General features: G+C 67.0%; 197 protein-coding genes, 3 pseudogenes and 1 riboswitch (1 of these 201 running past the window's edge). Of the genes and pseudogenes, 113 read left to right on the top strand and 87 right to left on the bottom strand.

Translation table 11 applies throughout. The features are described 5' to 3' along the window. Nucleotides 1–755, bottom strand: the 5' portion of a protein-coding gene (locus KME82_RS17950; RefSeq protein WP_215495264.1) for a bifunctional nicotinamide-nucleotide adenylyltransferase/Nudix hydroxylase. It extends 301 nt beyond the left edge of the window; the window shows 755 of its 1056 coding nt (coding positions 1–755); it begins with the start codon at nucleotides 753–755; its stop codon lies off the left edge, out of view. A gap of 257 nt (nucleotides 756–1012) precedes the next feature. On the opposite strand from KME82_RS17950, the gene KME82_RS17945 reads away from it, so the two are divergent. After that, nucleotides 1013–2254: a hypothetical protein gene (locus tag KME82_RS17945; RefSeq protein WP_252255399.1), complete on the top strand. Its 1242-nt coding sequence runs from the start codon at nucleotides 1013–1015 to the stop codon at nucleotides 2252–2254. A gap of 122 nt (nucleotides 2255–2376) precedes the next feature. Beyond that, complete coding sequence (locus KME82_RS17940; protein WP_215495263.1) at nucleotides 2377–3282, top strand: hypothetical protein; 906 nt, start codon at nucleotides 2377–2379, stop codon at nucleotides 3280–3282. 208 nt (nucleotides 3283–3490) lie between these two features. On the opposite strand, the gene KME82_RS17935 is transcribed toward KME82_RS17940, so the two are convergent. Further along, on the bottom strand, nucleotides 3491–3715 hold the full coding sequence (locus KME82_RS17935; RefSeq protein ID WP_215495262.1) for an RNA-binding S4 domain-containing protein: 225 nt from the start codon (nucleotides 3713–3715) through the stop codon (nucleotides 3491–3493). A 161-nt stretch (nucleotides 3716–3876) separates the two neighbouring features. On the opposite strand from KME82_RS17935, the gene KME82_RS17930 reads away from it, so the two are divergent. Together KME82_RS17930 and KME82_RS17925 are read left to right on the top strand one after the other, a co-directional pair. After that, the gene (locus KME82_RS17930; RefSeq protein ID WP_215495261.1) at nucleotides 3877–4869 is read left to right on the top strand and encodes a zinc-dependent alcohol dehydrogenase family protein; all 993 of its coding nucleotides are present in this window, start codon (nucleotides 3877–3879) and stop codon (nucleotides 4867–4869) included. 296 nt (nucleotides 4870–5165) lie between these two features. Next, nucleotides 5166–5555 carry an MAPEG family protein gene (locus KME82_RS17925; RefSeq protein ID WP_215495260.1) on the top strand — a complete coding sequence of 130 codons (390 nt, stop codon included), beginning with the start codon at nucleotides 5166–5168 and terminating at the stop codon, nucleotides 5553–5555. 3 nt (nucleotides 5556–5558) lie between these two features. Here the strand turns inward: KME82_RS17925 and KME82_RS17920 are convergent, their stop codons facing one another. After that, the gene (locus KME82_RS17920) at nucleotides 5559–5852 is read right to left on the bottom strand and encodes a GIY-YIG nuclease family protein (RefSeq protein WP_215495259.1); all 294 of its coding nucleotides are present in this window, start codon (nucleotides 5850–5852) and stop codon (nucleotides 5559–5561) included. A 231-nt stretch (nucleotides 5853–6083) separates the two neighbouring features. On the opposite strand from KME82_RS17920, the gene KME82_RS17915 reads away from it, so the two are divergent. Beyond that, nucleotides 6084–7127 (top strand): fatty acid desaturase, encoded by a 1044-nt coding sequence (locus KME82_RS17915; protein ID WP_215495258.1) that lies wholly within the window; start codon nucleotides 6084–6086, stop codon nucleotides 7125–7127. Between the two features lie 297 nt (nucleotides 7128–7424). Next, the gene (locus KME82_RS17910; RefSeq protein ID WP_036110627.1) at nucleotides 7425–7739 is read left to right on the top strand and encodes a metalloregulator ArsR/SmtB family transcription factor; all 315 of its coding nucleotides are present in this window, start codon (nucleotides 7425–7427) and stop codon (nucleotides 7737–7739) included. Between the two features lie 75 nt (nucleotides 7740–7814). Here KME82_RS17910 and KME82_RS17905 read toward each other — a convergent pair whose 3' ends face one another. The 4 genes from KME82_RS17905 to KME82_RS17890 all read right to left on the bottom strand — a co-directional run bounded on the left by KME82_RS17905 (nucleotide 7815) and on the right by KME82_RS17890 (nucleotide 11284). Next, nucleotides 7815–8489: a serine/threonine protein kinase gene (locus KME82_RS17905; RefSeq protein WP_215495257.1), complete on the bottom strand. Its 675-nt coding sequence runs from the start codon at nucleotides 8487–8489 to the stop codon at nucleotides 7815–7817. A 36-nt stretch (nucleotides 8490–8525) separates the two neighbouring features. Further along, a complete protein-coding gene (locus tag KME82_RS17900) occupies nucleotides 8526–9077 on the bottom strand; it encodes an RNA polymerase sigma factor (RefSeq protein WP_215495256.1) in 552 nt (183 codons plus the stop codon). 141 nt (nucleotides 9078–9218) lie between these two features. Further along, nucleotides 9219–10301, bottom strand: a complete 1083-nt coding sequence (locus tag KME82_RS17895; RefSeq protein ID WP_215495255.1) for an SRPBCC family protein — start codon at nucleotides 10299–10301, stop codon at nucleotides 9219–9221. Then, nucleotides 10298–11284: an acyl-CoA desaturase gene (locus KME82_RS17890; RefSeq protein WP_215495254.1), complete on the bottom strand. Its 987-nt coding sequence runs from the start codon at nucleotides 11282–11284 to the stop codon at nucleotides 10298–10300. The genes KME82_RS17895 and KME82_RS17890 overlap by 4 nt, the downstream gene beginning before the upstream one ends. Before the next feature lie 389 nt (nucleotides 11285–11673). Here KME82_RS17890 and KME82_RS17885 point away from each other — a divergent pair, with 389 nt between their 5' ends. Continuing rightward, entirely contained in the window at nucleotides 11674–12075 is a 402-nt protein-coding gene (locus KME82_RS17885; RefSeq protein ID WP_215495253.1) for an Imm8 family immunity protein, read from the top strand. A gap of 35 nt (nucleotides 12076–12110) precedes the next feature. Here the strand turns inward: KME82_RS17885 and KME82_RS17880 are convergent, their stop codons facing one another. Beyond that, nucleotides 12111–12641 (bottom strand): GreA/GreB family elongation factor, encoded by a 531-nt coding sequence (locus KME82_RS17880; protein WP_215495252.1) that lies wholly within the window; start codon nucleotides 12639–12641, stop codon nucleotides 12111–12113. 117 nt (nucleotides 12642–12758) lie between these two features. Further along, entirely contained in the window at nucleotides 12759–13328 is a 570-nt protein-coding gene (locus KME82_RS17875) for a hypothetical protein (protein ID WP_215495251.1), read from the bottom strand. Nucleotides 13329–13529: 201 nt separating this feature from the next. Between KME82_RS17875 and dbpA the strand changes: the two genes are divergently transcribed. Beyond that, nucleotides 13530–14942: an ATP-dependent RNA helicase DbpA gene (gene dbpA / locus KME82_RS17870; RefSeq protein WP_215495250.1), complete on the top strand. Its 1413-nt coding sequence runs from the start codon at nucleotides 13530–13532 to the stop codon at nucleotides 14940–14942. A 739-nt stretch (nucleotides 14943–15681) separates the two neighbouring features. On the opposite strand, the gene KME82_RS17865 is transcribed toward dbpA, so the two are convergent. Beyond that, nucleotides 15682–16881 carry a glycoside hydrolase family 64 protein gene (locus KME82_RS17865; protein ID WP_215495249.1) on the bottom strand — a complete coding sequence of 400 codons (1200 nt, stop codon included), beginning with the start codon at nucleotides 16879–16881 and terminating at the stop codon, nucleotides 15682–15684. A 254-nt stretch (nucleotides 16882–17135) separates the two neighbouring features. Here KME82_RS17865 and KME82_RS17860 point away from each other — a divergent pair, with 254 nt between their 5' ends. From KME82_RS17860 to KME82_RS17845, 4 genes are all read left to right on the top strand, one after another. Next, nucleotides 17136–17348 carry a hypothetical protein gene (locus tag KME82_RS17860; RefSeq protein ID WP_215495248.1) on the top strand — a complete coding sequence of 71 codons (213 nt, stop codon included), beginning with the start codon at nucleotides 17136–17138 and terminating at the stop codon, nucleotides 17346–17348. Nucleotide 17349: 1 nt separating this feature from the next. Further along, complete coding sequence (locus KME82_RS17855; protein ID WP_215495247.1) at nucleotides 17350–18762, top strand: M1 family metallopeptidase; 1413 nt, start codon at nucleotides 17350–17352, stop codon at nucleotides 18760–18762. Nucleotides 18763–19013: 251 nt separating this feature from the next. Beyond that, on the top strand, nucleotides 19014–21464 hold the full coding sequence (locus KME82_RS17850) for a TonB-dependent receptor plug domain-containing protein (protein ID WP_215495246.1): 2451 nt from the start codon (nucleotides 19014–19016) through the stop codon (nucleotides 21462–21464). 47 nt (nucleotides 21465–21511) lie between these two features. Continuing rightward, nucleotides 21512–22048 (top strand): TfoX/Sxy family protein, encoded by a 537-nt coding sequence (locus tag KME82_RS17845; protein WP_215495245.1) that lies wholly within the window; start codon nucleotides 21512–21514, stop codon nucleotides 22046–22048. Between the two features lie 376 nt (nucleotides 22049–22424). On the opposite strand, the gene KME82_RS17840 is transcribed toward KME82_RS17845, so the two are convergent. Further along, nucleotides 22425–23309 carry a LysR substrate-binding domain-containing protein gene (locus tag KME82_RS17840; RefSeq protein WP_215495244.1) on the bottom strand — a complete coding sequence of 295 codons (885 nt, stop codon included), beginning with the start codon at nucleotides 23307–23309 and terminating at the stop codon, nucleotides 22425–22427. A gap of 387 nt (nucleotides 23310–23696) precedes the next feature. Here KME82_RS17840 and KME82_RS17835 point away from each other — a divergent pair, with 387 nt between their 5' ends. Together KME82_RS17835 and KME82_RS17830 are read left to right on the top strand one after the other, a co-directional pair. Next, nucleotides 23697–24626 (top strand): DMT family transporter, encoded by a 930-nt coding sequence (locus KME82_RS17835; RefSeq protein ID WP_215495243.1) that lies wholly within the window; start codon nucleotides 23697–23699, stop codon nucleotides 24624–24626. A gap of 234 nt (nucleotides 24627–24860) precedes the next feature. Continuing rightward, entirely contained in the window at nucleotides 24861–25775 is a 915-nt protein-coding gene (locus tag KME82_RS17830; protein ID WP_215495242.1) for a cyclase family protein, read from the top strand. Nucleotides 25776–26326: 551 nt separating this feature from the next. Here KME82_RS17830 and KME82_RS17825 read toward each other — a convergent pair. After that, nucleotides 26327–27229 carry a LysR family transcriptional regulator gene (locus KME82_RS17825; protein ID WP_215495241.1) on the bottom strand — a complete coding sequence of 301 codons (903 nt, stop codon included), beginning with the start codon at nucleotides 27227–27229 and terminating at the stop codon, nucleotides 26327–26329. Between the two features lie 82 nt (nucleotides 27230–27311). Between KME82_RS17825 and KME82_RS17820 the strand changes: the two genes are divergently transcribed. Next, the gene (locus KME82_RS17820) at nucleotides 27312–27962 is read left to right on the top strand and encodes an NAD(P)-dependent oxidoreductase (protein ID WP_215495240.1); all 651 of its coding nucleotides are present in this window, start codon (nucleotides 27312–27314) and stop codon (nucleotides 27960–27962) included. Nucleotides 27963–28521: 559 nt separating this feature from the next. On the opposite strand, the gene KME82_RS17815 is transcribed toward KME82_RS17820, so the two are convergent. The 3 genes from KME82_RS17815 to KME82_RS17805 all read right to left on the bottom strand — a co-directional run bounded on the left by KME82_RS17815 (nucleotide 28522) and on the right by KME82_RS17805 (nucleotide 31138). After that, the gene (locus KME82_RS17815; RefSeq protein WP_215495239.1) at nucleotides 28522–29493 is read right to left on the bottom strand and encodes an aldo/keto reductase; all 972 of its coding nucleotides are present in this window, start codon (nucleotides 29491–29493) and stop codon (nucleotides 28522–28524) included. Nucleotides 29494–29813: 320 nt separating this feature from the next. Then, complete coding sequence (locus KME82_RS17810) at nucleotides 29814–30722, bottom strand: DUF72 domain-containing protein (protein ID WP_215495238.1); 909 nt, start codon at nucleotides 30720–30722, stop codon at nucleotides 29814–29816. Continuing rightward, nucleotides 30719–31138, bottom strand: coding sequence for a VOC family protein (locus KME82_RS17805; protein ID WP_215495237.1), 420 nt, complete (start codon nucleotides 31136–31138; stop codon nucleotides 30719–30721). Before KME82_RS17805 ends, KME82_RS17810 begins: the two co-directional genes overlap by 4 nt. A 132-nt stretch (nucleotides 31139–31270) precedes the next feature. Here KME82_RS17805 and KME82_RS17800 point away from each other — a divergent pair, with 132 nt between their 5' ends. Further along, nucleotides 31271–31621, top strand: coding sequence for a GFA family protein (locus KME82_RS17800; protein ID WP_215495236.1), 351 nt, complete (start codon nucleotides 31271–31273; stop codon nucleotides 31619–31621). Between the two features lie 555 nt (nucleotides 31622–32176). Here KME82_RS17800 and KME82_RS17795 read toward each other — a convergent pair. The 5 genes from KME82_RS17795 to KME82_RS17775 all read right to left on the bottom strand — a co-directional run bounded on the left by KME82_RS17795 (nucleotide 32177) and on the right by KME82_RS17775 (nucleotide 38207). Then, on the bottom strand, nucleotides 32177–32479 hold the full coding sequence (locus tag KME82_RS17795) for a hypothetical protein (protein ID WP_215495235.1): 303 nt from the start codon (nucleotides 32477–32479) through the stop codon (nucleotides 32177–32179). Further along, a complete protein-coding gene (locus KME82_RS17790; RefSeq protein ID WP_215495234.1) occupies nucleotides 32415–34766 on the bottom strand; it encodes an FdhF/YdeP family oxidoreductase in 2352 nt (783 codons plus the stop codon). Before KME82_RS17790 ends, KME82_RS17795 begins: the two co-directional genes overlap by 65 nt. 16 nt (nucleotides 34767–34782) lie before the next feature. After that, entirely contained in the window at nucleotides 34783–35574 is a 792-nt protein-coding gene (gene fdhD, locus KME82_RS17785; RefSeq protein ID WP_252255832.1) for a formate dehydrogenase accessory sulfurtransferase FdhD, read from the bottom strand. Nucleotides 35575–35761: 187 nt separating this feature from the next. Then, a complete protein-coding gene (locus tag KME82_RS17780; RefSeq protein ID WP_215495232.1) occupies nucleotides 35762–37444 on the bottom strand; it encodes an OFA family MFS transporter in 1683 nt (560 codons plus the stop codon). A 286-nt stretch (nucleotides 37445–37730) separates the two neighbouring features. After that, nucleotides 37731–38207, bottom strand: a complete 477-nt coding sequence (locus tag KME82_RS17775; protein ID WP_215495231.1) for a hypothetical protein — start codon at nucleotides 38205–38207, stop codon at nucleotides 37731–37733. A gap of 237 nt (nucleotides 38208–38444) precedes the next feature. Between KME82_RS17775 and KME82_RS17770 the strand changes: the two genes are divergently transcribed. After that, nucleotides 38445–39530 carry a substrate-binding domain-containing protein gene (locus KME82_RS17770; protein ID WP_215495230.1) on the top strand — a complete coding sequence of 362 codons (1086 nt, stop codon included), beginning with the start codon at nucleotides 38445–38447 and terminating at the stop codon, nucleotides 39528–39530. 158 nt (nucleotides 39531–39688) lie between these two features. Here the strand turns inward: KME82_RS17770 and KME82_RS17765 are convergent, their stop codons facing one another. After that, nucleotides 39689–41533, bottom strand: coding sequence for a DUF885 domain-containing protein (locus KME82_RS17765; protein ID WP_215495229.1), 1845 nt, complete (start codon nucleotides 41531–41533; stop codon nucleotides 39689–39691). 1152 nt (nucleotides 41534–42685) lie between these two features. Here KME82_RS17765 and KME82_RS17760 point away from each other — a divergent pair. Further along, nucleotides 42686–45340 (top strand): TonB-dependent receptor plug domain-containing protein, encoded by a 2655-nt coding sequence (locus KME82_RS17760; protein ID WP_215495228.1) that lies wholly within the window; start codon nucleotides 42686–42688, stop codon nucleotides 45338–45340. A gap of 142 nt (nucleotides 45341–45482) precedes the next feature. After that, nucleotides 45483–46322 (top strand): DUF4349 domain-containing protein, encoded by an 840-nt coding sequence (locus KME82_RS17755; protein ID WP_215495227.1) that lies wholly within the window; start codon nucleotides 45483–45485, stop codon nucleotides 46320–46322. Between the two features lie 68 nt (nucleotides 46323–46390). Here KME82_RS17755 and KME82_RS17750 read toward each other — a convergent pair whose 3' ends face one another. Beyond that, a complete protein-coding gene (locus KME82_RS17750; protein WP_056111020.1) occupies nucleotides 46391–46687 on the bottom strand; it encodes a hypothetical protein in 297 nt (98 codons plus the stop codon). Between the two features lie 104 nt (nucleotides 46688–46791). Here KME82_RS17750 and speG point away from each other — a divergent pair, with 104 nt between their 5' ends. After that, nucleotides 46792–47382 (top strand): spermidine N1-acetyltransferase, encoded by a 591-nt coding sequence (speG, locus tag KME82_RS17745; RefSeq protein WP_215495226.1) that lies wholly within the window; start codon nucleotides 46792–46794, stop codon nucleotides 47380–47382. A gap of 191 nt (nucleotides 47383–47573) precedes the next feature. Here the strand turns inward: speG and KME82_RS17740 are convergent, their stop codons facing one another. Continuing rightward, nucleotides 47574–48563, bottom strand: a complete 990-nt coding sequence (locus tag KME82_RS17740; RefSeq protein ID WP_430538737.1) for a peptidylprolyl isomerase — start codon at nucleotides 48561–48563, stop codon at nucleotides 47574–47576. 55 nt (nucleotides 48564–48618) lie between these two features. Continuing rightward, nucleotides 48619–49083: a DUF1579 family protein gene (locus KME82_RS17735; RefSeq protein ID WP_215495224.1), complete on the bottom strand. Its 465-nt coding sequence runs from the start codon at nucleotides 49081–49083 to the stop codon at nucleotides 48619–48621. 235 nt (nucleotides 49084–49318) lie between these two features. Here KME82_RS17735 and KME82_RS17730 point away from each other — a divergent pair, with 235 nt between their 5' ends. Both KME82_RS17730 and KME82_RS17725 read left to right on the top strand, forming a co-directional pair. Then, complete coding sequence (locus KME82_RS17730; RefSeq protein ID WP_215495223.1) at nucleotides 49319–49684, top strand: PadR family transcriptional regulator; 366 nt, start codon at nucleotides 49319–49321, stop codon at nucleotides 49682–49684. Beyond that, nucleotides 49681–50634, top strand: coding sequence for a sensor domain-containing protein (locus KME82_RS17725; protein ID WP_252255394.1), 954 nt, complete (start codon nucleotides 49681–49683; stop codon nucleotides 50632–50634). Before KME82_RS17730 ends, KME82_RS17725 begins: the two co-directional genes overlap by 4 nt. Nucleotides 50635–50741: 107 nt before the next feature. On the opposite strand, the gene KME82_RS17720 is transcribed toward KME82_RS17725, so the two are convergent. The 8 genes from KME82_RS17720 to KME82_RS17685 all read right to left on the bottom strand — a co-directional run bounded on the left by KME82_RS17720 (nucleotide 50742) and on the right by KME82_RS17685 (nucleotide 57913). Further along, nucleotides 50742–51128, bottom strand: coding sequence for a hypothetical protein (locus tag KME82_RS17720; RefSeq protein WP_215495221.1), 387 nt, complete (start codon nucleotides 51126–51128; stop codon nucleotides 50742–50744). Between the two features lie 94 nt (nucleotides 51129–51222). Then, nucleotides 51223–51615: a hypothetical protein gene (locus KME82_RS17715; RefSeq protein ID WP_215495220.1), complete on the bottom strand. Its 393-nt coding sequence runs from the start codon at nucleotides 51613–51615 to the stop codon at nucleotides 51223–51225. Nucleotides 51616–51721: 106 nt separating this feature from the next. After that, nucleotides 51722–52123: a hypothetical protein gene (locus tag KME82_RS17710; RefSeq protein ID WP_215495219.1), complete on the bottom strand. Its 402-nt coding sequence runs from the start codon at nucleotides 52121–52123 to the stop codon at nucleotides 51722–51724. A gap of 260 nt (nucleotides 52124–52383) precedes the next feature. Next, nucleotides 52384–52809 carry a hypothetical protein gene (locus KME82_RS17705; protein ID WP_215495218.1) on the bottom strand — a complete coding sequence of 142 codons (426 nt, stop codon included), beginning with the start codon at nucleotides 52807–52809 and terminating at the stop codon, nucleotides 52384–52386. Nucleotides 52810–53444: 635 nt separating this feature from the next. Continuing rightward, nucleotides 53445–54860: an XVIPCD domain-containing protein gene (locus KME82_RS17700; RefSeq protein WP_215495217.1), complete on the bottom strand. Its 1416-nt coding sequence runs from the start codon at nucleotides 54858–54860 to the stop codon at nucleotides 53445–53447. Continuing rightward, nucleotides 54853–55515, bottom strand: coding sequence for a hypothetical protein (locus KME82_RS17695; RefSeq protein ID WP_215495216.1), 663 nt, complete (start codon nucleotides 55513–55515; stop codon nucleotides 54853–54855). Before KME82_RS17695 ends, KME82_RS17700 begins: the two co-directional genes overlap by 8 nt. 179 nt (nucleotides 55516–55694) lie before the next feature. Beyond that, nucleotides 55695–56942 (bottom strand): polyhydroxyalkanoate depolymerase, encoded by a 1248-nt coding sequence (locus KME82_RS17690; protein WP_215499119.1) that lies wholly within the window; start codon nucleotides 56940–56942, stop codon nucleotides 55695–55697. Nucleotides 56943–57304: 362 nt separating this feature from the next. Then, nucleotides 57305–57913 (bottom strand): class I SAM-dependent DNA methyltransferase, encoded by a 609-nt coding sequence (locus KME82_RS17685; protein ID WP_215495215.1) that lies wholly within the window; start codon nucleotides 57911–57913, stop codon nucleotides 57305–57307. 183 nt (nucleotides 57914–58096) lie between these two features. Here KME82_RS17685 and KME82_RS17680 point away from each other — a divergent pair, with 183 nt between their 5' ends. Further along, nucleotides 58097–58549 (top strand): CopD family protein, encoded by a 453-nt coding sequence (locus tag KME82_RS17680; protein WP_215495214.1) that lies wholly within the window; start codon nucleotides 58097–58099, stop codon nucleotides 58547–58549. A gap of 320 nt (nucleotides 58550–58869) precedes the next feature. Here the strand turns inward: KME82_RS17680 and KME82_RS17675 are convergent, their stop codons facing one another. Further along, nucleotides 58870–60573, bottom strand: coding sequence for an alkaline phosphatase (locus tag KME82_RS17675; RefSeq protein ID WP_215495213.1), 1704 nt, complete (start codon nucleotides 60571–60573; stop codon nucleotides 58870–58872). A 390-nt stretch (nucleotides 60574–60963) separates the two neighbouring features. On the opposite strand from KME82_RS17675, the gene KME82_RS17670 reads away from it, so the two are divergent. Both KME82_RS17670 and KME82_RS17665 read left to right on the top strand, forming a co-directional pair. Beyond that, entirely contained in the window at nucleotides 60964–62289 is a 1326-nt protein-coding gene (locus KME82_RS17670; protein WP_056111044.1) for a dicarboxylate/amino acid:cation symporter, read from the top strand. 70 nt (nucleotides 62290–62359) lie between these two features. Then, entirely contained in the window at nucleotides 62360–62866 is a 507-nt protein-coding gene (locus tag KME82_RS17665; RefSeq protein ID WP_215495212.1) for a hypothetical protein, read from the top strand. A 12-nt stretch (nucleotides 62867–62878) separates the two neighbouring features. On the opposite strand, the gene KME82_RS17660 is transcribed toward KME82_RS17665, so the two are convergent. Further along, nucleotides 62879–64477 (bottom strand): DHA2 family efflux MFS transporter permease subunit, encoded by a 1599-nt coding sequence (locus tag KME82_RS17660; protein ID WP_215495211.1) that lies wholly within the window; start codon nucleotides 64475–64477, stop codon nucleotides 62879–62881. A 65-nt stretch (nucleotides 64478–64542) separates the two neighbouring features. Between KME82_RS17660 and KME82_RS17655 the strand changes: the two genes are divergently transcribed. The 6 genes and pseudogenes from KME82_RS17655 to KME82_RS17630 all read left to right on the top strand — a co-directional run bounded on the left by KME82_RS17655 (nucleotide 64543) and on the right by KME82_RS17630 (nucleotide 70095). Further along, nucleotides 64543–65169 carry a TetR/AcrR family transcriptional regulator gene (locus tag KME82_RS17655; protein ID WP_215495210.1) on the top strand — a complete coding sequence of 209 codons (627 nt, stop codon included), beginning with the start codon at nucleotides 64543–64545 and terminating at the stop codon, nucleotides 65167–65169. Continuing rightward, a complete protein-coding gene (locus tag KME82_RS17650; RefSeq protein ID WP_215495209.1) occupies nucleotides 65166–65615 on the top strand; it encodes a PaaI family thioesterase in 450 nt (149 codons plus the stop codon). Before KME82_RS17655 ends, KME82_RS17650 begins: the two co-directional genes overlap by 4 nt. Continuing rightward, nucleotides 65612–66622: pseudogene (locus KME82_RS17645) on the top strand (HlyD family secretion protein); the annotation flags it as partial. The gene KME82_RS17650 and the pseudogene KME82_RS17645, both read left to right, overlap by 4 nt. Before the next feature lie 1225 nt (nucleotides 66623–67847). Further along, nucleotides 67848–68534: a hypothetical protein gene (locus KME82_RS17640; protein WP_215495207.1), complete on the top strand. Its 687-nt coding sequence runs from the start codon at nucleotides 67848–67850 to the stop codon at nucleotides 68532–68534. Between the two features lie 100 nt (nucleotides 68535–68634). After that, a complete protein-coding gene (locus tag KME82_RS17635) occupies nucleotides 68635–69186 on the top strand; it encodes a hypothetical protein (protein WP_215495206.1) in 552 nt (183 codons plus the stop codon). Between the two features lie 42 nt (nucleotides 69187–69228). Further along, complete coding sequence (locus KME82_RS17630; RefSeq protein ID WP_215495205.1) at nucleotides 69229–70095, top strand: hypothetical protein; 867 nt, start codon at nucleotides 69229–69231, stop codon at nucleotides 70093–70095. A 74-nt stretch (nucleotides 70096–70169) separates the two neighbouring features. On the opposite strand, the gene KME82_RS17625 is transcribed toward KME82_RS17630, so the two are convergent. Next, nucleotides 70170–70658 (bottom strand): NUDIX hydrolase, encoded by a 489-nt coding sequence (locus KME82_RS17625; RefSeq protein WP_191823316.1) that lies wholly within the window; start codon nucleotides 70656–70658, stop codon nucleotides 70170–70172. Nucleotides 70659–70902: 244 nt separating this feature from the next. On the opposite strand from KME82_RS17625, the gene KME82_RS17620 reads away from it, so the two are divergent. From KME82_RS17620 to KME82_RS17605, 4 genes are all read left to right on the top strand, one after another. Then, the gene (locus KME82_RS17620) at nucleotides 70903–72303 is read left to right on the top strand and encodes a M16 family metallopeptidase (RefSeq protein ID WP_215495204.1); all 1401 of its coding nucleotides are present in this window, start codon (nucleotides 70903–70905) and stop codon (nucleotides 72301–72303) included. A gap of 13 nt (nucleotides 72304–72316) precedes the next feature. Next, nucleotides 72317–73741: a M16 family metallopeptidase gene (locus KME82_RS17615; protein WP_215495203.1), complete on the top strand. Its 1425-nt coding sequence runs from the start codon at nucleotides 72317–72319 to the stop codon at nucleotides 73739–73741. Between the two features lie 152 nt (nucleotides 73742–73893). Beyond that, the gene (locus KME82_RS17610; RefSeq protein ID WP_215495202.1) at nucleotides 73894–74505 is read left to right on the top strand and encodes an NADPH-dependent FMN reductase; all 612 of its coding nucleotides are present in this window, start codon (nucleotides 73894–73896) and stop codon (nucleotides 74503–74505) included. Next, nucleotides 74502–75011 (top strand): acyl-CoA thioesterase, encoded by a 510-nt coding sequence (locus KME82_RS17605; protein WP_215495201.1) that lies wholly within the window; start codon nucleotides 74502–74504, stop codon nucleotides 75009–75011. Before KME82_RS17610 ends, KME82_RS17605 begins: the two co-directional genes overlap by 4 nt. Before the next feature lie 451 nt (nucleotides 75012–75462). Here KME82_RS17605 and KME82_RS17600 read toward each other — a convergent pair whose 3' ends face one another. Together KME82_RS17600 and KME82_RS17595 are read right to left on the bottom strand one after the other, a co-directional pair. After that, nucleotides 75463–76206: a C40 family peptidase gene (locus KME82_RS17600; protein WP_215495200.1), complete on the bottom strand. Its 744-nt coding sequence runs from the start codon at nucleotides 76204–76206 to the stop codon at nucleotides 75463–75465. 150 nt (nucleotides 76207–76356) lie between these two features. Beyond that, the gene (locus KME82_RS17595) at nucleotides 76357–76938 is read right to left on the bottom strand and encodes a C40 family peptidase (RefSeq protein ID WP_252255392.1); all 582 of its coding nucleotides are present in this window, start codon (nucleotides 76936–76938) and stop codon (nucleotides 76357–76359) included. Between the two features lie 131 nt (nucleotides 76939–77069). Between KME82_RS17595 and KME82_RS17590 the strand changes: the two genes are divergently transcribed. Both KME82_RS17590 and KME82_RS17585 read left to right on the top strand, forming a co-directional pair. After that, a complete protein-coding gene (locus KME82_RS17590; protein ID WP_036114005.1) occupies nucleotides 77070–77549 on the top strand; it encodes an FKBP-type peptidyl-prolyl cis-trans isomerase in 480 nt (159 codons plus the stop codon). Nucleotides 77550–77970: 421 nt separating this feature from the next. Then, on the top strand, nucleotides 77971–79203 hold the full coding sequence (locus tag KME82_RS17585; RefSeq protein ID WP_215495198.1) for a DUF418 domain-containing protein: 1233 nt from the start codon (nucleotides 77971–77973) through the stop codon (nucleotides 79201–79203). A gap of 94 nt (nucleotides 79204–79297) precedes the next feature. Here the strand turns inward: KME82_RS17585 and KME82_RS17580 are convergent, their stop codons facing one another. Further along, nucleotides 79298–80905 (bottom strand): M4 family metallopeptidase, encoded by a 1608-nt coding sequence (locus tag KME82_RS17580; protein ID WP_215499118.1) that lies wholly within the window; start codon nucleotides 80903–80905, stop codon nucleotides 79298–79300. Between the two features lie 740 nt (nucleotides 80906–81645). Further along, on the bottom strand, nucleotides 81646–83478 hold the full coding sequence (locus KME82_RS17575) for a M4 family metallopeptidase (RefSeq protein ID WP_252255389.1): 1833 nt from the start codon (nucleotides 83476–83478) through the stop codon (nucleotides 81646–81648). Between the two features lie 980 nt (nucleotides 83479–84458). Here KME82_RS17575 and KME82_RS17570 point away from each other — a divergent pair. From KME82_RS17570 to KME82_RS17550, 5 genes are read left to right on the top strand one after another with little or no spacing between them, the layout of a single operon-like run. After that, nucleotides 84459–85748 (top strand): NAD(P)/FAD-dependent oxidoreductase, encoded by a 1290-nt coding sequence (locus tag KME82_RS17570; protein ID WP_430538847.1) that lies wholly within the window; start codon nucleotides 84459–84461, stop codon nucleotides 85746–85748. After that, nucleotides 85745–87136 carry a glutathione-disulfide reductase gene (gene gorA, locus KME82_RS17565; protein ID WP_215495196.1) on the top strand — a complete coding sequence of 464 codons (1392 nt, stop codon included), beginning with the start codon at nucleotides 85745–85747 and terminating at the stop codon, nucleotides 87134–87136. The genes KME82_RS17570 and gorA overlap by 4 nt, the downstream gene beginning before the upstream one ends. Before the next feature lie 27 nt (nucleotides 87137–87163). After that, nucleotides 87164–89329, top strand: a complete 2166-nt coding sequence (locus tag KME82_RS17560; protein ID WP_215495195.1) for a S9 family peptidase — start codon at nucleotides 87164–87166, stop codon at nucleotides 89327–89329. 8 nt (nucleotides 89330–89337) lie between these two features. Next, nucleotides 89338–90147, top strand: a complete 810-nt coding sequence (gene hutG / locus KME82_RS17555; protein ID WP_215495194.1) for an N-formylglutamate deformylase — start codon at nucleotides 89338–89340, stop codon at nucleotides 90145–90147. Continuing rightward, nucleotides 90144–91496 carry a winged helix-turn-helix domain-containing protein gene (locus KME82_RS17550; RefSeq protein ID WP_215495193.1) on the top strand — a complete coding sequence of 451 codons (1353 nt, stop codon included), beginning with the start codon at nucleotides 90144–90146 and terminating at the stop codon, nucleotides 91494–91496. The genes hutG and KME82_RS17550 overlap by 4 nt, the downstream gene beginning before the upstream one ends. 73 nt (nucleotides 91497–91569) lie before the next feature. On the opposite strand, the gene KME82_RS17545 is transcribed toward KME82_RS17550, so the two are convergent. The 4 genes from KME82_RS17545 to parE form a co-directional block, all read right to left on the bottom strand. After that, complete coding sequence (locus KME82_RS17545; protein ID WP_215495192.1) at nucleotides 91570–91878, bottom strand: hypothetical protein; 309 nt, start codon at nucleotides 91876–91878, stop codon at nucleotides 91570–91572. A gap of 92 nt (nucleotides 91879–91970) precedes the next feature. Further along, complete coding sequence (locus tag KME82_RS17540) at nucleotides 91971–92312, bottom strand: hypothetical protein (protein WP_215495191.1); 342 nt, start codon at nucleotides 92310–92312, stop codon at nucleotides 91971–91973. 244 nt (nucleotides 92313–92556) lie between these two features. Beyond that, on the bottom strand, nucleotides 92557–93717 hold the full coding sequence (locus tag KME82_RS17535; RefSeq protein ID WP_215495190.1) for a glycoside hydrolase family 5 protein: 1161 nt from the start codon (nucleotides 93715–93717) through the stop codon (nucleotides 92557–92559). 317 nt (nucleotides 93718–94034) lie between these two features. Then, complete coding sequence (gene parE / locus KME82_RS17530; RefSeq protein WP_215495189.1) at nucleotides 94035–95954, bottom strand: DNA topoisomerase IV subunit B; 1920 nt, start codon at nucleotides 95952–95954, stop codon at nucleotides 94035–94037. 429 nt (nucleotides 95955–96383) lie between these two features. Between parE and KME82_RS17525 the strand changes: the two genes are divergently transcribed. The 17 genes and pseudogenes from KME82_RS17525 (at nucleotide 96384) to KME82_RS17445 (ending at nucleotide 109704) form a co-directional block, all read left to right on the top strand. Beyond that, complete coding sequence (locus tag KME82_RS17525; protein WP_215495188.1) at nucleotides 96384–96794, top strand: globin; 411 nt, start codon at nucleotides 96384–96386, stop codon at nucleotides 96792–96794. 229 nt (nucleotides 96795–97023) lie between these two features. Then, nucleotides 97024–97248: a hypothetical protein gene (locus KME82_RS17520; RefSeq protein ID WP_215495187.1), complete on the top strand. Its 225-nt coding sequence runs from the start codon at nucleotides 97024–97026 to the stop codon at nucleotides 97246–97248. Between the two features lie 207 nt (nucleotides 97249–97455). Further along, nucleotides 97456–98166, top strand: a complete 711-nt coding sequence (locus KME82_RS17515) for a phosphodiester glycosidase family protein (RefSeq protein WP_215495186.1) — start codon at nucleotides 97456–97458, stop codon at nucleotides 98164–98166. Nucleotides 98167–98524: 358 nt separating this feature from the next. Beyond that, a complete protein-coding gene (locus KME82_RS17510; RefSeq protein WP_215495185.1) occupies nucleotides 98525–98881 on the top strand; it encodes a hypothetical protein in 357 nt (118 codons plus the stop codon). A 94-nt stretch (nucleotides 98882–98975) separates the two neighbouring features. Next, nucleotides 98976–99668 carry a DUF6891 domain-containing protein gene (locus KME82_RS17505; RefSeq protein WP_215495184.1) on the top strand — a complete coding sequence of 231 codons (693 nt, stop codon included), beginning with the start codon at nucleotides 98976–98978 and terminating at the stop codon, nucleotides 99666–99668. 64 nt (nucleotides 99669–99732) lie between these two features. After that, nucleotides 99733–100137 (top strand): DUF488 domain-containing protein, encoded by a 405-nt coding sequence (locus KME82_RS17500; RefSeq protein ID WP_215495183.1) that lies wholly within the window; start codon nucleotides 99733–99735, stop codon nucleotides 100135–100137. A 424-nt stretch (nucleotides 100138–100561) separates the two neighbouring features. Next, on the top strand, nucleotides 100562–100948 hold the full coding sequence (locus KME82_RS17495) for a hypothetical protein (protein ID WP_215495182.1): 387 nt from the start codon (nucleotides 100562–100564) through the stop codon (nucleotides 100946–100948). 218 nt (nucleotides 100949–101166) lie between these two features. Next, the gene (locus KME82_RS17490; RefSeq protein WP_215495181.1) at nucleotides 101167–102825 is read left to right on the top strand and encodes a CTP synthase; all 1659 of its coding nucleotides are present in this window, start codon (nucleotides 101167–101169) and stop codon (nucleotides 102823–102825) included. Further along, complete coding sequence (locus tag KME82_RS17485) at nucleotides 102822–103115, top strand: hypothetical protein (RefSeq protein WP_215495180.1); 294 nt, start codon at nucleotides 102822–102824, stop codon at nucleotides 103113–103115. The genes KME82_RS17490 and KME82_RS17485 overlap by 4 nt, the downstream gene beginning before the upstream one ends. 42 nt (nucleotides 103116–103157) lie before the next feature. After that, nucleotides 103158–103991, top strand: a complete 834-nt coding sequence (gene kdsA, locus KME82_RS17480) for a 3-deoxy-8-phosphooctulonate synthase (RefSeq protein WP_046657456.1) — start codon at nucleotides 103158–103160, stop codon at nucleotides 103989–103991. Further along, the gene (locus tag KME82_RS17475) at nucleotides 103991–104572 is read left to right on the top strand and encodes a hypothetical protein (RefSeq protein ID WP_215495179.1); all 582 of its coding nucleotides are present in this window, start codon (nucleotides 103991–103993) and stop codon (nucleotides 104570–104572) included. Before kdsA ends, KME82_RS17475 begins: the two co-directional genes overlap by 1 nt. 109 nt (nucleotides 104573–104681) lie before the next feature. Further along, nucleotides 104682–105968, top strand: a complete 1287-nt coding sequence (gene eno / locus KME82_RS17470; protein WP_215495178.1) for a phosphopyruvate hydratase — start codon at nucleotides 104682–104684, stop codon at nucleotides 105966–105968. A gap of 20 nt (nucleotides 105969–105988) precedes the next feature. After that, nucleotides 105989–106360, top strand: a pseudogene (gene ftsB, locus KME82_RS26655) (cell division protein FtsB); the annotation flags it as partial. Between the two features lie 178 nt (nucleotides 106361–106538). Continuing rightward, the gene (gene ispD / locus KME82_RS17460) at nucleotides 106539–107225 is read left to right on the top strand and encodes a 2-C-methyl-D-erythritol 4-phosphate cytidylyltransferase (RefSeq protein WP_215495176.1); all 687 of its coding nucleotides are present in this window, start codon (nucleotides 106539–106541) and stop codon (nucleotides 107223–107225) included. Between the two features lie 370 nt (nucleotides 107226–107595). Continuing rightward, nucleotides 107596–108069, top strand: coding sequence for a 2-C-methyl-D-erythritol 2,4-cyclodiphosphate synthase (gene ispF / locus KME82_RS17455; RefSeq protein ID WP_036114063.1), 474 nt, complete (start codon nucleotides 107596–107598; stop codon nucleotides 108067–108069). 170 nt (nucleotides 108070–108239) lie between these two features. Then, the gene (truD, locus tag KME82_RS17450; protein WP_215499116.1) at nucleotides 108240–109277 is read left to right on the top strand and encodes a tRNA pseudouridine(13) synthase TruD; all 1038 of its coding nucleotides are present in this window, start codon (nucleotides 108240–108242) and stop codon (nucleotides 109275–109277) included. A gap of 181 nt (nucleotides 109278–109458) precedes the next feature. After that, nucleotides 109459–109704: a hypothetical protein gene (locus KME82_RS17445; RefSeq protein WP_215495175.1), complete on the top strand. Its 246-nt coding sequence runs from the start codon at nucleotides 109459–109461 to the stop codon at nucleotides 109702–109704. Nucleotides 109705–109722: 18 nt separating this feature from the next. Here KME82_RS17445 and KME82_RS17440 read toward each other — a convergent pair whose 3' ends face one another. The 3 genes from KME82_RS17440 to KME82_RS26840 form a co-directional block, all read right to left on the bottom strand. Then, nucleotides 109723–110301: a Smr/MutS family protein gene (locus KME82_RS17440; protein WP_215495174.1), complete on the bottom strand. Its 579-nt coding sequence runs from the start codon at nucleotides 110299–110301 to the stop codon at nucleotides 109723–109725. 465 nt (nucleotides 110302–110766) lie between these two features. Further along, complete coding sequence (locus KME82_RS27175; protein ID WP_430538846.1) at nucleotides 110767–110898, bottom strand: DUF6053 domain-containing protein; 132 nt, start codon at nucleotides 110896–110898, stop codon at nucleotides 110767–110769. Between the two features lie 579 nt (nucleotides 110899–111477). Then, the gene (locus KME82_RS26840) at nucleotides 111478–112191 is read right to left on the bottom strand and encodes a helix-turn-helix transcriptional regulator (RefSeq protein WP_215495173.1); all 714 of its coding nucleotides are present in this window, start codon (nucleotides 112189–112191) and stop codon (nucleotides 111478–111480) included. A gap of 165 nt (nucleotides 112192–112356) precedes the next feature. Between KME82_RS26840 and surE the strand changes: the two genes are divergently transcribed. The 7 genes from surE to KME82_RS17400 all read left to right on the top strand — a co-directional run bounded on the left by surE (nucleotide 112357) and on the right by KME82_RS17400 (nucleotide 117734). Then, complete coding sequence (gene surE, locus KME82_RS17430; RefSeq protein WP_215495172.1) at nucleotides 112357–113157, top strand: 5'/3'-nucleotidase SurE; 801 nt, start codon at nucleotides 112357–112359, stop codon at nucleotides 113155–113157. Further along, nucleotides 113154–113834 (top strand): protein-L-isoaspartate(D-aspartate) O-methyltransferase, encoded by a 681-nt coding sequence (locus KME82_RS17425; protein ID WP_215495171.1) that lies wholly within the window; start codon nucleotides 113154–113156, stop codon nucleotides 113832–113834. Before surE ends, KME82_RS17425 begins: the two co-directional genes overlap by 4 nt. A gap of 25 nt (nucleotides 113835–113859) precedes the next feature. Further along, entirely contained in the window at nucleotides 113860–114471 is a 612-nt protein-coding gene (locus KME82_RS17420) for a YqaA family protein (protein WP_215495170.1), read from the top strand. 97 nt (nucleotides 114472–114568) lie between these two features. Beyond that, entirely contained in the window at nucleotides 114569–115381 is an 813-nt protein-coding gene (locus tag KME82_RS17415; RefSeq protein ID WP_215495169.1) for a peptidoglycan DD-metalloendopeptidase family protein, read from the top strand. A 43-nt stretch (nucleotides 115382–115424) separates the two neighbouring features. Then, nucleotides 115425–115718 (top strand): hypothetical protein, encoded by a 294-nt coding sequence (locus KME82_RS17410; protein ID WP_215495168.1) that lies wholly within the window; start codon nucleotides 115425–115427, stop codon nucleotides 115716–115718. Nucleotides 115719–115941: 223 nt separating this feature from the next. Continuing rightward, entirely contained in the window at nucleotides 115942–116544 is a 603-nt protein-coding gene (locus tag KME82_RS17405; RefSeq protein ID WP_215495167.1) for a hypothetical protein, read from the top strand. Continuing rightward, entirely contained in the window at nucleotides 116541–117734 is a 1194-nt protein-coding gene (locus tag KME82_RS17400) for a hypothetical protein (RefSeq protein WP_215495166.1), read from the top strand. Before KME82_RS17405 ends, KME82_RS17400 begins: the two co-directional genes overlap by 4 nt. 118 nt (nucleotides 117735–117852) lie before the next feature. On the opposite strand, the gene KME82_RS17395 is transcribed toward KME82_RS17400, so the two are convergent. From KME82_RS17395 to yhbY, 4 genes are all read right to left on the bottom strand, one after another. After that, complete coding sequence (locus tag KME82_RS17395; protein WP_215495165.1) at nucleotides 117853–118434, bottom strand: hypothetical protein; 582 nt, start codon at nucleotides 118432–118434, stop codon at nucleotides 117853–117855. 181 nt (nucleotides 118435–118615) lie between these two features. Then, the gene (locus tag KME82_RS17390) at nucleotides 118616–119227 is read right to left on the bottom strand and encodes a D-Ala-D-Ala carboxypeptidase family metallohydrolase (protein ID WP_215495164.1); all 612 of its coding nucleotides are present in this window, start codon (nucleotides 119225–119227) and stop codon (nucleotides 118616–118618) included. A gap of 179 nt (nucleotides 119228–119406) precedes the next feature. Then, nucleotides 119407–119781 carry an Mth938-like domain-containing protein gene (locus KME82_RS17385; RefSeq protein WP_215495163.1) on the bottom strand — a complete coding sequence of 125 codons (375 nt, stop codon included), beginning with the start codon at nucleotides 119779–119781 and terminating at the stop codon, nucleotides 119407–119409. A 106-nt stretch (nucleotides 119782–119887) separates the two neighbouring features. After that, the gene (gene yhbY / locus KME82_RS17380) at nucleotides 119888–120193 is read right to left on the bottom strand and encodes a ribosome assembly RNA-binding protein YhbY (protein WP_036114097.1); all 306 of its coding nucleotides are present in this window, start codon (nucleotides 120191–120193) and stop codon (nucleotides 119888–119890) included. A 78-nt stretch (nucleotides 120194–120271) separates the two neighbouring features. Here yhbY and rlmE point away from each other — a divergent pair, with 78 nt between their 5' ends. The 12 genes from rlmE (at nucleotide 120272) to KME82_RS17320 (ending at nucleotide 136252) form a co-directional block, all read left to right on the top strand. Beyond that, nucleotides 120272–120919: a 23S rRNA (uridine(2552)-2'-O)-methyltransferase RlmE gene (rlmE, locus tag KME82_RS17375; RefSeq protein WP_046657431.1), complete on the top strand. Its 648-nt coding sequence runs from the start codon at nucleotides 120272–120274 to the stop codon at nucleotides 120917–120919. Nucleotides 120920–121077: 158 nt separating this feature from the next. Continuing rightward, complete coding sequence (gene ftsH / locus KME82_RS17370) at nucleotides 121078–122973, top strand: ATP-dependent zinc metalloprotease FtsH (RefSeq protein ID WP_215495162.1); 1896 nt, start codon at nucleotides 121078–121080, stop codon at nucleotides 122971–122973. Nucleotides 122974–123292: 319 nt separating this feature from the next. After that, on the top strand, nucleotides 123293–124192 hold the full coding sequence (gene folP / locus KME82_RS17365) for a dihydropteroate synthase (protein ID WP_215495161.1): 900 nt from the start codon (nucleotides 123293–123295) through the stop codon (nucleotides 124190–124192). Nucleotides 124193–126399: 2207 nt separating this feature from the next. Continuing rightward, the gene (locus KME82_RS17360) at nucleotides 126400–126627 is read left to right on the top strand and encodes a hypothetical protein (RefSeq protein ID WP_215495160.1); all 228 of its coding nucleotides are present in this window, start codon (nucleotides 126400–126402) and stop codon (nucleotides 126625–126627) included. 209 nt (nucleotides 126628–126836) lie between these two features. Next, nucleotides 126837–127823: a tRNA (adenosine(37)-N6)-dimethylallyltransferase MiaA gene (miaA, locus tag KME82_RS17355; RefSeq protein ID WP_215495159.1), complete on the top strand. Its 987-nt coding sequence runs from the start codon at nucleotides 126837–126839 to the stop codon at nucleotides 127821–127823. A 174-nt stretch (nucleotides 127824–127997) separates the two neighbouring features. Further along, the gene (gene hfq, locus KME82_RS17350; protein ID WP_036114113.1) at nucleotides 127998–128270 is read left to right on the top strand and encodes an RNA chaperone Hfq; all 273 of its coding nucleotides are present in this window, start codon (nucleotides 127998–128000) and stop codon (nucleotides 128268–128270) included. 87 nt (nucleotides 128271–128357) lie between these two features. After that, on the top strand, nucleotides 128358–129656 hold the full coding sequence (hflX, locus tag KME82_RS17345; RefSeq protein WP_215495158.1) for a ribosome rescue GTPase HflX: 1299 nt from the start codon (nucleotides 128358–128360) through the stop codon (nucleotides 129654–129656). Nucleotides 129657–129799: 143 nt separating this feature from the next. Next, nucleotides 129800–130909, top strand: coding sequence for an FtsH protease activity modulator HflK (gene hflK / locus KME82_RS17340; RefSeq protein WP_215495157.1), 1110 nt, complete (start codon nucleotides 129800–129802; stop codon nucleotides 130907–130909). After that, nucleotides 130906–131769 carry a protease modulator HflC gene (gene hflC / locus KME82_RS17335; RefSeq protein ID WP_215495156.1) on the top strand — a complete coding sequence of 288 codons (864 nt, stop codon included), beginning with the start codon at nucleotides 130906–130908 and terminating at the stop codon, nucleotides 131767–131769. The genes hflK and hflC overlap by 4 nt, the downstream gene beginning before the upstream one ends. A gap of 6 nt (nucleotides 131770–131775) precedes the next feature. After that, nucleotides 131776–131967 (top strand): DUF2065 domain-containing protein, encoded by a 192-nt coding sequence (locus KME82_RS17330; protein WP_036114125.1) that lies wholly within the window; start codon nucleotides 131776–131778, stop codon nucleotides 131965–131967. A gap of 854 nt (nucleotides 131968–132821) precedes the next feature. Next, nucleotides 132822–134591 carry a hypothetical protein gene (locus tag KME82_RS17325; protein ID WP_215495155.1) on the top strand — a complete coding sequence of 590 codons (1770 nt, stop codon included), beginning with the start codon at nucleotides 132822–132824 and terminating at the stop codon, nucleotides 134589–134591. Between the two features lie 368 nt (nucleotides 134592–134959). Continuing rightward, on the top strand, nucleotides 134960–136252 hold the full coding sequence (locus KME82_RS17320; protein ID WP_056112691.1) for an adenylosuccinate synthase: 1293 nt from the start codon (nucleotides 134960–134962) through the stop codon (nucleotides 136250–136252). An 82-nt stretch (nucleotides 136253–136334) separates the two neighbouring features. On the opposite strand, the gene KME82_RS17315 is transcribed toward KME82_RS17320, so the two are convergent. Then, nucleotides 136335–137336 (bottom strand): XVIPCD domain-containing protein, encoded by a 1002-nt coding sequence (locus KME82_RS17315; protein ID WP_215495154.1) that lies wholly within the window; start codon nucleotides 137334–137336, stop codon nucleotides 136335–136337. A 29-nt stretch (nucleotides 137337–137365) separates the two neighbouring features. Next, nucleotides 137366–137812, bottom strand: a complete 447-nt coding sequence (locus KME82_RS17310) for a hypothetical protein (RefSeq protein ID WP_096415128.1) — start codon at nucleotides 137810–137812, stop codon at nucleotides 137366–137368. Nucleotides 137813–137951: 139 nt separating this feature from the next. Here KME82_RS17310 and KME82_RS17305 point away from each other — a divergent pair, with 139 nt between their 5' ends. Continuing rightward, nucleotides 137952–138899, top strand: a complete 948-nt coding sequence (locus KME82_RS17305; protein ID WP_215495153.1) for a glycoside hydrolase family 75 protein — start codon at nucleotides 137952–137954, stop codon at nucleotides 138897–138899. 1175 nt (nucleotides 138900–140074) lie between these two features. Next, nucleotides 140075–141979, top strand: coding sequence for a DUF11 domain-containing protein (locus KME82_RS17300; protein WP_215495152.1), 1905 nt, complete (start codon nucleotides 140075–140077; stop codon nucleotides 141977–141979). A 54-nt stretch (nucleotides 141980–142033) separates the two neighbouring features. On the opposite strand, the gene KME82_RS17295 is transcribed toward KME82_RS17300, so the two are convergent. Then, nucleotides 142034–144904, bottom strand: a complete 2871-nt coding sequence (locus KME82_RS17295; protein ID WP_215495151.1) for a type 2 lanthipeptide synthetase LanM family protein — start codon at nucleotides 144902–144904, stop codon at nucleotides 142034–142036. Between the two features lie 123 nt (nucleotides 144905–145027). After that, on the bottom strand, nucleotides 145028–145186 hold the full coding sequence (locus KME82_RS17290) for a hypothetical protein (protein ID WP_157754082.1): 159 nt from the start codon (nucleotides 145184–145186) through the stop codon (nucleotides 145028–145030). Nucleotides 145187–146002: 816 nt separating this feature from the next. Between KME82_RS17290 and KME82_RS17285 the strand changes: the two genes are divergently transcribed. The 3 genes from KME82_RS17285 to KME82_RS17275 all read left to right on the top strand — a co-directional run bounded on the left by KME82_RS17285 (nucleotide 146003) and on the right by KME82_RS17275 (nucleotide 149291). Continuing rightward, on the top strand, nucleotides 146003–146659 hold the full coding sequence (locus KME82_RS17285) for an ankyrin repeat domain-containing protein (RefSeq protein ID WP_215495150.1): 657 nt from the start codon (nucleotides 146003–146005) through the stop codon (nucleotides 146657–146659). A 91-nt stretch (nucleotides 146660–146750) separates the two neighbouring features. Continuing rightward, nucleotides 146751–148025, top strand: coding sequence for an XVIPCD domain-containing protein (locus KME82_RS17280; RefSeq protein WP_252255388.1), 1275 nt, complete (start codon nucleotides 146751–146753; stop codon nucleotides 148023–148025). A 201-nt stretch (nucleotides 148026–148226) separates the two neighbouring features. Then, on the top strand, nucleotides 148227–149291 hold the full coding sequence (locus KME82_RS17275; RefSeq protein ID WP_215495149.1) for a hypothetical protein: 1065 nt from the start codon (nucleotides 148227–148229) through the stop codon (nucleotides 149289–149291). A 236-nt stretch (nucleotides 149292–149527) separates the two neighbouring features. Here KME82_RS17275 and KME82_RS17270 read toward each other — a convergent pair whose 3' ends face one another. The 3 genes from KME82_RS17270 to KME82_RS17260 all read right to left on the bottom strand — a co-directional run bounded on the left by KME82_RS17270 (nucleotide 149528) and on the right by KME82_RS17260 (nucleotide 151731). Further along, entirely contained in the window at nucleotides 149528–149992 is a 465-nt protein-coding gene (locus KME82_RS17270) for a carboxymuconolactone decarboxylase family protein (protein ID WP_215495148.1), read from the bottom strand. Nucleotides 149993–150152: 160 nt separating this feature from the next. Next, on the bottom strand, nucleotides 150153–150995 hold the full coding sequence (locus tag KME82_RS17265; RefSeq protein ID WP_215495147.1) for a type 1 glutamine amidotransferase domain-containing protein: 843 nt from the start codon (nucleotides 150993–150995) through the stop codon (nucleotides 150153–150155). 28 nt (nucleotides 150996–151023) lie between these two features. Beyond that, nucleotides 151024–151731 (bottom strand): type 1 glutamine amidotransferase domain-containing protein, encoded by a 708-nt coding sequence (locus KME82_RS17260; RefSeq protein WP_215495146.1) that lies wholly within the window; start codon nucleotides 151729–151731, stop codon nucleotides 151024–151026. A 98-nt stretch (nucleotides 151732–151829) separates the two neighbouring features. On the opposite strand from KME82_RS17260, the gene KME82_RS17255 reads away from it, so the two are divergent. From KME82_RS17255 to KME82_RS17245, 3 genes are all read left to right on the top strand, one after another. Continuing rightward, complete coding sequence (locus tag KME82_RS17255) at nucleotides 151830–152729, top strand: LysR family transcriptional regulator (protein ID WP_215495145.1); 900 nt, start codon at nucleotides 151830–151832, stop codon at nucleotides 152727–152729. Nucleotides 152730–153049: 320 nt separating this feature from the next. Next, the gene (locus tag KME82_RS17250) at nucleotides 153050–153853 is read left to right on the top strand and encodes a MipA/OmpV family protein (RefSeq protein ID WP_215495144.1); all 804 of its coding nucleotides are present in this window, start codon (nucleotides 153050–153052) and stop codon (nucleotides 153851–153853) included. A 199-nt stretch (nucleotides 153854–154052) separates the two neighbouring features. Beyond that, nucleotides 154053–154796 (top strand): siderophore-interacting protein, encoded by a 744-nt coding sequence (locus KME82_RS17245; protein ID WP_215495143.1) that lies wholly within the window; start codon nucleotides 154053–154055, stop codon nucleotides 154794–154796. 64 nt (nucleotides 154797–154860) lie between these two features. On the opposite strand, the gene KME82_RS17240 is transcribed toward KME82_RS17245, so the two are convergent. Together KME82_RS17240 and KME82_RS26640 are read right to left on the bottom strand one after the other, a co-directional pair. Beyond that, nucleotides 154861–156228, bottom strand: coding sequence for a DUF2252 domain-containing protein (locus KME82_RS17240; RefSeq protein ID WP_215495142.1), 1368 nt, complete (start codon nucleotides 156226–156228; stop codon nucleotides 154861–154863). Nucleotides 156229–156374: 146 nt separating this feature from the next. Continuing rightward, the gene (locus KME82_RS26640; RefSeq protein WP_252255386.1) at nucleotides 156375–156887 is read right to left on the bottom strand and encodes a hypothetical protein; all 513 of its coding nucleotides are present in this window, start codon (nucleotides 156885–156887) and stop codon (nucleotides 156375–156377) included. Between the two features lie 257 nt (nucleotides 156888–157144). Here KME82_RS26640 and KME82_RS27170 point away from each other — a divergent pair. Then, nucleotides 157145–157210 (top strand): annotated as a pseudogene (locus tag KME82_RS27170) (DUF6053 domain-containing protein); the annotation flags it as partial. Nucleotides 157211–157329: 119 nt separating this feature from the next. Here KME82_RS27170 and KME82_RS17230 read toward each other — a convergent pair. The 6 genes from KME82_RS17230 to KME82_RS17205 form a co-directional block, all read right to left on the bottom strand. Next, nucleotides 157330–159321 (bottom strand): serine hydrolase domain-containing protein, encoded by a 1992-nt coding sequence (locus KME82_RS17230; protein ID WP_215495141.1) that lies wholly within the window; start codon nucleotides 159319–159321, stop codon nucleotides 157330–157332. Beyond that, the gene (locus tag KME82_RS17225) at nucleotides 159318–160475 is read right to left on the bottom strand and encodes a YkvI family membrane protein (protein ID WP_215495140.1); all 1158 of its coding nucleotides are present in this window, start codon (nucleotides 160473–160475) and stop codon (nucleotides 159318–159320) included. Before KME82_RS17225 ends, KME82_RS17230 begins: the two co-directional genes overlap by 4 nt. Nucleotides 160476–160500: 25 nt before the next feature. Continuing rightward, nucleotides 160501–161559, bottom strand: coding sequence for a DUF1611 domain-containing protein (locus KME82_RS17220; RefSeq protein ID WP_215495139.1), 1059 nt, complete (start codon nucleotides 161557–161559; stop codon nucleotides 160501–160503). Between the two features lie 140 nt (nucleotides 161560–161699). Then, the gene (locus tag KME82_RS17215) at nucleotides 161700–163949 is read right to left on the bottom strand and encodes a TonB-dependent receptor (protein WP_215495138.1); all 2250 of its coding nucleotides are present in this window, start codon (nucleotides 163947–163949) and stop codon (nucleotides 161700–161702) included. Nucleotides 163950–164036: 87 nt separating this feature from the next. Further along, nucleotides 164037–165215: a dipeptidase gene (locus KME82_RS17210; RefSeq protein ID WP_215495137.1), complete on the bottom strand. Its 1179-nt coding sequence runs from the start codon at nucleotides 165213–165215 to the stop codon at nucleotides 164037–164039. A gap of 46 nt (nucleotides 165216–165261) precedes the next feature. Continuing rightward, nucleotides 165262–166335, bottom strand: a complete 1074-nt coding sequence (locus KME82_RS17205) for a dipeptide epimerase (RefSeq protein WP_215495136.1) — start codon at nucleotides 166333–166335, stop codon at nucleotides 165262–165264. A gap of 511 nt (nucleotides 166336–166846) precedes the next feature. On the opposite strand from KME82_RS17205, the gene KME82_RS17200 reads away from it, so the two are divergent. The 4 genes from KME82_RS17200 to KME82_RS17185 all read left to right on the top strand — a co-directional run bounded on the left by KME82_RS17200 (nucleotide 166847) and on the right by KME82_RS17185 (nucleotide 170326). After that, a complete protein-coding gene (locus tag KME82_RS17200) occupies nucleotides 166847–167530 on the top strand; it encodes a hypothetical protein (RefSeq protein ID WP_215495135.1) in 684 nt (227 codons plus the stop codon). Nucleotides 167531–167626: 96 nt separating this feature from the next. Beyond that, nucleotides 167627–168325, top strand: coding sequence for a hypothetical protein (locus KME82_RS17195; protein ID WP_215495134.1), 699 nt, complete (start codon nucleotides 167627–167629; stop codon nucleotides 168323–168325). A gap of 255 nt (nucleotides 168326–168580) precedes the next feature. Then, nucleotides 168581–169462 (top strand): methyltransferase domain-containing protein, encoded by an 882-nt coding sequence (locus KME82_RS17190; protein ID WP_215495133.1) that lies wholly within the window; start codon nucleotides 168581–168583, stop codon nucleotides 169460–169462. Between the two features lie 450 nt (nucleotides 169463–169912). Then, complete coding sequence (locus tag KME82_RS17185; protein WP_215495132.1) at nucleotides 169913–170326, top strand: hypothetical protein; 414 nt, start codon at nucleotides 169913–169915, stop codon at nucleotides 170324–170326. Nucleotides 170327–170441: 115 nt separating this feature from the next. On the opposite strand, the gene KME82_RS17180 is transcribed toward KME82_RS17185, so the two are convergent. The 4 genes from KME82_RS17180 to KME82_RS17165 form a co-directional block, all read right to left on the bottom strand. Continuing rightward, nucleotides 170442–170864, bottom strand: coding sequence for a hypothetical protein (locus KME82_RS17180; protein ID WP_215495131.1), 423 nt, complete (start codon nucleotides 170862–170864; stop codon nucleotides 170442–170444). Nucleotides 170865–170913: 49 nt separating this feature from the next. Further along, complete coding sequence (locus KME82_RS17175) at nucleotides 170914–171708, bottom strand: LytR/AlgR family response regulator transcription factor (protein ID WP_215495130.1); 795 nt, start codon at nucleotides 171706–171708, stop codon at nucleotides 170914–170916. Beyond that, nucleotides 171701–172960 carry a sensor histidine kinase gene (locus tag KME82_RS17170; RefSeq protein ID WP_215495129.1) on the bottom strand — a complete coding sequence of 420 codons (1260 nt, stop codon included), beginning with the start codon at nucleotides 172958–172960 and terminating at the stop codon, nucleotides 171701–171703. Before KME82_RS17170 ends, KME82_RS17175 begins: the two co-directional genes overlap by 8 nt. Nucleotides 172961–173458: 498 nt before the next feature. Continuing rightward, nucleotides 173459–175459 (bottom strand): sulfatase-like hydrolase/transferase, encoded by a 2001-nt coding sequence (locus KME82_RS17165; protein WP_215495128.1) that lies wholly within the window; start codon nucleotides 175457–175459, stop codon nucleotides 173459–173461. A 362-nt stretch (nucleotides 175460–175821) separates the two neighbouring features. On the opposite strand from KME82_RS17165, the gene KME82_RS17160 reads away from it, so the two are divergent. After that, nucleotides 175822–178023, top strand: coding sequence for a carbohydrate-binding protein (locus tag KME82_RS17160; RefSeq protein ID WP_215495127.1), 2202 nt, complete (start codon nucleotides 175822–175824; stop codon nucleotides 178021–178023). A gap of 758 nt (nucleotides 178024–178781) precedes the next feature. On the opposite strand, the gene KME82_RS17155 is transcribed toward KME82_RS17160, so the two are convergent. Further along, on the bottom strand, nucleotides 178782–180584 hold the full coding sequence (locus KME82_RS17155; protein ID WP_215495126.1) for an acyl-CoA dehydrogenase: 1803 nt from the start codon (nucleotides 180582–180584) through the stop codon (nucleotides 178782–178784). A 157-nt stretch (nucleotides 180585–180741) separates the two neighbouring features. Between KME82_RS17155 and KME82_RS17150 the strand changes: the two genes are divergently transcribed. The 5 genes from KME82_RS17150 (at nucleotide 180742) to KME82_RS17130 (ending at nucleotide 186911) form a co-directional block, all read left to right on the top strand. Then, nucleotides 180742–181392, top strand: coding sequence for a QsdR family transcriptional regulator (locus tag KME82_RS17150; protein WP_215495125.1), 651 nt, complete (start codon nucleotides 180742–180744; stop codon nucleotides 181390–181392). A 342-nt stretch (nucleotides 181393–181734) separates the two neighbouring features. Further along, nucleotides 181735–183795: a hypothetical protein gene (locus tag KME82_RS17145; RefSeq protein ID WP_215495124.1), complete on the top strand. Its 2061-nt coding sequence runs from the start codon at nucleotides 181735–181737 to the stop codon at nucleotides 183793–183795. A 110-nt stretch (nucleotides 183796–183905) separates the two neighbouring features. Then, nucleotides 183906–184964 (top strand): glycosyltransferase family 2 protein, encoded by a 1059-nt coding sequence (locus tag KME82_RS17140; RefSeq protein WP_252255384.1) that lies wholly within the window; start codon nucleotides 183906–183908, stop codon nucleotides 184962–184964. After that, on the top strand, nucleotides 184946–186010 hold the full coding sequence (locus KME82_RS17135; protein WP_215495123.1) for a glycosyltransferase family 4 protein: 1065 nt from the start codon (nucleotides 184946–184948) through the stop codon (nucleotides 186008–186010). The genes KME82_RS17140 and KME82_RS17135 overlap by 19 nt, the downstream gene beginning before the upstream one ends. Further along, nucleotides 185997–186911, top strand: coding sequence for a lysylphosphatidylglycerol synthase domain-containing protein (locus KME82_RS17130; protein WP_215495122.1), 915 nt, complete (start codon nucleotides 185997–185999; stop codon nucleotides 186909–186911). Before KME82_RS17135 ends, KME82_RS17130 begins: the two co-directional genes overlap by 14 nt. A 64-nt stretch (nucleotides 186912–186975) precedes the next feature. On the opposite strand, the gene KME82_RS17125 is transcribed toward KME82_RS17130, so the two are convergent. The 3 genes from KME82_RS17125 to gcvP all read right to left on the bottom strand — a co-directional run bounded on the left by KME82_RS17125 (nucleotide 186976) and on the right by gcvP (nucleotide 192446). Then, nucleotides 186976–188160, bottom strand: a complete 1185-nt coding sequence (locus tag KME82_RS17125; protein ID WP_215495121.1) for a hypothetical protein — start codon at nucleotides 188158–188160, stop codon at nucleotides 186976–186978. A 141-nt stretch (nucleotides 188161–188301) separates the two neighbouring features. After that, nucleotides 188302–188781, bottom strand: coding sequence for a putative porin (locus KME82_RS17120; RefSeq protein ID WP_215495120.1), 480 nt, complete (start codon nucleotides 188779–188781; stop codon nucleotides 188302–188304). 803 nt (nucleotides 188782–189584) lie between these two features. Continuing rightward, nucleotides 189585–192446, bottom strand: coding sequence for an aminomethyl-transferring glycine dehydrogenase (gene gcvP, locus KME82_RS17115; RefSeq protein ID WP_215495119.1), 2862 nt, complete (start codon nucleotides 192444–192446; stop codon nucleotides 189585–189587). Nucleotides 192447–192661: 215 nt separating this feature from the next. Then, nucleotides 192662–192759, bottom strand: a riboswitch (glycine riboswitch). Between the two features lie 667 nt (nucleotides 192760–193426). On the opposite strand from gcvP, the gene KME82_RS17110 reads away from it, so the two are divergent. Continuing rightward, the gene (locus tag KME82_RS17110; protein WP_215495118.1) at nucleotides 193427–193882 is read left to right on the top strand and encodes a VOC family protein; all 456 of its coding nucleotides are present in this window, start codon (nucleotides 193427–193429) and stop codon (nucleotides 193880–193882) included. Continuing rightward, on the top strand, nucleotides 193882–195141 hold the full coding sequence (locus tag KME82_RS17105; protein WP_215495117.1) for a multidrug effflux MFS transporter: 1260 nt from the start codon (nucleotides 193882–193884) through the stop codon (nucleotides 195139–195141). Before KME82_RS17110 ends, KME82_RS17105 begins: the two co-directional genes overlap by 1 nt. 224 nt (nucleotides 195142–195365) lie before the next feature. Here the strand turns inward: KME82_RS17105 and KME82_RS17100 are convergent, their stop codons facing one another. Next, entirely contained in the window at nucleotides 195366–197456 is a 2091-nt protein-coding gene (locus KME82_RS17100; protein WP_215495116.1) for a phosphocholine-specific phospholipase C, read from the bottom strand. A 458-nt stretch (nucleotides 197457–197914) separates the two neighbouring features. Between KME82_RS17100 and KME82_RS17095 the strand changes: the two genes are divergently transcribed. The 5 genes from KME82_RS17095 to KME82_RS17075 are packed head-to-tail and all read left to right on the top strand — an operon-like array spanning nucleotide 197915 to nucleotide 202663. Beyond that, nucleotides 197915–198598, top strand: a complete 684-nt coding sequence (locus tag KME82_RS17095) for a vWA domain-containing protein (RefSeq protein ID WP_215495115.1) — start codon at nucleotides 197915–197917, stop codon at nucleotides 198596–198598. A gap of 17 nt (nucleotides 198599–198615) precedes the next feature. Continuing rightward, nucleotides 198616–199386, top strand: a complete 771-nt coding sequence (locus KME82_RS17090) for a PP2C family serine/threonine-protein phosphatase (protein WP_215495114.1) — start codon at nucleotides 198616–198618, stop codon at nucleotides 199384–199386. Nucleotides 199387–199410: 24 nt separating this feature from the next. After that, nucleotides 199411–199572 carry a hypothetical protein gene (locus tag KME82_RS17085; RefSeq protein ID WP_215495113.1) on the top strand — a complete coding sequence of 54 codons (162 nt, stop codon included), beginning with the start codon at nucleotides 199411–199413 and terminating at the stop codon, nucleotides 199570–199572. Next, nucleotides 199569–201041 carry a hypothetical protein gene (locus KME82_RS17080; protein ID WP_215495112.1) on the top strand — a complete coding sequence of 491 codons (1473 nt, stop codon included), beginning with the start codon at nucleotides 199569–199571 and terminating at the stop codon, nucleotides 201039–201041. Before KME82_RS17085 ends, KME82_RS17080 begins: the two co-directional genes overlap by 4 nt. After that, nucleotides 201038–202663, top strand: a complete 1626-nt coding sequence (locus KME82_RS17075) for a hypothetical protein (protein WP_215495111.1) — start codon at nucleotides 201038–201040, stop codon at nucleotides 202661–202663. The genes KME82_RS17080 and KME82_RS17075 overlap by 4 nt, the downstream gene beginning before the upstream one ends. A 225-nt stretch (nucleotides 202664–202888) precedes the next feature. Here the strand turns inward: KME82_RS17075 and KME82_RS17070 are convergent, their stop codons facing one another. Next, complete coding sequence (locus tag KME82_RS17070) at nucleotides 202889–204307, bottom strand: hypothetical protein (RefSeq protein WP_215495110.1); 1419 nt, start codon at nucleotides 204305–204307, stop codon at nucleotides 202889–202891. Here KME82_RS17070 and KME82_RS17065 point away from each other — a divergent pair. Together KME82_RS17065 and KME82_RS17060 are read left to right on the top strand one after the other, a co-directional pair. After that, nucleotides 204306–204485, top strand: a complete 180-nt coding sequence (locus KME82_RS17065; RefSeq protein WP_215495109.1) for a hypothetical protein — start codon at nucleotides 204306–204308, stop codon at nucleotides 204483–204485. The genes KME82_RS17070 and KME82_RS17065 overlap by 2 nt on opposite strands. Before the next feature lie 272 nt (nucleotides 204486–204757). Next, nucleotides 204758–205144 carry a hypothetical protein gene (locus KME82_RS17060; protein WP_215495108.1) on the top strand — a complete coding sequence of 129 codons (387 nt, stop codon included), beginning with the start codon at nucleotides 204758–204760 and terminating at the stop codon, nucleotides 205142–205144. Nucleotides 205145–205687: 543 nt separating this feature from the next. Here KME82_RS17060 and KME82_RS17055 read toward each other — a convergent pair. The 3 genes from KME82_RS17055 to KME82_RS17045 form a co-directional block, all read right to left on the bottom strand. Continuing rightward, nucleotides 205688–206161, bottom strand: coding sequence for a hypothetical protein (locus KME82_RS17055; protein ID WP_252255382.1), 474 nt, complete (start codon nucleotides 206159–206161; stop codon nucleotides 205688–205690). 49 nt (nucleotides 206162–206210) lie between these two features. Continuing rightward, nucleotides 206211–209513: a winged helix-turn-helix domain-containing protein gene (locus tag KME82_RS17050; protein WP_215495107.1), complete on the bottom strand. Its 3303-nt coding sequence runs from the start codon at nucleotides 209511–209513 to the stop codon at nucleotides 206211–206213. A gap of 1069 nt (nucleotides 209514–210582) precedes the next feature. Then, nucleotides 210583–211482, bottom strand: a complete 900-nt coding sequence (locus KME82_RS17045) for a DMT family transporter (RefSeq protein WP_215495106.1) — start codon at nucleotides 211480–211482, stop codon at nucleotides 210583–210585. Between the two features lie 111 nt (nucleotides 211483–211593). On the opposite strand from KME82_RS17045, the gene KME82_RS17040 reads away from it, so the two are divergent. Then, nucleotides 211594–212364 carry a helix-turn-helix domain-containing protein gene (locus tag KME82_RS17040; RefSeq protein WP_215495105.1) on the top strand — a complete coding sequence of 257 codons (771 nt, stop codon included), beginning with the start codon at nucleotides 211594–211596 and terminating at the stop codon, nucleotides 212362–212364. A 247-nt stretch (nucleotides 212365–212611) separates the two neighbouring features. Here the strand turns inward: KME82_RS17040 and KME82_RS17035 are convergent, their stop codons facing one another. Both KME82_RS17035 and KME82_RS17030 read right to left on the bottom strand, forming a co-directional pair. After that, complete coding sequence (locus tag KME82_RS17035) at nucleotides 212612–214072, bottom strand: amidohydrolase family protein (protein ID WP_215495104.1); 1461 nt, start codon at nucleotides 214070–214072, stop codon at nucleotides 212612–212614. A 667-nt stretch (nucleotides 214073–214739) separates the two neighbouring features. Then, entirely contained in the window at nucleotides 214740–216767 is a 2028-nt protein-coding gene (locus tag KME82_RS17030) for a M2 family metallopeptidase (protein ID WP_215495103.1), read from the bottom strand. Nucleotides 216768–217340: 573 nt separating this feature from the next. Between KME82_RS17030 and KME82_RS17025 the strand changes: the two genes are divergently transcribed. Beyond that, a complete protein-coding gene (locus KME82_RS17025; RefSeq protein ID WP_215495102.1) occupies nucleotides 217341–217718 on the top strand; it encodes a hypothetical protein in 378 nt (125 codons plus the stop codon). Nucleotides 217719–217962: 244 nt separating this feature from the next. On the opposite strand, the gene KME82_RS17020 is transcribed toward KME82_RS17025, so the two are convergent. The 6 genes from KME82_RS17020 to KME82_RS16995 all read right to left on the bottom strand — a co-directional run bounded on the left by KME82_RS17020 (nucleotide 217963) and on the right by KME82_RS16995 (nucleotide 222960). Next, nucleotides 217963–219594 carry an SDR family NAD(P)-dependent oxidoreductase gene (locus KME82_RS17020; RefSeq protein ID WP_215495101.1) on the bottom strand — a complete coding sequence of 544 codons (1632 nt, stop codon included), beginning with the start codon at nucleotides 219592–219594 and terminating at the stop codon, nucleotides 217963–217965. A gap of 151 nt (nucleotides 219595–219745) precedes the next feature. Next, nucleotides 219746–220219: a hypothetical protein gene (locus tag KME82_RS17015; protein WP_215495100.1), complete on the bottom strand. Its 474-nt coding sequence runs from the start codon at nucleotides 220217–220219 to the stop codon at nucleotides 219746–219748. Between the two features lie 217 nt (nucleotides 220220–220436). Beyond that, nucleotides 220437–220706 carry a cell division topological specificity factor MinE gene (gene minE / locus KME82_RS17010; protein WP_036109358.1) on the bottom strand — a complete coding sequence of 90 codons (270 nt, stop codon included), beginning with the start codon at nucleotides 220704–220706 and terminating at the stop codon, nucleotides 220437–220439. Nucleotides 220707–220710: 4 nt separating this feature from the next. Continuing rightward, complete coding sequence (gene minD / locus KME82_RS17005) at nucleotides 220711–221520, bottom strand: septum site-determining protein MinD (RefSeq protein ID WP_036109357.1); 810 nt, start codon at nucleotides 221518–221520, stop codon at nucleotides 220711–220713. A gap of 25 nt (nucleotides 221521–221545) precedes the next feature. Next, nucleotides 221546–222352: a septum site-determining protein MinC gene (gene minC, locus KME82_RS17000; RefSeq protein ID WP_430538733.1), complete on the bottom strand. Its 807-nt coding sequence runs from the start codon at nucleotides 222350–222352 to the stop codon at nucleotides 221546–221548. Further along, nucleotides 222343–222960 (bottom strand): GNAT family N-acetyltransferase, encoded by a 618-nt coding sequence (locus KME82_RS16995; protein WP_215495098.1) that lies wholly within the window; start codon nucleotides 222958–222960, stop codon nucleotides 222343–222345. The genes minC and KME82_RS16995 overlap by 10 nt, the downstream gene beginning before the upstream one ends. Before the next feature lie 141 nt (nucleotides 222961–223101). On the opposite strand from KME82_RS16995, the gene KME82_RS16990 reads away from it, so the two are divergent. The 3 genes from KME82_RS16990 (at nucleotide 223102) to KME82_RS16980 (ending at nucleotide 226405) form a co-directional block, all read left to right on the top strand. Beyond that, nucleotides 223102–224304 carry a sensor histidine kinase gene (locus KME82_RS16990; RefSeq protein ID WP_036109347.1) on the top strand — a complete coding sequence of 401 codons (1203 nt, stop codon included), beginning with the start codon at nucleotides 223102–223104 and terminating at the stop codon, nucleotides 224302–224304. Then, nucleotides 224301–224954: a response regulator gene (locus tag KME82_RS16985; protein ID WP_215495097.1), complete on the top strand. Its 654-nt coding sequence runs from the start codon at nucleotides 224301–224303 to the stop codon at nucleotides 224952–224954. Before KME82_RS16990 ends, KME82_RS16985 begins: the two co-directional genes overlap by 4 nt. 359 nt (nucleotides 224955–225313) lie before the next feature. Beyond that, nucleotides 225314–226405, top strand: a complete 1092-nt coding sequence (locus tag KME82_RS16980; RefSeq protein WP_215495096.1) for an SRPBCC family protein — start codon at nucleotides 225314–225316, stop codon at nucleotides 226403–226405. Here KME82_RS16980 and KME82_RS16975 read toward each other — a convergent pair. Then, complete coding sequence (locus KME82_RS16975; RefSeq protein WP_215495095.1) at nucleotides 226303–226830, bottom strand: hypothetical protein; 528 nt, start codon at nucleotides 226828–226830, stop codon at nucleotides 226303–226305. The genes KME82_RS16980 and KME82_RS16975 overlap by 103 nt on opposite strands. Between KME82_RS16975 and KME82_RS16970 the strand changes: the two genes are divergently transcribed. Together KME82_RS16970 and KME82_RS16965 are read left to right on the top strand one after the other, a co-directional pair. Next, nucleotides 226829–227230, top strand: a complete 402-nt coding sequence (locus tag KME82_RS16970) for a DUF423 domain-containing protein (protein WP_215495094.1) — start codon at nucleotides 226829–226831, stop codon at nucleotides 227228–227230. The two genes, KME82_RS16975 and KME82_RS16970, sit on opposite strands and share 2 nt — an antisense overlap. Nucleotides 227231–227232: 2 nt before the next feature. Next, nucleotides 227233–227931, top strand: a complete 699-nt coding sequence (locus tag KME82_RS16965) for a DNA-3-methyladenine glycosylase family protein (protein ID WP_215495093.1) — start codon at nucleotides 227233–227235, stop codon at nucleotides 227929–227931. Nucleotides 227932–228045 lie beyond the last annotated feature (114 nt).

Here is a 228045-nt window from a genome sequence, read left to right as displayed (position 1 = left end):
CTTTCGTGCTGACCCACGAAACCGCCCGGCAGCGCCCACAGGCCCTTGCCCGGTTCGGCGCGGCGGCGCACCAGCAGCACGTGGCCGGAATGCACGATCACCGCGTCGGTGGTGACGAAGGTCGGCGGGTAGGGCGCATCGCTCCAGGCCGCGCGGTACTGCTCGATGAACTGGTACTCGGCGACCAACTGGGTGAACGCCGGTGAGCTTTTGCGAAACGCTTCGAGCATGTCGAACACCGGGCCGGGCACGTTGGCGCGGATCAGCATCAAGCCGCCGTGGCTGTCGATCTGATTGGCTTCGAACAGGAAGCGGCGCAGCTCGGTGGCCGACAAAGTGGCGGTGTGGCTGACATCGACCAGCGGCCACTGCGGGAACTCGCGCAGGTAGTAGCTGGAGGCGTCCTTGTCCATGCCGATCAGGCCGATGCGCGCTTCGGCATCGCCGCCGTCGGCGCGCACCGCCTCGGCGACCGCGCGCTGCACGTTGGCGATCCACAGGCTCTCGTTGTAGAGGTGATCGCGCAACGGACGCACGATCAAGCGGTCGGCGGCATCGCTGAGCGCGGCCTGGATCATCACCGCGCGTTCGGCGACGGTGAACGGGTTCTTGGTGGTGCGGGGCGTGTCGGCGGAACCGACCAGGAAGATGACTTTGGACGCCTTGGCCAGAGCGTGGCGGGCGACGGCGGCGTGGCCGTTGTGGAACGGCTCGAAGCGGCCAATGAAAACCAGGTAATCGAATTCGATTGCCATGAGAATCCCTCACGGATTGGTGGATCGCCATCGGTCTGTCCGGTGGCGTATGGCGAATGCTACGCCGATGGGGGGCGTCGTCAAGTGCCGACCGCAGCGACGTACGCAAGCGTTTGAATCCGAAGCTACGGCGGTACGGGCTTTGGGTGGCATGGGCCTTGGACCGAAAGCAGCCGGGTCCTGTCGCTTCGGTTGGTGCGTGGTGTTCGCTCTCTTCGGTTGGTCGCGGCTCGCGCCGCTGCTACAGGGAGATTGCAATGATCATCGCGGGCCGACTCGTGTCGCACGCAAGCCCCTGTAGGAGCGGCGCGAGCCGCGACCGCGTTGCATCCACGGACGGCGACGCGATCCGACAGCGACGCGGCATCGATGTTCGCGGCTTACGATCACCGGCAATCCGCCCAAGCGCCGCTCATACCCACGGTGTCAACGCATACAATCGGCCGAACCACGCAAGGAGGCGCTCCATGGCGATGATCGTTCCGGAATTCTGGGCGGAGGCCCGGATCGGCGAGCAGTTCGGCCGCGATCACGCGTCCGGGCGACGTTCGCTGACGGTGCGTCGCTTCGGGTGGTCCAACGCCAACCTCGCCGACGCCCAGGCCATGGCCGATGCCCGCGCGCGCGAAGCCTTCGATCGCATCCTCGCCGGCGCCAGCCTGCCCAAGCGCGATCCGCGCGTGCCCTACGACGCCGAAGGCCTGCCGATCCGCGAGCAGATCGTCGAACGTCGCGGCGATATCGTCATCACCCGCAACAGCTACGGCGCGCGCTGCCTCAACTCGCCCGATGTGTTGTTCGCCGACGTCGATTTCGACGAGCCGGTATCGGCCTGGAACAAGTACTACTTTCTCTCATCGCTGGCGGCGGCGTTGATCGCCGGTGCGATGGCCCGGCATCTGGGGGTGTTCCTGCTGAGCTGGGTGTTCGCCACCGGCATCGCCATCGCGCTGGCCCAGGCGCGCGGCCGCGCGCGCCATCGCGCCGACGGCGGGGCCGAGGGGCGCGCACGCAAACGCATCGACGCCTTCGTCGCCGCGCATCCGGACTGGCATCTGCGCCTGTATCGCACGCCGAACGGCTTTCGCCTGCTGGCGATGCACCGGGTATTCGATCCGAACGATCCGGCGGTGGTCGAATTCTTCGAGGCGATCGGCGCCGATGCGTACTACGCGCTGCTGTGCCGGCGCCAGCATTGTTTCCGCGCGCGGGTCAGTCCGAAACCGTGGCGCATCGGCGAGCGGGCGCGATCGACCCGGGCCGGCGTGCCTTCGAACAATCCCGCGTCGATGCCCAAGGCCGGCGTATGGCCGATCGCCGCCGAGCGGATGCACGAGCGCGAACGCTGGGTCGACGACTACGAGCGCAAGTCGGCGGGCTATGCGTCCTGCCGTTTCGTCGAAGCGCTGGGCAGCCGCGATTACGTCATGGCGGCGCAGGCGGTGCAGCGGTTGCATGACGATCTGTGCCGGTCCGATAGCACCTTGCCATTGGCGTGAAGCAGACACTTGACCGCAAGCGCCACGCACAGGATTCTGGCCGCGCCATGGCCGGGGAGGCCGCTATGAAATCGTCTCGGACGTCGTCGTACCATCGGTTGCGTCCCTGGCGGATCGCGGGATTGAGCCTGACCTTGGCCGTTGGCGGCCTGGGCATGCTGGCGTTTTCGGTGTTGCAGGCGCAAGCGCGGGAAACGACGGGCGTGCAGGCCAGTGCACCGTTGGACGAGGATTCGCCAAGCGAGCGGATCGGTTCGCAGGTCCAGCGGCGCGGCCAACTGGTACAGACCGAACTGCTCGGCCTGCATGGTCAGCACGCTTGGGCGGGCGACTACTACGAAGGCGACGGTCTGGGTATGAATGTGCGTGTGCTGATCGCGCCCGGAGCCGGGGTCAGTTCCACCTGGCGCGGCTGCACCGGCATGTACGCCCAGAACGAGGGCGAGGTGCTGATGCAGGCCGACGGGTCGCTGAAATTGAACTATGCGCACTCGACCGACGGGCCTTTCAAACTGCCGACGCAACTGCGTCCCGTGCGATGGGGCGAACGGGTCTATTTGATCGGCGCATCCGATCCGATGACGTTCATCAACTCGATCAATATGGGCGAGGAGCCGCGCACGACGCCTTACGGGCATGTCCTGTTGCGCAAGGGCGACGAAGACAAAGCGGTGGTCGGCCTGCCCGATCTGCCCGCCGATCAACTCGCCGCCATCCGCAGCGTCGCCTTGAATCTCAAGGTGACCGCGTCCAGGCGCACATCCAGCGAACATCGTTATGGGTATTGCACCGACGCCTACGATCTGACGTTCGACCGCGGCACCGTCGACGGTATACGACCCGGCGTCGAGCTGCGGTTGGTTTCGAAGTCGCCCTATGGCGAACGCGTCAGGATCGTCAGTGCGCAACCGGAAGCATCGGTGGCCGAATGGCGGGACGTGAACCACAAGTGCGGGAAGGATCGCGGCGCCGAACTGCGTCGCTGGGTGTTTTCGACCGGAAGCTATCCCGAGCAGCCAGCGATGTGAGCGAAGTGAGGTTTCAGTGCGTTGCGACGAACTGAACCCACCCGGAGGACGGCGCCGCACTCATGCGTTATCAACGCGAGGATGGGCCGATGAACGCCTGGATCTCGTTCGCCAGAATTCGCCAGATACCGCCGCGCATCGCTCGGCGGTGTTCGCAACTGCGGGGTATTGCGCGCCCAACCGGCAGCATCGCTGCGCTGGCGGGCGCTCAGGCCGCGACCACCTCGATCGTCACGCCCTGGCAGGCCACCGTCTGCCCCGCGCGGATCTTGCAGGTCTTGCGCAGTTCCACCTGGCCGTCGACCCGGACCGCGCCGCTGGCGACGATCGCCTTGCCGGCGCCGCCGCTGTCGCACAGGCCGGTCAGCTTGAGCAACTGGTTGAGCTCCACGTAGTCGTGGCCGGGGTCGAGTTCGAAACGGATCGGTTGCATGAGGCCGTGGACGATGAAGGGCCAAGCAGGGTCGCAGCGCTGAGACGTGCGCGCAAGACGTTTGCACCGGGTCCGGCGTACTCTCGCGTATGCAGGTGCGTCGCGGCCGGTGGTCGGTCGCGGGCGCGGTCCCTTGTTCTCGTCCGGTTTGGAGTGACGCAATGAAGAAAGCCCAATACACCCAGCGCGGTCCGGTGCCGCAGGACGTCATCGACGCGGTGGAGTTCCAGACCCCGCCGCTGAGCGCGGGCCAGGTATTGATCGAAGTGCTGGCCGCGCCGATCAACCCGTCCGACGTGCTGACCCTGACCGGCGAGTACGGCCTGCTGCCGCCGTTGCCGGCGGTAGGCGGCAACGAGGGCGTCGGCCGGATCGCCGAACTCGGGCCGGAGGTGACCCAGCTGAAGGTCGGCCAGACCGTGCTGCTGCCGATCCAGGGCGGCAGTTGGGCCACCCACATGGTCGGCACCGCCAAGCATCTGATCGCCTTGCCGGGCGGCGCCGATCCCAAGCAACTGGCGATGATCACGATCAATCCGCCGACCGCCCTGCTGATGCTCAGCGAATTCGTCGACCTGCAGCCGGGCGACTGGGTGATCCAGAACGCGGCCAATTCGGCGGTCGGCACCTATCTGATCCAGATCGCCAAATCGCGCGGGCTGCGCACGATCAACGTGGTGCGGCGCGAGTCGGCGGTCGAGGCGGTGCGCGCGGCCGGCGCCGACGTGGTGCTGGTCGACGGCGACGACCTGGGCAAGCGCGCGCGCGAAGCGGCGGACAAGGCGCCGATCAAGCTCGGCATCGATGCGGTGGGCGGAATTTCGACCCAGCACATCGCGCAGTCCCTGGGCGAGGGCGGCATCGTGGTCAATTATGGCGCGATGAGCGGCGAGGCGTGTTCGATCTCGCCGGCCTCGTTCGTGTTTCGCGACGTGAGCCTGCGCGGGTTCTGGCTGTCGCGCTGGTTCCAGCAGGCGAGCCCGGCGCGGCGCACGGAAGTGTTCGGCGAAATCGCCCAGCGCGTCGCCAGCGGGCAGTTGCAGGCGCGGGTGCAGGCGACCTATGGGCTCGACCAGATCAAGGAAGCGGTCGCGGCCGCGGCGGCCGGCGAGCGCGACGGCAAGATTCTGATTCTGCCGAACGGGCCGGTGTGAGGGATGGTGGGGGCGGTGCCGGCGGCGGATGGTCGTCGGGCCGACCTGCGAGTTCGTTGGTCGTGCGAGCGGTTGGTGCGAGGTCTTTTGTGGGAGGGGCTTCAGCCCCGATGCTTTTGGCTCAGGTCGCTCGAAACTTCAAAGCTCGAACTCGAACTGATCGAAAAGCATCGGGGCTGAAGCCCCTCCCACAAAAGACCTCGCAGCCTCGCGGCATCTTGCGGATTCTTCAGCCTGTATCTTCTTCAACCTGCATCGCCTTCAGCCTTCAGCATCTTCAACGAGGTACATCGCCCATGAGCACCGAACTGCAGATGCTGGCCTGGGCGATCGCACTGGGCATCGTGCACTTGCTGGTCAACGCGAGCTTCATGACCGCCCAGCGCGGCGTGCGCTGGAACGCAAGCGCGCGCGACGGCGCGGTCGAACCCTTGACCGGCGTGGCCGCGCGCATGGACCGCGCGTGGCGCAATTTCCTCGAAACCTTTCCGCTGTTCGCCGCCGCGGTGCTGGCGGTCGGCCTCGCCGGCCGCGGCAACGACGACACCGCGCTCGGCGCGCAGTTGTACTTCTGGGCTCGGGTGGCTTACGTGCCGGTGTATGCCGCCGGCATCCCTTACCTGCGTTCGGCGGTGTGGGCGGTGGCGCTGTGGGGCCTGCTCAAGCTGCTGTGGGCGCTGCTGTAAGGCTCAACCCGAGCCGGCTTCGGCGGCGGCTTCGACCGGAATGTCGTCGCCGGCCTGCGCGCACAACCGGCGTTTGGCCGTCGGCGACAGCTGCTTGATCGCATATTCCGCGCGCAGCGCCGACGAACGGTCCGGATATATGAACCGCGCCAACAGTCGCAACGGCGGACGCGAACGCGTGTAGCGCGCGCCTTTTCCGGCCAGATGCTGGGCGTAGCGGCGTTCTACATCCAGCGCAATGCCGGTGTACAGGCTGCCGTCGCGGCATTCGATGACGTAGACGTACCAAGCGGACATGCCATTAGCCTAGCGGCCCGCAGGCGCAAGGCGTAGTGTGGGAACGCTCGGGGAACTCGCCAAACCGGCCGCGCCGACCGCAAGGTCCGGTGCCGACACCGCCACCGTCGGCGCGTGCGTTGGTCGCCATTTCCCGAAAGACCGGTCTCGATCACATCCATACGCACGCGCATGTCATTGCCAGGTCTTCGTGCGCTCACCACAATGCGATGTCCTGACTGGAGCTCCCGCTTGAACGCTGACGCCGATTCGCAACCTTCCGTATCCGTAACCAACCTGCGTCAGCTTTGCGCGCGTTTCGCCAAGCCTCAGACCGGACGGGCGGTGTGGCAACTGATCAACACCCTGGTGCCGTTCGCGGCGATGTGGGTGCTGATGGCCTGGAGCGTGATCGGTCACTGGGGCTACGGCTGGACCTTGCTGATGGCGATCCCGACCGCCGGCCTGTACGTGCGCACCTTCATCATCCAGCACGACTGCGGGCACGGCTCGTTCTTCGCCAGCAGCCGTGCCAACGACATGGTCGGGCGCTGCCTGGGCCTGGTGACCCTGTTCCCGTACGGGTACTGGAAGAAGACCCACGCCATCCACCACGGCACCTCGGGCAACCTCGACCGCCGCGAGATGGGCGACATCGAAACCCTGACCGTCGCCGAATACCGCGCGCGGTCCTGGCTGGGCCGTTTGAGCTACCGCCTGTACCGCAGCATCCCGGTGCTGCTCGGCGTCGGCCCGGTCTATCAGTTCGTGATCAAGCACCGCTTCCCGTTCGACCTTCCGTTCACCTGGAAGCGCGAGTGGGCGAGCGTGCTGTTCAACAACCTCGCGCTGGCGCTGACCATCGTCGCGATGGGCTTCGCGATCGGCTGGCACACGGTGTTCATGGTGCATCTGCCGATCGTGCTGCTGGCCGGCGCCGCCGGCGTGTGGCTGTTCTATGTGCAGCACACCTTCGAAGACGCCTACTGGACCCGCAAGGGCGAGTGGGATTCGCACGAAGCGGCGATCGCCGGCAGCTCGTATTACGACCTGCCGGGCATCGTGCATTGGTTCACCGGCAACATCGGCTACCACCACATCCACCATCTGGCCAGCCGCATTCCGAACTACCGCCTGCGCGAAGCGTTCGAATCCAGCCCGCTGCTGCAGGCCGCGCCGCGCCTGACCCTGTGGTCGAGCCTCAAGTGCGCGCGCATGAAGCTGTGGGACGAGGAGTTGCAGCGCATGGTCGGCTTCCCGAAGCGTCTGAAGCAAGCCCAGGCGCCCAGCGCCTGAAGCAAGCCCAGGCGCTGGGCGCCTGACGAATTCCCCCTCTCCCGCCACGCGGGAGAGGGCAGGGGTGAGGGCCTGATGGCCGGGAATCGGGAATGGGGAATGGGGAATGGGGAATCGCAAAAGCGACTCCCGATGTCCTGCCGATCCACCAGCCACCGCGGCTAGGCTCTCCCGATTCCCGATTCCCGATTCCCGATTCCCGGCCCCACAAACAATTAGCAATTTAGTTAAATAAGCACCACTATAACCGGACCCCGCGCCACCCCGGCGCGCGCCCCGACCGCAGCGGTGCTCCCCATGATGCAGGACAAGATCTTCGAAGCCCTGGCCTCGTCGCCGCGACGGCAGATCCTGGCCTTCCTGTCCGAACGCGAGCTCAGCGCCGGCGACATCGCCGCGCGATTCGAGATGAGCGCGCCGGCGATCTCGCGGCACCTGTCGGTGCTGGTCAACGCCGGCCTGATCAGCAGCGAGCGGCGCGGCCAGTTCGTGGTCTACAAGCTGGTCCCGGACCACCTGGTCAACACCCTGACCCAGTTCGCGTTCGAGATCTGCCCGGTCGGCGGACCGCTCAAACGCGAAAGCCGGCGCGCCAAGAAGGCGGCCGGCTGAGTGTCGCTGAAGTCGTCGCGCCGGCCGGTCTGATCGCCGGCGGTCGCGGCAACCGTCACCCGCCGCTAAGCGACCTCACTCGCGTTCGAACTGCGCGATCTCGTCGAGCAGCGCCTGCGCGCGGCGCAGGCTGACGCCGGTGACGCTGTCTTCCATCATTTTCGCCAGGCGTGGGCGGCTGGGCTGGCGCGACCAGCGATAGATCCCCCAGGTCGCGAGCAGGCCCGCCACCCCGACCGCGCTGCCGATGACGTAGACCGACGGCGCATGCAGGTAGATGTCGGCGCCGAAGAAGGTCATGAACAGCATGCTCACGAACGGCATCCACAACAGCCACCACGCCAAGCCGACCGCCAGGCCGGTGCGGATATAGGTCTTGCGCAGGCTCGCCAGGCGTTTCTGGATCGTCATCACCGGCGCGGTGTAGTCGGTCTTGGCGAGCAATCCCTGCATCGCGGCGCCGCAGACGACCAGGGCGACGCCGTAGACATGCACGATCAGGCCGAACACGAGCAGATGCGTGCGGTCCATGTAATGCATCCAGAACAACGCGCCCCAGACGATGCACACCACGCCGAACAGCATCTGCAGCGCCTGCCCCCAGACCAGCGGACGCAGGCCGGATTTCATCCGCTTGCCGCGCTCCTCGCGCAAACGCGCCAGATCCAGCGCGTACTGGCGATCGAGCTTGCGATCGAGTTCCTGCCAGGCCAGTTTGAAGTCGTCGAGTTCCATGGTCGTAGCGCTCATGTGGGTGTTGTCGTGTGGTGGTGGGATGCGTTGGCGTCAGTCGGCCAGATCGGTGCGGATGCGTTGCTTGAGCCGCGCGATCTTGGTCGCGACATTGGTCTCGCTCAGGCCGAGCACTTCGCCGATCTCGCGGTAGCTGCGCTCCTCCAGGTACAGCAGCAGCAGCGCGCGATTGAGCGGCTCCAGCGCGGCGATCAGCCGGTTGAGCGCGCGCAGGCGCTGCGCGGCCTCCGGGTCGGCGGCGCGTTCGTCGGCCACGTCGTGCAGTTGCTCGTCGAGCGCGACCGCGCCGCGTTGCCGCGGCGCATCGCTGCGCACCTGCGAGATCGCGACGTTCAGCGCGATCCGGTACATCCAGGTCGAGAAGCTGCGTTGCGGATCGAACGCGGGGAACGCGCGCCACAGCTGCACCGCGATTTCCTGGGCCAGGTCGGCGCGGTCTTCGTCGTTGCGGCAATAGGTGTTGGCGACCTTGTAGACGATGCCGCGATGGGCCTGCAGCAGCGCTTCGAAGCGTTGCTGCGCGGCCTCGCCCGGCGGATGGCCGGTGCTGTCGCCCTGTCTGGATTTGACCTCGGTGTGGTCCATCGCCTGCCGTTTCCCGTTCCGTATGCACCGTGATTCGCACGACGGCAGGAATCATCACACCCGCGGCGGGACGCGGGGTGAGGGCGGGGCAAGCCGATCTGATCAGGCCGATCGGGTCGGATCGGACCAGGCCGGGTCAGCTCAGGCGGACGCGGCGGCGGGTTCGGCGCGGTGGCGGTAGAAGTCGAGGATGACCTGGCTGAAATCGCCGATCAGCCAGTTCGCCAGCGGCACGGTGTACCAGTTGAAACCGGTGCTGACCCGGTAGTCCATGCGGATGCTCAGCTCGGTGGCGTTGCCGCGCGGGGTCAGGGTGTAGCGGGTGTCGAGCAGGTCGAAATAAGGCCCGCCGATGCGGACGTGATCGTCGAGCGCGCCGGCCGGGACCGAGTCGTCCGCGAACAGGTATTGCCAGCGCACGTATTGCCGCGGCTTCCAGTCGGCCGACACCTGCTGGAAGTGGATGCCCTTGCCCATGCGGACCTCGCGCACCAGACCGTCGCGGGTTTCGTGGGTCAGACCGGTCAGCGGCGTGGGCACGCCGATGCGGTACATCCAGGCGCGGTCGACTTCGCTGGCCTGGATATGGTCGGCGTCGAGCAGCACCTTCCACACGTCGGCGGGCGCGGCCTGGATCAGCACGCGGCGTTCGACGTGTTCGAAGCGTTGCGGCGTGTCCTGGCCGATGCCGAGCATGCCCAGCACCAGCGGCAGCGCGACGAAGCTGTACACCGTCTGCGCTTTGGCTGCGCGGACGCGGCAGATCTGGCCCATGATCAGCCCGCCGAGCGCACCCATGAAGGCGAACAGCGGCAGCACGATAATCACGCAGATCAGGCCTTCCCACAGCAGCAACATGCTGGTGAGCACGCACAGCGCCACGCTGAGCATCGGCATGAAGGCGTGGTAGAGCGCGCTGCGCGGCGCGGTCCGTTCGGCCAGGTACACGGTCATGGCGCCGATCGCGAACGGCGCCACCAGGATGAAGATCCACAGCATCGTCGCAAAGCTGCTGCCCGGCTCGCCGTCGAAGGCCCAGCGCAGGAACACGCCGATCAGCGCGCCGCCGATCACCGGCCAAAGCGCGCGCAGCAGCCATGCGAGCGCATCGCGCAGTTTTTGCGATTCCGATCGCGGTGGCGTGGGCAGGCGGGGCGAGCGCGGCGGCAGCGGCAGCGGCGGCAGCGATGGCGGAGTCGAAGGGTCGGAAGAATCGTGAGTCATCGAGTGGCCTGAGGGCTGAAGGCGGGCGAAGGCGTCGCGCGCAATGGCGCAGGCTCGGGATCGAGACGATGCAGTTCATCGCGCGGCGGCAAGTCCTCGGGCAGGCGCAGATCGCGCACCAGCCCCAGCCGTTCGCAGCCGCGCAGGAACCACCAGCCCGGGTCCCATTCGCCGGCATACAGGCCCAGCCGCGCCGAACCGGGAAACGCATGGTGGTTGTTATGCCAGCACTCGCCCATGGTCAGCAGCGACACGAACCGCACATTGCGGCCCTGCACCGCGGCGCCGCGCACCTCATGGTGCATGCCTCCGTGGTTGTGGGCGAAATAGCCGACCAGCCAATGCCCGAACACCCCTGCGGTGACCCGCGCGCACACGCCCCAGAACACCCAGCCCCAGCCGCCGATCGCGTAGAACCCCAGCGCCCACGGCAAGTGCTGCCACATCCAGGTGCGCTGCAGGAAACGGTAGAAACGATCGTCGGCGATGCGCGCTTCGATCTCGATCCGCGGCGGCTGCGCCAGGCGCAGTTCGCAATGCAGCTGCCACCACGCGTCGACATGGAAGCGGCGGCGATGGGCGAGGTAGTCGTGGCAGTCGGGCAGGCGCTGGGCGTAGTCGCGCAGGTCGTGGGTGCGCACCAGGCCGATCGGCCCGGCCAGGCCGACCTGCACGCCGCAGTAGACCAGCAGGTATTCCATCCACTTCGGGCAGGCGAAGCTGTCGTGGATCAGCTTGCGGTGCATGCCGAGCGAATGCCCAAGCAGCAGCACCGTCGCGGTCGACACCACGAACAGCGCGAACGCTGCCCACGAGAACGTCGCGATGCCGCCGGCCACCGCGGCGACGGCCATGATCGAGAACCACAGCGAGCGTACCGGCTCCCAGACCACGCGGCCGTCGCTGACGCTGCGGATCGATGCGGCGACTTCGGCCTGGGATTGGACGCGGTGCGACTGCAGGCTTGCGGGCAATGCGTTCATGACCTCTCCATGGTGGAACTGTACCGGCGTGTCCGATGCGGGCGCGGGGTCCGCGAGCACGGCCGGGTTGTCCGGGCTGGCATCGGCTTATGTATTCAGCAATTAACTAATTTGCTAAATGATTTGCCCGGACGGCGGGAGGCGTCAAGCGCGGGCCGACGAGCGGTTGGCCGCGCGATCGCTGGAGACGCGGCTGGTCGTCGGCAGTTGCGCGGTGCCCGGATCGAAAAGCGTCGGGCCTGAAGGCCGTCCCACGCAGAGCTCGTGCTTGCCGGTGGTCGAAAAGCCGGCGCGAGCAAGCGATGACTCCGCAACAGACGTTAGGATTTCAACGCCTTCACGGCCGTGACGGCTGCGAGTGCGAAGTTCACGTGGATGCGGAGGCATGAGTGACCCTGAATCTCGAAATTCTCGACCTCAGCTGCCTGGATATCGACGACCCGTCCGCATGGCAGCCCGCGTCCCCCGCGGATGTCTATCTGATGGTCGAGCTGGAGATCGGCGAGGCGGGCGTACCCGGCGGGCATGTTTTCCAGTTGCTGGTGGCGACGCCGCAGGGCGTGAGGACGCATCACCAGGGCCGTGCGCTGCAGGCGTTCACGTCGATGCGCAAACGCGGGACGACCTTCGACATCGACGCGCTGCTCGTCGTCGACCCTTACGACTGGAATTGGGTGCATGACACGCTGCGGCAGCGGGTGAAGTCCTGCGAGCGATCGACCTGGGCCGAATCGCTCGACTGCCTGCGCACGAAATTCTTCTGGGAATACGAAGGCATCGAGTACCGATAGCGGCGCCGCGACCGCCCGGCGCGATGAAATCCGCCTCAGCCGTACTCGATCGCCAGCACTTCGACGGTGAGATCCCCGGCCGGCCGCTTCCACACCGCGCTGTCGCCGACCCGCGCGCCGTGCAGGCTGCGCGCCAGCGGCGAAACCCAGCTGATCAGGCCGTGTTCGGGATCGGCTTCGTCTTCGCCGACGATGCGGTAGCGGTGTTCGTGGCCTTCCTCGTCGATCAGCTCGACCCGCGCGCCGAACGCGACCCGGTCGGCCGGCTGGCGTTCGGGCGCGATGGTGATCGCGCCGAGGATGCGCGCCTGCAACCAGCGGATGTCGCGATGCACGTGGGCGCGTTCGAGCTTGACCCCGACCCGTTCGCCGCCACCGTCGTCCTCGCTGGCCGCGGCGATTTCCGCGTCGAGCGCGGCCAGGCGGCGCGAGGTGTCGTCCAGGCGCGAGCGCAGCAGCGCCATGCCGCGCGGGGTGACGTAGTTGGGATGTTCGCTGATCGGCAGCTCGGGCAGATCGCCGGTGCTGTCGTCGCCATCGCCTTCCTTGACGAAGGCGCGGCTCATGCGGAAACGGTCGGATCGGGCATCGGCCCAATGTAGACGAATCGAGGTTGCCGCGGGGTGAGCGATGCGATTGGACCGAATGTGCAAGCCTCGGGATCCGGGTGTCCCGTGGTGCGTTCATTCGACGAAATCGTACAGCCGATAGATCCACGACAGTTGATACAGCAAGCTGATGATCACGAAGGCCCGATGGAAGCGCAGCGAACGGGTGCGCATCGCGATCAGGCACATGACCACATAGGCCAGATTGCGCAATGGATACTCGATGCCGAAGGCGTCGAAATACTCCCGGCCTTTGATCAGCGTGTCGCCGAAGTCGATCACATAGAGCAGAGCCATGATGGCGAAGAACCAGGCGCGCCGCGACAGGAAATAATCCTGCCAGCCCTCGTAGTCGCCGATGTCGTCGGGAAACAGCAAGGTGCATAGCAGAAACAGGACCACGACGTAGGCGATCAGGAACGCGAACGACACGAAGCTCCACTGCGGCAGATGCACCAGGCGGAATTCCCACCACCAGAAATGCGCGAGCAGGGTGAACATCGAGATCGCCCAGCCGATATGCACCCAGAACACGCGTTCGCGGCCGGGGTGCTGGACGAAACGGGCCAGGCCCTTGAGCAAGGTGGCGATGGCCAGGCCCAGCACGATGCCGAGCAGGACGCGGATATGCAGGAACTGCTCCATGGGACGGCCTCCGGATCGGTGGCGGCGGGGAAGTTCTGGGGCGCTGCGACCACAGGATAGGACGATGCGGGCGTGCGGGGGCGACGTCGGGGCGATCGCGGCGCCGTCGATGCCCGCATTTGAGCGCTCTACGCCGAAGCCCGGTATTCGCCTCGGAGGGGGTTTCTGGCCGGTGGGCACCCGAAGCTGCGATCATGGCGCATGACCGATCAACTTCCGCCCGCCGCCACCGCTGCGGCCGCCACCGCTTTCGATTCCCTCGCCCTGAGCCCGGCCCTGCTGCAGGGCGTGGCCGCGCTGGGCTATACCGTGATGACCCCGGTGCAGGCGCGCGCCTTGCCGGCGATCCTGGAAGGCCGCGATCTGATCGCGCAGGCCCCGACCGGCAGCGGCAAGACCGCGGCGTTCGGCCTGGGCCTGCTGCAGCGGCTCGATCCCGCTGCGATCCGCACCCAGGCGCTGGTGCTGTGCCCGACCCGCGAACTCGCCGATCAGGTGGGCAACCAGCTGCGCAAGCTGGCCTTCGCGATTGCGAACTTGAAAGTCTCGGTGCTGTGCGGCGGCATGCCGCTCGGCCCGCAACTGGCCTCGCTGGAACACGCGCCGCATGTGGTGGTCGGCACCCCGGGCCGCTTGCAGGAATTGCTGCGCAAGAAGGCGCTCAAGCTCGACGGCGTGCGCACGCTGGTGTTCGACGAGGCCGACCGCATGCTCGACATGGGCTTCGAGGAGCCGATGCGCGAGATCGTCGCCAAGACGCCGAAGACCCGCCAGAGCCTGCTGTTCTCGGCGACTTTTCCCGATGCGATCCGCGATCTCGCGCGCGCCGCGATGCGCGAGCCGCTCGAAGTCACGGTCGAAGGCGAGGCCACCGCGCCGCAGATCGAACAGTATTTCTACGAGGTCGAACCGACCCGCAAGACCCCGCTGCTCGCCGCGCTGCTGCTCGAATACCGGCCCGACTCGTGCGTGGTGTTCTGCAACATGCGCAAGGACACCGAGGAAGTCGTCGGCTCGCTGAGCCATTACGGCTTCACCGCGCTGGCCTTGCACGGCGACATGGAGCAGCGCGACCGCGACGAAGTGCTGGTGCGTTTTTCCAACCGCAGCTGCAACGTGCTGGTCGCCAGCGACGTGGCCGCGCGCGGGCTCGACGTCGAGGACCTCGGCGCGGTGGTCAACTACGACCTGCCGACCGATCCGGACGTGTACGTCCACCGCATCGGCCGCACCGGCCGCGCCGGTCGCGGCGGCGTCGCGCTGAGCCTGTGCGGCCCGCGCGAAACCGGCCGCGCCCAGCAGATCGAACAAAGCCAGGGCGCGCCCTTGAACTGGCGCCGCGCCGAACCGCTGAGCGGCAAGGCCAGGAACGCGCCGGCCGCGCCGATGGCGACCTTGCGCATCGACGCCGGCAAGACCGACAAGCTGCGTCCCGGCGACATCCTCGGCGCGCTGACCGGCGATGCCGGCCTGAAGGCCGAGGCGGTCGGCAAGATCAACGTCTACGCGACGCGTTCCTACGTCGCCGTCGCGACCGGCCAGGCCGGCGCGGCGCTGGCGCGCTTGCGCGAGGGCAAGATCAAGGGGCGCAAGTTTCGGGTGAATCGGATTTGATCTTGGCGTTTGTGTGGTGATAGCGCGCCGCGCACCGCGCACCTTTGAAGTCCGACTGTAGGAGCGGCGCAAGCCGCGACCGCGCTGCTGGAGTTGCGGCGTGAGCCTGATGTCGCGGTCGCAGCCCGCGCAGCTCCTACAGGGCGCGATCGTGGCTGCGTCGCGTGTGATGTAGGCATGGACGAAGTGGTTGCGGTATCGCCGCAGGCCGACTGCAGGAGCGACGCAAGTCGCGACCGCGCCACCGCACTTGCGGCGTGAGCCCGATGTCGCGGTCGCAGCTCGCGCAGCTCCTACAGGGCGCGATTGCGGCTGCGTCGCGTGTGATGTAGGCATGGACGAAGTGGTTGCAGTATCGCCGCAGGCCGACTGTAGGAGCGACGCAAGTCGCGACCGCGCCACCGCAGTTGCGTCGTGAGCCCGATGTCGCGGTCGCAGCTCACGCAGCTCCTACAGGGCGCGATCGTGGCTGCGTCGCGTGTGATGTAGGCATGGACGAAGTGGTTGCGGTATCGCCGCAGGCCGACTGTAGGAGCGACGCAAGTCGCGACCGCGCCACCGCACTTGCGTCGTAAGCCCGATGTCGCGGTCGCAGCTCGCGCAGCTCCTGCAGGGGGCGATCGTGGCTATGTCGCGTGTTGTCGATACAGGTAAAAGGAACCGTCGCCCATGCACGGCTCTGTACGCACGGCAACCGCGATGCGCCGCGCGCCTCCTGGCGGCGACGCACCGCGACCATTCACCGCAACGCGCGCACCGTCACCGTCAACGTATCCGGATCGCCCGAACGCGCCGCGCCGCTGAAATCCTGGCCGCCGCTGGGCGCCACGTCGTCGTACGGGAAGGCGTAGCCGCGGTTGTCGGGCAGGCGCTCGTGGACCAGGCGCGCGTAGTGGTTGGTCTGGGGGTTGCGGTAGAAGCGGCTGGCGACTTCGCCCTGCGGCTGGTTGGCGTTGTCGAGCAAGGTGGTGCGATTGAGCGCCGCGGCCAGGCGCGGAATGATCGCCTTGCGCACCTCGCTGGCGCCGGCCAGGCTGAAGGGGCCACTGTCGCAGCTGAGCACGTCGGCGGTGCTCGGGCGGGCGAAGGTCTCGCCGTTGTTGAAGCGCAACAGGCCGTCGCCGCCGACCCGCGCGGTCAGCACGCCGAAGCCGGACTGGGTGTCGACGGTCAGCGTGTTGGACGCGTACTTGCTCCAGACCGAGTTGATGTAGCCGCTGAGGTAATTCTGGAACCGGCTGGCCTGGTAGTGCGCGCTCATCGCGCGCAGGTTGCGGCCGTCGCTGCCGCGCTGGATCAGCGAATCCCAGGCCGAACCTTCCTGCGTCGCCTGTTGTTGCAGCGCGTAGCAGATCGGATCAAGCGAACCGGCCGGCAGGCCCGGAACGGTTTCGACCCGGCCCGACAACGAGCGCAGCGACAGGCCCAGCGGGGTGGCGACGAAGTCGACGTAGCTGATGTTGGAGAACAGTTCCCACTCGTTGAAGGTGAACTCGGCGAAGGTCCAGTTCTTCTGGAAATTGGTGTCGCTGGTGTTGAGGAAACTCGGATGCACCACGGCCGGGCCGGGGTTTACGTAGAAGTTGAGCTTGCTGCCGGTGACCACGTAGATGCGCGCGCCGTACATGCGCGGCACCGCCACGCGCGTCGACGAGCCCTGGCCGCCGAGCGGGATCGCGCAGTCCGCGCCGAGCGGCGTGACCGGCGACGAGGGCGAGGGCGGGTAATAGCTGCTGCCGTCGGCGCGCACGAACAACGGCTGGTTGTTGGAGAAGCCCACCACGTAGGCGTAGGCGGTGTTCTGTCCCGAGGCGTTGACCAGGTTGAGGGTGAAGCGTGCGGGCGTGGCGGCGAGGGCCGAGCGCGACACCAGCGGACCGGCGACGCCGGCGGCGAGCGCGGCGGCCGAGGCACCGAGGAATTTGCGGCGAGTGACCATGCGTTGGGGCTCCTGAGCGAGGCAAGCCCCTGGGCTTTCCCGAGGTCGGCCGCGGGGCCGGATGGTTCGGGGCGGCGCGCAAGGCGTCGCGAAAAGCATGAGAGCTTGACGTGGATGGGCGTGATCGCCCGCGACGCGATCGCCCGCGCGCCTGCGCTCACGGCCCGCACCATGTCCTATAACTGACAGCGCTGTCAGTGATCGGGGGCGCAGATCGGCAAGCATGAACGGGCGGGGCCTGGACGCGGTGCGCGATGCTGAACAGCGGTCCGGTTCGGTTCGATCCGGCCCGCATCGATGCCTTGCCGGATCGGTCCGCTCGCGCGCTTTCCCCGCGCGGCCTGGTCCTTGATGAACGGCCGGGGTTCAGCCGCGCGCCGACATCGGCGATCATCGACAACCGGATCGATCGATATCTGGACCGCGCCGCGCCAGGATGCGCGCCGCGAGGGGTAGAACGGAGTTGATATGCACGATGCAGCAAGTTTCACCGCGCCGCGTTCACCGCGCGCAACCGGCCGCGGCGCGGCCCGCACATTGATCCGCCATGCGGCCATGGCGCTGGCCTGCGCCGCGTTGGGATCGGCCTTCTCGGCTAGCGCGCAGACGCCGCCCGAACGCGCCGGCGCGAACCTCGACGTGCTGCACTACACCGCACGGATCGAACCGGACATCGCTGCCCGCACGCTGCGCGGCGAGGTCGCGATCCGGCTGGCGATACGCAGCGGCGGCGCGCAGTCGATCGAATTCGATGCCGGCGATCTGGACATCGACGCGGTGCGCGAACACGGCAAGGCGCTGGGTTTCGAAAAGATCGACAAGCGCGTGCGCATCCGCCTGCCGGCGCCGGCGGTCGCGGGCGAACGCCGCGAGATCGACATCGCCTATCACGGCGCGCCGCGCCACGGCCTGGAGTTCCATCCCGAGCGCAACGAGGTCTACACCATCTTCTCGACCAGCCAGTGGCTGGTGTGCATCGACGCGCCGGTCGAACGCGCGACTCTGGACCTGACCGTGACCGTGCCCAGCGGCCTCAAGGCGGTCGGCAACGGCCGGCTGGTGGCGAAGTCGGCGCTCGGCGGGCGTCGCGATTCGTACCGCTGGCGCCAGGACCAGGCGATGCCGAGCTATGTCTACGGCTTCGCCGCCGGCCGCTACAACGAGGCCAGCGGCAGCGGCGAGAACGGCGATCTTCGCTTTCTGTCGGGCGATCTCGACAGCGCGCAGCTGCGCCGGGTGTTCGCCGACAGCGCCGACATGCTGCGCTTCTTCGGCCGCCGCGCCGGCATCCGTTATCGCGGCCCCTACACCCAGGCGCTGGTGGCCAAGACCATCGGCCAGGAGCTCGACGGGTTTTCGCTGATGTCGGAAGCCTACGGCCGCGAAGTGCTGGACAAGCCCGAGGCGCAGTCGCTGATCGCGCACGAGATCGCGCACCAGTGGTGGGGCAACCGCATCACCTGCCGCGATTGGGGCCACTTCTGGCTCAACGAAGCCTTCGCCAATTTCATGGCCGCCGCCTACATGCAGCACCGTTTCGGCGAAGACAGTTACCGCGAGCGGGTCGAGCTGTGGAAGCGGCGGCTGGACAAGCTGCGCGCCGACGGCAAGGACCACGCGCTGGTGTATGCCTCGTGGTCGCGGCCCAGCGCCGACGATCGCGCGGTGGTGTACCAGAAGGGCGCCTACGTCCTGCACCTGCTGCGCGAGGAGCTCGGCGAGCGCGCGTTCTGGCGCGGCATCCGCGCGTATACCCGCGCGCATTACGGGCATTCGGTGGTGACCTCGGATTTCCGTCAGGCGATGGAGCGGGCGAGTGGGCGCGATCTGTCGGCGTTCTTCGCGCGCTGGGTGGAGTCGGGCGAGGCGATGGCGAAGTAGGGCGCCGCGGCGAATCCATGCAATCCGACTGTAGGAGCGGCGCAAGCCGCGACCGCGAAACCTCGGTAACGTCGTAGGCCAGGTTTCGCGGTCGCGGCTCACGCCGCTCCTGCAGTCGGGGGTGTGGCGATCGCGGCCATCGGGCCGTGCCTGCATCACACTTCACGTTTTCGGTTCGGACGCTGTGCGCAAACAGGCGTGTTGGCTTTAGGCTAGGCGATCGCCCAGCCAGACCCGCAAGGAATCACGCCATGACCCAGCTCCGCCTCGCCCCCCGCCGTGCTCGCCTGCACCGCGCCAGCCTCTACAGCGCCTGCGCGCTATCGCTGGCCAGCGGCTTGTTCGCCGGCACCGCACTGGCCCAGGACGCCCAGGACGCCGCCCCGGCGCCGGCGCCGGCCAGCGAGGCGCGGACCCTGGAGACGGTGTCGGTGCTCGGCTCGCGGCGCAGTCAACGTTCCTCCGACACCACCTCGATCTCGCCGGTCGACGTGCTGCCGATGGCCAAGGCGGCCGAAGAAGGCGGTCAGTTCGATCTCGCCCAGTCGCTGCAATACACCGCGCCCTCGTTCAACTCGACCCGCCAGAGCGGCGCCGACGGCGCCGACCTGGTCGACTCCGCCGCGCTGCGCGGCCTGGGCTCGGACCAGACCCTGGTGTTGGTCAACGGCAAGCGCCACCACACCACCGCGCTGCTCAATCTGTTCGGCGCGCGCAACCGCGGCAACACCGGCACCGACCTCAACACCATTCCGCTGATGGCGATCGACAGCGTCGAGATCCTGCGCGACGGCGCCGCCGCGCAGTACGGCTCGGACGCGATCGCCGGGGTCATGAATATCTCGCTGAAAAAGCGCAAGGGCTGCGAAGCGGTCGCCGGCTACGGCCAGTATTCCAAGGGCGACGGTGAAAACTGGCTGGCCAGCGCCTACTGCGGTTTCGGCCTGGGCAGCGACGGCAGCCTCGGCATCACCGGCGAGTGGCAGGACCGCGGCCGCTCCGACCGCTCCGAACCGGCCGGCAGCCCGCGCATCATCGGCGACTCGAAAGTCCGCAACGAAACCTTGTTCCTCAACGGCGACAAGCCGCTGACCGAAAACCTCGACCTGTACTTCACCCTGGGCGTGCAGAAGCGCGACGCGTCCTCGGCCGCGTTCGCGCGCGACGGCCTGGGCTCGGAAGACATCCCCTCGCGCAACTCCGCGGCGATGTACCCCGACGGCTTCGTGCCCTTCATCGACGGCGAGCTCGACGACCGCTTCGGCATCCTGGGCCTGCGCGGCACCCTGGGCGAATGGAACGCCGACCTGTCCTACACCCACGGCTACAACAAGCTGCGCTACACCATCAACAACACCCTCAACGCCTCGCTCGCCAATCTTGATTTGCTCAACGGCGGTCAGGGCGTGAGCGCGCGCAGCTTCAACGCCGGCGGGTTCTCGTTCGAACAGAACACCGTCAACCTCGACATCAACCGTTTCTACGACCAGGTGTTCAACGGCCTCAACCTGGCCTTCGGCCTGGAACGCCGCGACGAGAAGTACAAGATCTTCGCCGGCGAACCGGGTTCCTACATCGACGCCGACGGCGTGGGCGTCGGCGGCAACGCCGGCAGCCAGGGTTTCCCGGGCTTCCAGCCCGGCGATGCCGGCAGCCACAGCCGCGACAGCTGGGCCGCCTATGCTGACGTCGAAGCCGACTTCACCGAGCGCTTCACCGCCGGTGTAGCGGTGCGCTACGAGGACTACAGCGATTTCGGCAAGACCACCACCGGCAAGCTCGCCGCCGGTTTCCGCGCCACCGACACCTTGATGTTCCGCGCCTCGGCCAGCACCGGTTTCCGCGCGCCGTCGCTGCAGCAGAAGTTCTTCTCCTCGACCATCACCGACTTCGTCAACGGCGAGCCGGTCGACGTGGTGATCGCGCCCAACGGCGGCACCATCGCCAACGCCGCCGGGCTGCCGCTGCTGACCAAGGAAAAATCGCGCAACTACACCCTCGGTCTGACCTGGTCGCCGACGGCCGCCACCTCGTTGACCTTGGATGCGTACCGCATCGACATCGACGACCGCATCGTGCTCAGCGGCCGCTTCGACACCACCGATCCGACCATCGGCTCGATCCTCGATTCGCTCGGTGTCGGCCAGGCGCAGTTCTTCGTCAACTCGGTCGATACCCGCACCGAAGGCGTGGACTTCACCTTCAACAACGAGTGCGAGCTGGGCAACGATTTCAAGCTCGGCACCTTCTTCGCCTTGAACCTCAACCGCACCAAGGTCAACGCCATCCACGCGCCGCCGGCGCTGGTCGGCCGCGAAGACGTGCTGTTGTCCGAGCGCGAGCGTTTGTTCATCGAGCAGGGCGCGCCCAAGTCCAAGGCCGTGCTCGGCTTCGACCTGTCGCGCGGCGCCTGGGACGGCAACCTCAAGCTGATCTATTTCGGGCCGCAGACCCTGGGCACGTTCTCGGGCACCGCCGCCGGCGTGCCGAACGCGCACTACAAGGCCAAGAGTTCGGCCGACCTGAGCGTGACCTACGCCTTCAGCGACAACACCAAGCTCACCGTGGGCGGCACCAACCTGTTCAACGTCAAGCCGACCCGGCAGAACCCGGACGAAACCGACAACGGCCACGTCTTCGACAGCGTCCAGTTCGGCTTGAACGGCACGGCCTACTTCGTACGCCTGTGGCATAAGTTCTGATCGCGCGGCGCTGACGCGGCGGCGGCAACGGCGATAAGATCGCAGCCATGAGCGCCGATCTTATCGCCCACCTGCACGACGTGGCCTCGGACTTCGGCGCGCTGAGCGTGCGCCGGATGTTCGGCGGTTACGGCATCTACCACGACGGCGTGATGATCGGATTGATCTCCGGCGACGTGCTGTATCTGAAGATCGACGAGCAAACCCGCGAGCGTTTCCGCGTGGCCGACAGCGGGCCTTTCATGTACACGCGGCGCGGCGAGACGGTGCCGACGAGTTACTGGTCGGTGCCGGAGGCGGCGATGGATTCGCCGCAGGAGATGAAGCCATGGCTGCGCCTGGCCTACGAGGCCGCGGTGCGCAAGGCGAACGCCCCGGCGAAGGTCGGGCCGCGCAAAGCCGGGCCGGTTAAAACCAAGCCGTCGAAAGCAACGTCTGCGACAGCCAAGGCCGCGACAGTTAGAGCGGGCAAACCCGGCGTCGCGAAACCCACGCTCGCGAAAGCCAAGTCTGAGAAAGCCAAGTCCGGGAAAGTCAGGTCGGCAACAACAAAACCCACGAAGCCCGACGCCAAGCGTCGATGACGGGTTTCTTTCTTGCTAGTCGCTTTTAGCCGTCATCCCCGCGAAGGCGGGGATGACGGTAAGCCGTGGCGCGGATGCGCGGCTGTCGCTTGGGCGATGGTCTCGTTGACGATGGTCTTTCATTCAACGTCGCTGGATGTCCAACTGCGGCGAAGTCGGCGAGCGCTTGAGTTCGCGCGAATGACGCCCGGAGAGATTCGCGACGACGTTCAAGTCGAGGCTTCTGTTTTGCTCGTCATCCCCGCGAAGGCGGGGATCCAGAGACTTCAGAGTCATGCGTCGGTGAAGCCCTGGATCCCCGCCTTCGCGGGGATGACGAGCAGAAGGAGTCATACAGCAACTCGCGGTTATCGACGATGCGGTCGACGACGCAATCTCAGCGCTTATCCACCGCCAGCAACCAATCCAGAAACGCCTGCGCCGCCGGCCGCAGCCGCCGGTGCGAGGGATAGATCGCGTAATAGCCCCAGCGCGCTGGCATCGCCGGGCCGGGCAGGCGGATCAGCTGGCCCGAACGCAGGTACGGCACCACGATCTGTTCGCGCGCCAGCGCCACGCCGATGCCTTGCGCGGCGGCCATCATCGCGTCGGTGGTGTTGCTGAAGATGTAGCGCTCCTCGAGCTTGCGTCCATGCACGTCGGCGGCGCGGAACCAGTCGTGCCAGCCCTGCCGCGCTTGATCGGCGATCAGCGGCAATTCGGCGATCTGCGCCGGTTCGGTGACTTGCTCGATGCCGGGAAACGCGGGCGAGGCGACCGGGAACAAGGCGTCGTCCATCAGATGATGCGCGGTCAGCCCCGGCCAATGGCCCGCGCCGTGGCGCACGCCGAGGTCGGGACCGCTGTCGTCGAAGCGGGTCAGCGCGATCTCGGTATCGACCCGCAACTGGATGTGCGGATGAGCGCGGGTGAACCCGCCCAGGCGCGGCAGCAGCCAGGTGTAGGCGAGCGAGTGCAGGGTGGTGATGCGGACCCGGTCGCGCTCCTCGCGCGCCAGTCGCAGGCTGCGCAGCACGCCGTCCATGTCGGCCAGGGCGGTGCCGGCGGCATCGGCGAGCTGGCGGCCCTGGTCGGTCAGCGCGACCCCGCGCGCGTGGCGCTGGAACAGGCTCAGGCCGAGCCGGCTTTCGAGCTTGCGCACGTGATGGCTGACCGCGCTGGCGGTCAGGTGCAGTTCCTCGGCGGCATGGGCGAAATTCTGGTGCCGCGCCGCCGCTTCGAACGCTGCCAGGGCCGGCAGCCAGTCCGCTCTCAGAGCCATGTCGAGCCTTGAGTCATATTTGTGGCTGGGTTCGAAAGTATGCGCTTGCATGACTTTGGCGGCCAGTCAGAATAGGTGTCAGGGAAAAGCCAGATTGTCGTCAGGGCCGGATTCCGGGCCTGGATGGGATCGGCGAGTTGCGTGACAGACAGGCCGTCGACGGCAGGTTTCCGGCGCATGCGGCCGTTGTTCGCGGGCGCTCCACGGGGCGATCGGAGCGGCTGCGAATCGCCAGTCGTTCGCGCTCCCCGGTCTTCGCCGCGCGACGCGATACCGAGGTCGGAAATTCGGATATCGCCGCCGCGCCGAGTCCTGCACGCTGCCCCCAGATTCGCAAGCCGGCGCCCCCACGCTCCGGTACCTCTTCGTCGCTTTGCGAGGTCCACCATGAGTACGTCCCCATCGCTCCGTCTGCCTACCGACGCGCAGCCCGCCGCCGCACCGACCAACGAGGCCGCTCCCGTGCAGAGCTGGCGCACGCCGCTGGAGCTGACCATCCTCGGCGCGATCTGGGGCTCGTCGTTCCTGTTCATGCGGGTGGCGGCGAAGGACTTCGGCGCGGTGCCGCTGGTGGAAATGCGCCTGGGCCTGGGCGCGCTGATCCTGTTGCCGTTCCTGTGGAAGGCGCGGGCGTCGTTCAAGGGCGCGATCTGGGCCAAGCTGGCGATGATCGGCCTGATCAATTCGGCGATCCCCTTCATCCTGTTCGCTTGGGCCGCGCAGCGCGCGCCGGCCGGGATCGGCGCGATCACCAATTCGATGGCGGTGTTGTTCACCGCCTTGGTCGGGTTCCTGTTTTTCGGCGAAAAGATCGGCACTCAGCGCGCGATCGCGCTATTGGCCGGGTTCGCCGGCGTGGTCGTGCTCGCCAGCGGCAAGACCGCCGGCGCGAGCATCGGCTGGGCGGTCGCGGCCGGCTGCACCGCGGCGTTCCTGTACGGCATCGGCGCCAATCTGGTGCGGCGCCAGCTCACCGGCCTGCCGGCCGCGGCGGTCGCCGCGGCGACCCTGGGCACGTCGGCTTTGCTGATGCTGCCGTTCGCGATCGCCACCTGGCCCGATCATGCGATCCCGGCCAAGTCGTGGTTCTCCGCCGCGATGCTCGGCGTGCTCTGCACCGGCATCGCCTTCGTCATGTACTACCGGCTGATCCAGCGCATCGGCGCCGGCCGCGCGGTCGCGGTGACCTACCTCGTGCCGTTGTTCGGCGTGGCCTGGGGCTGGATGCTGCTGGACGAACCGCTGACGCTGACGATGCTGATCGCCGCGGCGTTGATTCTGGGCAGCGTGGCGTTGAGTCAGCGGGCGGCGAAGTAGGTTTTTCCTATGGCGACTTAAGCCGCGTTTTGAATATTGCAGTACCGCCGCGTCACTCTCCTGCCGTCATTCCCGCGAACGCGGGAATCCAGTGACTTTGACGTAACCCGCACGAAAGTCGCTGGATGTTCGGCTCCGCCGAAGTAACGCGGAGCCCGCGTTCGCCGGAATGACGAGCAAAAAGCGCAGCGACTCCTGGCGTGCGTCGTCGCAATCGTCTTTTCGGAGAATCCCTTGTCCCCCACCCAACACCGCGTCCAGTTCGACTTCGAAATCGAGTTCAGCAACGGCGGCGGCCTGCAAGGCCAGGGCTTCCGCCTCGATATCGACGGCGACGACATCGGCGATGCCGAGTTGATCGACTACATCGTGCGCGACCTGCGCCTGCTGATGGTCGGCCCCGCGCGCATCCTCAACAAGACCATCCTGGTCGAGGCGCACAAGCGCGCGGCCGGCGCGATCGAAAGCGGCGAGATCCGCTACATCGACCTGAGCCACACCATCGAAGACGGCCTGGTGACTTACCCCGGCATGCCGGCCGCGCATATCTGCGATTACCTCAGCCGCGAGCGTTCGCGCGAATTGTACGAGGAAGGCACCCAGTTCCAGATCGGGCGCATCGACATGGTCGCCAACACCGGCACCTACATCGACTGTCCCTCGCATCGCTATGAGGACGGCAAGGACCTGTCGCAGATCGGGCCGGAAGATTGCGCGGACCTGGATGCGATCGTGGTGCGTGTGCCGGCGTCGGTGCGGGCGATCGACGACGGATATTTTCGTGATCTCGAATTGCGCGGCCGCGCGGTGCTGGTGCATACCGGTTGGGATGTGCATTTCGCGACCCCGGCCTATGGCGTCGATCATCCGTTCCTGACCGAGTCGGCGGCGCGGTGGTTGCGCGACTGTGGGGTCAAGCTGGTCGGGATCGACTCGGTGAACATCGACGACACTCGCGGCAAGGCGCGGCCGGTGCATTCCACCCTGCTCGGCGCGGGGATCTTGATCGTCGAACACCTGCGCAACCTGACGGCGGTGCCGGACAGCGGTTTCAGCTTCAGCGCGGTGCCGCCGAAGGTGAAGGGGATGGGGACGTTCCCGGTGCGGGCGTTGGCGAAGGTTGCTGGCCCTGTTGCGCCGGTTGGCTGAGCTGGAGGTCCAATCTTTGCTGATCGAAAAGCGTCGGGGCTGAAGCCCCTCCCACAAAAGGCCTCGTGGCCGCGAAGTGAAGTTGTTTGAAAGTGGGTGGGGTGGAGATTCGGTCGCGCGAATCGAACGGCGTCGGGGCTGAAGCCCTTCCACAAAAATCCTCGCGGCCGCGAAGTGAAGTTGTTGGAAGTGCGTGGGGTGGAGGTTCGATTGCATCGGATCGAACAGCGTCGGGGCTGAAACCCCTCCCACAAAAGGCCTCGCGGCCGCGAAGTAAAGCTGTTTGGAAGTGGGTGGGGTGGAGGTTCGATTGCATCGGATCGAACAGCGTCGGGGCTGAAACCCCTGCCACAAAAGGCCTCGTGGCCGCGAAGTGAAGTTGTTTGGAAATGGCGCGGTGAAAGTTCGATCGCCTCTGACCGAACGGCATCGACGCTGAGGCGCTGCCGCAACTACGTCGAAGCGACGAGGTCTCTTGTGGGAGGGGCTTCAGCCCTGACGCTTTCCTGTCAGGTGTCGGCGATCGATCACGACAGCCCACACCTCGGCGCTCACTGCTGCAAATAAGCCTGCAACGCCGCGATCGCCATGCGCACCTTCGCCGGTTGCGCATCGCGCTGCGCGGTCACCGCGAACACGCCCAGCGGCGGCATCGACCAGTCCGGCAGCACCCGCACCGCGCGACCGTCGGCCAGCAGCGGCGTCGCATCGGGTTCGGGCAAACGCACGATGCCCAGGCCCTGCAGCATCATCTCCATCAAGGTGCGCGAGCTGTTGCTGACGATGCGCCCGCCGACCCGTACCCGCCGCGCGGGCTCGCCGTCGCGGTGCATGTCGACGTACTCGGGCTGGTTCATCACGCTCAGGATCAACATCGGATGCTGCGCCAGTTCCTCCGGCGCCTGCGGCAGACCGTGTTCGCGCGCGTACTCGGGCGCGGCCACCAGCAGGTGCCGCCATTCGGCCATGCGCCGCGCGATCAGGTTCGAATCGGCCAGGCGTCCCACCCGGATCGCCAGGTCGATGCGTTCGGCGATCAGGTCGATCTGGCGGTCGTCGGCGAACACGCGCAGCGACAGCGAGGGGTAGGCGCGCAGCAACGGCGCCAGCGCCGGCGCCAGGTGCGAGGCGAATCCCACCGGCACGGCGATGCGCAACTCGCCGCGCGGTTCGTCGCGCAGATCGCCCAGGCGGCCGTCGGCATTGCGCGCGGCGTGCAGCATCGCCGCGCAGTCCTCGTAATAGGCCTGGCCGATTTCGGTGGTGGTGAGCTTGCGGGTGGAACGGTGCAGCAGCACCACGCCGGTCTCGGCTTCCAGCTGGCGCAGCTGCTGGCTGACCGCGGACGGGGTCATGTCGAGCTCGCGCGCGGCCGCGCTCATCGAGCCCAGCTCGACCACCCGGGCGAACAGGGCCATGCGCTTAAGGCGGTCTATCGTGAAGTCCAGCTTCATGGTGATAGCGTCCTGGGCCGGATTATCGGCTGGCTTGTTAGCGAGCAGACTATATCCCGTCCCATCCATAACAGGAGTCCCCATGAACATCGTTCTGATCGGCGCCACCGGTTACGTCGGCCGCGCCCTGCTCCAGGAAGCGCTGCAGCGCGGCCATCGCGTCACCGCCATCGCCCGCGACACCGCCGGCTTGCCGGCCCACGACGGGCTGAGCGCGAAGGCGGCGACCATCGACGGCGGCGATGCGGCTACCGTTGCTGACTTCGTGCGCGGCAGCGACGCGGTGATCGCCTCGTTCAACGCCGGCGGCTGGAAGAACCCGAACCTCGGCGCCGACACCGTGGCTGGTTACGCCCAGATCATCGCGGGCCTGAAGCAGGCCGGCGTGCCGCGCCTGCTCGTGGTCGGCGGCGCCGGCAGCCTGGAAATCGCGCCGGGCCAGCAGGTGCTCGACCAGCCCGGTTTCCCGGCCGAATACCGCGACGGCGCCGAGGCGATGCGCAGCGTGCTCAACACCTTGCGCCAAGAACGCGACCTGGACTGGACCTTCCTGTCGCCGGCCGCGCACCTGGTGCCGGGCGAACGCACCGGCCGTTATCGGATCGGCGGCGATCAGTTGCTGGTCGACGCGCAGGGCGAGAGCAACATCTCGGTGCAGGACTATGCGGTGGCGATGATCGATGAGCTGGAGCAGCCGGCGCATTCGCGCAAGCGGTTTACGGTGGCTTATTGATGGTTGATAGGTTGATGGGTTGCAGGATTGCCGGTTTCCGGGGGCGATCTGCGGCTGAGTCGATTGACCAATAGCCTGATTGATCGATTGACGGGTTTGTCGGGCTGGTCGGCTTGATGAGCCGAAATGATCGGGCCGGCCGATCAGTCCGATTGCATCGTTATTTGCGGGAAGGGCGGCATATGGAAGCGTTTTTGTTTGCGGCCACCTGTCGCCATCCTTCTCCCGCTGTCGTCGTTTCTCTCCTTGACCGTCATCCCCGCGAAGGCGGGGATCCAGAGACTTCAGCGTCGTCTTTCCAGACCGTCATTCCCGCGAAGGCGGGAATCCAGGGCCTTTCGTGCGAGAGCGCTTGAAGTCTCTGGATTCCCGCCTTCGCGGGAATGACGGTAGGAGAGAGCGGCCGTACTTTGCTGTTACGAATCAGCATTGCCTCGACGCAGCCGAACATCCAGCGTCTTTCGTGCGATAACGTTTGAAGTCACTGGATGTTTGGCTGCGCCGAAGTAAGGCAGAGCTCGCCTTCGTGGGAATGACGGTATGAGAGTTGCGTAACCTCTTATCCCACCGCCCCAACCAAGGCCTCACGCTGCTTCGCATCCAGCATTGCCCCAACCCCGGCCTTGAGATTGTCGGTCTGATTGCGCGGCTTCGACGTCGCCGGGATCACCACCGTCACCGCCGCTTCGCCGAGCACGAATTTCAAGAACAACTGCGCCCACGAATCCGCGCCGACCTCGCTCGCCCACGCCGGCAGCGGCTTGCCTTTGACCTGGGCGAACAAACGCCCGTCCTCGAACGCGCGATTGACCATCACCGCGATGCCGAGCTCGCGCGCGAGCGGGAAAATCGTCCGCTCCGCGCCGCGCGACACCACCGAATAGTTGATCTGCACGAAGTCGGGCTTGAGCGCGCGCATCTCGTCGGCCAGTTCGGTATGCGCTTCGTCGCGGTAGTGGGTCAGGCCGATCAATCGCACCTTGCCCTGTTGCTTGAGCTTGCGCGCGAGCGCGAACTGGATGCGGGTGTCGCGCAGATTATGGACCTGCAGCAGGTCGATGCGATCGGTGCGCAGCCGGCGCAGCGATTCGCCGAACTGCATCAGCCCTTGCTCGATGCCGCTCACGCCCGAAAGCTTGGTCGCCAGGAACAACTGATCGCGCAGCCCGGCCTGCGCGACCAGATCGCCCAGCGCGTCTTCGGCGCTGGAATAGGTCGGCGCGGTGTCGATGACGCTGGCGCCGGCGTCGACGAAGCGTTTGAGCACTTCGCGCAGCGGCGCGCGCGCGGCCTCGTCGCGGCCGACTTCGAAACTGCCCGAGGTGCCCATGCCGATGACCGGGATCGATTCGCCGGTGCTCGGGATCTTGCGTTTGAGCAATGGGCCGGCGAATGGCGTTTCGGTGCTCGCGCTTGCCGAGGCGGTGGGCGCGGCCGGCGGCGATGCTTGGCTGCAGGCCGCCAATGGCGCGAGCGCGAGGCCGGTGGCGGCGAGCGAGGCGGTGCTGAGGAAATCGCGACGAGTGGTCATGGCGGGACTCGTTGGAATTCGCGGAGGTTGATGGGGGGTAAGCGGGTGGCAAGTGGACGGGCGATGGACTGCGGCGATACGAGTTTGCGGTGTCGCGGTCGCGGCTCGCGCCGCTCCTACAGGGGCACCGATGTGCAAACGTCGCGCCGGGTGAGCGCATGCGTCCGCTCGCGTCGCAGGCACGTGGGCCGACTGTAGGAGCGGCGCAAGCCGCGACCGCGACACCGCGATTACGGCGTGCCCATTCGCCAGGCGATACCATCAGCACCATCAAACCAGATCGGACTCAACGCCGACCAACCCCGGTCAACCCCAACCCGTCACCGCGCACCTAGCTTCTCCAGCAACCGCATCGCCGCCGCCGGATTACGCTCCTTCGCGGCGCTGATGAAATACACGAACACCTCGCGCGCCGGGCCGGCGGCGAGCGGCGCGGCGACATGTGGCAGGTCCGGATTGTCCTCGCCGCGCGCCCAGGCCTTCGCGCGCCGCGCCCAGTCGTCGAGTTCGTCGTCGGGATAACCGGTCGGGATCGCCGCTCGCGTGCCCATCAGCCGGGCGTAGACGAAATCGCCGGTGATGTCGGCCAGCGACGGATACTGATCGGAGTCGGTGAACACCGTGGCGATGCGCCGCTCGCGCGCCAGCGCCAGGTAGTCGGGTTGCAGGAAACCGGGGTGGCGCACTTCCAGCACGTGCTTGAGCGGGCGGCCGTCGAGCGTGGGCGGCAGCGCGTCGAGGAATGCGGCCAGATCGTCGCGATCGAATACGCGGCTGGGCGCGAGCTGCCACAGGATCGGTCCGAGCCGGTCGCCGAATTCGGCCAGGCCGCCGTCGATGAAGGCTTTCGCGCCCGACGCGGCCTTGGCCAGCGCGCCGCCCTGGGTGATGCGGCCGGGCGCCTTGAGCGAGAACACGAAATGCTCCGGGGTTTCCGCCGCCCACTTGGCGTAGGTCGCCGGTTTCTGTGCGCTGTAGAAGGTGCCGTTGATCTCGATGCTGCTGAGCTGGCGGCTGGCGTATTCCAGCTCGCGCCGCTGCACCAGCTTGTCGGGATAGAAATTGCTGCGCCACGGCACGAAGGTCCAGCCGCCGATGCCGCTGCGGATGCCGTCGATGGGTTTGACCCCGGTGTTGCCGGCGAGCGGATCGGCCGGCGCGGCCGCGGGCGAGGCGAACAGGTCGCCGGCGGCGGACGTATCGTCGGATTGGCTGCGTTTGCGATTCATAGGTTCCACGGGTTGTAGGTGCCGAACCACCACAGGCGGCCTTCGAGATCGCGGCAGGTGTAGGCGCGTCCGCCGTAATCCTGGTCGGCGATGTCGACCACGATTTCGGCGCCGGCCGCACGTGCGCGGGCGTAGTGTTCGTCGGCGTCGCTGACGACGACCGAGCAGGCCTGAGTCTCGCGCCCGCCGATCTCATCGGGTTGGACGATGCGCTTGCCCCAGTCGCTGGCGTTGTCGACCGAGCCGAGCATGATCATGCCCGGTCCGTAGGTCAGCTGGGCGTGGTGGACGATCTCGCCGTCGGCGTAGACGGCGTGTTTCTCGAAACCGAACGCGCGGCACAGCCATTCGATCGCGGCGGGCGCGTTGCGGTAGCGCAGGGACGGGATGATCGTGCTTCCGGCGATGGAATCCATGGGACGCTCCGTGAGACGGAATGAGGGCGGCGTGGACGGCGCGAAGCGGATGCGGACGTGACACACGTCAGGCGACGAGCATAACGCCACGGCGTTATCCTCGCGTCTTCATTGGCGAAGGGAGTGTCGGACATGACCACGTACTCGGGCGGCTGTCACTGCGGCAAGGTCGCCTACGACGTCGAAGGCGAGATCGACCAGGCGATCGATTGCAATTGTTCGATGTGCCAGCGCCGCGGCGGCCTGCTGTGGTTCGTGCCGCGCGGCAATTTCACCCTCAAGACCGACCCGGCCGAGCTTGGGACGTATCACTTCAACAAGCATTCGATCGATCATCATTTCTGCAAGAGCTGCGGCATCGCGTCCTTCAGCCAGGGGCAGATGCCGGACGGGACGAAGATGACGGCGATCAATGTGCGCTGTCTGGAGGGGATCGATCTGAAGTCGGTGAAGGTTGTGCCGGTGGATGGACGGTCGTTTTGATCTCGCGTTGAGCTGGCGTGCGATGACGCCGTGCTGCGGCCGCGAAGCTGCGATCGCCAGGTTGCGATCGTCAAGCCATGACATGACACTGCGATCGTCAAGCCATCGATAGTCAAATCACGATAGCCAAGCCACGATAGTCAAGCCACGATCGGTGCGTTGCTTTCCCTCTCCCGCTTGCGGGAGAGGGCAGGGTGAGGGCGCTGTTACCAGCAGACTTTCGCGGCGGTTCGTTTGCCCTCACCCCGACCCGCTCCCGCCAGCGGGAGAGGGAGCATGAAGCGGGATGACTTGATCAGGCGGCGTGCGGTTCAATCGGCGTGATTGCGATCGCCGAGTTGTGAGCATTGGATTGCGAGCAGCGCGTTGCTTTCCCTCTCCCGCTTGCGGGAGAGGGCAGGGTGAGGGCGCTGTTACCAGCAGACTTTCGCGGTGGTTCGTTTGCCCTCACCCCGACCCGCTCCCGCCAGCGGGAGAGGGAGCATCAAGCGGCACGATTAGATAAGGTGTGGCGCGGCTTGATTAGCGTGAAACGCCAGCCGCGTAAACCGCGGTTCAATCCGCCTCGCGGCCCGAGCGCAACCGCTCACGCCCAAGCCCAGTCAGCACCGCCAGGCTGCTGTCCCCATGCGCCTCCACCCGCACCCAACCCGGCGCGGGGTGATCGCCGATCGCGTCTTCGCCGATCCAGGCCAGTTCGCGCAGCAGCACGCTCATGCGCACGCCCAGGCGCTTGCACAGGCGCGGCAGCGAGACGCCGCCCGGTTCGCCGGCGAGCATCGCCAGCAAGGGCTCAGTCAACTCGGACAAGGCCGATGTCCTTGGCCGACTGCAGTTGCTGGGCCGGCTGCGCCACATGCGGGTACACGATCACCGGGATCGATTTGGACGTCGGCGTGCGCGCTTCGTCGGCGAAGCTCGACAGCGGCACCAGCGAGTTGGTTTCCGGGTAATACGCCGCCAGGCAACCGCGCGGGATGTTGTACTCGACCAACAAGAAGCGCTTGGCCACGCGCCGCACGCCGTCGTCGCACAGACTTTCCAGGTCGACCCAGTCGCCGGCCTGCATCTTCAGTTCGGCGATGTCCTGCGCGTTGATGAACAACACCCGCCGTTCGCCGAACACGCCGCGGTAGCGGTCGTTCATGCCGTAGATGGTGGTGTTGTACTGATCGTGCGAACGGGTGGTGGCCAGGGTGAACACCGGTTGCTCGCGACTGGCGCGGGCGCGATGCACGGGCAGGTCGGTCGGCACCGCGTGCGCCTTGAACAACGCCTTGGCTTCGCGATTGAGCCAGCGCCGCTCGGCCGCGGCATTGGTCAGGTGGAAACCGCCGGGCACGCGCACGCGCAGGTTGAAATCGTAGAAGTCGTCGAACACCTCGGCGATCTTGTCGCGGATGCGGTCGTAATCGCCGACCAGCCACAGCCACGGCACCTTGCTGCGCGCGCCGAGGGTCGCGTGCGCCAGGCGCGCGACGATCGCCGGTTCCGACAGCAGCATCGGATCGGCCGGCGCGTTGATGCCGGCCGACAGGTGCACCATGCTCATCGAATCCTCGACCGTGACGCTCTGCGGCCCGGCCTGCTGCAGATCGATCTCGGTGCGGCCCAGGCAGGGCAGGATGTAAGCGTCGCGGCCATGCACCAGATGGCTGCGGTTGAGCTTGGTGGTGACGTGGACGGTGAGGTCGCAGCGGCGCAGCGCGCGGTGGGTGGCCTCGGTGTCGGGCGTGGCGGTGGCGAAGTTGCCGCCGAGGCCGAAGAAAGTCTTGCAGCGGCCGTCGAGCATCGCCTCGATCGCGCCGACCGTGTCGTGGCCATGTTCGCGCGGCGGTTCGAACCCGAACACATCGCGCAGGCGATCGAGAAACGCCGGAGACGGTTTCTCGTAGATGCCCATGGTGCGATCGCCTTGCACGTTGCTGTGGCCGCGCACCGGGCACGGCCCCGCGCCGGGGCGGCCGATATTGCCGCGCAACAGCATCAGGTTGACGATCATCTGGATGGTCGCGACCGAATGCTTGTGCTGGGTGATGCCCATGCCCCAGCAGCAGATCACGCTCTTGGCCCGCGCGTAGATGTCGCCGGCGCGTTCGAGTTCGGCGCGCGTCAGCCCCGATTCGGCGACGATCGTGTCCCAGGATTCGCGCTCGACTTCGGCGACGAACGCCTCGAAGCCGCGGGTGTGTTCGGCGATGAAGTCCAGATCGACGACCCGCTCGCGTCCGTCGCGCTGCGCCTGCGCGTCGAGCTCCAGGGTGCGCTTGATCATGCCCTTGACCGCGGCCAGATCGCCGCCGATGCGCAACTGGAAATAATCCGAGGAAATGCGGGTGGAGCCGTTGTGCAGCATCTCCAGCTTGTCCTGCGGATCGGCGAATCGTTCCAGCCCGCGCTCGCGCAGCGGGTTGAACGAGACGATCGCCGCGCCGCGCTTGGACGCCTGGCGCAGTTCGCCGAGCATGCGCGGGTGATTGGTGCCCGGGTTCTGGCCGAAGATGAAGATCGCTTCGGCGATCTCGAAATCGCGCAGCTGCACCGTGCCCTTGCCGATGCCCAGCTGCGCCTTCATCGCCGTGCCCGAGGGTTCGTGGCACATGTTCGAGCAATCGGGGAAGTTGTTGGTGCCGTACTCGCGCACGAACAACTGGTAAAGGAAGGCGGCTTCGTTGCTGCAACGCCCGGAGGTGTAGAACAGCGCCTGGTCGGGCGAGGCGAGCGCGTTCAAGTGCGCGCCGATGCGGTTGAAGGCTTCGTCCCAGGTGATCGGCAAGTATTTGTCGCTGGCCGCGTCCCAGCGCATCGGATGGGTCAGGCGGCCCTGGTTTTCCAGCCAATGATCGCTGTAGCGCGCGAGGTCGGCGACGGTGTGCTGCGCAAACAGTTCCGGGGTGGCGCGATGCTTGGTCGCTTCGGCGGCGACGGCCTTGGCGCCGTTTTCGCAGAATTCGAAGGTCGAGGTGTGGTCGCGATCGGGCCAGGCGCAGCCGGGGCAGTCGAAACCGTCGGGCTGGTTGGCCGACAGCAACGTGCGCGCACCGCTGACCGGGATGTCTTGTTCGATCAGCTGGGTGGCGACGCTGCGCAGCGCGCCCCAGCCGCCGGCGGGGCCGTTGTAGGGGCGGATCGGGTTCTTGCTCATGGGCGTGATTCCGGATTCATGCGGCGGCTTCGCCGCTGGCGTCGCGGTGAGTGTCGACGCCGTCGTCGATCAGGCGGTAGGCGTGGGTGTAGACGGCATGCCCGTCGTCGCGGGCGAAGCCGATCAAGGTGAGGTGGGCCGAGTCGGCCAGGGCGATCGCCAGCGCGGTCGGCGCGGAGATCGCGGCGAGCAGCGGAATCCCGGCTTGCGCAGCCTTCATCGCCATCTCGAAACTGGCGCGGCTGGTGACCACGGCGAAACCAGACAGCGGGTCGATCGCGCGCGTCGACAGTGCGCCGATCAGTTTGTCCAGGGCGTTGTGGCGGCCGACGTCTTCGCGCACGAACGCCAGGCGGCCGTCGCGATCGGCCCAACCGGCGGCATGGGTGGCGCCGGTCAATGCGTTGAGCGGTTGCTGCTGGCGCAGTTCGCGCAAGGCGCGCTGCAATGCGTGCAGGTGGATCGGTGCGCTGCCCGGCAGGCGCGGCGGCGGACGCAGCACCGCTTCGATGCTTTCGGTGCCGCACACGCCGCAACCGCTGCGGCCCTGCAGATTGCGGCGGCGTTGCTCGAGCGCGGCGGCGCGCGACTCGGGGATGCTCAGGGCGATGGCGATGCCTTCGAGCGAGGTGTCGATGGCGTCGACTTGCAGTTCCTGCGCGTTGGCGACGATGCCTTCGCTGAGCGAGAAGCCCAGGGCGAAATCGGCCAGATCGTCGGGCGTGGCCATCATCACCGCGAACGGCGTGCCGTTGTAGGCCAGCGCGACCGGCACTTCGGCGGCGATCGCGTCGAGCGCTTCGGCCATGCGTTCGCCGCGGCGCCGCTGCACCTTGCGCTGCACCGCGCCGGTCGTGTCGGCTGCGGCCGTGCCGGTCGGCGCGCGCGCATCCTGCGACGAATCGGCGAGGTGGGGCGGATGCGGTGTCGGTGAGGATCGATTCATGGGATGTCGAACGCCGGACGCTGCGCTGCGCAGCGTCCGGCCGGTGGCCTCAGTGGAACAGCACGAAGGCTTTCTGCAAAGTGACCCACACGCCCCAGGCCAGCGGAATGCCGACCGCGGCCCAGGCGGCGAGCACCAGCACCGGATTGCCGCCGTGGCCGACCTGCGCCATCTGCTCGGGCGTGTACAAGGCCTCGCCGTTGCTGCCGGTCTTCTCATGGGCGAGAGCTTTTTCGCGCGCGAGTTCCTCGGGCGTCATGAAATGTTTCTGCGCGACCGGGCGTACCAGCAGATTGCACAACAGGCCCAGCACCAGCATCCCGGCCAGGATATACATGGTGGTGTTGTAGACCTGCGAAGGCGGCATTTTCAGGTCGAGCTGGTACTCGCGCATGCGGGTGACCACGACCGGCCCGAGGATGCCGGCGGTGGCCCAGGCGGTGAGCAGGCGGCCGTGGATCGCGCCGACCATCTGGGTGCCGAACAGATCGGCCAAGTACGCCGGGATGGTCGCGAACCCGCCGCCGTACATCGACACGATCACGCAGAAGATCGCCACGAACAGGCCGATGCTGCCGGCCGAACCGGCGCTCGGCGCGGACGCGTACAGGACGAAGCCGAGCACGAAGAACACCACGTAGGTCGCCTTGCGGCCGATGTAGTCCGAGGTCGAGGCCCAGAAGAACCGCCCGCCGATGTTGAACAGGCTCAGCAGCCCGGTGAAGCCCGCGGCGATGGTGGCGATCAGACCCAACTGGGTGGCATCGAGCGCCTTGATCCCGGCGTCGACGCCGATCAGCTTGCCGCCGAACACTTCCTGCAGCATCGGCGAGGCCATGCCGATCACGCCGATGCCGGCGGAGACGTTCAGGCACAGCGCGCCCCACAGCAGCCAGAACTGCGGAATGCCCCAGACCTTTTTCACGTGGACGTGTTGCTGGGTGATCATCGCGTTGCTGCTGGCCGGCGGCGGCGTCCAGCCCGCGGGTTTCCAGCCGCTCGGCGGCACCCGGTAACCGAACGCGCCGGCCATCATGAATACGAAGTAGAGCGCGGCCATGGTCAGGAAGGTTTCGTACGCGCCGACCGAAGTGGCGGTGGCGTAGTGTTTCATCAGCATGTCGGCGAGCGGGCTGCCGATCAGCGCGCCGCCGCCGAAGCCCATGATCGCCATGCCGGTGGCCATGCCGCGGCGGTCGGGAAACCATTTGATCAACGTCGACACCGGCGAGATGTAGCCCAGGCCCAGGCCGATGCCGCCGATCACGCCCGAACCCAGCCACATCAGCCAGATCTGATGGGTCTTGATGCCGATCGCCGAAATCACCAGACCGCCGCACCAGCACACCGCCGAGACCACGCCGGCCTTGCGCGGCCCCGCGCGTTCCAGCCAGCCGCCCCAGATCGCCGCAGCGCAGCCCAGCAGCACGAAGAACAAGATGTACATCCAGCTCAGTTCGCTGACTATCCAATCGCAGTCGGTGGCGACCATGCGCGAGAGAAAACCCATGTCCTTGGGGCAGTCGCGCGGTTGCTCGATGCCGATCGCCTTCGCGAGCGGCAGCCAGAACACGCTGAAGCCGTAGGCCATGCCGATGCACAGGTGGATCGCCAGCGCGGCCGGCGGGACCAGCCAGCGGTTGAACCCTGGCCTGGCGACGATGCGCTCCTTCGACAGCAAGCCTTCCGTGGCCGATGACGGTGCTGCAATCACCGCGCTCTGATTGGACATGCGTGGACCCCTCTGGATACGTGCCGCCGGCTGGACCTCGAAATATGTGCTTCAGGACATAAAGTGGGGGTCTGCCCGGAAGTGTTTGCGAGGCTAGCGTGACTGGGGGCGTGACGTATATCACCGGGTAGTCTAATAATCGGCTATGAAAAGCCGATTGGGTGCATGAATGCATGACCTGATTCGTACGCTCGCCGTGCTCGCTCCACGGCGAGTGAGGCCAGCCGGCACGCGGCCGGTGACGCCGATGCGCCCGGGTGGTCTGCGACCGCCGCGCCGGCGCGGCTCAGGGGCCGTTGCCGTCCGGCATCAGCAGCGCCAATGGCGTGCAGGCGCGGGCGCTGCAGCCCCAACGTCGGTAACTGTCGCCGTCGCGCCAGGTCGCGGTCGCGGCGGCGTTGATCTCGAACTCCCAGGCGCGGCCGTCGGCGATCAATCGGCCCTTGATCGAGCACGGCAGCCAGTAATACGCATCGCCCATGCCGTCGGGGTATTCCTGGGCGAGCGCGAAGAACCTCGCCGCGTCGGCCTCGCTCAGGCGCCAGGCCTTGCAGGCGCGCGCCAGGCTTTCGCGTTCGGGCGCGGAGTCGTTCGAGTCCTGCATCTGCGGCGGCTGGATTTCGGTGATGCGCAGCTTGCCCGGCCGCATCGCATCGGTCGTCGCGTGCGGCGCGGTGCCGCACGCCAGCAGCGCGGACAGCGCCGCGACGCCGCACGCCACGCGCGCGATGCGTTTGCTCGGGATGGTTGCGGCGATCGGCATGGAGGCGGCGTCCTGTTCGGTTGGCGTGGTCGTGCGTGTGGGTGGCGCGGCGTTTTCGCCGGTCGTGGCTTGCGTTGCCGCGGCGCCATCGGCGAGTGTGGCCGTTATCGAGCCCGAGCACGGATGCGTCAAGCGCAGGCCGGGCGCGCGAGCCGGATGCTTCATCGCATCGGCTCGACCCCGGGCCGCGGCCGCGGCCGCGAGCCTTCATGCACCCAAACATCGAACGGAGCGGCGATGTTCAAAGTCCTGATCCAACCCAAGTGGACCCTGCACGCCGCCGACGGCCGGCCGTTGCCGCCTAAACTGATCGACCTGCTGCTCGGCGTGCATGCGACCGGCTCGCTGGCCGCGGCCTGTCGCGATCTGGACCTGTCCTACCGCTACGCCTGGGGCCTGCTGCAATCCTCGCGCACGCTGTTCGGCGCGCCGTTGCTGCGCATGACCCGCGGACGCGGCGCCAAGCTGACCGCCCTGGGCGAACGCCTGGTCTGGGCCGATCAGCGCATCGCCGCGCGCCTGGCGCCGACCCTCGACAGCCTGGCGTCGGAGGTCGAAGTCGAACTCGAACGCACCCTCAGCGCGCAATCGGCGCCGCAACGGCTGCATGCCGCGCATGGCTTCGCGGTCGAAACCTTGCGCCGCTTTCTCGACGAAGCCGGCACGCCGGTCGACCTGAAATACCGCAGCCCCGGCGAGGCCCTGGCGGCGCTGCGCTCGGGCGATTGCGATCTGGCCGGCGTGCATCTGCCGATCGGCGAATTCGAGCACGACATCCTCGCGCACTACGCCGACCGCATCGATCCGCTCAACGATCGCACGCTGCATTTGGCGACGCGGCGGATCGGGCTGATCGTCGCGCCCGGCAATCCCAAGCGCATCCGCACCCTGGCCGACCTGCTGCGCGACGACGTGCGCTTCATCCATCGGCAGGCCGGTTCGGGCGCGCGCCTGTTGCTCGAACACATGCTGGCCAGGCAGGGCCATAGCATCCGCGACATCCGCGGCTGCGGCATCGACGAACTCACTCACGCCGCGGTCGCGACCTATGTCGCCAGCGGCATGGCCGACGCCGGTTTCGGCCTGGAAACGCCGGCGCGGCGTTACGGCCAGGATTTCGTGCCGATCGCCTCGGAGCACTATTTTTTCCTGGCGCGCGCGGAAACGCTGGAGTCGCCGGGATTGGCCGAGGTGCTGGCGATCCTGCGCAGCGAGCGATTCCGCCAGGAATTGGGGCGGCTGCCGGGTTACGACGCGGATCGCTGCGGGACGGTGCAGGATCTGTTCGAGGCGTTTGCTTCGGCGCGTGCAGTGTTTGGGTGAGGGCTGCATTCGTGCCCTCACCCCAACCCCTCTCCCGCGAGCGGGAGAGGGAGAGGAACTTTGACGCGCTAGGTTTTTCAAGACGGCGTTTGCCTATCCCTTCTCCCGCTAGCGGGAGAAGGTGCCCGAAGAGCGGATGAGGGAACGCGTCAGCGCAATCAGCGGATCGGTTCGTCCAGCATCAGCTCGCGCACGAAACGCACCGGCGGGGCGCCGTACGACAACACCTGATCGTGATAAGCCTTGAGGTCGAATTTCGGCCCGAGCTGGGCCTCCACCGCCTTGCGCATGTCGAAATGCTCCTGCGCGCCGACGAAATAGGTCGGCAGCTGCGCCGAGGTCAGCTGCGCGCGCACCCACTTGCCGGCGGCTTCGCGTTCCTGCTGGAAGGTCTGCTGGGTCATGAACGTCATCGCTTGTTCGCGGCTCCAGTCCTCCACCTGCACGCCCTGGTCGAGGATCGCGTTGCCGAGCGTGCGCAGGTAGAACTTCAACTGCACCAGGCGGAACAGCGGGTCGTTATCGAGATAGCCCGCGTCGGCCATCATGTCCTCGGTGTAGACCGCCCAGCCTTCGGCGAACACGCCCGAGCGCAGCACCGCGCGCAGGGTCGAGGGCGCCTTGGCCGAATGCGCGCCTTCCAGGTAATGGCCCGGCATCGCTTCGTGGATCGACAGCAGATGGACCATGCGCGTGTTGTATTCGCGCAGGAACGAATTCACCTGCTCGTCGCTCCACTCCTTGGGGATCGGCGAGATCGCGTAGTACGTGTCCAGGCCCTTGTCGAGCGGGCCGGGCGAATCGCAATACGCGAGCGCGACGCCGCGCTGGAACTCCGGCATCAGGATCACCTTGACCGGCGCGTCGGGCACGGTGACCAGGTTCTTGGCGCGGGTGAACGCAGTGGCATCGGCCAAGGTCTGCTTGGCGAAATCGACGACCTTGTCGCGCGGCGGCTTGTCGGCGTAGGCAAGTTCCAGCGCGGCTTCGATCGCCTTCTGCTGCTGTTCGGGCGTGGGCTTGTCGGGCAGCGCGGGCGCGCCGGGCTTGTCCTTGAGTTCCTTCTGCGCGATGGCGTACATCTCGCCGCGCACCCGCGCCAGTTCGGCCTTGGCGCGCTCCATGATCTGCGCGCGCGACAGCGAGGAGTTGAGCGAGAACTTGAGCTTTTCGTCGTACAAGGTCTGGCCGATGCGGAAGTTGCCCTTGGCGTTGGGCACCAGGGTCTTGTCCAGCCATTCCTGCTGCTCGGCCACGGCCTTGCGCAAGGTGGCGACCGCGTCGTCCAGGCGCTTGCGATCGGCGCCCTTGAGCTGGCCGGCGTTGGGGGTGATGAAGGTGTCGATCAGGCTCAACACGCCGGCGTTCTGCTTGGCCACGGTTTCGGCGTGGATTTTCGGAACCCGGGCCGGATCGAGATTGGCGCGGGCCTGGGCGAAGATCTGCGGGATCTTCTCCATCCGCGCGGTCGCCGATTTCAGCCGCTGCGGCATCGGCGCGTACTCGCGCGCCATCAGGTTGTAGATCGCATCGCCCGCCAGGCCGCTGTAGACCATCGGATCCCAGGCCCAGCTTTGCAGGGTCTGGATCGACCACACGTCCGAGCGCAGGCGATTGCGCAGGATCAGCGCGTCGACCTGGTTTTCGCGCGACAGCTTGGTGGTGTCGATCGTGTCGAGTTCGGCCAGCAGCTTGTTGTTGAAATCGAGCTGGCGCTGGCGGCCGGCGGCGCTGTAGTCGTCGACTTCGCCGTCGAAACGGTGATCGCCGATCTGGGTGGCGGCGATCGGATTGATCTGCATCACCCCGTCGAGCCAGCGCTTGGACAAGGCGGCGAACGCGGTGTCCGCGGCCGGATCGCTTGCGTTCGCGGCGCTCGCGGCTTGCGGCGCGGCGGCAGCTGGCGGCGTGGCCGCCTCGCGCGGGCCGCAGGCCGACAGGGCGAGGACGAGCAGGGCGGGGCTAAGCAAACAAGCGAGCTGCGTAGGGCGCAACGGGCGCATATCCATTCTCGGGTCGGGTGGCGGGCCGGGTTGCGCGGAGGATAGGCCAAGCCGGTCGCGTCCGCATGGGTCATTGGTCGGGTCGCCGGGCTGGCCGGGGCCGATGGTGGTTTTCGTCGAGGCCATGCGGTGTATGGCGTGGCGGTCGTCGGTGTGGGGCGGGTTTGCGTGGTGTGCGGTTTCGCGGTCAAGGCAACCGGCAATACAGGCAAACCGTTGGTAACGAGGTCCGACTGCAGGAGCGGCGTCCTGCTGGATTTCCTTCGGTCACAAGCCGCGAACGCGACATCTCGGTTACGACGCAAGCGGGTTTCGCGGTCGCGGCTCGCGCCGCTCCTACAAGAGGTGAACAAGGATTTTTGCGCAATGTGATTTCCGCGCAGTTGCCGTGTCGGTGGTCGGATTTCGCCGCTTTAGGCCGCGGCGGCGACATAACGATCGGTAATGCAGTCATGCGCGTGGGTTGATAGTCGCCCCGCGCCGAGGCATCGCCGGCGCCGACGCAAAACGGCGCGATCGCATTGCGCCACGGGCGTTGCGGCTAAACAGGGCGATCGATCGCAGGCAGACGCTGCCGGGGCATCGTTCATGCGTTGGCGAAAATTTGGCCATTTCCCCGATTCCGCTTCGTTGACATCGCTATATCGCGATGCAACATAAAGCCCGTCGCCGCGTCCCGCGTCCGACTTTCCTCCGCATCGAACGACACCCCCGTGAACGCAGTTGCCCCGACGAATCCGACCGCCGTTTTGCGCCGCTTCCATGGCGAGAGCGGCATGGCCATGTGTTGCCGCTGACCGCCCGTCCGCGTCGCCCACCGCCTTTCGTCCCCGTTCCGGTTTCGCCTCATGTCCCTTTCGAATGCCTTGTCGATCTTTAACGCTCCGGCCGATCCCTGGCGCACACCCGTGCTGCGCGATCGGTCGATGTGTACCCGGCGGGTGATGCCCTGACGGGCTGAACCTGCCGCTTTCTTCGCCCGTCCCGGATCGGTACGCGGCCGACGGCATCGCCGTCTCGCGTCTCTCTCCCCTCTCGTGACTGCACTGCGCTTTGCGCAGCGCCGGCGGCCGCGCGCCGTTCCGGGCGGGCGTTCCTTGTGCTTCGAAGAATTATTCGTTTTCCCTCCCCCACGTCTTGCAGGAATCGTCCATGTCGTTCGTACACGCAACACGCTCCAAGCCCGCTCGCACCGTGCATTACCGACGTCTCGCCCTGGCCTTGTCGATCGCGCTCGCCGCGCCGCTGGCGCAGGCCGACGACGCCGCAGCGACCGCCGCGCCCGGCGTCACCCTCGATGCGGTCCAGGTCACCGGCAGCAACCTCAAGCGCAGCGACGAAGCCGGGGTCAATCCGGTGCTGGTGATCGATCGCGTGCAGATCGAAAAGAGCGGCAAAGTCACCGTGTCCGACCTGCTGCGCAGCCTCACCGTCAACAGCGGCAACAGCTTCAACGAGCAATACACCGGCAGCTTCGCCAACGGCTCGGCCGGCGTATCGCTGCGCGGCCTGAGCCAGAAGAACACGCTGGTACTGGTCAACGGCTATCGCGTGGCCTCGTACGGATTCGCCCAGAACACCCAGGACAATTTCGTCGATCTCAATGCGCTGCCGCTGGGCGCGATCGAACGGGTGGAAATCCTCAAGGACGGCGCGTCGGCGTTGTACGGCTCCGACGCGATCGCCGGCGTGGTCAACCTGATCCTGCGGCGCAAGATCGAAGGCGTCGAAGTCGATGCGTCCTACGGCGCGGCCACCCAGGGCGGCATCGACCAGCGCAGCCTCGGCCTGCGCGCCGGTCACGGCGATCCGGACAAGGACGGTTACAGCCTGCGTTTCAGCCTGGACGTGTTCCAGCGCGGGCAACTCAACGGCGACGAACGCGCGCTGACTCGCGACGGCGATTACCGCGATCAACCCGGCGGGCGTCTGGCCGGCTGGTCGACTCAAGGCGGCGCGTTCCTCGCCAATCCGCGCGCGCCGGTCGCGTTCGCGTGCCAGCCCGGAACCCAGTCGCGTCCGTACAGCGACTTCGGCAGCCCGCTGCCGGGCAACGCCTGCGCGTTCAACACCCAGCCTTACCGCACCTTGATTCCCGACGTGGAACGCTATCAGGCGCTGGTCGCCGGCGACGTGTGGTTCAACGACAAGGTCCAGGGTTTCGCCGAGATCCTCTACAGCACCAGTCACAACGGTACGTATTTCAGCGCGCCGATGACGGTCGGCGCCGGCCTGCGCGCCTACGATCGCGGCACCGGCCGCCTGGTCGATATTCCGGCGGTGCTGCCGGTCGGGCATCCGAACAATCCCAACGCGACGCCGACGCCGTTCGAGTATTCCTTCCTCGACCTGGGCGCGCGCTACAAGATCAACAAGTCCCAGTTCTCGCGCATCCTGTTCGGCCTGCGCGGCAAGGGCGAGGTGTGGGACTGGGACGTCGCCGCCAGCCATTCGGAAAGCCAGCAGCACGAGTACGTGCGCAACTTCCTCAACCGTTATACGTTCGAGCAGGTGCTGGCCGACGGCAGCTACGATTTCCTCAATCCTTCGCGCACACCGGCCGCGCTCGACGCCTTGCGTTTGTCGACGCGTCGTCCCGGAACGTATCGCCTGAGCACGCTCAGCGGCAAGGTGTCCGGCTTCCCGTGGCAGTGGCGCGCGGGCGATGTCGGCGTCGCCGCCGGGGTGGAATTCCGCAACGAGTCCCAGGACGCGCGCACCAGCCCGCAGGTGTTGTCGGGCACCGAACTGCGCCCGGCGATCAACCTGATCGACGGCGAACGCCGCGTCGCCGCCGCGTTCTTCGAGTTCAGCCTCAAGCCGTGGGAACAGGTGGAAGTGCAACTGGCCGGCCGCGGCGATCATTACAGCGACTTCGGCAGCGCGTTCTCGCCCAAGCTCGGCTTGCGCTGGCAGGTCAGCGACGACTGGCTGCTGCGCTTGAACGCCTCGCGCGGTTTCCGCGCGCCGTCGCTGCCGGAAATCGCCCAGAGCACCACCATCAGCTACGGCAGCGTGATCGATCCGTTCGATCCGGTGCAGCCGGGCGCGTCGCGCGGCGTGACCGTGCTGCGCGCCGGCAATCCCGATCTGAAGGCCGAGCGTTCCAGCAACATCAACCTGGGCGTGTTGTGGGCGCCCGATGCCGACACCAGCCTCGGCGTCGATTTGTACCGCATCCGCCAGGACGATCTGATCGCGCCCGACAGCGTGCAGTTCGTGGTGTCGAACCCGCAGAGCAATCCCGGCCGCGTCACCCGCGATGCGCAGGGCCGTCTGCAACTGGTCGAGAACCGCTATGCCAATCAGGGCACGCTGACCACCACCGGTTTCGATATCGAAGGCCGCAAGGTCTGGCATGCCGGCGACGACCGCTGGACCCTCGACGGCACCTGGACCCGATTGCTGAGCTACGAGCAGCCGCAGGTGGCCGGGCAGGGCGCGCTCGAAGGCGCTGGCGGCAACCGCTTCGGCGCGCTGCCGAAGTGGCGCGGCATCACCTCGCTGGCGTATACGCGCGGCGACTGGAACGCGCAGTTGTCGTGGCGCTACATCGGCGGCTACAAGCAGCAGGTGGTCGATGCGCGCAGCAATCCGGGCCTGAGCGACAAGGTCGACGATCACCATCAGTTCGACCTGTACCTGGGCTACGAGGGCCTGCGCGATACGACCTTGTACCTGTCGGTGCAGAACCTGGCCGACAAGGACCCGCCGTTCGATCCGGCCGGCGGCGCGCTGCCCTACGACATCAGCCAGTACGACGCGCTGGGGCGCTTCGTCACCGTGGGCGTCAAGCACACGTTCTGATCGGCCGACGCGCGGGCCGGCGCCAACCCCGTTGGCGACCGGCCCGCGTTGATCCAGTGATCGAGCGCGGTGGACCAACGCTGTCCGCCGCGCGGGCCGGTGGCATAGTGCTACCCGCCACTGACGGCTGGAGAGAGCACCCATGGATACGAACACGATCGCGAACCGGCTGGGCGCGTTGCTATTGGCCGCCGCGATGCTGGCCGGCTGCGCCAAGCACGCCTACGCGCCCGCCGAGGAATCGGTGCGCGTACCCGAAGCGAATATGACCAAACCCGGTTCCGGTTCCGACGCCGGCGGCGCCGCGAAGGCCGACCTGGGCGTGTTGCTGGCCTACGAACATCAGATCCGTATCCGCATGCCCGGCGAGCGCATCGCGGCCCGGGCCAGCGAGGTACAGGCCGCCTGCAACGCCGGCAAGTTCGGCGCCTGCGCAGTCCTGGGCATGAGCCAGAGCGGCGGCGACGATCCTTCCGCGACCTTGCAGGTGCGGATCGTGCCCGATGGCGTGGACAAGCTGATCGGGCTGGCCGGCAAGGGCGAGGAGATCGCCGAACGCAGCATCCAGGCCGAGGATCTGGCCACCGCCGTGCGCGACAACAGCCTGCGCCAGGACCGGCTGCGCAAGGAGCACGCGCGTCTGCTCGAGTTCCAGGACCGCAAGGATCTGAAGATCGCCGACGTGATGACCCTGTCGAGCCGCATCGCCGAGATCGAATCGCAGTTGCAGGCCGCCGAGCAGGAGGCCGCGCAGCAGCAGCGGCGCATTTCCACCCAACTGGTCACGCTGACCTTCCAGACCACGCGCGCCCAGGAAAACACCGGCGAGGTCGGCGAGGCGTTCAAGGACGTCGGCGGCATCGTCACCGGCACGATCGCGTTCCTGATCCGCGCGTTCGCCGCGTTGTTGCCGGTGGCGCTGGTGCTGACCGTGCTGGTGCTGCTGATCCGCCGCATTCGCCGCGCGCGCCGCAAGGGCTAAGGCGCGGATGCAACGGCCGGGCCGCCTCGCTGCGGCCCGGTTGTGTCGGTTTCAGCCGACGGTCCGGATCAGCGTTCTTCCTCGGTCTCGAACTCGACCAGCACGTCCAGGTCGAAGGCCAGCGCTTCCACCGCCTCGCGCACCTTGTTGGCGGTGGAGGCATTGGGCGCGTCGATCTCCAGTTCATGCGTTCCCGGGCCGGCGTCGTCGGGCAGGCCGGCCGAACTGGAATCGCTGTCGTCCATGTGCGGCATCAGGTCGGCGACTTCCTCGACGTGTTCGATGCCCTCCAGGCTGGACAGCAGATTGCCGATCGCGCGGGCGTCGTCTTCGGTGCCGGTGATGCGGATGCGAAGCTGGGGCATGCGGGCGGCCTGGTAGCGAGGGGAGTGGGCAGGCTAGGCATCGCCCGGCTAAGGTCGTGTGAAACGTCACATTGGCTGCATGCGGCGCGAGTAGGCTAAACGGCATGAACACGACCTCCGATTCGCCGCCGTCATCGCCGCCGTCGTCGGCCCCCGCGCCGAGCGTGACCTTGCGTCCGCTGGAGCGCGGCGACCTGCATTTCGTGCATGTGCTCAACAACAATCGCAGCGTGATGGGCTATTGGTTCGAGGAGCCCTACGAGTCGTTCGTCGAACTCGAAGAGCTGTACCGCAAGCACATCCACGACCAGTCCGAGCGCCGCTTCATCGTCCAGGACAGCGGCCAGGAGCGCGTGGGCCTGGTCGAGCTGGTCGAGATCGACCATCTGCACCGGCGCGCGGAATTCCTGATCATGATTTCGCCCGAGCAGCAGCGGCGCGGCTATGCGCGCGCGGCGACGCGGCTGGCGATCAACTACGCGTTCCGGGTGTTGAATCTGTACAAGCTGTACTTGCTGGTCGATGTCGACAACAGCCGGGCGATCCAGATCTACGAGGACGCCGGGTTTCAGCGCGAGGGCGTGTTGATCGACGAGTTCTTCAGCGACGGGCGCTATCACGACGTGGTGCGGATGTGTCTGTTTCAGCCGCAGGCGTTGGGGCAGAGCAGTGCGGGGCGTAGTGTGGGGGTTTGAAGGCTTGTTGCTGCGGTGTGGGTTGCGCGCCCTCACTCGGACCCCGCTCCCCTGCCCAAACGCATAGCGTTTGGGCGTTCGTGGACGCGCGAGCCAGTGGCTCGCGAGCTGCGCCCACTCACCCCGCTAGCGGGAGAAGGTGGCCCGAAGGGCCGGATGAGGGCCCACCGGATGAGGGCTGCAAGCCGCGCTTACTTCTTCTTCGCCGCCCGATCGCGCACCGGCAGCGGCACATTGCAGATATTGATGTACCCCGCCGGACGCTTGTAGAAATCGTCCTGGCGGTTGCGCCGCGATTCGACCAACTCAGTGAACAGCGGCGTGTCGGTGCGCAGCACTTCCAGGTCGCTGCGTTCGGCCTTGGGCACCTTCGCCGCCAGCCGGATCGCCTTGATCGGCGCGCGCTCGGCCGCGGTTTCGTAGAAGCCCAGCGGGCCGGTGCCGCGCGGCAGCGAGGACAGCAGCTCCATGCCCTTGACCACCCGGCCGACCGTGGTGATGTTGAGGTCGAGGTGACGCGGCGACTGGCCGATCACCACGTACAACTCGGCGCCGTTGCTCGAATCGATCGCCATGTCGCGGCCGGCGCCGACGGTGCCGTAGCAGTGCGCGAGCCAGCTCGAACCGGTCGCCGAATCGCGCGCGGCCGGGAAGCCCGCGGCGAAGCCGGCCTGCGGCGCCCAGCCGTCGGGATCGGGCAGCACGGTCATGCTCAGGCCCGCGCTCTTGCGCGAAACCTCGGCCGGCAGCTTCGGCTTGAAGCCCGCGCCGAACGGCTTGCGCTTGCTCGCGTCCTCGGCGTTGGCGTCGCCCCACTGCACGACGTAATTGTCCTGCGAGCGGTTGATGCTGAGCCCGTTCCAATAGCCGTTGCTCGCCAGCGCGCGGATGTTGGCGACGTGCGCGGGCGCGAACTGCGGCGCCAGTTCGATCACCACCCGGCCGCGCTCGAGCTCCAGATACAAGGTGTTGTTCGGGTCCAGCGCGCGCCAGTCGGCGGGCCGGCTGGCGTCGAGGATGTCCTGCATGCCGCGCGGCTTGGCTGGCGCGGCGGTCTGCGCGCTCGCGGTGGCCGCGGTGAGGGTCAGGGCGAGGGCCAGCGGCAGGGCTTGGGAAAGCGAACGCTTCATGCGGTTTCCTGAAAGAAGATGGACGGTGACGATGCGGATGCGGCCGGGCATGCCCGGACTGGGGAGCGAATCGGCGCGGCGACGGCGTCCCCGCGCCGGCCGCGTTTCAGTCTTGGCGAAGATAGTCGGCACGGATGAATTCGGCGAATTCGCTCTGGCCGGGAAAGCGGTTCTCGATCACGAAGCGGTAGCGATCCTCGGCGAATTCGTAGCGATAGCGCGCTTCGCCGCGCGGGGTGGTCTTTTCGAAATGCAGGGTGTCGCCCTGCCAGCGGCCGCGCGCGGGCTCGGGCGGGAACCCCATCGTGTCGAACCACCACCACAGCACGTCGCCGCTGTCGGGTTCGATCAGGAACACGCCGTGGCCGTCGAACACCACGACGCCGTCCTTTTCCTGCCGGTACTCCTGCATCAGCGCCGTGCCGCCCAGGGCGACATGAAAGGCGCTGTGGCCGGTCGACGTCCCGCCCGGACCCCAGGGCGAAGGCGAGACGTGTTCTGTCCCGGACCAGCGACCGGCGAACCGGTGCAGTCGGGCGAGTTGGTCGGGGGCGGGGCGTTGCGGCTGCATGACGGGTCCTGGCGGCGACGGTCGCCGAAGCGTAGCCGGTTGCAACCGCGCGCGCAGCGGCGGTGTCCCTGTCGGCAGACATGCCGGCGGCCTCGCGATCGACCCGGGCCTACTCACCCCTCACGCCTGTGAACTCGTTCCTCCTTTGCTCCCAGCCATCCGCCACGATGACTACCGGCACATTCGCTATACCGAACTTCGCACTAGCATCAGCTCCAACCTAGAGGAGCCTGCCGTGACCGAGCTCGACAGCCAATTGCGAAAGTTCCAGAAGGAGCTCAGCGCCGGCACCGTCTCACTGGCCTTGCTGGCGGTGCTGGGGTCGGCGCGCGAGCCGATGTACGGCTACCAGATCGCCAAGCGCCTCGAGCGCGAAGGCGAGGGCGTGCTCAGCGGCAAGCAGAGCGCGCTGTATCCGGTGCTGCGCAACCTCGGCGCGGCGGGGCTGCTCGACAGCCACGTCGAACCGTCCGTGACCGGTCCGCCGCGCCGTTACTACACCATCACCGATACCGGACAGGCCGTGCTGCGCGAATGGACAGCCGCCTGGCGCGCGACCCGCGACTCCGTAGATTCCGTACTCCAGGGGCTGAACGCATGAACGCCATCACCGACGCAGGTCACACCGATTCTTCCGCCGACGCGGGCCTGCCGCGTTCGATACCCGACTACCTCGAGCGCCTGCGCGCGGCCTTGCGCGGCGCCGATCCGGCGCTGATCCAGGACGCGCTGTACGACGCCGAGGAATACCTGCGCTCGGAACTGGCCGAGAACCCCGACCGCAGCGAGGCCGAGGTGATCGCCGCGGTCGCCGGCAGTTACGGCGCGCCCGACGAGGTCGCCGACATCTACCGCGACACCGAGATCAAGGTGCAGACCGCGCTGCGGCCGCCGGCGCCGAAGAAGCGCAAGTCGCTGCTCGGCCGCTTCTTCGGCGTCGCGCTGGAGCCGCGTACCTATGGCGCGCTGTTCTACATGCTGCTGTCGCTGGCGACCGGCACGTTCTACTTCACCTGGGTCACCACCGGCCTGTCGCTGTCGATCGGCATGCTGATCCTGATCATCGGCATTCCGCTGCTGATCCTGTTCCTGGGCTCGGTGCGGGTGCTGGCGCTGGTGGAAGGCCGCCTGATCGAGGTGATGCTCGGCGAACGCATGCCGCGCCGGCCGCTGTACACCAACCGCGAGCAGTCGGTGATGGAGCGGATCAAGCAGATCTTTGTCGACCCGCGCACCTGGGGCACGCTGCTGTACATGTTGCTGATGCTGCCGCTGGGCACGATCTACTTCACCGTGGCGGTGATCGGCCTGAGCCTGTCGTTGTCGCTGACCCTGCTGCCATTCGCACAGTTGTTCGGTCTGCTCGGCGATGGCGTGGTGCGCCTGGACGGCATCAACGTGGTCGGCGTGTGGGAGCCGTGGGCCTGGCCGGTGTTCGCGGCGATCGGCATCGTGCTGCTGTTCCTGACCCTGCACGCCGCGCGCCTGATCGGTTATGCGCATGCCCAGTTGGCCAAGCACCTGCTGGTGCGGTGGGCGCAGCGCGACTGAAGCGGTAGCGACGTCCGTGCCACCCATCGATCAGCCGGCCGCGAGGCCGGCTGATCTTTTTTGTTTGCTTGTTCGCACCAGCAGGCACGGCCGCATGCGGAGCGGACTTACCAGCCGTTGAGCAAGCACACCGCAAATGGATAGAACCGCGCGTCTTCGATGCCTTGCGCGCTGACGCACGCGGGATCGTTGGACGATCCCGCGTTGTGGCAGGTGTCGTGACGCCGGCCCCACGCCGCGACATAGGCATGCGGCGCGCGCTGGCATTCGGGGGTATTGGCCGGACATTGCTGGATCACCGACGCCACGAAGTCGAATTCGTAGGCTTCCTGGGCGAGGCAGTCGGGATGGTTGGGGCCGTTGATCTGGCAAAGTTCGATGCGCACGTCGCGCAAGCCGATGATGTCGTCCACCGCCGGCGCGCACGGGCCCGCGAGCGAGACGGCGGAGAACGACAGGGACAAAACCAACAAGGCCAGCGATGCGGTCTTCATGGACGGCTCCAGTGCTTGCTCGAGGGTCGATCTAGGGTCGGTCGATCGGCGTGAAACACGGCGGCGCGCTCGCCGGCCGCGCCGCCCGCGCGGATCACTGCATGAAGCAGCTCACCTTGACCTGGAGGAAGTTCACGTCTTCCTGCTGCATCGCGGCGCGGCAGACCGGGTCGGTCGACGATCCGGCTTGCTGGCATTTGATCGCGCGCTGCTGCGAAAAGATGTCGTACAACTGACGATTGACCGCGCACTGCGGCGTCGGCGCGGGACACACCGCGTCCATCATCTGCCACTGAATCTTTTCGACCTGCTCGTTCTGGCGACACACCGGGCTGTTGGGGCCTTGCGAAGTGCAGGCCTGCACGCGCTGGATATGGCTGATTTCGACCTGCAGGCGCGCGCTGGTGCAGGCGGGCGTGGCGGCCTGGGCGGCGTCGGCGCACGCCGCGATGGCGAACAGGCTGGCGCAAAGGGCTCGGAGTTTCATGGCGATCTTCCTTGTCGGTGGCGATTGGGTGGCGATGTAAGCGTTGCTGCGGGGATAAATGCAGTGCCGTGCGGCGGCGATCAATCGCGCGACGCAGCGATCTTCGTCAGGGCCGCGACAGATAGCCGCAGGCGCCCATCACGTCGTAGTACAGGTCGTCGTCGTGTTCGACCGCGGCCACGCAGGCCGGATCGGATGCGCTGCCGGCGGCGCGGCAGATCATCGAGCGGTGCGGCCAGTACTGGGCGTGATCGGCGAGCGCGGCCAGGCATTGGCCGTCGGGGTTTGGACAGTTGCGCCGCAGCGAAGTCCAGCCGACGCGTTCGCGGTCTTCGGCGGCGCCGCAGCTAGCGCTGGTTGGGCCGTCGGTTTCGCACGCGATCACTCGTTCGAAGCGATCGTGATGCAATTGCGTGGCGGTGAGAAAACACACGCTGGGCGCGGCGTGCAGCGTCGAGGCGAAGCTGCAGCAGCACAGCGCAAGCAAGATGGCGAGGCGAGTGGACATGAAAGGCTCCCGATTGGGCTTCCGATGGGCTTGCGATCCAAGGAGCTGTTCCGCGGCCCGCGCGGGTGGCTCGACGGCGCGGCTCGACTAAACAGTCTCGTCAAGGGCGGTTCGACGAGGCGATCAGGCCGAGCCGCTTCGACCGAAGCGATCGGGTCGAAGCGGTCGAACCGAAGCCGCCATGAATCATCGAAAATCGACTTGATCGCGTCGTTCGGTTTGGAAAGCTGCGCGATCGCGTCCGGCTCTAGACGGTTTGTTCAAATCACCACGCATTCGCGCACGAAGCGTTTGAACTGCTGGAACTCCGCCTGGCGCAGCGCCTGGCATTGCGGATCGAGGGCGGTTCCGGCCTGGCGGCATTCGAAGCTGCGGGTCGCGGCCGCTTCTTCGTATTGATCGCGGACCACGGTGCAGTAGTCGTCCAGCGGCGGGCAACTGCTGGTCATCGCCTGCATGGCCACGGCCTGTTCGGCTTCGCGAATATCGCAACTCGCGCTGTTCGGGCCCTGGTTCGAGCAGGCCACGTCCTTTTCATGAAACGCGGTCATCCAATCCTGGCCGGCATAGACGCAGGCCGCATTGGCCGCGGCCGCGCCGCTGCACAGCAGCAATACCGACAGCGCGGCGGATGCGATTGCGGATCGTGCATGGCGCGGCGTGCTGGACGAAATAAGGGTTTTCATGCGGGCTCTCCTTGGCGGTGATGCGCGAAGCCGGCTGCGGCGTTCGCGCGCTGAGTGCGCTGACCGGGCTGTTGTGGCGCCGGCGGCGGACATGGGGTGATGTCAGATGCGATCGATCGAATGCGCGCGCGCCGACTGCCGCGAAGACACAAGTGGCGTGGCTGGGTTGGTGAAGGATCGCGAAGACCGGCGGTTGCGGCCACGTGCGTGCGCATTGCGCGCGCTGCCTGCGTGAGGGGTCATCCAGCTCTCCTTAGCTGCGCGGGAATCGTGATCCTGCGATCGCGCGGACCGATTCGGCGCGCGGCTGAGGGGACTGTAGCCATCCCGGCGCCGACCGCCGTCGTGGCCGTGCGTAATTGATGCCGAGTCGACATTTTTTAGCGGCGGGCGTCGCTGTTTTGGCCTGACAATGTGGTCGGCTCTAGTGCTCTGGGAGTCGCATGGTAAGCAAAGCACGGTGGCGGCCTGGCCGGTGATGCCGGAGCGATGCGCATGGGCTTCAAGGCGCGATTGGATTCATTTCGCCGGATGCGGCAATGAAAGCTGCGCACTGCGGCCGCAGCTACGCGCGTGAGCGGTGACGGCCGAAGGCAGGCCGATGACGGGTCGCCTCGATCATGAGGCGCGTGCGGTCAGCGCGACAACACCGTGGTGTCCTGGGTTTTGTGCTGGGTCTGTTGCGGGCTCAACGATTCTTCGCGTTGCCGCTCGTGCGCGATGGCCTGATTGGCCGCTTGCAGTTTCTGGTCGGACTGCTCAGCCGGCGTGTTGATCGCCTGCTCGATGACCACGGTGGTGCGTTTGTGCGCGGGATCGTCGAGCCGGCCTTCGACGGCGAACAGGTGTCCGGTCGCTCCCATCACGATGTGATCCACGCGGTTCAATGCGTTGGCCGACAGCGAGTAGTCGCTGCCCGGATGCATGTCGCGATTGTCCTTGCAGGCCGCGAGCGTGGCGCGGCTGAGCCGTTCGCTGAGTTCGTCGTAGGGTTTGCCGATGCGTTCGTCGTTCGCGCGCACGCCGGCGCGGATTTGTTCCAGCATCGCGAGGTCGGCGCCGGAAGGCAGGGTCGGTTCGGCAGGCGCGGACAGGGCCGGATGGCCGAGTTGTTTGCTGGCGCGGTGATGTATCTCCACCGCTGCGCGGGTACTCGGGTCGATGAACTCGAATGGAGTTTTGTCGTGAAAGCGGCCCAGGTCGATGTCCTGCCGCTTCAAGGCCGCCGGGTCCAGCTTCAGCCTCGCCAAGTCGATATGGACATCGTTGAAGCTGCGGTCCGGGTCGAGCTTGCGCGCCTGAAACTCGGCGTCGGCGACCCAGCCGATGGCGGTCGCCTTGCTCGACTCGGAATAGCCGTGGGCGCGTTTGATGTCGTAGAAACAGTTGGCGACGGCTTCGATGTTCTGCGGTGTGGCCGGGAAGGATTGGCTCTTGGGGTCGAAGCTCAGGCCAGGGGCGAATTCGGCGCTCCCGTCGGCCATTTTTTTCGCGCATGAGCTGACAGGATCCGCGCGCCTGGCCAGCGCGCTTTCTGACACCTGGCCCTTTCCTTCATGCCGCAAACGATCGGCCAGCATGTTGATCCCGCTCAGTTCGGCACGGGCCTCCTGCTGTCGTTGAACGGCATCGTATCGCTCGACCAATTGGGTGTAATCGCGAGGACGCGCGCCGCTGTGAGCGAGTTCGCGCATCTCATTGGCGATGGCTTGTTCGGCTGCGTGGGCTCGATTGCCTTGCTGGGCGTGGGAGATTTCGTGGCCGAAGGCATAAGTGAGTCGGTCGAGGGAATCTCGATCGATATCGGAATCGAGTATTTCGGGCTTGAAGCCGATTTCGCGTGTGGTCGGAGCGTACGATGCCAGTGCTGGAGACTCGGGCGGCAGGAAGCGCAAGCCCGACACTCTGCCGCTCACTATGGTGTCGGTCATCGCCCGGTTCAATTCGGGCGAGCTGCGTAGGGAGGCCTCCAGTATGCGCAGCTGATGTTCGGTGGCGCCGCGTTGCGTGAATCCGTCGAATACCGCGTTCAGCTCATCCCGATCAGGCATGGCGCAGTTCCTGGTCGGTCATGGCGAAGGTCAATCTGACGGTCTGAATGCAACGGCCCGCATCTGCTTCTGGAGCGCCGGAATGGTAGTACCCGATCCGCAAAATTTTCCCGTTGCGTGTGTAGCGCCATTCCTGAAGATGGCCATGCACGCCGCTTTCTCTGACCGCCCGGAATCCTTGTCGCTTCAGACGGTCGTTGAATTCCTGGAAGTCGTAGGTGCAGTTGGGCGAATTGCCTAGACCGTCAACCTGATTGGGCGAGGCGAGCATCTCCAGCCGCGTATCGTCGGGCGCATAGGTAACGATATTCACATTCCATCGCCACCACCCATCAGCCCCGTTCCCCGTGATGCTGCGTATATCCGGCTCGCGAGGATTCGGCGACAGCTTCAATCCGATGATGCGTTCAAGCTCGTCCTGGGTCAGTTTTTCGCGGCTGTCGATGCCATCGATGACCTTGAAGACCAGCGCCTTGAATTCGTCCACAGTGAGTGTCGGCCCCTTGATGGCGTCCTTCATCGCTGGGTCTCCCTTTTTATCCACGCCCGATCCCGCAACGGTGGTCGGAGCCGGAGCCTGACGTTCTTGCGCGCACGCAGTCGCCGCCGCACACGCGAGCAGCGCGACCAACATCCAGTGTCGTGTCGGTTGCATGGCCGGGCGCTCCGTGGTGTTGCGATGTCCCGATGCTCGGCCGCGCACTCGCAGCGGTCAAGGGGTATCGAACGTTGCGCACGCACGCAGGCACTTTCGACGCGCACAAACGCAACGGCCCGCCCGACGTCGGGTCGGGCGGGCCGCGATGTGGCGCGATGCGTGTTGTGCGGGCCGGCTTACTTGGCCGCGTACTTGGCGATGAAGTTGCGCACCTGCGGATACACCTGCTCGCGCCAGCGGCGGCCGCTGAAGATGCCGTAGTGGCCGGCGCCGTCGACGGTGATGTGCTGGCGGTCGGCTTCGGCCACGCCGGTGCACAGCGTGTGCGCGGCGCGGGTCTGGCCCTGGCCGGAGATGTCGTCGAGTTCGCCTTCGATGGTCAGCAGCGCGGTGGTGTTGATCGCGCCGGGGTTCACCCGCTCGCCGGCCACGTCCCACAGGCCGCGCGGCAGCAGGTGTTCCTGGAACACTACGCGAATCGTGTCGAGGTAGTACTCGGCCGGCATGTCGAGCACGGCGTTGTATTCGTCGTAGAACCGGCGATGCGAATCGGCGTCTTCCAGGTCGCCCTTGAGCAGGTCCTGGTAGAAATCCCAATGCGACTGGAAATGCCGCTCCGGGTTCATCGCCACGAAGCCGCTGTGCTGCAGGAAGCCGGGATAGACGCGGCGGCCGCGGCCGGGGAAATTCGCCGGCACGTGGTGGATCACGTTGTTCTCGAACCACCACAGCGGTTTATGCACAGCCAGGTCGTTGACCTTGGTCGGGCTTTCGCGGGTGTCGATCGGGCCGCCCATCATCACCAGCGAACGCGGCGTGGGTTCGCCGCGCGCGGCCATCAGCGACACCGCCGCGAGCACCGGCACGGTCGGCTGGCAGACGCTGACCACGTGCAGGGTGTCGGCGCCGATCAGGCGGATGAAGTCTTGGATGTAGCCGATGTAGTCGTCGAGGGTGAAGGCGCCGTCCTCGGTCGGCACCATGCGCGCGTCGACCCAGTCGGTGATGTAGACCTTGTGGTCGCGCAGCAGGGTCTTGACCGTGTCGCGCAGCAGGGTGCTGTGATGGCCCGACAGCGGCGCGACCACCAGCACCGGCGGATCGTCCTTGAGCTCGGCGATGTTGTCGGCGTCGTCGGCGTAGCGCTTGAAGCGCAGCAGCCGGCAGAACGGCTTGCGCTGCATCTCGCGCTCGATCACCGGGTAGGTGTTGCCGTCGATCTGGATCGAGTGGATGCCGAATTCGGGCTTTTCGTAGTCCTTGCCGATGCGGTAGAGCAGTTCGTAGCCGGCGGCCAGGCGCGAGGCGCCCGGTACGGTCGACAGCCAGCTGCCGGGCGCGGCGAACATCTTCGCGCCGGCGTCGGCCCAGTAGGTCATCGGGGCCATCCAGGCGCGGCCGAATTCGTGCATCTGATAAAGCAGCATCGGGTCGGGGTCTCTTTGGCGGGCGAACTGGCGCCGGAGCGTAGCGGGTTCCGGGGCGTGCGGTTTGCTGCGGCGCAGCATAGCGGATTGGGACGGCGGTCGCGTGAATGGTGGGCGGGGCGGGGAATCGTGTGCCACGCGGTGGTGAGACGGGCTGCAGGTGCCACGAATCCACGAAGGCGCCCTGTAGGAGCGGCGCGAGCCGCGACCGCGCCACTTCGATTACGGCGCCCGTCTCCGAACCGATGCCGTTGCTGCCTTTGAAGCGACAAGTCCGGGGATCGGGTCTGCGGCCGGTCGCGTCGCAGGTGCGGCGGCGTGGTCGCGGCTCGCGCCGCTCCTACCGGGTTGCTACGCGGCTAACCCGTGGTCTCGAGCGCCGAGGTGCCGAAGCGCAAACGCCGCGCCAGCCACAGGTGCGAGCCGAGCGCAGTGAAGCCCTGCGCGGCGAAGCGTTCGCGGTAGAACGCGGCCGGGCGGCGCTTGAAGTCGTCGGTGTCGCCCTCGATCCCGTCCTCGCGGGTGAAGGTCTCCAGGAACGCGACGCCGCCGCACAGCTCGGCCAGGCCGGGCAGGCCGCGGTCGAGTTCGCGGGTGTCGAGGTAATGCAGTACGTCGCTGCAGATCAGCAGGTCGACCGGCGCGCACGGCCGCAGGTATTCGAAATCGCCGAACCGCGCCAGGTGCAGGTTGCGGCTGCGACCGAAGCGCGCAGTGGCGTACTGGCTGCTGTCGAATCCCAGATAATGCAGGCGCGGGCGCAGCTTGAGCAGCGGCGCGCGCCACGGGCCTTCGCCGCAGCCGATGTCGAGCACGCTGCGGATGGGGCGTTCGAGGTGGTATTCGGCGGTGGCGACGGTCAGCGCGACCTTGCGCGCCAGCCGCGCGGCGCCGCCGATGGCCTGGTGCTTCAGGGTCGGGTCGCGGTACCAGCGCTGGAAGTAGGCGGCGTCGTACTGTTTGCTCATCGTGGCGGTGGCTTGCGGTGGAGCGTGGCATCCTAACGCGCCCCGGGATCGGTGCGGCGGCGGGTTCGATCGTCGTCGCGCGATGCTGTCGATGTTGGCCCATCGCGAGTCGGCGTCACGGCGGTCCGCAGCCGGTTCCCTCGTCCTCGTATCGACCCGCCAGCCCCAATCAGGAAGCCCGCGATGAATGCCTATGTGTGGATCAAGACCTTCCATGTCGTGTTCGTGATCGCCTGGATGGCAGCGGTGTTCTACCTGCCGCGGATCCTGGTCAACCTCGCCGAGGCCGGCGACGAGCCGGCGGTGCGCGCGCGGTTGGTGCTGATGGGACGCAAGCTGTATCGCTTCGGCCACGTCATGTTCGGCATCGCGTTCCTGTGCGGGTTGCTGATGTGGCAGGGCTATCGGGTGTTCGGCGACGGGCTGCCGCAGATGTTCGCGGTCGGCGGCTGGTTGCACGTCAAGCTGAGCTTGGTCGTGGTGCTGCTGGTGTATTTCATCTTTACCGGGCGCTGGCTCAAGGGCGTGGACAAGGGGCGGGCGCTGCCTTCGTCGCGGACGTTGCGGTTGTTCAACGAGTTGCCGTTGCTGGCGTTGATTGCGATCGTGTGGTTGGTGTTGGCTAAGCCGTTTTGAGGGATGGGGCTGGCAGGGCAACAGCAACGGCAACGGCAACAGCAACAGCAACAGCAAATCCCCCTTCATCCCCCTTTTTCAAAGAGGGAGACTGCATTCGTTGCTTCGGCTGGTTGCGCGGCGTGTGGGCGATAACGGCAGTAACGGCAGCAACGTGGATTCATTGAGCATCCGCGGGCTGTGAAGATTCGCCTCGAATGCGATGCAAAAGAAAACGGCGACCACGTGGTCGCCGTTTTCACTCCCGAGCCCGCGCTGTTCCCCCCTTTGAAAAAGGGGGGCAGGGGGGATTTGCTTTTCGATCAGTTGACCGGATCAACTCAGTTCTTGAACTGATCCGCCTTGGGCAACGTCACCGGCACCTGGTTCGCATCGCAATCGCCCTTCGCGCACAACGAGGCGCGCAGCTTCGGCATCGACTGCAGCAGGAAGTGATAGATCGTGTTCTGCTCGACGCTGCCGCGCACCGCGCTGCTGCCGGGGCCGCGCGCCCAGATGCCGACGTCGTCGCCGCCGTGGGTTTCGGCGGTGGTCGGGACCAGGGCTTCTTGCATGTAATCGGGCGCCTGGGTGTCGACGTGGGTCAGGTCCGGGCGGCCCTTTTCGATTTCCTGCATGCCGCTGGCGGTGTGCGGGAACTTGTGCGGGCCTTCGGGCTGTTGTGAGCTGGCGCCGGTATAACCCGGGCCGTTGCTGTAGTTGAGCGTGGTGTAGGGCTTGCCGAGCGCGTCGCGGGCGTAGTCGTTGGGGTCGCCGTCTTCGCCGCTGGTGCCGCGCACCTTGCCGAGCATCGGGTTGCCGCGGGTCGGGTAGCCGACGAAGCTCAGGGTGTGCGAGTGATCGGCGGTGACCAGGATCAAGGTGTCGTCCGCGGACGTGGCCTTGTTCGCCGCATCCACCGCTTCGCTCAACGCGATGGTGTCGGTCAATGCGCGATACGCGTTGCCCATGTGGTGGGCATGATCGATGCGGCCGCCCTCGACCAGCAGCACGAAGCCGTTGTCGCCCTTGACCTTCTTGAGCCGTTCGATCGCCGCGACCGTCATCTCCGCCAGCGAGGGCTCGCCGGCGCCGTCCTGCGGGCGGTCGTGGTCGAACTGCATGTGGTCGGGTTCGAACAGCGCGAACAGCGGCTTGTCCTTCGGCGCGGCGGCGAACTGCTTGGCGTTCCACACGTACTCGCCGCCGGGGTGGCGCTGCTTCCAGGTCGCGATCAGGTCGCGGCCGTCCAGGCGCTGGCCGACCTTGTCGTCGTACTCGGGATCGCGCTGTTCGACGGTCATGAAGTTGGCGCGACCGCCGCCCATCAGCACGTCCGGGCCGGTGCCGTACGGCGACTCGATCATCTGCCTGGCGATGTCGATGCAGCCTTCGGACTTGGCCTTGTCGGTCAGGTCCATGTCGTTTTCCCAGTTGCGATCGGCCGAATGGCTGAAGGTCGCGCCCGGGGTGGCGTGGGTGACGCGGGTGGTGGTGACCACGCCGGTGGCCAGGCCTTGGCTCGCGGCGAGTTCCCACAAGGTCAGCATCGGCGCCTGCAGGGCCGCCGCGCAGTCGCCGCGCAGGCCCTTCTGGCCGATGCTGAGCACGCCGGCGCGGGTCTTCACGCCGGTGGCCATGGCGCTCATGGTGCCGGCCGAGTCGGGGGTCTGCGAATCGGTGTTGTAGGTCTTGCTCAGCGCGGTGGAGGGGAAGCGTTCCCAGCTCAGGCGGTTTTCTTCGCCCGGCGCGCCCTTGAGCTGGCCGGCGAGGATGCGCGCGGCGGCGACCGTGGTCAGGCTCATGCCGTCGCCGACGAACAGGATCACGTTCTTGGCCTTGGCCGACGAGGCGCCGCGCTGCGCGGCCTGGGCGGCGCCGTCGCGGTACCACCAGGCCGGGGTTTCGCCCTGCGGGTGCTGGATCGCCGGTACGTCGATGGCCACGCCGGCGCTGGGCGCGTCGGCGCGGGTCGGTGCGGACGCCGCGCAAGCGGTGAGCAGCGCGGGAACGAGGAGAACGGAAGCGGAACGCAGCTTGGACATGGGCGGGCCGGGCGTTGGGAATGACAAGCCGGCGATTATGCATCGGGCGTGTGACCGCGGTTGGGCGGGCGTTTGCCGTTTGAGGCAGGTTCGAGGCGGGAACCAGTGCACAGGAGTGAGGAACGAGTGGGTAGCGCGCTGCCTTACTCGTTTCTCACTTCTCTGGACTCGTTCTTCGTATCGCCCCGCCAATCCACTATTGTCCCAACGCAGCCCGGCTGGTTTGCCGAAGCTGTCGGAAGTAATAATGTTTCGTTGCCGGCTTATGCGCTCAGATCAGGCAGCGCCGCGGCGAAGCTGTTTATCGTGTCGTCCCACCCGCCCGCCAACGCGTCCGCCATCGGCCGCGTCCGGCCCGCATCCACCGACGCATTCATTGGATAGCCCGCGATGACCGCTTTGTTCTCGGCCTGGTTCCGCATCCCGTTCTGGCAGCGCGTGGTCGCCGGCTTCGTGCTCGGCGCGCTGGCCGGCTGGGCCTTCGGTCCGGCGGCCGACACCTGGTTCGGGCCGCTCGGCGATCTGTACGTCACCCTGATCAAGATGATCGCGGTGCCGCTGGTGTTTTTCGCGGTGATCAACGCGGTCGCGTCGCTGCACGGACAGAAGTCGATCGCCGCGCTCGGCGGGCGCACCTTCGCCTGGTTCGCGATCACCGCGGTGCTCGCGGTCGGCATCGGCCTGGCGGTCGGCACGATCATGCAGCCCGGCGCCGGCGTGACCGGCCTGGCGGTGGATTCGGGCTACAAGCCGCGCGACGTGCCCAGCGTGGTCAAGGTGTTGCTCGACGTGGTGCCGAGCAATCCGTTCTATGCCTTGACCGGCATCGGCGCGACCAAGAACGCGGCCGGCGAAACCGTGCTCGCCGCCGGCAAGGGCTCGATCCTGCCGGTGATCTTCTTCGCCGGGCTGCTCGGCTTCGCCATGGTCAAGCTCGGCGAGAAAGTCGCCGGCGTGCGCAAGCTGGTCGGCGAAACCAGCGACCTGATGATCCAGGTGACCCGCTTCGTGCTGGAAGTCACCCCGATCGGCACCTTCGGCCTGATCGCCTCGCTGGTCGGCGCGTACGGGTTCGAGAAGCTGCTGCCGCTGGGCAGTTTCGTGCTGGCGTTGTACGTCGCCTGCGCGCTGCACATCGTCGTGGTCTACAGCGGCCTGCTGCTGGCGCATGGCCTGAACCCGCTCAAGTTCTTCCGCGGCGCGGCGCCGGGCATGCAGGTGGCGTTCGTGAGTTCCTCGAGCTTCGCCGCGATGCCGGTGGCGATGCGTTCGATCACCCACAACCTCGGCGTCAACAAGGATTACGCCGCGTTCGCCTCGCCCCTGGGCGCAAGCATCAAGATGGACGGCTGCGGCGCGATCTATCCGGCGCTGTGCGCGGTGTTCATCGCCCAATACACCGGCACGCCGTTGACCGCCGACCAATACTTCATCGTGATGATCGCGTCCGTGCTCGGCAGCTTCGGCACCGCCGGCGTGCCCGGCACCGCGGTGATCATGGCGACCGTGGTGCTCAGCGCCGCCGGCCTGCCGCTGGAGACGATCGGTTATCTGTACGCGATCGACCGCGTGCTCGACATGATGCGGACCATGACCAACGTGACCGGGCAGATGCTGGTGCCGGTGCTGGTGGCCAAGGAAACCGGTCTGCTCGACAAGGCGGTCTACGATGCCGCGCCGACCAATGTCGGGATCGAGGAAGAAACCCGCGCATGATGCGGACGCGGCGATGACGCTCGTGGTGAGGGACCACCGTTCGAACCGGCATGCATCGATTCGCAGCGCGTTGCCTGTCGCCGCCGCGGCCTTGGCCGTGTGGCTAGCGGGTTGCGCCGCGCCGACGCGTCCGGATGCGGCCGCGCCGATGCACGACACGTTCGTCGGCACCTACCAGCGCGATCGCGACGACGATGAGCCCGGTGCGTTCCTGGAGATCTCGCGCGACGCGCAAGGCTATCGCCTGGCGATGCGCACCGATCGCGACAGTTGGAGCGAGCCGGTGCGGTTGTATCCGGCCAGCGAGCATCTGCGCCGCGGCATCTACGGCTACGGCCGCAAGATCGACGACGAAGGCCTGGTGACGCAGGACAATTTGGTCATCCTGCATGTCCCGCCGCAAGCCGAGCCCTGTATCGACTATCAGGGCGAATGCGTGCCGAACACGACCGGCTATTTCTTCCAGTATTACGGCCTCGTACCGCTGCGTCGCCTGAGCACCGGCGCGGCGCCGAGGGCGGCGAGCGCAGTCGAATCCGACGCGAAAGCCGACAGCAAACCCGACGCCGGGCGCTGAGCCCGCCCGGCCTCAATGCGCATCCGCGCTCGGCGGCGCCGGCGCCAGGCTGCTGCGGCACAGCGGCACCATGATCAGCGCGGCCAGGAAGATCCACGCCATCAACCGGAACACGTCGTTGAACGCCAAGGTCAGCGACTGACGCGCGACCACCTTGGCCATTTCGCCCTGCGCGATCAGCAGCGCCTGTGCGGGATCGGGCGTGTACTCGCCGACCCGCGCCGCCAATGCGGCGATGAAGCCGCCCGCGTGGCGTCCGGCTTCGCCCAGGCTCTCGCCGAAGCGCGCCGCGTGGATGCGGCTGTGATCGCCCAGCCAGGTGTTGACGATGGCGATGCCGAGCGCGCCGCCGAGATTGCGCATCAGATTGAACAGGCCCGAGGCGTAGCGCAGTTCGGTCATGGCGAAACCCGACAAGGCCATGTTCACGCTCGGCACGATGCACATCATGATCGCGAAACCGCGCAGCGCCTGCGGCGCGAGCAGGGCGGCGAAACCCCACTCGGCCGTGAGTTGCGAGGTCAGCCACAGGCTGGTCGCGAACAGCAGCAGGCCGACGGTGATCATGTGGCGCGCATCGACGCGCTGCGACAGGCGCGCGACCAGCACCGTGCCGAACAACTGGGCGATGCCGGTGACGAACACCGTGGTGCCGATGTCCAGGCTGTTGTAGCCGCGCACGCGGCCGAGGAACACCGGGATCAGGTAGGTCGATGAATACAGGCCGAAACCGATCACCAGGTTGAACACGCACGCGAACACGAAATTGCGATTGCGAAACGGCGACAGGCGCACGATCGGCCCCTTCGAACGAAACGAACGCTCCAGGAACAAGACGAACGCGACCAGCGAAAACCACGCGGCCATGACGATGCCGTCGTCCTCGAACCAGTCGTGGCGCGGGCCTTCTTCGAGCACGTACTGCAAACAGCCGAGGAACACCGCCATCGCCGCCAGGTGCGAATAGTCGATGCGCTTGAGCATCGGCAGGTTCGGCCGGTCCACGCGGATCAGCGAGTACGACAGCACCGTCACCGCGATCCCGGGCAGGATGTTGATGTAGAAGATCCAGCGCCAGCCGGCGACTTCGGTGAGCCAGCCGCCGACGGTCGGCCCGAGCGTCGGCGCCAGCACCGCGACCATGCCGAGAATCGCCGGGATTATCGCGCGCTGTTTGCCGGTGAACAGGGCGAAGCCGGTGGCGAACACGGTCGGGATCATCGCGCCGCCGACGAAACCCTGCACCACCCGGAACGCGACCATCGAATCGATGTCCCAGGCCAGCCCGCACAGCGCGCTCGATAGGGTGAACAAACCGGCCGACAAGGCGAACAGCACGCGGGTCGACAGGGCCTGGGCGAGAAACGCCGAGAACGGAATCATCACCAACTCGGCCATCAGGTAGCCGGTCTGCACCCAACTGATCTCGTCCGGTCCGGCCGACAGCCCGGCCTGCACCTCGTTGAGCGAGGCGGCGACGATCTGGATGTCGAGCAGGGCCATGAACTGGCCGAACGCCATGACCGCGAAGATCAGGAATTTGCGCGCGTTCGGCAGGTCGGCCGGGGCGATCGCGTCGGCCGCGGCGGGCGCGGGCAGGGAGGTGCTCATGGGGGCCTTGCCAAGCGCGGAGGACTTAGTATGATGATCGTCATATCAAGTCCGGCGGTCAAGTCATGCGCTACGACAGCGAACACAAACTCAAGACCCGCGAGCGCGTGCTCGCGGTCGCGGCCAACGCGATCCGCAGCCAGGGCCCGCACCGGGTCGGCGTGGCCGCGGTGATGAGCGAGGCCGGCCTGACCCACGGCGGCTTCTACGCCCACTTCGCTTCGAAGGACGAGCTGATCACCGCCGCGATCGATTACATGTTCATCGATGCGCGCGCACGCATCGAACATCACGCCTCCAGCGACAAACCGCCGGCGCAGGCGCTGGCGGCGTACATCGATTTCTACCTGTCGCCGCGCCATCGCGACGCGATGGGCAAGGGCTGCCCGGTCGCGGCGCTGGCCGCCGACGTGCCGCGCCTGGGCGTGGCCTCGCGCGAACGCTTCAGCGCGGGCGTGACCGCCTTGAGCGAACGCATCGCCGCGCCGATGGTGCAGTTGGGATATGCCGACGCGGCGGCCTTGTCGCGTTCGGTGCTGGCCGAATTGCTGGGCACGTTGGCGATCGCACGCAGCGAACCCGATGGCGCGCGCTCGGACGCGATCCTCGACGACGCGCGGCGATTGATCAAACGCCGGTTGGGCCTGGATGACGCGGGCCTGGACGACAACAAAAACGGAGCGCAGCGATGAGTCTTGTTGACGAAACCGGCGCGGGATTGAGCGGCATCGAACAACTGCGCGCGCTGATCGCCGCCGGACGCCGTCCGGGCATCGCGATCGCCCTGGATTTCACCCTGGCCGAAGTCGGCGACGGCACCGCCGTATTCGTCGGCACGCCCGGCCAGCACGCTTACAACCCGATCGGCATGATCCATGGCGGTTATGCCGCGACCTTGCTCGATTCGGCCTGCGGCTGCGCGGTGCATACCCGGCTGAGCGCGCAGCAGCTGTACACGACCCTGGAAATCAAGGTCGCCTACCACAAGGCGATCACCGACCAGAGCGGACCGATGCGCGCCGAAGGCCACGTGGTATCGATCGGCCGCCGCGCGGCATTCGCCGAAGCGCGCTTGATCGACGCCACGGGCCGGCTGCATGCCTCGGCGACATCGACGCTGTTGGTGATGGAGCGATGAGCGCCGCCGTGAGCGGCGCGGCCCAAGGCGCGGAAAAAACGCGTTGGCGGCCTTCGCGCAAGGCGGTGATCGCGGTCGCGGTGGCGGCCGCGCTGGCGATCGGCGGCGCGCTCTACATCCTCTCGCCGAAGCGCTCGGTCTCGACCGACAACGCCTATCTGCAGGCCGACAGCTCGATCATCGCGCCGAAAGTGCGCGGCCTGGTAGCGCATGTGTTGGTCAATCACAACCAGGTGGTCAAGCGCGGCGATGCCTTGCTGCGCATCGACGCCGAGGAGTTCGACGCCAAGGTCGCCTCGGCCGGCGCCGATCTGCAGGACGCGCGCGCCGCGGTGCAGGCCGCGCAAGCGGCGCTGGTGTCGCTGGATGCCGAACAGCGGCTCGCGCAGTCGACCGTGCATGCCGCGCAGGTGTCCATCCGCGCGTCCGACGCGCAGAGCGAAGTCGCTCAGGCCAATCGCAGGCGCTACGACAATCTGGTCGCTTCCGGCGCGGTCGCGCGCCAGGACGTCGAGCAGTTCCGCGCCGCGGCGATCACCGCCCAGGTCGGCGCGCAGCGCAGTCGCGCCGAATTCGAAGTCAGCCGCAACCAGGCCGATGTCACCCGCGCCAAGCGCGCGGCCTTGCAGGCGGGCCTGGCGCAGGCGCAGGCGAACGTGGCGCGCGCGCAGGCGGCGTTGAATCTGGCGTTGCAGGATCAGCGCCACACCTTAATCCGCGCGCCGATCGACGGCGTCGTCGCCGATCGGCAGATCGAGCAGGGCGATTACGTCCAGCCCGGCACGCGGGTGATGAGCATCGTGCCACTGGGGGCCTTGTACGTGGTCGCCAATTTCAAGGAAACCCAGACCGCGCGGATGATGGCCGGCCAACGCGCGAGCATCGAAGTCGACGCCTTGCCCGGCACGACCTTGCACGGGCGCATCGACAGTTTCGCGCCGGGGTCGGGGTCGCAGTTTTCGCTGTTGCCGTTCGAGCCGGGCACCGGGAATTTCACCAAGATCGTGCAGCGCGTGCCGGTGCGGATCCGCTTCGATCCGGGTCAACCCGAGTTGGCGCGGTTGCGTCCGGGGTTGTCGAGTACGGTGAGTGTGCGGCTGGATGCGCCGCCGCGGGCGACGTTGGTGTCGGCGGTGCCTTGATACTCCCTGCTGTTGCTGTTGCTGTTGCTGTTGCCGTTGCCGTTGCCATTGCCGTTGCCGTTGCTCGGCCCTCATCTGAGTCATTACTTCCAGCGCTGCGAAGCTTGTAACTCGCGTTAGCAACGGCACACCCGGAGGGCGGCGCACATGGATGTGCGCCGTGCGCCACCGGGACAGGATGTCCCGTGTGGCGCATGCCTGCGTCAGCACCGCACTTGCGGGCACTTGATTCAAGAAAAAGCGTTTTTCTTTGGTTACCTTTCTTTTGTCGCTTTAGACAAAAGAAAGTAACTCGGCCGCTTGCGGACGAAAGCCGTTGATCTTGCCTTCGGCTTCAAAGGCTTTGAAGCTTTAAAGCCTCAAAGACTTTAAAGCTTCCAGCAGGATCAAAAGCTTCCGCCACTAAAGCGGCGGGTCACTTTCTTTTGTCAAAAGCGACAAAAGAAAGGTAACCAAAGAAAAACGCTTTGTTGTGAATCAAAGGCCCGCAAGGTTGATGCTGACGCGGGCACGCGCCACACGGGACATCCATGTCCCGGTGGCGCGCGACGCGCATCCATGCGCGTCGCCCTCCGGGTGTGCTGTTGCTGACGCGAGGTTGCCGCTTCGCAGCGCTGGATGAACTGCGCGGCTTCAAGCGCAAGCAAATGCCACGTTGCTTACCTGTAGGAGCGGCGCAAGCCGCGACCGCGCCAATACGGCAACGTCGCAAGATACATCGCAGCTGCGCCCGGTCACGCTTATAAAAAAAATGAATGACACCGCGACTTGCCCGGCCCCCAAAACCACGGCGCCACCAAAGCCAGACTCACCGCGCCCGCTTGACCAAACCTGGCGACGCGCCAGCCGGCACGAATGCAGCCGCGACATCGCCGAAAAATAAGCGACACTTCGCCGCTGGCCAACGAACCTCATCACCCAACCCAACCCAACCCGATATCGAACCGATCGAACAGACCTGCACCGTCGACGACCACCGCCGAACAAATTCGATGAACATGCGCGCCGCAAGGGCACCGCGCGGAATATTGCCGGCGATGCGCGGGATGCAACGAGACACACCATGCCGATGCAAGCGATCTCCCGCCCAATGACCGACGACGAGCGACGCAAGCTGCTCAACCTCGGCGGCGCCCGCGATGCCCGCTTCGATCGCCCGATGCTGGCGAACTGGTTGACCACCGCCAGCATCGCAAGCCTGGCCTTGCTGTTCATCGCCGCCAGCTGGCCGTTGGTGCTGCGCGCAGGTTTGAGCGATCCCGATTGGGGCGCCGGATGGTTGCCGTATGCGATCGTCGCGTGCCCGTTGCTGGGCGCGGCGTATGCCAGTTATCGAACCTTGATGTATCGGCGCGAGGTCCGCGCGAACCGTCCGCGGATGTTCGGGTCGTATTGGGCCGACGCCGATGCCGGGACGATCCAGGAAGAACGTTATGAATTTCTCGACGGCCGCTGCGTGCATGAGCCCGAGATCGGCGGCCACGTCCATCTGCTGCGCGTGGACCGGGATCGTTGCCTGGTGATCTTCGACCTGCGCAGTTTCGATCTGGCCGAAGCCGGTCGTGATCCGATGGCCAGCGCGATGCAGCCGGCGCGGTGCGCGGTGCTGCGCCGCGCGCCGGTGTCGGGCTTGTTGATGAGTATCGAGTTCAGTGGGCCGGTCTTCGCCAAGACGCCGAGTCGGGCGCTGGGCCATGAGATGCCGCGATGGGCCGATCATGGCAAGATCTGGCGCGTTGCCTGGGACGTGATCGAGCGTCGGCTCGAGGCGGTGTAAGCCGCGAGACGCGCGGTTCGCGAGCAGGACGGTGGCGCCGATCCGGTGCCGATGCCGCGCCAGCGAGGCAAGGAATACTCCCGTGGTCATGGAGACGAGGATGCGACTCGAATCATGGATGCTCTGCGGCTGCGTGGCGATGTTGAGCGCCTGCGCCAGCGCGCCACCGCACGGCGCGACGCGGAGCGATGCCCACACCGGCGCGGTCGGCGTGCGCTCGATCGACAAGCTGCTGACCGCGCCCGAGCGCATGCAACTGGCCGACAACGAAACCTTCCAGATGCCGCTGGCCGAACGCGACAACGCCGCACCGACCTATCCGGACGAATTGCTGGCGCAGCGGTTGGCGCCGCAGACGGTTTGCCTGAACGTGGCGATCGGCGCGGACGGCCGGGTCAGCGGCAGCCGTCCGGTTGGAGTGGAAGAGGGCTGTCCGGCATCGACGGCCGCGGCTCCGCAGTTCGTCGAAGCCGCGCGCGCGGCGGTGCTGCAGTGGCGTTTCGATCCGGCGTTCCGCTGCGTCTATCCGGGCGCCAGGCCGCAGGAAGAAGGCTGCGTGACCGGCCGGGAGGAAGCGGTCGCGGTCAGCCTGGCTTTCAGCTTCGTGTTCGAACAAAAGCAAGGCAAGGGGACGGTGCGGGTCGGCGGTTGAGGGCGCGGCCAGGGTGCTCGCCAGCGACCTGGTGCAGTTGCGATGCAGGCGGTTACGCGCGTATCGCGCCACGGCGCGGTGGCCGACCGCGTGCTTTACCCGCGTCGGTCTTTTGCCGAAAGTACGAGACAGTGCTGGACACACGGAGGTACGGGCATGGCGGCGCGGACGACGATGGTGGCGATGACGCAGGACGAGCGCAGCAGGCTCGATTTGATGGTGCCGAGGGCGAACGAGTTGATCGAGTCGACGGACGATTCGCCTGACCAAATGCCTGCCCACATACGCGAATGGCGATGGGAGTGGCTCAAGAGCAGCGCCGCGGTCACCGGTTTTCTGCTGGCGTTGCTGATTGTTTCCGCATTGAGCATCCGTAGCGGCAGCGACCTGGGCGGCTGGGTCGCGGTCTATTGGCCGTACCTGCTCGCGGCCTGTCCGTTGCTGGGGACCGTGTATGCCTCGGTAAACGCCTGGACCTTCGCGCGGCAATGGCGGGCGATCAAGCGCAGCATGCTCGGCGCTTTTCAGGTCGATGCCCAGGCCGGAGTGGTGCGCGAGGAGCGCTACGCGTTGCGCGATTGCCGCGCCGTGCACGAGCCCGAAGAAGGCGGCCGCCTTTATCTGCTGCGCACTGACGACTCGCGCTGTCTGGTGGTGTTCGACTCGCAAAGCTTCGATCTGGCGCACAGCGGTGGCGATCCGGCGCAAAGCCCGTTGCGGCCGGCGCGCGAGGCGATCGTGCGTTGGGCGCCGGTATCGGGAATATTGTTGAACCTGGAATTTAGCGGCCCGCCGTTCCCGCACGGGCCGGCCGAACGCGTGAGCGGTTCGCTGCCGGACTGGGCCTGCCACGGTCGCACCTGGGAATTGGGTTGGGGCGACGTCGAGCGGCTTTTGTCGAAAGGGTAAGCGGGCTCGCCATTGTTCCGACTCGCCGCGTCAGTCTGCGAGTTCCGGGTTCCGCACGTCTCCGACCCGGCCGCTCAAACCCGCGAATACTTCCACGACACCATCCGCCCGTCGCGGTACGGCATCACCCCGTGGAACGCGCGCGGGTCGGCATCGAACACCAGCGGCAGGAACTCGCGGTCGCCTTCCCACATCGGCAGTTCGTGCAGGCGGTCCAGATCGACCCACTCCAGCGAACCTTCCGGATTGCTCGCGAACGGCGTGCCTTCGAAGGCGGTGATGGTGAACACGAAGCCGAGCCAGTCCTCGCCGCGCTTGCCGAACCCCGGCCAGCTGATGGTGCCGCGCAACTGCATCGCGGTGCAGTCGATGCCGGCTTCCTCGAAGATCTCGCGGCGCATGCCGGCGACCACGTCCTCGTCGGCCTCGAGCTTGCCGCCCAGGCCGTTGTACTTGCCGAGCTGGTGATCGTCGGGGCGGGCGTTGCGATGCACCATCAACACTTGGCGGCCATCGGGCGAAAGCACGTAGCCCAGGGTGGCCACGATAGGCGTGTACGGCATCGGCGGGTCGGTGGGGCAAGGACGCGGGGCGCACAGTGTCGGCGATTCGCGTGGCGACGGCCAGCGCCGGGCCGTGCGTGGCATCCCCTGCGTGACTTTCGACCCGCATGCGCATCGCGCCCGGGCAGGTTAAGGTGCGCGAGCCCGGGGCGCGTGGAGGGGATACGCCGCCGTTTCGCCATACCCGTACCGCATCATCCGACTCATCTCGACAGACCATCTCGACAAAAACAGGGAGCCACCCATGCGCACGCGTCATCTGAGCGTACTGCTGGCCGGACTGACCACGATCACGACCGCCGCGTTCGCTCCTGCGTCCGCGGCCGAGAGCGATCGCTGGCAAGTGCCGGTGGCGGTCAAGAAACTCGACAACGGATTGACCGTGGTCGTCTCCGAGGACCACAGCTCGCCGACCGTCGGCGTCAGCGTGGTCTATCACGTCGGCATGCGGCTGGAACCCAAGAACCGCACCGGCTTCGCCCATCTGTTCGAACACCTGATGTTCCAGGGCACGCCGACCGCGCCCAAGGGCGTGTTCGACCAGGTCATCAGCGGCGGCGGCGGCCGCAACAACGGTTCGACCCGCGCCGACTTCACCAACTACATCGAGGTCGCGCCGGTGTCGGCGCTCGACCGCATCCTGTGGCTGGAAGCCGACCGCATGAAGACCCTGGATTTCAACCCGACCACGCTGAAGAACCAGCAGGACGTGGTCAAGGAAGAAATCCGGGTCAACGTGAAGAACCAGCCCTACGGCGGCTTCATGTGGATCGACATCGGCCAGCACGCGTTCCAGAAGTGGGAGAACAACCACGACGGTTATGGCAGCTTCCAGGACCTGGAAAACGCCAGCCTGGCCGACGTGCAATCGTTCCATCGCGACTACTACGGCCCCAACAACGCCGTGCTCGGCATCGCCGGCGACATCACCCCGGCCGAGGCCTTCCAACTGGCCGACAAGTACTTCGGCGCGATTCCGGGCCGCTCCACGCCGACCCCGCCGGATTACAGCGAAGGCCTCAACACCCAGGAAAAGCGCGTCAACCAGACCGACGCGCTGGCGCAGGTGCCGGCGATCGCCGCGGCCTGGAAGATGCCCGCGCGCGGCAGCCGCGATCACGCGCCGATGGCGGTGCTCGGCAGCGTGCTGGCCGGCGACGAGGCCTCGCGTCTGTACCAGAGCCTGGTCAAGCGCAAGCAGGTCGCGCTCAGCGTCGAGGCGCTGTACGGCCTGACCGATCCGTGGACCTACAACGGCCCGACTTTGTACACCTTGTTCGCGCTGTACAAGCCCGACAGCAGCGCCGACGCGGTGCTCGCGGCGATCGACGAGGAAGTGGCGAAGATCGCCCAGGGCGGGGTCGATGCGGCCACGCTCAAGCGGGTCAAGACCAAGATGCTGGCCGATTGGTACAACGGCCTGGAAAGCTACATCGACCGCGCCGACACCGTCGCGCGCATGCAGACCCTGTGGGGCGACGCCAACGTGGTCAACAAGATTCCCGGCTGGATCGAAGCGGTGACCTCGGCCGACCTGCAGCGCGCGGCCAAGACCTACCTGACCCGCGCCAACCGCACCGTGATCGACCGCCGGCCGACCGCCATGGCCGCGCCCGCCGCCGCCGCGCCGTCCGGCCAGAACTGAGCGAGGAGACGACATGAACATGCACAAGAACCTGCTCGCCCTGGCGACCTCGCTGGCCCTGGTTGCGACCGGCGGCGCCGCGCTCGCCGGTCCCACCGCCAAACTGCCTTCGCAACTGCCGCCGCTGGCCGCCGACAAGGCCTTGCCGGTGCCGCAGATCGCGCAGAAGACGCTCGCCAACGGCCTGGAAGTCTGGGTCGTGCCGCGCAAGGGCCTGCCGCGGGTCGACTACGTGCTGGCGGTGCGCAATGCCGGCTTCGCCGCCGATGCCGCCGACGCCTCGGGCTTCGCCTCGCTGTATGCGCAGTTGCTGACCCAGGGCACGCCCAAGCGCGACGCCAAGGCGATCGCCGAGGCCGCGCAGGGCTACGGCGGCACGCTCGCCGCCGGCGCGCTCAACGACGGCGTGATCCTCAGCGGCTACGCGCTGCCGACCCAGTCCGAAGCGATGCTGCGGTTGCTGGCCGAAGTCGCCCAGCAGGCGAACTTCCCCGACGCCGAGGTCAAGCTCGCCCAGGCCAATGCCTTGCAGGAATTGAAGGTGTCGCAGGCGCAGCCGGGCTTCAAGGCCACCCGCGCCTTGCTCGCGGCGACCTACGGCGATCATCCCTACGGTCACACCCAGCCCACCGAGGCCGCGCTCAACGCGGTCACCGCCGACAAGGTCCGCGCCGAACACGCGCGCCGTTTCCGTCCCGAGCGCGCGTTGTTGATCGTCACCGGCCGGATCAGCGCCGAGGAGGGCTTCAAGTACGCGCAGGCCGCCTTCGGTGACTGGAAGGGCAGCGGCGAGCCGATCGCCGACACCGCGCCGGCGCGGCGCGAGGCCAAGCCGCAACGCCTGTTCGTGCAGCGCGACGGCAGCGTGCAGTCGGCGGTGCGGCTGGGCCGTCCGGCGATCGCCGCCACCGATGCCGACTACATTCCGGCGCAGCTGGCCGGCATCGTCCTCGGCGGCGGTTTCAGCAGCCGCTTGATGCAGAACCTGCGCGAGGACAAGGGCTACACCTACGGCGCGCGCGGCGGGCTCAACGCCCTGCGCGCCGGCGGCATCGTCCAGGCCTCGGCCGACGTGCGCAACGAAGTCACCGGCGCTGCGATCGGCGAATTCATCTACGAATTCGGCAAGCTCAACGATTACCCGGTGCCGGCGCAGGAGCTGGAAGACACCAAGCGCTATGTGGCCGGCGGTTATCTGATCGGCAACCAGATGCAGGCGTCGGTGGCGTCGTCGCTGGCGAGCAACTGGCTGTACGGCCTGCCGCCGCAGTTTCTCGGCGAGTACGTGCCGAAGGTGCGCGCGGTCGGCGCCGAGCAGATCCAGGCGGCGGCGAAGAAGTACTACGCGACCAAGGACCAATCGATCGTGGTGGTCGGCGACTACAAGGCCGTGCAGAGCCAGCTCAAGGAGTACGGCGAGTTCAAGCTGGAGAAGTGAGCGCCGCTTGAGCGCGCGCGGCCGTGCGCGCCGCCGCGATGGTTGGAAACGACAACGCCCCGGCCTCGGCCGGGGCGTTTGCGTTACGCGATGCACTCACCCGGCTCAGCGGCGGCTCGCGCATAATCGGGCGATTCGCCACGGAGCACCGCATGTCCGCCAGCCCGATCGACCCGTCCCCGCGCCTGCTCGCCTTCGCCGGCAGCCTGCGCGCGGGGTCCTACAACCGCCGCCTGATCCCGGTGCTGGCCGAGGGCGCGCGCGCCGCCGGCGCGCAGGTGACCCTGATCGAACTGCGCGATTACCCGTTGCCGATCTACGACGGCGATATCGAGGCCGAAGGCCTGCCCGAGAACGCGCTGCGCCTGCAGGCGCTGCTCGGCGAACACGACGGCCTGTTGATCAGCACGCCCGAATACAACGGCTCGATGCCGGCGCTGGTCAAGAACACCCTCGACTGGATCTCGCGGCCGATGCCCGGCGGGCGTTCGGGCACGACGCTGTTCGCCGACAAGGTCGCCGGCATCGTCTCGGCCTCGCCCGGGCCGCTGGGCGGCCTGCGTTCGCTGCTGGTCCTGCGCGACGCGCTGGCCAAGCTCGGCCTGATCGTGGTGCCGCAGCAGGTCGCGGTCGGCCAGGCCGCCGACAAACTGCACGACTACGGCCAACTCGACGACGAACGCGCGCGCGAAGCCGTGCATCGGGTCGGCGCGGCGGTGGTGCGGCATTTGAAGGTCTACACCGCCACCGGAGCCAGCGCATGAAAGGCCAGCAACGCGAATTGAACCTGCGCTTTCTCGCCCAGCCCACCGACGTCAACTACGGCGGCAAGGTCCACGGCGGCATGGTGATGAAATGGATCGACCAGGCCGGCTACGCCGCCGCGGTCGGCTGGAGCGGCAAGTACAGCGTGACCGTCGCCGTCGGCGGCATCCGCTTCGTCGCCCCGATCCGGATCAGCGATCTGGTCACCGTCCACACCAAGCTGATCCTGACCGGCAACAGCAGCATGCATTTCGCGGTCGACGTGAAAGCGCGCGACCCGGGCCTGGACGACGGCGAGCCGGAGGAGCGGCTATGCACGCACTGCGTGATCGTGTTCGTGGCGATGGATCAGGTCGAAGGCAAACCGACCGCGGTGCCGTCGTGGACGCCGGAAACCGAGGACGACAAGCGCCTGGCCGAATACGCGCTCAAGGTGATGGAGCTGAGCAAGGGCATCGAGGCGACGGTGGAGCGGTATGTGCATGAGGGCGAGCCGGGGAAGTAGCCCGCGCGTCGTTGCCGTTTCGCATTCCCAGTGCGCGTCGCACATCCACATCCTTCGTCAGCCTTATCGCGCGCCCCTTTGCTTTTGCTTTTCCCCCCTTTGAAAAAGGGGGGCAGGGGGGATTTGCTTTGGCTTTGGCTTCTGCATCAACGCCCCCGGCCCGCCGAAAAGCGAATCCCCCGCGCACCAACCGCCCCCAGGATCGAACCACGCCGGGCGCTCGCCCCCTTTTCCAAAGTGGGCGCCGATTTCAGCCGCGGCCTCGTGCGCAAATGGATGGCTCCGTACTCCACCCGGAGCTGTTGCGTTCGGGCAACCGCAGTCTCCTTACGGACACGGCATCACGAACACGGCATCGCCTACGCGGCATGCCAAACCGCAAAACCGGTCGCCCACAACGCAACAGGCCGCCCGAAGGCGGCCTGTTGCGTTTGAATCCTGAAGCGCGACCTCAGATCCCGTCGACCCGGCGCGCTTCCATGAACTTGCCGCTCCAGTAGCCGCTGTCCAGGCTCGACACGGTCACGTCCTTGCCGGTGCGCGGGGCATGCACGAAGCGCCCGTCGCCGAGGTAGATGCCGACATGGTCGACGCGGCCGCGGCGGCCGAAGAACACCAGGTCGCCTTCGGTCATCGAATCGCGGGCGATCACTTCGCCGGTCTTGGCCATCTCGCGCGACACGCGCGGCAGTTCGATGCCCAGGGCGTTGCGGAACACGTAGCCGACCAGGCCGCTGCAATCGAAGCCCTGGTCCGGCGAGGTGCCGCCCCAGCGGTACGGCGTGCCCAGCAGGGCCAGCGCGCGCTGCAGCATGCCCTTGATGCGGCCTTGTTCGGCCACCGGCATGTCGGTCTTGCTCAGGGCCACGTCCTGGCCCTGGCCCAGCAGGCGGTTCAGGTCGGTCGCCAGCAGCAGGGCGCGGTCGGACAGGGTCATCGCTTCGGGCAGCATGTTGCTGGCCGACGGCTCCGGCGCGTCGGCCGAATCGTTGCGCAGCGAAGTGGCCGAAGGCAGGGCGCCGGCGGTCGCGGCCAGCGCAGAGGACTGCTGGGCGAAGGCGGGCAGGGCGCAGACCGCCAGCGAGGCGGTCAGCAGAAGACGTTGGGTGGCCCGGGCCGAAAGGCCTTGGGCGGTAGCGCGCGGTGCTTGGGGGGTGGCAGCCTTGCGGTTGTGGCGAGTGGTTTGGGTCGTCACTTAGTCATCACGAAGTCGTCACCGGTAGGGGATCATGCCCGTGAAGCGCGAGAGGTTGGTTCAAATTTCGTTAGAGGCTCGTTAACAGGTATGTGATTTTTCTCACATTTCTGACGAGTCTGGGAACCTTCCCGCATTCAGGAAGTGATCTCAGTTCTTTCTGAGAACCCGTTTGGCACCGCTGTAGTGGTCGCGCCAGTACGGGCCGTCGAGCCGGTCCAGGCGGACCGTGCCGCCGGTGCTGGGGGCGTGGACGAAGCGGCCTTCGCCGACATAGATGCCGACGTGGCTGACGTTGCCCGCGCTGCCGAAGAACACCAGGTCGCCCGAGGCCAGCCGGGTCGGCTCGATCTTGGGGCCCTGGTAGCCGGCCAGATCGCGCGAGGTGCGCGGCAGGTTGAGCGCCAGCATGTCGCGGTAGACGTAGTTGACCAGGCCGCTGCAGTCGAAGCCGCTGTCGGGGGTGTTGCCGCCGTAGCGGTACGGCGTGCCGACCAGGCTGATCGCCCGCATCAGCACGGCGTTGGAGGCACCCGGGTTTTCCGGCTCGACGTGCGGCCAGACCCGCGCCGGCGGCTGCGGGGCCGGGCCGCGGCGGACGATCTGCTTGCCGCCGCCGCAGGCCGCGAGCAGCACGCACAGGCTCAGCCCGGCGAGCAGCGCCGGCCACGGCCGTGGCCCGCGTGCTGGCGCGGGAGCGATGTTGCCGGGATAATGCGCGGCCTTCGTCACGGCCGATAGCTTGGCGGCTAACGGCAGCGGCGACAAGACAATCGATGTGACCTTTTGTGGCGGCCCGCTCATTGCGGCGCCGCCGTTCCTTTCCTGATCGCCACGGGGCGGTCTTCCCAGCCGGATTTGCCATGAAAATCGAGAAAGATCGCGTCGTTCAATTCCACTACACCGTTTCCGAGCAGGGCAGCGAGCCGCTCGAGAGTTCGGAAGGCCGCGATCCGCTGGCGATCCTGATCGGCCACAACAACATCATCCCGGGCCTGGAAAAGGCGATGGAAGGCCACGAGGCCGGCGACAAGTTCGAAGTCGACGTGGTCGCGGCCGACGCCTACGGCGTGCGCCAGGACGGCCTGACCCAGCGCGTGCCGAAGAAGTATTTCAAGGACACCAAGCTGGAAGTCGGCATGCAGGCGGTGCTGCAGACCAATTTCGGCCCGCGCGCGGTGACCATCCAGAAGATCGGCATGAGCGTGGTCGACGTCGACCTCAACCACCCGATGGCCGGCAAGGACCTGCATTTCGCGGTCGAGATCGTCGAAGTGCGCGAAGCGGCCAAGGAAGAGATCGAGCACGGCCACGTGCATGGCGACGGCGGTCACGCGCACTGATCCACACGCGGCAGCCGGCAACGACGTCCCTATCGAACGGCCCGCGCGAGCGGGCCGTTCGTTTTTTGCGCTGCGATCGGTCGCGTGCGGGTGAGCTGTCGATCCAGTTCCCGTCTGGCGCAGGTAGGGACCGACCAAGCGGTATCTTTTGTTGGAGGGGCTTGAGCCCCGACGCTTTTCGGTCCGGGCTTGGCGAGTTCGGGTTCCCCGAGTGCCGGTGCGATCCGAGAGGAAAGCGTCGGGGCTGAAGCCCCTCCCACAAGAGCGAAGCCCCTCCCACAACAGCGGCGCTTCCGCGCGAGCAGCGTCGCCTACAAAAGCGGCGTTGCGCGCACGCAGCGGCGATTTCACCAAGGCAGTGTCGGCCCAGCGCCGCGCAGATCCAGATCCCTCACGATTCCCTAGGCAGCCTGCGAGCCCGATGAGTCCCGTCCCGTCCGAACTCGCGCCCATCCCCGAACGCGAGCGCCTGCAGGCGCTCGACGCGCTGCGCGGGATCGCGCTGCTCGGCATCTTGCTGAGCAACGTGTCGGGCTTCGCCGGGCCGTTGAACGCATTGCACGAAGGCATCGATCCGGCCCTGCGCGGTTCGGACCGCGCGCTGTCGGCGTTCGTCTACCTGGTGGTGCGTGACAAGTTCTGGACCTTGTTCGCGTTGCTGTTCGGCATGGGCTTCGCAGTCATGCTCGAACGCGCGCGCAGCGCCGGCCGCGATTTCGGCGCGGTCTATCTGCGCCGCAGTTTCGGCCTGTTGGCGCTCGGCCTGGTGCATGCGTGGCTGATCTGGGGCGGCGACATTCTGGTCACGTATGCCTTGAGCGCGTTCGCCTTGTTGGCGCTGCGTTCGTTGTCGCTGGATTTCTGGCTGAAGCTGGGCCTGACCGTCTACCTGGGCACGATCGGCTACATGCTGATCATCGCCGCGGCGCTGACCTTGCCGGGCGTGGCCGAAGGCGATGCCGCCGATCTGGCGCGGGCGCAGGCGCTGCGCGCGGCCGAGGTCGCCGCGTATGCGCATGGCGACTACGCGGCGGTCACCGCGCAGCGGCTGCAGTTCTTTTTCGAGAGCACGATCGCCGGCTGGAGCATGATGCTGCCGCTGTCGCTGGGGCTGTTCCTGATCGGCGCCTCGCTGGTGCGCGGCGGGGTGATCGCCGATCCGGCGCGGTATCGCTGGGTGCTGCGCGCGCTGATCGTGCACGGCCTGCCGACCGGCATCGTGCTGACCGCGATCAGCGTGGCGGTGGACAGCGCGCCGTCGCTGGCGGTGTTCAGCGCGTCGTCGATCTTCGCCCAGACCCTGCACATGCTCGCCGGCCTGCCGGTGGCGCTGGCGTTGATCGCGGCGGTGGTGCTGGGGCTGCACCACGGCGCGCGCTGGCTGCGCGTATTCGCGCCGGCCGGGCGGATGGCGCTGAGCAATTACCTGAGCCAGTCGTTGATCGCGACCTGGGTGCTGTACCACCACGGTTTGAACCAATGGGGACGCTGGTCGTACACGACATTGATCGTGGCGGCGCTGGTGTTGTTCGCGGCGCAACTGGCGGTGAGCGCGTGGTGGCTGCGGCGGTTCCGTTTCGGGCCGGTGGAATGGCTGTGGCGTGCGTTCGCGTACGGCCATTGGCCATCGATGCGGGTGCGCGATCAGGCTTGACCCGCGATCATGCGGCGCTGGTGGCGGCGCGCGGACGGAGCGAGACAAAAAACGGCCCGCAATGCGGGCCGTTTTCGTGTCGCGTGACGATGGATCAGTTGACGCCGGCCGCCGACCAGGCGCGGGCCACGGTCTGGTACTCGGTCGAGTTGGCGCCGTACAGGTCGGTCGCGGCCTGCAAGGTGCCGGCGCGCGCCTGCGGGTAGGTGGTGCTGGAGACGAAGTACTTGGTCAGCGCGCGATACCAGATCGCGCCGGCCTTGGCCCGGCCGATGCCGACGATGGTGGTGTCGCTGTTGCAGACCAGTTGGGCCTTGGTGTAGCTAAAGCCGGCCTGCGGGGTGACGCCTTCGGCGAACAGGAAGAAGGCACGGTTGGCCACGCCGGAGGTGAAGTGCGGGTCGTACTTGGCGCCCTTGCCGGTCTGCGAGGCCGGGAAGCCGCCGCTGGGGTAGCACGAGACCGAGCGGCCGTCGGCGTCCTGCTTGAACATCAGGCGCAGCGCCTTGGTCGCGCCCTGCGACGCCGGATAGACCTCTTCGCCGATCAGATAGTCGCCCTTGTCGATGGCGTTGCCGACGCTGTATTCGACCAGGGTGCCGAGGATGTCGGAATTGGCCTCGTTGATGCCGCCGGAATCCTTGATGTTGTAGTAACCCAGGTTGGCGGTGGCGGTGTTCACGCCGTGCGACATTTCATGGCCGGCCACGTCCAGCGCGACCAGCGGCGTGTTGCCGTTGCTCGAATCGCCGTCGCCGTAAACCATGTAGCTGCCGCTCCAGCCGGCATTGAAATAATTGCTGCCGTAATGAACGTAGCTCTTGACGCCCTTGCCGTCGTTGAAGATGCCGTTGCGGGCATGCACGGTCTTGAAATAGTCCCAGGTGGCGGCGACGCCGTAATGCGCATCGGCGGCGGCGGAGGCGCGGTCGCTGATGGTGTTGTTGCCCCAGACGTTGTCGCTGTCGCTGAAAGCGACCGCGCTGAACGTGCTGCTGCTGTTCTTCGCGTCCAGGGTCTGGCCGTTGCCGCGGCTGGGATCGGTGAGCTGGAAGCCGCCGCTGACCGAGTTGGTGACGATGCCGACATTGCCCAGGGTGATGGTCTTGCCGGTACCGTTGGCGGCCGCCGTGTGGAAGTGGTCTTCGGCTTCCAGCAACGCACCGGTGTGCGCGTCGAGGAAGTACGACATCACGCCGGGCGCCTGGTCGCCGTTGCGCGCGCCTTGCAAACCGACCTGATACGCCAGCGTCGGTTCGCCGCCGCCGCGCGCGTACACCACCAGCTTGGCCGGATCGAGCGAGGCGACGGTGCCGTCGAACTTGGCGCCGGCTTCGATCCGCGCCTGCTCGGCGCCGATGCCGGGCTTGAGCGACGGGCGCGCGGTGGTGCGCATGTTGTCGCCCTGGGTGATCGACTTGAGTTCGCCGTTGCGCGAATGCACGACCATGTCGCCGCCGATCACCGGCAGGCCTTCGTAGGTGCGTTCCATGCGCACGTGCTCGGTGCCGTCGCGATCGATCATCACGTCGCGCGCGACGAAGCCGTCGGACGCGGCGAGGTTGACTTCCTTGGCCGCGGCGTTGCGCAGCAACTGGCGGGCGCGTTCGGCCGCCGAGGTGGTATCGGCCTGCGCCGGCGAGGTGCTGGAGAACGCCAGCTCGCTGCCCGCGCGCGCACCGGTGTCGCCCAGTGCGGCCATGTGCGAACCGGCGTGCTTCGCGTTGGCGGTGAGGCCGGTGGCGTGCGCGGCGGCCGATGCGCTGCCGGCGGCGGACGCGGTGGCCGCCAGAGGGCCGTTCGGTACATCGGAGCGAGCGGAGTGGAACGCCACGCCGGCCAGAGCGGCGACGACGGCGGTGCTCAACAGAGCGGTCTTCAACTGCATAGGTGATCCCCTTCAAGAAAGAGCGAGCAATGAGTGATGACGGACGCTGCAATGCCGAAGTGGAGGCGACCGGTCGCGCTCGTTCCGCACGCAGCGGACGAATCGTCTTGCGCTCTTCATGGTGGAGCGCGCGCGATGCGTCGACACAACCTTAGGCCGTCGTCGAGGCCCGAAGCCGGCCGCATGCAGGCGATAACCGGACGTTAATGCGGGGGATATCACAGAACCGGATATTGCCGTTTCGCCCGTTCAATTCGCCGCTTTCCGGCGCCGCGCGACGCCGCGTTCGCGCATCAACGCAAGCCGTGCTGACAAGGTGAGATGGATGTGTTTTTCCGAGTTGTGACGAGAATCCGATTGCGCGGCGTGGCACGGTTGTGATGTGTGATCGCTGATGTTTGTGTTCGTCGCGGCGAGTCGTGGCGGACCTGCGTGCCGGGCCGTCGGCGACGGGCTTCGCTCGCCGCGACGTTCGCCAAGCAACGAACGGCCCGCTCGCGCGGGCCATCCGGTACTGCGTCGCGCGCATCGATGCGGTGACGCAGGTTCGAGCGTTAGTTCACCTTCACCGCCGACCAGGCGCGGGCCACGGTCTGGTACTCGACCGAGTTGGCGCCGTACAGATCGGCCGCGGCCTGCAAGGTGCCGGCGCGCGCCTGCGGGTAGTCGGTGCTGGAGACGAAGTACTTGGTCAGCGCGCGATACCAGATCGCGCCGGCCTTGGCCCGGCCGATGCCGACGATGGCGGTGTCGCCGTTGCACACCAGGTCCGACGCCCGGTAGGTGGTGGCGAAGTTGGCCGGCACCTTGGCGCCTTCGGTGAGCAGGTATTGATAGAGATTGCCCACGCCGGAGGTGTTGTGCGGATCGTAGCGGCCGCCCGAGGCGGTGCCGCTGCCGCTGAAGCCGCCGACCGGATAGCACTTGAACGAGGCGCCGTCGGCGTTCTGCTGGAACAGCACGCGCAAGGCCCGCTTGCCGTCCGGGCGCGCGTAGACGTTTTCGCCGAGCAGGTAGTCGCCGGCGTCCTTGGCGTTGTTGACGCTGAACTCGACCAGGGTGCCGAAGATATCGGAGCTGGCCTCGTTGATGCCGCCGCTGTCCTTGATGTTGTAGTAGCCGAGGTTGGCGGTGGCGTTGTTCACCAGATGGCCCATCTCGTGCGCGGCCACGTCCAGCGCCACCAGCGGCGTGTTGCCGTTGCTGAAATCGCCGTCGCCATAAACCATGAACATGGTGCCGTCTTCCATCGTGCCGGCGCCGGCGTTGAAATAGTTCCGGCCGTAATGCACGTAGCTGGTGATGCCCTGGCCGTTGTTGGCGACGCCGTCGCGGCCGTGCACGGCCTTGAAATAGTCCCAGGTCGCCGCGACGCCGTAGTTGACGTCGGCGGCGGCGGTGGCGCGGTCGGTCTTGAGGTTGTTGCCCCACACGTTGTCGGTGTCGGTGAAGACCTTGGCCGCGGCCAGTTCGGCTTCGGTCGAGCCGGTGGTGTTGAAGATGTCGATGGTCTGGGCGCCGCCGCGCGAGACATCGACCATGCGGTAACCGCCGCCGGTCGAATCGGTGAGGATGCCGACGTTGCCCAGGGTCAGGGTCTTGCCGGTGCCGTTGGCCGCGGCCGTGTGGAAGCGATCCTCGGCCTGCAGCAGGCTGCCGTTGCGCGCATCGAGGTAGTACGACATCACGCCGGGGTCCTGGCTGCCGTTGCGGGCGCCGCGCAGGCCGACTTGATAGGCCAGGGTCGGTTCCATGCCGTTGCGCGCGTACACTACCAGCCTGGCCGGATCGACCTGGGCGACACGGCCGTCGAACTGCGCGCCGGCCTCGGTCTGCGCCTGCGCGGGGCTGATGCCGGGCGTGAGCCGCGGGCGCGCGGTGGTGCGCATGTTGTGGCCCTGGGTGACCGAGAGCAGCTGACCGTCGCGCGAATGCACGACCATGTCGCCGCCGATCACCGGCAGGCCTTCGTAACGGCGTTCCATGCGCACGTGCTCGGTGCCGTCGCGGTCGATCATGACCTCGCGCGCGGTGAAACCGTCGGCCTGGGCGAGGTGGACCTCGCGCGCGGCGGCGGTGGCGAGCAGTTCGCGCGCGCGTTCGGCGGCGGCGCTGCGGTCGGCCTGCTCGGGCGAACGGCTGGCCCAGGCCTGGCGACTGCCGGGACGCGCGCCGGTATCGATCAGGGCGCGCAGGGCGGCGGTGTTCTGCTGCGCGGCGGCGGCGCGCGCGTGGGCCGAGGCGGCCGGCGCCGCGAGCGGGCGACCCTGCGCGCCGGCCATGGCGGCGGAGGTGTCGAGGGTGGCGTTCGAATGCGGGCCGTACACAGCCAAACCGGCGAGTCCGGCGATCACGGCGGTGCTCAGTAGTGCGGTCTTCAACTGCATGGAAGCGATTCCCCTGGGAAATGGTGCGGAAAGACGGCACTCCCGCGGCCGGCCCGGGGGCGCGGCGTGAGAGGCCGGTATGACGGCGGCTCGGCCGCTTCGGTGGCGTCGGGCGGTCGTAGCGGTGCGTCGGGATCAACGCTAAGGCCGTGCACTACAGTTGCGATGCAAGAAACAAAATTTTCTGAAATAGAAAATGAGAGGCGCGTCACGATCCTGTCGGCTTCGGACGAGTCTCAGGTCCGCTGCCGGCCGCGCCGGAGACGCCATCGCCGCGTGCGATGCGCCGATGCCGCATGGCGTTGCCGATCGCGGCATCGGGTCGGTGGCGCGTGCCTGTCGGCAGGGTGCGATCGCGGCTGGGCGCCCGATCCGGAAGACGGACTGGCGGGTTGATTTCGATCCGTCCCCGATCCGGCTCAGGTCGCACCGAACGATCCGCTGGAGCCTCATCGGCGCGCGCGGCCTGATCGCAACCCCGCATCACTGAAACCTTGTATCCGATCCGCATCGCAATCACATCCGCGCGCGCTCGTTACTATGTCCGCGGCGCCGCACGAAACGGCCCATGGCAGTGCCGCGCCGCCGCGCGCGGATCGGTTCGAACCAGGCGACGGAGCACAATGGGCGCAGTGCAGGTGGGTGAGGATTCGGCGGCCGCCGTCGCGGGTGCGCGGGTGATGTGAGGGCGCGCGGGCGTGGGTGACAGCGCGCTGGCGGTGCGGGTCGGCGCGCGCGCGGGAGCAGCAACGCGGCGATCGGGCGTGCGGCATGGCGCGGGATGGAGTGATCGCGCAGGCGGATGATGATGACCGCGCGCGGCCTGTACGTGCATCCCCGCTCGACGCAACTGTGCGATCCGCATCGCTGCACATCCGCGCGCGCTCGCACAATCCGCGCGCCGCCGAAACGGCCCATGGCAGTGCCGCGCCGCCGCGCGCGGATCGGTTCGAACCAGGCGACGGAGCACAATGGGCGCAGTGCAGGTGGGTGAGGATTCGGCGGCCGCCGTCGCGGGCCGCCGCGAGGACGTGATCGTCGTCGGCGCGGGCGTGATCGGGCTGACCTGCGCGCTGGCGCTGCTCGACAGCGGCCGCGCGGTGCGGGTGATCGATGCGCGCGCGGCCGGCGCCGGCAGTTCGCACGGCAACTGCGGCACGATCACTCCGAGCCATGCCACGCCGCTGGCCGCGCCCGGAGTGATCGCGCAGGCGCTGCGCTGGATGCTGACCCCCGACGCGCCGCTGTACGTGCATCCCAAGCTCGATCCGCAACTGTGGCGCTGGCTGCTGGGCTTCGCCGCGCGCTGCAATCCGCGCGACTGGCGCAGCAGCGCGCAGGCCAAGGCGGCGTTGTTGAACGACTCGCGCGCTCGTCTGGAAGACTGGGTGACGCGGTATGGCCTGGTCTGCGAGTTCGATAGTTCAGGCGTCGACTACGTCTTCCGCGATGCCGCCGCGTTCGCCGCCGGCCAGCACGAACTCGATCTGCTGCGCGAATTCGGCGTGAACGTCGAGCTGATCGACGGCGCCGCGTACAACGCCCAGGACCCGGCGTTCAAGCCCGGCCTGGCCGGCGCGATCCGCTTCGATCACGACGCGGTGCTGCGCCCGGACAAATACGTCGACGAGCTCGCGCGCAGCGTGCGCGAGCGCGGCGGCGAGATCGTCGAGCAATGCGGCCTGCGCGGCGTACAGCGCCGCGACGATGCGCTCGAACTGGACACCACCGGCGGGCCGATGCGCGCGCGCGAGGCGGTCATCGCGCTGGGCGCGTGGTCGCCGCAGTTGTCCGATGCGATCGGCCTACCTTCGCTCAAGCGGGTGATGCAGCCGGGCAAGGGCTATTCGATCACCTACGACCGGCCCGCGCTGACCCCGCGCCGGCCGGTGGTGCTGCGCGAACGCAAGGTCTGCGTGACCATGTGGGACAGCGGCTTCCGCCTGGGCAGCACGATGGAATTCTCCGGTTTCGACGCCAGCCTCAACCCGCGCCGTTTGGCCGCGTTGGAACGCGGCGCGGCCGAATACCTGCATCAACCCGTCGGCCCGGTCGAGCGCGAGCGCTGGCAGGGCTGGCGGCCGATGAGCCTGGACGACGTGCCGCTGATCGGCCGCGTGCCCGGCCGCGACGGCCTGTGGCTGGCGACCGGCCACGGCATGATGGGCGTGAGCATGAGCGCCGGCACCGGCCAGCTGATCGCCGACCTGATCGCCGGGCGCCCGCCCGCGATCGACCCGCACCCCTATCGACCGGAGCGTTTCGCTTGAACGCAAACGAACGAGAACTCGAGACAGACCCCGCCCACTTCGACCTGATCGTGATCGGCGGCGGCTCCGGCGGCCTGGCCGGCGCGTTCCGCGCGGCCGAATACGGCGCGCGCGTGGCCTTGCTCGAACCACATCTGCTCGGCGGCACCTGCGTCAACGTCGGCTGCGTGCCGAAGAAGGCGATGTGGCTGGCCGCCGACATCGCGAGCAAGCTGCGCATGGCCCAGTCGCTGGGCTTCGCCGTCGACAGCCCACCGAACAAGCCTTGCGGACTCGACTGGCCGACCTTCATCGTCCATCGCCAGCGCTACATCGCCAATATCCACGACAGTTACCGCCGGCGTCTGGATGCGGCCGAGATCGTGGTCCAGCCGATGCGCGCGCACCTGATCGACGCCAACACGATCGAATGCGAGAACGGTGTGCGCCTGCGCGCGCCGCGGCTGTTGATCGCGACCGGCGGGCATGCGGTCAAGCCGCCGATTCCCGGGGCCGAACTGGGCGAGACTTCGGACGATTTCTTCAACTGGTGCGCCGCGCCCGAACGCGTGGCGATCGTCGGCGCCGGGTACATCGCGGTCGAACTGGCCGGCGTATTGCAGGCGCTGGGCAGCCGGGTCGAGCTGTTCGTGCGTGGCCAACGCCTGCTGGAAGGCTTCGACCATGAGCTGACCAAACAACTGGCCGACGATTACATCCAAAGCGGCGTGCATCTGCATTTCGGTCATGCGATCGCCGCGCTGGAAGCCGACGGCGCGCGAGTGCGGCTGCGCGGCGTCGACGGCTCGCTCAGCGACGCCTTCGACAAGGTGCTGTTCGCGACCGGGCGGCGGCCGAACACGGCGAACATCGGCCTGGAGCAAGTCGGCTTGGCGCTCGATCCGCGCGGCCACATCGTCGTCGACGAACTGCACGCGACCAACGTCGATGGCGTGAACGCGATCGGCGATGTCACCACCGACCTGCCGCTGACGCCGGTCGCGATCGCCGCCGCGCGCCGGCTGATGGATCGCGTCTACGGTCAACGCGAGGGCCGGCTGGACCCGAACGATATTCCGACCGTGGTGTTCGCCCATCCGCCGATCGGCAAGGTCGGCCTGACCGAAGACGAGGCGCGGGCACGACATGGTGACAATCTGCACATCTATCGCGCCGGGTTTCGGCCGATGCTGTACGCCCTGGCCGAATCGCCGCAGCGCAGCCTGTTCAAGCTGATCTGCGTGGGCGAGGAACGCCGCGTGGTCGGCATCCATCTGCTCGGCGAGGCCGCCGACGAGATGCTGCAGGGCTTCGCGGTCGCGCTCAAGCGCGGCATCACCCTGGACGACCTGCGCGATACGGTCGCCATCCATCCGACCAGCGCCGAAGAAGTGGTGCTGATGCGCTGAACAACGCAAGCGACAGGAGCAGGCGGCATGAAGGGTAGGGATCGCGGCAACACACGGCTTCGGCGTTTGCGCGGCGCGCTCAACGCGGCGCTGGTGCTGGCCTTCGCTTGCGCGGGATTTGCCCACGCGGACGAAATCAGCGCCGCCCAAGCCCACGCGGAGGCGGGTGGTTTCGACATCGCCGACCTGCTCAGCGCGCCGCAGCCCGAACAACTCACCGGCGCCGGCGATGCGCCGGTGATCGCATGGGTGTCGAACGAACGCGGCGTGCGCAACCTGTGGTCGGCGCGCGCGCCGCAATTCGCGCCGCGCCAGCTGACCGCGTTCGACGAGGACGACGGGCAGTTGCTCAGCGCGCTGCGACTCAGCCGCGACGGCCGCTGGCTGGCCTATGTGCGCGGCGGCGGTCCGGACGCCGCCGGCAACAACAGCAATCCCACCGGCGATCCGGACGGGCAGGAACAAGCAGTGTGGCTGGTCGCCAGCGACGGCTCGTCCAAGCCGCAGCGCATCGCTGCGGGGCGCTCGGTGCAGTTCGCGCCGCAGGGCGATGCCGTGATCGTGCAGGGCCGCGGCGTGGGCTGCTATCCGTTGCCGGGCATCACCGCGCCGGCGTGGTGCAAGGAAGCGTTGATCAAGACCCGCGGCGCGAATGCCGCGGCCGGGTTCTCGCCCGACGGCAAGCTGCTCGCGTTCGCCAGCAACCGCGGCGATCACGGCTTCATCGGCGTACTCGACCTGGGCCAGCGCGAAGTGCGCTGGCTCGGCGCGGATTTCTACAACGACAGCAACCCGGTGTTCTCGCCCGACGGTCGCCGGGTCGCGTTCCTGCGCACCGCCGCCAACCGGCCGGGCGAGCAATTCGATCTGACCAAAGCCAATGCCTTCGAAATCTGGACCGCCGACGTCACCACGGGGCTTGCGAAAAAAGTCTTCCGATCGAGCGACACAGCCGGCGGCTACGCCCAGTTCAACGGCGCCGACCCGTTGCTGTGGAGCCGCGACAACCGCTTGATCTTCGCCTCCGAACAAAGCGGCTGGCTGCATTGGTACGCGATCGCGCCCGAGGGCGGCGACGCGCGGCCGCTGAGCCGCGGCGAATGCGAAGCCGAAACCATCGCCCTGGCTGACGACGGCGCGTTCGTGTTCAGCGGCAACTGCGCGCAGATCGATCACCGGCAACTCTTCAGCGTCGACGCGAAGGGCGCGACGCAGACCCTGCTCAGCGCGAAGGACGAGATTTCCACCGAGCCGGTGGTGCTGGGCGGGCAGTGGATCGCGTTCCGCCACGCCGATGCGCGCCGTCCGACCGCGATCGCGGTGATGCCGCGCGGCGGCGGCGAGCCCAGGCGGATTTTCCCGGCGAGCTTGCCGGCGCAGTTCCCGATCGATCGCTTGGTCGTGCCCAAGACCTTGAGCCTGCGCGCCAGCGACGGGGTGACTTCGCACGCGACCGTGTTCGAGCCGCCGGCGAGTTACAAGGGCAAGCGCGCGGCGCTGATCTACGTGCATGGCGGCCCGATCCGGCAGATGCTGCCGGGCTGGCACTACAGCAACTACTACTACAACGACTACGCCAGCAATCAATGGCTGGCCAGCCGCGGCTACGTGGTGCTGGCCCTGAACTACCGCGACGGCACCGGTTACGGCCAGGGCTTCCGATTGGCCGAGAAACAAGGCCCGCGCGGCGCCAGCGAGTACCAGGACGTGCTCGCCGCGCAGGCGTATCTGGCCAAGCGCGACGATGTCGACGCACGCCGCATCGGCATCTACGGCGGCTCCTACGGCGGGTTCCTGACCGCGTCGGCGCTGTCGCGCAATTCGGATCTGTTCGCGGCCGGCGTCGACCGTCACGGCGTCCACGACTGGCGCGAAAGCGCCAAGGGCGGCGACAACAGCGGCCTGTGGGGGCTGAAGCCGGATGAGCTGGACCTGGCGTTCAAGTCCTCGCCGGTCGCCTTCGTCGATGGCTGGCGTTCGCCGGTGCTGTTCGTGCATGGCGACGACGATCGCGCGGTCAAGTTCTCGCAGAGCATCGATCTGGTCGAACGCCTGCGCGCACGCAAGGCGCCGGTGGAAACCCTGGTGATTCCGGACGAAGACCACTTCTTCCTGCGCTACGCGACCTGGCTTGCGGTCCATCGCAGTACCATGGACTTCTTCCGCCGGCATCTGCAGTCCGGCGCCGACTGAAGCGGCTTATGACTATTGCGCACCCGACCGAGCCCGTATTCCAGCTGCATCGCGGCACCGCCCCGCTGCTGATCAGCCTGCCGCACGACGGCGCGTTGATCCCCGAGGCGCTGAAGGCGCGCATGGTCGAATCGGCGCGGCGCGCGCCCGACACCGACTGGCATGTCTCGCGTCTGTACGATTTCGCCCGCGAACTCGGCGCATCGATCCTGGTGCCGCGCTATTCGCGTTACGTGGTCGATCTGAACCGTCCGCCCGACGACACCTCGCTGTATCCGGGCCAGAACACCACCGGCCTGTGTCCGGCGGTGCAGTTCAGCGGCGAGGCGGTGTACCTCGACGGCCAGTCGCCGGATGAAGCCGAAGTCGCCGAACGGGTCGAGCTGTATTGGCGTCCGTATCACCAGACCCTGGTCGCCGAACTCGACCGCATCCGCGGCGAACACGGCCGCGCGGTGTTGTGGGAAGGCCATTCGATCCGCGGCGAAGTGCCGTTCCTGTTCGAAGGCCGCTTGCCCGACCTCAACCTGGGCACCTCCGGCGGCAAGACCTGCCTGCCCGAGTTGCAGGCCGCGCTCGAAAGCCTGTTAGCTGCGCAGACCGACTACGACTGGATCGCCAACGGCCGCTTCAAGGGCGGCTACATCACCCGCCATTACGGCGATCCGGAGATCGGCGTGCAGGCGGTGCAGTTGGAGCTGAGCCAGCGCAATTACATGAACGAAGACTCGTTCGCCTACGACGAAGCCAAGGCCGCGCGCCTGCAGCCGCTGCTGCGCAAGCTGCTGAGCGCGACCCTGGCCTCGCAGGACGCATGAGCCCGAAGCGCGTGGCCGCTACCCGCGCCGCGCGCGCAACCGCGGCCGTCGTGGCGGACGCGGCGGCGTTCGGCGAGCCGGCATCGCCAGCGATCGCGCCGGCCGCGCCCGTTGCGCCGCTCTCGCTGACCCAGGCGCGCGCCTTGCATCTGCACGCGCAGGGCCTGCTCACGCGGCCGCGCAAGCGCGCGACCCGGGCCGATGCGCTTGCCGCGATCGCGCGCATGCAATTGCTGCAGATCGACACCATCCACGTCGTCGCGCGCAGCCCGTACCTGGTGCTGTTCTCGCGACTGGGCGATTACCCGGCGCAGTGGCTGGAAGAACTGCTGGCGCAGCGCGCGATCTTCGAGATCTGGGCGCATGAAGCCTGCTTCGCGCCGATGGACGACTACCTGTTGCACCGCAACGCGCTGGAGCAGCGCGCCCACCACTGGGCGATCCGCAACGCGCGCCAGCATCGTCAGGACAACGGCGAGCAGATCGATCGGCTGCTGGCGCATATCCGCGAACTCGGTCCGGTCAAGTCGTCGGACTTCGAACGCGAGCCCGGCGGCAGCGGCGGCGGCTGGTGGGGCTGGAAAGACGAAAAGCGCTGGCTGGAAACCGGGTTTGCGCTGGGCGAGCTGATGGTCGCGCGGCGCGAGAATTTCCATCGCGTCTACGACCTGAGCGAACGCGTGGCCGGCCTCGCCGTGCCGGGCTGGGACACGAGCGTGCTCGACGCGGCGCAGGTGCGGCGCGAAACCGTGCTCAAGTCGGTCAAGGCGCTGGGCATCGCCCAGGCGCGCTGGGTCGCCGATTACTACCGCACCAAGCCGCGCCTGCGCGATGCCGACCTCGACGCTTTCGTCGACGAAGGCGTATTGCTGCGAGTCGCGGTGAACGGCTGGAACGCGCCCGGCTACGTCCACGCCGATCACGCCGCCGCGCTGGCCCAGGCCGCTGCCGGCCGTTTGCGCGCAAGCCATTGCACCCTGCTGTCGCCGTTCGACCCGGTGGTCTGGGATCGCGAACGCGCCAGCGAACTGTTCGACTTCGACTACACCCTGGAGTGCTACACGCCCGAAGCGAAGCGCCGCTACGGCTATTTCGTGTTGCCGATCCTGGTGCGCGGCCGATTGGTCGGACGCCTGGACGCGAAGGCGCATCGCGCCCAGGGCGTGTTCGAGGTCAAGGCGCTGTATCTGCAAGAAGGCCTCGACGGCGACGAAGCGCTGGCCGCCGACATCGCCCGCGCGATCGACGATTGCGCGCGCTGGCACCAGACCCCGACGGTGAAGCTGACGCGCTGCAAGCCGGCGGCGTTCGCCAAGCCGCTGAAGTCAGCGTTGGCGGCGTTGGGCTGAGCGATCGGAAGGTTCGTCGCAGCGGGCGAGGATCAGCGCGGCTGCGGCGCGCCGTCTGGCATCACGCGCGGCATCAACAGGCCATCAAGCCCATCAGCAGAATCACATCGTCGTCCTGCAGCGGCAGGTCGCGGTCCTGGCGTGCGCAGAATTCGCCGTCGCTGCGCTGCACATGGATGTCAATCTGCTGCTCGTCGCCGCTGTCGAGGTCGAGATAGAGGAAGTAGCGTCCGTCGTACCCGACCGCCGGCGCGATCCGCACGCGGAATGCGCGTTCGTACGCGTCCAGTGCTTCGCCGAGCGTCGCGGCCTGCACCTGCAGGCTTTGATCGAGTGAGCCGAGGAATTCGTCCAGATGATTGGGGCCGTGTACGACAGGCATGCGGCGATCGTCTCGGAGGGGGGAACCGGCGCCGATTCGCGGGCGTCGTCGGCGCGTCGGATGCTGCGAGGTGAATCAGCAGGGCGTCGCGGTCATACGCCCTTGGCGATCAGCACATACGCCGCGACCAGCCCCAGCAGCGGAATCATGTTGAGCACCAGCGCCGGCACCGCGATGCCGCGCCGCTCGCCGCGGAACAAGGCGGTGATCGCCAACAGGCTGCCGAACAGCCAGCTGGCCGCGCTGTACATGATCGCCTTGCCGCTGCAGTGCAGGCTCCAGTCGCCGCACTGGTTCTGCGGGGTCAGGCCGAACACGATCGCCCACGCCAGCAACGGCCCGAGCAGCAGGGCGAACCAGGCGAGCACGCCGAACAGGCGGCCGGCGGTGTCGACCGGCGGTTTGCGTCGGATCGCCTCGCTGTCAGTGACCATGGCGGCGGGCCTCGCGAGGGGCTGGGCGTGCGGCCCACGAGTGGGCGGGGTGGCGTCCTGTCATGTCGATCTCCTGTGAATCCGAACCGATGCGGGAACATTGCCGCATCGCCGCGCTGGGCCGCGTGATTATGCGCCGCGCGGCGCGACGGTGCGAATCGCGGCGCTACCGACAACGGCCGCCCCGAGGCGGGTCGGCCGTTGCATGGTAGGAATCGCCGGCCTGGAACGACCGCTGGCTATTTCAGGGAACGCACTTGTCGCCGCTGAACACCAGCAGATTGTTCTGCAGTTCGGCGACTTCGGGACGGTACGGGAGATCTTCGACCGCATAGTCCTCGAACGGCCACCAGGCCCAGCTCTGCCCATTGGCGCTGACGATGCGCGAGGTGTGCTTGGCCAGCGACAGCGCCTTGTTGCCGTCCTGGACGACATCGGCGCCGAACTCGCCCATCACCATCGGCACGCCCCAGGCGCCAGCCTTGTCCAGTAGCGGCTGGATCACCGCGACCAGGCCGGCGCAATCGCGATTGTTGTAAGCGACCGCTCCGGCTCCCTGATCGGCTTGCGGATAGAAATGCGGCGTCAGCACGAAATTGGTCAGGTCGGGCTTGGCGAGTTCCGGCCGCACCGTGCCCACATCGCCCTCGACGAACAGCATGTGGCTCTTGTTGTCCAGGTCGCGACGGTCGGACCAGCGGATGCGCGTGCCCACGTACTGGTAGAACTGCGGGAGGATCGCGCTGTTGAGCTGCCCCGAACCGATCGTGCGGCCGGGGTGTGGCTCATTGATGACGTCCCAGCCGGCGAGGTTGTGATAGTTGCGCAAGCGCCAGGCCACCGTGCGCCAGGCATCCGAATAGACGTCCCAGGCTTTCTGGCCGGCGTGCGGGCCTGCGCTGACGGTCTGATTGCTCCAGAACGCATCCCAGAACTCGGGCTGGTTGGACGAGGTGCACGCGCCGGCCAGCATGTCCTCGACGAACCATCCCGGAAAGCCGCTGCCCCAGTCGCTTTGGAAGCATTGCGAGGTGTTCCACTGATGCATCGAAATCAGCACCCACATCTGGCGCTTGTCGGCTTCGGCGACCAGGGTTTCGATTTCGGCCACATAGCTCCAGTCGATGTTGCCTGGGGTGGGTTCGAGAAAATTCCAGTTGATCGGAAAGCGGACGAAATTGAAGCCCCACGACTTGTAGCGATCGAGCTGCTTGAGGTCGACCGGGCGCTTGTGGGTGTGCTGGATGAGGTTGTAATTGAGGCCTTTCAGCCGAACCCATTGGCCGTCCTGGCGGGTCATCTGGCCGAGCCCGGCGGGCGCCTGCAGCAGGTCGTCGGCGGTGGTCTGGGCGTGAGCGAGATTGGCCGCCAGCAACAGCAGCGGCAGGGCGAACTTCAGATGCATGATGCAATGTCCTTATCAATCTGATTGAGAATAAGCAGCAGCGCCGCCGACTCGACTGCAATGTGCTGCAAGCTGGATTTACGGGCGGTAGAGAGAGCTCTCGACCGCCGAACACGATCGCGTATCGCCGAATCACTCGCTAAGACGGCGCGTTGGCTTACCGGCGGCAACATCGCGTCGGCGTGATGCCGCGATACCTTCGCGGGGAGTGAGTCATGGCGTCGGCGACGGGGCGGGGCGCCATGTCGTAATCGTCGGCGCGCTCAGGCCGATGGACGCGGCACGGCTCGCAAAGCCCGTGCGCGTCCGTGCATCGGTCAGACTTCCAATGTCGCCAGATCGCCCTTCGTTTCCAGCCACGCCTTGCGGTCGCTGGCGCGCTTCTTGGCCAGCAGCATGTCCATCAGCGAGTGGGTCTGGGCGTTGTCGTCGATGGTCAGCTGGACCAGCCGGCGGGTGTCGGGGTGGATGGTCGACTCGCGCAGCTGCGAGGCGTTCATCTCGCCCAGGCCCTTGAAGCGGGTGACGTTGACCGCGCCGCTCAGGCCCTTCTTGCGATCGCCTTTCTCGCGCTCGATCTTTTCCAGCAGGATGCGTTTTTCCTCTTCGTCGAGCGCGTAGAACACGGTCTTGCCCACGTCGACGCGGAACAGCGGCGGCATCGCCACGAAGATGTGGCCGGCCGCGACCAGCGCCGGGAAGTGGCGCAGGAACAAGGCGCTGAGCAAGGTCGCGATATGCAGGCCGTCGGAGTCGGCGTCGGCCAGGATCACCACCTTGCCGTAGCGCAGGCCGCCGATGTCTTCCTTGCCCGGATCGCAGCCGATCGCGACCGCGAGGTCGTGCACTTCCTGCGAACCCAGCACGCTGCCCGAAGCGACTTCCCAGGTGTTGAGGATCTTGCCGCGCAGCGGCAGGATCGCCTGGAAATCCTTGTCGCGCGCCTGCCGCGCGCTGCCGCCGGCCGAGTCGCCTTCCACCAGGAACAGCTCGGTGCGCGACAGATCCTGCGAGGAGCAGTCGGCGAGCTTGCCGGGCAGGGCCGGGCCCTGGGTGATCTTCTTGCGGGTGATCTGCTTTTCGGTCTTCAGGCGCGCTGCGGCGCGCTCGATCGCCAGCTGCGCGATCTTCTCGCCCAGTTCGGTGTGCTGGTTGAGCCACAGCGAGAACGCGTCGTGCGCGGCGCCTTCGACGAAACCGGCGGCCTGGCGCGAGGACAGGCGTTCCTTGGTCTGGCCGCTGAACTGCGGGTCGGTCATCTTGATGCTGAGCACGAAGGCGACCCGGTCCCACACGTCTTCCGGCGCCAGCTTGACGCCGCGCGGCAGCAGGTTGCGGAAGTCGCAGAACTCGCGCAGCGCGTCGGTGAAGCCGGTGCGCAGGCCGTTGACGTGGGTGCCGTGCTGGGCGGTCGGGATCAGGTTGACGTAGCTTTCCTGGGTCAGCTCGCCGTCCGGCACCCAGGCCACGGCCCAGTCGGCCACTTCGTTTTCTTTCTTGAGCTGGCCGACGAACAGGTCCGGCGGCAGCAGTTCGCGTTGTGGCTGGCCGTCGCGCAATTCGCTCGACAGGTAGTCGCGCAGGCCGTCCTCGTAATACCACTCGGTGCGTTCGCCGGTGGCTTCGTCGAACAGCTTGACGTTGAGGCCGGGGCACAGCACCGCCTTGGCGCGCAGGATGTGCTTGATCGAGCGCAGGTTGAACTTGTTCGTGTCGAAGTACTTGCCGTCGGGCCAGAAGCGCACGCGGGTGCCGGTGTTCTTCTTGCCGACGCTGCCGACCACTTCCAACGGGGTGGCGCGGTCGCCGTTGTTGAAGGTCATGCGGTATTCGTTGCCGTCGCGCTTGATGTGCACTTCGACCAGCTTGGACAGCGCGTTGACCACGCTGACGCCGACGCCGTGCAGGCCGCCGGAGAAGGTGTAGTTCTTGTTGCTGAACTTACCGCCGGCGTGCAGGCGGGTCAGGATCAGCTCCACGCCGGGGACTTTCTCCTCCGGGTGGATGTCGACCGGCATGCCGCGGCCGTCGTCGGAGACCTCGCAGCTGCCGTCGGCGTGCAGGATCACCTCGATGCTGCGGGCGTGGCCGGCCAGGGCCTCGTCGACCGAGTTGTCGATGACTTCCTGGGCCAGGTGGTTCGGCCGGCTGGTGTCGGTGTACATGCCCGGGCGGCGTTTGACCGGGTCCAGGCCGGAAAGGACTTCGATGTCGGCGGCGTTATAGCGACTGCTCATTAACTGTTGGGTCTGGCCGTGGGGTTCGGAGCGGCGAGGATGAAGACGGCGGGCTAGGTGGTCAAGCCGGCCGGGGCGATGGGCGAAGGAAAAGCGTGCCGGGTCGGCGTCTCGCCGGCTGCGACCCTTGCGCCGGCGGGCGTCGCGGGTGCCGCGGCGCGCGGTGCTCGTCGTGCTGAGGGCCGCCCAGTGGGCCTGGCCGGGCTGCGTCCGATCGTCGCACGGGTTTCGGCGACGCGGCCGGGCTCTTGCGGCGATCGTCGTTCAGGCAGGTCGAAATCGGCGGCGCACGGCGCGAACGTGGCGCCAACGCGCCGCCCGGCCGGTCGCGGCGAGGCCCACGCGTGCGATCCAACGGCGGTTTTCGGCATGCCCGGACCTGATCCGGCGCAGGCATCCTGCGCGCCGTTTACCCATGCAGGAGGCACCGTGCCGGTCCAGGATACCTACGACGATTTGCAGCAAAGCTACGGACGCTGTCTGGTCCGCAAGGGCTTCATCGAACGGTTCTACGAGATTTTCATGGCCAGCCACCCGGACGTGGCGCCGCTGTTCGAACGCACCGATTTCCAGAAACAGCGGCTGGCGCTGCGCCGCGGCATCAGCGTGGCGATCTTCCACGCCGCCGGCAGCGCGGTGGTGCGGCGGACCTGCGAGGAAATGGCCGACGCGCACTGCCGGCGCGGCCGTACCCCGGTCGCACCGGGGCTGTACCCGTACTGGATCAACAGCCTGCTGCTGGCGGTGCGCGAATACGACGAGCAGGCCGACGACGCCCTGCTGGGACGCTGGCGGACTGCCATGCAGTCGGTGACGGGGATGTTCGGCGCGCGCTATTGAGGCGCGGCCCTTGCGGCGCCGGCATCGTTGAAGTCGCGCGCACTCAGCCTCATATCCCAGCAGGTCCGCGGCGCCCCGGCCGACCGGACCCCCTCGTTCAGGCCGCAGCGAGGGTGGCGGGGCTAGGGTTCGCGGCGTCGATGCAGGCGCTGCCTGTCCCGACCGCCCCACCAGGGCCAGGCGCGTCCCGCGCCGGCCCGGCGCCGGTTTCACTTGTCAGGAGTCCACCATGAAGATTCGCTCGCTGTTGCTGCCCGCCGTCGTTGCCGCCGCCCTGACCGTGCTGATCGCGCCCGCCGCGTTCGCCCAGCAGGACCCGCAGGCCGACAAGAAGGCCGAAGACGCCAAGAAGGCCGAGGACGCGAAGAAGGCCGAGGCCAAGAAGAAGGCCGACGCGGAAAAGAAGAAGTCCGGCGACCGCGGCGTGGAGCCGGAGGAAGAAGGCGATAAGTAAGCCTTCGCCGGCGTCGTCTCGCATATTCGCAAGTGCCCCGGTTCGCCGGGGCATTTTTATGGGCGCGATTTAACCGGCGCCTTTCGCCATCGCCGCCGCTAACCCACTGGCGCTCGGGCGGGTCGGCGGGTGTCGCGACCTGCTACGTTTGCCCCGAGCAAGGCGGGCTGCCGCATCGGCCGCCGCCAATCGGACAGGAGTCTGCCTGTGAGCCATCGCCTCGGACCCGCGCTGTGCCTGTTGCTGGGGTGGCTGATCGGCGCATCGGCGCTGGCGCGCGAGCCGCGCTATACCGTGGTGCGGGTCGATCCGCGCACGCAGGCCTTGGCGCTGTATCTGCGCGACGAACACGATCGGCCGCTGCACAGTGCCGCGCGCCTGCAAAGTTGGCTGGCCGCGCGCGGCCAACGCCTGCGTTACGCGATGAATGCCGGCATGTACGAGCCCGATTATTCGCCGGTCGGCCTGTTCGTCGCCGACGGCAGGCAGCTGGCGCCGCTCAATCTGCGCGACGGCGAAGGCAATTTCTATCTCAAGCCCAACGGCGTGTTCCTGCTGTCCGACAGCGGTGCGCGGGTGGTGGAATCCTCGCGTTATCCCGCGCTGTCCAAGGGCGTGCGCCTGGCAACCCAGTCCGGCCCGTTGCTGTTGCAGGACGGCCGCATCCACCCCGGTTTCGATCCGCAATCGAAATCGCGGCATATCCGCAACGGCATCGCGGTCAAAGACGGGATCGTGTTGCTGGTGATCAGCGACACGGCGGTCAATCTGTACGAATTCGCCGCTTATTTTCGCGACACCCTGCATTGCGCCGATGCCTTGTACCTGGATGGCACCGTGTCGAGCCTGTATGCGCCCGAGCTGAAGCGGTACGACGCCCGCTCCAGGCTCGGGCCCATCCTCGGGGTGATCGAGTAGGCATCGGCGGCCGCGCGATCACTGCCGACGGGGGACATCGCTCGGGTATCCGCAATCGTTCGCGTCGCCGCGGATTGCCTCGTCCGGATGGCGATTCGCGCCCAGTCGCCGGCATTGGAAGTTCGCGTGGCGGCGATAAACTGTGACCTGCGGCCGCACCATGACGTGCGGAGCGTCGCGCGGGGGGCGCGGCGCTCTAGCCGGACGCATTCGACGAATTCACTTTTCAGGGGGCGGTATGGCAGCGTGCGGCACGTGTGGAAGCACGGTCCTGTTCGGGGGCAAGCAGGTCGGCAATCTGCGTTTTTGCAGCGATCGCTGCGCCCAGAACGGACGCATCTTTTCGCAGGCGGCCCAGGTGCCCGATTCGGAGGCGATGATGTTCGCCGCGAAGATCCATGGCGGCCCGTGTCCCCAATGCAACGGCGGCGGGCCGGTGGATATCCACGTCTCGCATCAGGTGTGGTCGGCGCTGGTGTTCTCGAGCTGGAGGAGTTCGCCGAGAATTTCCTGCCGCAAGTGCGGCATCAAGGCGCAGGCGGGCGATTTCACCATCAGCCTGCTGGCGGGATGGTGGGGGATCCCGTGGGGACTGATCATCACGCCGGTGCAACTGGGCCGCAACCTGTTCGGCATGATCAAGGCGCCCGATCCGGCGCGTCCGTCGGCGCGATTGCTGGAACAGGCGCGGGTGATTCTGGCTCGGCGGATGTAGCAGTCACGCGTCCGAGGCGCCGGTGTCGCCAATGAGTTCGCCATCCGGTACGCGGATAGGGCAGGGTTCTACTGACATCCCAAGGGTCCGCGACATGACGATCTGGAAGCGGCTGCTATCGATTTTCTCGCATCCGTCGGCCGAGTCCGCGCTGGACGAACCGGTGCCGGCCGGGTTGAAGCCTTCGCCCGGTGAAGTCGGCACGCAGGTGTCCGGCGAAGAGGTGCTCGCGTTGACTCAAGCGCGGATCGACGCCCTGGTCTGGGGTGGCTTCGAGAAAAAAAGCGAGATCTTCGAACATATCGTCGAAGCATGGGATTGGGAGCACGACCTCGACCGCGACTGGCTGCGTGCGCGGATCGGCGAGCAGATGCGGCGCAAGCGCGACGCCGAGCGGCAATGGCCGGCCACCACCGACAACGATCGCCTCGCGATGGCGTTCGTCGCCTTGACCGGGCGCGGTGTGATCGCCCTGCACAATGCCGGCTACACGATGCAGGACGGGCTTTGCGATGTAAGCCAAGCCCTCCACGACGCCGAGATCGATGCGCCTGAGTTCGTGGGCTGGTGTTTTTATCATCAGCAAGACGTGGAGGCGGTGTTGGAAACGCAGCGGCTGTATCTGGCGTTCGGCGCTTTCGACGGTGAAGCTGCGCAGTCGCTTGCCGTGGCCGAGATCGTCCAGCGCTCGCTTCGGGAAGCGGGACTGCAGACGCAGTGGTCCGGCGATATCGACACCCGCCTTGCGATCGAACCGTTTCACTGGCAGCGTCGCGGCAACGCCTGACGCGGCCTGACTTGCTGGCCGTATGTATCGTCCATCGTTCGCGCCGACCTCAAGGAGTCATGCCATGGCCATTCGCATCGTCAGACTCGGCAGCCCGCGCGCCGCCGGCGAAGGCATCCGCATCGGTACCGTACGGCGGCCGCCGCGCGGCGTGCCGAAGGCCGAGTTCGCTTCGCGGGACTGGTACGACGTGTGGTTTCCCAACCTCGCGCCGAGCCTGGAAACGATGAAGCAGGCGCAGGCCGCGCAGACGCCGGCGCAGTGGAACGCATTCGCGCGCAAGTACAGGGCCGAGATGGCCGCGCCCGACGCCAGTCATGCGATCGAACTGCTGGCGACGCTGTCGCATCACAGCGATTTCTCGGTCGGCTGCTATTGCCAGGACGAATCGCATTGCCACCGTTCGATCCTGCGCGAACTGCTGCAGGGCCGGGGCGCACAATTCGCGGCCTGCGCGAGCGAGGATTAAGCCGATGCGAAAAACAATCCGGGCAGGTCGATTCGCGAATGTCCTGTGGGCCATGGTCGCCGCCGGGGCCGTATGCCTGTTGGCGGCCTGTGCGTCGAATCCGAAGGCCGCCGACAAGGCCTGGCTGGCGGGTTGCTCGGGTGTTCCGGGCGATCCGGCGACCCCGGCCGCCCTGGATACGGCCGGTCCCGCGACGCATGGTCCGGGCGCCCCGGGACGCGCTGTCAGGCTGGTGGCGTCGTTATCGCCCGGCAAGGACCGGTCGGTACCCCCCACCCCCGGACCACCCCTTTTGGGTTTAAATTTTTCTGTCGGGGGGGGGTGGGGTGGGCCCGGGGGGGCCAGGGGCGGCGGGAGCACATCACTCCGAGCCAGGGTTGCAGAAAATACGTGGTGGTCGGACGACCCCTACGCTGTCAGGCTGGTGGCGTCGTTATCGCCCGGCAAGGACCGGTCGGTACCGCCCCTGTATATTTTCGGGGCCGGCGGCGAGCACATCACCGAGCCGGTTGCAGAAAATACGTGGTGGTCGGACGACCCCACCTTCGAGCGCCTGCGCGATGAGGCGTATTGGGGCGAGGTGGTCGATCGGCAGTTTTACCGAGTTCCATGGCTGGGTCAGTGCGAAATAGGCCGGCTGCTTCCGCACGCCGAGCCCATGCGCGCGCCGCCCGGAGGGCTGCTGTTTTTGCAGTTCCTGACACCCGGTTGCGCGCAGTGCGGCGATGCCACCGCCGCGATCCAGCGACTGGTCGCGGCGCACCCCGAACTGCCTGTGCGTTGGGTCCAGATCGAAGTCCCGGCTCGTTGAAGCGACCGGCCCTGGCCTGATCGGGCCGCTTGCGCCGCACGCATGGGCGAATGGGCCGCAACCGTCGGGCCCGCGGCCGGGGCCCGGCGAGAAAAATCGGGCCGAATCCATCAGTTCGGCGCCGCCGCCGGCTCATTCATGCGCGGTGGCGTCCGTCAAGCAGTCGCGGCTTCACCTTCGGCCCTGTAAACTACGGCTTTCCAGCGGCAGCAAAATCCATGACTCCCCTGATTTTCGTCACCGGCGGCGTGGTGTCCTCCTTGGGCAAGGGCATCGCAGCGGCCTCGTTGGCGGCCATCCTCGAAGCGCGCGGGCTGCGCGTGACGATGATGAAGCTCGACCCCTACATCAACGTCGACCCGGGCACCATGAGCCCGTTCCAGCACGGCGAGGTCTACGTCACCGACGACGGCGCCGAGACCGACCTGGACCTGGGCCATTACGAGCGCTACCTGCGCACGCGCCTGAGCCGCAAGAACTCGATCACCACCGGCCGGATCTACGAGAACGTGATCCGCAAGGAACGCCGCGGCGATTACCTCGGCGGCACCGTGCAGGTGATCCCGCACATCACCGACGAGATCAAGCGCTGCATCGTGGAGGCCACCGAAGGCTTCGACGTGGCCCTGGTCGAGGTCGGCGGCACGGTCGGCGACATCGAGTCGCTGCCGTTCCTGGAAGCGATCCGCCAACTGCGCACCGAGCGCGGCCCCGAGCACGCCTTGTTCATGCACCTCACCCTGGTGCCGTTCATCGCCGCGGCCGGCGAGCTCAAGACCAAGCCGACCCAGCACTCGGTGAAGGAACTGCGCTCGATCGGTATCCAGCCCGATGTGCTGCTGTGCCGCAGCGAGCAGCCGCTGCCCGACAGCGACCGCCGCAAGATCGCCTTGTTCACCAACGTGCCGGAAAAAGCCGTCATCTCGGCGGTCGACCTGGACAATATCTACAAGCTGCCGCAGTGGTTCCACGAGCAGGGACTCGACGCCATCGTGCTCGATCGCCTGCGGCTGCAGCCCGGCCCGGCCAATCTGGCCGAATGGAACGAAGTCGTCGACGCCAGCGAGCATCCGGTCGACGAGGTCACCATCGCCGTGGTCGGCAAGTACATCGACCATCAGGACGCGTACAAGTCGCTGTCCGAGGCGCTCAAGCACGGCGGCCTGCGCCAGCGCACCAAGGTCAAGCTGAAGTGGCTCGAATCCAGCGAGATCGAGCGCGACGGGGTGGAATCGCTCAAGGGCGTCGACGGCATCCTGGTGCCGGGCGGCTTCGGCGACCGCGGCTTCGAAGGCAAGGTCTCGACCGCGAAATACGCGCGCGAAAACAAGATCCCGTACTTCGGCATCTGCTACGGCATGCAGGCGGCGGTGGTCGATTACGCACGCCACGTGGTCGGCCTGGACAACGCCAACAGCTCCGAAAACGACAAGCACAGCCCGCACCCGGTGATCGGCCTGATCACCGAATGGCGCACCGCGACCGGCGAAGTCGAGCGCCGCACCGAAACCAGCGACCTCGGCGGCACCATGCGCCTGGGCCTGCAGGACCAGCGGATCAAGCCCGGCACCCTGGCGCGCGAGCTGTACGGCAAGGACGTGGTCGGCGAACGTCACCGCCACCGCTACGAATTCAACAACCGCTACCGCACCCAGTTGGAAGACGCCGGCCTGATCATCTCGGCCAAGTCGATGGACGATCTGCTGGTGGAAATGGTCGAGCTGCCGCGCGCCGCGCATCCGTGGTACCTGGCCTGCCAGGCGCACCCGGAATTCCTGTCCACGCCGCGCGACGGCCACCCGTTGTTCATCGGCTTCGTGCGCGCCGCGCGCGAGGCCAAGGCCGGCGGCAAGCTGTTGAAGGAAGTGCGGGGATGACCCCGGCCGCGCAGGCCGCGCCCGTCCGGTCCACGGCGCTGAAGCTCGGCGCCTGGCTGGCGGCGGCCTGCCTGGCCGTGCCGCTGTTGAGCGCGGCGCTGTATCACCAGTGGCAGCAAACCACCGGCGCGGGCGACGCCTACGCGATGATGGCGACGTGGTTCGTGCTCGGCACGCTGGTGATCGAAGTGCCCTTGTTGCTGATCACCGTGGTCGTGCTGGTGATCGCAGCGGTAAACCATCGACGCAGTCGCCGGGTCGCCACGTCGGCGCCCGGAGCGGCATCGTGATCCAGCTCCCTGAGCGGCCCCCTGTTCAATTGGAAACACACCATGAAACTCTGCGGTTTTGACGTCGGCCTGGATCAACCGTTCTTCCTGATCGCCGGCCCATGCGTGATCGAATCGATGCAGTTGCAGCTCGATGTCGCCGGCCAGCTCAAGGAGATCACCTCCGCGCTCGGCATTCCCTTCATCTTCAAGTCCAGCTTCGACAAGGCCAACCGCACCTCGGCGACGAGTTTTCGCGGCCCGGGCGTGGAGGAGGGGCTCAAGGTGCTGGCCGAGGTCAAGCGCCAGATCGGCGTGCCGGTGCTGACCGACGTGCATGAATACACGCCGCTGGCCGAGGTCGCCTCGGTGGTGGACGTGCTGCAGACTCCGGCGTTCCTGTGCCGGCAGACCGACTTCATCCAGAACGTGGCGCGCGCCGGCAAGCCGGTGAACATCAAGAAGGGCCAGTTCCTGTCGCCGTGGGAGATGAAGCACGTCACCGCCAAGGCGCAGGCGGTCGGCAACGAGCAGATCATGGCCTGCGAACGCGGCGCCAGCTTCGGCTACAACAACCTCGTCAGCGACATGCGCTCGCTGTCGGTGATGCGCGACACCGGTTGCCCGGTGGTGTTCGACGCGACCCATTCGGTGCAATTGCCCGGCGGCATGGACGGCAAGTCCGGCGGCCAGCGCGAGTTCGTGCCGGTGCTGGCGCGCGCGGCGATCGCGGTCGGTGTCTCGGGCGTGTTCATGGAAACCCACCCGCGCCCCGAGGAAGCCCTGTCCGACGGCCCCAACGCGGTGCCGCTGCCGAAGATGCGCGGCTTGCTGGAGACGTTGGTCGAGCTTGACCGGATCACCAAGAAGAACGGGTTCCTGGAACAGGATTTCTGATGCGATTGGACGGCGGCAAGACGTTCAACCCGATTCGACGGCCGAGCGATGCGCGCAAGCGCAGGCCGTTCGCGTGGCTCGTCTTCGCTTTGATGCTGGCATTGGCCGCGCTGCCCGCATTGGCCCAGAAACTAGATTTCAGCGAAGCCGAACTGGCCAAGCTCGATCCCGAGGGTCGTCGGTATCTGGTGACGGCGATGGAGTCGCAACGACTGCATGAATGCGTTTCGCCCTGGATCAAGCGGGTGGGGCCGGATCGTGCATTGGCCGATCTGGTCTCCAGCGGCGGTTATCCGCGGCTGGTGAGCGAGGCAGCCAGCGTGCTCGGCTCGTCCGATCCCAGGGTGGTCGCCGCGCGCGCCAAAGACGCCGATCGACAGGCGCAGGCGCAGGCGCGGGCCTTGGTCGTCGCATTGGGCATGTACGGCAGTGGCGCCGACGGCGACTCCATGCGCGAGCGGGAGTTGCGGCTCAAGGCCGTGGCGATCTTCGATGTCGAGTTCTCCAAGCTGACCGCCGGTTCATGCGTGGCTTCGGCGAAGCTGCAGGAAGCGTTGGAGCAGATCGCGGATGAACCCTGAACTGTGATCCGGTCCGGCCCAGGAGGCGGCATCGCGCCGCCGTCGGCTGTACGCTTGCGCCCAACCCAAGAATTTTCTCCATAACCGACTCCCCTCTGACTGGCCGCCCATGACCACGATCACCCAGATCCACGCCCGCGAAATCCTCGACAGCCGAGGCAACCCGACCCTGGAAGCCGAGGTCACCCTGGCCGACGGCAGCTTCGGCCGGGCCCTGGTCCCGTCCGGCGCGTCCACCGGCAGCAAGGAAGCCGTGGAACTGCGCGACGGCGACAAGACCCGCTACCTCGGCAAGGGCGTGCGCAAGGCGGTGGAGAACGTCAACACCACCATCGCCCAGGCGCTCAAGGGCCTGGACGCGACCGATCAGGCGGGCCTGGACCGCCGCATGATCGACCTGGACGGTACCGAGAACAAAGGCCGCCTGGGCGCCAACGCGCTGCTGGGGGTTTCGCTGGCCAACGCGCATGCGGTGGCCGCGTCGAAGAAGCTGCCGCTGTGGAAGTATCTGGCCGGCGACCGCCAGGCCCTGCTGCCGGTGCCGATGATGAACATCATCAACGGCGGCGCGCATGCCGACAACAATGTCGACCTGCAGGAATTCATGATCCTGCCGGTCGGCGTGCCGAACTTCGCCGAAGCGCTGCGCGCCGGCGCCGAGGTGTTCCATGCGCTCAAGTCGGTGCTCAAGGGCCGCGGCCTGAGCACCGCGGTCGGCGACGAAGGCGGCTTCGCGCCGGACCTGCGCAGCAACGAAGAAGCGCTGGAAACCATCCTCGAAGCGATCGGCAAGGCCGGTTACAAGGCCGGCGAGGACATCCTGCTGGGCCTGGACGTCGCCTCCACCGAGTTCTTCGACAACGGCAAGTACCATCTGGTCGGCGAAGGCAAGCGGCTGACCAGCGAGCAGTTCGTCGATTTCCTCGCCAACTGGGCCGCGCAGTACCCGATCATCACCATCGAAGACGGCATGGCCGAGGACGACTGGAACGGCTGGAAGCTGCTCACCGACAAGCTCGGCGGCAAGGTGCAGCTGGTCGGCGACGATCTGTTCGTGACCAACCCGAAGATTTTCGCCGAAGGCATCGACAAGCACGTGGCCAACGCGATCCTGATCAAGGTCAACCAGATCGGCACCCTGACCGAAACCCTGGAAGCCATCGCGATGGCCGACCGCGCCAAGTACGCGGCGGTGGTCTCGCACCGTTCCGGCGAAACCGAGGACACCACCATCGCCGACATCTCGGTCGCCACCACCGCGACCCAGATCAAGACCGGCTCGCTGTGCCGCAGCGACCGCGTGGCCAAGTACAACCAGTTGCTGCGCATCGAGGAAGCGCTGGGTTCGTCGGCACGCTACGCCGGCCGCGACGCGTTCGTGTCGCTGCGTCGCTGAGCGCGATCGGGTCCGCCACGATGAGCGAGAAGACGGGCAGGGGCTGGCTGGGCGTGCTGGTACTGGCGCTGCTGGGCCTGCTCGCCTTCCTGCAGTACCGCTTGTGGTGGGCCGGCGGCAACGGCGGCGGCGTGTCGGCCTTGCAGGCCCAGGTCGACGGGCAGGTGCGCGAAAACCAGGGATTGCAGCAGCGCAACGACGCGCTCGCGGCCGAAGTCGAGGACCTCAAGTCCGGCGAAGCCGCGGTCGAGGAACGCGCGCGCAGCGAGTTGGGCATGATCAAGCCGGGCGAGACGTTCTACCGCGTGGTCGAAGCGCGGCCGTCGGCGCCCGGTCCCAACGCGGCCGCGGCGGTCAGCGCGGTGCAGAACGGCCCGGTGCAGGACGTGCCCGACGCGGACGCCGAGCCGGGCCTGGAAGAACAGGTCGACGAGCCGCCGGTCGAACTGCCGCCGGCCGCGCCCGAACCTCACCCCGCGCCGGCTCCCGCGCATTGATCCGATCGGCGTCGCCTGCGCAGGCGAGCCGGTCCGGTCGAGGCGGGTCGCGCATGATCGTCTGGAGCGCCGCATGATCTGGGCCGTGATTCCCGCCGCCGGCAGCGGCCGGCGCTTCGGCGGGCCAACCCCGAAGCAATACCTGCAGGCGGCCGGCAAGCCGCTGATCGAACACGCGCTGGTTGCGTTGCTGTCGCATCCGCGCATCGCCGGGGCGATGGTGGCGTTGTCGGCCGACGACGAGCGCTGGCCGGGCTGGACCGAACTGTGCGGCAAACCGGTGCTGCGCTGCGTCGGCGGCGGCGAACGCGCCGATTCGGTGCTGGCCGCGTTGCGCGCCTTGCCTGCGCGGGTCGGCGACGATGCGCTGGTGCTGGTGCATGACGCGGCGCGGCCCAACCTGCGCGGCGACGACATCGACCGGCTGATCGCCGCGGCCGAGTCCGGCGCCGACGGCGCGATCCTCGGCGCCCCGCTGCGCGACACCCTCAAGCGCGCCGACGCCGGCCGCATCGCGAGGACCGAACCGCGCGACGGCCTGTGGCGCGCGTTCACCCCGCAGGCGTTCGCGCGCGGCGCGCTGACCGCGGCGCTGAGCGATGCGGCGGCGCAGGGCGTGATCGTGACCGACGAGGCCTCGGCGATGGAGCGCGTCGGCGCGAAGCCGCTGTTGGTGGAGGGACGCGAGGATAATTTGAAGGTGACTACGCCGGCGGATCTGGTGTTGGCGGAGTTTTTGTTGAGGGCGGGGCGCGGGTGACTGGCGCTAGTTTGGTTGCCGATCGATCAGACGGGTGCCGCGCCATTGCGCTCTCCTATACCGAGACTTCAGCGCGTTCCAACCAGTTCCTCATTCCAGCGAACACGGGCTCCGCTTTACTTTGGCGAAGCTGAACATACAAAGGCTTCAGCGCCATCCTTCCAGGCCGTCATTCCCGCGTTCGCGGGAATGACGGTCTTGAAGGATGACTCCAAAGACTCTGGATGTTCGGCTTCGCCGAAGTAAAGCAGGGCCCGCCTTCGCGGGAATGACGATAGGTGAGTACGCTGTTCCCGATTCCCGATTCCCGATTCCCGATTCCCGATTCCCGATTCCCCATTCCCATCTCCACCCCCAGAGACCCCAACCCATGCGCATAGGCCAAGGCTACGACGTCCACGCATTCGGCGACGGCGACCACGTCATGCTCGGTGGCGTGCGGGTGCCGCACGACCGCGGCGTGCTCGCGCATTCCGACGGTGACGTGGTCCTGCACGCACTGTGCGATGCGATGCTCGGCGCGCTGGCGCTCGGCGACATCGGTCAGCACTTTCCGCCCAGCGACGAACGCTGGCGCGGCGCCGACAGCCGCACGTTCCTGCGCCACTGCAACAGCCTGATCGGCGAACGCGGCTATCGCCTCGGCAACGCCGACATCACCGTGGTCTGCGAGCGGCCGAAGGTCGGCCCGCACGCGCTGGCGATGCGCGAAGCGATCGCCGCCGATCTGGGCGTCGAGGTCGACGCGATCAGCGTCAAGGCCACCACCTCGGAACAACTGGGATTCACCGGCCGCCGCGAAGGCATCGCGGCGATGGCCGTGTGCCTGCTGCTGCGCGCCTGAGCGCGCCGCGTCCCGGACACGACTCGATCACACCGCTCGATCACGCCACCTCACCGCGACACCTCTTTACGGATCGGCACGACTTGAATTCCCCTGACCCCACCTCGCACGATCCCTCGCACGACGCTTCGGGCACCGGCACCGAGCCGACCTCGTCGCCCGAGCACAGCCTGCCGCGCGCCCACGGCGCACCCGCGCTGCGCGCGCGCATCCGCAATGCGCCCGAGGATTTCCGGGTCGAGGAACTGCCCGGTTTCGCCGCCAGCGGCAGCGGCGAGCATCTGCTGCTGACCATCGAGAAGCGCGGCATGAACACCGCCTTCGCGGCCAAGCGATTGGCGGCCTGGGCCGGCATCGGCGAAGTCGGTATCGGCTATGCCGGGATGAAGGACCGCCACGCGGTCACCATGCAGCGCTTCAGCGTGCATCTGCCCAAGCGCGTCGCGCCCGATCTGGCCTTGCTGGAAAGCGACGACCTGCGCGTGCTCGAACACCAGTGGCACGCCAAGAAACTGCCGCGCGGCGCGCTGGCCGGCAATCGCTTCGTGTTGACCTTGCGCAACGTCGAAGGCGAGCGTGCGGCGATCGAGGCGCGGCTGGCGCAGATCGCCGCGCACGGCGTGCCCAACTATTTCGGCGAACAACGCTTCGGCCGCGACGGCGACAACCTCGCCAATGCCTTGGCGATGTTCGCCGGCCGCCGCATGGGCCGCGAGCAGCGCAGCATGCTGCTGTCGGCAGCGCGTTCGGAATTGTTCAATCGGGTGCTCGCCGCGCGCGTCGCCGACCGCAGTTGGAGCGGTCTGCGCGAGGGCGCGCCGCTGGCGGGCGAGGTCTGGGCGCTGGCCGGCAGCCGCAGCGTGTTCGGTCCGGAGCCGTGGAACGACACCCTGGCCCAGCGCCTGGCCGAATTCGACCTGCACCCCAGCGGCCCGTTGTGGGGCCGCGGCGAGCTGCGCAGCCAGGACGAAGTGCGCGCGCTGGAGCTGTCGGCCTTGCAGGGCGAGCAGGCGGCGGCGTTGCGCGCGGGCCTGGAAATGGCCGGCCTGGATCAGGAACGCCGCGCGCTGCGGCTGCGCCCGGACGCGCCGGCGTGGCGCTGGCTCGAGGACGACGTGCTGGAAGTCGGCTTCGCCTTGCCCGCGGGCGCCTACGCAACCGTGGTGCTGGCCGAACTGGGCGAGATCGAATCGGGCGCCCACGGCTGACCGAATCCCCACTCCCTAATCCCCAATCCCGGCCTTCAAACGACCGCTCGTCGGGTGGTATCGGCCGGCACTGGATCACGGTTTCAGCGGGCGTATAAGCCAAGTAACAGTCGGCAGGGGCCGGCTGCCGCCCGGCTCCGGTTTCGGGACCGGGTTCCATGCACGTCAGGGAGCCCAGGTCATGAACGCTCTATCGCGTATTGCCGTCCTGTCGTTGTCCGTTCTGGGGTTGGCCGCCTGTGCCGGCACCCAGGCTCGCAGCAGCTATGTCGAACCCGCCAGCGTCGCGCCGCAGGCCGCGCCGACACTCAATCGCGACGATCGCTACATCGCCACGGTCGAGCGCATCGCCCGTCGCCGCGGGATCGGCGTGGTGTGGGTCAATCCGCCCAATCGCGAACGCGCGGTAGCCCAGCAGAGCCAGTAATCGCAAGCCTCGCGCCGCTCAGCGCCGCCGTTGCGGCGGCGCGAGCAACACCAGCACCGCGCCGGTGCCGCCCTGCGCGGGCGGCGCGGAGTGGAAGGCGAGGATGTCCGCGCGCTGGCGCAGCATCCGGTCGACCAGATTCTTGAGCACCGGCGAACCGCGGCTGTCGACATAGTCGCTGCCGCCGTTGCGGCCCTTGCCGTGGATCACCCGCACGCAGCCCAGGCCGTGTTCGCGCGCGTCGTTGAGGAAGGCGCGCAGCAGCGCTTCGGCTTCGCGCGCCGGGCTGCCGTGCAGGTCCAGTTCCTCCTGCGCCGAGATTTCGCCGCGGCGCAGGCGCGCGAACACCCGCGGCGGCAGTTCGTCGCGGCGATAACTCAACGCATCGCCGGCTTCGAGCAGGCTCTCGTCCAGGGCGTGGCGGAATTCCTCGCGCGCCAGCGCTTCGTCGCGTTCGGCCATGCGCGCGCGCGGCCGCGGCTTGGGCGCGGTCGGCGGCAATGCGGCATCGGGCAGGCGGCGGACCTCGCCGATCGCGGCGTGGAACAGGGCCGCGTCGTCGCTGTCGTCATCGGGGCGGTCGGGCGGGGGCGTCATGGCCACAGGATAATCGGCGCGGGGCCGCGGTGCAGGCGGCGGTCGCGCCGTCGAAGCCGTGACGTCAAAAAACCTGCATTGAAGTTGCGCCGTCAAAAGTCGCGCCATTAAAAGCCCCGGCCCTTCCTTGGGACTTGCGGACCGTCGGTATCGGGCCGGCACCGGGGAAAGCTTGCTGCCGCGGTGTCGGTCGGCAAGTCCCCTCGCGCAGGCGCGCATGCCTCGACGTGTACCGCGGCGCGAAGTTGAGCATGCGAAGGCATGGCACCGATGCGGCGCCTGTAAGAACTGACAGGCGCATGCTCGATGTGGGCGTCGCGGCGGCGGGGCGGCGGGGCGGCAGGGCGGCAGGGTCGAGAGAGGATGGGTATCGAATACGCGGGTGTGCGGCGAAACACGCGGCGTCCGCTATCGCCGCATTGGTCGGCCGATTCGGTTGGACGGACCGCTTTTCATCGCCAATGGTCATCGAAGCGACAGATTCGGCAAAGTGGCGAGTGCGCTGTTGATTGCGGGTGGGCCGGCAGGCCCGACGCACTTGCTTGAGATCGCGGTGATCTGAGCGAAAAGCGTCGGGGCTGAAGCTCCCTCCCACAAAAGATTCCGAAGCCGCAAGGTCTGTTGTGGGAGGGCTTTCAAGCCCGACGCTGTTGTTTCAGATCGCGGTGACCTGAGTGAAAAGCGTCGGGGCTGAAGCTCCCTCCCACAAAAGATTCCGAAGCCGCGAGGTTTGTTGTGGGAGGGCTTTCAAGCCCGACGCTGTTGTTTCAGATCGCGGTGACCTGAGTGAAAAGCGTCGGGGCTGAAGCTCCCTCCCACAAAAGATTCCGAAGCCGCGAGGTTTGTTGTGGGAGGGCTTTCAAGCCCGACGCTGTTGTTTCAGATCGCGGTGACCTGAGCGAAAAGCGTCGGGGCTGAAGCTCCCTCCCACAAAAGGTTCCGAAGCTGCGAGGTCTGTTGTGGGAGGGCTTTCAAGCCCGACGCTGTTGTTTCAGATCGCGGTGATCTGAGTGAAAAGCGTCGGGGCTGAAGCTCCCTCCCACAAAAGATTTCGAAGCCGCGAGGCCTGTTGTGGGAGGGCTTTCAAGCCCGACGCTCTTGTTTCAGATCGCGATGATTTGAGCGAAAAGCGCCGGGCGGCTCGCATAACCCCCCGCCGCGCGCGCCGTCACCGACTCAAAGCAGGATCAACCCCAACGCCACCGCCCGCGCGCAGGCCGCGCGCCGGCCCTTGACGCCCAGCTTGCGCGAGACCTGCTGCAGGTGGAAATTCACCGTGCGCTCGCTGATGCGCAGGATCATCGAGATCTCCCACGAGGTCTTGCCGACCGCCGACCAGCGCAGCACTTCGCACTCGCGCTCGCTCAGGCGCGGCGCGCTGCGCGGCGGACGCAACAGGCGATCGATCGCGGCATGCATGCAACTGACGAAATACACCGACTCGCCGATCAGCGGGATCAGCTCGCGCGGATCGAGCACGGCCTTGTGGGTGAAGGTGGTGAAGGCCCAGTTGGTGGACGGCGACCAGCTCGGCACGGTGATGCCGCCGTGCAGGCCGAACTCGCCGGCCTGGATCAAGGTCTTGCGCGTGCGCTGGGCCAACGAGGCGCCCGGGGGCTCGTAGTTGGTGCGGCCGCGCGAATTCCAGGCCGCCGCCGGATAGCCTTCGCGCGACATCACGATACGCGGATCGGTCTGCTCGGCCTGCGGCGTGAACAGGCGCGGATAGGTTTTCGACCAGTCGCTGTCGAAATCCTCGAAGAACAGGAAATCGGCGCCACCGCTCAACGGTTCGCGTAGTTTCGTCGCGTAGCCATGATGCTGAAACCCGATGGCCTTGGTGTAGGCCGCCGTGAACGACTTCACCTCGTCCAGCGTATTGGCGCGCATCACGCGATCGATATGATCCCAATACTCCATGCCGTGCTGTGTACCTGCGTCCCGGCGGTCGTGGGTCATCATAACGCCGCTCGGCCGCCGCGTGCGGCGCGGGGGCGCCGGCCATATCGGGTATCATCCGGGGCTGGTTTGCCAGCTTTTTACTTGCGGAGTCTCATGCGCGTATTGGTCTCCAACGACGACGGTGTCGACGCCCCCGGCATTCGCATCCTCGCCCAGGGCCTGCGCGACGCCGGTCACGAGGTGCTGGTGGTCGCGCCCGACCGCGACCGTTCCGGCGCGAGCAATTCGCTGACCCTGGACATGCCGGTGCGCGTGAGCAAGCTCGACGACAGCACCTGGCGCGTCTACGGCACGCCGACCGACTGCGTGCATGTGGCGATCACCGGCATGCTCGAGGTCGAACCCGACATCGTCGTGTCCGGCATCAACAACACCGCCAACATGGGCGACGACGTGATCTATTCGGGCACCGTCGCCGCGGCGATGGAAGGCCGCTTCCTCGGTCTGCCCGCGGTCGCGGTGTCGCTGGCGACCGCCGACCACGTCGGCCATCACTACGAAAGCGCCGCGCGCGCGGCGGTCGAGATCATCGCCCGCCTGCGCACCGACCCGCTGCCGGCCGACACCATTCTCAACGTCAACGTGCCCGATCTGCCGTGGAGCCAGATCGCCGGGTTCGAAGTCAGCCGCCTGGGCAATCGCCATCGCGCCGAAGCCTGCGTGCAGCAGCAAGATCCGCGCGGCCGGCAGTGGTGGTGGATCGGCGCGGCCGGCGCCGAGGCCGATGCCGGCCCGGGCACCGATTTCAACGCGGTGCGCACCGGCAATATCTCGATCACCCCGATCCATGTCGATCTGACCCGTTATCAAGCCCTGGAGCAGGTCGCCAGCTGGGTCGGCGGCCTGGCCAGCGCGCTCGATGGCGCGGCGGCGGACGCGGAGCGGTCGCGATGATCCAGCGCATGCGTCTGCAGCCCGAGGCGATCGGCAGCGGGCTGACCTCGCAGCGGGTCCGCGACCGCCTGGTCGAGCGCCTGCGCGAATCGGGCCTGCGCGACGAGCGCGTGCTCAACGCGATCCGCACCGTGCCGCGCCATCTGTTCGTCGACGAAGCGCTGGCGATGCGCGCCTACGAAGACACCGCCTTGCCGATCGGCCACGGCCAGACCATTTCCCAGCCGTGGGTGGTGGCCAAGATGACCGAGGCCCTGCTCGAGGACGGCGTTCCCGGCCGGGTGCTCGAAATCGGCACCGGCTCGGGCTACCAGGCCGCGATCCTGGCCGCGCTGGGCCTGGACGTGCATACCGTCGAACGCATCGGCGAACTGCTGCGCACCGCGCGCAAGCGCTTTCGCCAATTGGGCTTGAACGTGCGCAGCAAGCACGACGACGGCCGCATCGGCTGGCCCGAAAACGGCCCGTTCGACGCGATCATCGTCACCGCCGCCGCGCCGGCGCTGGTCGACGCGCTCACCGACCAGCTCGCGCCCAACGGTACGTTGATCGCGCCGGTCGGCGCGGCTTCGTCGCAGTCGCTGCTCAAGCTGCGCAAGGACGCCGACGGCAACGTCAGCCAACACACGCTCGCGCCGGTGGTGTTCGTGCCGCTGCTGTCGGGCATGATCGACTGAACACGATTCGCGACAGAGGCACGATTTGAAGATCTTCGGACCGCTCTACGAGCGCACCATCATCTGGGCCCGGCACAAGCACGCGCCGGCCTACCTCACCGGCCTGAGCTTCATCGAGGCGATCATCTTTCCGGTGATGCCGGAGGTGATGCTCGCGCCGATGTGCGTCGCCCAGCCGCGGCGCGCGTTCTGGTTCGCGACCTTGAGCCTGATCGGCTCGATGGCCGGCGCGCTGGTCGGGTATGCGCTGGGCCACTACGCGTTCGAAGCGCTCAAGCCGCTGTTCGCCTCGCTGGGCATGCTGACCAGCATCGAGGCGGGCATCGCCACGGTCCAGGCCAAGATGGTCGAGTCGCCGTGGGCGGTGTTCACCTTCCTGGTGGTCGGCGGCTTAATGCCGATTCCGATGAAGGTGTTCACCTGGGCGTCGGGCATCGTCGGCGTGCCTATGCTGCAATACATCCCGAGCATGTTGATCGGCCGCGGCAAGCGCGTGTACGCGCTTGCGTTGGCGATCCGCATCGGCGGCGAACGCGCCGAGCAGGCGCTGCGGCGCTATATCGAGCCGATCGGCTGGATCGCCACGTTGATCGTGGCCGGCGCGATCGCCTGGCTGGTGTGGCGTTCACAGCAATAAGCCGCGCCTGCCGCCAGACTGTTCGCGACGGCTGCACCTAATTCAGGATTTAACCCGCGGCGATCGGCGCGACGATCGACGCGGCACGAGGACAGGCATGACCCACACGACCCGAACCCCGACCCTGGCGATGGCCGCTTGCGTGCTGGCCGCGCTCGCCCTGATCGGTTGTTCGAGCACGGTCGTGCGCGAGCCCTCGCGCGGCGGCCACAGCCGTCCTGGCTCGTCGGCGCGTCCTGGCGGCTCGCGTCCGTCCACCCCGTCGCAGCCGGCGTCCAAGCCCAAGTACGGCGCCACCTACACCGTGCAGCGCGGCGAAGGCCTGTACCGCATCGCCGCCAACAACGGCATCCAGCTCGCCGATCTGGCCGCCTGGAACAACCTGTCGCCGCCGTACAACCTGTATCCGGGTCAGCGCCTGCGCCTGTATCCGTCCAACGGCAGCCGCCCGCCGGCGTCTTCGGGTTCGTCCTCGGCCGGCACCACGCCGCCGCGCACCACCACGCCCGCGCCGACCCCGGCCGCGCCGATCAACAGCGGCATCCGCTGGCGCTGGCCGGCCGACGGCCCGCTGCTGGGCCGCTACGTCGCCAACGAACCGACCAAGCAGGGCGTCGACATCGGCGGCGCCAGCGGCACCCCGGTGCGCGCCGCGGCCGATGGCGTGGTGGTGTATTCGGGCACCGGCCTGGTCGGTTACGGCGAGCTGATCATCGTCAAGCACAACGAACAATGGCTGTCGGCCTACGGCCACAACCGCAAGCGCCTGGTCAACGAAGGCCAGCTGGTCAAGGCCGGCGAGCAGATCGCCGAAATGGGCCGCAGCGGCGCCGCGCGCGACATGCTGCATTTCGAAGTGCGCTACAACGCCAAGCCGGTCGATCCGTTGTTGTACCTGCCGGCGAAATAATCGACCGCGCACCCGTCGTCGCGGCGGGGCGCCGAGCGAAGCCATGGATTTCGCGACCTTGAAAGCGGCGTGGCCGTGGACCGACATTGCCGATTGTCCGGGCCGGTTCGTGCTCAAGCAGGCCGATCCCGCCTTGATGCCGGCGGACCTGCTCGGTTCCGATATCCCCTTGTCCGAACACCGCAGCGCCTTGGCGCGCGACGCGATTCTCGTCGCGTGGCTGGTCGATGGCGGCCTGATTTCCTATCGGCGGGCCGACGGCGGCTGCCTGCATACGCTCAATACGCTCGAAGGCATGGCGCGAAAACTGTCGCAGTTGGGTCTGGCGCCGCCCTAAGTGCCGCTGCGTATCGCCGCTGCGCCTGCCGTTTGCCGGTACGCCGCGGCTCGGTGTTCGAACGCGGACGCACCTCTCGCGAGCCGCGCCGCTTCATCGAACGATCTTTTCTCGTCGCCCGCGAGCGACGGGCCGGATCGGTGCAGAATAAGCCGGCGAAAAAGCAGCCTGAAGGATCAGCATGTCGACACCGCCGGATGAAGCCTCGTCCCAGACCCAGCCGATGCCGGACTGGTTCGACGATGTCGACGATCTTCAATGGCAAGCCGCGGACGGCGGCGACGCCGCGCCGGGGTCGATGGGTGCGGTCCGGACCCGGCCGCTCAACCCGAACGACCTGGCGGTATTGGCCAGCATGCGCGACGGCTGCAGCGGAATCATCGGTTTTCTGGGCGCGATGGCCCTGATCATCGCGATCGTATGTGGCGTGGTCGGGATATACCGCGACATGCGCATGGTCGCGATCTTCGCGTTGTGCGTCGTCCCGGTTCTGGCCGCGGTGGGTTTCATGATGCTGAAAGTGGATGGCAAGCTGCAGTCCGATCTGGATGCGGGCATCAAGCTGATCGCCTCGGGCCGCATCATCCGCATGGACTCCGAAGAAACCGCCGGTCCAGGCTTCCTCACCGTGGCCATCGACGAAACGCCCTCGCGCGAGCTCAAGTTTTTCGTGGAAAAACGCCTGTATCTGCAGGTCAAGCAGGACGACCTCGTGCGCATCGCCTACGTCCCGCTCAGCAAGACGATCCTTCAGTTGAGGACCGAACACGGCCGCTATTGCCGGCGTCCGGATCCAGACAAGGTCGGGGCGGGCGCCTCGCCATGACGGCATCGTCCGACGAAAACAAGACGCAGCCGCTGAGCCAGGACGAGATCGCTCGCCTGGATGCGCTCAAGTCGCACGGCGCGTTGGGTGCGGTAGCGATCGTCGCGATCACGCTGTTGATGGTATGGACGACGTGGGAGCGTTACGGCGCTTTCTTGATCGCGGTGGCCGTAGTCGCTGGCCTCGCACTGGCGGCATTGACGGCGCTGGTCAGCTGGGCCACCAACGCGAACCTTCAGGCCGACATGGACGGCGGCATCAAGCGGCTCGCCGTGGCCAAGGTGGCGAAAGTAACTCACGACGGCGAACAATCGCGCTACCGCATCGAGCTGCGGACCGAGGAAACGCCGCCATGCACGCTCGAATTCGACCCGCCGGCCCTCGTGTTTTTCGAGGTTGAATACGGCGAGCAAGTCCGGGTCGCCTATGCGCCGGCCAGCAAGACCGTCATCAGCGTCGTCGCGGTGGGATGCGAGTACGATTTCGCCGCGCCGGACTTGGCTCTGCGGGCCGCGCTGGAGCCCAACAGTTCAGCCGATTCGCGTTTGCAGCTGCGCAGGGCGCAGCGTGATGCGGCGCGGGCGTTGCGGCGGAAAACCTTGTCCGCGCCATCGGAGCCCGATCTCCAGCAGGCGTCAGAAGCGCTTCGCCCGGAAGCCGCTGCGAGCATCGAAGACACGCCGCAGCGCCAAACCGGAACGCTCAACAAACACGAGCGCGATACCTTGGCCGCGAGGCGGACGGGCGGCTGCGGAATGGTCGCTTTGCTGGGCGTAGGCCTGATTTTCGTGGCGGTACTGATGTTGGCCGACGTGAAGGACATGGGCGCAGGAGCGATCGCGGTCGTGGTCGCCGCCGCTGTGCTGGCGGCGGCCCTGATTGTTTTCGTCGTGTCGAACGAAGACGACAAATTGCAGGCCGATCTCGATACGGGGGTCAAGCTCAGCATCCGCGGCCGCATCAGTCACATGCGTACCGAGAGTTCCGAAGGCGGTAGTCCTTCTTGCTTCATCACGGTGACGGTCGATGAATCGCCACCGCGGACGATCGTATTCCTGGTGGAAGCCCGCTTGTTCCATGCGCTGCTGCCAGAAGACGCGGTGCGCATCGTCTACGTCCCGACCAGCAAGACCATCCTGCATCTGCGTACCGACTCGTACAGCTACTCGCTGCGGCGGGAAGCGGATTGAGCGCTATCGGCGGCGCGCGCTTGTTTGCGGCGATGGATGCGTGCGTCGAGTGAATACTTTCATCGAGCATCGCAGTTGGCGCGACCCGGGCGCCGAGATCGTGAATACCTGCGACGCGCTACGGCGACGGCGGGATGGCCGGTTTGCATCCGGCGACGCTGACGCATTCGCGATTGCCGTTGACCAAGTTCAACAGCGCGACCTGATGCGGCGTGTAGGCGATACGGACGCAGTCGCCTTGCGCGATCGAGTGATAACAATTTGAGTCAACGGCGAAGCTCAGCGGCGACGGTGGATCGGTATCGATATCGGAGTCGGGGGCCGGATCGATAGCGATTTCGACGCGGTAGTTAGATCGCCCGGAGTCGCTGTCCTCGCTCACCGTCATCGCGTGCACGCGGCCATCGCGCCAAAGCTTGATGCCGCCGGCCACATCCGCGCGCAGCGCGCGCTGGTCGTTGTAGATCGACAGCGTGAACGCCAGCCCGATCAAAAACAGCGCGCCGAAGGCGAACAGCGACCAGCCCTCATGCAGTTCCGGCGCGGCAATCACCATCGCCGCGCCGGTGGCGACCGCCAGCAGGCCACCGGTCAGGATGATTCGTGGCGGGATCGTCGACATTTGCGCACGCAGATAATCCAGCTCGCACGCATCCAGCGGCGCGCTGTCGACGGGAGCGATGCTGCCGGTTGCGGTCATGTCGAACCTTCGATGTCCATTGCCAGCATTAAGGAAAACAGCTTTGCGCAACCAAGAGTAGGCACTCGCGTCGATAGAACCGGGCGGACGATTCGGGCGCAGCGGCAACGGTCGTGCAAAACCTTCGCCATGGTAGCGGCTGGCGCGACGTCACTCGTTATGTTGCGTCGGGCCGGTTCGCCTAATGTTTCAGGCGCGCGCCGGGCATGCACTGCGATGTCCGGTACGTGTAGTCGTAGCCCCAGGTGCGGAACCCAGCGGTGTCGATGTGCAGATGGTGCGCGTCGTAGAACCCGAGCCCGAAGCCGCTCGTCGGCCCGCGACGGCGCCAGTAGGCGCACAGCGCTTTCGTATCCGCGTCGCGGGCGAGGTCGAAGTCATAGGCGCCGCCGCTCATGTGGCGGCTGCGCGAACTGCCGCCTTCGCAACGATTCAAGGCCGCATCGCGATACCCGGAGGTGATTTCGACGCCCTCGAGCAAGCCCGCGGCGCGCAAGTCGGCGATCAAGCGCAGCGTGCGCGCCGTATCCGGCCACATCGGTTTCGGCGGCAGCGCAAACTCGGCCGCGCCGCATTGCCGCCAGCGCCGGCCGGAACGCAGCATCTGCGGCATCGGCGGTAGATCGGCAAGGCCTTGAGCGCGCAAGTAACCGCGGTATTCGTCCACGTGCTCGCGTTGGCCGCCCGCGAGCCAGCGTTCGTAGCGTTCGGCCGGCGAGGGCGCGCGACAACCGGCGATCGCAATCGCCGCGAGCAGCAACAAAAGCCGCATCGCGGCAAAGCGAGTGTTCAAGCCTCGCGTGTTGTTCCAGTAGCCCCCTGTAGGAGCGACGCGAGTCGCGACCGCGACCTCAGGGTTTCGACGCAGCCGAGAGGCCGCGGTCGCGACTCGCGTCGCTCCTACAGTCGGAACCGTCGGGTACGGATCGGGCGCGGCATGGGTGGTTCGCCTCGAACGGGCACCACGCCAGCTCACGCGCCCAGCACGAACCCCGCGACCACTTTGCGGCCTTCGCCGGCCAGCACGTTGAAGGTGCGCGCGGCGGCCGAATTGGTCATGGTTTCCAGGCCGACGCCGCGGCGCAGGCAGGCGGCGAGGGTCGCGGCGGGCGGAAAGACCTGGGTGGCGCCGCCGCCGAGCACGATCAGCTCCGGCTCCAGCGCGAACAGCGGTTCCAGGTCGTCGATGGTCAGGGCGCGCACGTCGCTCACCGCCCAGTCTTCGATCAGCCGGTTCGGGGCGAGGACGAAACTGCGCTGCAGCCGCCGGTCGTTGACCAGCGCGACCTGGCCGTCGGCCCCGCGCAGGAAGAATTCGTGGTCGGGGCGTTCAAGGGTCAGTTGCATGGGGGCGGGAATCGGGAATGGGGAATCGGGAATCGGCAAAACCGGAGCGGAGCAGGGGCGGGGGGCGTTCCGATTCCCTATTCCCGATTCCCCATTCCCGGCTTCATCAAGACCGCGGCAACACGATCTGGCGCTTTTCCTTGCTCGGGCGGTACAGCACGGCGGTGTGGCCGATCCGCTGGACCAGGGCCGAGCCGGTCCGTTCAGCTATGTCGGCGATCATGGCGTCGCGGACCTCGCGGTCGTCGGCGCCGACCTTGACCTTGATCAGCTCGTGGTGCTCGAGCGCATGGTCGATTTCGGCCAGCAGCGCATCGGTAATGCCCTTGCCGCCGACCTGCAGCATGGCCTTGAGGTCGTGGGCCTGTCCGCGCAGGAAACGGGTCTGGGCGGAGGTCAACAGGGTGGGCATCGGGTCACACGTACTAAGCGTAAAGGGCGCTCAGGGTATCATGGCGTCCCTAACCCCCACCGGGACGGCCGCCCGCTCATGGCGACCCGAAGCAAATCCAGCCAGCGCTGGCTCAAGGAACACTTCTCCGACCCCTTCGTAAAGAAGGCCAAGGCCGAAGGCTTGCGCTCGCGCGCGGCCTACAAACTCGAGGAACTGGTCGAACGCGACCGCCTGCTCAAGCCCGGGATGATCGTGGTCGACCTGGGCGCCGCCCCGGGCGGCTGGTCGCAATGGCTGCGCAGCGAGCTGGACCGGCTGAACCCGCGCCAGCCCGGCCGGGTCATCGCCCTGGACATCCTCGACATGCCCGGCCTGGCCGGGGTCGAGTTCATCCTGGGCGATTTCCGTGAAGACGAGGTCCTGGCCCAGCTGGAGACCAGCGTCGGCGGGCAGCCGGTGGACCTTGTTCTGTCCGACATGGCCCCCAATATGAGCGGTGTGGACGCGGTGGACCTGCCGCGAGCGATGCACCTTTCGGAGCTGGCGATGGATTTCGCCGACCGGCACCTGAAGGTCGACGGCACGTTCCTGATCAAGCTGTTCCAGGGCGTGGGCTTCGACGATTACGTGCGCGAACTGCGCCGTCGCTACGCCAAGGTCTCGATCCGCAAGCCGGCGGCGTCGCGCAAGCGATCGCCGGAGGTGTACGCGCTGGCGCAGGGCAAGAAGGCGGCGATGACCTGATCCATGACGATCGGGCGATTGCGCCGACGGTCTGACCGGCCGAATCTCGGCAGGTGCGCGGCGTGGCTGTATGGCAATCTGGGCGTTACCGCCGGCGCACAAGGCGCCGGAGGACACGAGACCCCCACTTCCCGTGGGGTTCGCAGGGTAGGAAATACATGAACGATTTGGCCAAGAATCTGCTGCTCTGGGTGATCGTCGCCGTCGTGCTGATGGTGGTGTTCCAGGCGTTCGGTCCGCGTACCGCGGGCTCGGAAGTGCTCGCCTACGACCAGTTCATCAACCAGGTCCAGACCGACCGCATCAAGGAGGTCAAGATCTCCGATGACGGCACGACGATCACCGGCAAGCGCAAGGACGACAGCACGTTCACGACCTACAGCACGCGCGATCCGTACCTGATCAACGACCTGATCAACCACAAGGTGATCACCGAGCAGACCCCGCCGTCGAGCAGCCCCTCGCTGATCATGATCCTGATCAACGTGCTGCCGTGGCTGCTGTTCATCGGTATCTGGGTCTATTTCATGCGCCAGATGCAGCAGGGCGGCAGCAAGGGCGCGATGAGCTTCGGCCGCTCGCGGGCCAAGCTGCAGGGCGAGGACCAGGTCAAGGTGACCCTGGCCGACGTCGCCGGCTGCGACGAGGCCAAGGAAGAAGTCGGCGAGCTCGTCGAGTTCCTGCGCGACCCGTCCAAGTTCCAGAAGCTCGGCGGCAAGATCCCGCGCGGCGTGCTGATGGTCGGCCCGCCCGGCACCGGCAAGACCTTGCTGGCCCGCGCCATCGCCGGCGAGGCCAAGGTGCCGTTCTTCTCGATCTCCGGTTCGGACTTCGTCGAAATGTTCGTCGGCGTCGGCGCCAGCCGCGTGCGCGACATGTTCGAGCAGGCCAAGAAGCACGCGCCGTGCATCATCTTCATCGACGAAATCGACGCGGTCGGCCGTCATCGCGGCGCCGGCCTGGGCGGCGGTCACGACGAGCGCGAGCAGACCCTCAACCAGTTGCTGGTCGAGATGGACGGTTTCGAGGGCGGCGAAGGCGTGATCGTGATCGCCGCGACCAACCGTCCCGACGTGCTCGATCCGGCGCTGCTGCGTCCGGGCCGTTTCGACCGCCAGGTCGTGGTCGGCCTGCCCGACGTCAAGGGCCGCGAGCAGATCCTGCGCGTGCACATGCGCAAGCTGCCGCTGGCCGACGACGTCGAGCCGATGACGATCGCCCGCGGCACTCCGGGTTTCTCTGGCGCCGACCTGGCCAACTTGTGCAACGAGGCGGCCTTGTTCGCCGCGCGCGAGAACGGCAAGGAAGTGCGCATGGAGCACTTCGACAAGGCGCGCGACAAGATCCTGATGGGCGCCGAGCGCCGTTCGATGGCGATGAGCGAGGACGAAAAGAAGCTCACCGCGTATCACGAAGCCGGCCACGCCATCGTCGGCCGCGTCGTGCCCGAGCACGATCCGGTCTACAAGGTCACCATCATCCCGCGTGGCCGCGCCCTGGGCGTGACGATGTACCTGCCCGAAGGCGACAAGTACTCGATGAACCGCGTGGCGATCGAATCGCAGCTGTGCTCGCTGTACGGCGGCCGCGTCGCCGAGGAGCTGATCTTCGGCGTCGACAAGGTCACCACCGGCGCGTCCAACGACATCGAACGCGCGACCAAGATGGCCCGCAACATGGTTACCAAGTGGGGCCTGAGCGACGAGATGGGCCCGATCGCCTACGGCGAAGAAGAAGACGAAGTCTTCCTCGGCCGTTCGGTCACCCAGCACAAGAACGTGTCCAACGAGACCGCGCGCAAGATCGACGAAGTGGTGCGCGGCATCCTCGACAAGGCCTACGGCCGCACCTCGGAAATCCTCAAGGACAACCTGGACAAGCTGCACGTGATGGCCGAGGCGCTGCTGCAGTACGAGACCATCGACGCGACCCAGATCGACGCGATCATGGCCGGCCGCGAGCCGGGCCCGCCGGCCGACTGGGCCAAGTCGGGCCGGGTGTCCAAGGACGACAACCGTCCGGGCGCGATCGGTGGGCCTGCGGCGCAGACTTGATCGGTTCGACATCGCTGATTGAATAAAAACGCCGGGGCTTTGCTCCGGCGTTTTTGTTTGTTCGCCGGTCGGGGCTGAGGAAGGCGTCGGCAGTGGTGCGGTGATGCGGGGGCGTGGCGTCTGGGCGGAAAGCGTCGGGGCTGAAGCCCCTCCCACAAAAGACCTCGTAGATCGCCTCGTTATCAAGACCAGGTGAGAAGCACGAAGTCTCTTGTGGGAGGGGCCTCAGCCCCGACGTTCTTCGTTCAGCCACCGCACACCCACAAGCCAAGCCGGCAAGCGTTAGCATCCCAATCATCGCCATCCGCACGGAATCGCCATGTTCGACCTAGCCCCGACCCTGGACTGCAACGGCCGCCGCCTGGTGCTCGATCGCCCGCGCGTGCTCGGCATCGTCAACGTCACGCCCGATTCGTTCTCCGACGGCGGCGCCCACGACACCACCGACGCGGCGATCGCCCACGGCCTCAAGCTCGCCGAACAAGGCGCCGACGCGCTCGACATCGGCGGCGAATCCACCCGCCCCGGCGCCGACGAGGTTCCGCTCGAGGAAGAACTGCGCCGCACGATCCCGGTGATCGAACGCCTGGCGCGCGAAACCACGCTGCCGATCAGCATCGACACCTCCAAGCCCGAGGTCATGCGCGCCGCGGTCGAAGCCGGCGCCGGCCTGATCAACGACGTCTACGCGCTGCGCCGCGACGGTGCGCTCGACATGGCCGCCTCGCTCGGCGTCCCGGTGGTGCTCATGCACATGCAGGGCGAGCCGCGCTCGATGCAGCACGAGCCGAGCTACGACGACGTGGTGTCCGAAGTGCATCGCTTCCTGGCCGAGCGCATCTTCGCCGCCGAGATGGCCGGCATCGACAAGAAACGCATCGTGGTCGATCCCGGATTCGGTTTCGGCAAGACGCTTGAGCACAATCTGACGTTGCTCGCGCAGCTCGAACGCTATGCCGAACTCGGCGTGCCGGTGCTGGCCGGATTCTCGCGCAAACGCAGCATCGGCCAGATCACCGGCCGCGACGATCCGCGCGATCGCGTATCGGGCTCGGTGGCCGCGCACCTGATCGCGGCCCAGCGCGGCGCCAGGCTGCTGCGGGTACACGATGTCGCCGCGACCGTCGACGCCCTCAAGGTGTGGGAGGCCGTGACGGCGCAACAAGCGCCCAGACGCGCCGCGTCGCCGTCGATGCCGAAGTGGCCGGACGACGAATGAGTCGACGTCGCGGACGCGTTGGGCCTGTCATCCCCGTCGCCGATGAGGCCGTCCAGAGACGGTCGATCCATCAGCGCAGGCACGCGTTGACGTGCGTGGCCAAAAAATAGCCAATCTTGCGTATGCCTTGCGGGGTAACGCGTGGAACCCAATTCAAGGCGTGTGTCCGCAGGCTTGTCCACAGGCGTTGTGGACATAGTGCCGGTCTGATGATGGAAGATGACCGTGCTCGATCAGCGCTTGCCGCGCGTCCACTTGTGAAAACCCGATCGCCTCCTGTAGGAGCGGCGCAAGCCGCGACCGCGAACCATGGTTGCGCGAGGTCGCGGTCGCGGCTTGCGCCGCTCCTGCAAGGGAACACAAGACGCTTGACTGTTCGCGCGGTATTTGCGCCGAAGCCTCATGTCAGCGAATGATCAAAATATAGCCAAACTCGGTTAGGCCTTGTCGCATAAGGCGTGAAACCCGATTGCAGCGCGTGTATCCGCAGGTTTGCCCACAGGCGTTGTGGACATTGATGCAGCCCGATAGCGGTTGTCAGATGAGCGTTCGACCAACGCTTTCCGCACACACACGCGAAAATCCGAGTGCCTCCTGTAGGAGCGGCGCGAGCCGCGACCTCGACATCGCGCTTACGTCGCAGCCATGGTTCGCGGTCGCGGCTTGCGCCGCTCCTACAAGGCGACACGAAACGCTTGACTGTGCGGGGGGGATTTGAGCTGAGCCCTAATATCGAGGGTTGATCAAAATTTAGCCAAACTTGCCTGGGCCTTGTCGTGCAAGGCGTGAAACCCGATTGCAATGCGTGTATCCGCAGGTTTGCCCACAGGCGTTGTGGACATTGATGCAGCCCGATAGCGGTTGTCAGATGAGCGTTCGACCAACGCTTTCCGCACACACACGAAAATCCGAGTGCTCCCTGTAGGAGCGGCGCGAGCCGCGACTGCGACCTCGCGCCTACGTCGCAGCTATGGTTCGCGGTCGCGGCTTGCGCCGCTCCTACAGGGCGAAACGAAACGCTTGACTGTGCGGTGGGATTTGAGCTGAGCCCTAATATCGAGGGCTGATCAAAATTTAGCCAAACTTGCTCAGGCCTTGTCACGCAAGGCGTGAAACCCGATTGCAGCGCGTGTATCCGCAGGTTTGCCCACAGGCGTTGTGGACATTGATGCAGCCCGATAGCGGTTGTCAGATGAGCGTTCGACCAACGCTTTCCACACACACACACACACACGAAAATCCGAGCGCCTCCTGTAGGAGCGGCGCAAGCCGCGACCGCGAACCATGGCTGCGACGTAGGCGCGAGGTCGCGGTCGCGGCTCGCGCCGCTCCTACAGGGCGACACGAAACGCTTGACTGTGCGGGTGGAATTTGAGCCGACACCCCATATCGGCGAATGGTCAAAATATAGCCAAACTTGCCCAGCCATTGCCGCGCAAGGCGTGAAACCCGATTGCAATGCGTGTATCCGCAGGTTTGCCCACAGGCGTTGTGGACATTGATGCGCCCCCGATAGCCGTTGTCAGATGAGCGTTCGACCAACGCTTTCCACACACACACACACGAAAATCCGAGTGCTCCCTGTAGGAGCGGCGCGAGCCGCGACTGCGACCTCGCGCCTACGTCGCAGCCATGGTTCGCGGTCGCGGCTTGCGCCGCTCCTACAGGGGGATACGAAACGCTTGACGGTGCGGGCGGGATTTGAATTGAGGCCGCATTTCGAGGGCTGATCAAAATTTAGCCAAACTTGCCCAGGCCTTGTCGCGCAAGGCGTGAAACCCGATTGCAATGCGTGTGTCCGCAGGCTTGTCCACAGGCGTTGTGGACATTGAGTTAGCTCGGCGGGTGTGGTTGGGCGAAGGGCCGATCACCGCCTGCATCGCGCGCGCTCGGGGAGTACTGACTGCTCCCTGCAGGAGCGGCGCGCGCCGCGACCGCGACCTCGCGCTTGCGTCGCAGCCATGGTTCGCGGTCGCGGCTTACGCCGCTCCTGCAGGGGATACAAAACGCTTGACTGTGCGGGCGATGTTTGAGTCGAGGCCGCATATCGAAGGCTGATCAAAATTTAGCCAAACTTACCCGGCCCTTGCCACGCAAGGCGTGAAACCCGATTGCAATGCGTGTGTCCGCAGGTTTGTCCACAGGCATTGTGGACAGGCGTCCGCTGCCGCGGGCGTCGGCGAATCGCCGGCTGCGGAACGTTCAAAATGCTTGCATTCGCCGAGGGCTTCTGCGTCGCCGTCCGTCGCCGCGGCGATGCCGATTCGCGCGCGCACGTCAAGCGAAAATCGCTGGCGAAATTTTCGCCAAACCTCTTGCAATGCTTGTACCGCAACGCTTCGCAGGGGGTGATCTGGAAACTGTCCGCAGGCTTGTCCACAGGCTGTGTGGACAACCGTAACGGCTTGGTCAAAAAACCGACAAACAGTCTCTAAGCGTTGCGCCGCAAGGGCCGGATAGGCTTATCAACAGGCTTGCCCCAGCGGTTCTCCACAGCTTTTGTGGGGAAGCGCGGTGTTCGTCCGCCGCGGTTGTCCACCGCTCGCGCCGCGGGCGCGGCGCTTTCGCCCTGCACCGGGCTGTGCGAGTCTGCCGGCTGTTCCGCCGCCGACCCGCCCGCATCGCGAATGACCCCGCACTGCACATGAACGTTTCCGCCGATCCACGCCCGCTCGCCATCGCCGTGATGGGGCCGACCGCCTCGGGCAAGACCGCGCTCGCGCTGGAATGGGCGCAGCGGCTGGATGCGGAGATCGTCAGCGTCGACTCGGCGCTGGTCTACCGCGGGCTCGACATCGGCGCGGCCAAACCCTCGGCGCAGGAGCGCGCGGCGGTGCCGCATCACCTGATCGACGTGCGCGAGCCGTGGCAGCCGTATTCGGCCGCCGAGTTCGCGCTCGACGCGCGCCGCGCCATGGACGCGATCGCCGCGCGCGGACGGATGCCGATCCTGGCCGGCGGCACCGGGCTGTACTTCCACGCCCTGTTGCAGGGGCTGTCGGAGATGCCGCAGGCCGATCCGGCGCTGCGCGCGCAACTGGGCATCGAGGCCGAGCAACGCGGCTGGGCCGCGCTGCACGCCGAACTGGCCCGGATCGACCCACGGGCCGCCGCCCGCATCCACGCCACCGATGCCCAGCGCATCCAGCGCGCGCTCGAGGTCTATCGCCTGTCCGGCCGCAGCATCAGCCACTGGCGCGAGCAGGCGCCGCCGCCGCGATTGCCGTATCGGGTGCTCAAGCTGGTACTGGCGCCGGCCGAGCGCGCGGTGCTGCACGGCCGCATCGAGCAGCGCTTCGACGCGATGCTGGCGCAGGGTTTCCTCGATGAAGTCCGCGGCCTGCGTGCGCTGCCGCAGCTGCAGGCGCATCCGCAGCCGCTGGACCTGCCGGCGATCCGCGCGGTCGGCTATCGCCAGGCCTGGGAGCATCTGGACGGCGCGTACCCGGAGGCCGAGTTCCGCGATCGCGGCATCTACGCCACCCGCCAGCTGGCCAAGCGCCAGCTGACCTGGCTGCGCGGCGAACTTGACGCGCGCTGGTTCGATCCTTTGCGCGACGCGGCCGAACTGGAGCATGCCTTGAGGCTGTTCGCCGGCGCCCGGCTGCGTGGGGCGGGGCACGCCGCTTAGAATGGAGCGCGCAAACCCGGAACCGGGTCGCAATGTTTGCTTGGACTTGCGTTAACATCGGGCGGTCGCCCCTGTGGGGACAACAGCCGGCGATACGGAAGCACCTGCCTTCGGGCCACCGCAAGGGCAGGGCGCGCCGTTCCTAATAACTAGAACATGCTGGGGAACTAGAAGATGTCTAAGGGGCAATCCCTGCAGGATCCTTTCCTGAATGCGCTGCGTCGCGAACGCGTACCGGTGTCGGTCTACCTGGTCAACGGCATCAAGCTGCAGGGCACGATCGAATCGTTCGACCAGTTCGTGGTGCTGTTGCGCAACACCGTCAGTCAGATGGTCTACAAACACGCCATTTCCACCGTCGTCCCCGCGCGCAACGTCCGCGTCGGTCCGGGCGGCGGCTATGTCCAGTCGGCCGACGGCAGCGACGGCGGCGACGAAGCGGAATGATGCAAGCCGCGGGCGGGGAGAATTGAGAAACCGGTGCGTCGCCTCCATCTGCATTAGTTCTCACTCTCCACTCGTTGCCCATACCCGATGTTCGAGCGTTCCAAGAAGGGCGAACACGCCCTGCTGATCCAGCCTCATGCCGGCGGTGCGCCGGATGAGGACCTTCTGGAAGAATTCGCCGATCTGGCGCGGTCGGCGGGCGCCACGGTGGCCGCGGTCATCACCGCGCGCATCGACAAGCCCAATGCGGCGATCCTGATCGGCAGCGGCAAGCTCGACGAGGTCAAGGCCGCGGCCGACGCCAGCGGCGCCGACCTGATCCTGGTCAACCATCGGCTGTCGCCGGGCCAGGAGCGCAACCTGGAGAAGCTGCTGGAGCGGCGGGTGGTCGACCGCACCGGCCTGATCCTCGACATTTTCTCCCAGCGCGCGCACAGCGCCGAGGGCAAGCTGCAGGTCGAGCTGGCCCAGCTCAAGCACATGTCGACCCGGCTGATCCGCGGCTGGACCCACCTGGAGCGCCAGCGCGGCGGTTCGATCGGCCTGCGCGGCCCGGGTGAAACCCAGCTCGAAACCGATCGCCGGCTGCTGCAAAAACGCCTGGAGCAGTTGCAAAAGCGCCTGGACAAGGTCGAAGTGCAGCGCACCCAGATGCGCCGCGCGCGCATGCGCAGCGAGCTGCCGCGGGTGGCGCTGGTCGGCTACACCAACGCCGGCAAGTCGACCTTGTTCAATGCGATGACCGGCGCCGACGCGTATGCCGCCGACCAGTTGTTCGCGACCTTGGACCCGACCGTGCGCCGGATCGATCTGCCCGGCGGCGGCGCGGTGCTGGCCGATACGGTGGGGTTCGTGCGCGATCTGCCTCATGACCTGGTCGCCGCGTTCCGCTCGACCCTGTCGGAGGCGCGCGAGGCCGATCTGCTGCTGCACGTGATCGACGCTGCCGACCCGCTGCGCGACGAGCGCATCGCCCAGGTCGACGAGGTGCTGGCCGATATCGGCGCCGGCGATTTGCCGCAGTTGCTGGTATTCAACAAGATCGACCGGCTCGACGAGGTCGCCCCGCGCATCGACCGCCCGGGCGAAGGCAAGAACCGGGTATGGGTGTCGGCCCGCGACGGCAAGGGCCTGGACCTGCTGCGCGAGGCGCTGGGCGAGGCCCTGCAACTGCGCCACGTCACCGGCAGCGTGCGGATCGCCTCGCAGGACGCGCGTCTGCGCGCGCGCCTGCACGAACTCGGCGCGGTGCGGTCCGAACAGGCCGACGAGCACGGCTGGCTGGTCGACGTCGACCTCGCGGTGACCGACGCCGAGCGCCTGTTCGCCCAGCCTAATGGCGAGGCATTGCGCCCCTTGCTTGAGACCGTTCAGGCCCCCACCTAGAATCGACAGGTTCGCGCGCGGTAACCCGCGCGCGTATCTCCGTGGCGCCCCACGCCACGGTCCGGTGCCGGCCCCGCCGCGGGCCGGTGCAGCAGGCGGAACATCGGATGTTCCGCCTGGCGTCCACTTCTTTAGGAGCAGGCATGGCCTGGAACACCCCCGGCAGTGACAATTCCGGCGACAACCGACCGTCGCGGCAACGCAAACCCCAAGGCCGCGGCCTCGACGCGCTGATCGATCCGCTGCGCGGACTGTTCGGCGGCGGAGGCGGCGGCATCCTGCGCTGGGTCGCGTTGCTGGTCGGCCTGTGGCTGGTGTTCAACTGCTTCGTGCTGGTGACCGAGCAGGAGCGCGGCGTGGTCCTGCGCTTCGGCGTGTTCTCGCGCGTGCTCCAGCCCGGCCCGCACTTCAAGGCGCCGTGGCCGGTGGAGAGCGTGCGCAAGGTCAATGCGACCCAGAGCAAGGCCTACAGCGAGACCGTGCCGGTGCTGACCCGCGACGGCAACATGGTCAACGTCGAGATCAATGTCCAGTACCGGATCGAGTCGCCGTACCAGTACCTGTTCGGTTCGCGCGAACCCGAGGAAGTGCTCAAGCAGGCCGCGCAGAGCGCGGTGCGCGAGCAGATCGGCCGTTCCGACCTGGACACCGTGCTCGGCGCGCGCAGCGTGCTGACCACCCAGGTGCGCCAGCGCCTGCAGGGTTCGCTCAAGGATTACGAGACCGGCCTGACCGTCACCGAGCTCAACCTGCCCAACGCGCGCCCGCCCGACGAGGTCAAGGACGCGTTCGACGAAGCCCAGCGCGCCAACGCCGACAAGACCACCTCGATCAACGAGGCCCAGGCCTACGCCAAGAAGATCGTCCCGGAAGCGCGCGGCAACGCCCAGCGCATCCGCACCACCGCCGAGGGCTACAAGACCTCGACCGTGGCCCGCGCCGAAGGCGAGGCGACCCACTTCTCGCTGCTGGTCGACCAGTACAAGAACGCGCCCGACGTGACCCGCAAGCGGCTGTGGCTGGACACCGTGCAGGAAGTGCTGAGCCAGAACCGCAAGATCGTCGGCGGCGATTCGCGCCAGGTGCTGTACGTGCCCATGGCCGATCGCAACGGCACGGCGGTCACGCCCGGCCCGGTCAGCGTGCCGCTGACACAACCTGAGCTGCTCAACCCGGTGACCGCGACCGAAAGCACCGTGCCCTACGTCGGCCGACCGACGCGCCCGAAGACCCGTGACGAGGTGATGCGATGAGAGTTCCCGCCCTGATTGCCGCGGGCGTCGCCCTGCTGTTGGCCCTGATGGGGTCGATGTTCGTGGTCAACGCCGGTCACAGCGCGATCATCTTCCGCCTGGGCACCGTGGTGCGCAGCGACCTCGGCCCCGGCCTGCACTTCAAGTGGCCGCTGATCGAAAGCCAGCGCGTGTTCGACCTGCGCCTGAAGATCCTGCCGGCCGAGCCGGAGCGTTACCTGACCGCCGACAAGCTCGACGTCAGCGTCGACTTCTTCGCCTTGGGCCAGATCGAAGACATGCGCCGCTTCTTCCAGGCCACTGGCGGCGACGAAAGCGTCGCGGCCGAGCGTCTGGCGCCGATCATCCGCGACTCGCTGCGCAACGAGATCAACTCGCTCAAGCTGCTCGACGTGGTCAAGGGCGATCGCGAAGCGGTGATCGGCAAGCAGCTGGCCGCGATCAACAAGGGCGCGGCGACCCTGGGCGTCAAGATCAAGGACATCCGGATCAAGCGCATCGACCTGCCGCAGGACAGCAACGTGCTGGCGTCGGTGTACAACCAGATGAAGTCGCAGCGTCTGCAGGTCGCCAGCCAGTTGCGCGCCGAAGGCTTCGAGTTGGCGCAAGCGATCCGCGCCACCGCCGACCGCGACAAGACCGTGATCCTGGCCGAAGCCGAGCGCGACGCCCAGCGTTCGCGCGGCGAGGGCGATGCCGAGGCTACCCGCATCTACGGCATTGCCGCCAACAAGGACCCGGCGTTCTTCGCCTTCCAGCGCAGCCTGGAGAGCTACCGCAAGTCGTTCGCCGACGGCCAGAGCGTGATCGTGCTGGACCGCGACGATCCGTTCCTGCAATACCTCAAGTCCGATCGCTGATCGGACATGGCCGGTGAACTGATACGAGCGCTGTGCCTGGTCGCAGTGCTCGAAGGCCTGTTCCTGTTCGTCGCGCCCAATGGCTGGAAGCGCGCGGCCGAACAGTTGCAGGCGTTGCCCGACAAGCAACTGCGCATCGTCGGCGGCATCGTCGTCGCGGTCGGGGTGATCGCGTTGTGGGTGTTGCGCAGCAGCTGACGCCCGCCGCGCTGTTGCGATAGCCCACTGTAGGAGCGGCGCAAGCCGCGACCGCGACACCACAGGTATGACGCGAGTACCGCGAAGCAAGCGCTTGCGCCAGACGCGGCGATCCAAAGGTTACGACCCAAGCATGGTGTCGCGGTCGCGGCTCGCGCCGCTCCTACAGGGAGCATCGCGGCAGCGCGTATCGCTTGAATAGCTCGGCCAACAGCCTGGCGTCCGTCGCTTGGATCAATGCAGCAGCTGCCGCCGTTATTCGGATAGCCCACTGTAGGAGCGGCGCAAGCCGCGACCGCGACACCACGGCTGCGACGCGAGTACCGCGAAGCAAGCGCTTGCGCCAGGCGCGGCGATCCAAAGGTTACGACCCAAGCGCAGTATCGCGGTCGCGGCTTGCGCCGCTCCTACACGAAGCATCGCTGTAGCGCTTATCCCTTGAATATTTCGGCCATTGGCCAGACGGCTGTCGCTGTCGATCAGGCCAGCGGGTCGGTGCGTGCGCGCTCAATAGCCAGCCCAACTCGCTCACCGTGACTAACCAACCTTCGACGCCGGTCATGCCGCCGCCGCGACCGCCATCACCCTAATGCCTCGGTGAGCGCGAAACCTTCCCGCGCTGTCCCGGCTCGATCCCGGTTTCGCCCTGTCGCCGCGGCCCGCATGCGCCTAGAACCAGTCGCGGCAAGGATGCGTGCGGCGACGGCAACGGCTGTTCGCGACGCGCGCATCGCGCCGCTTCCGTCGCGAGCGGCGACGTCAGGCCATGCGACTCGCCGCGTCCGCGCGGCGCGTCCCGTCGTCGCGTCGCGACGCATACCCATGCAGCACCTACACGACCATGGAGTCGCGTCATGAAGGAATGCGTACCACTGCGCCGCACCGCGCTCGCGCTCGCCCTGCTGTCGCTGAGCGGATCGGCGCTCGCGGCGACCTGCCCGGCCTACAACCCGTCCAACAAAGCCAACAAGCTGTACCTGGTGTTTCCGACCGCGCCGATCACGTACCCGTCGTTCGGCTTCTCGGCCGGCTCGGTGACCAACCCGGCCGCGGCGTTCAGCGCCGCCGACCTGCCGAGCTACACCGGCACCACCGCGGCCCTGCGCGGCGCGGTCAAGCACGTGGTCGAACTCGACTACTGCGAATTCAACGTCCAGGTGCTCGACACCACGACCCTGCCGCCGGCGACCTTCCCGCGCCGCAATATCGTCGCGGTGACGACCAAGTCCGACATGGCCGACGGCCTGTTCGGCCTGGCCCAGGCGGTCAACACCAACGACACCACCGCGGTCGACTATTCCTATGTCTGGGGCAAGACCTACCAGGACTGGACCGGCGGACCCGGCGGCGCGCTCAACGGCGCCAACTCGACCCTGGACCGCTGGGCCAACGCGATCGGCGGCACCGCCGCGCACGAGGCCGGGCATAACTACGGCCTGGCCCACAACACCATCGTCGGACCGGGCGAGGACACCTACAAGCATCACGTGATGCCCGCCGGCGGCAGCCTCACCGCCGAGGACCGCGCCGGGTATCGGCGTCATTTCAGCGACAACGAATTCTCGATCCTGGCCGCCAACCTGGGCCTGTCGCTGCAGACCATGTGGAACTGGGACCTGGTCAACCCGAACGCGAATCCGGCCCACAGCCTGGAACTGCGCGTGCTGTATCCGCTCGCCACCGCGCCGACCATCGACTGGTTCTACGGCGGCTGCAACAGCCCGTGGATCACCCCGACGGTGACCGGCCCGGTCGGTCCGTCCGAGACCTTCCAGGGCGGCACCTATTACCCCTACATCGTCAAATGGAGCACGCCGAACCCGAACTGGGCCACCGGCAGCTGCGTCGGCCTGCCGGGTCCTCCGGGCCAGGCGCCCGGCGGCGTGCTGTTCCACATCGGCGCTTCGTTCGCCGGGGTGAACTTCAGCCTGTCGACCTTGAACCCGATCGTGATCAAGGACATCACCCTGCGCGACAGCGCGAGCAACCCGCTGGCCTTGAACCCGCGCCTGCACGCCTTCGATGCCGGCACCCTGGACACGATCAACGGCAACCTCAACCTGGGCGTGTTCAACGTCGCCGGCCCCGCCGCGGTGCCGCTGCAACTGCAGAACCTGGAAGTGCGCGAACTGCCGCGCGTGCTGGCGCTGGACCAGATGGTCGCCAACGGCCGCATCGCCGATTTCACCGGCGAACCGTTCGAACCGTGGCCCAACACCACCCGCACCCTGGTGCGCGAAAGCACCCTGTCGCCGGGCAAGGGCATCAGCGTGCCGATCGCCAAGCTCACCCAGGCGCGCCACGTGTACGAGGTGATCACCGCCGACGACTGCAAGCGCGCGCAGTCCGACAGCTTCCTCAACGGCCCCGACACCGCCGACTGCCGTCCGGGCACCAGCATCGACCTGTTCCCGTCGACCACGGTCTACTTCACCGCCAACACGGTCGAGCCGAACGCGACCTACTGGGATCCGGACAAGCGCGCCTACGTCAAGGGCCCGCTGACCTCGCGCACCTACTACCAGCTCAGCGGCCGTCGCCTGGACCAGAACAAGAACGGCGTGGACGACTACGTCGACGCGCGGGCGCAACCGCAGCCGGCGCCGCAGACGCAGGAGAAGTAAACCGCGGCATCGCTTGAGGTCGCCCGGCGCGTCGGACCGCCCGGCGACGGCGGGCCCGGCGCAAGGCCGGGCCCGCGTTTTGCTTTGTGGCCCGGAAGGGGCGTCGGCCGTCGATTACCGGGCCGGCCAGGGCTTTGCGTGGCCAGTGGATGAACAAAGCCACGCAGATGCCGCCGATCCGGCCAAGATCGGACCGTTTTGGGGTGGCCTTGGCCCCCCGAAGTCCGGATAATGCACAAAAGCCGGACGGGGCCATCCCCGCCGGCTTTTTTCCGTTCATGGCCCTGTGGCGCGGCATCGGCTGCGACTGGACCGGACGGACCTCGCGGCAACCGCCGCTTCAACAGCAAGCGCAGGAGTTTGGACTCATGGGTCAGTCAGTCGTCGTTCTCGGTGCCCAGTGGGGCGATGAAGGCAAGGGCAAGATCGTCGACCTGCTGACCGAGCGGATCGGTGCGGTGGTGCGTTTCCAGGGCGGCCACAACGCCGGTCACACCCTGGTGATCGGCGGCAAGAAGACCGTGTTGCACCTGATTCCCTCGGGCATCCTGCGCGAAGGCGCGCTGTGCCTGATCGGCAACGGCGTGGTGCTGAGCCCGGCCGCGCTCAAGAAGGAAATCGGCGAGCTCGAGGAAACCGGCGTGGAAGTGCGTTCGCGCCTGAAGATCAGCCCGGCCACGCCGCTGATCATGCCGTACCACATCGCCCTGGATCAGGCCCGCGAGAAGGCCGCCGGCGGCAAGGCCATCGGCACCACCGGCCGCGGCATCGGTCCGGCCTACGAAGACAAGGTGGCGCGTCGCGGCATCCGCGTCGCCGACCTGCATTACCCGACCCAGCTCGCCGAACTGCTGCGCAGCGCGCTGGACTATCACAACTTCGTGCTGACCAAGTACCTCGGCGTCGATGCGGTCGACTACCAGCAGACGCTCGACGAAGCGCTGGCGTTCGGCGAATACGTCGAGCCGATGAAGTCCGACGTCGCCGGCATCCTTCACGACCTGCGCAAGCAGGGCAAGCGCGTGCTGTTCGAAGGCGCGCAGGGTTCGCTGCTCGACATCGACCACGGCACCTATCCCTACGTCACATCAAGCAACACCACCGTCGGCGGCGCACTCGCCGGCACCGGCGTGGGCGCGGATTCGATCGACTACGTGCTCGGCATCGCCAAGGCCTACGCCACCCGCGTCGGCGGCGGTCCGTTCCCGACCGAACTCGACGACGAAGTCGGCCAGGGCATCCGCGATCGCGGCCAGGAATACGGCGCCACCACCGGCCGTCCGCGCCGCTGCGGCTGGATCGACATCGTCGCGCTCAAGCGCGCGGTCGCGATCAACGGCATCACCGGCCTGTGCATCACCAAGCTCGACGTGCTCGACGGCATGAAGACCCTGAAGATCTGCATCGCCTACGAATACCGCGGCAAGCGCACCGAATACGCGCCGCTGGACGCGGCCGGCTGGGACGAGTGCACGCCGGTGTACCTGGAATTCCCGGGCTGGGACGAAAACACCCACGGCATCACCGAGTGGGACAAGCTGCCGCCGGCCGCGCGCGCCTACCTGCGCGCGCTGGAAGAACTGGCCGGCTGCCAGCTGGCGATCGTCTCCACCGGCCCGGACCGCGACCACACCATGGTGCTGCGCGACCCGTGGGCCTGAGTTCGCCGCGATAGTGGATGCAAAAAGCCCCGCGAAAGCGGGGTTTTTTGTTGCCGAACGCATCGTCGGCCGCGATGCAGCTTCAGCGCGACATCGAAGCCTGCTGCGATGGCTCGGCCGGGCTCTGGCGCGCGTTTTCGTTCTGCAGCGCCAGAGTCTGGCGTTGCGATTCCTCGACCGGCGTCGCCATGGCTTCGGCGGTCGCGACGATGGCGCGATTGGCGTAAGGGTCCGGACTCGACGATCGTCCTTGCACGCAGATCAGCTCGCCGGCGGCGTGATCGGCGGTGGCGCGATTGGGCGCGACCGCGACGATGCCGTCGAAGCCTTGCTGATACGCCAGGCGCCCGACGCAGGCGGCCACGCGTTCGCTGTTGCCGGTCCAGGCCACGCCCAGTCCGGCCTCCATTTGGGCGACCGCTTCGTGCGCCTGGGTCTGCAAGCGCGTGGCGCGAGGGTCGGACAGCGAAACCGTGGCGTCGCCCAGGGCCGGCGTCGATGCGGGCGTCGGCGACGGCTCCGCCGGCTTCAGCGACGGCTGCATATCCATCTCCGGAGCAGGATGGAATGTCTTGCTGCCGCTTGCCGCCTCACGTCCGGTCGCCGGTTTCACTTCGTCGATCCAATGTTCGCGGTCGGCGTAGTCGTAGCGGCGCAGTTTGTCCTTGGGATCGAGCAGGTAATAGGCCACGTCCGTGCGATCGCCGAACTGCTTGCGCGCCACATCCCAGTCGGCGGGGTTGTCCTTGTCGTGGGGCCGCGACGACGGAAGCCGTTCCATCGCTTGCGCGGTGGATTTGTCGAACTGCATGTCGACATTTTTCTGCGTGTGGTTATGCACCACCGCGAGCACCTTGTCCTTGCCGCCGGCCGCCGCGATGGCGTCGCTCAGCGGCGCCGAGTTGTAGCTGCCCTTCGAGAACAATTGCGTGGTCTTCAATTCATCGCCGTCCTTGTACACCACGGCGACGTATTCGACCTTTTCATGATCCTTCTTGGCCTCGATCTGCCTGGCCAGATCCTTGGCGAGCTCCTCGGTCTGGGCCAGGTCCGGGTTGGTGTTGTTCTGTCCGATCTTCGCCATGGCGGGCTCCTTGCGTTCGATGGCTGGAATCAATCCAAAAACTCTACGGTTCCTTCGCGATGCACGATGAATTTCAGGCGCGGCGAGCGGGCGACGCTGCCGTCGTTGCGATCGACGAAACGCAGCTCGATCGACGCGCCGCCGCCGCTGCAGGTCAGCCAGGGACGCTCTTGATACGCCTCGGCGGGAATGCGGCGGTTGATCTCATCGATCCAGCGCTTGGCGAGCGGTTTGGCGCCGATGCGCAGCTCGCTGACTTGCGAGCGATAGCCGTGATCGTCCACCCATTGGGTCGTGCCGGCGATGCGGAACTTGCCCGAAGGCGGGCAATCGAATTCGAATTCGTAGCGGGTCGTGGTTGCCGCGGTGTCTTCGCTCGGATCGGCGCTCGACGATCGGGCGTCGACCGCGGCGCAGGCGCTGAGCGTTAGCAGCGAAAGCAGAAGTATCGATCTTGCTGGAATCGATCCGAGCATGGGCATGCGTCCTTGGCCGCGCCGCTCGAAGGTGCGGCGCCTTGAAGTGAACCCCGGCCGGCATGGCCTGTCAACGAGGCTTGGCCGGCCCGAGCCCGCGCCGGCGTTCTCCTCAAGGTCTGGGCACAAGGAGCGCGCCATGGCTGCGCATTCATCATTCGCCGTGAAACGCTGGCTGCCGCTCGCGGCATTGATCGGGATCTATCTGTTGGCGGTCGCGCCCGCGCGTGGCGCGCAGTGCGACATGCGCCTGTCGTTTCAGCAGGCCGACGGCAACGCGCGCGGCGGACGCACCGCGGTGTGGGCCGATGCGAACGCGTCGTCGCTGTTGTTCGTCGAAGGCTTGAACGTCAACACCGACGGCACCCGGCGTTCGTACAGCGTCGAGGATTTCTGGGGCGAGCGGCACGCGCTCAACAATCTGTGCAATGCGATGAGCGACGGTTGCGCCGGCTTGTCCAGCGCGCAATTGCGCGCGCGCCGCATCGCCACGCAGCAGGCGAGCGCCGCGGGTTGGCCGGCCGATCAATTGCGCGCCACCCGGATTTCGCCGTCGATCATTCCGTTCCGCAACGGCAAGCCGTGTCCGCCGGTGGACGGTTTCCTGGTATCGGCCACGGCCTTGCACGCGCCGGCTGTCGGCGATGCCTGCGACATCGCCAACTATGTCGATGCGCTGGTCACGCCGGCGCTGGTGATTCCGAAAAGCCCGTCGGCCTTCGCCGGCCGCGCCAAGATCGGCGACCTCGCGGTGGCGATGGTGCCGGGCAGCGGGCGGCCGGTGTTCGCGGTGATCGGCGACTCCGGCCCGTCCGGACAACTCGGCGAAGCCTCGATCGCCTTGAACGGCCGTCTGCTCGGGCGCGAGGCGGTGCCGCAGAATTATCTGGAAGTACGCGGCAAACCGCCGTTCGCGGGTCGCGGTTGGACCGTGCCGAAGGCGGTGGTGTTGATCTTTCCCGGCAGCGGCGATCGCGCTGCGCCGTTCATGACGCCCGAACGGATCGATCCGGCGGCGCAGCGGCGGTTCGAGGCATGGGGTGGGGTGGAACGTTTGTCGGCGTGTGTGGCCGACTATCAACGTTGATCATGTTCGGGATTCGGGATTCGGGATTCGGGATTCGGGATTCGGGAATCGAGATTCGGGAATCGAGATTCGAGATTCGAGATTCGAGCTGTTGCTTGAGCCCGAAGCCGCGCAGTTCATCCAGCGCCGCGAGGCATGTAACTCGCGTTAGCAACCGCACACCCGGAGGGCGGCGTGCAGGATGCACGCCGTGCGCCACCGGGACATGGATGTCCCGTGTGGCGCATGCCTGCGCAAGCTCTGCACTTGCGGGCCCTTGATTCAAAGAAAAGCGTTTTTCTTTGGTTACCTTTCTTTTGTCGCTTTAGACAAAAGAAAGTGACCCGCCGCTTTAGCGGCGGAAGCCTTTGATCCAGCTTCAGCTTTGAAGCTTCAAAGCTTTGAAGCTTCAAAGCTTTGAAGCTTCAAAGCCTTTGAGGCAAAGGCAACAGCTTCCGCCCGCAAGCGGGCGGGTTACTTTCTTTTGTCTAAAGCAACAAAAGAAAGGTAACCAAAGAAAAATGCTTTGTTGTGAATCAAGTGCCCGCAAGTGCGGAGCCGACGCGGGCACGCGCCACACGGGACATCCATGTCCCGGTGGCGCGCGACGCGCATCCCTGCGCGTCGCCCTCCGGGTGTGCTGTTGCTAACGCGAGTGAGTTGCCTCGCAGCGCTGGGTGAACTGCGCGACTTCAGGCTCAAGCAAAAGCCACATGGCCTGCCTGTAAGAGCGACGCAAGTCGCGACCGCGACATCTCGACAGCGTCGAAGCCTGCGCCGTAGGTGCGTTTTCGCGGTCGCGACTTGCGTCGCTCCTACAGGCAGGCCGTGTGGCCGCGCGCCCTCGTGCTTGAACAGATGCGGGTCCACGGCAAGCCGACCCGCTCAGCGAACCTCCGCCACACACCTGACCTGAACAGGGCAACCCCAACCGACAGCGAAATTTCCCAAGATGAATGCGGCTTCCCCTCTCCCGAAGCCCCATTCACGTTGCTTTTTTGCAACAAGACACTCACATCTTGGCTTATAAAATGCGACGTACGACACACTTTGTGTCGTCGACCACCGCATTAGCGTTCGGCGCCAGCCGTTCGACGGGAAGGGGGCGCGATCCGGGCACGCAGTCGCGGCCGGGGCGGCCACCGTCGCACGGGAGGAGGGCGGGCGATCGCTGCCTACAGGGGAGTACGTCGTTGATGATCCAGTCTTCCACCCAGCGCACGCCGCATGGGCGGCGCCGGTTCGGCCTGCTCGCGTTGATGACCCTGGCCGCGATGCCGGTGCAGGCACAGGTCCAGCGCACGTTCGTCAATCTGGGTTTCGAACAGCCCGACCTGGGCACCACCGCCTGCGTGGGGTTCTTCGCCGGACCGCAGCAGGTCACCGGTTGGAACACGACGCATCCGTCCGGCATTACCGGCGGTTGCGGAGTCGTCGGCAATCCGGCCACCGGCCCGCTGATCGAATTGTGGGGCAACAACTTCAGTTCGGTGCCGGCGCGCGCCGGCAAGCAGCACGCCGAACTCAACGCCAGCCAGGCCTCGCGCATCTTCCAGAACATCTGCCTGACCAATGGCGAGGTGATCAGCTGGCGGCTGAGCCATCGCGGCCGCAATTCGGCCACCACCCCGGACGTGATGAGTTTCGGCATCAACGCCATCGCCAGCACCGCGGTCGCGGTCGACAGCCAGATCGCGCGCATCGGCACCACCAACAACGGCAGTGATCGGGTCGACACAGCCGGCACCGCGTCCTCGGCCACGCAGGGCAGCTTGACCATCGGCGGCACCAGCAACGGCTGGCGCGATTACAGCGGCAGCTTCACTTACGCGGGCACCAGCGGCGTGCAGCAGGTCGGTTTCGCCGCCGACAGCAGCAGCGGCGGCATTTCGCTGGGAAATTTTCTCGACGAAATCCAGATCACCCTGCGGCCGTACATCGAATTCGTCGCCACCAACGTCACCACGCGCGAAGGCCAGGCCGCGGTGCTGCCGCAGTTGCGCATCATCGGCACCGTGCCGGCCGGCGGCATCGTCGTGCCGGTGCGGATCACCGGCGGCACCGCGACGCTCGGCAGCGATTTCACCGTCACCTCCGGCAGCGGCAACACGGTCAACGTGGCGATACCGGCCGGCACTTACGACAACAGCAGTTTCGCCTTGCCGATCGCGATCGTCGACGATGCGGTCATCGAGAACAACGAAACCGCAATCTTCACCGTGCAGCCCGATCCGACCAACTACACCCTGACCTCGACCACGACCTGCTCGGCGGCCGCGGGTCAGACCGTGGCGACGTTGACGATCAGCGACAACGACGTCGATCTGTCGACCACCAAATCGGTCGCCAACGCCACGCCCGCGCCGGGCGGCGCCACCCAGTTCACCGTGACCTATCGCAACAACACCGCGCGTCCGACCGTGGGCGACACCACCGCGCACGATGCGATCGCCGCGGTGTCCGACGCGGTGCCGGCCGGGCTGACGTTCAATTCGTGGACTTGCACCGCGAGCGGCGGCGCGACCTGTCCGGCCGCGAGCGGCACCGGCGCGATCAGCGGCAACGCGACGCTGCCGGCCGGCAACGGCATGGCCGGCGGCAGCCTGAGCTACACGATCAACGCCACGCTCGGCGCCGGGCAATGCGCGGCGATCGCCAACGTGTCGACCATCGCGGCGAATGCGCCTCTGGCCGAAGGCAGCTCGGCGCAGAGCGGTTTCGTCACGCCCGCGCCGGGCGGCGTCGCCGACAACCGCGCGAGCGCGTCGGTCGATGCGGTGTGCGTGTCGTTGTCGCTGAGCAAGAACGACAACAACGCGAGCTACACACCCGGCAGTCTGGCCACGTATCGCTTGCGCGCCTGCAATACCGACGGCCCGGACGCGGCCAACGGCGCAAGCGTCAGCGACAACCTGCCGCCGGGCGCGACCCTGAGCGCGCCGTGGACCTGCGCGAGCGCGGGTGGCGGCGGCACCTGTCCGGTCAGCGGCGGCGCGGTCGGCGGCAGCAGCGTGCAGGTCAGCGGTGCGGTGTTGCCGGTCGGCGCCTGCATCGAGGTCGACGTGCCGGTGCGTTTCAGCGCGAATCCCGCGGATTATTGAGGCATGGTCGTGGCTGCGATCGGCGCAGGCCGACGCAGCCGCGGCGCCTCGTGATCACTGTGTCGCGACGATCTGCGGCCCGGTCGAAAGCATCAGCACGCAGGCCGCGTTCGCCGGATCGGCCAGCCGCAGGCAGCCGTAGGCGATGCCCGCCAGGCCGACCATCAATCCCAGCGGCCGTTCGCGTGGCGAGCGGCCGCCGCAATGCCAGTGCGGATGCGCCTGTTCGATCAAAGCCGCGCCAAGTGCGCGGCATTCGGCGAGAGCGTCGCGATCGCCGCGCAAGGCGGCGTGCTGGATCAGCAGGTCGAGATTGCCCCACTGGCCGTGACACAGGCAGTGGCCGCCGTTGAGTCCCGACTCGCGTGTGCTGGCGATGCATTGGCGCAAATCCTCGCGCCAGGCCGCATCGCGCAACGATTCGGGCAGCAACAGTCGCGCGAAACCGACGCCGGGTGCGCCGTGACACCACGAGTGGATGTCGCTTGCAGCGTCGGGACAGCCATCCGATGGCGCAGCGTGTTCGAACAGGTCGTACCAGCGCTGTCCGCGCCGTCGGTAAGCATTGCGTTCGTAGCGCAGAGCCTCGCGCGCGAGTTGCAACGCAGCGTCATCGCCGGTGAGCGTCGCGTGGCCCGCCAGCGCGGCGCCGATGCCGGCATTGCCGTGAGCGAAGCCGCCTAGGCCGCGTTCGGGCGAGGCGGGGCAGCGCCACCACGCACCGTCGTCGCCGCGCTGCGCGTGTTCGATCAAGTGCGCTGCGCAAGCGTTGATAGCCGTCAGCGTCTGTGCGCTCGGGCGCAGGCGTTGCAGTTCCAGCAACACCCGCAGCGCGCCGGCGGCGCCGCTGATCAGGTCGAAATCTCGGTCCGCGGCGATGCGGTCGGCGATCCGCGGCACCATCGACGCGGCTTCGTCCAGCAGGTCCGCGCGCTGCCAGCGTCGCGCCACGACAAGCAGCGCATACATCCAGCCGCTGTATCCCGACCACGGCCCGATCGATGCGAGTGCGTGCGGGTCTTCGCGCAACTGACGCCGGCATGCGGTCAGCACGCTGTCGGCGGCGCGGGTGAAACGAAGCAGGCCGCTTTGCGCGCCCAGTTCGGCGAACATCAACAGCACCCCGGGCAGGCCTTCGTACAAGGTCAGGCCCATCGGCGCGAGCGAGGGCTCGGGACGGTTGCGGTATTCGGGCTGGAACCAGGCGCGTTCGCCGCGGCCGTTGAACGACAGGCGCAGCAGTTCGTCGCCCAGGGCGATGGCGGTGTCGAGCGCAAGCCTGCGGTGTGCGTCGTCGTCGGAGCTGCTTGCCGCATGCGTCTGCGCCGAATCGCGTTCGGTTTCGATCGCCGACCACGGCCGCAGGCTTTCCAGCGATTGCGTCAGCGTATACGTCTGTCGCTGGCGATCGCGCTCGGACAGGATGCGCAGCCGGCGCCGCGCTTCATCGCGACCGCTGCGCGCGAACACCGCATCAATGCGGCGGCCGTCGCCGTCCTCCACGCCGGTGCCGTCGACGGCGATGGTGAAGCGCGGCACGTCACCGCGCAGCAGCGCCTCGCGCTCGGCGGCCTGGGTACGGGCGAGGAAGGGCCACTCGCGTTGTCCGACCTCGAGCCGCGCCAGCACCGCGTCGCGTTGCTGCTGCGATTGCAGGTGCTGCGGATGCGACAAGGCGTCGAGCAGACGCGCATAGATGTGGGTCGAGCGCAGCAGCGCGCGCGTTCGCAATCTGGCGAACGGCGCCAGCAGTCCATCGTCGAAATCGAGCTTGGATTTGAGCCGCAACAGTCCGCGATAGGTTCGATCGAAGCCGTCGACGATCGCCTCGCTGTGCAGATGCGGCGCGATCCGGCGGCCGTCGGCGAGATGCGGCAGATTGCGTCCCGGCGGCGCGATCGACTCGATCGGCGCCAGGCGCAGCTGATCGCTGTCGGCATCGACCGCGCGGCGCGTGTCGAAGCGGTACTCGGCCCAGGCCAGGCCGCTGAGGTCCTGCGCGCCCGCTTCGTTGCGGCCGCCCGGCACCAGTCCGGAAAACACCACCGACGGTGCGTAGGGGCCGGTGGATCGGACGCCTGGTTGCGATGCGGCGGCGCGCGTCATCCAGGGCTGCAATACCGTTTCCAGATCGATCACGATCGGGTAGTCGCCGCAGGCGATCAGGTTTTCCAGATGCAGGTCGGTGCAGGCCAGGACATATGCGATCGCGGTCAGGCCGCCGTAGCGCTGGTAGTAACGTTGCGCGGCGTGTTCGTCGGCGAGCGGCCGGTGCTCGATCCAGGCCGCGTAGCCGTAGTCGCCGCGGTCCAGGGTCGTGGCCGCCGCTTGCACGGGTTCGATGCCGTGTTCGGCCAGGCGCGCGAGGAACGTCGCGTAGGCGCCGTCCATCGCCAGCGAACGCGGCTTGTACAAGACGCGGCCGTGTTCGAAGCGCAGATCGATGACGCTGCCGCCGTGATCGTGGCGGTCACCGAGGCCGCAATCGAAGTCGAGCAGGCGGCCGGGTTCGTCGGCATGCGCGAACAGCGGCGCGAGTTGCGCGCGGTCTTCACTCAGGCGCTGAGCGAACTGAGTAAGAAATGCTTCGGTGCGCGTCGCCTGCGCGGCGATGTCGGCGCTCAGCAGGCGATAGCGATCGTCGAGTTCGCGCCGGCCCGCGGCGCTGTCGATCCAGTCGAGAAAATACCCGTGGCGTTGTTGCGGCGTATCGCCGACCAAGCTGCCGCGATGGCGCGCGATCGCCAGTTCCAGCAGCACGCTGCGTTGGCTCCAGGCCAGCGCCGGCGCGGCGAAGGCATGCTCGATGCTCGCACGCAGACGGTCCAGATCGAAGGCGTGGCGGTCGCGCAACGCATGCCCGCGCCACTGCGCCAGGCAACGCTCGCGCGCCGGCGCGATGATCGGTTCGGCCCAGCGCAGCAACGGCCGCAGGGCCGGGTCGATGGAATCGTGTCGGTGCGGAAGGATCGGGGTATCGCCGAAGACCGGATGCCAAGCGGGCTGCGCCTTGCGGTGCAGCCCGCATCGATCACCGGAAGGCCGGGTTCACTCGCGGCAGTTGTGGCAGCTGGTGTAGACGCAGGACAGGCTGAGCAGGTTGCTGGACAGGTCGACCAGTTTGTCGTCGCTCAGATCGGGCGAGCCGATGCTTTCGGACAGCAGGCGGTTGAGGACGTCCTGTGAGATTTCCGCATTCATGGGCATGAAACTCTCCTAGCAGTGCGTGGTGCGAACCGTTCGCGACGACGCGGGCGGGTTCGCGTGGCGTGGTGGTGCGATGTGCTGGACGGTGAAGCTTGCGGCGTTTCGCGCATCCGTCCGTATGCGCGAAACGATCGACCGCGCGTTTTTATCACGTTGACACCGGGCATCCGCGCGCGGCATCACAGAACGTCACCGTGACCGTCTACGCATGACGGCAGTCATCTTCGTGGGCTGCGAAGCGCATGCGATGCCGATATCGCCGACGACAAAAAAGTCGCAGGCGGCATGGCGCGAATCAAAGCCGATGGCGACGACCGCGGCGCGCGATCGTTCGCCACAGGGGGGGGGTGGGGGGGGGGGAGGGGGGGGGGGGGGGGGGGGGGGGGGGGGGGGGGGGGGGGAAAAAAAAAAAAATCAAAAGCCGATGGCGACGACCGCGGCGCGCGATCGTTCGCCACATCGCCGCACGCCTGCCATATGCGCAGGCGATGCTGAGCTGCGGGCGGCGGCATCGGTCGCAGTGTCGGCTCGGCGAAACCCGCGAAGCGGTCGCGCATTCAGCTTGCCGTCCGTCCAATTTGACCGGCGGCGCAGCTGAACTGTGACCGCCGTCGACTTGTCAGCACGGCATGTCGCGGCGGGTTCTTGCTAGGCTCCCAACGCCACGGTACGTAACCGTATGTGCTCGTCACTACGGCAGGGGACAGTCACCGTGCGCGTCGCTCGATCTCCCGCCCATCGGCGGGGAAGTCGCTACACGTCCCGCCTGTCGGTGGGCGTAGGGGTAGTCCAGCAGGTGCTCAGGAGGAGTCCACAATGGCAGCGGTAGATATTCATGAAGTATTCGCCGATCCGGCGGTGGCCGATCTGGCCGAAGCCGTCGCCGACGGCGAAGTGGCCGACATTCGGCGTCTGGCGCAGGGCGTGGATTTACGCAGCCACGGCGACAAGAACGTCACCTTGCTCGAATGGGCGGTGCTCAACAAAAGTCTCGACGGCCTGAACGCCTTGCTCGACCTGGGCGCCGATCCGGCGCAGCCGGGCATCGACGGCAGCACCGTGGTGCATCTGGCGGCGATGGCCAACGATCCGGCCTATCTCGACGCCTTGCTCGCGCACGGCGCCGATCCGGACACCGTGCATGCGCATACCGGCGCGACGCCGTTGAGCGCGGCGCTGATGGGCGAGCGGCCGGCGCAGTTCCAGCGTTTGCTGGCCGCGGGCGCGCAGGTCAATCACGCCGACCGCATGGGCAACACCGCGTTGCACGTGGCCGGCAAGATCAATCAGCCCAATCACGCGCTGGCGCTGTTGCAGGCCGGCGCCGACGCGCGGGCGCGCAACGCCCAGAACGTCACCTTCCAGCGCTATCTGTTCATGACCCCGGCCTCGCTGTTGAACGCGACGACGCGGCGCGACCGCGATGCGCTGGTCGCCTGGCTGGGCGAACACGGTATAGCGGTGGAAGGCTGAAACCGCGCATGCGCCGCGGCGCGATCGCGCGGCCGGCGTCGGCGATATTTCGAAGCGAGCAGGAATTCCAAGGATTCAGGGAGATCGAAGCATGAGCCAGCAGTCCGTCCCACCCGCCAGTGGCGAGCCTTCGTTCGCCGACCAGGTCCGCGGCCTGGACGCCAAACCGATCGACAAGACGCTCGCCCGGATCATGGACGACCTCTACGATCAGGGCCCCGGCATCGACGGCTTCAAGCCGCTCAGCGCCGAACAGTTGCGCGGCGCGGGCATCGATCCGTCGACGCTGGAAAACAAGGACTCGGGTTTCCTCGCCCGCGTCTACGGCGACGACAAGGGCCACTACGTGCTGGCCTATTCGGGCACCGACGAAGGCAAGGACTGGCTGACCAATTTCCGCCAGGGCCTGGGCTTCGAGGATGCGCAGTACAACCAGGCCATCGCGCTGGCGCGCGAGGCCAAGGTCGCGTTCGGCAATGAGGTGGTGATCACCGGCCATTCGCTCGGCGGCGGCCTGGGCGGCGCGGCGTCGATCGCCAGCGGCATTCCGGCGGTGACCTTCAATTCCTCCGGCGTCCACGACAAGACCCTGGAGCGGCTCGGCATCGATGCCGACGCGGCCAAGGACGAGGTCAAGGACAACGGACAGATCCGCCGCTACTCGGTCAAGAACGAAATCCTGACCGAACTGCAGGAGCACAGCATCCCGTTGAAGTGGGCGATGCCCGATGCGGTCGGCCACAAGATCGAACTGCCCGATCCGGACCCGCAGTCGTTCTGGAAGCGCATGATCCCCGGCAACGGCATCAAGCACGGCATCGATATCCACTACATCGACGCGGTGATCAAGGCGCAGGAGATGGCTTCGCCGGAGGTCGCCCGCAACGGCGTGAGCGCGAGCGATCCGGCGCGCGCCGACGGCGATCGCAGCGTGCGCGGCAACGCCAACGCCGAGGTCGGCATCGCCGCGTCGGCCGGGTCGCGCGGCGAAGTGCAGGCAACGGCGCAGTTGTCGCATCCCTCGCACCCGAACCATGGCCTGTACGACCAGGCGCTGCGCGGCCTGCACGGCATGGATGCCAAGGCGATGGATTTCCGCGGCGAGCAGGGCTATCGCAACGCCGCCACGCATGCCGCGCTGGATGCGCGCGCCAACGGCATGGACCGGATCGATCACGTGGTGCCCGGCCGCGACGGCGGCGGTTTCTTCATCGTCCAGGGCGGGCTCGGCGATCCCGGCAGCCGCCGCGCGTTCGTCGAGGAAGCACGCGCCTTGTCGCCGCCGCCGCAGCTCGCCGCGCAGGCCCAGCCGGCAGCGGCCGAGACGCAGCAGCAACAGGAAACGCGGCGCGCGGTGATGAGTTGATCGGCATCGTTTGATGCGAAGCAGGTCGCGGCCCTTGGGTCGCGAGACTTTTGAAACACAGCGCACGGCGGCCCGACGGGGCCGCCGTTTTGCGTTTTTGTCGTTCAGGTTTTGGAACCGCGCATAAGTCGGCGGGTGCGGGATACGTGCTGTTGCTTCGTCTGGACTAGGACGTCCATCCCCCCGAAAGGACTCGTTCGCATGACGGACCGTGCCCGCATCGACCTGGCTGATCTCCAGGCCGAATTGCTGATTCCCGATTCCAGCAACCGCAACCGCCGCCGCGTCGCCGGCGAAAGCCTCAAGCGTTTTCCGCGCGATCCGGTCGTGCTCTACGCCTATATCGCCAGCCATATCCGCGACGCCACCCAGTGGAGCACGCCCGACGGCCATCGCACCCGTTATCCGTGGACCCTCGGCCGCGCCCTGGCCAGCGCATTCGATCTGCTCGCCCAGCCATCCGCCGCGACCGGTGCGATCCGCACGGCGCTGTCTCGGGTCGGCAATGTCGCCGCCGCCTTGCTGGCGCTGGAAGACCGGCCCGATGCGGCGAGCCTGGAACAGGCCGGTCGGCGCCTGGACGCGTACCGCGCGCTGGGCGATCGACCGCTTTGCGATCACGAGAAGGCCGACTGGTTTCCCGACAGCCAGTACCGCGCCGCGCGCGGCCGCCTGCGCGCATGGCAGGCGGTGCTCAAATCGCCGCGCGAGGCCGATGAGGATTTCGCGTTCCTGCCCGATTACCTGGAAGCGCGCGACCTGCGCTGGGCCTTCGATCCGCTGGTGCTGTTGCCCGAGTTCCAGCATTGGGCGCTGCAACGCATCCATCGCGAGCGCGAGGCGCAGGGCGCGCGGCCTGCGCGCGCGAGCGCGGCGATCGAATTCGATTGCGTGGAGTCGTATCGCAATCACGCCACCGTGTCGGACAAGCAGATGCCGGCATTGATCGTCGGACGCCTGCTGGCCGCGCTGGTGGTCGGCCGGCCGAACCTGCTGTCCAACGCCTGGCGCTTGAGCCAGTTCAAGCTGCCGTGCTCGGCCGCGTGCCTGCGGGCCTTGTTCGCGGCCGGGCTCGATCCGAACGCGAGCTTGAAGGACGGGCATACGCTGTTGCAGCACGCGATCGAGAAGAACGATCTGGCCGCGGTGCAGGCGTATCTCGATGCCGGTGCGGGGGCTGGGTCATCTGCTGCGCCGGTTGAGGTGGCTTCGGCGCGCGGGATTGGGTCTGCGATGGAGCTGTTGCGGTCCAGTTCGACTGCGTGAGGGTTTGTTCTTGTTTGCGTTACGCGGCGATCTGCTGGCGAAAAGCAAATTCCCCCTGGCCCCCTTTTTCAAAGGGGGAATCGCTTGGAGAGCGGCGATCTGCATTGCATTGCCGTCGCGTAAATCGTCGCCCACTTTGAAAAAGGGGGCGGGCGCCCGTCGATGCGGGGATACAAGTGAACCTGGCGGCGCGGGGATTTGCTTTTGCTCTGGCAGTTGCAGTCGCCCCGCAACGCTCAGATCTTCCACGACCCCACCGGCTGCCGCACCGCGACGTTCAACCGGTTCCACACGTTGATATTGGCGATCGCGACGATCAGCGCCGACAGCGCGGTGTCGCTGTAATGACGCGCGGCCTGCGCCCAGACCGCGTCGGATACCGGTTCGGGCCGGTCGCTGATCCGGGTCAGCGCTTCGGTCAGCGCCAGCGCGGCGCGCTCGGCGTCGCTGAAGTAGGGCGCTTCGCGCCAGGCCGCGACCGCGAACAGGCGTTCGTCGGTTTCGCCGTGTTGCTTGCCGATCTTCGCGTGCATGTCCACGCACACGCCGCAGCCGTTGATCTGGCTGGCGCGCAATTCGATCAGGATCAAGGTGGCGTCGGCCACGCCCTTGTTCTCGACCGAGGCCTTGAGCGCCCACAGTGCCTTCATGGTATCGGGCAGGATCACGGCGGGGTTGTGCATGCGCGGCGGCTGGTTCATGGCGATGGCTCCGGGGTGGTTGGCGTTTGCAACGCGGGTCGTTATCGGTTCGACGAACGACCTGGCGCGTGTGTGACATCGGCAAACGATCCCCGGCGCCCAGGCCACCGGCCGCGCCATCGAGCGATGGCGTGGCGCGATGGCGCGACCCGGCCGCGGCTTACTTGAGCCGTTGCAGCAACGCCTTCGCCACATCCACCGCCGACGCCGGATTCTGCCCGGTGATCAGTTCGCGATCGGTCACCACGTTCGAGGCCCACGGCTGGGTGTTGCTGCGATAGCGAACGCCGGCCTGTTCCAGCGCGGTCTGCGGATAGAACTTCATCTCGCCGCCCATGAGTTGCGGCTTGGCGATGGTTTCTTCCTGATTGCTGATGACGGTGACCTGGTAGCCGGCGTAGATCCAGTCCGGCGGCGCGCTCGCCTTGCCGGTCTGCGCCAGTCGCGCGCTGAACTGATGCGCCTGCGGCAAGGTCGACAGCAGCGCGATCGGGCCGTGGCAGACCAGCGCGGTGGTCTTGTTCTTGGAATGGAAATCGCTCAGCAGGCGGCCCAGCGCGGGACTGTCCAGCAGGTCCTGCATCGGCGCGTGGCCGCCGGGGACATAGACCGCGTCGAATCGGTCGTAGCCCAGTTGCTCGACCCGCGCCAGGCTCATGACCGGCGAGGTTTCCGGCGAGGTCAGCGCGAGTTTTTCCAGCAAGGCCCGATGCGTCTGCAACGCGGTCGCGTCGCCGCCGAAGTACATCGCATCGACCGAGCCGCGGTCCAGCGTCGGCGCGAGGCCGAGCGGGGTGGCGAAGCTGACTTGATGGCCGGCGTCGAGCAACAGCTTGACCGGCTGCATCAGTTCGTTGAGGTAGAAGCCGGTGGCGAAGGTCTTGCCGTGCTTGAGTTCGAGCTGGTCGGCATCGGACAGCACCACCAGCACGTGGCCGGCATGGGCGCCGCTGGCGGCGAGCAACAACGCGAGCGACACGGCGAGGGCATGAAAGGTTTTCATCGAAGTGTTCCTCAGTGCTATGCGCAGTTCATGCCGAAGCGCGCGCGAGCAGGCTGTCGCGCAGGGCCGCGCCGACGCCGGCGGCCGATTGCGGGTTCTGTCCGGTGATCAGGCGGCCGTCGACCACGACCTGCGCGGTCCAGTCCGGCGCCGGTTGATGCAGCGCGCCGCGCTGGCCGAGTTTGCTTGCGAGCAGGAACGGCACCTCGTCGGCCAGTCCGACCGCGCGTTCTTCCTCGTCGGTGAACGCACTCACGCGCTTGCCGGCGACCAGGTACTCGCCGTTGGATAACATCGCATTGACCAACGCCGCCGGCCCATGACACACCGCGGCGACTGTGCCGCCGTTCTCGTAGATCTCGCGCGTGACGCGTTGCGCCGCGGCGCTGCCCGGAAAGTCCCACATCGCGCCGTGGCCGCCGGCGAAGAAGATCGCCGAGTAGCGCGAGGCGTCGGCATCGTCCAGCTTCAAGGTAGTGCGCACGGCCTGACGGAAGTTGTCGTCGTTCCAGTAGCCCGCGTTGATCGCATCGTCCAGGTCCAGGCCGTCGACCGGCGGCTCGCCGCCCTGGATCGAGGCGAACTCCACCTTGATGCCGGCGGCGTCCAGTTCGGCCAGCGGGTGGGTGACCTCGCCGAGGTAGTAGCCGGTCGGCTGGCCGGTGGCGCCCTTGAGCGCGTGGCTGGTCAGCACGAACAGCACGGGTTTGAGCGAAGCGGCGGACGTCGGGTTCATGGTCTTGGCCTGCGGGAGGAGTGAGCGGGCACTGTATTGCGTCCATCGGCGGCGATAAACTCAGGTAAAGGCAAATAATTTGTTCTTTAGAGGCAAAGATGAGCCGTCGATTCGACCACCTCGGCGACGTGGAAGCCTTCAATGCGGTGATCGAGCACGGTTCGCTGACCGCCGCGGCGGTGGCGCTGGCGACCACCCCGTCGGTGATCAGCCGGGCGATCGTGCGGCTGGAAACCCGTCTGGGCACGCAGTTGCTGCGCCGCACGACCCGGCGCCAGGGCCTGACCGAGGCCGGGCGCCTGTACCTGGAACACACCCGCGCCGCGTTCGCCCTGATCGACGACGCCGAGCGCGCGATCCAGGGCCAGGACGGCGAACTCAGCGGGCGCGTGCGTCTGAGCGTGCCGACCACCTACGGCCACTACCGCTTGCCCGCGGTGTTGCAACGCTATCTGCAGCGCTATCCGGGCGTGCAGGTCGAACTCAACATCGCCAATCGCAATGTCGATCTGGTCGCCGAAGGCTTCGACCTGGCGATCCGGCTCGGCGCCTTGCCCGACAGCGGACTGGTCGCGCGCAAGCTCGAAGACGCGTCGCTGTGCGTGGTCGCCTCGCCGGCGTATCTCGAACGCGCCGGGTTGCCGCGCGATCTGGACGAGTTGTCGAAGCACGCCTGCCTGCCGTTCGAGATGCCGAGCACCGGCCGCATCGCGAACTGGTTGCTGCGCGACGGCGAACGCGACATCGACTGGGCGCCGCCGTCGTCGCTGCGCGTGTCCGAGGACGTGCTCGGCGTGGTCTCGCTGGCCGAGCACGGCGCGGGCATCTGCCAGAGCTACGACTTCATCGTCGAAGAACGCCTGCGCCGCGGCGTGCTGGTCGAACTGTTGCCGCAACTGCGCGGGCGCTCGCGGCCGTTCTCGCTGATCTACGCACCGCACCGGCGTCTGTCGGCCGCGTCGCGGGCCTTGATCGACATGCTGACCGGCGAGAGCTGAGCACGACACGTCGCCACGCGTCGCATCGATTCGATTGCATGCTGCGTCACAGATCAAGACCGTGCATCGCGACGCGTTCGCCTCGCAATGCCGCATGCGCATCGCGGATGGCGCGAGCGATACGCCACGGTGTGGTCGCGCGGCTGCGGCGTGGTTTCCACAACGGCCGCTAAACCCACGAGTCGTTGCCGGACTCATGGCCGTGCAACACGACCGTTTTTTAAAGAACTCTTAAACCCCGCTCGCTAGCTTCGCGGGAGTGCGCAGCCGCCGCGGTCGCACTGAATCATTCCCCCCCCCCCAAACTTCAGGACTTCCCCATGCGCCTCGTTCGCGTCGTAACGCCGTTCGTGCTTCTGCTTCCGTTTGCGGTATCGGCTCAGGTGCGGCAGGAGGGCGAGGAGCGCGCCGACGTTGCGCCGTCCAACTGGAGCATCGGCGTCGCCGGAGGAATGCGCACCGAGCTGTACGCGGGCGAGGGCAACCACACCCGCGCGATTCCGTTCTTCGGCTACGAAGGCGAGCGCTTCTATTTCCGCGGCATCACCGCCGGCTATCACCTGATCCAGAACGAGAGTTTCGTGCTCGACGGCTTCCTGTCCGGCCGTCTGGATGCGATGGACGCCGACGATTTCGGCCGGCGCGAACTGGCCCGCCGCGGCATCAACCGCGACCTGCTCGAAGATCGCGACGACAGTATCGATGCCGGTGTGTCGGCCAGCTGGCGCGGTTCGGCCGGCGAAGTGCAGCTCGAACTCAAGGGCGATATCGGCGATGTCAGCGGCGGCTACGAGGCCGATCTGAGCTACCGCTATCCGATGAAGGCCGCCGGCCTGCTGATCACGCCCACGGCCGGCGTCAGCCTGCTGTCCAAGGATCTGGCCAATTACTACTACGGCACCCTGGACGAAGAAGTCGCGCGCGGCGTGGTCAGCTATCGCCCCGGCAGCGTCACCATCCCGTATGTCGGCGTCAGCGTGGCCAAGCCGTTCGCGGAGAAATGGCGGTTCATCGCCAACCTGACCTATCAGGTGTTGCCCGACGAAATCACCGACAGCCCGTTGATCGCCGAGGACACCGACGGCGTGGGCCAGGTGTTCTTCGGCGTGTCGCGCAGTTTCTGACGCCGCCGTCGCGGCGAGTACCAGTTTGCTTCACCGGGTCGTTTCGGCGGCCTTTGTTTCGCGGCCGAGCGCGAGCCCCGGGCGGCGCGAATGCGCGCCGCCCATGCACGAGCGGCGCAGAGCACGCGCCGCCCACGCGCGATCGGTGCGCCAGCGCGCCGATCGTCACCGGCATCACCGAGCCAGGAGTGCATTGCGTATGCGACAAACCGCGGTTCCCCTGTCATTGCCGCAAGGCGCCGGCCTGATCGAACGCGCCTTCACCCGCCTGCTGATGCGCATGGTGCAGGTCACCGAAGTCCAGGCGCCGCAGCCGGATTTCCGATTCATCACCCTGCAGGGCGAGTCGCTCAAACAGTACGACTGGCTGCCCGGCGACAAGGTCCAGATCAAGCTCGACGGCGGTCTGCAGACCCGCACCTACACCCCGTTCGAATTCGATCCGCACAGCGGTCGCATGCGCATCGTCGGCTACTGCCACGGCCACGGCCACGGCCCGGGCGCCGACTGGGTGCGCGGCGCGCACGCCGGCGAGGCGAGGGCGCTGTTCGGTCCGCGCGGTTCCTTGAACCTGCAGAACCTCGCGTCGTGCACGGTGCTGTTCGGCGATGAGACGTCGTTCGGACTCGCCGCGGCCTTGCGCCGCGACGAACCGGGTCTGCACTGCGTGTTCGAAGTGGTCTCGCCGACCCAGTCGCGCGCGGTGCTGCACGCGCTGGGCTTGGGCAACGCACGCCTGATCGAACGCCGCGACGACGACAGCCATATGGACGAAGCGATCGATGCGGTGCGGCGCAGCGCCGAGATCCGCACCAGCTTCGTGCTGACGGGTCGCGCGCCGGCGATTCAGCGGGTCGGCCGCGCGCTCAAGGCGCACGGCTTCGATGCGACCCAACTGCGCAGCAAGCCGTACTGGGCGCCGGGACGCAGCGGCCTGGATTGAACCTGCGCGCCGCCTGTCGTTGGTCCTTGAGCGACGGGGCGGCTGATCGCCGGTTCGATCCGGCTCAGTACAGCGGCGTGCCCGCCTCATAGGCTTCGACGAACGCCTGCCAGTCCAGTTGCGTCTGCGCGGCGTAATCGAAGGCGAAGGCGCGCAGTTCCGACTTGAAGCCGCTGCGGCTGGTGACCGCATCGGTGACCTGCTTGTCGATGCTGTAGCTGACCACCGAAGCGTCGTAGTCCTGGTCGGCCAGCGCATGCGCGCTCGCCAGCGCCTGTCCGACGTACTGCGCGGCGGTGTTCAACTTGCCGGCGCTGTCGAGCTTGGCGACATCGAAGTCTTCCTGGAACGGCGACTTCTCATGCACATAGAAGGGCAGGCCGGCGATGCTGGCATGGCCGATCAGCACCTCGGCATTGACGACCTGGGCCTTCGCCGTGCGCGCCACCCGCATGCCCTGATGGCTTTCGTAGGCCGACGACGGCAGGCGTCCGGGCGCGGCGGTCGCTACCGCGCTGACGGCCTGCTGCTTGAGTTCGAGGATCACGTCGTCCGAGCTCGACGTGCTCGCGCCTTCGATCAGCACGTAGTAACGCAGCTTGCCGAGGCTGCCGACGCCCGAGCCGAGTTTGCGATGCACGTCCTTCACCGTGTAGTAGCCGCTCGGGTAGCGCTTGGACGCGGCGATCGAGCTGACGTAGGCGGGCATCGCCGCGGTCACGTCGCTGTAGGTCGATGCCGGCACCGCGACCAGGTCGGATAGGTTCTGGAAACGTCGCGCGCTGCCGCTGAGCGCGGTGTATTTCGCCAGCAGGTTGGCGCGGGTCTTGCCGTCGGCGTTGCCGATGGTGTCGTCGACCACGCCGGTGGTGGCGTCCTTGTCCAGGCGGAAGCTGGCTTCGCCGTTGCTGCCCTTGAACTCGCTCATCTGGTCGAGATACGCGCCGACCATGGTGTCGATGGCTGCGCCGATGTCGGCATCGCTGCGGCCGTTGTCGCGGCCGGCGAGGACCATGCTGGCGGCGAGCCGGCGCAGATCCCACACGTACTGGCCGAGATAGCCCTCGTCGAAATCGGCGACCTTGAACACGGCCTTGCCGCTGCTGTCGCGCGCGGCGTCGAAGTTGCCCAGGTGGGTGTCGCCGCCGATCCAGGTATAGCCGGTCTGCGCGGTCGCATACGCCGACGCCGGTCGGGTGGCCATGTCCTGGAAGAAGATGTGGTCGCTGCCGCGGTAGAAGTCGTAGGCGCTGCGCGCCATTGTCGCCAGCTTGGTGTCGAGTTCGCCGCTCGCGGTGGCCGCATACGGATGGTTGTAGTCGCGGATCTGGGCGACCACCCAGGTGTCGCGTGCGCTGGCCGCATCGGCGTTGCCGGCGGCGGCGCAGGCGATCAGGGTGAGAGCGAGCAAGGCGATACGGGGTGCTGGCATGGGCGGGTTCCTGGGCGTGAGTGGGCCGGCCGAAGCGCGGCCGGCTCGCACAGTCCAGCACCGGCCTGTGTCAGCGATGCGTCGGTCGGATCGATCGCCGCGCGATCAATCGATGCGGCGCGACCGATCCAGTGTCGATCGCAGGGTCAATCGATCCGGTACACGCGTGCCTTGGGCATGTCTTCGTCGACCTGCATGAACCAGCGCCCGGCGACGCCGGGGACCACGACGATCTCGGGCGTGACCATCGGCTTTTTCAGTTTCATGCTGCCCTTGAGCACCTTCCACTGCTGGCCGTTTTCCAGTTCGAACACGGTGCCCGGCTCCCAGCCGCTGACATCGTGCTTGAGCCGGCTCTTGATCGGCTCGTCGTTGAGGCCGATGAACTGGCCGGTGCCGGGCGCGCGCACCGGCGGCGCGCCGGCGCCGACCTGCGGGCCGTCGCTGGTTTGCGCGGCGGATTCGGCGATGGCCGGCGCGGCGTTGCTGTCGGCTTCGCGCAGCATCCGGTTGAGCGTGGCCAGTTGTTCGGCCGACAGGCCGACTTCGCGCAACTGGTCCGGCGTCAGCCGCTGCTCCAACGCGACGTACGGCGGTTTGGCCTGGAGCGGAGCGGACAGCAGCAGGGTCAGCAGGAGAAGCAGCTTGAAGTAACGCATCGCGGGCAGGGCCTTGATTGAATGTGCGCTCGACAGGTCCGATCGCGGACCGCTCGCAGCGGGATTCGATCAATTTATGGCTGTTTCGTGACAAATCGGAGACAGCGGGGCCGGAGGCTGGGTATCGGTGGTGCTAAAGCTTTTCGTGGGAGGGCTTTCAAGCCCGGCGCTCTTGTGTCAGATCGCGGCGATCTGAGCGAAAGGCGTCGGGGCTGAAGCTCCCTCCTACAAAAGATGCCGATGCGGCCAGGTCTGTTGTGGGAGGGCTTTCAAGCCCGATGCTCTCGTTTCAGATCATGGCGATCCGAGCGGAAAGCATCGGGGCTGAAGCTGCCTCCCACAAAAGATGCCGATGCGGCGAGGTCTGCTGTGGGAGGGCTTTCAAGCCCGACGCTCTTGTTTCAGGTCGCCAATCGGTTTCGATATCGCGCGCTGTGGTTCCTTACAACTTCCAGCCGATCACATTCCACACCCACATCGCATACGCGGTCAGCAGGAAGATCGCGACCACCAAGGTATGGCGCAGCTTGCGCCACACGCCGAAGTCCTTCGACCGCCACACCGGCCACAGCAGCGCGGTGTCGAGCAGGCTGAGCAGCAGCGGCAGCAAACCCAACCACAAGGCCAGGCGCAGCAGGCCGGTCGGATAGCTGTAGATCGCATCGTTGCCGGCCGAGACGATCTGCGCGAACGACACGCCGAACGCGATCGCGAACAACAACCACGCGATCGCGGTGATCGTCAGCCAGCGCGCGCCGCGATGCGCCGGCGACGACGGGTGCTTGGGCGTCGCGCGCCGCCGCAGCCAGGCACCGGTCAGGACCCCGAGCGAGGCGAGCACGCTCAACGCCAGCAAGCCGTACAGCGCGTTCGCCGAATCGAACATGCCGGCGCGCGCGTAGACATCGTGGCCGTACGGCGACACGAAGCCGACCACCGCGCCGTTCTCGCGCAGGAACGCCAGCCGCCCCGGGCCTTCGACCGCGCGGAACACGTCGGCCTTTTCCTGCACCCAGCGCGAGGTTTCGCCACCGGCGCTCAAGGTCAGATAACCGTCCTTGGTCGCGCCGACATCGCCGTTGGACGCGGTCAACAGTTTCTCGAACTGGCGATGGTTGCGGCGCTCGCTCAAGTACTTGCCAAGGTAGGGCGCGAGCGCGGTCGCCGCGTCCTTCGCCGGCTTGGGCAGCGCGGCCGGGCGTGCGCGTTCGAAATAGTGCTGCAGCAACAGCGCCGGCAGTTCCGCGGCCAGCGACCGGCCCGAGTCGGTGTTGGTCGACACGAACACGCCGAAGCCCAACTCCGGCACCGCGAGCAGATTGGAATGGAAGTACAGCGTCGCGCCGCCATGTTCCAGGCCATGCACCTGCCCGTACTGGCGACGGAAGAAACCGTAGGCCAGGCCGGTCGCATCCGGCGCGGTCCGGAACAGCGGCGCGCCTTCCAGCTTGGCGAACGCCTCGGCCGAAACGATCCGGCGCCCGTCGAGTTCGCCGCGATTGAGCAGCATGCGCAGATAACGGCCCATGTCGGCGGCATTGCTCGACACCGCGCCGGCCGGACCGACTTGGGCGATGTATTCGAAGCCCTTGGGTTCGAACCCGCCCGCGCTGCGCTGATGACCGGTCGACCACAGGCCCTTGAACGCGGCGCCTGAATCGCGCGGATCGCCGGCGCCGAGCGGTTCGCGGAAGGTGGTGCGGTCCATCCCCATCGGCGCGAACAGATCGCGTTCGATCAAGGTTTCGAACGGCACGCCGCTGACCTGCGACAGCACCTCGCCGAGCAGGGCGACGCTGTAGTTGGAATAGACCGCGCGGGTGCCGGCCTCGCGCACGCGCGCGGGACGATGCTTTTGCAGATAGTCGTGCAAGCTCAGCGTGCGCTTAGGGTCCTTGGCGAACAGGTGGCCGAAGGCCGAGTCTTCGTAACCGGCGGTGTGGGTGAGCAGATGACGCAGCAGCACCGGCTTGTAGCCGTCGTCGGGCAGCTTCAGCTCGGCCGGCAGGTAATCGTTGACCGGGGCGTCGAGCTTGAGCTTGCCGGCGTCGATCAGCTTGAGCGTTTCCAGGTAAGTGAAAGTCTTGGACACCGAGCCGATGCGGAACAAGCTGCGATCGGCGCTCACCGGACGCGGCGGGTCCTGCGAGGTCACGCCATAACCGCGCAACAGCAGCGGCCCTTGCGCATCGACCACCGCGACGGTGACCCCGGCGATGCCGAAGCGGCGCTGGTAGGACTCGACCACGCCGTCGACATAGGCCGCCAGTTGCTCGGGGTTGAGTCGGCTGGGCGCGACCGCAGCGGGCGCGACCGCGGGCGAGGCGGCCACGGGCGGCGCCGGCGACAACGGCGCCGGCTGCGCACGCAGGGCGCCGATGCCGGCGACCAGCAACAGCGTGCCGGCGAGGGATTTCAGACGCGACAACTTCATGGACGTCCTCCAGTGGAATGAGCGAGGGGCGGCGTCGCGACCGGCGGACGCAGGCGTCCGCGCCACAACAGCCACAGACCCCAGGTGAGCAACGGCACTACGTAGACGGCGAGCAACAGATAGGACAGGCCGCGGTAACCCTGGGCGATGAGGGCGACCAGGCCGAAACGGTCGGCGAGGAAGATCGAACCGATCAATAACACGGCGGCGATCGCCAGGCGCGCGCGCTTGGGTAGCGCTTCGCCGCGCCGCGCGCGCCAGACCGTCGCCACGCGTTCGTTGATCGCATGTACCGCGCCGGTTCCACTTTCCAGCAAGGCCGAGAAGATCATCAACTGGAACACGCCATGCAGCAACGGCATCTGCAGGCGTTGCAGCAGGAAGTCCGAGGGCAGCGCCTGATCGGCGATCTGCGGGTAGTAGGCGATCATGCACACGAAGAACAACAGCGCCGGCAGCATCGCCAGCGGCCCGGCGATCAGGCCGGCGGCGAGCGCGTCGCGACGGCCGCGGAAATGGCGCGCGATCGGCAGGATCACCACCGCGCCGATGATGTTGTAACCGGCGTAGGTCAATCCGTTGAGCGCCCAACCCTCGCCGCCGTGCGGCAAGGCGAAATTGGCCGCGATGCGATCGCCGAACCGCGACAGCGCCAACACCACGAACAAGGCGTAGATGCCGTACAGGAAGAACGATACCCACTTGAACAGCCGTTCGACCGCTTCGTTGCCGAAGCTGACGAACGCGGCGATGCCGACCACCAGGCACAGGCTGCCGACAAGCGCGGGCCAGCCGAACATGGCCGTGCCGATCGCGCCCGAGGCCGCGCCGAACACCGCCAGCAGCACGATCAGCAAGGCCAGGTAGGCGAATTCGAACAAGCCCCACAACGGCCCGAGCAACTGCTTGAAGAAACTGCGGTAGTCGTAGGCATGGGCGGTGTGGGCGAACACGAAGGTCGCCATGCACACCACGCTCCACAGCGCCATCGCCAGCAGCATGCCGGCGACGCCGCCCCAGGGCCCGCTGGGCAGGAAGAACTCGGCCAGTTCGCGGCCGGTCGCGTACCCGCCGCCGATCACCACCGCCTTGAACGCGAAACCGGGCAGTAGATAACGCTGGAACCACGAGGCCGATGGCGTCGGATCGCTCATGATGCGCGGCCCTCGCGCGTCGCGCTCACGACGCCGTATCCAGGCAGGCGCGCGCCAATGCCTGCAGGGCCGCGCCGCCGCGGATCGGATCGGCGACCGGCAGACCCAGACGCGCGCTTTCGCTGGCGATCAGGGCGTGTGCTTCGTCCTGGCTCAATTGCGAGGTGTTCAAGCTGATCCCGGCGCAGCGGATCGCCGGATTGGTGCGACGCCCCAGCAACAGATTCAGTTCGATCGTTTCCTCGATGCTCGGCAACGGATAACCCGGATAGCCGAGCATGTCGCGACGGCCGGGTTCGTGGCAGACCACGATCGCATCGGGCTGACTGCCGTGCAGCAGCGCCAGCGACACGCCGGCGTAGGCCGGATGCGACAACGAGCCCTGGCCTTCGATCACGTCCCAATGCGCGGGATCGGCGTCGGGGCTGAGCCATTCGGCGGCGCCGGCGGCGAAGTCCGACACCACCGCATCCATCGGCAAGCCGCGTCCGGCGATCAGGATGCCGGTCTGCCCGCTGGCGCGGAAGTCGGCGTCGACACCGAGTTCGCGCAGCGCGCGGGCCAGGCTCAGCGCGGTGTATTTCTTGCCCAGCGCGCAGTCGGTGCCGACGGTCAGCACGCGCTTGCCGCTGCGCTTGCGCCCGCTCGCGGTCGGCAGCGACGGCGGCGGCTCGCGCACGTCGATCAGGCGCCGGCCGTGACGCTGCGCCTGTTCGCGCAGCGGCGCGATGTCGGCCAGGCGCATGTGCATGCCGCTGATCAGGTCGAGCCCGTGCGCCAAGGCGTCGAGCAGCGCCGGCATCCAGTGATCGGGAATCACCCCGCCGACATTCGCCACCCCGATCACCAGCGCGCGCGCGCCGGCTTCGCGCGCCTGCGCCGCCGTCATCGCCGGCAGGCCCACGCTGACGCTGGCGTCGTGCAGGCGCTGTTCGCCGACGCAGCGCTCCGGCGCCCAGTCGCGCAGGCCCAATGCGGTCTTGGCGTAGGCCGGATGGCTCACATCGCCGAGGAACAACAGATAAGGCTGGGGGAGATCGAGCGGTGCGAATGCAGCGGTATCGGTTGTTGCGGAAATCGGCATGCGGACATTCCGTTGTGAGGTCGGACCGGGGCGGGAGACGGTCGCCGATGAGGCTGCGAACCGGAGCGGCGGGCGTCGCTCCGGTTCGATTGTTGATGCGCCGCGATCGATGGACGCACGGTTCGCGGTGCGCGTTGCGTTCAGAACCACAGGTCGAATTCCAGCCCGATCGTGCGCGGCTGGCTGCGGTTGGCCTGCCACTCCACGATCGCGCCGGTGGTGGCGCTGGTGACCGGTCCGAGCGAAGTGATGTCGCGTTGGTTGGTCACGTTGCGCACGTACAGGCGCAGCGTCCAGTTGTCGCGCGACACGTCGGTGTTGAGGTTGAGCTGTCCGCTCGCCGGCAGCGGCGCGGCGTTCGGGTTGTGATCGACGTTGGTCTTGCGCTTGCCGATCCACTGATAGCCGGCGCCGACATGGCCGTTGAAACCGGCGCCCCACTCGAAGTCGTAATCCGCGCTCACCGCCGCGGTCCAGCGCGGAATGCCCGGCAGGGTGTCGCCGGACAGGCCTCGCAGCGAGGGCGCGTCCTCCATCAGCGCGGCATCGGTGAACGAGCCGTTGAAGCCCACGCGCAGGTTCGGCGTGAGCTTGAATGCCGAGGTCAGCTCCACGCCGCGACTGCGCGCCTTGCCGCCGTTGGCCGAGTAGGTCAGTCCGTCCTGGGTGGACGCGGATAACTGGATGTCCTTCCAGTCGATCAGGAACACCGCCAGGTCGATCGACGCACGCCGGTCGAGGAACAGCGATTTCCAGCCGAATTCGTAATTGACCAGGCTGTCGGAATCGACCGAAGGCGGCACGCCCGGCAGGGCGACGTTGGGGCCGCCGGGACGATAGCCGCTGGCGATGCGCGCATACAGCAGGCTGTCGTTGTCCAGATGCCAGCGCGCGCCGAGCAGGTAGGTGGTGACGTCCTCGGACGACTGGCCGGTGGTGGTGCCCAGTGCGAGCAGGCTGCCGGCGGTGGCGATCTGCTTGAAGTCCTGATCGTTGCTGGCGTAGCGCAGGCCGGCGGTGACGTCGAAGCGTTCGCTGAACTTGTAGGTGAGATTGCCGAACAGCGCGCGTTCTTTATACGTGGACGGCAAGTCGACGATCGCCAGCGGGTCGAGCCCGGCGACCGGTACGCCGGCGAAGGAACGCGCGCTGAGTTCCTGATGGTTGGCCGAGGTCTCATGGGTGTAGAACGCGCCGAGCATCCACTCGATGCGTTCGTCGGACTTGGACGCCAGGCGGAATTCCTGGGTCCATTTCTTCAGGTCCAGGCTGAGCGGAAACGTCGACACGCCCGGGGGCGCGCCGAACAGCGGAAACAGCGGGCCGTAGGTCTTGCTCTGATCGTTGAGCTGGTAGGTCTTGGTCCTGGAATAACTCGTGGCCGAGACGAAGTCGGCCCATTGCAGGTTCCAGTCGACGGTGGCGGCGAAGAAGTCGACCTTCTTCTCGAAGCGTTCGGCGACCGGCTTGTCGGTGCCGTCCAGGCCGAAACGCGGGCGGCGGTTGGCATCGAGGATGGACAGACTGTTGTCGTCGGCGTCGACGCTCTGATGCAAGCCGGTGAACTTGACGTTCAGATCGTCGCTGGCCTGCCACAGCAGCGAGACGTGACCGCTGCGCTGGCGCGTGTCGTTGATGTCCTTGCGGCCGGTGTAGACATTGTCGACCCAGCCCGGAGTGAACTCGTTGGCGAACGAGGCGCGCAGCGCGAGTGTGCCTTCGACCAGCGGTGCGTTGATGCCGGCGCGCACGCTCCAGCCGTTGCCGCCGGCGCCGTCGATGCCGGACACACCGCCGCCGACGCGGCCTTCGAAGCTGTCGAGGTCGGGGTCCTTGAGCACGTACTTGAGCAGGCCGCCCATCGCGCCTGCACCGTACAACGTGCCCTGCGGGCCGCGCAGCACTTCCACGCGCTGGATGTCGTAGGGCAGCAGGTCGAGCACGAAGCCGCTGGAGCGGGCGAAGTTGCTGCTCGATCCCAGCGGCGTGTCGTTGAGGTAGGTGCCGACCACCGCGCCGGGGCCGAGGGTCGGAATGCCGCGCAGCGAGACCGCGGTCTGGCCGGGCGTGCCGCGGTCGGTGATGGTCATCGCCGGCAGGTAGCCGTTCAAATCCGCCAACTGGGTGACGTGCTGGTTTTCCAGTTGTTGCTCGCTGACCACGCTGATCGAAGCGGGCACCTTGCGCGCGTTCTCGGTACGTTTCTGCGCGGTGACGGTGACCGCTTCCAGGGTCGCCGACGGTTGCGCGGTCTTGTGATCGGGCGTTTTTTCCGCGGATGCGTCCGGCGCGGTCTGGGCCAGGCCGGCGCACGACCACGAAGTCAGGGCGAAAGCGATCGCCAGGCCCAGGCCATGGCGTGCGGTGTGGCGCGTATCGAGCTGCGGCATGGTTCTCTCCCCGGAGAGCGGATGTCGTGGCAGTGCATTAACGTGGCGCTGCGTTTTTTGGTTATCTCGGTCGATCGGGTTTCGCGTTCAACGCCAGACCTGGCCGAGCAGGCGACGGAAGTTGCCGCCGAGCACCGCTTCGATATCGCCGTCGCTGTAGCCGCGGCGGATCAGCGCTTGGGTCAGTTCGAAGATCTTGCTCGGGCGATCGAAGCCTTCGATGTCGATGCGCTCGCGAAAGCCGTAGCTGGCCTTGTACGAATCGCGCAGCGCCTTGAGTTGATCCGGCGGCAGCGCGTCGTAGCCGTACAGGTCCGCGTCCGAGCCGATGCCCACATGCTCGATGCCGACCAGCCTGGCGACGTGATCGATGTGATCGACCATGCTGTCGAGGGTGGTGGGTTCCTTGGCGCTGACGAACATGCGCACGCCGGTGATGCCCATCACCCCGCCCTTGGCGGCGAGTTTGCGGATCGCCTCGTCGGTCTTCAGGCGCGGATGGTCGTTGAGCGCGCGGCAATTGGAGTGGGTGATCGCGATCGGTCCCTTGGCCAGTTCGATCGCGTCCAGAGTGGTGCGGTCGCCGCAATGCGAGACATCGATCAGCATGCCGACCTTCTCCATTTCGCCCAGCACGCTCACGCCGTAGTCGCTCAGGCCGCCGTCCTCGCGCTCGGTGCTGCCCGAGCCGATCACGGTCTGGCTGTTGTAGGTCAGCTGCGCGCAGCGCAGGCCCAGGCCGTGGAAGAACGCGACATCCTCCTTGCTGCGGAAGTGTTCGGCGTTCTGCACGCCGGCGATCACCGCGATCTTGCCCGCGGCCTTGGCGCGATCCAGATCGGCGGCGTGGTCGACCAGGCAGAACAAGTCGCTGTGGCGGGCGATCCAACCGTTCCAGCCGGCCAGGTGCTCGGCGACGCGTTCGCGCGCGTCCGCGCCGCCCAGGCCCCAGGAGTTGTGGAACGCGTCGATGCCGCTGGCGCGGAAGTCGGCGAGGTGTTGCTCGCTCAGCGGCAGCGCGTACGCGTCCGCGCGCAGGTCCAGGCGCAGCGGCGCGAGCATGTCGATCACCAGCGCGCGTTCGACGATGGCGCGGGCTCGCGGCGAATAGTTGCTCGCGGTCGCGCGCGTGTTCGAGCTCGGTTTCGTCGAGGACGCGATGGCCGGGTTGGCGGCGGCCAGCGCGTGCAGGGGCAGGGCCAGGGTTGCGGCGGCGGAGGCTTGAAGCAGACGGCGGCGGCTGAGTCGTGCGGTGTCGAGGGTCATGGTCGCGGGCTCGGTCGGTGCTGCGGTGGGAAGTCGGTGGTCGGGTTCAAAGCGGCGCAGGCGCGCGGATGGCGCCATCGGCGTCGCGGGCGGGCGCGCCGTCGGCGACGCCGCTGCCCCACACCTGCGCCGGGCAATCGATATGGCCGTCGCGATAGACGACCGCGTGCGCGCGATCGCCGGCGAGAAAGATCGGGCCGTCGAGATCGATCAAGTCGCACACCTGCGCGAGCACGAACGCCGGCGCGGCGGCCCAACTGGTGCCGAGCATGTTGCCGACCATGGTCTTCATGCCCAACTCGCGGGCGCGTTCGACGATCAGCAGCGCTTCGGTCAGGCCGCCGCATTTGTCCAGCTTGATGTTGATCACCTCGACCCGGCCTTGCAGCGCGTCGACCTCGTCGAGCCCCTGGATGCTTTCGTCGGCGGCGAGGTCGATGGGGCAGTCGAGTGCGTCGAGGTCGGCCTCGCGGCCGCGTGCGAACGGCTGCTCGAGCAGGCCGACGCCGTGATCGACCAGCGCCGCGATCAGCGGCGCGATGGTGTCCAGGCGATAGGCCTGATTCGCATCGACGCTCAGCGTGGTGTCGGGGCGCGCGTTGCGCGCGGCGCGGATGCGGTCGATGTCGGTGTCGAGATCGCCGTCGAGTTTGAGCTTGAGCGCGCGTGCCTGGACGTAGGCCAGCGCATTGGCGGCGACGGTCGCCGGATCGTCGGCGCCGAGAGTGAAGGTGGTGATGCGCCGGCGCGGCTTCGGCACTTGCGCCAGCGCCCACACCGGCCGGCCTTCGCGCTGCGCCTGCAACTCCCACAGCGCGCAGTCGACCGCGTTGCGCGCGCCGCCGGCGGGCAGCAGTGCGCGCAGTCGCTGCCTGTCGATGCCGTCCTCGATCGCGTCGCGATGCGCTTGGAGGGTGGCGTGCATCGTCTCGGGCCGATCGTCGAGGTAGTAGACGCCGCAGGCTTCGCCGCGGCCGTAGCAGCGCGCGTCGCTGAGGATCGCGGTCAGCGCCGGCATCGCATCGAAGCGATGGCCGGCGATGCGGAACGGCGTTTTCAACGGCAGTGGTTCGATCGCCAGGGCGAGTTGCAGACGGGGTGGGGCGGCGAGCTTCGGCATTGCGCACTCCACGAAAGAGGTCGGAACGGATCGCGCCGGGCGCGAGGTGCGGCGACCGTCGCGGTGGGCCGGAAAGCGCGGTCGGCCTCGGCGTCAGGCCGGGTCGGTTGGCCTTGCGACAGTTTTCAGAATATGAAAATTTATTTTCAAATTAGTCAAGTTTGCCCGGTCGCCGTGCCGCCGTGGGATGCGAATGGCGGCAAAAATCCCAGGATCGGCTTGTGCGGCGCAGCAATATCAGGGGGGCGGCTGCGTGAGTGCGGGACGCCGGGCCTGGGGCAGACGGGCTGTTACGAGAGGCCGTCGGCGACGGCTTGATGGGGGGGTGAGCGTTGTTGGATGACTGGCGCAAGTGGCGGTGCGGCGGGCCGGTCATCGCCATGGCGGCACCGAGCACTGAGCGTCGAATCGCACGCTTGCCGCGGTTCGTCGCGACTCACCGCAGCGCGGTCGCGACTGGCATCGAGGTCATGCGACCATGCACGCGCAAGCCCTTGCCGGAGTCGCATGCGTGGTCGTTGTGTCGTCGATCCTGTATTTCCTGTCCCACTATCCGATCTGGTCGTTCTGGCTGATCCTGCTCGGCGGCATCGGCCTGGGCCTGCTGGTGTCGATGTGGCGGGCCGGCAGCGGCTGGGCCTGGTTGAGCCTGGGCGGCTTGTTGTTCGCGCAGGCCAACATCTTCACCGGCTCGTTTCTCAACGCGGCCTTCCTCAACGCCTGCGGCACCCGCGGCACGGCGGTGATCGTGCAGGAGAGCCCGACCAGTTCCACCCTCAACGACAATCCGGTCTGGGAATACGCGGCGGTGCTCAGGACCGCCGACGGACGCGACGTGAAGTTCGAGTTCGACACGATGTCGGCCAGCACCTATCCCATCCGCAACGCGATCCTGATTCCGCCCAAGGGCGAAACCTTCGTGGTCAAGTACGTGCCCGGTTTCGAGCGCAACGTGGCGATCCTGGTCGACGAGTCCGACTACGGCAAGGCGCGCCTGATCGCGCAGGACCGCGAGCCGGTCGAGCGCGCGCGGGCGCAGCTGGCGGTCAGCCCGGACAATCCGGAATTCATCGCCGAGTACCGGCAGGCGGTCCGGGTGTTTGTCGACAAACATCGCGACCAGCTCGATCCGGCGCAGGTGCAATCGCTGGAGCAGCGCGTCTCCGAATTACCGACGAAGCCGCAGACGCAGTGATGCCGCGAATCGCGCGGCCCGGCGTCGGTGCGGGCGCCGGCGCCAGCCCGTAGACTGCGCGCCACGCGCTCCGCGTTCGAAAGGGATGTCCGCACGATGCAAGCTGGTGAATCGGTTTCGACGACGACACGCAACGCGCTGCGTTCGGCCGCGCTGGGCGCGAGCCTGATCGCGCTGCTCGGCGCCTGCCAGGGCGCCGCGGTGCGGGCGCAAGCGCCCTCGATCCACGAGCCCGAACCGGCCGCGGCCTCGGTCACGCAGACCCAGGATTTCGCCGGCGCGCAGCAGGTCGGTGCGGGTCCGCATCGTTACCGCTTCGTGCTCGAGGATACCCACAGCGGCGAGCCGGCCGCGAACCGTCCGTACGCGCTGAGCCATCGCAGCACCGATCTGCCGTTCGTGGCCTCGACCAAGAAGGTCTACCAGGGCGTCACCGACGCGCTCGGCCGCACCGCGGTGTTCGCCTTCGCCGAAGCCGTGCCGGCGGACGGCTGGGTGCTGCGCGAGCGTTTCGGCAGCGGCGAGATGGGCGAGCAACTGGTCATGACCGACCCCGCCCATCGCGCGCTGTCCGGCATCGATTACGAACTGGTGATCTGCGGCGATCCGCCGACGATCTACCGCGGCACCACCGACGCGGACGGACTGGCCGGTTACGCCGCCACCTCCACCGCGACCAAGGTCAAGCTGCGTCCCGCCTTCGCGACGCTTCTGGTCGGCGACGAGGAGCCGGCCGATCCGGTGGCCGAGGCGAAAGCGCAGTTGCGCGATGCGGTCGAGTGGTGCGCCAAGTAGCTGCGTCCTGCCGCGTATGTGGCGCGTCGCGATCCAATCCCTGATGCGAAGCTGTCGTCGCTCAGGCCGACGCGGGAGCGCCACGGCCCGTCGTGAACGTGTGGGCGCTGGAAGATCGGTATCGGCGACCGGTGCTTGATTCCGTTCTTGTCGACGCGTCGGACGGATTGCGCGCATTGCGCGATCAGCACGGTGACGGGATGCTGCGGCCGCAGCACGATGATGTACGCGTATGCCTCAAAACCGAGTCCCACCATGATCGGTCCATTGCAGACCCTGCTAGTCGAACTGGAACGCGATCCGTCGTGGCAGGCGCCCGAACGGCTGCGCGAGCGCATCGAGGCGCTGGACCGGATCGAACGCGCGCTGCTGTATCTGCCGACGGCCGCGGCCGGGAACCTCGATCCCAATCGTTCGTTGTTCGATCGCGCTCAGGCCTTGCAGGCTAGGCTGGAAACGATCAATCAGGACGTGTACCGAGACCTGCGCGAAGACCTGCGAAGCGGCGCCGGGGCCGGGCGCTTGCTGCGATACGCCTCCGATGGCGTCGCCCTCGACGACGCGGACGGCGACGCCTACGACCACCTCGATGCACTGCTGAGCGAGGTGCTGCAGTTCGAACCGCCGCGGGACGACGGCATCGAGCCGGCGGCGGAGATGGTGTTCTACCAGCCCACGCCCGCGCGGCAGATCTTCGCGCTGATCGCACGGCTGCATCTGGACGCGAACGATCTGCTGATCGACCTGGGCGCCGGCCTGGGCCACCTGCCGCTCGCGGTCGCGGCGTGTACGCCGGCGCGCAGCCTCGGTGTCGAGCTGGAGGCGGCCTATGTCGAGATCGCACGGCGCAGTGCGCGGGGCCTGAATCTGGACCGCGTGGATTTCATCCAGGCCGATGCGCGCGCGGCCGATCTGTCCGCGGGTACGGTGTTCTATCTGTATACCCCGTTCACCGGCTCGGTATTGCGCAGCGTGCTCGACACCCTGCGCGGCATTGCGCTTGCGCGCCCGATCCGGGTCTGCACTCTGGGTCCGTGTACGTCGGTGATCACGGCCGAGCCGTGGTTGCGCAGCGACGACGATCTGCGCGGCGATCGGATCGTGGTGTGGAGCAGCATCCTCATGCCACGGGCTTGAGCCGCGCTTAGCGGCAGATCGAAACATGGGGTGGGGAGCGACTGCGGCGCACTCACGCAGTGGAATATTGCTTTGGATGCCTGGGGTCCGCGCGATCTTGCGTTCACCGGCAGCACAATCATACCGCAACCCGCCCGGACCGGCGCTGAAGTGCCGGCCGCCGGGTCGCGCCGAATCCGCGTTGACGGCGGTACCATGCCGGCTCGTTTTCGGCTGCCCCGCCTGGGGCGCCTCGATGCGGTGGACTGGGGAGTCCGCCGCCATCGACTGAGCGCATTTCGCGACCACGATGGCCGACTCGCCTTCGTGTCCGCCTTCGTGTTTTCAATGCCCGTGCGCCGGTAAATCCGCTGCTTCATTTGCCCGAAGCACGACGCCGACTCGGACCGGATCCAATCGATTCGAACCGGCAGCGCAGATGTTTGCCTTCCCAAACCCACAGGAGGAACCATGGCCTCGATCAACATGCCGTATGCGCAGTCCAGCGACCCGGCGGTGCGCCGCTGGTGGTCGCAGTTGTCGGATGCCAGCAAGCGCGACTTGTCCAGCAGCTGGCATCGCGATGAGCGCGAGGACCCGTTGGCCAGGACGGCCCGGCGCGTGGCGGGTTTCCTGACCGATCATCTACGCGAACGCGCACGCGAGGAGCGGTGTTGGGAATCGCAGGATCTGTACGAGCATTTGGTGGCGCACGAAATAGAACCACTGCGGGATTTCATTCCCGTATTCAGTCCCTGGTGGATTTTGGATCACGGCATGCTTTGGCCGGTCGATGTCCAGGGAAATGGACAACTGGGGATCAGCGTGAACTCATGCAGTCTTGAACAGCGGTCCTTGCTGGCGATGCGCGATCGCAGCGAATGATCGTCGCGGCCGATGCAAGCGCTGATTCCAACAGGTTCGATGCGCTAACCGCGTCCAGGCACATCGGCGGATGAGTGATCACTCCACGGCGGCCCGCGTCCGGGCCGCTGCGGACTCACGGCGCCGAAGGTTTGCAATCGGCCGACACCGGCGTGTCGTCGGGCGTCACGCAGACCGTGAAGCCCGGCTTCATGTCGAGGGCCGCGCGGGTGGTGCCGGCCTTGACCATGAAGCGCTCGACGATGCGATCGGCGCACTCCGGTTTGCGGCCGTCCGGGTTGGTCGCCGCGCTCGCCAGCGCATTCGCCGGTTCCACCGCGCCGGGCGCCTGCGGACACACCTTGCGGAACAGGCGGTAGTGGCACTGCCCGCTGCGGCTGGCGATGCATTCGAAGCGGGCGCTGCGTTCGTCGATCTTGACCTTGCTGTGGATGATGTCGACGCCGTTTTCGTTCTCGCGATGCACAATGGTGTTGCCGCCGATGTCGCAGCCCACCAACAGGTACGAGCAACACAGCAGTGCGATGAACTTGCGCATGATCGATCTCGGGTCGATGGATGAGGCGGGGCGGGGCAGGATGAAGCCGTTACATCGTGCGGAACAATGCCATGAACGGCTGACTGACGGTCAGCGTCTCGGGCCGGTTGCGCAGCCGCACCGTGCCCTTGCCGCTTTCGTCGCGGACGATGCCGGCGATGGCCTTGAGGTTGACGATGGTCGACCGATGGATCTGCTTGAAGGTGTTGGCATCGAGCACTTCCAGCAGTTCGCGGATCGGCTTGCGCAACAGCGCCTCGCCCTCGGCGGTGACCACGGTGGTGTACTTGTTGTCGGCGCGGAAGTAGGCCACATCGTCGATCAGGATCAGCCGGGTTTCGCGGCCGGCGCTGGCGGTGAGCCAGGTCAGCGGGGGCTTGTCGCTAGCCTTGGCGCGCTGCGCGGCGAGGCGTTGCGAGAGCACGGCGAGCGCATCGGCCTCGCCTTGGCCGCCGCCGCCGGGACCCGCGCCGCCGCGCGCCTGCAGCCGCTGCACGGTGACCGCGAGCCGTTCGGGCGTGACCGGCTTGAGCAGGTAGTCGATCGCGCCGTGTTCGAACGCGTCGATCGCGTATTGATCGTAGGCGGTGACGAACACGATCTGGGTCTGCGGGCTGACGTCGGTGGCGGCGACCGCGACGTCCAGGCCGCTCAGGCCGGGCATGCGGATGTCGAGGAATGCGATGTCGGGGCGATGCTCGGCCAGCGCTTCGAGCGCGACCGCGCCGTCCTCGCATTCGGCGACGATGCGCAGGTCCGGCCAGGCGCTGCGCAACGCATCGACCAGGGCCTGGCGCAGCAGCGCTTCGTCTTCGGCGATCACCGCGGTGAGGGGCTTAGGCATGTTCGGCTTCTTCTTGTTGCAGGGACGGGATGGTCAAGGTGGCGGCGACACCGTTGGGGAAGTTGGCGACGATCGACAACACGGCGCCGCCGCCATACACCAGGTGCAGGCGTTCGCGCAGGTTGCGCAGGCCGATGCCGGTGCCGGCGGTCTGCGCATTGAAGCCCAGGCCGTCGTCGGCGACGGTGATCGCGATCGAGTGATCGGCGCGGCGCGCGAGGATCCACACGGTGCCGCCGCCGGGCTTGGGTTCCAGGCCGTGCTTGATCGCATTCTCGACCAGGGTCTGCAGCATCATCGGCGGCAGCGGCAGGGCGCGCAGTTCCTCAGGCACGTCCAGTTGCAGGCTCAAGCGTTCGCCCATGCGCAGCTTGAGGATTTCCAGGTAGGCGCGCGAGCGATCGAGTTCGTCGCCCAGGGTCGACAGCGAGTCTTCGGTGCGCGGCAGCGAACGGCGCAGGAAATCGATCAGGTGGCCGAGCATCTCGTCGGCGCGCGGCGGGTCGTTGCGCGCGAGGTACTGCGCGCTGGCCAGGGTGTTGTAGAGAAAATGCGGCTCGACCTGGGCGTGCAGCAGGCTCAGCTTGGCGACCGCGAGTTCTTTCTCGACCACGGTGCGGGTGACCGCGGCGCGTTCGTGGCGGCGACGCTCGGCGACGCGTCGGGTGATCGCGCGCACCAGGGCTTCGGCGTTTTCCAGATTGGTGCCTTCGTCGACCCGGAGCCAGTCGCTCCAGGCGCCGGTATCGGGTTCGCAGATCAGGGTGATGCGGCTGGTGCCTTCGCCCGGGGTGACGGTGGCGAGGATCTGGTTGCGGGTGGTGCCGAGCCACCAGTGGTACACGGTGACCGGGCTGAGCGCGTGGCGCCCTTGCAGGCCGGGCCGATGCACCTTGGCCCGCACCTGCAGGCTGTCGCGCGCGCTTTCCAGCTCGAAGGTGCGCGGCAGTTCGCGCACGGCGGCGTCGAGCAGGTCGAAGGCCTCGTCGGCATCGAACGGCATCTCGATCTGACGACGCTGGCGGTTGGACAAGGTTCCGGCGTTGACCTCGCCGGCGATCAGACGCACCCGGCGCAGGTGCGAGAACGCGTGGGTGATGACGATGGCGACGACGATGAGCGCCACCAGGAACAGCGGCCCGGTGTCCTCGTGTTCCAGCGCCGGCACGGCCTGGGCGAACAGCGCCAGCAGCACGAACAGGCCGAACCAGGCGGCGGCGAGGCGGGCGACGAAGAAGAAACTCTTGATCACGGTGGAGTCCGGGTGGAGGCGTGGAACAGAGCATAGTGGGCCGCGCGCACGGGGGAAGCGGCTTGCGACCGGGGCGACGATACGGCGATGGAGCCGGTGCTGCGCAGTGTGAAGCCGACGGGGTGGCGTGCGGGGTTGCGCACATGTCGATCACCGCGACCTGCGGGAAGCGCGTCGGGGCTGAAGCTCCCTCCCACAACAGACCTCGATGCGTCGAATCTTTTGTGGGAGGCAGCTTCCGCCCCGATGCTTTTCGTTCAGATCGCTAGGATCTGAAACACGAGCGCCGAACCCTGCCAGGACAGACCTCTCCGCCCGCTATCCGCCCCCGATGCTGACACCACGCGGGCGGTCAGATCATTTACTTCGTCCGATTCCGCTCAGTGTCGCGATGTCGCGGCCCGATTGCATCATGGTTTGCGATAACGAAAGGGCCTTGCGATCGCGAGGCCCTTTCGTTCGATGCGGCGGCTCGAAGCGACGCCGGTGGTCATCGCTTCAAGCCGATTCCGGCGTCGACAGCATTTCGGCTTCATACCGCTGCAGCAACCGGTTCAAGCGATTGGCGGTGTCGACGATGCCGGTATCGGTGTAATACGGTGGAAGTTCCGCGATCGGCGTCGGGAAGCTGGCGTTGGTGACCAGCAGGTTGGTCATCTCGCAGCCGTCGTGTTCCAGGTCGTACAGCTCCCATTCGTCGGCCTCGACCTGGTTCGGGTCCCAGTAACGGACCAGTTTCCATTCGCCCGAACGCACGCAACGCACGTGGTTGGGTTGCCGCACCGGACCGGGCGCGAGTTGCGGCACCGGGCCGTTGAACGGCAGTTTGCTGCTGCCGTCGCGGACCACGTCGACCATCTCCAGGAAGATCTTGAATTCGCGGTCCGAATGCACCTGGTGCGGATCGAGATCGCCGTGCAGGCGCTCGGTGATTTCGTCGTCGGTGACGAACAGGATGCCTTCGCGCACCTGGCCATCGGGCTGGGTCGGTTCGCTCTGCGTGCCTTTGATCACCGCAGTCAGATCGACGCCGGGGAACGGCGGCACCGGCCGGGTCTGGCGCAGTGCTTCGCCGATGCGCGCGATGTCGTGTTCGCTCAGACCGGCCAGGCCGAGCAAGGTCGGCACGATGTCGACGTGGCTGGTCAATGCATCGATCTGGCGCATGTCGGGCTCGGCGTTGAGCTTCGCCGACTGGATCACCACCGGCACGTGCAGCGCTTCCTGATACGCGGTATGCCACTTCTCGATCATGAAGTTGTGGGCGCCGCCGTATTCGCCGTGGTCGGCCATGAACACCACGATGGTGTTGTCGCGTTGGCCCGATTCGTCGAGCGCGTCGAGCACGCTGCGGATATGGCCGTCGACCAGATGCTGCAACCACGCGTAGTACTGCACGAAACGCAGCGCCGCGTTGAACGGATCGGCGGTCAGCTGGAACGGAATGCCCGACAGCAAGGCCGCGTTGACCGCGTCCAGTCCCGCCTGTTGTTGCGCCGACAATCCGGTCTTGGACGCGAGCGCCAGCCCCATCTTGTAGGCGTAATCGAACTGGCAGGCCGGCTTGTTGGTCAGCGGATCGTCCAGGCTCGGCGGGACGTTGGCATTGTCCTGCGGAAACGCGAGCGGATTGAGATTCAGCCGCAACGTGCCGGCGGTCGGTGTGTTGCTCCAGGTGCCCTGGGCCGGAACCATCAGCGGGCCGATCGGCTTGGCGTCGGGGTCGAGGCCGCGCGGCAGGCCCGGATAGGTCGCGATGTCGTGCGGATTGGCGAACGAGGCGACCGCGAGCCAGGGCTTGGGATCGGTGCTCGGGTCCGGCGTCAGCGGCTTGGTTTGATCGTGCTGGGCGAGCTGGCGGTTGTACGCCAGCCCGAGGCCCTGGCCGCGCAGAAAGCCACAGACCAGATCGCGGAAGCCGACGTCGCGATACGCGCCGAGGTTGTTGATGCTCGAACCGTGCGGCTCGGGCCACGACAGTTCCCAATCGTCGAAGCCGTAGCGCTGCAGCGAATGCTCCGGCGGATTGCTGACGTGCCACTTGCCGAAGTAATGGGTCTTGTAGCCCGCGCCGCGAAACCAGTGGCCGAGGGTCGGGATGCCGTCGGCGGCCAGCCACGGGAACGCCGCGGCGTCGCCGTTCTTGAACAAGCCATCGGTCTGGGTCACGCCAGTGCGCGCGCCGTACTGGCCGGTCATCAATGCGGTGCGGCTGGGAATGCAGGCCGAGGAAGCGATCGTGTGTTTGCGCAGCACCACCGAATGCTTGCGCAGCGACCACAGGCCGGGGAAGTACTGGCGGTAATCGTTGTCGGCGTCGGGTTCGCCCTGGAAGCCGACGATGTCCTTGAGATCGTCGACGAAACCGCCTTGCGCGCCGTAGGCGTAACGCGGGAAACGCAGTTGGTCGACGAGGATGACCAGGATGTTGGGTTTGCTGGAGGCGTCGGGTTCGGCGGATGCGCCGGGCTGGGCGGATGGGCTGGGCGAGCTGGCCATGGGACCCCTGTGTGGTCGGATGATGTCGCGTGACTGCGGCGGCGTTGAGGCGTCGGATTCGACATAAGCAATGACGCGGATCGACCGCCCGGGCGGCCACGTTCGCGGCAAGGCCGCGATGAGACCGTTGGCGAAAACGCATCGGCCGCCTGCTTACTACTTAAGTCGTAGCGAACGAGTAACGGCGCGATCGAGGTGAAAACGCGACCTGCATCAGCAGGATCGAAGCGCGCATGCGCTTTTGTGACTCAGTTCAACGGCGATCCCGGCATTCGCGCAGCAACGCGGCGAAGACGACGTCGTACAACTCGCTCACAGCGTCCGCAGCGACGAACGATGAGCCCGTCGAGCAGGAGATTCCAGTGAAGACCATTCCCGGCCTTGCAGTATTTTTTCTAATCGCCGCATTACTGCCATGGCGCGTGGCGAGCGCGGGCACGCCCTACGGCGGCAGCGCGTGGGCGGTGCCGGGCACGGTGCAGGCCGAGAATTTCGACCTGGGCGGACAGAACGTCGGCTACTTCAATCCGGGCAACAGCAATCCCGGCGGCCAGTACCGCAGCGAAGGCGTCGGCATCGAAGCCACCGGCGACAGCGGTGGTGGCTACAACATCGGCTGGACCACGGCCGGCGAATGGCTCAACTACACCGTCAACGTCACCAATGCGGGCAGCTACACCGCGCAGATTCGCGTCGCAAGCCAAGGGCCGGGCGGCAACTTCCATCTGCGCGTCGACGGCGTGGCGGCGACACCGTCGTTATCGGTGCCCGATACCGGCGGCTGGCAGAACTGGCAGACCGTATCGAGCCCGATCAGCTTGCCCGCCGGCAGCCACGTGATCCAGTTGCGCATGGACAGCGTCGGCCCCGGCAATACCACCGGCAACTTCAATTGGTTCGCGATCGGCAGCGCCGCCTCGATGCCGGATTTCGGCCCGAACGTGGTGGTGTTCGATCCGGGCATGTCCGCATCGTCGATCCAGAGTCTGGTCAACAACATCTTCGCGATCCAGGAACGCAACCAGTTCGGTCCCGACCGCTACGCGATCCTGTTCAAGCCCGGCACTTACAACGTCGACGTCAACGTCGGTTTCTACACCCAGGTGCTGGGGTTGGGCGGCTCGCCCGACGACGTGAACATCAACGGCGCGGTGCATGCCGAGGCCGATTGGTTCGACGGCAACGCCACGCATAATTTCTGGCGCGCGGCGGAGAACCTCGCGATCAATCCGTCCGGCGGGGTCAATCGCTGGGCGGTGTCGCAGGCCGCGCCGTTCCGGCGCATGCACGTGCGCGGCAACATGGCGCTGGACGACAACGGTTGGTCGAGCGGCGGCTTCCTGTCCGACAGCCGGATCGACGGACAGATCAATTCCGGCGGCCAGCAGCAGTGGTTCACCCGCAATTCGCAGATCGGCAGTTGGGCCGGTTCGAACTGGAACATGGTGTTCGCCGGCGTGAGCGGCGCGCCGTCGGGCGTGTCCTGGCCGAACCCGCCCAATACGGTGATGGGCTCGGTGCCGGTGATCCGCGAGAAACCCTTTCTGACCATCGACGCGCAGGGCCGCTACAGTGTGTTCGTGCCGGCGATCCGCAACAACAGCAGCCGCACCAGTTGGGGCAGCGGCGCGGCAGCGGGGCAATCGATTTCGCTCGACGCCTTCCATATCGCCAAGGCCGGCGTCGACACCGCCGCCAGCCTCAACGCCGCGCTCGACCAGGGCAAGCACTTGCTGCTGACGCCGGGCATTTACCGTTTGAACGACACCTTGCGCGTAAGCCGCGCCAACACCGTGATCCTCGGCCTGGGCCTTGCGACCTTGATTCCACAGAACGGGGTCAATGCGATGACCGTGCCCGATGTCGATGGGGTCAAGATCGCCGGTTTGCTGTTCGATGCCGGCACGGTCAATTCGCAGGTGTTGCTGGAAGTCGGGCCGGGCGGCAGCGCGGCCGATCATTCCGGCAATCCGACCTCGCTGCACGACCTGTTTTTCCGCATCGGCGGCGCCGCGGTTGGGCGCGCCTCAGTCAGCGCGCGCATCAACAGCAATCACGTGATCGCCGATCATCTGTGGCTGTGGCGCGCGGATCACGGCACCGGCTGGGGCTGGAACGTCAACACCACGGTCAACGGCTTGGTCGTCAACGGCAACAACGTTTCGGCTTATGGTCTGTTCGTCGAGCACTTCCACCGGTATCAGACCTTGTGGAACGGCAATGGCGGGCGGGTGTATTTCTATCAGAGCGAGATTCCTTACGATGTGCCCGACCAGGCCAGTTGGATGAACAACGGGGTCAATGGTTATGCCTCGTACAAGGTCGCCGACTCGGTGACTTCGCACGAGGCGTGGGGCGTGGGGATTTATTGTTTCTTCAACGTCAATCGCACGGTGAAGTTGTTCAGTTCGATCGAGGCGCCGGCGGCGGGGTTGAATGGGGCTATGTTCCATAACATGACCACCGTTTCGTTGGGTGGGGGGTATGGGGAGATCACGCATGTGATCAATCAGTATGGGGATAGCGCTAATGCGGGGAAGAATGTGGTTCGGTTGGTGAAGTAGGGGGTGGTTGTGCGCATGCTGTATTTGCGGTTGTTTTTAGAGGCAAGATCAACGGCTTTCGTCCGCAAGCGGCCGAGTTACTTTCTTTTGTCAAAAGCGACAAAAGAAAGGTAACCAAAGAAAAACGCTTTTTTGTGGATCAAGGGCCCGCAAGTGCGGAGCTGACGCGGGCACGCGCCACACGGGACATCCATGTCCCGGTGGCGCGCGACGCGCATCCATGCGCGTCGCCCTCCGGGTGTGCTTTTGCTAACGCGAGTCAGCGGCCTCGCAGCGTTGGGCGCGACGATTGAAATGAGGCGAAAGCCATATGGCCTCCCTGTAGGAGCGGCGCAAGCCGCGACCGCGCGACTACGGCCACCTCGTAGTTTTCGACGTAGTTGTGTTCCCGCGGTCGCGGCTTGCGCCGCTCCTACAGGGAGGCCATGCGGTTTTCGCTCGGGTCTGGATACGCGCAGTTCATCCAGCGCTGCGAGGCCGCTGACTTGCGAGAACAACAGCACACCCGGAGGGCGGCGCACATGGATGTGCGCCGTGCGCCACCGGGACAGGATGTCCCGTGTGGCGCATGCCCGCGTCTGCTCCGAACTTGCGGGCACTTGATTCAAAGAAAAGCGTTTTTCTTTGGTTACCTTTCTTTTGTCGCTTTTGACAAAAGAAAGTAACCCGCTGCTTCAGCGGTGGAAGCTGTTGACCTTGCTCTCAAAAAAAAACCGAACAAGCCAGCGCTACAACCCGCGCAACGCCATGATCAACAATCAAAACCAATCCGCCTGCATCTCATAGGCACTAGGCTCAGCCCCACCCACCAACCGAGCCGCCAACTCAATCTGCGGCAACTCAGTGGCAAAGAAAAACCGACAAGCCTGCAACTTGCCCAGATAAAACGCCGTATCGGCGTCCCCGGCCCCGGCAAGCGCCCGCTGCGCAATCGCCGCCTGACGCAACCACAGCCACGCAATCGTCAGATGACCCAGCAAGGTCATGTAATGCGCCGCATTGGCCAACGCCAACCGAACCTCACCCGCCGCCATGCGCTGACCCACCGCCATCGTCGTCTCCCCGGCCAACGTCGCTCCGGCCTGCAACTGCGCAGCCAACGCGGCCAACTCCGGCAGCGAGCCCGCATCGGCGCAGGTCGAACCGATCTCCCGCAGCAACAACTTCAACGCCGCACCGTTGTGCATCATCGCCTTGCGCCCGAGCAGGTCCAGCGCCTGGATGCCGTTGGTGCCCTCATGGATCGGGTTGATGCGATTGTCGCGGTAGCACTGCTCGACCGGATACTCGCGGGTATAGCCGTAGCCGCCGAGAATCTGGATCGCCAGTTCGTTGGCCTTGAGCGAATAATCCGAGCCCCAGGCCTTGATGATCGGCGTGAGCAAGTCCAATAGCAGATGGCTTTCGTTGCGTACGGTCTCGTCCGGATCGCGGCCCTGGTCGACGAGCAGCGCGGTGTAGAACCCCAGCGCTTGCGCGCCTTCGACCCAGCACTTTTGCTGCAACAGCATGCGCCGCACATCGGCGTGTTCGATCAACGCCACCGGCGCGGAGCCAGGATCCTTCTGGTCGGGATGCCGGCCCTGACGCCGCTCGCGCGCGTACTGCAAGGAATACAGGTAGGCCATGCTGCCTTGCTGCACCGCGCCCAGGCCGACGCCGATGCGTTCCTCGTTCATCATGTGGAACATGTAACTCAGGCCCTGGTGCGGTTCGCCGACCAGATAGCCGTGGCAATCGCCGGCCTCGCCGAACTTCAGGAAGGTGTTGACGCTGCCGCGCTGGCCCATCTTGTGATTGAGCCCGGCCAGGCGCACGTCGTTGCGTTGCGTGCGCGTGCCGTCGTCGTCCACGCGCCAGCGCGGCACGATGAACAGACTGATGCCGCGCACGCCGGCCGGACCGCCCGGGATCTTCGCCAGCACCAGATGCACGATGTTCTCGCCCAGCTCATGATCGCCGGCCGAGATCCACATCTTCGCGCCGCTGAGGCGATAACTGCCGTCGGCCTGCGGCTCGGCGATGGTCTTGATGTCGGCCAGCGAGGAGCCGGCCTGCGGTTCGGACAGGCACATGGTGCCGTAGTAGCGACCGTCGACGATCGGCTTCATGTACAAACGCTTCTGCTGCTCGTCGCCGTAGGCTTCGAGCAGGTTGGCCGCGCCGCGCGCCAAGGCCGGGTACGCCACCGTCGACGGATTGGCCGCCGAGAACATGCAGTCGCACACCGCGCCGATCACGAACGGCAGTTGCATGCCGCCATCGTCGTAGTCGGCCAGCACCGCCATGAAGCCGGCTTCGTTGAAGGCGCGCAGGCCTTCGCCGATCTCCGGGATCAGTTCGACCTTGCCGTCGACCATATGCGGCTCGTGCAGGTCGCTCTTGCGGTTGTGCGGCAGGAACTTGCTGACCGCGAGCTGGTGCGCCAGTTCGATTGCCGCGTCGAAGGTTTCGCGGCTGTGCTCGGCGTAGCGCGAATAAGCGGTCAGGGTGTCGACCCGCAGCAATTCGTACAGCATGAAATCGAGGTGGCGGCGGTCGATTAAAGGGCTGGAGCTCATGGCGGCGGTCCGGCTTGGGATGAGTCATTTATGCGATACGACTCATATGGCGTCAAGTTATGGATTCGACTAAGCTGCCGCGATGCCCAGATCCGCAGCGAAATCGGCCTTGTCGAAGTCGGCTCCATCGAAATCGGCCGCTTCGAAACCGGCCGCCTTGACCCGCCTGGGCCAGGCCCTGCGCGAGCGGAGCGCGCCGCGGATCACTCCGCTGGACCTGTTCCGGCTGGCGAGGCGGGGCTGGGTCGACGGCGAACGGCTCGATATCGGCGCGCTGGCCGCGCAGTTGGGCATCGGCCGGGCCACCGCGTTCCGCTGGGTCGGCAGCCGCGAGCAATTGCTCGGCGAGGTGATCTGGTCGCTGTGCGAACCCTTGCTCGATCAGGCCGCGGCCGCCTCGCACGGACGCGGCGCCCAGCGCATCGCGGCGACCTGCGAGTACGCGATCCGGGCGATGCTGCGTTACCGCCCGCTGCGCCGTTTTATCGAGCTCGACGCCGAATTCGCCCTGCGGCTGATGACCTCCAAGCACGGCCCGCTGCAGGCGCGGGTGATCGACAAGGTGCGCGGCCTGTTGCAGTTCGAAAGCGAACGCGGCGCGCTCGAGTTGCCGTTGAACATCGACACCCTGGCCTATCTGGTGGTGCGCCTGGCCGAATCCTTCATCTACGCCGACGTGATCAGCGACCAGCGCGTCGATCCCGCCGACGCCGGGCTCGCGATCGAGTTGCTGCTGTCGGGGCGGGTCGAGCAACGCGCCGCCGCCGTGACGGCGAAGAAAAAATCGTCCTCGCGCGCGAAGCGATGATCGTCGGCTGACAACTGGCGACGGCGTGGTCGTGATTCGCATCGATCACCGGCGCTGATCGTTCGCGCCATGGCGACAGCGCGCCGCCATCGCGACGTGTTGTTTCGTTCGAACTGCATCGACGCGTGTCCGGTTTTCGGCCGACAATCCGTTTTGTGGCGGCGATGCCGAATCGAGCGGTTTCCGCTGGTATTTACGACGCGATAAGCAACGATTATGTGCGCGAATTCATGAATTCAGCGCTCGCCGCAGCTACACAATAAATCCACCTTGAAGCTTGACGAGTTGTGCAGTTAATCAGCTGAACGCCACGTAGACTCGGACCTCTATTGAGGGCTTTCAATGGATTATCTGGGAGCGCTGGCGAAGCTTGGCGTGTGGTTGGCGGTGTATCCGCTAGGGGCATGGACGCTCGCCTCGATCGGACATGAAACCCGGGATCTTCGTTCCCATGCGCTCATCGTGCTGTGCGTGGGCAGTGCCGTGGCGACGCTGGCGATGGTCGCGTTGGCATTGGCCGGATTGTTTTCGCCGTTGTGGATCGGCATCGCGGGTTGGTTGCTGGCCGGCGTGTGGTGCTGGCGGGAGCGACCGTGGATCGGGCTCGCGAGCCGGATACGAATGCACGCAACGCCGCGCGCGAAACCGCTGGGCATCGTCGCCGTCGCCGCGATCGTGATGGTCGCCGGCGCCTTGTACGCCTTCTTTCCCAAGGAAAGCCTGCTCGGCGAACGCGACGAAGGCATCTATGCCCAGCACGCGCTGCATCTGTTGCGCACCGGTGGGTCGGCCGTCGATCTGCGCGCGCTCGGCATCGCCGATGATCCCGCCATCCTTGCGATCGAGCGCGGTCGCGCGCCGGAATTGCCGGGCATCTATCCCACCCGGGGGCGCTGGACGTTCCAGTTTTCGGCGGCCACCCCGGTGTGGATGGCGATGCTCGGATCGTCGCTCGGTTCGCAGGGAATATTCCGCTTCAATGCGATCGTCGGCGTGCTCAACTGTCTGGCGTTCTTCGCCTTGACCCGGCGCATATTGAAACCGTCGCAGCGCATGTGGGCCATCGCCGCGTTGGTGGTGTACGCGTTGCAGCCGGCGCAGGTGTGGATTTCCAGGAACAGCCTGAGCGAGCCGTTCTGCAGCTGGTTCGCGCTCAACGGCGCACTGCTGGCGATGATCGCTTTGACCAGGCGTTCGCGCACGCTTGGTGTTACTGCCGGCGCATTGATCGGCATGGCCGGTTTCGTGCGCATCGACGCGGTCATTTTCCCGCTGGCGATCGTTGCGGCCTGGCTGGCGGCGGTGGCGATCGATCGCGGCCGGCGAGCCGGTCGGTTCAATCCGGCACTGCAGGAAATCGCCTTCGGTTGCGCGGCGGTCACCGCGCTGGCGCTCGGCTATTTTCTCGTTTTCGTGCAGCCCTATCTGGTCGGCCTGGCCGACATGGTGCTGGGCGCGATCATCGCGACCGCGCTGTGCGCCTGCCTTGCACGCTGCATGCAGGCCAACGCCGCGTTGCGCATTCCGGCAAGGTTCGCCGAACGCGGCGCATGGCCGGTCGCGCTGGCGATGGTGGCGCTGTTCGTCTACGCGATGTGGATGCGCCCGCATCTGCAGCCGTATGCCTTGATCGAGTCGAAGCTGGTGCCGCAGTTGAACGGGCTGCGCGACTATCGCGAAGCGAGCCTGGTCAATGTCGCCGCGTACCTGTCGCTGCCGGTGGCGATCGCCGCGGGCATCGGCGCGGCGTTCGCGGCAGCGTGGGCATGGCGCGGGACGCCCGGCTCGGTCAGGGCCTGGGCGCTGGTGTTCCTGCTGGTGCCCACCTTGGTCTATCTGTGGAAACCGATGGTCTCGCCCGACCATATTTGGGCCGCGCGACGTTGGGCGCCGGCGGTGTTTCCGGCTTTCGTCGTGTTCGCCGCGCTCGGCTGCGCGGCCCTTTCGCGGCGTTGGCGCACGCCGTATGCCTACGCCGCGGTGGCCGTGGTCAGCCTGGCGCTCGGCGCGAATCTGCTGTGGTCGCAGCGCGACACCTTGTTGCTGCGCGAGGATGCCGGGATGGTCGCGCAGGTCGCGGCGATCGCCGCGCAGCTGCCGCGCGATCAGGTCAGCTATGTCGTCGCGGCCGGCCCGTTGGCGAGCGCGTTGATCAGCGGATTCGGCGCGCGGGTGGTACCGGTCGCGCCGGTCGCGGGTTCGCAATGGAACGCGGTGTGCGCCGCGCCGATGCACGGTTGCCGAGTGGTGTCTGCCGCCGGGCTGGATCTCGGCCGCGCCGATTCGGTCGAGGTGGCGAAATTGCAGATCCGGCGCCTGCGCCGGGTCACCTCGATGGGCGAGCCGGCCCACGGCACCCGTGAAGAGATCAGCGATTGGACAGTGGTCCAGATCGGTCGCTAGGCCGCCGCGCAGGCTGCGTCCGCAGGAACGGGACGTAGATCGAAACGCGTTCGCCCGCCGGCGGATGCAAGGCGAGGTCTTCGCCATGGAATCGGATAGGAGGTCGAACGATGAACGCTCGCAGATCGTTTCGCACGCAAGACATCGCGGTTCGTCATGCCGGCAACGCGGTGCTGTCCGAGCCGGTGGCGATCGGATGCGAGAAAACGGCGCGCAGACCGATCAAGGTGGTCATCCAGATTCCTTGCCGCGACGAAGCCGGACAGTTGCCGGACACGCTTGCCGCGCTGCCCTCGTTCATCGGCGGCGTGCAATCGGTGGAGTGGCTGGTCATCGACGATGGCTCGACCGATGAGACCACGCAAGTCGCACTCGACCACGGGGCGCATGCCGTGTTGCGCTTTGCGGGCAATCGCGGGCTGGCGCATGCGTTTTCGGCCGGCCTGGAAGCGGCGTGCCGTCGCGGCGCGGATGTCATCGTCAACGTCGACGGCGACAATCAGTACGATGCGTCGGCGATTCCGCGCATGGTCGCCGAGATCGTGGCCGGCCGCGCCGACATCGTGGTCGGCTGCCGGCCGATCGAGCGCATCGGCCACTTTCCTTGGTGGAAGAAACGCCTGCAGCGCCTGGGCAGCCGGGTGGTGCGGGCGGTATCGGGCGTCGACATCGAGGACGCCACCAGCGGTTTTCGTGCCTACAGCCGCGACGCGGCGATGCGGGTCAACGTCTATTCGCGTTACACCTATACATTGGAAACCTTGATCCAGGCCGGCCAGACCGGCGTGCGGATCAAGGGCGTTGCGGTCGAGGTCAATCCACCCACGAGGCCGTCGCGGCTGATCCGCAGCGTGCCCGAGTACATCGCCCGCTCGATTCTGACGATCCTGCGCTCGTTCCTGATCTACCGGCCGCTGGAATTCTTCCTGGTGCCGTCGGGCCTGGCGGCCTTGCTGGGCCTTGGGATCGGCGCGAGCTTCCTGTTCGAATACCTTCACGGTCGCGGCGACGGCCACATCCAGTCGTTGATTCTGGCCGCGACGGCGGTGCTGGCCGGCGCGATCGGCGGCGCGGTGGGACTGCTGGCGAATCAGCTGGTGGTGAACCGCCGGTTGCTGGAGGAGCAACAGCTGAGCCGGCGGCGCGCGGAATGGCGGCATATGCCTTGAAGTCGATCTGGTACATCACCCGCAAGTTTCCGCCGTCGCGCGGGGGCATGCAGCAGTTGAGTCATCGCATCGCGACCGAACTGAGCGCCCTGCGGCCGCTGACGCTGCTGCGCTGGCGCGCCGGGCCGTGGGGATTGCCGGTGTTCGTGCTCGCTTCGTTGCTGCGTCTGGGCTGGGGCCTGCTGCGCGGCCGGGTCCGGGTGTTGCTGCTCGGCGATCCGGTGCTGTCGCTGCTGGCGGTGCCCGCGCGCTGGGCCGGGGTGCCGGTGGCGGTGGTGGTCCACGGTCTGGATGTGACCTATCCGAATCGGCTGTACCAATGGTATCTGCGGCGTTTTTTCCTCGGTCGCATGGATGCGTACATCTGCATCAGCCGGTTCGTGCTCGATGCGGTGATCGCTCGCGGCGTGGATGAGTCGCGATGTGCATTGATCCATCCCGGTGCGAGCGAGTCGCCGATACCGGAAATCGGCGGTGGAGACGATTCGTCGCCCGCCTTGCTGATCCTCGGGCGGCTGGTTCGGCGCAAGGGCGCGTTGTGGTTCGTACACAACGTGATGCCGCGCGTGTGCGCAGCGCGAGCGTCGGTGCGCCTGGATATCGTAGGCGATGGTCCCGAGCGCGCGGCGATCGCACAGGCGATACGACGCGCCGGCCTGGAGGATTGCGTGCGGCTGTGGGGCGATGTCGACGAGGCGAGCAAGGCGCAACGGCTTGCGCAATGCGATCTGCTGCTGATGCCGAACATCCGGGTCGACGGCGATCCGGAAGGTTTCGGGCTGGTCGCGCTGGAAGCGGCCATGAGCCGGCGCTATGTATTGGCCGCCGATCTGGAAGGATTGCGCGACGCCATCGCGCATCCCGACCTGGGCCGGCGGCTGCCGGAGCAGGACGCCGAGGCCTGGGCCGCGGCGATCGTCGACCTGCTCGCCGATCGCGACGGCCTGCGTGCGAAGGGCGAAGCCGCGCGCGCCTACGCGGTCGAACATTGTTCGTGGCAACGGATGGGGCAGCGTTATGCCGAGCGCCTGGATGCGTTGGTCTAAGTTCGCGCGGCCCTTGGCTCGCAGCCTGGGATGGGTGCTGGGCCTGCTGGCGCTGGGTCTGGTCGCATCGCAGGCGTGGTCGCGGCAGGAACAGTGGTGGCCGTTGTGGCGGCAACTGCAGGCGCGCGATGTCATCGCGGTGGTGGGCCTGTGTTTGATCATGCAATTGTTGCTGGGCCTGGCCTGGCATGTATGCGTGCATGGACGGGTGGTGCCGGACCGATTGCTCGGCGATCAATTGCGCTGGGGACAGAGCCTGTTGGCCAAGTACCTGCCCGGCAAGATCTGGCAGGGCGTGGCGAGAGGGGCGTTGTATGCGCACGATCGCGGCGCGCGCAGCGCCTTCGTGTTGTTCGTGCGCGAGCAGCTGTTGTCGCTCGGCATCAGCGCCTTGATCGCCGCGGCCGCCGCGCCGGCGGCGTTGTCGCCCCGATTGGGCGTGGGCTTTCAGGGCGCTTTCCTGCTTGCCGCCGTGGCGTTGACCTGGATCGCGATGCTCAGACGCCTGCCCGATCCGGTCATGGATCGCCTGCCGCCGAGCATTCGCATCGGCATCGCCGAACGTCCGGCCGCAGCTACGATGCGATGGGTGTGGCTGTTGCAGTTGGCGGGCTACGTGGCGATGTGCGGCGCGTTCGCGGTGCTGGCTGCATCGTTCGGGCTGCGACTGGATGTCGTTCGCCTGTCGGCCGCGTTGTGTTTCGCCGGCCTCGCCGGCGTCGCCGCGTTGTTCGTGCCGGCAGGCCTGGGCGTGCGCGAGGCGGGTTTGTTCTGGTGCCTGAGTCCGCTGTTCGGCGCGGCCAATGCCGCCATGCTGGCGCTGGCCTGGCGTGTGGCGATCACCTTCGCCGAAGCGCTGTTCGCCTTGCTCAGTTTCGTCCTGAGCGTGCGCCGGCGCTGAACCGGAAACGGTTCCGTCCGCGAGTCGGACGGAACCGTTTTTGCAGGCCATGGACAGGCGTTACTCAGAACTCTTCGATGACCGAGTGATTGACGAACAGCGGCGGGTTGGAGCCGTTGCCCGACTCGCAGGTCAGGCCGTAGTTCACCGGCAGGCTCAGCAGGTTGCGGGTTTCGACCTTGAGCTTCCACAGGCCGTGCGCGCCGTCGTTGCGGGTGCTGCGTTCGCCCAGGTAGACCTTCTGGAACGAGCTGACGTTGTTGCCGCCGGCGACGACGTTGCCCTGCGGGTCTTCCAGGCGCATTTCCAGCTGGTTGGCGGCGGTGCCGTTGATTCGGCACTGCACCCAGTCGGGATGCTGCAGGTACAGGCCGAATTGATCCTGGCCGCTGGCCAGGCCGAGCAGGACGCCGAGCGAGCTGTCCAGGGACACGCCGACTTTCTTGGAGCGCTGATCGGACGGGTCGATTTCCTTGGCGATGCGGAAATCGCCGCCGAAATAGGTGTTGTCCTGCGTGGTGCAGAAGGCCACATAGCCCGGGTTGGTGCTGGCGGTGGATTCGGTGAACACCGCCTGGACGTTGGAGTAATCGCCCGCGGCCGCGCCGACCACGTTGAACACGTCGAGATAGCGGATGGTTTCGTTGGCGCTGAGGTTGCTGACCTGCGGGCTGCCGAGCGGCGCGCCGGCTCCGGTGCGCAGCGACCAGCTCACCGACACCGGTTCGCCGAGCGCGCTGATGAAGCAGTTGCTCTGGTAGCCCGGCGCGGCGGCCTGACGGCGCAGGCCGGCGACCGCGGAGGTGGTCGCGCCGCCGCTCAGCGAGCCGACCTTGAACGCTTCCACCGAGAAGCCTTGTCCGGCCACCGATTGAACACGGGAATACCCCGAGATCGCCACGTTCGCCGCACTCTGTTCTTCCAGTGCGAGCTGGCCGTAGTTGCTGGTCGCGCTGACCGGGACCGAGCACAGTGTCGCCAGGTCGCTGCTCGCCACCGCGCCGGCGGCGACGGTCAGCGTCGAGCACGGACGCGGGCCGGCGAACGGCGTGCCCGGCGCGCCGTAGTAGGTGACCTTGACGCTGGCTTCGGCGTCGCCGCCGTTGCGTACGAACAAGGTGGAGGCATACGACGAACTGTTGACCACGAGCGGTATCCGCAGCGAGGTGCCGTAACCGTCGCTGGTCTGCGCCAACGCATTCGAGCAGCACAAGGCCGCCGCCAACAAGCAGTATTTATAGGCTTTCATGATAGGAACCCTCTCGTCCATAAAGGTCATGAGCGCTTGCCCATGGGTGGTCGTTCCGAACCGGACGCATCGGTGGGGTCGCATCCGGGCTGACGCACGGTTGGTCTTCGAGGGCTGTTCGCCGTCGAATCTCAAGTCCGTTTACTGATCGAGCAACTTCTCGGGGAAGGCCTTGGTGCCGGCGAGGACGGCGGCGATATCGGCCGGGCTGATCTGATAGATACGCGACACCGACTCGGGGTGTTTGCGCATCTGCGCCAGCAACTCGCGCTTGAGCTGTTCGCGCGCGCCGGGCGACAGGTTCAGTCCTTGGTTGTAGACGATCTCGTGTGGCTTGCCGTCCGGCCCGACATAGGTGCGAGGCGGTTGCGCCTGCGCCGCGGCGCTGCGGGTATGCTCGGCCGCCACGGCCTGATCGCGCATCGCCGTGGTCATGACCGGTGCGGTTTCGGCGACGACGGCGTCTTTCGATGCCTCCACAGGCGCCGAGACACTCGCGGGTGTCGGCGTGTCGCGCGGGTAGGCGGACTGGTCCTTTTGCCAGGGCTTCCATGCCAGCGCAATCAGGACAACGGCGATAACGCAGAGCAAAGCCTTGGGAAGGCTCGCGGTTGCGGCCATGAGTTTCCCCCTGTTTTTCGGTTCTTGAAATACTTGCGCGGAAATCGCGCGGCAGTTTCGTGTGACTTTCGGTGAGTCCGTGGCACACCACTTTTATCGCTTCGCACTCGCCAATAACGTGACAAGCGGCGACAAAGCGAGGGCGCGAATACGCGTGTGCGGTTAATGCAACCGCAGACTCATGTGAACTGAGGATTGGGTCGCGCGATGTTTCGGGTATGCGAGGTGTTTTGTTTGCGCGCACGCGACGCGTGCGGATATGTGTCGGTCGCGGTCGATCCGCGTTTTTAATCTATTGGCCGATTTAGGCGTCTTAGTTCGTTGGCCGTTTTTAATAGGCTCGGTACTAATCGGAGCGTGATTGGAGGCCTCGATCGCTAGTGACGGTCCGCACGCTCGAGGCGAAAACCGCGTAGGCATTAATTCGATGGCTTCGCGCACGACATGGTTTTCAATAGCGACTTTCAAGCGCGCGAAAATCTCGTGACCGTATCGATCAGCGTGAATCAAACGCTGCACAGTCGGGGTGCGCCGGACGACGGGGGCAGGGCGCGCGGCCTCCATGGTGCTAGCTTCGAATGTGAAGGCGAGCGCGTCGCGAGCGTGGTCGCTCGTCGGGATCCGTTTTTCGCTCGCGGCGAAATGCCGATGTCCGGCCCACCGCAGAATCGGCGCCTTGGGTAGCGGTTCCACTGTCCCGACAGCGCCGAGGTCTGTGCGCGGCTCGCATGAGGCAACGCAAAGCAAAAGGGCTTCGCATCCGCGAAGCCCTTTTGCCTGCATCGAGGTCGGGACGAAGCCGTTTACGCCTCGGCTTCCTCTTCCTTGTACGCATCGATCGGAATGCACGCGCACATGACGTTCTTGTCGCCGTAGACGTTGTCCACGCGCGACACCGGCGGCCAGTACTTCTGCAGCTTCAGCGACGGCAGCGGGAAGGCGGCCAGTTCGCGCGGGTAAGCATGGGTCCACTCGCTCGCGGTGACTTGCGTCGCCGTGTGCGGGGCGTGCTTGAGCGGATTGTCCTCGCGGTCCAGGCGGCCGTCTTCGACCGCGCGGATTTCGTCGCGGATCTGGATCATCGCGTCGATGAAACGGTCCAGCTCGTGCTGCGATTCGCTCTCGGTCGGCTCGACCATCAAGGTGCCGGCGACCGGGAAGCTCAGGGTCGGGGCGTGGAAGCCGAAGTCGATCAGGCGCTTGGCCACGTCCTCGGCGCTGATGCCGGTGGCGTCCTTGAGCGGGCGCAGGTCGAGGATGCATTCGTGCGCGACCAGGCCGTTGCGGCCGGTGTACAGCGTTTCGTAGTGCGGTTCCAGGCGCTTGGCGATGTAGTTGGCGTTGAGCAGCGCGACTTGCGTCGCCTTGCGCAGGCCCTGGGTGCCCATCAGGGTGATGTACATCCACGAGATCGGCAGGATGCTCGCCGAGCCGAAGCTCGCCGCGCTGACCATGCCGACCACGCCTTCGCCGTCGACGGTCTTGGGCAGGAACGGCGCGAGGTGCGACTTGACCGCGCACGGGCCGACACCGGGGCCGCCGCCGCCGTGCGGGATGCAGAAGGTCTTGTGCAGGTTGAGGTGCGACACGTCCGAGCCCCACTTGCCGGGCTTGGCCACGCCGACCAGGGCGTTCATGTTGGCGCCGTCGGTGTACACCTGGCCGCCGTGCTTGTGGATGATCTCGCAGATCTCGACCACTTCTTCCTCGAACACGCCGTGCGTGGACGGGTAGGTCATCATGATCGCGGCGAGGCGGTCGCTGTATTTCTCCGCCGCGCGCTGGATGTCGGCGACGTCGACGTTGCCGTTGGCGTCGGTCTTGGTGACGACGACAGTCATGCCGCACATCTGCGCCGAGGCCGGGTTGGTGCCGTGGGCCGAGTCGGGGATCAGGCAGATGTCGCGATGGCCTTCGCCGCGCGAGCGGTGATAGGCGCGGATCGCCAGCAGGCCGGCGTATTCGCCCTGCGCGCCGGAGTTGGGCTGCAGGCTGACCGCGTCGTAGCCGGTGCATTCCACCAGCATCGCTTCGAGTTCTTCGATCAGCTGGGTGTAGCCGGTGGTCTGTTCGGCCGGGGCGAGCGGATGGATGTTGCCGAACTCGGGCCAGGTCACCGGAATCATCTCGGCGGTGGCGTTGAGCTTCATCGTGCAGCTGCCCAGCGGGATCATGGTGCGATCCATGGCCAGGTCCTTGTCGGCCAGCGAGCGCATGTAGCGCAGCAGTTCGTGTTCGCTGTGGTGGGTGTTGAACACCGGGTGCTGCAGGAACGCGGACTTGCGCGCCAGCGCGGACGGAATCGCGTCGGCGGTGGACGCGTCGAGCGCGTCGATGTCGAGGCTGGCGCCGAACAGGCCGGCCAATGCGGTCAGATCGTCGCGGGCGACGGTTTCGTCCAGGCTCAGGCTCAGGCTGGCGGCGTCGATCGGGCGCAGGTTGATGCCGGCGGCGCGCGCCTTGGCGTGGATCGCATTCGCGTCGATGCCGCTGACGTGCAGGGTGTCGAAGAAGCCGTCGGCGACGGTGACGCCGGCGCCGCGCAGCGCTGCGGCGAGGATCGCGGCCTGGCGATGCACGCGGCGGGCGATGCGGGTCAGGCCGTCGGGGCCGTGATAGACCGCGTACATGCTGGCCATGACCGCGAGCAGCACCTGCGCGGTGCAGATGTTCGACGTCGCCTTCTCGCGGCGGATGTGCTGCTCGCGGGTCTGCAGGGTCAGGCGGTAGGCGGGCTTGCCGTCGGTGTCGACCGACACGCCGATCAGACGGCCCGGCATCGAACGCTTGAACGCGTCGCGGCAGGCCATGAAGCCGGCATGCGGGCCGCCGAAACCGAACGGCACGCCGAAGCGCTGGGTGTTGCCGACCACGATGTCGGCGCCGAATTCGCCCGGCGCCTTGAGCAGGGTCAGCGCGAGCAGGTCGCTGGCGATCGCGACGATGCCGCCGCGCGCATGCACCGCGTCGGACACGGCCTGGTAGTCGTGGACGCCGCCGAAGGTATCGGGGTATTGCAGCAGCGCGCCGAACGCGTCGACGGTCAGCGCTTGCGCGTCGTCGGCGATGTGCAGCTTGATCTCGAGCGGTTCGGCGCGGGTGCGCAGCACTTCGAGCGTCTGCGGGTGGATGTTTTTCGAAACAAAGAAGGTGTCGGACTTGGACTTGGCCGAACGCTTGGCCAGGGTCATCGCTTCGGCCGCGGCGGTGCCTTCGTCGAGCAGGGACGCGTTGGCGATCTCCATCCCGGTCAGGTCGGCGACCATGGTCTGGAAGTTGATCAGCGCTTCCATGCGGCCCTGCGAGATTTCCGCCTGGTACGGCGTGTAGGCCGTGTACCACGCCGGGTTCTCCAGGATGTTGCGCAGGATGACGTTGGGGGTGTGGGTGCCGTAGTAACCGCGGCCGATGAAGCTGCGGAAGACCTTGTTCTGGGTGGCGATGGCGCGGATCTTGGCCAGCGCTTCTACTTCGCTGATCGCGGCCGGCAGGGCCAGCGGCTGGGTCGACTTGATCGAGCCGGGCACGATCGCATCGGTCAGCGCTTCGAGCGAGTCGTAGCCGACCTTGCCCAGCATGTGGCCGATTTCGGCGTCGTTGGGGCCGATATGGCGCGCGATGAAGGCGTCGTGGTGCTCGAGGTCGCGCAGGGATACGTTCGTCATGGGCAGGGGGCGTCCGTAGGCAGCGTGCGGTGCCGCACGCGAGGCGCCCCTCTGTCCTTTTGCCTGAGAGTTTGGAAGCGCCGCTGCGGTCAGGCTGCGGTGTGACGGCTGGGGAGGGATGGCCGTTGGGGGCCGCTCCGTTCCGCGCTGGCTTCGTGCCCCTTCGGCGCCGGTTCCGCCCGTTGTAGCTCGGGTGGTCGGTCTCTCCAGAGTTTGTACACGCGGCGGTATGGGGCCTGAGCGATTACGGGCGTTGCGCCTTCGGCAGCGGGTCCAGGCTTGAGGGCCGGGCCGCTTCTCCCACCGGGTGTTTCAAGCTGGCGATTATAGCCGGGGATGGGGCTGGGGGGCAGGGGCTGGGGCGGGTTCAGGGATGGGGATGGGCGAGGGGGTTGGGGTGGTCGAATGGGTTGGGGCGGGTTTGGGGCGGGTCGAAGAAGCCGCGACGACGGCGCGGGATATGAAAGCCGTCGCGTGGGTACGAATCCCTGCTACAGGCGCGAATCTTTCAGTTCGTCATTCCCGCGAACGCGGGAATCCAGTGACTTCAAGCGTTCTCGCACGAAAGTCGCTGGATTCCCGCGTTCGCGGGAATGACGGTAGGAGAGAGCGACGCAGGTGCGAGTTACGACCTGGAAAGATGACGCTGAAGCCTCTGGATTCCCGCGTTCGCGGGAATGACGGTAGGGAGATCGATGGAGGTGCGAGTTACAAACTGGAAAGATGACGCTGAAGTCTCTGGATTCCCGCCTTCGCGGGAATGACGAGTAGGAGGAATGACGTAGGTGTGAGTTACGACTTGCTGACGTCGTCGGCGAGGCAGTCGTCAGCACGGCGATGGAGGCACGGCAATGGACGCCCGCCCCCACCAATCGACAACCGACAACCACCAATCGACAAATCAAAACAACTTCCCACCCGATCGCGCACCCGCGCGGTTGTAGACTGTGAAGTCTCCCCCAAGCCCTCCGACGCCCGACATGAGCGCGCGACCGTTCCAGCTGATGCAACTCGATCACGTGGTGCTGCGCGTGCGCGACACCGCCGCGATGGTCGCCTTCTACTGCGAGGTGCTCGGCTGCACCATCGAGCGCCGCCAGGACCCGATCGGGCTAGTGCAGTTGCGCGCCGGCGCCTCGCTGATCGACCTGGTCGACGTCGACGGCAAGATCGGCCGCATGGGCGGCGCCGCGCCGGGCGAGGAGGGCCGCAACATGGATCACCTGTGCCTGCGCGCGCAGCCGTTCGACCGCGAGGCGATCGTGGCTCATCTGGATGCGCATGGCGTGCGCATCGGCGAGTTCGGTTCGCGCTATGGCGCCGAGGGCGAGGGTCCTTCGCAATACTTGTTCGACCCGGAAGGCAATCTGGTCGAACTCAAGGGCCCGCCGGACGAAGTGTCGATCGACTCCCGGGCCTCGGGCGCGGCCAGCTGATGAACGCTTCGGCCAAGGCACCGTTGTCGATCCGTCGCCTTGCGCTGTTGCTGGGCGGCCTGGCGATGTTCGGGCCGTTCTCGATCGACACCATCTTCCCGGCGTTTCCGGCGATGGGCGCCGAATTGGGCGCGGACAAGCTGCAGATGCAGCAGACCATCAGCGTATACCTGGTCGCGTATGCGTTGATGAGCATCGTGCATGGGCCGCTGTCGGATGCGATCGGGCGGCGCCGGGTGATTATTGGTGGTTTGGGGGTGTTTACGCTGGCTTCGGTGGCGTGCGCGCTCTCTACCGATCTGCCTACTTTGCTTTTCTTTCGCGCGATCCAAGGTTTGTCTGCCGGTGTTGGCCTGATCGTCGGCCGCGCGGTGATCCGCGATGTGCTGCACGGCGACGACGCGCAGCGGCTGATGAGCCAGGTGATGATGATCTTCGGCATCGCGCCGGCGATCGCACCGATCATCGGCGGCTGGATTCTCGGTTGGGCGCACTGGCCGGCGATCTTCTGGTTCCTGGTCGGTTTCTCGGTGCTGTTGCTGGCGGCGGTGATCGTGCTGCTGCCGGAAACCCACCCGCCGCAGGCGCGGCTGGCGCTCAAGCCCAGGCGGCTGCTGCGCGATTACGTTGCGATTTTCCTCAACCCGCGTTTCCAGCGCCTGACCGCGGCCGGCGCGTTCAACTTCGGCGCGCTGTTCCTCTACATCGCCTCGGCGCCGGCGTTCGTGCTCGACATCCTCAAGCTCAACGAGCGCCAGTTCGCCTGGTTCTTCGTGCCGACCATCGGCGGCATGGTGCTCGGCTCGTTCGTGTCCGGCCGCGCCGCCGGCAAGATCGGCGGCGATCGCCTGGTCAACATCGGCTTCGGTTTCTGCGCGCTCGCCCTGGCGATCAACCTGGGCTACAACCTGTGGACCTCGCAGCCGCAGGTGCCGTGGGCGGTGATCCCGATGTGCATCGGCGCGTTCGGCATCGCCCTGGTGTTTCCGATCGTGACCTTGTCGATCCTCGACATGTACCCGCATCAGCGCGGCTCGGCCTCGTCGTTGCAGGCCTTCGCCGGGCTGGTGGTCAACGCGCTGCTGGCCGGGGTGATCTCGCCGTTGCTCAGCGACAGCGCATTGCACCTGGCGATCGCCGCCTCAGCGTTGACCGCGGTGGCGTGGGGGTTCTGGCGTTGGGAAGCCTTCGTGTCGAAAGCCGCGTGCGCGCGGGTGCCGGAAGACGCGGTGATCGTGGAGCCGCAGGATTCGATGTGATTGGCTGCGTGGCGGCTTGGGCCGTTTGCGCGAATTCGAGGTGGCGACGTAGTTGTGTTTTCGCGGTCGCGGCTTGCGCCGCTCCTACAGGGGGTGGCCGATGCGTGCGTATCGGCACGTGACTGATTGCTTTGTGTAGGAGCGGCGCGAGCCGCGACCGCGCTATGGCAACGACGACGCGATTGCGAGGTCGTCATGCGGTCGCGACTGACGCCGCTCCCACCTCAGATCAATCCCGGATCGGTAATGCCGTGCTCGCCGGTCTCCATGCGTCCGGCCAGGCGACGGTAATACTCCGGGTCGTTCGCGTCGGTCAGCACGAAGTCGTACCACTGCTGGCTTTCGTCGAGCTTGATCGGGCGGTAATGCACCGCGGCCGGGCCCAGGCGCTCCAGGCGCGGTTCGTACAGGCCGTACTGGTCGGCGAGGTTCAGGCGCAGAGGCTTGAACGCGGGGTTGCGCAGCGCCAGGATCAGCTTGCGACGACGCAGGCGCAGGTCGGGCACGGTGGTCACGGTCGGGTTGGCGCCGCCGAACGAACCGCGGAATTCGCGGAAGAATCCGTTCGGCGCGAACACCTGCAGCGCATAGGCGCGGGCGCCGTCTCGCTGCAGCGTCCAGTCGCCGTGCAGCGTCTTGCCCGCCTCGACCGTGTAGCGGCGCGGGATCGCGGTGGGCGCGAGCAGATCGTAGACATGGAACACCGCCGCGACGCGGCCGGTGTTGCTAAAGCTCAGGCGCAACCGTCGCGTTTCGCGATCGAAGCGTTCGCCGACCTGCAGGTCGTAGGGCAACGCGCGCGAGGGTTTGATGCCGGGTTGCTGCTGCGGCGCGCTCGCGACCGCGGGCGGTTTCGGCGCGGGCAGGCGGCTTTGTTCGGCGACGATGCGGTCGGCGTCGCCGATTTCCGGCAGCGACGGGATCGGTTCGTGATTGGGATCGTGGAAGTTGAACGCGGTGGTCAGGTCGCCGCATACCGCGCGTCGCCACGCGCTGATGTTGGGCTCGGCCACGCCGAAGCGTTTTTCCAGAAAGCGGATCACCGAGGTGTGGTCGAACACCTGCGAATTGATCCAGCCGCCGCGGCTCCACGGCGAGATCACGTACATCGGCACGCGCGGGCCCAGGCCGTAGGGACGGTCGTAGTAGATCGCCGGATCGCTGGAACTGCCGTGCGAGGGGCCGCTGCGCGCGATGTGGTGTTCGCCGCGCAGGTCCACGGTCGAACCGCCGATCAGCCGGTGATCGGCATCGAACGACGGCGGCGCCGGCGGCGGCACGTGGTCGAAGAACCCGTCGTTCTCGTCGAAGTTGACGATCAGCACCGTGCGCGCCCAGACCTCGGGGTCGGCGGTGAGCGCTTCGAGCACGCGCGCGGTGTAGTCCGCGCCCCAGATCGGCGCCGACGGGCCGGGATGTTCGGAGTACTTGGCCGGCGCGACCAGCCACGACACCTGCGGCAACTGGCCGCTGCGCACGTCGCTGGCGAGATCGTCCAGGGTCCAGGTTTTCAGCGCTTTTTCGGCCAGCGCCGAGCCCGGCGCGGCGGCGCGGAACTGGCGGAAGCCTTCGAGCGGGTTGTCGGAGAAGTTGTCGTCCATGTCCTGGTACAGCTTCCAGCTCACCCCGGCCTGTTCCAGGCGCTCGGGGTAGGTGGTCCAGAAATAGCCTTCGCTGGCCGGGCCGGAATCGTCAAAGGTGTTGACGATGGCCGGGCCACCGCGATCGGCGGCCGGGTTGTTGGTGCCGGTCCACAGGAACAGGCGATTGGGATTGGTGCCGGTGAGCTGCGAGCAGTGATACGCATCGCACAGGGTGAAGGCGTTGGCCAGCGCGTACTGGAACGGGATGTCGGCTTCTTGGTAATGGCCGAGCGAGCGTTCGGTCTTGGCCGGCAGCCACTTGTCCATCAGGCCCTGGTTCCAGGCCGCTTGCGCATCGGGCCAGGTGTGCGGGGTGCCGCCGATGCGCTGCGCGCTCGTGGTCTTGGTGTCGATGTGGTACGGCTGGATTTCGCGGCCTTGCGCGGTGGTCTGTCGCCACACCGGCTTGCCGCTGGGCAGCGGGATCGGGAAGCGATCGCCGAACCCGCGCACGCCGCGCATCGCGCCGAAGTAATGGTCGAACGAGCGGTTCTCCTGCATCAGGATGACCACGTGCTTGACGTCGTGAATGGTGCCGCTGACGCGCGCGGCGGGGATCGCGAGCGCCTTCTGGATCGCGGGCGGGAACAGGTTGAGGGCCAGGCCGGCGGCGGTAGCGCCGGCGGCGCCGCGCAGGAAGCTGCGGCGTTGGGAATCGTGCGAGTCGGTCATGACAATCCGGGCGTAAATCCGCTCGAAAGCGGTGGGCTGGGGGAGCGGCGGGCAACCGCCACCGCAGCGTGCTGCGCGCAGATGGCAGTGCGGTTACCGCTTATGGACCGGTGCGCGGACTTGTGCGCCGCCTGCGCAGTGCGCTGGGATGGCGGTCGCGGCTGCGGCGCGGGATGTGGCCCGCGGCCGCGAGACGCGACCCCGAGCCGCGAGAGGATGGCGCTCGTCCGCCGCGTTCGAACACGAGCGTGGCCGACCTGGCGTATGCACAGCGATCGCCCTGTCAGACGGCGCTGCGACAGCGCGGCAGCGGGCGGCCGCGAACGCGCGCGAAATCTCGGTAAAACCGGCCGCATCGCGCCCGTCCGCGGGCCGGCCGACGGCGAAAACCGCCGCGCTGTGCCCGCCGTGGTCGCTGTGGCTATACTGCCGAATCGATCCCTTCGCAAAGGAATGCCATGAATCAGCCGATGATCCCCGACGTAGCCCTGGTCGACAACACCGAACAGCGCACGCCGCTGGTGCTGGTGCTGGACTGCTCGGGCAGCATGATGGGCCCGCCGGTGCAGCAGTTGAACGAAGGGCTCAAGCTGCTGGAGACCGAACTCAAGAGCGACGTGATCGCGGCCAAGCGGGTGCGCGTGCTGGTGGTGCGCTACGGCGGTTTCGATCACGCCGAGGTGGTCGGCGACTGGTGCGACGCGATGGATTTCACCGCGCCCGTGCTGGAGGCCGACGGCACCACGCCGACCGGTCGCGCGATCGACCTGGCCCTGACCGAGGTCGAGAACGAAAAGCAGCGCTTCAAGGCCGCCGGCATCGCCTACACCCGGCCGTGGCTGTTCCTGATGTCCGACGGCGTGCCGACCGATACCTGGGAAGCCTCGGCCAAGCGCGCGCGTGAAGCCGAGCAGGCCAACAAGGTCGCGATCTTCCCGATCGCGGTCGGCGACGGTTCGCAGGTCGGCGTGATGGGCCAGTTCAGCAGCAAGGGCGAGGGCGGCGTCAAGCGCCTGCAGGGGCTGCAGTTCCGCGAGCTGTTCCTGTGGCTGAGCGCGAGCATGCAGGTGGTGTCGCAGTCGCGTCCGGGCGGACAGGCGCAATTGCCGTCCACCGACACCTGGTCCTCGGTGCCGACCTGAGCGGCGGGGCGCAGGCCATGGCTTGGCGCATCTACGCCGCGTCGGCGACCGGAACCTCGCACGTCGGCAAAGGCATTCCCTGCCAGGACGCGTTCGCCTTCCATGCCGACGGCGAACATCTGGTCGCGGTCGTTTGCGACGGCGCCGGTTCGGCGTCGCGCAGCGATGAGGGCTCGCGCCTGGTCGCCGATACGGTGACGCGCGTGCTCAGCGAGCGGTTGCGCAGCGGTGCGGCCGGATTGGACGACGAAGACGCATTCGAAGCGAGCGCGAGCGAAGCGATCCAGATCGCGCGCGCGGCGTTGATCGAGATCGCCGACGCGGCCAAGGTCTCGCTGTCGAGTTATGCCGCGACCTTGGTCGGTTTTGCCGGCGACGGACAGCGCGGCTGGTTCTTCCATATCGGCGACGGCATCGGCGTGGCCGAAGCGGTGTCGGCGGGCGAGGCGTCGGCGGACCAACCGAGCGTGGTCTCGGCGCCGGAAAACGGCGAGTATTCCAACGAAACCTATTTCGTCACCGGCGACGCCTGGCGCCAGCACCTGCGCGTGCTCGCGGTGACCGCGCCGACCGCGCGGCTGGCGCTGATGTCCGACGGCGCGATGCCGTTCGCGATGGACAAGGGCAATACCGGCCTGTTCAAGCCGTTCATCGAACCGGTCGCGCGCTATCTGGCGTCGGTCGGCGAGGACGACGGCAGCCGCGCGCTGCTGGGTACGCTCGACGACCCGCGCACGCACGGCATCACCTCCGACGACAAGACCCTGCTGATCGCGTTGCGGGGCTGAGTCCGACGTCATGAGCACGTTGCCATGAGCCCCGACGACGCCATGCGTTACCAGGTCGTCAGCGGCGTGGTCGCGGCGGACGCGCTCGCCATCGCCGCGGTCGATGCCGCTGCGTTCGTCGCGGTTTCGCACTCGCGCGTGCGCACGCGCCGGACCCGCGTGCCGCGGACGGGGGCGCGCGCATGAGCCCCGTCACCGGCCAGACCATTTTGATCGGCTCGCGCCGCTCGCGCCTGGGCAATCTGATCAAGAGCGGCGGCGCCGGCAGCGTGTATCTGTTGCCGGACGATCCCAACGCGGTGGCGAAGATCTATCACGCCCGGGTCGATCCGCCGAGCTACACCGATCGCATCGAGGCCATGCTCGACCTGCGTCCGCATTTGCCCGACCAGATCGAAGGCGGCAAGCGCTACGTGCAGATCGCCTGGCCCGACGCGGTGGTGCGCGACGAGCGCGGCAAGTTCGCCGGTTTCACCATGCCGGCGCTGGACGTGGACTCCACCTCCGAACTCGAACAGGTGCTGCAGGAACGCCAGGCGCGCGCGGCCGGGTTGCCGGTCGGGCTGGGCCACAAGATCACGCTTGCGGCCAATCTCGCCGCGGTGCTCGCGGCGCTGCATCAGCAGCATCACTGCGTGGTCGATCTCAAGCCGGTCAACCTGCGCTTCTATCGCGCGTCGCTGTACATCGCGCTGCTCGACTGCGACGGTTTCAGCATCCAGGGCCGCGGCCGGCGTTATTCGGCGCCGCAGTACACGCCCGATTACCTGGCGCCGGAGTACCAGGCGCACAAGCTCGACGAAGCCGGCGAGGAAACCCAGGACCGATTCGCCCTGGCGGTGGTGATCTTCCAGTTGCTGAACTTCGGCATCCATCCCTACAGCGGCAAGCCGTCGTCGGATCGCGTGCCGACCGATATCCCCGGGCGCATCCGCGAACGCTGCTATGCCTACGGGCTGCGCGCGAACCGGGTCATGGCGCCCAGTCCGGTCAGCGCGCACGCGAGCATGCCGCAGGAACTGCGCGGCCTGTTCGATCGCGCGTTCGGCGACACGCCGTCGGCGCGTCCGCCCTCGTCGGAATGGCGCGATGCGCTGCGCGCGTATGCGCAGCCCTCGAGCGGGCGGCTGGTGGTGTGCGCGCGCAATCGCGAGCACCAGCATTACGCCGGTCAGCCCTGCGCTTCGTGCATCCGCCTGGACCTGCTCAGCAAGACCGCGCGCAAGGCCAAGCCGCGTCCGGCCACCCAGCCGCAGGATATGCCGCGCGCCTGGGCGACGGTGATGCGCACGACGGTGCAGGCGACGCAGCCGCGGCCGCAACCTGCGCCGCGTCGCTTCGGCGCACGGACGTCGTTGCCGCCTTCGGTGCCGCAGCAACAAATGCCGTCGGCCGCTTCGACTGCGCGCGGTTACCGGATCCAGACCTCGCGGTTGGTCGCGACCGCGCGCGCGGCGATGATCCTGGTGGTGCCGCTGGTGTTCGCCGCGCTGTCGTATCTGCTGCAGGGCTATTACGCCAGCCTGCGCAGCACCGCCACCTCGCCGCTGGACGGCTGGATGAACCAGATCCTGCTGACCTTGATGGGCATCGGCTTCGTGGTGTTCTGCTACGTGTTCCTGGTGGTGCTGCCGCGGATGATCAAGAACCGATGAGCTGGCAGGGCCGCCCTCCGCGCTGGCATCCGCTGCGTTCGCCGCCGACCCGCTTCGCCTTGATCAAGGTGATGGTGCTGCTGTTCTTCGTGGTGATCTTCCTGGCGCCGCTGACCGGGTGGCTGATGTCGATGCCGATGTGGCTGATGGATTTCATCGGCTACCTGGTCTCGACTTCGCGCCACAGCCCGAGCGAGCGCTGGTTCCGCGGCGCGCTGACCGTCGGCGGCGCGGTCTGCACGATCGCGGTGCTGTGGCGCGCACGCGAGGACGGCGACGACGATCTGACCAAGCGCGCGATGATCGCGGCCACGATACTGGCGGTGTATCTGGCGGCGACCTATCCGGCATCGCGCGGCTCGCCGCCGCAGCGCGCCGAACGCGCGGCGCCCGCTCGCAGTCAACCGACATCGACATCGACATCGACATCGACGCCGTCGCGCACGAGCCGCGCCGCGAACGCGCCGAACACCGCGCCGGCGAAGTGGGGCGAACCGCCGCCGCCGCTGCCCGCGGCCGACTACGACGCGCTGGCCGAACGGCTGGTGCGCGGCGCGGCGCGCAGCGCGGCCGGCGGCGATCCGTTCTTTCGCCAGCAATTGGCGATGCTCGGCGAACTGCGCAAGGAGCGCGCGCCGGCCGACGCCGACGGCGCGCGCTACGAAACCGCGATGCAGCGTTACCGGCGCGTCGCGCAGGCGGCGGTCGCGATGCGGCCGGTGGGAGAAAAGGTTCCGGCCGAACGCTATCTGCAGGCCGCGCGCAGCGCCGATCCGAATTCGGCGATGGCCGCGCGCGAGCTCGGCGCATGGCGCTTGCGCGCCTACATGCGCCAGGTCCAGCGCGATGCCGACGGCGCGCCTGAGCAAGCCGACAATCTGCGCGAGGCCAGCGCCGCGGCGCGGGCGATGTTCATCGATGCCTTGCGCATGAATCCGTCGTTCGACGGCGCCTGGCGCGGGCTGGCCTGGACCTGGCTGTACGACGATCCGGACCTGGCCCAGGGCGCGTTGACCATCGAGGCCGACCAGCGGTTCGACGCGAGCGGTGCGAAGAGCGTGCTCGCCTCCATCGAGGCGGCCGCCGATGCGGCCGGCGCGCCGGGGCGGCTGCGCTTCGAGGTGCTGGAAGCGCGCGCTCGCGCGACCGCGATGGACCTGCGCAATCTGTCGGTGCCGCGCGATATCCAGGAGGTCGCGCGCTTGCCGTTTCCGATGGCCGGCGGACAGGCCACGCGCACGGCCGCGGCGGCGGCGAAGAAGGCCGACGCGAAGCGCGGCGTTTCGCGCGCCGGTGCGATCGACCGGATCGAATGGGCGTGGCGCAGCGGCGCGTTGAAAGTCGCCGGCACGGCCGACCTGCAGGCGTGGACCGATGCGGCGCGCGCGCAGGCGGCGAGTTTCGCGCCCGACGCCGAGCGCATGCTGGCGGGCTTGCCGCGCTATCGCGTGGTGCGCAGCTTCAAGTGGCCCAAGGGCATGGCCGAGACGAGCCCGATGGTGTTCGTGGTGCCCGAACGGGTCGAGCGGCCCAGCGGCGACCCCGGCAATGCGCTGGTGCTCGACACCGCGCGCGGTGATTGCCTGGGTCATTACTGCGACGGCGTGGTGCGCTTGAACTGAGCGTGTCGGGCTGGGCGTGCTTGAGCCGAGTCCGCTTGAGTGGCGCCTGCCTGGGCCGCGCCTGCTCGAGCCAGGCGCGTTGCCGGCCGCACTGGGCTCGACTTGGAATACAGAGCGAACTCCGGCCGATGCGCGTGGAGGTCCCCTGGACACGCATCGGCCGGACCGCTGAAACGAGGTGGTACGAGTTCGGGTCCTTTCCGAACGCGCCACCCGGGTGTCGGTTTACACCGGCCCGTTCGGCAGCTCCGACACGGTCGCGCCGATGATCAAAGCGCGTTCGCTGCTGGTGGTGCCGGTGAAGGTCTGGGTCGCCGGGTCGGCTTTCCAGCCGGCGGCGAGGCTGCCGCCTTCGGCTTCGAAGGTGAACGGTCCGATCCGCAGCCCGGTGGCGGCGCGGAACGGGTCGGCGAATCGGCGGAAGGTCGAGGTGGTGGTGCGGATCGCGAATGAGGGCTTGTAGCCCACGCACATGCCGTTCTTGATCAGGCCGAAGAAGCCCTTCTCGCCGAACACCGGCTGGCCGCGCGTCTCCACGGTGTCGCCGCCGAACGGGCTGTAGCCGTGGATGAAGGGGCCGTCGATCATGCCGCGGGCGAATTCGCCGTCGTACCAGCCGCCCGGGCGGATGCCGATGCGGTCGACGGCCTGGAAGTCCAGCGACAGCTCGAGCTTGTTGTCGAATTCGAATTCGTCGATGCGCTCCCAGCGGCCGTTGATGCGTACCTGCCAGAACAGCTGGCGGATGCGGCTGCGGCGGCCGGCCCAGGTCTGGCCGAAATCGTAGGGCGCTTCGCGATTGCTGAAACCCAGGGTCACGCCGCTGGGGCCATTGCCGGCCTGGACCTTCGCGACCCAGTCCGCCGCGTCCTGTTCGACCTTCCAGTCGTGGACCTTCGGCAGCTTGATCAAGTTGAGGTCGGCGAAGCGGACCTGGTGCGCCTCGTCGCTGCAGCGCAGCTGGGCCTGGCCGAGTTCGGGCGATTCGCACTGCGCGACCAGCGCGGAGTAATGGCTCTGCGCCTGGTTCATCGCCACTTCGGCCGCGACGATGCGGGTCTGATAGCCGGCGCCGCCGCGGCTGCCGAGCCACTCGGTGAAGCTCGGGCGGTGATCGTCGACCTGATTGGCGTAGGCCGAGGCGGCCGAGGTGGTGGCCAGGGTGTAGTGATTGGTCGCCACCACCAGCGCGTCGTCGGCGTCATGCAGGTGCTGGCGCAGGCTGCGGTAGTCGGTCTGGGCCGGGATCACGTTGAGGAATTGCTGGTAGGCCTGGTGGACCGCGTCGCCGCTGGACACGTAGGCGCCGATCGCGCTCCATTGCGGCGCGGTCGAGCAGAAATCGTAATGGGCCGCGGCGATGAAGCCGGCCTGGGTGCGCGGCCAGTCCCACGGCACCGACGGGTACATCAGCTGGAAGTCGTCGGGCGACAGCCCGATCGAATCGATCAGGGCGCGGTACAGCAGGCCCCAGGGCTTGTCGTCGAAGTCGCTGTTGGCGGCGATGATGCCGGCGTCGAGGCGGGCGACTTCGAGCAGGCGCCGGTCCTGCGCGCCATGGCGGAATTGCGAGAGCGGACCCACGTCGTCCTGCGAATCCTCGGTGTCGCTGGCGCAGGGGTAGGGATACTCGGAATCGGACATGACGGTACTCCTGACTGCATCGCCGGATCGGCGCGTGGTGCCCGGGCCCCGCACGCCGGCCGGCGTGTCGGTCTCCGGCCGTGGCACCCGCGGTCCGGATGCCGCGCAGGTTGGCGATCGCCTCGCGCGCCTGCCTTACGGCAACCTTACGGAGCAGTTTTCCTTTATCGATCAATGAGTTGGTGCCGGCTTCGTCAGGTTCGCGAAGGCCGGTTTCGGGCGGCGCGGGGCGCCGAATGCGCGCGCGGCTCACCGATTCACTACCTCCGGTCACCGTCGGCGACGGGCGCGAGCGGGCGCGATCGCGGCCGGCGACGACCGTCAGGTTGCGGTAAGGCGGGGCGGGTGGGCGCGCGCGCAGGGTGAGCGTGCGGCGATCGCCGCAGCGCGAGGCAGGTGCATCGGGACGCCCGGTGCGGTCGCGTCCAATGCACAACCCAGGAGAACGTCATGAACGCCAAACTCGTGAAGTGGTCGCTGTCCGCCGCGCTGGTCCTCGCCGTCTCGCCGGCCCTGGCCGCCGCGCCGCCGGCCTGCAAGTCGCTGCCCAAGGACGTGGCCAAGATGATCCAGTCGTTCGACAGCTGCGCCAGGGCCGAGAACCCGACCGTCGCCTGCGAGAAGCTGAAGTTGAACGCGCGGGTCTACGAGAACGACAAGGGCCTGCTGCCGCCGCTCGGCCCGATCGGCCCGAAGTACTGGCGCGCCGCGCCGGCCCTGCTGGGTTCGCCGCAGGGGCTGGTCTATCTGGTCCAGGAGAGCGCCAAGGGCCGGCCGATCACCCAGCGCTATTACACCCACGACAGCTTCGGCTCGTTCTGCACGATCAAGAAGTAACGGCATCGATCGGTTGACCGCGCCGATCGCGGCTGCCGAGCGCGGCTGCGGCGGGTGAGCGGGCGTTGCGGATGCCGGCAATGACGGTGCGGATCGGTTGGAGCTGCGAATCGTCGGAGCGAACCGCGTCGGGGCTGAAAGCCCCTCCCACAAAAGATTGCGTGGCCACGGATCGGCTGGGTGCTTGCCGGAGCAAGCATGACCCAGCCGCGCACGGCGGGCCGCAGCACACCGCACGCTCTGCGGTGTGCTGCGCGCTGCGGTTTGCCGCGGCTAGCTGCGGTTCGCTGCGGCGCGGTGCGCAGGCGCGAGGTCTTTTGTGGGAGGGGCTTCAGCCCCGACGCTTTCCGATCGGATCGCAGGGTAGCGCCGGATCTCATCGAGCCAAGTCGGCTGCGACCGGGTTTTGCAGGCAACAGGGCCGGGTGCTTGTCCGGCTGAAGTCGCGCACCGGCGTCCGCGACTTGCAGGCGCCGCGCTCACGGCTCGGCACGAAGGCGCAGACGGTCACGGGCCGCCTGCGCCATTCGCTTTGGCTTGGGATCAGCCGCGCTTCTTGATGTTGCCCGGCGGCACCGTGCGCGGGTCGTTGCCGACCTGCGGATCGCAGGAGATCACCCGCAGGTCGTTGCTCTCCTCATCGCGCACCAGCACGGTGAAGAAGATCAGGGTCTGCACGGTGTTGCGGTTGTGCATGCTCACGCTGCGGCCGTCCTCGGCCACGCGGACCTTGTGGATCTGCTTGAAGGCGTCGGAGTTGAGCACGCTGATGATCTGGAAGCGCTGCGGTACCTGCGCCTCGAACTTGTAGGTGATCACCACCGGGCCGGCGCCCTGCACCGTGACCACGTCCGGCGCGAAGCTGTAGAAGTACTGGCCGAGTCCGGCGTTGCCGCCGAAGCCGACGTAGGCGACGGTCAGTTCGATCTCGATCGGCGCCGGATCGCCCTTCTTGCTCGACTTCTTCTGTTTTTCCGGCGCGGCGGCGGATTTCTTGCTGTCTTTCTTGCTGGCCATGAGCGGTTTCCTGGTGATTGGGGTTGCTGCGGAGCGGCTTCGCGGACGCTTAGTAGAACTCGACGAAGCCGGGATGGCGGTAGCCGGCGCGTTGCAGCCAGGCGATCTGGGTGGACGCTTGCGCGCGCGTGCCCAGGTGGACCTGGGTGCGCACCCAGGCTTCGAGCAGATTGCGGTCGCGGCTGTCGGTCACGCGCTTGGCGAGCAGTTCGCGCACCCGGTTCCAGTCGGCGCGCGCGCGCGCGTCGTCGCCGGCGCGCTGGTAGCGTTCGCCGCGCCAGACCAGGCTGCGCGCGAGCATCGACACGATCGGCGGGTCGTCCGGCGTTTGCCGGTGCAGCGCGTCGAGGTCGGCGACCAGGCGATCGATCGCGGCCTGCGGCGGCGCCGAGGCGACCTGGTCCATGCGCAGCCGCACCATCAGGTCGAGCACGCGCCAGTCCGGCAGCGGTTCGGTCTGCTGCAACAGCGGCGCGAGCACCTGCTGCGCGCGGCGCAGGCGCTCGTCGGCCAGCGCGGGCGCGCCGCGCAGGTGCGCGACCCAGCCGGCATGCGCGTAGGCATGGCCGAGGTTGCGGCGCCAGTCGCGATTGTCGGGTTGTTGTTCGACCAGCGCGCCGAGCAGGCGGATCGCTTCGGCGATTTCGTTTTCGGCATCGTCGGCCAGGCCGCGATCGAGCGCGAGCACCGAACTGCGCAGCAGCGAGGTCGCCAGCTTGCGCCGCCATGCGTCGGCTTCGGGTTCGCTGGCGACCAGTTCGCGCAGCATCGCGGTTTGCGCGGCGTAACCCTTGGCGGCGTCGGCCAGTTGGCCGCGTGCGTCCTGCGCGCTGCTCAGCCACGACAGGCTGTCGACCAGCTCGTAGCGCAGCGATTTGTCGGCCGGCTTGGCCGCGAGCAGGGCGCGCTTGATCGCGACCGAGCGCGCGAACAACTCGGCCGCTTCGTCGCTGCGCAGGCGCACGAACGCGAGCGTGCCCAGATTGTTGAGCGCGTACGACAGCTCCAGTTGCCAGCGCGGGTCCTTCGGCGCGCGCGCGACCAGGCCTTCGCTGGCGCGCAAGTACGCCCGCCAATGTTTTTCCGCCGGATCGTACTGATTCTGCTGATAAGCGTAATAGCCCAGCCAGTACGCGGTGGTGCCGGTCTCGGCCAATGCATCGAGCGAATCGGGCGCGCCGGCCAGCGCGCGCCGCGCCGCGTCGTCGGCGCGTTCGAACGCGGCATGCGCTTCGTCGAAACGCGCCTGGTTCATCAGCACTTCGCCGACCGTGCGCAGTGCGCGCGCGTGGCTGACCAGTTCGCGCGGCTGCATTTCGGTTTCCGGCATGCGCTCCAGGTAGGTCAGGGCCTGGCTGCCGACGCTGTCGAGCAGTTTCAGGTTGCCGATCGGACGCAGTTGTTCGGCCAGGTCGCCGAGCATGAAACCGACCAGTTGCTGGGCCTGATCGCGGCGTTGCTCGGCTTCGCGCCGCGCCTGCCAGGCTTGCAGGCCCAGGCCGGTCGCGGCGAGGGTCAACACGCACAGGCCGGCGATCGCGCTGACCCGCAGCCATTGCTTGCGCCGCTGCTGGCGCTCGGAGGCCTGCAGGAACTGGCGGTCGTCTTCGCCCAGATCGTCGGGCAGGCGACGCGCGGCCTCGCGCGCTTCGGCCAGCGGCCGGCCCGGGTTGAGCAGGTGATCGGCGCGGCGGCCTTCCAGCGCCCAGCGCCGGGTCGCGCGTTGCAGGCGTTCGCGCGCCTGCAGCAGTTGCCGGTTCTCGCTGGCCCATTCGCGCGCGCGCGGCCATTGCCGCAGCAGCGCTTCGTGGGCGACGCCGAAACCCGGTTCGCCGCCGCTGAGTTCGCCGACGAACAGGCGCGCGCGCACGAAGGCTTCGGCCAGTTCGCGCGCGGCCGCGTCGTCCAGGGTCGACCACAGCACGCGCCGGCCGGTGACCGCGTCGCTGTCGGGACGCAGCACGATCAGCGCCGCGAGCACCCGTTCCAGGCTGGCCTGCGCGCTCGCCGGCAGCGCCGCGAAGACCTGTTCGGCGCGATGCGCGAGCGCGCCTTCCAGGCCGCCGAGCTCGCGGTAGGTGCTGACGCTGAGCACGCCGCCTTCGTCCTGACGTTCGTACAGCGCCTGCAGGGTGTGCTGCAGCAGCGGCAGCGAATCGGGATGCTGGGCGGCGGCGTCGCGCAGCAGGTCGTCCAGGCGCAGCGAGCTTTCCGGGTCTTCGCCGAAACTCAATCCGGCCAGCGCCGCGGGCGCGCGGATGATCTGGCCGATCTCGCCTTCGCGCGGAGTGAGCAGGTCGATGTGGCCGTCGCCGGCCTTGAGTTCGGCCAGGCCGGGCACGCTTTCGATCAGGCGCGGGTAGAAGTCGCTGCGGGTGATCGCGATCACCGCCACGCGCGGCGAGGCGCACAGCGCGGTGAGCGCGGCGCCGAACTCGGCGCGGTCGCGCGCATCGATGCCCGGCGCGGCGACCGCGGCCTCGGCGTGGTCGACCACCAGCAGCAGATGCGCGCGTTCGGCCAGGTGCGCGGTGCGGCGCGCGAACGCATCGTCGATGCGCGCATGCACCGCGGCCGGGGTGTCGCGCAGTTGGTTGGCGAGGATTTCGGCCTCGCCGGGCAGGTACAGCGGGCGGCCGTCCAGCGACCAGTCGCACAGGGTCTGGGCGAGCCGCGCGAGCAGGTCGCCGCCGCGGCAGGCGCCCAGGTCGAAGTAGGCGCTGGTCAGCGCATGCAGTCCGTCGAAGCCGCCGTCTTGTTGCAGCAGCGGCATCACCGCCGCGCGCAGCAGCGAGGTCTTGCCGCAACCGCTCGCGCCCGACACCAGGACGAAGCGGCGCTGGCTGTCGAGTTGTTCGCGCAGGGTCGCCAGCAGTTCGGCGGTGGCGCGGCTGCGGCCGAAGAACACGCCGGCATGGGCCTGATCGAACGAGCGAAGGCCGACATACGGGCTGCCCTGGGTCCACGCCGCCGCGCGCGGCAGGCCGCTGCGGTAATCGTCGGGAAAGGTCACTCGCGCGACCAGCCGGTAGCCACGCTTGCGGATGGTTTCGATGTAGTCCGGTTCGCGGCTGCTGTCGCCCAGGCGACGGCGCAGCTGGGCGATGGTCTTGTGGACCGGGTTGTCGCCGTAGAAGGTGCCGCGCCAGATTTCGATCAGCAACTGCTCGGCGCTGATGACTTCGCCGGCGCGCTCGGCCAGCGCGATCAGCACTTCCATCATCCGCGGTTCCAGCGCGGTGGTGACGCCGTCGCGCACGATCGCCAGGCGGTCGGGCTGCACCAGCAGCGCGCCGATGCGGAACTGCGATACCGCCGCCAGGTTCTTGATCCGGTCGATGCGTTGGGGCATCGCAATGCACACTCGCGTTAAAGAAAGGTCGTTCGCGTTCGGTTCCGGCGAGCACCAGGTTTCATGCATCCCCGTCATGCATCCCCATCCTGTGCGGCGACCGGTTGCGGCGAACCGGACGTGGCAGGCGGCAGGCCGCCGCCGACGACGTCGCACCCCATCACGGCGTCAGGCAGGCGGGTGTTGCCTCACGCAAACTAACAAACCTGTCGCCATTCGTGTGGTTCTATCGATGAAATAGTGTGCGAGACGGCTCGGCACGTCTGCTTGATCGCAGGCTTGGCCGGTATCGGCGCCGTTTTGCGTCGATTGCCCTGGCGCCTTCGAAGCCCGTTCGTGGCAGCGGCGGATCGCGGCGCCGTCGTCGAGGTCAGGTCGGCACGGCCAAGTCGGTCCGATCAAGTCGGCCCGGTCACGCCCGGGCAAGCGAGGCGGAATAAAAAAAGCCGGCCGGGGGCCACCCCCCGCGGCCGGCAGACGCTGGCGGCAGAGGGGGATCGGCCGCAGCAATAGCGAAACAAGGGACGGTCCGGGGCATGCGGACCGAGGATTTCATCGAAACGCGCGCCGTCCTGGCGACGAGCGGGCGCGCCGCGCGATTCGGAAGAAGCTGTCGCCGTACCGAGGGCGGGCGATGGCCGCGAGCACCGGCTTGGCCGGCGCCGACGGGCGCCGACGCGACGCCAGCCGCGGTTCGCAGCCGACGGCGCGGGTAACGCGGTCGTGGACGATTGCAGTCGGGTGGCGTCGACATGCCACGACCCTAGCAGCGCGCGCAGACGCCGAACTTGACGCGGCTCACATTGGCGAGGGCGATGCGCTGGCGGCCTGACAATCGTCATCGATCGCGCCGCCGCTCCCGCTTTAAACCTCCGATAGCCGCGCCACAACGCCAAGCCCCCTGTAGGAGCGGCGCAAGCCGCGACCGCGCCACCACGACCACGACGAAGCGTCCGCCACCACCACACGATCACGCCAACCACGACGAACCACAACCATGGCGAGCCACAACCACGGCGAGCCACAACCACGGCGATGCATCACCCCGCCGATCGCCCACCCAACTCCCTCAACCCGCGCATTCCTGCGAACGCAAGACCGCCACCGGCCGGTGCCGCAACACCTGCGCCACCGCCACGCCGAGCAGCGTCAACACCCCGCCGATCCAGTGATACGCCTGCAACGGCTCGCCGAGCAACAGCACCGCCAACACCGCGGTGAACACCGGCGTGAGGTTCATCAGCACCGCGGTCTTGTCCGCGCCCAGGCGCAGCAGCCCGTGCATCCAGAACCAAGGCGCCAGGGTCGAAGCGAGCAGCCCGGCGTACAGCACCAGTGGCAGGTTGTGCGCGGTCAGCGCCACCGACGGCGCCAGCAGGAAACCGGGCAGCAACAGCACCGTGCCGCAGACGATCTGCAGGTACAGCGATTCGCCGTTGGGAATCGGCAGCGCCCAGCGCTTGACCAGCACGCCGTACAGGGCATACGAGCACGCCGCCAGCAGCATCATCCATTCGCCGCGGCCCAGGCCCTGTTGCAGCAGTCGCGCCGGATGTCCGCCGCTGAGCAGCCAGCTCAGGCCGGCGAACGAGATCAGCGCGCCGATCAGCATGCCCGGCGAGGGCCGGGTCTTGAGCACGACCATGCCGATCAGCATCGTCATCGGCGGGATCGCCGCGACGATCAAGCCCATCGACATCGCGCTGACGCTGTGCGCGGCGAAATAGGCCAGCGACTGGTACATCACCATGCCCAGTGCCGACAGCACCACCAGCTTGCGCCAGTACGGACGCACCTGGGCGCGCAGCTTCCAGACCCGCGGCAGCAGGAACGGGGTCAGGGCGAGCAGGGCGACCAGCCATCGGTAGAACGAGATCGCCGCCGGGTCGATCGCGCCGGCCGAGAGTTTGCTGACGATAGTGTTGCCGGCCCAGATCAGCGTGGCGAGGATCGGCAGGAGCAGGTGCATGGGGGATGTCCTGGCTTGAGCAGCCGTTACAACATGGGGCTGCTCATTCTAGAATGTCGGGTAATCGGCAGATGCCGATAACCAGACAGGCCATGACGGGGCCCGGACAAGATGCGTCGCAGCCGCCAGTTCCACTATCCGTATCGCTCGTTGCCCGGCCCGCTGCTGCTGCGCTACGAAGCGCTGGCGGTCGATACCGAGAGCGCCTTGCATCAACATCCCTGGGGTCAGCTGGCGTTCGTCGAATCCGGCAGCATGGCGTTCGTGGTCGAAGGCCAGCCGTTCTTCGCGCCGCCGGGGTATGCGGTGTGGATTCCGCCGCGCATGGACCACACCTCGCACAACCGGCGCGAGGTGAAATGCCGGCTGATCAACGTCGCCGAGCGCTACACGCCGCAGTTGCCCAAGGCGCCGGGCATCGTGCGCCTGCATGCCTTGTTCATCGCCGGGGTGGAGGACTTGTTCGATCGCGGGATCGAGATCCCGCAGACGCCGGGTGACCGGCGCCTGGCGCGGGTGCTGATCGACAAGCTGCTGGCCACGCCGATGCTGCAACGGTTCGTGCCGCAAAGCGAAGACCGCCTGCTCGCGCCGATCCTCGACGCCTTGCAGCACGCGCCCGGCGACAACACCACCTTGGAGCAATGGGCGCAGCGCGTACACACCACCGAGCGCACCTTGAGCCGCCGTTGCCGCGACGAACTGGGCATGTCCTTCAGCCAGTGGCGGCAGCGCTTGCGCTTCCAGCAATCGGTCCCGCTGCTGGAGCAGGGCCGCAGCGTGCAGCAGGTGGCGGCGCAGATGGGTTACGCGAGCGTGTCGGCGTTCATCGCGATGTTCCAGCAGTTCAGCGGGACGACGCCGCAGAAGTTTCGGAAGTGAGGTTGGGGCGATAGGCTCCAGGGACGCCGCTTCCCTCTGCCGCCCCGTGCTTTCCCCCCCTTTGAAAAAGGGGGGCAGGGGGGATTTGCTTTTGCTTTGCTGTCGTTGTGGCGTTGCTTTCGCTTTTTCCGCAGACGCTGCTTCAGAGAACTTCGGCAGCGTGGGCTAAAAGCAAATCCCCCCTGCCCACCTTTTTCAAAGGGGGGAACAGCAAAAGCAGTTTCGAGACAGCGGAGAAATGCGGTTCTTACTCCGCCTTTTGCGCCGCCACGCGTTTGCGAACCTCCTCCAGCATCCCATCCAGCGCTTTGCGGTCATACACCTCGCCGCGCAGCACGAACGTATCGATGCGGCGGGTCGCGCCGATGTCGCGCAACGGATCGGCGTCGAGCAGCAGGATGTCGGCGGCCTTGCCGGCAGTGAGCGTGCCGTGCAGTTTTTCCTGGCCGAGGAAACGTGCGCCGTTGATCGTCGCCGCCTGCAAGGTCTGCAACGGGGTCAGGCCGCTCTCGACGAAGCGCTGCATCTCATCGTGCAGCCCCACGCCGGGGTAGTTGAAGGAATTGAGAAAGCCCGCGTCAGTGCCGGCCAGCAAGGTCACGCCCGAGCGTTGCAGCAAGGGCAGGATCGCGGCGTCGCGCTCGTAGCGCTGATGGCGGCGTTCGATCGCGGCCGCGTCGTCCTTGGCCGCGCGCTCCACCCGCCAGGCGTAGGTCGCCTGCAGGCCCGGACCGATGTACTTGAGATAGTCGTCGCCGCGATGATCGTTGCGATCCAGATAGGTGGTCACGAAGCTGCCGTTGAGGGTCGGCGTGACCGCGGTGCCGCGCCGCGCCAGGCGCTTGTAGGCGGCGCGCGCGGTGCGTTCGTCGAAGCTGGATTGAATGCGGTTCCAGCCTTCCTTGCTGTCGATCTCGCCGCGCCGGACCATCGCGCCGATCTGCGCTTCCTGCGGGGAGCCGGCCTTGTAGGCGTAGTCGATGTGTTCGATCGAACTCAGCCCGGCCGCGCTGACCTCGTCGATGGTGAGCGAAAACGGAACGTGCGCCGACACCCGCAGGCCGCGCGCATGCGCCTGCTTGAGCGCGTCCATGAACAACTCGGGCGACAAGGTGTTGTCGGTGATCTTGACGAAGTCGACCTTCCAGCCCTGCAACTGGTCCAGCGCCTTGCTGATCTCCTCGTGGCTGCCGACTTCGATATCGCCCGGCCAGATCGACTTGTAGCCTTCCAGCTTCGGACCGGAGGTGAAGATGGTCGGGCCGTCGAGCGAGCCGGCGTTGATCGCGTCGCGCCATTCGAACACGCTCGGGCTCAGATCGCCGGCGGCGTCGCGCACCGCGGCGATGCCGTGAGCGACATACAGCGGCAGCAGGTTCTTGTTCTCTTCGATCAGCTTGTCGCCGCCGCCGAAATGCACGTGCATGTCCCACAGCGCGGGGATCGCGTACTTGCCTTGCGCGTCGATGCTGCGCGCGGCCTCGAAGCGCTTGGCCTTGGCGTCGTCGACGATGGCCAGGATGCGCGCGTCCTTGACCGCGATGGTCTGGTTCGCGCGGGTCTTGCCGCTGGTCACGTCGATCACCACGGCATGGCGGATCAGCAGGTCGGCGGATTCGCCGGCGGCCTGGGCGGTCGTGGCGGTGCAGGCGAGGGCGAGAGCGAGCAGGCTCGGCGCGAGGGCGTGGCGGCGGTGCGGGGCGATCATGCGGCGATTCCGTTGCTTGGTCCGCAGCGATGATCGGGGCACGCGACGGCTCGCGCCAGTCCCGATCAGGCGGGGGAGATGGATCGGATCAGGGGTTTCGCGATGGGCTGAGTGAAAGGTTGGAGGTGACAGCTGAGGAGTGAAGGCGGAGGGCAGGGCGAAAAGCAAAAAAGCAAAAAAGCAAATCCCCCCTGGCCCCCCTTTTGCAAAGGGGGGAACTCGCCATGTCAGTTCGTAGGGAGGGCGTGATGAACGGCGCTTCGATCGCTGATGCGAGGAAGGGGGGCTGTTACCGGTGAATACGAAAGAGTGCGCGATCTGCGTTTCGATACGTTCACTCCTCACTCCTCACTCCTCACACCTTCTTCCTTCTTCCCGTTCTTCCCACGTCACAACCACGCCTCGCGGTGGCTAAAAAATCGCGATCAAACAGAAACTCCAACGATCCCGTTACTTCATCGAAGCTCCCCCCTTTGAAAAAGGGGGGCAGGGGGGATTTGCTCTCACCCGCCCGAAGCAGCGTCATTGCCTACAGTCAGCCCAAACCCCCAAACCCCAAACCCCAAAAACAAACAAGCCGGCATAAGCCGGCCTGTCTGCATCACTTCAATATCGCGTGCAGCGATCGACGAGCCCTCAAGCCCGACCGATCGCCGCCCCGCGCGGCTCAACCCTGCGCAGGCTTCGCCTTCGCATCGGTCTTCACCGCCGGCTTAGCCGGCGACACCGGCGCCGCAGCGCCCGCGGCCTGCCAGCCGCAGCTCTTGCCTTCGTTCTGCTGCTTGAGCCAGGTCTGCAGCGGCGCGAAGTATTCCAGCACCGCCGAGGCGTCCATCTTCTCGCCGCCGGTCAGTTCCTTCATTGTCTGCTGCCACGGCTGGCTCGCGCCCTTGCTCAGCATCGCCTCGAACTTCGCGCCCGCGGCCTTGTTGCCGTAGAAGCTGCATTCGTACAGCGGGCCCTTGTAGCCGGCCGCGTCGCAAAGCGACTTGTAGAACTGGAACTGCAGGATGTGCGAGAGGAAGTAACGCGTATACGGCGTGTTGCCCGGCACGTGGTACTTCGCGCCGGCATCGAAGAATTCCTCGCCGCGCGCCTGCACCGGCGCCACGCCCTGGTACTTGGCCTTCAGTTCCCACCACGCCTTGTTGTACGCATCGGGCTTGATCGAGCCGTCGAACACGCCCCAGCGCCAGCGGTCGATCATCAGGCCGAACGGCAGGAACGAGACTTTCGCCAGCGCCATGCGCATCTGCGCGTTGATCAGCGCCTCGTTGCTCTGCTGCTGATTGCCGACCATGCCGATCGACTGCAGGTACTTGGGCGTCATCGCCAGCACGATGGTGTCGCCGATGGCTTCGTGGAAACCGTCGTGCGCGCCGGTCTGGAACAGCGGCGGCTGCTTGTTGTAGGCCAGGTAGTAATACACATGGCCGAGCTCGTGATAGATCGTGGTGAAGTCTTCTTCGTTCGGCTTGATGCACATCTTGGTGCGCACGTCGCCGGACATGTTCATGTCCCAGGCGCTGGCGTGGCAGACCACGTCGCGGTCGCGCGGCTTGATGAACTGGGTCTTGGCCCAATAGCTGTCGGGCAGCTTGGGCATGCCGAGCGAGACGTAGAAGTCCTGCGCGCGTTCGGTCATCTGCTTGGCGTTGGCCAGGTTGGCGTCGACTTCGAGCTGCGCCTGTTCCAGCGGGCTGCGCTCGCCGCTGGACTTGGCTTCCTGCGCATCGAGCGCCTGCTGGTACTGCCGCGCGAGCGCGCCGTTGATGTCGAGGCTGCCGGCCTGCTGCTCGGTGTACGGCGCGAGCACGTCCCACAGATTGCCCCAGTCCTGCTGCCACATGTTGCCGAGCAGGTGCGCCGGCAGCATGCCGCCGCCGGTCTGGCCCTTGTCGACGCCGTACTTAGATTCCAGGCGCGAGCGGGTGTAGCAATGCAGTTGCTCGTACAGCGGCTTGACCTGGCCCCACAGGCGGTCGGTCTCGGCGGCCAGTTCGGCCGGGCTCATGTCGTAGCCCGAACGCCACAGCTCGCCGGTGTCGGCGTAGCCCAGGTTCTGCGCGCCTTCGTTGACCAGTTCGACGAAGCGCGTGTAGTCCTTGCGCATCGGCTTGGAAATCGTATGCCAGCCCTTCCAGGCGTCGAGCTGGGCGTCGTAGTCGCGGCTGTTGCGCAGCACGTCTTCCAGATCGCCGAGCTGGCGGCAGTCGGTGTCGCCAGGGCCGCTGCAATAGCTGCCCGAGCCGTACATGCCTTCCATGCGGGTGGCGATCTGGGTCAGTTCGGCGAGCTTGGCCGGGTCCTTCGGCGCCGGCATCGCGGTGCCGATCTTGAGCAGTTGGATCGCGCGCGCGGTGGCCGGCGACATCTGCTTGCCTTCGAATTTCTTCGACTGCTCGATCCAGCTGTTGAGCTGGGTGAGGTAGCGCTCGTTGGCCTTGGCCGACAGCAGCTGGCTGTCGTCGTTGATGTAGGTCGACGACAGCCACTGCGCGGCGGTCATCTCCGGATACATCTTCTTGTACTCGTCGTTGACGCGCGCGATGAACTGGTCCGCGGTCTCGCCCTCGGGCGCGGCGGCCGGAGCGGTGGAGGTGCTCGGGGAGGGGACGGGTTCCTTCTTGCAGCCGCTCAGGCCGATCACGGCCGCAGCGACGCCGAGCGCCAACAAGGCGCGGACATGTTTCATGTGTGCTCTCTCCGGAAGAAGTGCAGCGCTTCGCGCGCGAGCCAGAAGGCTAGAGGCCGGGTCGGTCCGGCGCAAGCCGGGGTCGGCCGGCCCGGCGACATCGCCCGTCCGGCGGATGAATGCCGGCGCGACAGTGAGGAACTTTTGCGCAAACTCGGCACAGCTGCCGGGCTGAAAACGGTTACGGCACGGGTAGGGTGAGGCCGGATTTGGCCGATTCAGGCCAATTGCGCATTGTGACCCGCGAACGCGGTCGCGAAATTTCGTAAATTATTCGTTACGTGAAAACGTTTAGATTGTTTTATTTTCGTTATTAACATGTGCTTTACGCAACGCCGGAGCACTTTGTCGCCCGTTTGTTCAGTTTGTGAGACGGCCTCGGCCTGGTCCGGCTCGATCGGTGTCACAAAAACGGAATTGATTTGTGACGCGAAAACGGAAAAAGTGACGTTCAACGGCAGCCGTTTATCGGCTGCGCCGCGGGGCGGAGCTGGCTCCCGGCGGGATGCCCTGATCGGAGTGCTCCGGTCAGCGCGTTCAGCGCGACACGATCCTGGCTGCAAAAGGTAAGGCATGAAACATACGACGGGTTCTGCGAACGGCACGCTGCACACCGCCACACTGGCCTCGGCCCTGCCGTCGCGCGGGCGCGAAGGCGGGGTCTGCCTGTTCTCGGCCGACCTGAGCTGGGCCCGCGAACAAGCGCCGGCGACCTCGCGCACCGCGTTCGCCCGAATCCCATTCACCCGTATCGCCCTGTTCGCATTGCTCGCGCTGGCGGTGGTCGGGGTGGTCATGATGAATGGGCCGGCCGACGCCGGCCCGAACCGTTCGCTCTCCAAGGCGCTGCCCGATCCGGTCAGCGAAGCGGAGGTCGAATCGGTGGTCGCGAACACGGGTCACCCGGCCGCGCGCCTGAAGGCGCAGGCCGAACGCACGGCGGCGCGCTGAAGCGCGAACCGGTGCGCACCCGATACGGAACTCGGTGGGAGTAGGCGCCTGGACGGCGCAATCAGGGGAAGGGAAGCAAGCAGTACGCTTCAGCAGTACAAGTCGGAGTCCGGTTATGGGGATAATCCGTTCCGCGCAGTTTGAATGGCGTCGGCGCCACGGAAGGCGTCGGTGACCGCTGCGTCATCCGGTTCGCGCGCGACCGCGACCTATCGATGAAACGGCCGCGCGCAAGGCGCCGCCATCACCAGTCCGTCGGCGCGTAATCCTTGAGGAACTGACCCCACACGTGGGTGCCGGTGTTGATGCCGTGGATGATCGGATCGACGATGCGCGCGGCGCCGTCGACGATGTCCAGCGGCGGATGGAAGCGCTCCTCGATCACCTTGCGCGCGGCGATCTCGACCGGATCTTCGTCGGTCACCCAGCCGGTATCGACCGAGTTCATGTGGATGCCGTCGCCGTGGTAATCGGCGGCCGAGGTGCGCGTCATCATGTTGAGCGCGGCCTTGGCCATGTTGGTGTGCGGGTGCTTGGTGGTCTTGAAGTTGCGGTAGAACTGGCCTTCGACCGCCGACACGTTGACGATGTGCTTGTCGCGACGCGGGCTGTCGCCCTCGGGCACGCGCAGCATCAGCGGCTTCAGCCGCGCATTGATGATGAACGGCGCGATCGCGTTGACCAGCTGGGTTTCCAGCAACTCCACCGACGGCACTTCGTCCATCTGCAGGCGCCAGGAATTGCGCCCGCGCAGGTCGACCTGCTGCAGGTCCTGATCCAGCCGGCCTTCGGGAAACAGATGCGCCTGGCCGAGCAGTTCGTCGGCGAGCAGCGGCACCTGCGACAGTTCGGCGGCGCGGGTCAGGCCGGTCGCGTCGATCAGCGAACGCACGTTGCCCTGGGCTTGCAGGGCGCTGCTTTCGCTTTCGCCGGCATCGGGCAGCAGATCGAACGCGCGCAGGCCTTCGTAGCGGCCGACCAAGCGGCGCACGTCGTCGGGCATCTCGTGCAGCGCGGAGGTCTCGCCGGCCATCATGTGGGCGTAGAACGCAGGCGGACGGCGCACGGTCTGGCAGGCGTTGTTGATGATGAAGTCGAGCCGTTCGCGGGTCGCCAGCAGTTCGCTGCAGAACGCTTCCACGCTCGGGGTGTGGCGCAGGTCCAGGCCGAACACTTCCAGGCGATGGCCCCACTGGGCGAAGTCGGGTTCCTGCGCGTAGCGCAGCGCGGAATCGCGCGGGAAGCGGGTGGTGACGATCAACGCGCAGCCCGCGCGCAGCAGCTTCAATCCGGCCTGATAACCGATCTTGACCCGGCCGCCGGTCAGCAGCGCGACCCGGCCGCTGAGGTCGGCGGTTTCGGTGCGCTTGAAGAAGTTGAGCTCGGCGCAGGTCGGGCACATCTGGTCGTAGAAGTGATGGACCTGGGTGTATTTCTTCTTGCACACGTAGCAATGCAGCAGCTCGGGCGATTCGCTGTAGGCGATCGGCTCGGGCGTGTTGTTGCTCGGATCGTGCTGGCCGGCGGCGTGCGGCGGAAAATAATTCGGCGTGGTGAACACCGGCTTGCGGCGCAGCGCGCGGATGCCGGTCTGGTTGAGCAGTTCGTCGGCCTTGCGCAGCTTTTCCTGATGACGGTCGCGCGCCTGCTGCTTGAGTTGCTTGCGCCGCGCCTTGGGCTCGGGATGGAAGGCCTGGGCGATCGCCTGATGCAGGCGCGCGCGCTCGTCGGCGGGCAGCGCGTCGAGCATGGTGCGGTCGGCGTTGAGCTGCTCGAGCACGGCGAGCGCGTCGCGGACGCGATCGAGCAGCGGCGCGCTGTCGGTCTGCGCGGCGGCGTCGGCGCCGTTCGGGGCGGTGTGGGTGGGCGTATTCAAAAGATAGGGTCCGCGGCGCACGGCGAGGGTGCGCGATTCAAAAGAGGGCTGGTTCCGAGGCAGCGATTCTACAGTGCGCGCCTGGGGCGGCCCGCGGACGGCCGCGGGGATGAACCGGGAGGCCGGTGATTCGGCCGGCGGCGCCTGGGTCTTAAAGCGCCAGGACCCGCTCCGGCAGCCGCACCAGCCCGTGTTCGGCCAGCCATTGCCAGGAGGTTTCCGCGTCCTGCTCGACGTAGGCGCGCGCCGAGCCCATGCGGAAGCTGTAGCCCCATTCGTCCATGTCGGCCAGGATGCGGTCGCGGCCGGCGCCGGGCAGGGCGTCGCCGAGCAGGGTCTGCAGCACGCACACCGCGTCTTCTTCCTCGACCGAGTCGGTCGCGTCGGTATGCACCTGCGCGCGGCGCTCGGGCGGCAGCACGATCAGGTGCGCGGCTTCGTGCAGCAGCGAATGCACGGGCGTGTCGCCGCGCGCGTACACGGTGCTGCCGATCAGGCCCGCTTCGCTGTCGCCCCAGAAGCTGCCGGGGATCGGTTCGCCGTCGCCGACGCGTTGCAGGCGCAGGTCGTAGCGCGCGAGCAGGGCGGCGGCGTCGTCGAAGGCGATGTCGGACAGGGTGAGCATGGTGCGGGGTGTTTTTCAGGTGGGAGCGGGGTAGGCGCGATTGCGTAGGCGAGGTCTGCGTGGTGCGCCGATTGCGATAGTCGCCCGAACAAAGGCGCAAAGCCTGGGCGATGCGAGGCAGGGCGTGTTTGCGCAGTCGTCGGTCTGGCGCGGTCGCGGCTTGCGCCGCTCCTACAGGGGGATACGGGACAGCGGTCGGGAGGCCGACCGCTTGCCGTCAGGCCTGCGCCTGGTGCGGGGTTTCCGGCAAGGCGACGGAAATATCCAGCACCTTGTTGTCGCCTTCGCCGATCAGATCGACCTTGACCGATTCGGCGTCGACGTTGACGTACTTGCGGATCACCTCGAGCAGCTCGCGCTGCAGCATCGGCAGGTAGTCGGGACCGCCGCCGCGGCCGGCGCGCTCGTGCGCGACGATGATCCGCAAACGCTCCTTGGCGACGTTGGCGGTGGGTTTCTTGGCCAGCAGGAAGTCGAACAGACCCATGAGCTCAGCCTCCGAACAGCTTGGTGAAGAAGCCCTTCTTTTCCACTTGCGTGAAGCGCATCGGTCGGGTGTCGCCGAGCAGGCGGGCGACGGCGTCGTCGTAGGCCTGGGCGGCGTCGGATTCGGTTTCCAGGATCACCGGCTCGCCCTTGTTGGACGCGTTGAGCACGTCGCCGGATTCGGGAATCACGCCGATGGTCTTCAGGCCGAGGATTTCCTCGACGTCGCCGATGCTGAGCATCTCCTGGTCTTCCACGCGCTTGGGGCTGTAGCGGGTCAGCAGCAGGTGCTCCTTGACCTTCTCGCCGTTCTCGGCGCGGCGGGTCTTGGACGCGAGCAGGCCCAGGATGCGGTCGGAGTCGCGCACGGACGAGACTTCCGGGTTGACCACGACCACCGCCTGATCGGCGAAGTACATCGCCAAGAACGCGCCTTTTTCGATACCGGCCGGCGAATCGCAGACGATGTAGTCGAAGCCTTCGGCGGCGATGTCCTCGAGCACCTTCTGCACGCCTTCCTTGGTCAGCGCGTCCTTGTCGCGCGTCTGCGAGGCGGCCAGGATGAACAGGTTCTCGAACCGCTTGTCCTTGATCAGCGCCTGCTTGAGGTTGGCTTCGCCGTTGACCACGTTGACGAAGTCGTACACCACGCGGCGTTCGCAACCCATGATCAGGTCGAGATTGCGCAGGCCGACGTCGAAATCGATCACGGCGACCTTGTGGCCGCGACGGGCGAGGCCGCAAGACAGGCTGGCGCTGGTGGTGGTCTTGCCGACGCCACCCTTGCCCGAAGTGACAACAATTATTTCGGTCAAAACACGTTCCTCCAATGGTGCGGCGTCAATCCAGCGCCGCAATTTTGATTTGTTCGTCTTCCAGCCAGATCTGCACGGCCTTGCCGCGCAGTTCCTTCGGGATGTCTTCGAGCACCTTGTAATGGCCCGCGATCGCGACCAGCTCGGCATGAAACTCGCGGCAGAAGATGCGGGCCTTGGTATTGCCTTGCGCGCCGGCCAGCGCGCGTCCGCGCAACGGGCCGTAGATGTGCACCGAGCCATCGGCGATGACTTCGGCGCCGGCGCCGACCGTGGTCAGCACGGTCAGGTCGCGGTTGTCGGCGTAAATCTGTTGGCCCGAGCGGACCGGGGCGGACTGGATCAGTCCGACCGAAGTGGACGCAGCCGCGCTCGCCGCGGAAATCCCGGGGCGCGAGGTTCTGGCCGGTTCGGCGGCCGCAGGCGCCGGCGCCGGTTCGCGCTTGGGCGCGGCCGCCGCGACCGGCTCGGCCCCGCCCTCGGCTTTTTCGTAGGAGGCGCGAAACTTGGCCAGCAGCGGCAAGCCCAGCGCCTGCGCTAGGCGATCGGTCTCGCTGGTGCCGTAGGCCAGCGCCACCGGCAGCACGCCGGCGGCGCGCAGGCCATCGAGCAAGGCTTGCGCGGTGACCGCGTCCGGGGTCTGGCTCAGGCCGCCGAAGTCGATCACCACCGCGGCGCGGCCGAACATGTTCGGCGCGCGCTGCACGCGGCTGCGCATTTCTTCGGTCAGGCGTTCGACGTCGAGGGTGCGGATGCGCAGGTTGGCGATGCCGACTTGGCCGATCTTGAGTTCGCCGGCCTGTTCGTAGTCCACGGCTACGCTCACGGGCACGTCCCGGTCGGCCGCTGCGCGGCCTGGTCGCGCACGCGCTGCACCGGCACCCGCGGACGGGTCAGCCAGCTGGCTTCGGGCAGGGCGTCGCCGTAGGTTTCGCGCACCCAGGCGTAGCTGCACAGCGGCTTCATCAGCATCGCCGCGCGGACCCCGGCTTCTTCCATCACGTGCTGGCCGACCTCGCGGAAACCGAAGCTGCCATGGAACAGCAGCGCCGGATCGTTGCCGCCTTCGAGGAACACCTCGCAGGCCAGCTGCGGATAGCGCAGCTCGGCGTAGCTCTGGGCGTCGGCATAGAACGCGCGGCCGACACCGCCACCGCGGCGCCGGCTGGCGACGACGATGCGGTCGATATAGAAGAAATCCGGATGACGATCGCGAAACCAGCGGAAATTGCTGCTGTCGTGATCGGTATTGGCGCCCATCCCAATCAAGAAACCGGCCAGGGTCCCGTCGCGCTCGGCGACGCGGAAATATTCGGCGCTGTCGAAGAAATGACGCAGACGGGCCGCATCCAGCGGCAGGATCGCGGGGCCGGCGGCGTTGTTGAGGGCAAGGACGGAATCCAGCTCGTGCTCACGCACGTCGCGGACGACGATCGACATTCCACGCTCCAAGTATTCAAAAACCGGCACGCGTTCCGTGCCGGCGTCCCGATTATCGCATGGCCGTCCGCCCGGGGCGAACGGCAAGTGCATGACTTCTGGACGGCTCGGCGGGACCGCCCATACCGTTAGCATGCATTCATGCTGGCTCGCCTCACTCCTACTCAACTCATGCGGTTCGCCGGGCTGTTCACCTGGGGCATGGCGGGGTGCTGGCTGGTGATCATGTGGCTGGAGCCGGAAGCGGCCGCCACCCTGCCCGGCGGCAGCGAGCACACCTTCTTCCTGCTGATCCTGCGCTGGGTCGCGATCCACCTGGCCTTCGGCGCGGTGTACTGGTGGGCCAGCCGCGGCCTGGGCCAGCGCCGGCCGGGGCCGACCGACTACGCCATGGTCCTGGTCCTGACCGCCTGCGCGATCGGGGTCGGCTACTACTCCAACAGCGGCATCGGCAGCATTTTGCTGATGGTCGTGGCCGGGCTGCTGCCGTGGCTGCTGCCGCTGCGGGTCGGCGCGGCCTGGCTGGTGCTGGGCAATCTGTCGATCATCCCGGTGTTCGTGATCGCCATCGGCCAGCCGCTGCTGGTCGCGATCGTGCAGTCGCTGGCCTATGCCGGCTTCTCCAGCCTGGTGTTCGTCAGCTCCCTGGTGGCGATGCAGCAGGCCCAGGCCCGCGAGGACCAGCGCCGGCTCAACGCCGAACTGCGCGCGACCCGCGCCCTGCTGGCCGAAAGCGCGCGGATCAACGAGCGCACCCGGATCTCGCGCGAACTGCACGATCTGCTCGGCCACCACCTGACCGCGCTGAGCCTGAACCTGGAGGTCGCCGGCCACCTGTCCGAAGGTCGGGTCAAGGAACACGTGCAGCAGGCGCATACTCTGGCCAGGCTGCTGCTCACCGACGTGCGCGAGGCGGTCAGCCAATTGCGCGAGAACGGCGCGATCGATCTGGCCCTGGCGCTGCGTCCGCTGGCCGAAAACGTACCGGCGCTGGACATCCGCATGGACATAGAAACGCCCCTGACCCTGGACGATCCCGAGCGCGCCCACGTGCTGCTGCGCTGCACCCAGGAGATCATCACCAACACCGTGCGCCATGCCGGCGCGCAGCACTTGTGGATCGACGTGCGCCGCAGCGGCGAACAGATCGTCATGAGCGCGCGCGACGACGGCCGCGGCGCCGATCACCTGATCGCCGGCAACGGCTTGCGCGGCATGCGCGAGCGGTTGCAGCAGTACGGCGGCCAACTTCTCATCGAAACCCGGGCCGAGGCGGGCTTTTGCCTGCAGCTGACACTCCCCGCCACCGCGGCCGCCATGGCCCGCGAAGGAGCGCTTGCATGATCCCCAACCCCATCCGCGTATTGCTGGTCGACGACCAGACCCTGGTCCGGCAGGGGGTGCGCTCGCTGCTCGCCCTGGCCGAGGGCATCGAGGTCGTGGCCGAGGCCGGCGACGGCCGCCACGCGGTCGAGATCATTCCGCAGATCCGCCCGGACGTGGTCCTGATGGACATGCGCATGCCGGTGATGTCCGGCCTGGAGGCCCTGCAGGCGCTGTCGCGCGCGGGCTACCTGCCGCCGACCATCATCCTGACCACCTTCGACGACGACCAACTGGTGCTGGCCGGGCTCAAGGCCGGCGCCAAGGGCTATCTGCTCAAGGACGTGTCGCTGGCGCAGTTGGTCGGCGCGATCCAGGCGGTGGCCGACGGCGGTTCGCTGGTCCAGCCGGCGGTGACCCAGCGCCTGCTGTCGGGGCTGGAGCATATGCGCAACGACTTCGTCAGCCTGGACCGGCCCGACCCGCTGACCGAGCGCGAGACCGAGATCCTGCGGCTGATGGCCGGCGGCTTTTCCAACAAGGAAATCGCCAATTCGCTGGGCGTGGCGGAGGGGACGATCAAGAACCACGTGTCCAATATTCTCTCCAAGCTGGGCGTGCGCGACCGCACCCGCGCGGTGCTCAAGGCGTTCGAGCTGCAACTGGTCTGATCGAAGCGTTCCCGGCCCGGCGCGCCGCGCCGGGCGTTCGCGTCGGCGCTTCGGCCGCGCATCGAGCCGCGTACTGGCGCATTGTGGGCACCGATCGTGCCCGCGCCGCGCACTCGCGGCCCCCGCGGACTTGTCCGAATTTGCGCATCCGCATCCGCGCGGCCGCCGCGTACCGTGGCGAATGCGTTCGCCAGGCGGTGAAAAGCCGGTGATTTCCCGGCTTTTCGCGACGCGATGGTCCAAGTGGGCGATCCGGCGAATTTTCTTCGCTGTGACGGCTGTCCTAGCCGGGATTTATCTTGCTACGATTGTGGGTCTGCGCCCCCGGCCCGATCCGGGCCCGGCCCTGGAGAACCTGAATGACCCGTCTGATCGAGATTCTGATTTCACTGGCGATCGTCGCCGTGCTGTTCCTGGTAGTCGGCATCGCACTGCCGTCGAGCCGCCATCTGTCGCACTCGGTTGAGACCAACCGCAAGCTGACCATCGTGTTCGACACCTTGAACAGCATGCGCCGCTTCAAGGATTGGAACCCGCTGGCTCTGCGCGATCCGAACATGGAGCTCAAGCTTGTCGGCAAGGAAGAGGGCGTCGGCGCCCGCCTGGAGTATTCGTCCAAGGAACGCGGCCTGGGCAACGGCAGCTGGGAAATCGTCAAGAGCGAGCCGGGCAAGCTGGTCGGCTACAAGATCACCAGCGTCGAGCGCGGCGACAACAAGCGCTCGGAGTTCACCCTCAAGCCGACCGGCAAGAACAACCGCAACGTCGAGATCACCCAGACCTACGACGTCGACTACGGTTGGGACCTGCTGGGCCGCTACTCGGGCCTGTACGTGAGCAGCAACGTCGGCGAAGACGTCAAGATGGGCCTGGCGCGACTGAGCAACCTGCTCGCGACGGTGCCGAACTACGACTATTCCAAGCTGTCGGAATCCGATCCGGCCGGCGCGCCGAAGATCGTCGACCGTCCGGCCGAGAACGTGCTCAGCGTGACCGCCGCGGTCGAGCGCGACAACGACAAGATCAAGGGCCAGATCCACTCCAATATGGAATGGATCAAGAAGGTCATCGCCGCCAACGGTCTCGAGGCGGTCGGTCCGGTCCGCATCGTGACCAACGAATTCGGCGCCGAGACCTACTCGTTCGACGTGGTCCAGCAGGTGCGCAAGATCGGCGACACCAGCACCGAAGCGACCAAGCTCGACGTCAAGATCGACGGCCCGGGCAACCCGGTCAAGGCCGAGTTGCTGGCGCCGACCAAGGTCGTCGTCTCCTCCAGCAGCGGCCACAACTTCGCCGCGCTGCCGCCGGTGCGCGACGCGGTCCGCGCCTGGGCGCTGACCCGCGGCTACACCACCACGGATCGTCCGTACGAAGCGTGGAAGGCCGGCATCGACGAAAGCTTCGATCCGGCGCTGGGCAAGTTCGACGTGTACTGGCCGGTCAAGTAAGCCGCGCCATATCGCGACGCCGCCGAGGCGGTGTCGCGGACGAAGACGCGCCGCGGTTTTCCGCGGCGCGTTTTTTTTTGCGCGCGCGAAACCGCCGGCTGACGGGTGCGTTTCGGATCGTGGTCGTGAGCCATGCGTGCCGCCGGATGCGCGCAGGCGCGAGCGTCGCCTGCGGCGCAGACGATGCAGGCGCCCGGATCGCGATCGATGCGGCGCAGCGCCCGAAACCGCGGGCCGACGGGTAGGTTTCGAATCGTGCTCGTGTGCCATGTGTGCCGCGAGATGCGCGCAGGCGCGAGCGTCGCCTGCGGCGCAGCCGATGCAGGCGCCCGGATCGCGCGATCGATGCGCCGCAGACGATGCGGCGCAGATCGCAGCCCGCTGCTATCGTGGCGTTCCGCGAATCCCATGGTTTTCACACGCATGAACCTTCCCGCGCACGACGCCCGCGATGGGCGAGCCGCGTTGTTCCCATTGCCGTTTTCGTCGCGATTGTTGGCCGCCGCCGGGGCCTTGCTGGCCGCGCTCGCGGTTGCCTTGTCGGCCTACGCCGCGCATGTGGCCGATCCGGCCGGGCAGTCGCGCCTGCAGACCGCGGCGATGTACGCCTTCGGTCACGGCATCGCGCTCGCCGCGCTGGCGCCGTTGGCGCGCCGCGCCCTGGGCCGCTACGCGTTGATCGCGGTGCTGATCGGCACGCTGGTGTTCGCCGGCGGCCTGGCCTGCGCGTATTTTCTGGGCAGCTCGACCCGGCTGCTGCCCTATGGCGGCAGTCTGATGATCTTGGCGTGGCTGGTCTACGCCATCGATGCCCTGAGGCGCTGAGCATGCCGCGCCAGGTTCGTGGCTACGACGCGCAGGCCGCCTACGCGCATCTGAGCAAGCGCGACCGCAGGCTCGGCGCGTGGATGAAGAAGGTCGACGCGCTCGAAGGCGGGCCGATCCCGACCGATCCGCGCTGGCGCAAATCCTTCGATCCGGTCGATGCGCTCGCGCGCGCGATCTTGTTCCAGCAGCTCAGCGGCAAGGCCGCCTCGACCATCGTCGGCCGGGTCGAAACCGCGATCGGCGCGAGCCGATTGCATTACGACACCCTGGGCCGCTGCGACGATGCGACCCTGCGCGGCTGCGGCGTGTCGGGCAACAAGCTGCTGGCGCTGCGTGATCTGGCCGCGCGCGAATCGCGCGGCGAGATTCCCGATCTGCGGCGCATGGGTAGCATGGACAATGACGCGATCATCGCCGCGCTGGTGCCGATCCGCGGCATCGGCCGCTGGACGGTGGAGATGATGCTGATGTTCCGGCTCGGCCGCCCCGACATCCTGCCGGTCGACGACCTCGGCATCCGCAAGGGCGCGCAGCGGGTCGACACGCTCGATGCGATGCCGGCACCGAAGGCGTTGGCCGAACTCGGCGAGCGCTGGGGGCCGTATCGCAGCTATGCCAGCTTGTATTTATGGCGGATCGCTGATTATGCCGAAGGACCGAACGTCGCCAAGGTCAAGACGAATCGTTCGCAGGATTGACGGATCGCCTGTCGAAGCAGCTTTTGCAGGAGTTGGGTGGTGTGCGAGCGGGGTGATCTGAGCGAACAGCGTCGGGGCTGAAGCCCCTCCCACAAAAAAAACTCGCCGCCATGA

The organism is Lysobacter capsici (assembly GCF_018732085.1).
In the GTDB taxonomy this organism is placed as follows: Bacteria; Pseudomonadota; Gammaproteobacteria; order Xanthomonadales; family Xanthomonadaceae; genus Lysobacter; species Lysobacter capsici_A.
The sequence above is the reverse complement of the archived record's forward strand: the minus strand, read 5'-3'. Positions and strand labels throughout refer to the sequence as shown.

What these genes read in the sequence shown, in the direction of transcription:
- KME82_RS26840 (WP_215495173.1), bottom strand. Translation starts at nt 112,191, where the DNA reads ATGCGCGCCAATACGCTGGACGAGGTGAAGTCGTTCACGGCGGCCTAC.
- KME82_RS17130 (WP_215495122.1), top strand. Translation starts at nt 185,997, where the DNA reads ATGCGTTGGTCTAAGTTCGCGCGGCCCTTGGCTCGCAGCCTGGGATGG.
- KME82_RS17765 (WP_215495229.1), bottom strand. Translation starts at nt 41,533, where the DNA reads ATGCGCCCGTTGCGCCCTACGCAGCTCGCTTGTTTGCTTAGCCCCGCC.
- KME82_RS17930 (WP_215495261.1), top strand. Translation starts at nt 3,877, where the DNA reads ATGAAGAAAGCCCAATACACCCAGCGCGGTCCGGTGCCGCAGGACGTC.
- KME82_RS17120 (WP_215495120.1), bottom strand. Translation starts at nt 188,781, where the DNA reads ATGGCCGCAACCGCGAGCCTTCCCAAGGCTTTGCTCTGCGTTATCGCC.
- KME82_RS17875 (WP_215495251.1), bottom strand. Translation starts at nt 13,328, where the DNA reads ATGGAGCAGTTCCTGCATATCCGCGTCCTGCTCGGCATCGTGCTGGGC.
- KME82_RS17920 (WP_215495259.1), bottom strand. Translation starts at nt 5,852, where the DNA reads ATGTCCGCTTGGTACGTCTACGTCATCGAATGCCGCGACGGCAGCCTG.
- gcvP (WP_215495119.1), bottom strand. Translation starts at nt 192,446, where the DNA reads ATGACGAACGTATCCCTGCGCGACCTCGAGCACCACGACGCCTTCATC.
- miaA (WP_215495159.1), top strand. Translation starts at nt 126,837, where the DNA reads ATGAACGTTTCCGCCGATCCACGCCCGCTCGCCATCGCCGTGATGGGG.
- KME82_RS17125 (WP_215495121.1), bottom strand. Translation starts at nt 188,160, where the DNA reads ATGAAAGCCTATAAATACTGCTTGTTGGCGGCGGCCTTGTGCTGCTCG.
- KME82_RS17820 (WP_215495240.1), top strand. Translation starts at nt 27,312, where the DNA reads ATGAACATCGTTCTGATCGGCGCCACCGGTTACGTCGGCCGCGCCCTG.
- KME82_RS17815 (WP_215495239.1), bottom strand. Translation starts at nt 29,493, where the DNA reads ATGACCACTCGTCGCGATTTCCTCAGCACCGCCTCGCTCGCCGCCACC.
- KME82_RS17755 (WP_215495227.1), top strand. Translation starts at nt 45,483, where the DNA reads ATGGATACGAACACGATCGCGAACCGGCTGGGCGCGTTGCTATTGGCC.
- KME82_RS17500 (WP_215495183.1), top strand. Translation starts at nt 99,733, where the DNA reads ATGGCCATTCGCATCGTCAGACTCGGCAGCCCGCGCGCCGCCGGCGAA.
- minE (WP_036109358.1), bottom strand. Translation starts at nt 220,706, where the DNA reads ATGGGTCTGTTCGACTTCCTGCTGGCCAAGAAACCCACCGCCAACGTC.
- KME82_RS17265 (WP_215495147.1), bottom strand. Translation starts at nt 150,995, where the DNA reads ATGAAAACCTTTCATGCCCTCGCCGTGTCGCTCGCGTTGTTGCTCGCC.
- KME82_RS17735 (WP_215495224.1), bottom strand. Translation starts at nt 49,083, where the DNA reads ATGCAGCCGCAACGCCCCGCCCCCGACCAACTCGCCCGACTGCACCGG.
- KME82_RS17675 (WP_215495213.1), bottom strand. Translation starts at nt 60,573, where the DNA reads ATGTCCAAGCTGCGTTCCGCTTCCGTTCTCCTCGTTCCCGCGCTGCTC.
- KME82_RS17795 (WP_215495235.1), bottom strand. Translation starts at nt 32,479, where the DNA reads ATGTGGCGCAGCCGGCCCAGCAACTGCAGTCGGCCAAGGACATCGGCC.
- KME82_RS17775 (WP_215495231.1), bottom strand. Translation starts at nt 38,207, where the DNA reads ATGCCGATCGCCGCAACCATCCCGAGCAAACGCATCGCGCGCGTGGCG.
- KME82_RS17630 (WP_215495205.1), top strand. Translation starts at nt 69,229, where the DNA reads ATGCAGGCGGTTACGCGCGTATCGCGCCACGGCGCGGTGGCCGACCGC.
- KME82_RS17255 (WP_215495145.1), top strand. Translation starts at nt 151,830, where the DNA reads ATGAGCCGTCGATTCGACCACCTCGGCGACGTGGAAGCCTTCAATGCG.
- KME82_RS17720 (WP_215495221.1), bottom strand. Translation starts at nt 51,128, where the DNA reads ATGAAGACCGCATCGCTGGCCTTGTTGGTTTTGTCCCTGTCGTTCTCC.
- KME82_RS17610 (WP_215495202.1), top strand. Translation starts at nt 73,894, where the DNA reads ATGTCCGCCAGCCCGATCGACCCGTCCCCGCGCCTGCTCGCCTTCGCC.
- KME82_RS17615 (WP_215495203.1), top strand. Translation starts at nt 72,317, where the DNA reads ATGAACATGCACAAGAACCTGCTCGCCCTGGCGACCTCGCTGGCCCTG.
- KME82_RS17850 (WP_215495246.1), top strand. Translation starts at nt 19,014, where the DNA reads ATGACCCAGCTCCGCCTCGCCCCCCGCCGTGCTCGCCTGCACCGCGCC.
- KME82_RS17270 (WP_215495148.1), bottom strand. Translation starts at nt 149,992, where the DNA reads ATGAACCAGCCGCCGCGCATGCACAACCCCGCCGTGATCCTGCCCGAT.
- KME82_RS17185 (WP_215495132.1), top strand. Translation starts at nt 169,913, where the DNA reads ATGGCCTCGATCAACATGCCGTATGCGCAGTCCAGCGACCCGGCGGTG.
- KME82_RS17585 (WP_215495198.1), top strand. Translation starts at nt 77,971, where the DNA reads ATGAGTCCCGTCCCGTCCGAACTCGCGCCCATCCCCGAACGCGAGCGC.
- ispF (WP_036114063.1), top strand. Translation starts at nt 107,596, where the DNA reads ATGCGCATAGGCCAAGGCTACGACGTCCACGCATTCGGCGACGGCGAC.
- KME82_RS17670 (WP_056111044.1), top strand. Translation starts at nt 60,964, where the DNA reads ATGACCGCTTTGTTCTCGGCCTGGTTCCGCATCCCGTTCTGGCAGCGC.
- KME82_RS17890 (WP_215495254.1), bottom strand. Translation starts at nt 11,284, where the DNA reads ATGAACGCATTGCCCGCAAGCCTGCAGTCGCACCGCGTCCAATCCCAG.
- KME82_RS17310 (WP_096415128.1), bottom strand. Translation starts at nt 137,812, where the DNA reads ATGCTCGGATCGATTCCAGCAAGATCGATACTTCTGCTTTCGCTGCTA.
- KME82_RS17195 (WP_215495134.1), top strand. Translation starts at nt 167,627, where the DNA reads ATGCAAGCTGGTGAATCGGTTTCGACGACGACACGCAACGCGCTGCGT.
- KME82_RS17865 (WP_215495249.1), bottom strand. Translation starts at nt 16,881, where the DNA reads ATGGTCACTCGCCGCAAATTCCTCGGTGCCTCGGCCGCCGCGCTCGCC.
- KME82_RS17910 (WP_036110627.1), top strand. Translation starts at nt 7,425, where the DNA reads ATGATGCAGGACAAGATCTTCGAAGCCCTGGCCTCGTCGCCGCGACGG.
- KME82_RS17210 (WP_215495137.1), bottom strand. Translation starts at nt 165,215, where the DNA reads ATGACCCTCGACACCGCACGACTCAGCCGCCGCCGTCTGCTTCAAGCC.
- KME82_RS17040 (WP_215495105.1), top strand. Translation starts at nt 211,594, where the DNA reads ATGCGTCGCAGCCGCCAGTTCCACTATCCGTATCGCTCGTTGCCCGGC.
- KME82_RS17440 (WP_215495174.1), bottom strand. Translation starts at nt 110,301, where the DNA reads ATGACGCCCCCGCCCGACCGCCCCGATGACGACAGCGACGACGCGGCC.
- KME82_RS16995 (WP_215495098.1), bottom strand. Translation starts at nt 222,960, where the DNA reads ATGTCGATCGTCGTCCGCGACGTGCGTGAGCACGAGCTGGATTCCGTC.
- KME82_RS17705 (WP_215495218.1), bottom strand. Translation starts at nt 52,809, where the DNA reads ATGAAAACCCTTATTTCGTCCAGCACGCCGCGCCATGCACGATCCGCA.
- KME82_RS17925 (WP_215495260.1), top strand. Translation starts at nt 5,166, where the DNA reads ATGAGCACCGAACTGCAGATGCTGGCCTGGGCGATCGCACTGGGCATC.
- KME82_RS16985 (WP_215495097.1), top strand. Translation starts at nt 224,301, where the DNA reads ATGATCCCCAACCCCATCCGCGTATTGCTGGTCGACGACCAGACCCTG.
- KME82_RS17805 (WP_215495237.1), bottom strand. Translation starts at nt 31,138, where the DNA reads ATGGATTCCATCGCCGGAAGCACGATCATCCCGTCCCTGCGCTACCGC.
- KME82_RS17425 (WP_215495171.1), top strand. Translation starts at nt 113,154, where the DNA reads ATGATCCAGCGCATGCGTCTGCAGCCCGAGGCGATCGGCAGCGGGCTG.
- KME82_RS17385 (WP_215495163.1), bottom strand. Translation starts at nt 119,781, where the DNA reads ATGCAACTGACCCTTGAACGCCCCGACCACGAATTCTTCCTGCGCGGG.
- KME82_RS17695 (WP_215495216.1), bottom strand. Translation starts at nt 55,515, where the DNA reads ATGCAACCGACACGACACTGGATGTTGGTCGCGCTGCTCGCGTGTGCG.
- KME82_RS17090 (WP_215495114.1), top strand. Translation starts at nt 198,616, where the DNA reads ATGGCTTGGCGCATCTACGCCGCGTCGGCGACCGGAACCTCGCACGTC.
- KME82_RS17640 (WP_215495207.1), top strand. Translation starts at nt 67,848, where the DNA reads ATGACCGACGACGAGCGACGCAAGCTGCTCAACCTCGGCGGCGCCCGC.
- KME82_RS17945 (WP_252255399.1), top strand. Translation starts at nt 1,013, where the DNA reads ATGATCATCGCGGGCCGACTCGTGTCGCACGCAAGCCCCTGTAGGAGC.
- KME82_RS17105 (WP_215495117.1), top strand. Translation starts at nt 193,882, where the DNA reads ATGAACGCTTCGGCCAAGGCACCGTTGTCGATCCGTCGCCTTGCGCTG.
- KME82_RS17025 (WP_215495102.1), top strand. Translation starts at nt 217,341, where the DNA reads ATGAAACATACGACGGGTTCTGCGAACGGCACGCTGCACACCGCCACA.
- KME82_RS17285 (WP_215495150.1), top strand. Translation starts at nt 146,003, where the DNA reads ATGGCAGCGGTAGATATTCATGAAGTATTCGCCGATCCGGCGGTGGCC.
- KME82_RS17050 (WP_215495107.1), bottom strand. Translation starts at nt 209,513, where the DNA reads ATGCCCCAACGCATCGACCGGATCAAGAACCTGGCGGCGGTATCGCAG.
- KME82_RS17770 (WP_215495230.1), top strand. Translation starts at nt 38,445, where the DNA reads ATGTTCAAAGTCCTGATCCAACCCAAGTGGACCCTGCACGCCGCCGAC.
- KME82_RS17760 (WP_215495228.1), top strand. Translation starts at nt 42,686, where the DNA reads ATGTCGTTCGTACACGCAACACGCTCCAAGCCCGCTCGCACCGTGCAT.
- speG (WP_215495226.1), top strand. Translation starts at nt 46,792, where the DNA reads ATGAACACGACCTCCGATTCGCCGCCGTCATCGCCGCCGTCGTCGGCC.
- KME82_RS17935 (WP_215495262.1), bottom strand. Translation starts at nt 3,715, where the DNA reads ATGCAACCGATCCGTTTCGAACTCGACCCCGGCCACGACTACGTGGAG.
- KME82_RS17575 (WP_252255389.1), bottom strand. Translation starts at nt 83,478, where the DNA reads ATGCAGTTGAAGACCGCACTACTGAGCACCGCCGTGATCGCCGGACTC.
- KME82_RS17545 (WP_215495192.1), bottom strand. Translation starts at nt 91,878, where the DNA reads ATGCCTGTCGTACACGGCCCCAATCATCTGGACGAATTCCTCGGCTCA.
- KME82_RS17280 (WP_252255388.1), top strand. Translation starts at nt 146,751, where the DNA reads ATGAGCCAGCAGTCCGTCCCACCCGCCAGTGGCGAGCCTTCGTTCGCC.
- KME82_RS17205 (WP_215495136.1), bottom strand. Translation starts at nt 166,335, where the DNA reads ATGCCGAAGCTCGCCGCCCCACCCCGTCTGCAACTCGCCCTGGCGATC.
- KME82_RS17635 (WP_215495206.1), top strand. Translation starts at nt 68,635, where the DNA reads ATGCGACTCGAATCATGGATGCTCTGCGGCTGCGTGGCGATGTTGAGC.
- KME82_RS17215 (WP_215495138.1), bottom strand. Translation starts at nt 163,949, where the DNA reads ATGCCGCAGCTCGATACGCGCCACACCGCACGCCATGGCCTGGGCCTG.
- KME82_RS17405 (WP_215495167.1), top strand. Translation starts at nt 115,942, where the DNA reads ATGCCGGACTGGTTCGACGATGTCGACGATCTTCAATGGCAAGCCGCG.
- KME82_RS17740 (WP_430538737.1), bottom strand. Translation starts at nt 48,563, where the DNA reads ATGCCCGGCCGCATCCGCATCGTCACCGTCCATCTTCTTTCAGGAAAC.
- KME82_RS17135 (WP_215495123.1), top strand. Translation starts at nt 184,946, where the DNA reads ATGGCGGCATATGCCTTGAAGTCGATCTGGTACATCACCCGCAAGTTT.
- KME82_RS17680 (WP_215495214.1), top strand. Translation starts at nt 58,097, where the DNA reads ATGAATGCCTATGTGTGGATCAAGACCTTCCATGTCGTGTTCGTGATC.
- KME82_RS17300 (WP_215495152.1), top strand. Translation starts at nt 140,075, where the DNA reads ATGATCCAGTCTTCCACCCAGCGCACGCCGCATGGGCGGCGCCGGTTC.
- kdsA (WP_046657456.1), top strand. Translation starts at nt 103,158, where the DNA reads ATGAAACTCTGCGGTTTTGACGTCGGCCTGGATCAACCGTTCTTCCTG.
- KME82_RS17710 (WP_215495219.1), bottom strand. Translation starts at nt 52,123, where the DNA reads ATGTCCACTCGCCTCGCCATCTTGCTTGCGCTGTGCTGCTGCAGCTTC.
- KME82_RS17445 (WP_215495175.1), top strand. Translation starts at nt 109,459, where the DNA reads ATGAACGCTCTATCGCGTATTGCCGTCCTGTCGTTGTCCGTTCTGGGG.
- KME82_RS17095 (WP_215495115.1), top strand. Translation starts at nt 197,915, where the DNA reads ATGAATCAGCCGATGATCCCCGACGTAGCCCTGGTCGACAACACCGAA.
- KME82_RS17360 (WP_215495160.1), top strand. Translation starts at nt 126,400, where the DNA reads ATGCTTGCATTCGCCGAGGGCTTCTGCGTCGCCGTCCGTCGCCGCGGC.
- KME82_RS17860 (WP_215495248.1), top strand. Translation starts at nt 17,136, where the DNA reads ATGCTGAACAGCGGTCCGGTTCGGTTCGATCCGGCCCGCATCGATGCC.
- KME82_RS17550 (WP_215495193.1), top strand. Translation starts at nt 90,144, where the DNA reads ATGAGCCCGAAGCGCGTGGCCGCTACCCGCGCCGCGCGCGCAACCGCG.
- KME82_RS17220 (WP_215495139.1), bottom strand. Translation starts at nt 161,559, where the DNA reads ATGCCGATTTCCGCAACAACCGATACCGCTGCATTCGCACCGCTCGAT.
- KME82_RS17660 (WP_215495211.1), bottom strand. Translation starts at nt 64,477, where the DNA reads ATGAGCACCTCCCTGCCCGCGCCCGCCGCGGCCGACGCGATCGCCCCG.
- KME82_RS17075 (WP_215495111.1), top strand. Translation starts at nt 201,038, where the DNA reads ATGAGCTGGCAGGGCCGCCCTCCGCGCTGGCATCCGCTGCGTTCGCCG.
- KME82_RS17145 (WP_215495124.1), top strand. Translation starts at nt 181,735, where the DNA reads ATGGATTATCTGGGAGCGCTGGCGAAGCTTGGCGTGTGGTTGGCGGTG.
- KME82_RS17155 (WP_215495126.1), bottom strand. Translation starts at nt 180,584, where the DNA reads ATGAGCTCCAGCCCTTTAATCGACCGCCGCCACCTCGATTTCATGCTG.
- KME82_RS26640 (WP_252255386.1), bottom strand. Translation starts at nt 156,887, where the DNA reads ATGCGTTACTTCAAGCTGCTTCTCCTGCTGACCCTGCTGCTGTCCGCT.
- KME82_RS17245 (WP_215495143.1), top strand. Translation starts at nt 154,053, where the DNA reads ATGCGACAAACCGCGGTTCCCCTGTCATTGCCGCAAGGCGCCGGCCTG.
- KME82_RS17225 (WP_215495140.1), bottom strand. Translation starts at nt 160,475, where the DNA reads ATGAGCGATCCGACGCCATCGGCCTCGTGGTTCCAGCGTTATCTACTG.
- hflC (WP_215495156.1), top strand. Translation starts at nt 130,906, where the DNA reads ATGAGAGTTCCCGCCCTGATTGCCGCGGGCGTCGCCCTGCTGTTGGCC.
- KME82_RS17410 (WP_215495168.1), top strand. Translation starts at nt 115,425, where the DNA reads ATGGATTTCGCGACCTTGAAAGCGGCGTGGCCGTGGACCGACATTGCC.
- KME82_RS17230 (WP_215495141.1), bottom strand. Translation starts at nt 159,321, where the DNA reads ATGAAGTTGTCGCGTCTGAAATCCCTCGCCGGCACGCTGTTGCTGGTC.
- dbpA (WP_215495250.1), top strand. Translation starts at nt 13,530, where the DNA reads ATGACCGATCAACTTCCGCCCGCCGCCACCGCTGCGGCCGCCACCGCT.
- KME82_RS17590 (WP_036114005.1), top strand. Translation starts at nt 77,070, where the DNA reads ATGAAAATCGAGAAAGATCGCGTCGTTCAATTCCACTACACCGTTTCC.
- KME82_RS17260 (WP_215495146.1), bottom strand. Translation starts at nt 151,731, where the DNA reads ATGAACCCGACGTCCGCCGCTTCGCTCAAACCCGTGCTGTTCGTGCTG.
- KME82_RS17855 (WP_215495247.1), top strand. Translation starts at nt 17,350, where the DNA reads ATGCACGATGCAGCAAGTTTCACCGCGCCGCGTTCACCGCGCGCAACC.
- KME82_RS17685 (WP_215495215.1), bottom strand. Translation starts at nt 57,913, where the DNA reads ATGAGCAAACAGTACGACGCCGCCTACTTCCAGCGCTGGTACCGCGAC.
- KME82_RS17625 (WP_191823316.1), bottom strand. Translation starts at nt 70,658, where the DNA reads ATGCCGTACACGCCTATCGTGGCCACCCTGGGCTACGTGCTTTCGCCC.
- KME82_RS17490 (WP_215495181.1), top strand. Translation starts at nt 101,167, where the DNA reads ATGACTCCCCTGATTTTCGTCACCGGCGGCGTGGTGTCCTCCTTGGGC.
- KME82_RS17750 (WP_056111020.1), bottom strand. Translation starts at nt 46,687, where the DNA reads ATGCCCCAGCTTCGCATCCGCATCACCGGCACCGAAGACGACGCCCGC.
- KME82_RS17535 (WP_215495190.1), bottom strand. Translation starts at nt 93,717, where the DNA reads ATGCATCTGAAGTTCGCCCTGCCGCTGCTGTTGCTGGCGGCCAATCTC.
- KME82_RS17165 (WP_215495128.1), bottom strand. Translation starts at nt 175,459, where the DNA reads ATGGCCAGCTCGCCCAGCCCATCCGCCCAGCCCGGCGCATCCGCCGAA.
- ispD (WP_215495176.1), top strand. Translation starts at nt 106,539, where the DNA reads ATGATCTGGGCCGTGATTCCCGCCGCCGGCAGCGGCCGGCGCTTCGGC.
- KME82_RS17835 (WP_215495243.1), top strand. Translation starts at nt 23,697, where the DNA reads ATGAGTACGTCCCCATCGCTCCGTCTGCCTACCGACGCGCAGCCCGCC.
- KME82_RS17060 (WP_215495108.1), top strand. Translation starts at nt 204,758, where the DNA reads ATGAACGCCAAACTCGTGAAGTGGTCGCTGTCCGCCGCGCTGGTCCTC.
- KME82_RS17030 (WP_215495103.1), bottom strand. Translation starts at nt 216,767, where the DNA reads ATGAAACATGTCCGCGCCTTGTTGGCGCTCGGCGTCGCTGCGGCCGTG.
- KME82_RS17400 (WP_215495166.1), top strand. Translation starts at nt 116,541, where the DNA reads ATGACGGCATCGTCCGACGAAAACAAGACGCAGCCGCTGAGCCAGGAC.
- KME82_RS17320 (WP_056112691.1), top strand. Translation starts at nt 134,960, where the DNA reads ATGGGTCAGTCAGTCGTCGTTCTCGGTGCCCAGTGGGGCGATGAAGGC.
- KME82_RS17065 (WP_215495109.1), top strand. Translation starts at nt 204,306, where the DNA reads ATGACGGTACTCCTGACTGCATCGCCGGATCGGCGCGTGGTGCCCGGG.
- KME82_RS17080 (WP_215495112.1), top strand. Translation starts at nt 199,569, where the DNA reads ATGAGCCCCGTCACCGGCCAGACCATTTTGATCGGCTCGCGCCGCTCG.
- KME82_RS17100 (WP_215495116.1), bottom strand. Translation starts at nt 197,456, where the DNA reads ATGACCGACTCGCACGATTCCCAACGCCGCAGCTTCCTGCGCGGCGCC.
- KME82_RS17895 (WP_215495255.1), bottom strand. Translation starts at nt 10,301, where the DNA reads ATGACTCACGATTCTTCCGACCCTTCGACTCCGCCATCGCTGCCGCCG.
- KME82_RS17110 (WP_215495118.1), top strand. Translation starts at nt 193,427, where the DNA reads ATGAGCGCGCGACCGTTCCAGCTGATGCAACTCGATCACGTGGTGCTG.
- KME82_RS17180 (WP_215495131.1), bottom strand. Translation starts at nt 170,864, where the DNA reads ATGCGCAAGTTCATCGCACTGCTGTGTTGCTCGTACCTGTTGGTGGGC.
- KME82_RS17580 (WP_215499118.1), bottom strand. Translation starts at nt 80,905, where the DNA reads ATGGCCGCACTGGGCGACACCGGTGCGCGCGCGGGCAGCGAGCTGGCG.
- KME82_RS17250 (WP_215495144.1), top strand. Translation starts at nt 153,050, where the DNA reads ATGCGCCTCGTTCGCGTCGTAACGCCGTTCGTGCTTCTGCTTCCGTTT.
- KME82_RS16975 (WP_215495095.1), bottom strand. Translation starts at nt 226,830, where the DNA reads ATGCGTGTGAAAACCATGGGATTCGCGGAACGCCACGATAGCAGCGGG.
- KME82_RS17240 (WP_215495142.1), bottom strand. Translation starts at nt 156,228, where the DNA reads ATGCCAGCACCCCGTATCGCCTTGCTCGCTCTCACCCTGATCGCCTGC.
- KME82_RS17035 (WP_215495104.1), bottom strand. Translation starts at nt 214,072, where the DNA reads ATGATCGCCCCGCACCGCCGCCACGCCCTCGCGCCGAGCCTGCTCGCT.
- surE (WP_215495172.1), top strand. Translation starts at nt 112,357, where the DNA reads ATGCGCGTATTGGTCTCCAACGACGACGGTGTCGACGCCCCCGGCATT.
- KME82_RS17650 (WP_215495209.1), top strand. Translation starts at nt 65,166, where the DNA reads ATGAGTCTTGTTGACGAAACCGGCGCGGGATTGAGCGGCATCGAACAA.
- KME82_RS17085 (WP_215495113.1), top strand. Translation starts at nt 199,411, where the DNA reads ATGAGCCCCGACGACGCCATGCGTTACCAGGTCGTCAGCGGCGTGGTC.
- KME82_RS17175 (WP_215495130.1), bottom strand. Translation starts at nt 171,708, where the DNA reads ATGCCTAAGCCCCTCACCGCGGTGATCGCCGAAGACGAAGCGCTGCTG.
- hfq (WP_036114113.1), top strand. Translation starts at nt 127,998, where the DNA reads ATGTCTAAGGGGCAATCCCTGCAGGATCCTTTCCTGAATGCGCTGCGT.
- KME82_RS17290 (WP_157754082.1), bottom strand. Translation starts at nt 145,186, where the DNA reads ATGCCCATGAATGCGGAAATCTCACAGGACGTCCTCAACCGCCTGCTG.
- KME82_RS17305 (WP_215495153.1), top strand. Translation starts at nt 137,952, where the DNA reads ATGGCTGCGCATTCATCATTCGCCGTGAAACGCTGGCTGCCGCTCGCG.
- parE (WP_215495189.1), bottom strand. Translation starts at nt 95,954, where the DNA reads ATGAGCAGTCGCTATAACGCCGCCGACATCGAAGTCCTTTCCGGCCTG.
- folP (WP_215495161.1), top strand. Translation starts at nt 123,293, where the DNA reads ATGTTCGACCTAGCCCCGACCCTGGACTGCAACGGCCGCCGCCTGGTG.
- KME82_RS16970 (WP_215495094.1), top strand. Translation starts at nt 226,829, where the DNA reads ATGAACCTTCCCGCGCACGACGCCCGCGATGGGCGAGCCGCGTTGTTC.
- KME82_RS17505 (WP_215495184.1), top strand. Translation starts at nt 98,976, where the DNA reads ATGACGATCTGGAAGCGGCTGCTATCGATTTTCTCGCATCCGTCGGCC.
- KME82_RS17315 (WP_215495154.1), bottom strand. Translation starts at nt 137,336, where the DNA reads ATGGCGAAGATCGGACAGAACAACACCAACCCGGACCTGGCCCAGACC.
- KME82_RS17900 (WP_215495256.1), bottom strand. Translation starts at nt 9,077, where the DNA reads ATGGACCACACCGAGGTCAAATCCAGACAGGGCGACAGCACCGGCCAT.
- KME82_RS17190 (WP_215495133.1), top strand. Translation starts at nt 168,581, where the DNA reads ATGATCGGTCCATTGCAGACCCTGCTAGTCGAACTGGAACGCGATCCG.
- ftsH (WP_215495162.1), top strand. Translation starts at nt 121,078, where the DNA reads ATGAACGATTTGGCCAAGAATCTGCTGCTCTGGGTGATCGTCGCCGTC.
- KME82_RS16990 (WP_036109347.1), top strand. Translation starts at nt 223,102, where the DNA reads ATGCTGGCTCGCCTCACTCCTACTCAACTCATGCGGTTCGCCGGGCTG.
- KME82_RS17560 (WP_215495195.1), top strand. Translation starts at nt 87,164, where the DNA reads ATGAAGGGTAGGGATCGCGGCAACACACGGCTTCGGCGTTTGCGCGGC.
- eno (WP_215495178.1), top strand. Translation starts at nt 104,682, where the DNA reads ATGACCACGATCACCCAGATCCACGCCCGCGAAATCCTCGACAGCCGA.
- KME82_RS17520 (WP_215495187.1), top strand. Translation starts at nt 97,024, where the DNA reads ATGAAGATTCGCTCGCTGTTGCTGCCCGCCGTCGTTGCCGCCGCCCTG.
- KME82_RS17790 (WP_215495234.1), bottom strand. Translation starts at nt 34,766, where the DNA reads ATGAGCAAGAACCCGATCCGCCCCTACAACGGCCCCGCCGGCGGCTGG.
- KME82_RS17825 (WP_215495241.1), bottom strand. Translation starts at nt 27,229, where the DNA reads ATGAAGCTGGACTTCACGATAGACCGCCTTAAGCGCATGGCCCTGTTC.
- KME82_RS17905 (WP_215495257.1), bottom strand. Translation starts at nt 8,489, where the DNA reads ATGAGCGCTACGACCATGGAACTCGACGACTTCAAACTGGCCTGGCAG.
- KME82_RS16980 (WP_215495096.1), top strand. Translation starts at nt 225,314, where the DNA reads ATGACCCGTCTGATCGAGATTCTGATTTCACTGGCGATCGTCGCCGTG.
- KME82_RS17800 (WP_215495236.1), top strand. Translation starts at nt 31,271, where the DNA reads ATGACCACGTACTCGGGCGGCTGTCACTGCGGCAAGGTCGCCTACGAC.
- KME82_RS17725 (WP_252255394.1), top strand. Translation starts at nt 49,681, where the DNA reads ATGAACGCCATCACCGACGCAGGTCACACCGATTCTTCCGCCGACGCG.
- KME82_RS17415 (WP_215495169.1), top strand. Translation starts at nt 114,569, where the DNA reads ATGACCCACACGACCCGAACCCCGACCCTGGCGATGGCCGCTTGCGTG.
- KME82_RS17475 (WP_215495179.1), top strand. Translation starts at nt 103,991, where the DNA reads ATGCGATTGGACGGCGGCAAGACGTTCAACCCGATTCGACGGCCGAGC.
- hflK (WP_215495157.1), top strand. Translation starts at nt 129,800, where the DNA reads ATGGCCTGGAACACCCCCGGCAGTGACAATTCCGGCGACAACCGACCG.
- hutG (WP_215495194.1), top strand. Translation starts at nt 89,338, where the DNA reads ATGACTATTGCGCACCCGACCGAGCCCGTATTCCAGCTGCATCGCGGC.
- KME82_RS16965 (WP_215495093.1), top strand. Translation starts at nt 227,233, where the DNA reads ATGCCGCGCCAGGTTCGTGGCTACGACGCGCAGGCCGCCTACGCGCAT.
- KME82_RS17655 (WP_215495210.1), top strand. Translation starts at nt 64,543, where the DNA reads ATGCGCTACGACAGCGAACACAAACTCAAGACCCGCGAGCGCGTGCTC.
- rlmE (WP_046657431.1), top strand. Translation starts at nt 120,272, where the DNA reads ATGGCGACCCGAAGCAAATCCAGCCAGCGCTGGCTCAAGGAACACTTC.
- KME82_RS17045 (WP_215495106.1), bottom strand. Translation starts at nt 211,482, where the DNA reads ATGCACCTGCTCCTGCCGATCCTCGCCACGCTGATCTGGGCCGGCAAC.
- KME82_RS17620 (WP_215495204.1), top strand. Translation starts at nt 70,903, where the DNA reads ATGCGCACGCGTCATCTGAGCGTACTGCTGGCCGGACTGACCACGATC.
- KME82_RS17540 (WP_215495191.1), bottom strand. Translation starts at nt 92,312, where the DNA reads ATGGTCACTGACAGCGAGGCGATCCGACGCAAACCGCCGGTCGACACC.
- KME82_RS17015 (WP_215495100.1), bottom strand. Translation starts at nt 220,219, where the DNA reads ATGCTCACCCTGTCCGACATCGCCTTCGACGACGCCGCCGCCCTGCTC.
- KME82_RS17485 (WP_215495180.1), top strand. Translation starts at nt 102,822, where the DNA reads ATGACCCCGGCCGCGCAGGCCGCGCCCGTCCGGTCCACGGCGCTGAAG.
- KME82_RS17275 (WP_215495149.1), top strand. Translation starts at nt 148,227, where the DNA reads ATGACGGACCGTGCCCGCATCGACCTGGCTGATCTCCAGGCCGAATTG.
- yhbY (WP_036114097.1), bottom strand. Translation starts at nt 120,193, where the DNA reads ATGCCCACCCTGTTGACCTCCGCCCAGACCCGTTTCCTGCGCGGACAG.
- KME82_RS17605 (WP_215495201.1), top strand. Translation starts at nt 74,502, where the DNA reads ATGAAAGGCCAGCAACGCGAATTGAACCTGCGCTTTCTCGCCCAGCCC.
- KME82_RS17325 (WP_215495155.1), top strand. Translation starts at nt 132,822, where the DNA reads ATGAAGGAATGCGTACCACTGCGCCGCACCGCGCTCGCGCTCGCCCTG.
- KME82_RS17715 (WP_215495220.1), bottom strand. Translation starts at nt 51,615, where the DNA reads ATGAAACTCCGAGCCCTTTGCGCCAGCCTGTTCGCCATCGCGGCGTGC.
- KME82_RS17840 (WP_215495244.1), bottom strand. Translation starts at nt 23,309, where the DNA reads ATGGCTCTGAGAGCGGACTGGCTGCCGGCCCTGGCAGCGTTCGAAGCG.
- fdhD (WP_252255832.1), bottom strand. Translation starts at nt 35,574, where the DNA reads ATGGCCGAAGCGCTCGACGCGATCGCCGCCGAAGTGCCGGTCGCGCTG.
- KME82_RS17810 (WP_215495238.1), bottom strand. Translation starts at nt 30,722, where the DNA reads ATGAATCGCAAACGCAGCCAATCCGACGATACGTCCGCCGCCGGCGAC.
- KME82_RS17395 (WP_215495165.1), bottom strand. Translation starts at nt 118,434, where the DNA reads ATGACCGCAACCGGCAGCATCGCTCCCGTCGACAGCGCGCCGCTGGAT.
- KME82_RS17070 (WP_215495110.1), bottom strand. Translation starts at nt 204,307, where the DNA reads ATGTCCGATTCCGAGTATCCCTACCCCTGCGCCAGCGACACCGAGGAT.
- KME82_RS17330 (WP_036114125.1), top strand. Translation starts at nt 131,776, where the DNA reads ATGGCCGGTGAACTGATACGAGCGCTGTGCCTGGTCGCAGTGCTCGAA.
- hflX (WP_215495158.1), top strand. Translation starts at nt 128,358, where the DNA reads ATGTTCGAGCGTTCCAAGAAGGGCGAACACGCCCTGCTGATCCAGCCT.
- KME82_RS17845 (WP_215495245.1), top strand. Translation starts at nt 21,512, where the DNA reads ATGAGCGCCGATCTTATCGCCCACCTGCACGACGTGGCCTCGGACTTC.
- KME82_RS17140 (WP_252255384.1), top strand. Translation starts at nt 183,906, where the DNA reads ATGAACGCTCGCAGATCGTTTCGCACGCAAGACATCGCGGTTCGTCAT.
- KME82_RS17055 (WP_252255382.1), bottom strand. Translation starts at nt 206,161, where the DNA reads ATGGCCAGCAAGAAAGACAGCAAGAAATCCGCCGCCGCGCCGGAAAAA.
- KME82_RS17780 (WP_215495232.1), bottom strand. Translation starts at nt 37,444, where the DNA reads ATGTCCAATCAGAGCGCGGTGATTGCAGCACCGTCATCGGCCACGGAA.
- KME82_RS17880 (WP_215495252.1), bottom strand. Translation starts at nt 12,641, where the DNA reads ATGAGCCGCGCCTTCGTCAAGGAAGGCGATGGCGACGACAGCACCGGC.
- KME82_RS17700 (WP_215495217.1), bottom strand. Translation starts at nt 54,860, where the DNA reads ATGCCTGATCGGGATGAGCTGAACGCGGTATTCGACGGATTCACGCAA.